Origin of the sequence: Paenibacillus sp. Soil522 (assembly GCF_001428245.1) — a bacterium.
Classification (GTDB): domain Bacteria; phylum Bacillota; class Bacilli; order Paenibacillales; family Paenibacillaceae; genus Pristimantibacillus.
Genome location: NZ_LMRV01000033.1, coordinates 57672 through 288357, shown reverse-complemented (window position 1 = coordinate 288357; position 230686 = coordinate 57672). Strand labels below are relative to the sequence as shown.

Here is a 230686-nt window from a genome sequence, read left to right as displayed (position 1 = left end):
CTTAAGCTTGATCTTGACCCTGCGCATAACGAAATCGTCTCCATCAAGCTGCTCTCGCTCAGATAATGGCTTTAAAGAAAACAGCAATTGTAATGAGCATGGACATCAATCGGACTCCTGACGATAGCTTTATAGCGTCCTAAAATTTTGAAAAAAGTCATGCCTGTCCCCGTTTGGACATACCTTCTTAATATAGAGGGCCATCGAACGGAGGAAGGTAGACGATGTGGAAACGTTTAGGAAAGATGCTGCAAATCGCTTCGACCTACATGGGGACGGTCGTAGGGGCCGGCTTTGCCACCGGTCAAGAAATATTGCAATTTTTTACCCGCTTCGGTTATTGGGGCACGTTCACGATTGCTCTGTCTACCGTGTTGTTCATCTGGCTGGGCACGAAGATGATGCTCATTGCCAGCGAAATTAGGGCAAAATCCTATGAGGATTTAAATAAGTTCTTATTCGGTGACAAGTACGGGCGTCTCATCAGCCATTTTATGCTTGTCGTGCTTCTAGGCGTAACGGCTGTTATGCTCGCTGGCGCAGGCACTATTTTTTATGAGCATTGGAATATTTCCTATCAATCGGGTCTGCTTATTACGATAGCCGCATGTTACTTTTTGCTGCGCAAAGGGATGAATGCCATTCTGACGGTTAATGCTATCGTCGTCCCGATCATGCTTTTATTCACGGCGCTCATCATGATCGATACGTTCCAAACACCGGGCGCAGATAAGTTCTATAAGCTGTCGAGCGATTATTCCATTTGGGCCGCATGGGCTTCGCCATTTCTGTACACGGCCTTTAATCTCTCGATGTCGCAGGCTGTGCTCGTTCCGCTTGGAGCAGAAATCCGCGACCGCAAGCTGATCATTGCCGGCTCCTGGATCGGCGGCATCGGCATCGGCTTTATGCTGCTTGCCGGACATATCACACTTTCCGTACATATGCCCGGCATTCAGCAGTTTGCCATACCGATGGGCGGCATCGCCAGGCAGCTTGGACCCAGCGTTCAATTTATTTATATTTTTATTATTTTCGCGGAAATCTTCACGACGCTTATCGCTGATATATACGGGCTCACCCTTCAGCTCCATGAGCGGTTGAAATGGGCCCGCAGCCTGATTGTCCTTCTCATCCTCGCTATTTGCTATGTAGCCAGCCAAATCGGGTTTGGCACGCTGCTCTCGACACTTTATCCGTTATTCGGATTGATCAGTTTCGGCTGGCTTATCCTGATTATCCGCAAGCGGGTATCGCTTAACTAGCTGTGCTGGATTTTTTAAAAAAAATCATTAAATTTGAAGGAGCACGGCGTCTTTGCAATGAGCAAGCATAGCGTCCCGGACATGCTCATGACAGGTCATCACAATAATTTGCCTTTCGCCGGATAGCTCCGCCAGCAGCTTCGTAACGGCATGCAGCCGCTTTCGGTCAAAATTGACGAACACATCATCCAGCATAAGCGGCAGTTTGGCCCCGCGCGAGGCTTCTTCCGCCAAAGCGAAGCGCATCGCTAAGTACACCTGCTCTGCCGTCCCCCTGCTTAACATCGCGCTGTCAATGAGACGGCGCTCCGAGGATTCAAGTCTTATCCCGGGCTCTCCCGGCGTCGTCAGCACCCGGATATATTTGCCGTCCGTCAGCTTCGCGATCATCCGAGATGCATTGCGGAGAACGACAGGCTGGCGCTCTTCCTCATAGATCCTTTTCGTTCGGCTTATTAACGCAGCGCTTACCGAAAGGACTGCATAACGCTCCGCATCCGTCTCCAGCTGCGCAACCGTCATTTCTTTCTCGGAAACGAGCCTTTGGTGCTCCTCTTCCTTCAGCAGATGATCGAGAGACTGATGCAATCTTCCCCGCTGCTCAAGCTGCTCCCGCTTCTGCTCCTCCAGCTTATCAAGCTCAGCCTGCGATCGTGCTTGCAGCGCTTGAAGCCGCTCATCATCATATGTCCCATACAGCTCCTCCAGTTCGGCAATCGTTTCCTCCGGCATACCTGCCGTCATCTCCAGCTCAAGCTTAGACAGCTCAAGCTCAAGCTCCTGCAGGGAGCGGCGATGCTCGAGCGCCAGCTCATATTGCGTTTCACTTGAAAGACCTGCCGCATCCATTTGGAGGGCGATTTGCTGCTGCAGCTCTTGCAATCTGAACTCGTCAGCTTGCCTTGCCATGTGCAGCTCCTCACGGCGCGCGATGATGCCGAGCGCCTCCTGCTTTGCTGCGGCGTGCCGGCGCGTCTCGGCATGCAGCAGCCGCAAAGCGAGCACCGGGTCAGCGGGCAGCTGAGCGGCAGCTTCCTCGAGATGCGCGCACAATTCGGCAGCCTGCTTAGCGAAAGCGGCCAGCTGTTTGCCTGCGGCGGCTTGCTTCGCCGCAAGCCGGTCGTATTGCTGCAGCCGCTGCATGGCTTGCTCGGCAAGCTCGAATGCTTCGAGCGCTGCTGCCGCCGACATGCCCGCGGGCAACGAGCGTGCTGCCAGCCAGCCGGCCCATTGCCGGGCGGTGGCTTGCCTTGCTTGCGCAGCGGCGGCGGCGGCCTCGCTGCGTCCTGCAGCGTGCGCGCGCAGCCGCTCCAGGCGGCGGGCGAGCTCGCTGCAGTTGTCGATGAGGCGCTCGCTGTTTTGCAGCGTCTCGAGACGGGCTTCGACTGCGGCGCGCAGCTGTGTGCGCGCCTGTTCGGCTGCGAGCAAGTGCTCAGCCGAGCTGTGATGCTTCGCGGCAAGCAAAGCTGCCGCCGCCTCTTGAGGCTCATACACCATAGCCTCCAGCGCTTGATGCACACGCATCTCCCTTTCGCTTAGCGCTGCATCAGCCGTTCCAATTGCCGTATGTAAGACTCCCCGTCCTCTTCCACGCCCTTGTCCGCGCAGCCGCTCACCATTCGCGTCTGCCGCATGGACTGCGCTGCGGCTCCGCAGCAGCGCAGCGATAATGAACGCCAGCGCTGCTCCCGCCAGCGCCAGCGCAGCAAGGCCCGCTCCGCCGGCAGCGCCGCTGAGCGCGGCAGCCCCCAGCGCGAGCGCGGCTCCGCCAGCGCCTGCCGCCGCAGCCCACAGCAGGCCGGCTCCGCCTCGGCCCGCTGCTGCCGCGCCGCGGCCAGCCGCATCGCTTCCGTTCGCGCCTGCGGCGGCTCCGGCAGAGCGCGCCCGCTCGAGCTCCCACTCGCGGAGCGCGCTATCGAGGGCGTTCCACGCCCCCTTCAGCGCATCCCGCGTGTGCGGAAGCACCTCAAACCCTACGCCGCCAGCCTGCCCTTGCCTGGCCGTATCGCGTTCTACAGCTGATCTTGCTTCCTCCCATGCGCGGCTTGCTTCAAGCTCCTGCTGACCCAGTGTCTCCAGCTCAGCCGCGAACCGTTCCTCCGTCCGCAGCTGCTCGAGCTCCTGCTGCCTTGCGCTCCTTACATAATCGCGGTCGGCGACGGTTACATGGAGCTCCCTTAGCTGCCGCTCCGTCCACTCCGGCGCAATGCTGCATACCAGCCTCGCAATCTTCTCGTCATGCTCCCTCAGCTCCGCATCCAGCTCAGCGCTATCCTGCTTAAGCTTTCGCATGCTATCCGACGTTTGAAGCAATGCCTCCGTTTCATCCCCGATACGGATCAGCCGCTCGTCGCAGCTAACCGCCTCAAGCTGAAGCTCCAGCAGCATGGCTTTCTGCCTATGCTTCTCGATCTCCTCGCGAAGCTCCGCCCGATGTCTGAGCAGCTCCTCCCAGCTTTTCTCCGCATGCAGCGGAAGGCGGGCAGCGTAGGCGATTCTCTCGCGCTCTATCAACAGCTTCTGCTTTCGAATCCAAAGCGGCCTAGCCGAGCATGCCTTGTTCAGCAGCTTCTGACGAGCCTCTCTCGCAGGCAGCTCCTCCGCAAGCCATTGAAGCCATTCATCAAGCTTCGCCGTCTGCTGCGTCAGCTCATTGTACGAGGCGATTGCATCCTCCCGTTTCCGCAGCGAGGTTTCGAGCTGCTCGAACGTTTTCAGCTGCCGGTTAATTTGCTGATTCGTGCCGCGAGGCTTGAATAGAGACTCCATTTCCTGTGCTAACCGCTTCTCTGCTGCCGCAATCGTTTTGCCGCTGTCCCAACCCGCCTGGTACAAATATCGTCCGAGCTCATCACTGGACAACGCGCCCACTTCCTGCAGCTCGGTAAGCGTGATTGCAAACAATTGCCGGTACAGCCTTTCGCTGACGCCTCCAAGAAACTTCCGCTCCCAATCCGCTTGGGTGAGCACTGCGCCTTCCGCAAAAGCGGCTTCAGCAGCATCGAAAGTCGAATCCAAACGATCTTTCAACAGCCCGTTTCCGCTCGGCATATGACCTAATCCGCGCAGTCTAAGCTTGCCTGAGCCATCAGCCGCATAACGCTCAACCACGTACTGCTCATCCGCCGCATCCCGAAAAAACAACCGGCCTCCGTGTTTGCCGCCATTTACAGGCTCCTGCCGCTCATTCGGCTGCCCGCGTTTGGCGAAGCCGAAGAGCATCGATCGGATAAAGCCGAACATCGTGCTTTTGCCCGCTTCATTCGGACCGTACACGATGATCACGGACGCATCGAGCGGAACCTGCTGCCCATACAGCTGTCCGAAACCGTCAATCTCAGCCTTCAAAAGCTTCATGCTTCATCGTCATCTCCTAAAGGTTGTCGTATAAGCCTAGTGCTTAAGGATCATCAGTCCTGATCATTTCCATGGATGGTTCCAAGCGTAAGCTCCCGCGCCAGCACCAGCCAGCGCTCCGGCAGCTCGTCCCATTTGTCCTTCATAAGCCTGCCCAGCTTCGGATGACTAGCAAGCGGGCTCACCGCGTCTCTTGCAAAATCCCGCCACAGCGTCTTATCCCCTGCTAATGCGGCGCTGAAGCGATACATCTCCCCGGCGAAGCTGTCCTCTGCTGCAAGCTCCCGCCAATTGAGCTCAGCTCCTGTATGCGCCTCAAGCCCGTACACAAGTACCCACGGTTCGCCGGACGAATACGGTCTTCCCTCCTGAAGCTGCTCAAGCAGCGTTCGAATGACCGTTGGTTCGGTCAGCCTCTGATGCAGCGGGCCGCGGCCGGTCAAGCAAAGACGAAGCATGACGGAACGGCCTTCAGCCTCGGCCAAAATCCGGTCAATCTCTGCGTCGAGCTGCTGTAAAAGCTCTTGCTCCGAGCTAACCGCAGCTATGGAACAGCTATGCTCGAACCAACGCACCTCATCTAGCGGCAAAAAGGTCAGCAGGGTAGCTCTCGCTGCCGTCACATCTACGATATAGCAGCCCTTCGCTCCCGTTTCGCGAGGATTTCTTCCCTGCGTATTTCCGGAATAAACGACATGCGGATATTCATGCATCACTTTTCGGTGATGGATGTGGCCAAGCGCCCAGTAATCGAAGCCTTTGCCGCCAATTAGCTCGTCCAGCGCGCATGGCGCATATGGGTCATGTGATCCGTCGCCGTCGACGTTGCCGTGCAGCAGCGCGATGTGAAACGGCGCCTCGGGCTGAATAAGGTACCCCGCTGCCACATTTTCCGTCACCACGCGCGTACCGTACGATCTGCCGTAAACAAAAGCAGCCAGCTCACCGCTTTTACGGTAAGCCGGCCGATATTCCATTTGATCCGCTCCAAAAACATAGACGTTCGACGGCAGCTTTAGCGCTGCCCGCGCGCCATTTAGCGGATCATGGTTTCCATGAATGACGTACACGGCAATTCCATGATCTTCCAGCTTCTCCCACTCCCGAACGAGCATGAGCTGGGCCCGCAGCGAGCGATCGGCTTCATCAAACAAATCGCCGGCCAGAACGATAAAATCCACTTGCTCGCGAATAGCGGCTTTCGTTAATTGCCGCAGCGCCGCGAAGGTTGAGTCCGTCAATGCCTCTTTTACGTGGTCAGGCGCCTTTACAAGCCCGCGGAACGGACTATCCAGATGTAAATCTGCTGCATGAATGAATCGAAAGGGTACCGACATTCCAAAACCACCTGTCCGATAGAGTGAGCCGTTATTCCGGCTTCATATGGATGTAAACTTTTTTCAGCTGTGCAATCACGCGTTGCAGCGAGTACACCTTTTTCGCCTTATCCCACCCTGCTCTAGCCAAATTATACCGGTACACCGGATCGGTTACGACCTTCTCGAGCGCGTTGGCCAGCGCTGCCGGATCCTCCGGCGGTACCAGCAAGCCATTGACTCCGTCTTCGATTTGCTCGGCAATGCCCCCTACGTTCGTGCCCACGAGTGCAAGCCAGCACAATGCCGCCTCCGCGAATACGGAACCGAACGCCTCCGCCCGCGACGGCAGTACGAATACGTCAAAAAATGGCATAAATTCCTCAGGATGCAGCATGTAGCCGTAAAAGATGATATCGTCATACAAGTCGAGCTGAACGGCTAATGCCTCAAGCTCCTCTCGAATCGGTCCGTCTCCAATAATATGCAGAACAAACGGATGGCCCTTCTTCTTAAGCTCCGCGCATGCATGCAGCAGCACGTCGAGCCCCTTCGCCGGGACAAGCCTGCATACCGTTATAAGCTGAGTAACCGCATTTTCATGGGCGATCGGCTTAAATCGTTTTTCATCAAAGCCGTTCGGGATCACCTTAATCCGTTCCGGATGCTTGATATAAGGGGCTATGTAGGAACGAAACGACTCGGATACCGTAAGCAAATGATCCGCCTTCGCCTCCAGCTCCCCGTAAATACTCATTAGAAATTGATGCTCCGGACCGCCGTCTTTAATTTTCCCGTTCAAAATAAGCTCGCGCTCATAGCTGGAGTGAATCGTCACCACTAGCGGCGTATCCGGAAAAAGCTGCTTCATGACGAGCGCCGCAATCGGATGATGAGCATGTATAATATCGTACGGCTTGCTGATGCGCATTTTCGTCCACCATACGTAGTCTTTATAGGTTTGTATATATTTATCTACAATCAGGTTTCCGCTGTAGGCCGTATGATCGAATGTCTCGAATACGACCTCCTCTTGTCCTTTGCTTCTTACGCGCTTAGGCAGAGAGAACAATTCCATCTGCCAGCCAAGCTTTATAAATCTATCCTGAATGTACGGGATCATAGAAGAAACTCCGCCCGGCTGCTCCGGTGGAAAAAACAACGCTTGTAAAATATTCATGTGTCCCATCCTTTCAACGTGAACGCATCTTCCAAACTATTCGTTCACCGTAAAACATGATATATTAGAACATATGTTTCTGTAAAGCTATTGAATCCAATCCTGCATAATGGTGGTTATTTCATGTCAATTACACAATGGCTTTCAGGCCCGAACGGTCAGCTGCTCTCCTCGTCGGCCGTCATCGTCATTCTCGTCTTAATGCTCTTTATGTCGGTAAGGCTGTATATCAGCTACCGCAATAAAAGCATTTATCGCTTGCTCATTACGGCTATAACGCTCATTATCGTCAAGCAGTGCCTGCTCGCCGCTCTTGCCTTTCCGGGCTGGTCATTATCCTCGTGGCTTTATTTGGATTTTACCATATTGCAAATCATTTCTTTTATTATTATAAACTTTGTTTTCATGAAATTATATACCGGGCGTTCTGTTCAGCTGAAAGTCATACCCTTTATTATTATGAGTATGATGACATGCGTCATTGCAGGCATACAATTTGCAATTGCGCCCTTAACGATGGAGACGGCAATCCGTTCGCAAAACCTTACGTTTCCCGCACTCGACTTTTATGGCATAATCGTCATTTTCATGATCATGCTTGACACAAGAAGCGCGAATATGAGCTCCAAATATTACGCCAGCCTCATCGTCTTCATCGCAAGCGAGCTTGCAAGGCTCGCTGATGCCTACGTTTTTCACGGCTCGCTTATTTGGGTAATTTCGATGAGCCAGCTGCTGCCGATCGTTTATTACACGCTGTTATTTGTACTGCTCTTTGAATGGGTTATCGAGCGCCTCCTATATTCGTATCAATCCTCTATAATGGATGGCTTGACCGGATTATATAACCGGCGTCATTTTTATTTGAAGGCCGAACAGCTGCTGCAAAGCAGCAAGCCGATTGCGGTTCTTTTTTGCGATATCGATAACTTTAAGAAAGTAAACGATACGCATGGCCATTATAAGGCAGACGGCGTTCTTAAGCAGGTTGCCGAAATCATTAAGGAGGAGTCAAGCGGAATCGGTTCGGCAGGACGTTACGGCGGAGAAGAGCTTCTGAGCTGCATCAGTATCAAACGGGTAAAGCCTGAAATCGTAGCCGAATCCATCCGCCGCAGAATTGAGCAGGAGACGATCGTAACGATAAGCGTAGGCTTCAGCACCTCCAAGGAGAGCGGGGACATTCCAAAAATGATCAAGCAAGCCGATGAAGCCATGTACCATTCGAAGACGACCGGCAAAAACAAAGTAACGCCGTACAAAGCAGCTGCTTCCCGTAGAAAGCCGCTTGCTCAAGGCTAGGCTTGCCCCTGTCCGTCCAGGCTTGCGCTTTCATAATGAGTGCTGTTTCGATTTACCCGATTTAGGAAATTATTCATTAACAGGGATAAGGAAATCAGGATCGGAGGATCGTCCGGGCGGGGAGCATGAAGCATTACCTGCTGATGCGGAACGGAGAAGTAGGGCGTAACGATGATCGGCTCCTTTGACCTTGTGCGCAAGGTTGTATGCGGAAGTAGAAAATCCTTCGCCTGCATCCCCCAAGAGACCGATGTCGCCATCAGGTAATAGGTGCCCGGCTTGACGCCCGTCAAACAAAAATCCCCCAAAGAGGAAAGCAGCGTCCCGTATAATGGCAGTCCTTCCGGAATCGGTTTGGCAAACAAGCTGATCAGAATGACACCTTCAAAAGGAATTTCGGTGTGAATGCTCCCTTCTATTCGATCATGCCGTTTGGAAGGCAGATGCAGCGGACTCCAATGTTTAAGCTGTTGCAATGTGCGTAAGTGATTGTCCGCTTGAAGCGTCGAATTTCGAAATTCAGAGGGCGTTACCCCTACCTTCTCGGTAAAGCGGGAGGTAAAAGTGCCTAGACTCTGTTGTCCGATCTCCAATCCGACATCACGAACGCTCAAATTCGTGTGCAGCAGCAAATCTTTTGCCTTTTGTAATCGAAGAGAGGAAACATAATATAAGGGAGAAAGACCGATTCTCTCTTTAAAAATGCGTGTGAAATGGTATGTACTATAACCTGCAAATCCGGCTAACCGGGAAAGAGGCAGCGGCTCATAAATATGCTGATGAATATATGCAATCAACTCATCTATTTCTGAATACCGGTTCGTCACTATTGCAGCACCATCCTTCCTCTTTTGCAATTCCCACACAATACAGAACTAGTGTTCGTATTTATATTACCATATATTTCATGAATTTGGAATCATCTATTTTTCATTACGAAGGGCTGTATGCGGAATGATTGTTGTTTATTACAACAGCATCTCCACATAAGGAAAATAATAAATATGCAAAAGAGGCAAGGAAGATTTTGTGCAAATGGGATTTCAAAAGGTTGATTTCACCGATTTAGAATATGATAATCCAAAATGCCTTGACAAAATGATGTAATTTACATGAATGGCGGAAACCCGTTCAGCTTGCTTTTGAACGATTTCGTCAGAAACGGTTCGTTAGTGGAACGCCCTGCCTCCCGGCGGCTGACGCGCTATTTCTGACGAAATAGAGCAAAATCTTTTCTTTATTTGCCCCAAACTACCCCAAAAAGCAGCAATAGAGAAGATTTTCTTTCTCTATTCTCCCCAGTCCCCCGCCATCCGGCGGTTGAAGCGCCATTTCTGGCGAAAAAGAGCAAATTATTTCCTCTATTTTCTCCCATCTACCCCAAAAAGCAGCAATAGAGATGATTTCTTTCTCTATTCTCCCCAGTCCCCCGCCATCCGGTGGCTGAAGCGCCATTTCTGACGAAATAGAGCAAACTTTTCTCTCTATTTGTCCCAAACTAACAAGCTTTATCGTCTTGAAATGCGCCAGACCCAATACGGCTTCGCTCCTGACTAAATGAGGGGTACGATCTTTAGCTCGTTCTTTATAACACTGCAAATAAACACCGCTGCAGTGGTTTATCAATCCTGATCAAGCTTGATCCAGCCTGGTCAAACCACTGCAGCGGTGTTTTTTCTTTTGTGCGTATATCCAAAATCCATAATCTAATCATCAATACCCCTTGATACAGCATGACAGTCAGACTCATCTTAATCGCGCAGCCGCTTTGTCAGACTAGACTTCGCCTCCAGGATACAGCGTCGAGCTGTAGAGGCGCTTCGGCTGCGGCAGCTGCTTTCCGCCGGCAGGGATCTCGCTTATATCAACATACCGGCTGGAATAGACCGTGGCGGTAAAATCATTATAAATAACGACCTGCTCCATCCCTCTGCCGAACAAATCCGCATGAACGGCGTAACCGTCCGACGGGAACCTAACGACCTCGTTCATCCACCCGTCATATAAGGCCGGATACACGCCTCCGCCCCGGCGGTAGGCGAGTATGTAATCGGGCGCGCCCGGTTCCCAGTTTCGCAAAGTCTCGATAATCGTCAGCCAGCCGTCCGTCCTGCGGTCTTCCTTCCAAAGCTCCCTTCCTTCCGAATCGAGCAGAAACAAAGCGTCCTTTCCCTTCCGTCCAAAACCGTCATCCTCACGAGCGATACGATCCAGACCCGCGATCTGCATACCGGGCAAGTCGCTCCGAAACCGCCCAAGCGCGATGTGCTGGGATTCGACCGATCCTTCATGCCGCCACAGCTCCCTGCCGTCCCGGTCGTACATGACAGTCACGCTTCCCCCGATGACGAGCTCGGGTACGCCGTCACCATTTACGTCCCCGACCCAAATACAGTCCGCATGATCTTCCAGATCGCTGCAGCTCCAGAGCAGCCTTCCTTGCGGGTCGAGCAGATCATAGCCTGCCATCACCTCGTCCTTGCCGTCTCCGTTCATATCGTAGACCCAAGGAAAATGGCCCGGATTTCCCTCATGCGTCCACAGCAGCTGAAATTGCCGGTTCATCGCCCATATTTTGTGATAGCGGTCCTTCAAAATAATATCGGACGCCCATTCGTTTCCGGACAAATTCGCAATAATGATGCAGTCATGGGCATGCGGATCAGGGAGCGGATACGTTTCCTTCACCTTTCCGCTTGCCCCGTCGATAATATGAAACTGATCGTCTATTACGCATAAAACCTCCAGCCTGCCATCGCCGTCTATATCGTAGATTTGGGCCGGATAGTCAGAGCCTTGGCTGCCTGCCCCCGGATTCGGAGCTCCTCTCTGCCATAGCAATTGACCTTCAAGGTCGAAGGCGGTCATGCATTGTACCTGATGAGGGATATAACGAACATCCTGCCGGTTATCAGGCTGCACGAGCAGCAGCTCCATTCGGCCATCCCCGTTCAAATCACCAAGCAGCAGCTTGCAGCGCGGCCCCGCAGCGCTAATGTCGATTTTCCCCAGTTTTATTGCATCTATTGCCTCTTCCTTCATCGTTGTCCCTCCTAAACTCTAAGGCTGGCTTCCTTATGCGAAACTCACTTGGCGGCCGCCTTTCACTTCGACGATGCCGCCGTCGACGCTAAGCCATACACTAGCTGCCGACGGGTTATATACGAAGCTGAGATCCGCGGAAAACTTCAGCTGACTGTATGCTTTCATGTAATCCACGATCTGCAGATTCGTAGCGTACCATATGTTGTCTTGACCCGAGATCAGCTCGCAAAAACGTTGGATAAGCTCCCAGTTACCGTCATTATCAAACTCATAGCTATGTCCCCATACGTACATCAAATACAAATATTGCGTTTTGTGCAGACCGACGAACGTCTCCGCGCGCTCGAGCAAGCGGTCGTTATGATGGCAGGTCGGCTTCCATTCATGCCAATCATCAGGCATAGAGAAGTCTCCCGTCGTTTGCACGACCCGTGCGTATTCGATTCCCAAAGCGGGAAGCATCCGTTTAATTTCTTCGTTAAATGATCCGTTCGGGTAAGACATCCCGCGTACGGAATAGCCGACAAGATGTTCCAGCCCTTTTCGATCCTCCATCACCTCATGCACGATTTGCTCCTTCGGGCAGCGCGCAATCGTCGGATGGGTAAGCGTATGAGCGGACACCTCATGTCCTTCATACAGAGCTGCCGCTTCCTCTTCCGCCAACCGGTTACCCGTACCGAACATGCCTGCATTCAAATGAAAGGATCCTTTAATGCCATAACGGTTGAAGATGGATACGAGTTTTCTGTCCGCCGTCTTGCCATCGTCATAGCTCATTGTTAACGCCTTATGCTTGCCTTCTGGAAAGCATAGTAATATTTTCGGCATAAGCTTCTTCTCCTTCCTGTACCAGCAGTTAGCAACTATATGCTGCACTCATCCTTATTCCCGCTCCGCGAGTCCATAGACGTTCAAGTTCGTATACTCCGCTATAAATGGCGACATTTGCCGAAACCCGATTTTTCCCGCTCCGAGTATCGGACCAAAGGCAGCCCCGTCATCGACCCAGGACAGCACGGGAAGCCCGTTAATCGAAAAATCTATGTGCGAGTCCCGCTTCTTAAGCAGCATCCGATAGAAGCCTGTACAATCCGCGACCGAAGGCAGCGGGTCTGCACCTTGAGCGGCTAAGTGAAAGCCGTAGCTCTTCCGCAGATTGCAGGTGTGAAAATTCCGCTCATCCGGCCAGCGCCTGCGGTAATACGAGAGATGATAGGCACTCATTTCCCCATGATGATATTGCTCGTACTCGCCTGAGCGCGGCGCAAGCGCCGTATCGAATAAATCAACACCGTTTGCTCCTTCTGCAGCGAAAAATAATATAGCCAAGCCCGGCTCGCGGATCGGCCTAAATTCCCATGCCACAGCTATGTCGGCTGGAAAGCTCTCCGGGCACCACAGCACAAAATTTGCTTGCTTCCCCTCGCCTTGCTCCCGAGCGCTTTCCAGGCGCAGCCGTCCCCCGGGGAATGTCATGACCGCTTCTCCTTCCACCCGAAAATGCTTCAAATCTTCCGGCGACTGCAGCGGATTGCTGTAAAGCAGTCTCCATTCCGGCGATATCATCGCATAGCCTCCGTGATACTTTCAGGCAGCCAATCGGCTATCAGCTCTAAGCTGATGATCGTGTTCAACGACCATTGCGCCGCTTCATTCGTATTCATCCAATCAATTTCCTTCAATTCGCCGACATACGTAACGGTTGCCGCTTCTTCCCGAAGCTCTGTTTGCGCAAACGGGTTTTGCAGCAGCACTCTCCAAGCATGCTTCGCTGTAAAAGCATCCTGTTTAAAGTAGGCGCCGAACGCCGCAATAGCCATGCTAAGCACCGGATGCGCAAAGTTGCTGTCCTTGATCTCTCCGCCTGTAATGAGGTCCTTCTCCTCTTGGGACCGGTTATAAAAAACGCCGAATTCGGCCATCATCGCTTCCCATTCCGGATCCTTAAGCATGGCTGCCAGCTCGAACCATACCTGCGGCGCACCCATGCTTATCGCTAAATGACGTCCCCAATTATCGTCGCCAAGCGGGGCCAGTATTCCAGTCTCGGGATCATAGCCGTAGGTCGGCCCGGAAATAAGCCCGAATTTAGCTTGCTTGACGCAATCGATGCCTACAACAATTTTGTCGCGGTAAGACTGGTCCTCGAAGCGCTCCCATCTGGTCATCCAGTTCGAGCTGAAGGCCGCCCAATCCGGTCCGATCCGGATATGCGTCTTGTGCTCGTCCTTCGGAAAATAAGCGCGCATTGGATCTAGGTTGACGGTCGAGAAATCCGCATCCTTCACCTCATCCATAAGATCGCCAATACGTTCATCAGCAGTCAAATAGTAGTAGTAGCGGTGAAGGCCGGCCATGGCGATCCGCGCCTCCTTGCACCCGCAGCCCCAATGAACGACATTATGCCTGGAACCGAGCCCCGCATATTCGCCAAAATGATAGACATCGACCTCGCTCGTATGCCGCGTCATCGCTTCAGCAAGCCGGAACACATCCTCCCGGCCCGACCGCAGAAACATTACCCACAGCCACATATTCGGAGCAAGCTCTGTATTTTGCCAAGCGCAGCCGCCTAGATCGTAATTCCATACATGTCTGACCGGATCATAGCTGTGCATGAAGTCGCCGTAATCCCAAAAGCCGTACCACCTCCGCTGTTCGACCTCCGACTGGTAGAAGGCCACGATGCCCTCTAGCTTATCCTCCAAATACGACTTCGCCGGCGTGCTGCGATCCGGCAACCCCCACAAGCCGAATGCGCGCGTCTCATGCAGGTAATCAGGCTCGCAAACGAGCATTGGCGGCGATCCGATTTGCTCCCGCATCGCTTGCAGCCGCTGCGGTCCCGGCGTTTCCTGGGTGCACCAAAGCGTCAGCTCGCTCGTATTGGCAATGCCGTACGGGGTTGCCCGCAGCTCCTCCGCTCCTTCATAGGACGATTCCACATGCGTCTTCGTGTCATAGTGCCGAAGATCCATTGCATCGCCGTCCGGCGACCAGAACCAAACGGTAAGCTTCGCCTCCTGCGCAGCTGTTCCGCCAATTTCGAGACTGGAGGGATGCTTCTCCCAAAAGCTCCGCAAGCCTGCTGCCAGGCCTCCGCCTTCGCTGCCGACATACCCAAGGCCGCCTGCTCTTCGTCCTTCGGCCGCCTTGATCCAGCAGCATTCCTCCTTCGTCCGCTTCCATACCCCGTAATGATCGGCTGAGCGCTGCACCAGCTTGAAATCATCCCATACAGCCGAATCATCCAGCAGTCCTAGAAAATAACGGTCTTCCTCAGCGTCAAAAACGACGGAATCCCCCTTAGTTTGCTGCTCGAAGAGCTCCCTGTATTTGCCCTTTGTCCGGCGGGTATGCAGCGTTTTCGGCGATTCGCTAAAAAATCCGCTGTCCCCCGCAAACCGAACATGGCGGTTGTATAACGGTCCTCTCATCGGAACGGTGAAGGTTATGCCCAACGCTTTGATGAAATCCGAATGCGGATTGCCGTCGTAATGGAAGCTGTGTACGATACGTATCGTTTCAAGACCCGCGTACACATATAACCGCAGTGTAATCGGCAGCCATTCCCTCGTTCCGGAATCGGAGCGATGCTTCCCCTCCAGCTTGACGACCGCCCTGACAGGTCCGCTTTGCTCGACCGTCACCTTATGCACACGGCATGCAAAGCTTTCCTCGCGAATGGTCTTAACGCCTGAGACGGAGCTGCGGCCTTCCTTGACTGCTACAAGCTTGCCTCCGCTGCACATCAAGACGCCGTTTCGGAGGATTCGGTCAATGAACTTCTCTCCTTGCTTTCGTACGGCTAACGTTATAACGCCCGTATTCAGCACAATGGATTCATCTGTTTCCTTCACGGTGACCGAATGAGCCGGTTCGGCGCCATTCCCTTTGACAACCTCGTAGCCGTCCGGCGCGGAGGCCTTAGAAACCGCTGCATGCGCGGACCATTTGACGCTGCCGTCGGGCCAATAAGCGGTTGGCCAGCTCTGCATAGCGACTTTCTGTCCGCCGCCTTTTTGTTGAAGTGCAAGTGACTCCTCCCGCCGCAAGTCCCCTTCCTTCCACGGAATGCCGAAAGTTAACCCGGCCGGTTCTTTCCCTGAGTTGTTCAGCCAACGCAGCTTAACGGATTTTGGTGATAACATTGTTAAATAGCCTCCTTTGAAATGCAGGTTTGCCTCACGCATACCTGCATCTTATAGAGGCTGTCACTTGCAGACAATTAGACATTTTTGATTGGGGATTTCGTTAGACTTGCACATTTTTAACGGATTAGCACTTTATTGATAACCGTTAAAGCCGCTTATTCCGCTTGGCTTAGCTCGCGGTACATGCTTGGCGTCATGCCCTCCAACTTTTTGAATATCCGGTTGAAGTAGCTGTGCTGGTAGCCGACCTGCTCGGCGACATCATTAATTTTAAGACCGGATTCCCGAAGCAGCTCCTTCGCCTTATCTATGCGGAGCCCGGTTAAATAATCGATAAAGTTTTTGCCGGTCACCTGCTTGAACGATTTGCTCAAGAAAAACGGATTCGTACCGATATGATCCGCACAATTGTCGAGCGAAATATCCTTCATATAATTTTGCTGCAAATAAATCATCGCCTGCTCGATCAGCTTCTTCACCTGAGAATCGGAACGCCCGCCAAGCTCTTTCAGAAACGGTTCGCAAACGCGGTCTTGAAACCAGCTCAAAATAAGCTGCGGCTCCCGTATTTGTGAAAGCTGTTCATACATATTCACGCATTTGAACAGGCGGGTCGGCTGTATCCCGGAAACCATAATGGCATGCTGAACGCTTCCTAGCAGATGCAGCATCCCCTGCTGTACATCGACCGCCTTTGCCCCTTTGCACGAGAGCGTATCAAGAAAAGCGCGCAACAGCTCGCCGGCATCCGCTGCCTGTCCGGTTCGCAGCGCCTGAATGAATTCCCGCTCCAGCGTAAACGGATATTGCGGCTCCTCGCTGCTGTCTCCGCGGGCATGCAGCTGTCCGATATCGATCAGCTGATTTTCGTTCCCGAAATTCCGCTGGCTTGCCGCATGCTTCGTCTCTTCAAACGATAAAGGGATATTCGAAACCGCATCTGCAGGTTCGCTGATGGCAATCGTAAGGCGCATGTTCAAAATATGATTGACCGCATGCGTCAGCTCTCCGCCAAAGGCATGAAGCTCCGAAGCGTAGTCGCCATCTTTCGGCACGATCAGCAGCAGCCCTGCCGAAAGATCATGGAAATTGATCGTTTTGCTTTGCTCGAAGTGCTGAGCCGCGAACTCCTCGATCATATTGACCGCAGCAAATGTGACAAGCCCTTCGTCCCCGTATTTGAATTTCCCTTCAAGGCTAGTCATTCCTGTCAATTGCATATAAATGACGATAAACCGGTGGTTATCCACCTTCCACTTGTAGCGTTCCATCCGTCCAAGCAAATCCTCTTCCGAATAGGCATACAAGTAACCTTGCAGCAGCTGATGCAGGAAGCTTTCCTTCACGTAAGGGAGCTGCTCCGACAGTTTGGAATGGAGCTCCGTGCTCTCCCTGCTCAAGTTATGCCATTGCCGTTCGATGAGCGAGAACTCGTCCCCGTTTTCCTGAGGCAGCGATTTGCCGGCCATAAGCACAGTCAACAGCCGGTTGACGGGCGAGTAAATCGTACGCGACGCGAACCATGCAAGCAGAGCAGCCAGCAGCAAAGCGCTAAGACTGACCGTAAAAATGATTTTGGATATGAATACGACAGGCGCCGTAATGCTCGTAATCGGAGATGCCGATACATAGGTCCAGCTGTCCGCAATTCTTGAGAATTTGCCGTATGTAACGGTAAAGGTAGATCCGCTCCAATCGAAGAAGAAGGAGCCCTCGTCACGGCCCTTAGCCGCTATTTCTTCTCTTAAAGCAGCAACGAAGGGCGATTCGATACCGTTTCCGCCCGTAGAAGCAAACAGCTTGCCGTTATCCTGCAGAAAAAACGTTTCTCCGCCGTCATAGGGCGTCATCGAGCGCAGCATGTCCCCTACTTTCTCGTTATCCAGACGAATAAGCAGCGCCCCAAACGGCTTTAAGCTCCCTCCGGGTATATGGTGAACCAGTGTCAGCTCCTTCGCCTGAGGACGCTGCGGGTCAAACGCCGCTTCGGTCCAATAAGTTACTTTATCCGACCGCAGCAGTCCCTCATAGAGGTCATGAGCCGGCTTAGCCGTAAGCGGCGCATACTCAGGATCGAACAGGACGGGCTGCCCGTCACCTCCGAGGTAAAGCTCAACCAGCTTGTTAATCGTATTCGAGCCCTGCATAACGAGCAGCGTCTTCGTAATGTCCCGCGCCTTCTCGAAGTCTTGGATAAAGTTGCGGCTTTCGAGACTGTAATCGAATTTGGAATCAAACGCCCAATGGGATAATGTCAGCTCCAAATTCGTTAATTGCATGTCTATGCTCCGTGCCCTCTGCTCAATTTGCTTGTTGTGCAATTGCAGCAGCTCGCTTTCCAGCCGTCCGCCTGCTATCCCGTAAACGAGCGCGCCGGTAATAAGCCCCGGTATGCTGGCTACGATAAGAATCATAATTAAGCTTTTCCGGTAAAAGCGTCCTTTTGCTCCGTTTTTTCCTTTTTTGCTAAGCACGAGCTTCAAGTTCATTTCCTTTAGCATATTCTCACCAACCGAATCAGATATGTATTTTCCAAACCTCAACCGCTAATGTAAACGCATTCAATTCTATCAGTTCTCGCCGAGAGGACTTCAACTTCTGCAAGTGGCGAGGTGAATCGGCGACCTCCTGAACTTACTACAAGAACTTCTTTCCTTCCTCAAGTTTTAGTGATATAGTATAAGAGAACATACGTTCCCGTAAGTGGTCGATAGGGGGTGCATGACAGATTCAATGCCCAAATACAGGACTTATCAAGTGTGGGTCAAACCCGGCCATCGGCTGTTTGCGTATCTGGACCAAGCGTGTCAGAACGCCAAGAACCTGTAAAATATAACCAACTTTTACATCCGACAGGTGTTTACTTCCTTTGGGCAGAAGTCATTGCAGCCGTTGCAACAACAAGTGATGAGTACATTGGAAGCACATATCAATGCGATGAACGAACGGCTGAGCGAGAAGAATCGTTCCCATCTGTTCAAGCTGCCTTCCAAGGAGAAGCCATTTGTTTCTTATAACTTCTTGGATGCATTGTTCAAAGTGATGGATCAGAGCGACTATCGGGCACTCCCCGCGCAAAGCAGTCAAGGCATCATGAAGATTGCATTTCAAAACTGGCTATCTTTCTTCGCCAGTATGAAGGACTACCGAAAGCANTATCGGGCACTCCCCGCGCAAAGCAGTCAAGGCATCATGAAGATTGCATTTCAAAACTGGCTATCTTTCTTCGCCAGTATGAAGGACTACCGAAAGCATCCCGGGAAATACAGCGGAAAGCCTTGTATACCGGGATATGCCCGCAGTAAAGTGAAAGAAGTCGTGTTCTCCAACCAGGATTGCGTGATCAAAGAACAGAAATTTCTTAAACTTCCGAAAACTAAGCTGCAGCTTAACATCGGCAAGCTAGGCTGTACCGGAGGACAACTGAAGCAGGTGCGTGTGGTGCCGAGCCATGGCCAATATGTCGTCGAAATGGTCTTCGTATATCTGTTAGAAAAGAAGGAAGCAGTGAAAAAATACGTACTCGCGATTGATCTTGGCGTTGATAATCTTGCAACCATCGTTACGACTACCGGTTTGAAACCGATGCTCGTGCAGGGCAAGATGGTCAAAGCGATTAATCAATATTACAACAAGATGAAGGCTCATTATATCGGTATTCTTCGTCAGGGCAAGAAACCGTGTGAAGGCGCATATACCTCCAGCCGATTGGAACGCTTGCATCTGAAGCGCCATCGCAGGATCAAAGACTTGTTCCACAAAGTAAGCCGTCGTATCGTTCAATTGGCAGTGGAGCAACAGATTGGCACGATCGTCATTGGGCATAACGATGGATGGAAGCAAGCGTCAGCGATTGGAAGGCGAAACAATCAGTCTTTCTGTCACATCCCGCACCAGATGCTCGTTGAGATGATTCAGTATAAAGCTGCTGAACAGGGAATAGCCGTTACGTTGACCGAAGAAGCGTACACCTCGAAAGCCAGCTTCCTCGATCAAGACCCATTGCCGCGTTATGATGAAGAGGGGGAATGGCTCTTCTCTGGCAAGCGGATTCATCGAGGGCTGTATACGAGCACGAAGGGCCTGATTCATGCCGATGTGAACGGCGCAGCGAACATCATGCGTAAAGTATTCCCAAACGTATCCGCTCAAGGAATGGATGGGATAGAGGGGTTGGATGGTAACCAGACCGTCAACGTGTCAACTCCACTGGTGTTAAGCATCCTGAAGTAAGTAAGGAAGATACATCAGAAACCCCCACTTCAACCGAAGCGACAGTATCGGTAAGTGGTGGGAGTATTCATTGTCCAAGAATATATCGCATCGGTGAAATGAACAAGTCTTTTTTTAGATTACAGTCCTTTACCACTACGGCAATAGACAGAAGACCCGTTTTATCGCAAACGGGCTCTGCCTATTGTATACTGCTGATTTATTTGCCGACTGCGTATAGCTCATTCATTTCTTTGACCAGATCATCGCCGCCGCTCTTCTTCCACAGCTCGAGAGCTGCGGTGAAGCCCGCTTCGTCCAGCTGTCCGACGATAAATTTAATGCGGGCATCATTGAGAATGTTATCCAGCTGCGCGCCTTTCTCCGTGTATACCTTAGATATGAATGGTTCCGCAGGATTTGTAACGATATTCTTCACATTCTCCTTCTGCAGCTCCGTCTGCTTCAGCCTCAGCGGCGTTTGCTTCACTTTTTTGGCGCGGTCCTCAGGAATAAAGGTCAGTATTTGATTGAGACCCTCCACCTCGGATTCCATAAGCACCGTATCCTTGCTGACTACAACCGAATCCTCTTCTATCGTATGATGCTTGCCTTCCAAGCCATAGCCGAGCATTGTCTGCAATTCCGGCGCATTAAGCTGATCGATGAACGTCAAAACGCGCTTCAGCTCCTCCTCCGTCTTTACCGCCGATTTTGGAATGGCCAGCATGCCTGCAAATCCGGAGGTCGGCAGTGTATGAAGCACGCCGGCAGCATCCTTCACGCCGCCGAACACGTCCACGAAATGAACATCCGGCTGATCCTTTCCTGCAGCAGCCAGCGCAGCGTGAATTTTGTCGTCGACGCGGGCCGCGCCGTCCACGACGTCTATAATGACTCCAGCTTGATTGTTCACGAGCGGATCGGTCCATTTCGCGGAATCCATAATGGCGAAATCCTGATTAATGAGCTTCTCGTCATAGAGCTTTTTCATAAATTTTAACGCCTCGAAATATTCCGGCGTCAAGTGGTCCGGCACGAGCTTGCCGTTCACTTCTCCCCATTTATTTGGCGCGCCGAACCAAAGTTTAATATTGTCAAAGCCGCTCGCCCAGCCTCCCGTCCATTTTACAAGCACCAGTCCGTAAGTGTCAGGCTTGCCGTTTTTGTCAGGGTCCTGCTCTTTAAACGCTTTCAGCATGTTGTAAAAGTCATCAATGGTCTCCGGTACGGGCAAGCCTACGTTGTCGAGCCAGTCCTTTCTGTAATAAACGCCGTTTCGCCCGAGGGCGCGGCCGCGATAAATGCCATAGTTTTTGCCTTCTATGGAGGAATTGTTTAAGATGACCGGATTAGCGCCGCTAAGATTCGGATAGTTCTTCAAATAGCTGCCGAGCTCCCAAAATGCGCCTGATTTAGCGGCATTCACGAAGCTGGGCGATTTTACATCGGGTACATACATGATGGCCGGAAGCTTGCCTGACGCAAGTGTAATATTAAATTTATCCACATAGGAAGCGTTCGGCACCCACTCGAAATGAATGTCCGTGTTCGTGCTCTTCTCGAGCTCTGCTGCGACCGGACTATCGTCCTTCGGATAATTCGTTTTGAAAATCGGCAGCATGATGCTGAGTTTCAGCGGCGTTTCCGCTTTATTGCCATTTGCCTGTGCGGCATCAGGCGATGCCGTGTCCGGCGCCCCGTTATTCGCTCCGTTATTTTGCTGTGAGCATCCGATAAGCGTACCCGCGGCAAGCGTGCCGACCAGCAGCAGCGAAGCCCATTTATTCACTTTGTTTCGATTTCCTTTCATTCATGTACCTCCCTCAGATATTTGTATTATATCGTAAAACCGTCTGCCAGCGGTCAAGCCGCTCTCCGGCAGGCGAATATTACCGCGATTAACCCTTGATGGATCCAATCAGCACACCTTTGGCAAAATGCTTCTGGAGAAACGGGTAGACGAGCAAAATCGGAACGGTGCCGACGACGATAACGGCCATTTTGATCGATTGATCCGGCGGCTTGACGAAGTTTGGATCCATCGCATTCAAGTCTCCTGCAGCAGCCTGTGACAGCAGCACGATTTGGCGGAGCAGTACCTGAAGCGGCCACTTTTCCGGGTTATTGATATAGAGCAGCGCGGCAAAGAAATCATTCCAATGCCCTACCGCATAAAACAGCGTAAAGGTTGCAAGCACCGGCTTCGAGAGCGGAAGAACGATTCTCCACAGCAAGCCGATCTCCGTGCAGCCGTCTATTTTTGCCGCCTCCTCTAATCCGGGCGGAAGCTCCTGGAAAAAGTTTTTGACGATAATCAAATTAAATGCGCTAATTGCTCCGGGCATTATAAGCGCCCAGTAGGAATCCAGCAGCGCCAGTTCGCGGATGACGAGATAGGTCGGTATCATCCCGCCCCCGAACAGCATCGAGAAGACGACGAGGTTAAGCACCGTATTGCGGCCCATCAGGCCGCGCCGGGCGAGCGGATACGCCATCGTTACGGTAAAAAACAAATTGACCGCCGTCCCGAGAATAGCGACGTACATCGATACCCCGATGCTTTTCAAAATCGTATCGGTTGAAAATATAAATTTGTACGCTGCCAGGGAAAACGTTTCCGGAATGAAAAACACCGCTCGCTTCGTCAGCTCGGCATCGGTTGCGAACGAGCCCGAAACGACATAAATAAACGGGACAATCGCCGCGATTGCGAATACGCCCAAAAAAATATAGTTGACCACGTCGAATATCGTACCTGGAACCGTTCTGTATGTTTTCGCCACAATGATGCTCCCCTCTCTCGCGTATTCGTTTAATAGAGTCCGGATTGTCCGAATTTTTTCGCTAAGTAGTTGCTTCCCAGCACGAGAATGACGCCGATAATCGCTTTAAATAAACCGACCGCCGTACTGTAGCTGAATGCTCCCTGCGTAATCCCCATCATATAGACGTAAGTATCAAATACCTCGGCTGCCCCGCGGTTGAGCGGGTTAATCATCAGGTAGATTTGCTCAAAGCCGTTCTCAAGCACGTTACCCATACGCAAAATGAGCAAAATAATGATCGTGCTGCTGATCGACGGCAGCGTGATATGCCAGATTTGTTTCCAGCGGTTAGCCCCATCCATAATGGCCGCCTCATACTGCTCCACGTCGACAGCCGCAAGCGCCGCCAGAAAGATGATCGTGCCCCAGCCGCATTCCTTCCAGATGGTTTGAATAATAATGATAGGCCGGAACCAGCCGGGGCTTGCCAGAAACTCTATTTTTTGCCCCGTGTAAGCATAGATCAGTTCATTCACCGGACCGCCAGCCGTAGTCAAAAACACGTACGTCATACTCGCTACGATGACCATCGATATAAAATGCGGCACGTAAATCAACGTCTGAACCGATCGTTTGAAGATCGCGATCCGCACCTCATTCAGCAAAATCGCTAAAATAATGGGCGCGGGAAAGAAAAAAAGCAAATTATAAAAGGATAGGAGGAGCGTATTGCGCAGCAGCATGAAAAACTCGGGATTCGAGAAAAACAATCTGAAATGCTCCACGCCCACCCATTCGCTGTTCCAGAAGCCCGTATAAGGCTGATAGTTTTTGAAGGCTAGCAGAACGCCCCACATCGGAACATATTTGAAAATTAAAAAATACAGCAAGCCTGGCAGCAGCAAAAAATAGAGCCATTTGTCCTTTTGCAGCCTGCGCAGTACGCCCGGCCAGTACATGGGAGATGGCCGTTTGAGGTTTGGAGCTGCAACCTGCTTCATCATTGTTCACCTCCGGGTGTCGTTCATCGCCTCGCCGGCGATGTAACCCCATTATGCGAGCAGCGCAGGATTTCCGGCAATTAGACATTATTGTGCCCGGTACAGCCGGGCTTTTGCGGCGCCGGGCAAGAAAGTGCAAAGCGTGCAAAACTATCGCAAGCGCAAGTAAAGGAGCTCAGCGCCCGCGCTTTCGGCTCGGCATTCATCGTGAATTGTTTTAAGGGAAGAAGCAAATCTGGGGGGTAAGCTGGAGCAAGAAGCAGGTGTATTTACCGTCTACATATAGGCTTTTGAGGATACGGGAAGATTGGCCGTGCATTCGGACTTTCCGAATCGATTGGGATGTGAGCTGCCTTATTCGAGCCGCGCGAGGCGGCTGCAACATCGGTTGGAATGAATTCTTGCGGCATAACGCGGGGCACCCGCGCAGCACCTGGAAGAGGTGAAGACTTTACGGCTCGATCGTCATAATCCGCGTTTCGTTACAACCCGCTTCTCCAGCGCATAAAGCTCATCCTCGAGCGACTGCATCCTCTCTAGTATGGCTTTTCGCGCATCCTGAATGGCGTGATTGTACACATGCGGCCCGATTTCTTTGATCATAAAATCAAGCAGCTGCTCCGCTGCGATCGAACCAATCGCCTCCGAGCGTTCCATCTCAAAATACTGTTGAATACTCGCGGTCAGCTGATCCCTTTGCTCCTTCGGCAGTTTCATTACTAACATGCATTATCCCTCCAATTGTCCCTTAAGAACAGTTACTGCTTGTCCCGACAAATATACCCTCATGCCATCCGGTCTCACCTTCACGATGCCGCCGCGCTCCGATGCCTGATAGCCGATAAGCTCGTCTTTGCGAAGCCGTTTTGCCCAATATGGCGCCAGTGCGCAATGAGCTGAACCTGTAACGGGATCCTCGTCGACGCCCGTACCGGGATAAAAAGCCCGTGACACGAAATCGTAAGGGGAGCCCGACGATCGGCTCGTCACAATAACGCCGCGGGCTTCCAGCCGGGCAAGCAGTCCGAAATCCGGACGCAGCGTGCGAAGCGTCGCCTCGCTGTCCACCTCGACGAAATAATCCATCCGGTTACGGCCGACGAATCTCGGAATGAGCCCCAAGCCTTGCACAAGCTCCTCTGGCGCAACGGCTGCTGCCGGCGGCTCGGCCGGAAAATCCATATCGATCCAATCTCCTTGAAGCGTGGCCGTTAATAATCCGCTTCTTGTCATGAAGCGCGCCGTTTCATGACGCGGCAATCTGCCCGATTCCCATAATACGTGCGCGCTCGCAAGCGTCGCATGTCCGCACAAATCGACCTCAGCCTCCGGAGTAAACCACCGCAAATGATAGCTCTCCGCTCCAGCAACAAGAAATGCCGTTTCCGAAAGATTCATTTCCGCCGCTACCAGCTGCATCCAGCTCTCAGCCTGCGGCTGCTCCAAAAAGCAGACGGCAGCCGGATTGCCTTTGAAGCGTTCATTTGTAAAAGCATCTACGACATACAGTGCATAACTCATCGTTTTATCCATCCTTTCTTCATCCTAAACAAAAAAAGAGCCTGCCTTCGCAAAACGGGATCGAATGTCATCCATTCCATACTCCGTTCGATTGCGCGCAAGCACTTTATATAAGTTATCCTTTGAGCGGAATAAGCAATTCTACCGGCTCTTCCTCCAAATGATGCTCGTCGATATAAAATACTTCTAACGATACGGCATTTTCTTGCTTCTCTAGCCGCATCTCGTTTATCCAAGTATGAAGCTGCTCATACCCTTCGCCGATTCTTTTGTTGGAGCAGGCTACCATCGCGTAACGATGTGCGGGAATCGTGAACTGCACCATTCCGGGAGGCAGCTCCTCTTGATGCAGTACCTCATAGCAAGCCCAATAAGTTGCAAACACTTCATTGCCGAAATAAGGACTGTATAGCACCGTAGATTTGGTAGCGTCATTCAGCTCATGCTTGCGCTTCAAAAACTCGGTTTGCAGCCGAATGGCTTCATCCGGAAAGGACGAATACGGGCCACAATAGCTAATTCCTGCTAAATGGAGCGCAGGCTTTGTTATGATTGAGCAGTTTTCCACGCGGTTTCCTCCTTCGGATCTGTCAGGACTTTTGCGCTAGGATGAGCTTTCTCTGCCCATAGTGTATCATGCTTTACTAGTATATGGATAGTCGTTTCAACTTTAATCCTTCCGGCTGCAATATTTACAACTGCTGCTACGAGCCCGTTGAACGATAATGACGAACCCCGATGCGCCATATGAGGAGACAGGGCAAGATGAAGAGAATTCCCGCTGCGGGCGCCAGCATATACGGCAAATCATTTCCAGACGTTTTATCTAACAGGTAAAGCAATGGCAAGTAGTTGACGCAGCCGAAAGGTATGATGTACGTAAAAAAGCGCGTAACCCATTTCTGGTAAATACCTAGCGGATACTGGGCCATTTCTCTTCCGCCATCCGTAAAAATATTAGCGATCTCCAGCCCTTGAATCGTCCAGAAGCACATCGTTGCGGCCAGCATGAAGATGCCGGTAAAAATAAATACACCGCTCGCAACCATAAAGACGAGGGTAACCGCCTTAAGCAGCGTCCAATCCAAGGAAAGCCGGCTGATCGCCCAGCTCAATACGATGACGCTTTGCAGCAGCCTTCCCACCCGAGTGAATTCGAACTTCGAGCCAAGCACCTGCAGGACCGTGCTGCGCGGACGCACCAGCACACGGTCAAAATCGCCATTACCCACCAAAGCCGAGAACGAATCAAAGCCCCGGGCAAAGCACTCGCTAATGGCAAATGCCATATGGATAATTGAGAAGCAAAGCGCCACCTCATGAAAGGCCCATCCCTTGATTTGACCGAATCGCTCAAACAGGAAATATAAACCGGCAAATATGGAAAACGGTACAAGAAATTGCCCGATGGAAAGCAGCCAAAACGAAGTGCGATACTGCATTTGCGACTTAAACAAAATCAATATATATTTTCCGTACAATCTCATAACCGTTACCCTCCATTTACGACGACTCTGCTTAGTGCCTTGGCCATCGCCAGTCTGCCGAGCCCTACCAATACCAGAAACCAAATGAGCTGAATCGCGATACCTACAAGCGCTTCCTCCTTCGGAATATGTCCGGAATAGACGCGAAACGGAAAATCGGCTGTCCAGCGGAAGGGGAGCACATATACAATGCTCTGCAGCCAGGAGGGCATGAGCGGAACCGGTATGACCATACCTGCCAGAAATTCGCCGATCACGCCAAACATAAGCAGCGAGCCTGCGGGGGACAACGTAACGAAGACGGATATGTACATCAGCATCGAGAGCGAAACGATCATTAGCAGTCCGAGTATAAGCGAAGCGATAAACAATAGAAAGGTAAACGGGTCTGACGGAAGCGGCATGCGATAGGGCTGCGGCAAAATAAAAGCAACGGTTACAATAGGCAAGCTTCGCAAAAGCGCGCTCGCGAGTCGTTGCGCAAGCAGCTTGGCATACCATAAGCCATAGATCCCGCTAGGCCTGCAAAGCTCATAAGCGATATTGCCCGTCGTAATTAGCTGAAACAGCTCATTGTCGCGGAACCACAGCATGACAAAGGCAAGAAAAGCTTGCTGCAGCCACACATAGGTGATGAGCTGGGTTAATGAAATGGGAGGTTGCGCAGTCGCCCCGCTATAAAACGCCTCAAATACCATTATAATGACGAAGCCCCAGAAAAATTGGGTTGCTATTCCCGCAAGCGCAGCGGTGCGGTACTGCAATCCGTTAGAAAGGCGCAGCTTGAAAACCGACATATAGGCCTTCATTATATTTGATGCTCCTTATACAATTGAACGATCATATCCTCGATAGGCAGCGTATCAATTGCCACGTCAAGAAGCTCCACCTGTGCGGATAGACGGATCAGCACCTCTGAAATAACGACCTGCTCTGTATCCACACTAAGTACAGCCCGTTCGGGCGACCATGCTTCCATAACCGTACCGGGCACTTGAAAAGGCTCTGCTTGATGGCTGTATACGGCGGTAATCGTCTTTCGCGTCCCGAACTGATCGCGAATGGCGCTCACACTGCCGTCATAAAGCTTCTTCCCTTTGCCGATCAGAATAATCCGCTTCGCCAGCGCCTCAATGTCATTCATGTCATGAGTCGTCAATATAATCGTGACGCCCTTCTCTTCATTAATGGTGCGTATGAACCTTCGTACCGCTATTTTGGATACGGCATCGAGGCCGATCGTAGGCTCGTCCAGAAACAGCACGCTCGGGCTGTGCAGCAGCGAAGCCGCGATTTCGCAGCGCATCCGCTGCCCTAGACTTAATTGTCTTACCGGCACCTGAATGATGTCCTGCAGCTCGAGTGTTTCCGTCAGCAAAGCCAAGGTGCTTCTGTACTCCTGCTCAGGCACCTTGTAAATATCCCGAAGCAAATCGAAGGAATCGATGACCGGCACATCCCACCACAGCTGGGAACGCTGTCCGAACACCACACCGATATGCTTCACATAATCGACCCGGTCCCTCCAGGGCGTGTACCCCATGATCGTGCAGGAGCCGCTGTCGGGTACGAGTATGCCGCTCATCACTTTGATCGTCGTTGATTTTCCCGCTCCATTAGGCCCGATATAACCGACAATCTCACCCGGCTCAATCGTGAAGGAAATATTGTTAAGCGCTTCCACTACTTTGTATTCCCTTTTAAATAAAGCCTTTACCGCCTGTCTTACGCCAGAAGAACGTTTTGCAACCTGATAAGATTTACTTAAACCATCGATTTTTATCACGCCGGTTACCTCCGTTCAAGATTCAAGAGGGAAATATTAACATCGGAAATAAGGAGTGTCAATCTTTTTTTATCCAATCGATTCATGCTTAAAGAATCAAAAATCGCTCTTTTTCTGCCGGGAAGGCCGAATAAAGAGCGATTTATATGTGGTATGGCGATTAGGTTTTATTAAAAATTGAAGACGAAGTCGTCGTCATTCAGCGGCTCGACGTGAATCGTACGTACGTAGCCGTTACCTTTTTTGGAGAAGAAGTCATGCTGCTTGGTGTGCGTGCTGATACCATTAAACACAATCGGGTTAACCGGCTCCTCAGGGAAGTGCGGCTCCATGCCAAGGTTCATAAGCGCTTTATTCGCATTGTAGCGGACGTAGACATTCACTTCCTCAGCCAGGCCGATAGGCGCATACAAATGCTCGGTGTACACGATCTCGTTCTCGTACAGCTCGTTCAGCAAGGCATACACTTCGATCTGCAGCTGTGCTTGCTCCTCAGGGCTAAACGTCTGGAACAGCTCTTGTGCAAGAACGCCTACATATAAGCCGTGAATGCTCTCGTCACGCAATATCAAATCGATAATCTCACCGCTGCTCGTCATTTTGCCTTGACCAGCCAAGTAGAGCGGGTAGAAGAAACCGCTGTAGAACAGATAGCTTTCCAGGAATACGGAAGCAGCCATTGCTTTATACAGCTCTTTCGGGCCCGTGATGTTCGAATACCAGGAAGAAACCAGTTTCGCTTTCTTCTGCAGCTGTTCGTTTTTCTCTACCCATTGGAAGATTTCGTCGATCTCTTCTCCCGATGCAAGCGTTGTGAAAATGCTGCTGTACGATTTCGCATGGATTTGCTCCATCATCGACATAAACGACAGCACCGCTTTACGCTGTAAGCCGTCCACATGCTCCAAAATTTTCGGCATACCGATACCGCCTTGAATCGTATCGAGCAAAGTCAGGCCGCCGAGCACGTTTTTGTACAGCGTGCGCTCAGCATCCGTCATCTCCATCCAGTCCATTTTATCGTCAGATAACGGAATTTCTTCATCCGTCCAAAATTGCATCACATTTTGCTGCCAGAATGTTAATGTAAAATCGTCATCCGGGCGATTCCAGTTTACAGCTTTCATTTGGTGAGCTCCTTCTTTGCTACGTGAGCGTCTATTAAAATTGAACTTAAACTGCGCAGCTCGTGCATTCCTCAACAGAAAGCCGCTTCGTTCTTGTGTAATAGAGCGATTTAAGCCCTTTTTGCGCGGCATAGACGTAGAAGCGCGCCAGCTCGCGAGTCGTCACATTACTATTAACATGCAGCACGGATGAAATGCCTTGGTCAACGTGCTGTTGAATTTCTGCAATTAGATCAATCAGCTTGAACTGATCGATGTTGTAAGCCGATTTATAGTAGAAGTAATTGTCTTGCGACAAGTACGGCATTGGGTAATACGTTGTCGAGTTCGCATATGTGCGCGTTTCGATATGCTCAACGATCGGCATAACGCTCGAAGTTGCGTTTTGGATGTACGAAATGCTTTGTGTTGGCGCAATCGCCAGACGGTAAGCATGATACAGGCCGTGCTTTTGCACTTTCGCTTTTAAGGCAGCCCAGTCTTCAGGTGACGGAATTTCCATACCCTCAAACAATTCCTTCACTCTATCCGTTTTTGGACGGAAATCGTTCTCTACATAACGATTGAAATAAGTGCCCTTGGCATATTCGGAACGTTCGAAATCTTTGAACGTAATGCCGCGCTCTTTGGCGATCTCCATGCTTTGCTCGATGGAGTAGTAGTTCATCATCATAAAGAATACGCCGGCAAAATCTCTCGCTTCTGCGCTTTCGTAAGCGATTTTGTTTTTAGCAAGGTAACCGTTCAGGTTCATCGCGCCAAGACCGACGGAGTGCAGCTCCTCATTCGCTTTGCGAACGCCCGGAGCATTGTCGATTTTGGACAAATCGCTGACAGTCGTCAAAGCTTCGATGCCGACATGAACCGATTCCTTCACTTTCTTGTGCTCCATCACATTAACGATGTTAAGCGAAGCAAGGTTACAGCTGATATCGCGCCGAATAACATCCTCGTAGCCGTAATCTTTAATTTCGGAAGTCTCCTGCAGCTGGAATATTTCCGTGCACAGGTTGGACATTTTAATGGAGCCGATATCCTTCAAAGCATGAATGCTGTTGGCATTCGATTTGTTCATGATGTATGGGTAGCCGGATTCTAGCTGAATCGAGGCGATTTTTGTCAGCATGTCGCGTGCGTTCATAACTTTCTTCTTCGTTACAAGCTCGTTAGCGAGCAGCTCTTCGTACATCTCATCCATGTCCATATCATCGAGATGCTTGCCGTATGCCTTCTGAACGGAATGTGGTCCGAACACGAAGAGAGGCTTGTTTTGCGCAGCTAGCTCATAAAATTTATTCGGGATAATAAGGCCGATCGACAACGTTTTAATACGTGCCTTCTCGTCGGCGTTAATTTTTTTGCAATCCAGGAACTCGATAATGTCCCAGCCGAAAATATTGTAGTAACCGGCTCCGGAGCCTTTGCGTTGTCCCATTTGGTCTGCATAGGAGAATGCGTCCTCCATCAGCTTCAGCACAGGCATAATGCCTTTCGCTGCACCTTCTACGCCTTTGATCGGCTCCCCGCGTCCGCGAAGCTTCGACAGGTTGACGGCTACGCCGCCGCCGATTTTGGAGAGCTGCATGCATGTGCCCAGTACGTAGTTAATGGAATTAAGAGAGTCGTCCATTTCGAGCAGGAAGCAGGAAACCATTTCGCCGCGGCGGCTCTTGCCCGCGTTCAGAAAAGTAGGGGTGGCTGGCTGCAAGCGTTGGTCGATCATCGCATCGGCTATGCGGAGCGCTCTTGCTGCATCGCCTTCACCAAGATGCAGGGCAACAATCGCTACGCGATCGGAATATTGCTCTAAGTATTGAGATTTGTTGTTGGTCTTCATCGCATAGTCCTTGTAGAACTTCGATGCTGCCATGTAGGATTGGAATTCGAAGCCGCTGTTCGAGGTTAAAGTGAATACAGCCTCAACCTGTTCGTACGTATACTTCTCGAATACATTATCGTAATAATCGTTCTCGATCAAATAATCCAGCTTGTGGCGAAGGGAGTCGAACTTCACGCTCTTCTCGGCTACTTCCTCCATAAATGCGACAACAGCCTCTTTATCTTTATCCAGCTGGTAAAATCCATCTGCACCGCGCTGCATCAATTCATTATTAAGCTCAATATGTTTCAATGGTTCGCACCCTTTCGACAAAATGTTGCGTATCTTGACTCGTGCCAGACAATTCAAACTTCAGAATCACGGGTACATCATACAATTGCGAGATCGTGTCCGCGCTTTTGGCGAACCCGGTTCCCCAGTTACGGTTACCGCTGGCGGAAACGCCGCGGAGCATCCCGGAGTTGCTTTCCAGAAATGAAGTCACCTTCTCCGGCACCTGACCGAATCCTGTCGTATACGTGACCAGCACGAACGGCTCGTCCACTGCGTCCTGCTCATCGATAGGTACCGCACGCATATTCAATTTTTTGATGAAACGCTTGACGTTACCTGTTTTGGAATCATAGACGACTAGCATTGCACGTTCGCTCCTTTTCTGAATTCAAGCAATTAAAAAGCGCTTCTGACTAGCATTTCCGTCAGTAGCGCTTGTTCATGATTTACCGATGGCAAATCACTGAAGGCACCTATCCACATCAATATGTAGTTTGTGTTTTTGATTCTACATCAATATATAGGAGTAGTCAATGAAAATTATGGAGAAAATATTAATCTGTTTTTTTGACGCACTCGACTATTCTAACAGATGCGGGTATGATGGGATAGTGACATTTTATTGCTATTTTGGAGGCCCTGATGGACGCGAAAACACCCGCAAAACAAATACGAGAAACGGTAGAGAAACTGTTCAAGGATGCCGGATATACGGTGCCTGAACTGCTTGCCTATATCGAAAAACTAGAAATAGACCATGAGCAAATGAACCAATTGATCAAAAAAATGAAGCTCGATTCGGTGCGGAAAGCGTCTGCTGCGGCAGGCATGAACAGCCGATTAAAGGATGCGCTCCGGGAATAACTATCGTTCCGGAACACTACATCTAGATACAGGAAACTAGCTGCAACCAATAAATCCGGTAGACTTACTGCACTCGTTCACCGAGCAGGCGGGTGTCGATAAAATATTACAAACAACCGTAAAATACGACAATTTTCGGTTTTTTACACATTATGCAGCAGCCGGTGAATATGTTTCTCCTACGGGACAAACATCCATCCCTACTCTTAAAAAGCTGCAATCTCAAAAACAGATTAGCTCGCAAGAGATATATTTGACTTATCTAACTTGTAAATAAACAAGCACAAAAATGGTTGAGCATCATAGTAGACCTGCTCAACCATTTTTCTTTTTTGGTTATCTAAATAAAGAGAGGTGTTCCATATAGTCTGGTTCGACCATAGGAACACCTCTTAGCGCATTACTATTTGACAGCCGCGAAAAACAGACGCTCCGACTCGCTGTCCGCCGGCCGCAGCTCGAAATCAGCATAACGGTCGACAGTGTGGAAGCCCGCGCGCCGCAAGGCGGCCTCAATCCAGTCTGGATCGTAAGCGCGCTGCACATGCGATTCCTCGAAACGGTGAAACTTCGAATCGCTGCCGCGTGAGAAAATAGTTAAATGATGCTCAATCTCGCAGCGCTGATCTTCGAAATCGCATGTCCATATATAGGCCACATCCCGCTCATCGAGCACAAACGGCTGCTCCTCCGCATAACGGATAAGCTGTTTAGGGGGATGCATGTCGAACAGGAAAGTCCCTCCGCTGCGTAAGCCTGCATAAGTAGAACGGAAAGCAGCCTCGATATCGGCCTCCTCCGTCAAATAGTTCAAACAATCGCAAAACGAAATGACCGCATCAACAGGCTCCTGAAGCTCCCACTCACGCATATCCTGCTGCAGCCACCGGATGGAGCCTGGACGTGGTCTTGTAACCAGCTGAGGCGTCTCATCCCACTTGCTGCGGGCAACGGTGAGCATGTCCGAGGACAGGTCAATGCCGTACACCTCAAAGCCAGAGCGGGCAAGCGGAATGGATATGCTTCCGGTACCGCAGCCAAGATCAACGACAGTCGAAGGCATCCCGTAGCGCGACCAGCCGGCTCTTGCGAAACCTAGCCAATCCGCGTAAGGCATGTCCTCCATAAGCTGATCGTAGACCGTCGCGAATTGTCCGTAAGAACTCGTCATTGCCCATCAGCTCCTTCAGCTTCGGAGCCTGAAGTTTCTGCTTGTTCCCCCGTTTCCCCTGAAGGCTCAACAGCCAAATACGTCCAGCTGCCCTTCTGGGTGACCAGCCTTTCCCGCATCAGCTTTCCTATAGCGCGTTTGAAAGCACCCTTGCTGATTCCGAATTTTTGTTTAATAATGTCGGCATCTGTCTGATCGGAATACGGCATTCCGCCGCCTGGTCTTTCTTTAATAAAAGCAAGTATGCGGTCAGCATCCTCTACCCGTCCGATTTCCTTGCGCTGCGCCATCGAGAGATTGGCTCTTCCGTCTTCGCGGATAAAGGTTACGCGCGCTTTCACACGCTCGCCAAGCCGAAGCGGTCTGATGCGCTCGTCGCTTGGAATAAGCCCGTAGACGCCAAACCCTACGACGCCGCCATCGATAATAACAAACGAGCCGAGCTGCAGCGTCTTCGTTACCCAGCCCTCAACCCATTGGTTGTTCCAGCTCTGCGGCGCGGGGAATACGAGCTCAGAAAGCTCTTCCTCAAATGCGATCTTCGCGACTAGTCTTCCGATTTTATCATGCTTCATTACGACAAATACTTCATCGCCGGGAAGAGGCCTGTACTCAATGCTCTCCGGCAGCTCCGAAAGCGGCAGCAGCAGCTGTCTGCCTAAGCCCATCTCCAGAAAGCAGCCAAGCCTTGGGTGGACGTCCGCAACCTTCAGCCGGGCCAGCTCGTCGAGCTGAAGAAGAGGCTTCTTCATCGTTGCCGCCAAACGGTCCTCCGAGTCATAGAACAGAAAAGCTTCCACGTCGTCGCCGATTTTCGGCTTAGATCCAACGAGCTCGGTATAATGCATAAGCACATCGGATTCTCCGTCACTCAAGAAATAACCGTAGGGCGACACTTCGCGTGCCACCCTTAACGTTAGCGTCGTTCCGGCTACAAAGCTCATGCGAACTCCACAACCTTCGCATCGGACCAGAGGCGCTCTATGTTATAATATTCACGCTCATCGCGATGGAATACGTGAACGATTACATCGCCGAGATCGATCAGCACCCATCTGGCCGAATCCATGCCCTCAATGCCGCGTACGCGATTTCCGTTTATCTCCGCCTGCTTGCGGATTTCGGTCGCGATCGCCTGTACCTGCGTATCCGAGTTACCGCTGCAAATGACGAAATAATCCGCCACCAAGGAAATTTCTTTTAAATTTAACGCAACGACCCGACCCGCTTTTTTGTCTTCCGCTGCTGTAACCGTGATTTGAAGCAATTCATCCGAATGTAACGCCATAGCTCAACCTCCTGTTTAATATTATTCTAATAAATCATTCCGCGCTTCTATCGTTAGCGGATATATGCGTTTCCCCTTTTCCAATAAGAAAGAAATCGTAGAGTTAAAGCCTGCGAGCAGAGCTTGGTCCAAAAATCGCTCGCTTAGCTCACGAATATTCGACACGCCCGGAAAATCCCGCCCAGGCTCCATATAGTCTGCCAGACATACGATTTTCTCAAGCTTTGTCATTCCTCTTCGCCCCGAAGTATGGTACCGGATCGCATCCAGCACTCCGGCATCCGATATGCCATATTCATGCTCTGCCACCCAAGCCCCGACTGGAGCATGCCATAGCTCCTTATCATAGTCCAGCAGCTCGGACGGCAATGCTTGATCACGTATGACCTTCTCCATCCGCTCTACCTTCCAATATTTAGCTACGTCATGTAAAATCGCTGCAAGCTCAGCGCGAACGGGATCCTCGCCGAATCTCTCAGCCAGAATGACCGCAGTTTCCATTACTCCCTGCGTATGTAGCCATCTTCGCTCAGGCATCTCCGCCTTCACCTTGTCGATCATTTGCTCACGATTCATACAACTTGTACCTCCTCATGAAGCTATTCACGGAATCCGGCACTAAATATTGAACGGAAAGTCCCGCACTCGCTCTGCTTCTAATCGCAGTTGACGAAATGTCGATTGCGGGCATATGAATCAGCTTTATCCGCTTCTGCAAAAAAACCGGCAGCTCAGCGATGTTGACGGGATCGGAAGGACGCTCTAATCCGATAAATGTAATTCGAGCCGCAAGCTCCTCAATTTGATACCATTGCGGCAGATCGTTTATCCGGTCTGAACCAATAATGTAGGAAAATGAATCATCCGGATAACGTCTCTGCAGCTCTCTGATCGTATCAAAGGAGTAGCTTACTCCACCGCGCTGCAATTCAATGTCCAGTGCGCGAAAGGCCGGATTGCTTTCAATTGCCCCGCACACCATCTCGTAGCGCGTCTGTCCGCTAACGCCTGGTTCACTCGTTTTGAGCGGAGGACCGTATGACGGTATGAACCATACCTCATGCAAATCACATTGCTCGCGCGCCGTTTCCGCGGCGATCAAATGACCGATATGGATGGGATCAAAGGTTCCGCCCATAATACCAATCTTACTCACTTGCCTTAGCTCCTCCCTACATAGAGCAAAAATGGGCTAACTTAGCCGATTCGCTATTTAGTATGCCCTTTATCGCAAGATGTCGAATCCTGTTAAAGCTCCAAGCCTTTATTTTTATTTCCGGGCAGGACTTGGAAGCTCGATTTGTTTATTGTCCTTGGATTCCTTGTAGAGGACGATCGTTTTGCCGATGACTTGTACGAGCTCGGCACCGGCTGCTGCTGCCACCTCTGCTCCGATTTCTCTCGGATCGTCAAGACAGTTGTTGAGAACTGATACTTTAATAAGCTCGCGCGATTCGATAGCTTCTTCGATGTGACGGACGAGGTGATCGTTCGTCCCACCTTTGCCGACCTGAAAAATAGGCGTCAAATGGTGGGCGAGTGATCTTAAATAACGTTTTTGTTTACCTGTAAGCATGTATGTGTTCCTTCTTTCATCTCGATGTTTCGTCTGTTTAATTACATTTATAAGATAGACGGGTTAGCTTAGCAGTGCCGCCAGCACGGTCTCCCGCATAGCTGCGGCCGGTGCGGGCTGGCCCGTCCAATATTCGAAGGCGTAAGCGCCCTGATAGATGAACATGCCGAGGCCGCCGTGGATACGGCAGCCGCGCTGCTCGGCCTGCTGCAAAAATTTTGTTTTTAACGGATTGTATATTAAATCGCTTGCGACCGCGCCCGGCTTCAGCCAGTCCGCATCAACCGGCGTCTCGTCAGTATTCGGAAACATGCCTACGGAAGTCGTGTTAATAACGATATCCGCTTTCCGGCAAGCCACTTGCAGCTCATCGTTCGAGATCGCTTCTATTTCCGCAAGGTCTTGAAATGATGCCGCTAGCTCCTTGGCACGATCTACTGAACGGTTAGCTATCGTGATGCGGGCAGGCTTCTCATTCGCCAGGGCATATACGATTCCGCGAGCCGCACCGCCTGCGCCGATCACGACGATTTGTTTGCCCGCAAGCTCGTGCTCCGCTTCTTCCTTCAGAGAACGTACATAGCCGATACCGTCTGTATTATAACCAATGAGCCGTCCTGCATCGTTTACGATCGTATTAACCGCACCGATCGCTCGCGCACCGGGGTCGATCTCATCCAATACGGACATAATGTCCAGCTTATGGGGTATGGTGACATTGACGCCTTGAATGCCCATTGCGCGTACCCCTGCCGCGAAATCTGCTATGCGGTCGCCCGTTACGTGAAAAGCGGCATAAACGCCGTTAATTCCCGTTTCCCGAAAGGCACGGTTCATCATGACTGGTGATTTTGAATGACGAATCGGATTGCCGATTACGCCGAACAAAAGGGTATTGCTGTCGATCCGGTTTCCTGCGCCCACATTCGTCACAGTGAATTCCCCTTCCAAAGCCATGAGTTTAAATCATCGAGTCTCGAAGCATGACCTTAACGCCTTTCGGCGCATAAATATCAATGAGAGCTCCTCCGGTGCCGTTTACTTGAATCCAGCCGAGACCGGAGATGAACACATCCTTATTCACTCCGCGCTTCACCCGGAGCGAATGTCTGGTCCACGCCGGGATCTCCTCCAGCTCCTCAACCGTAGGTCCGCCAAGCAATTGTCCGCGGTGATCGGCATAAAGCTCATCTGCGCGTTCGAGCTTTGTCCGGTGCATATTAAGCGCATTGGATACGTAAAACGTAAAGGATTGGCGGTCGCCCTCGACAAAATCAAATCTTACGAGGCTGCCGATAAACAGCGTCTGTCCAGCATTCAATTGATAGACAAGCGGTTTAATTGGCTTGTCCGGCAATAGGGAGCCGAGAAAGCTGCGCGGCACGACTTCTGTCATCCGCGTCGAATATACGATACCTGGCGTATCGATAATCGTTTTTCCGTCCTCAAGCGGAATATGAACCGCATCAAGCGTCGTTCCCGGATAACGGGAGGTCGTAAGCTCGCGCTCCATGTCGCTGTAATCGCGAATAAGTCGATTGATTAAAGTGGACTTGCCGACATTCGTTGCGCCGACCACGTAAACGTCGCGGCCGTTCCGGTAATGCTCAAGCGCTTCTATGACCCGCTCGAAGCCCATATTCCGCTTCGCGCTGCACAATACGACATCTACCGTACGCAGTCCCTCTTCCTTTGCTTGCTTCTGAACCCAGTTCCGAAGCCGGTTGACGTTCATCGCTTTCGGCAGCAGATCGATCTTGTTAACGACGAGCAGCACCGGATTATTGCCGACGAAGCGCTGCAGGCCGGAGATTAAGCTTCCTTCAAAATCGTACAAATCGACAATGTGCACGACGAGGCTATCCGTGCTTCCAATGCTGCCGAGCAATTTTAAGAAATCATCCTGGTCAACCGCTACGGATGAAGCTTCATTATAATTGCGAATGCGGAAGCATCGCTGGCAAATCACCTCATCGCGCTCGTTAGCCGCTTTCGGCAAAAAACCAGGCAATTCAGAACTTTGTGTCTGCAGCGTCACGCCGCAGCCCGCACATGAACCGGATGCCTGACTAGGCTGTTGTTCCTTCACTTTGTTTCCCCCTCATACCATAACCCTTTTTTTCTTAAACGCGTTAATGCAAACCGTTCGATCCGGCGATTCACTTGCGTCATAATCCCTTCATCAGCAGGTGCGATCGGCGTAACTAGAATGGTGTACAGCCCCATTCGATTGCCGCCAAGCACATCCGTCAGCATTTGATCGCCGATAACGACCGTATGCTCCGCAGCCAGCCTCAGCACGCTAAGCGCCTTCCGGAACGATTTGCCTGCCGGCTTGCGGGCGGCATGAATATATGGAATATTCAGCGGCGCAGCGAATTTTCCTACACGCGTTGCATTATTATTAGAAACGATAACAACCTGAAAGCCCCGTGAGCGCACGTAATCAAGCCACTGCACAAGTTTAGGCGTTGCTAACGCCTCCTTCGCACCGACGAGCGTATTATCCAGATCCGTAATGATGCCGCGAACACCTCTTGCATGCAGCTCATCTAAGTTAATTTCATAAACTGTATTGACGCGCATATGCGGCAACAGCCGTTCAAACATAATCGATATCCCTCTGCTTTCTGCCTGCTATCTTACGAAACTATACCATACAAACCAAATTCGTTGCAAAAAAATACCGCTGCCGTTTTCACAGGCCCGCGGTATTTGATCGAATATAAGCGTGTTGACTCATCTTAACTGATCGATTAATGCTTTTACCTTCGTAACAAACCGATCCGCTTCCTCGGATGTGGCCATAACCGGACTATACTTCGCTTGCTCGAACCCGTCAAGCACCGACTTGAAATCATCGCGCAAACGCTTCGAGCGCTGCGACCATCGCAGCACGGCCTCCCGAAGCGTCTCATGCTCCTCACGCTCCATGCCGCGCTTCTTGCAAATACGAAGCAGCTTCTGCGTCTCGAGAACGATCCGGTCATTGGAGGTGTAGGAACCGTGGCGCAGCTTGCGCCATGATGCGATAAGCTTGTCGCGACGTACGAAAATCCATGCCGCAGCGGATAAAATAAGCAGTGTCATGGAGCCCCAAGTCCAAAGTTTCGCATTCGAATAGCTCTCTGCCTGCCCCGGCTCTGCTGCTTCCTGGGCATTCGTATCAAGATCAGGCAATGCCGTCTCTTCTTCCTCCGCGACAGAGTATGGGAACGAGAAGCCTGCCGTAGCTTCGAAAGGAATCCAGCCGAATCCTTCGAAGTAAATTTCCACCCAAGAGTGGGCATCGGAATTCCGGACCGTGTAGGTGCCGGCTCCGGTTGGATTCAGCTCCTCCATAAATTCGCCTGGAGGCCCATAATCACTAGCCGGAAGCACGCCTGGAGTGAAGCCCTTCACCCATCTGGCAGGCAGCCCAAGACTTCGCGCCATTACCGCCATCGAGGTGGAGAAATAGTCACAATAGCCTTCCTCCAGCTCAAATAAAAACTGATCAACAAAATCGGCAGACGATCCCGTAAGCTTTGATTCGTCAGGCATGTTATTGTAATTAAAATTCAGTCTAAGGTACGATTCCAGCAGCTTCGCCCTGTCATAGTCATTTGTTGCTTCAGCTGTTACTTTTTCCGCCAATTCCCTAACCCGCGCCGGCAATGTATCCGGTAATTGCAAGTAGTGAGCGTTGCGGGAAGCCTCATCTTCATCCGGCCATCCGGCTTTGGCCTTTCTTAGAAGCTCCTCATCCAGAACAGGAACTGAAGAGGTAACCGAATAGGTTTGCGGATATTTGCGGTTTTTCATCGACCAGTTAAGCAGCCTTAGCTCACCCGATCCCGGTTCCCATACTAGGCCTGAGGGTAATGCAGCCTGATCATTGTCGATCCAATTCAACTTCGTTATAGGTGCGGCTGCGAACAAAACCGGATATACTTCCTTGCGGATCATCGTCACGATTTGATTCACCTGAATCGTACCTGCTATCGGCGGCTCGTCTTCTGCGGGAAAGATTTGTCCCTTCTGAATACGGATATTCGCATCTCGGTCTTCTTCGGCATCGACATCCATCCAGCCTTCTCCCGTGTATAATGCTTTCGACTCCCCGCGCCAATAGCTGCGCTGCGACGTCGAAACCGTCATCATCGGCGAATAGTCATACTCAAATCCGCCTCCGAGCTGTTTATCGCTTCTACTATAGCCTGAGCTCGCATTGCCGGTGCTGCTCTGCGATAAGGGATCGGATCCCTTGTCGCCAAGAAATACCTGGACCTTCTCTCCCTTTGCTTCCTTCCAGATCGTATATGGATCCTGCAGTAGCGGAGCTAACGACGGCATGTTTAGCCCAACGGTCATTAGCACGGCGAGTACGAGGGCAATCGGCAGTATTAATTGAAGCGGATATTCGATGAGTTCCTTCCAGCTGTGCGGATGATTGCGCTGCAGCTGCGACAAGTGGAGGATGACTAGCCATAGCAGTCCTATAAATACGACCATGCCTACTTCATCCCAAAGCCAGATCGGCGTAAAGGAATCCGCTATCGTCAGAAGCAGAATGCTTGTGCCAACGAACCCGAACATGCGAATCCGCGTAGTCGTCCATATACCGAACAATACATGCAGCAGAAGCAGCGCCCCGCTGATCCAAATAAACGGGTGGAGCTGTACGGCATGCGCTTGCAGCCACCAAATCCATTCCTGCCAGCGCTGCGGTCTCGCCACGACCCAATCCATTCTGACTAACTGGGTTGTAATAAAAATAGCGGCAGATATTTGAAGCAAAAGCTTAACAAACAGACTTCGGAGAGGCAGCAAAACGTCGATTGCCGCAGCTGCAATTAATGTGTAATAGGCGATGGTGTATGTTTCATCCCACCAGAAGCCTTCAAAGATGGAAACAGCATTCGAAAGAATAATGGCTATAAAAATAAATCTCAGCTTCTCATACCAGTCAGCTATCAAATATAGGCCAATCGATTTCAATACCCGTTTCATGCAATCCCGCTCCCTTCCAGTACGGCAGGGAGCTCTTGCAGCTGACGAATTTCGAATACCGGCCAGCCGCGTTCACGCATCACATGCTTCCATGATGTTTGATGGCTTAATGCATCAGCCGAGGACGAAATATGCAGCATGCAGGGCGTAATCCCTTTTCGAGACAGCCACTCCATGCTCCGGATCACATCAGCGCCGGTTTCAGGCGTAATAATGACGGCGAAGCTCCCATGCTCCATCATAGAATCGGCTCGCTTCAGCGATGAATAAAGCGGCCGCGCTGCATCAGCGTCAACAAAGGTTAAATGCTTCATCAGCAAATTGCGCTGCTCTATGCCTGATTTAGGCGAAATCATGGTCATCGTCTCGCCAATGGACAGTAAGCCCATCGCCGTATCGTCCTTCAATCCGTTTTCGAGCAGCGAAGCGGCGGCAGATACCGCTAATTCAAAGCGCGTCGCCAATTCGCCGCTATAGCTGCCCGGATGACGATCGAGGATGATAACCGTACGCGGAAGCGATTCGCGCTCGAAGGCTTTTGATTTCCACTCGCCGGTCTTCGCAGTCGCATTCCAATGCACGCGCGACAAGCGATCGCCGTACAAATATTCGCGAACGCCGTTAATTTGCGTTGTTTCCTTCGCCGAGCGGGAAGCGATCGCATGGGAATAAGGTCCGCGAATACCGCGCTGGACGCCATTCCATTGCCTTAGCGGTACCGTCTGAGGCAGCACGCTAAATACGGTCTCGCTGCCGAACTCACCCGAATGCTCGAACAAGCCGAATACATCGTACGATAAGCATTGTGTATTCGTAAACCGGTATTCCCCGCGCTGCAATGGAGGCGTTTGATAGGTTACATGGCCGCTGCGTTTCCAATTGGGCACGAAGGAGCTCTCGAAGGCGACCTTTTGCCCATTATGACGCTGCAGCTGATCTCTAACAATGACATAAGGAAGAGGATAATAGCCTGGAATTTTGACATGAAGGCTAACATCCAGCGAGCTGCCCGCCGATAAGCTCTGATTGAGCGCGGTTGCTCCAAGCGCCGTATAGCTTCTGCTGCCTGATACTTTATTGATGCCGCTCCACCGTCCCAGCACCAAATAAAATAGCAATAAATTTAATATCATAAAAAGCATCATTGCGGTTTTTCCGCCTTGAAATAATAAATAAAAAAGACTGGTCAAATAAATAATTGCGACAAGCTGCCAACGAAGCTTCGTAGATTTGGTAGCTGTCATCTGACTAACGCTCCAGCCGGACCGGCACTTTCGTGGACTGGACCACCTGCGAGATGATATCCTCCGCTTTGAGGCCGTTCATTCTTGCTTCTGTCCGGAGAAGAAGTCTGTGCGAGAGAACGTATGGAGCAAGCGCCTTCACATCGTCCGGCGTAACGAACTGGCGCTGCTGCATATAAGCGCTCGCCTTCGCAGCCCTCGCAAGCGCAAGCGCCGCACGCGGACTTGCTCCGAGCATGACATTTGTATGTTCTCTGGTGCCCCTAATCAAGCTTACCAAATATTTGCCTACAGCTTCATCGATGTGAACCTGCAGCACTTGATCCTGAATTCGGATCATGTCGGTTATGTTAATCATAGGCTCAATTCGATCGGACGGATGTATTCCTTCATTAGATAACACCATCCGCTGCTCATCGGATTCATTAGGATAGCCGAGCGACAGCTTCATCATAAATCGGTCAAGCTGCGCCTCCGGCAGCGTGTAAGTCCCTTCAAACTCAATCGGATTTTGTGTAGCAAGCAATACGAACGGACGGGGAAGCTCGTATGTGTCGCCATCTACCGTCACATGCCCTTCCTCCATCGCTTCCAGCAAAGCGGATTGCGTCTTCGTTGTTGCGCGGTTAATTTCATCAGCTAACAATATATTAGCCATTACCGGGCCTGGGCGAAATAAAAAAGCTTCCTGCTTGGGATGATAAATGGAAACACCCGTTATATCGGTAGGAAGCAAATCCGGATTACATTGAATGCGGCGAAATTGGCCGCCTATTGATTTTGCCAGCGCTTTCACTAATTGCGTCTTGCCGGTGCCCGGCACATCTTCCAGAAGTACATGGCCGCCTGCAATAACAGCTATGAGCAGTCTCTGGATTTCTTCCTGTTTGCCAAGGATACAAGTTTCTAAGTTTCGTAGAATCGTAGCGCATAATTGCATGTCTGCAGGACGAATATCCATTTCATTCCCTCCCGAAATAACGCCAAAGTTCAAGTTCAATAGTACTATTTTACAGTACTTCCTTTACGGTGCACAAATTTTTTGGCTACAAAAAAAATTGGAAGATCCCACAGGATCCTCCAGCTTGTCCATCCTAAACGTTATCCTTTTGGCCTGACGACGAGCGCTGCCAGGAAGGAGAAAATAATGGCCGCCGATATGCCGGCGCTTGTAACTTTGAAGATGCCGGAAATAACGCCGATCCAGCCTCGATCATGCAGCTCGGTCAATGCCCCGTGCACGAGCGCATTGCCAAAGCTTGTTATTGGAACGGTAGCTCCCGCTCCGGCGAATTTGATCAAAGGCTCGTATAAATCGAAGCCGTCAACAATTGCCCCAATAACGACTAGTGTAGCCATCGTATGCGCCGGCGTCAGCTTGAACACATCGAACATGAGCTGACCGAGCACGCATATCGCTCCGCCGACTAGAAAAGCCCATAAAAAAATCATACCGTTACCCTCCTTTTGCGCTAATTGCCACCGCATGCGCTATGCATGGAATACTCTCGCCTTGCTGGAACGATAGCGGAGACAACAATGCGCCTGTTGCAACAACTAAAATGCGTTTCAATTCACCTTTTTTGATGCGTTTAAGCAGATGCCCATAGGTCACGACGGCTGAACAGCCGCAACCGCTGCCGCCAGCCTGTACCTTCTGCTTCTGTACGTCGTATACCATAAGGCCGCAATCGCCAAACACCGTATCGTTCATCGGTACGCCGTTTTTCAGCAGCAGCTCCTTCGCAATGGGATGCCCTACGCCGGCTAAATCGCCCGTTACGATCAGATCATAATCACCCGGCGAGCGGCCAGTATCGTTAAAATGGGCTTGGATCGTATCAACCGCTGCCGGCGCCATAGCCGCCCCCATATTAAAGGGGTCCGTAATTCCCAAATCGATGACCTTGCCAATGGTCGCACATTCTACTACCGGACCTTCGCCTTTATTGGCAACGACGGCAGCTCCCGCGCCGGTGACAGTATATTGTGCGGTCGGCGGCTTCTGGGAGCCGTATTCTGTCGGGTAGCGGAACTGCTTCTCCGCCGTACAGTTATGGCTGCACGTTCCGGCAAGCACCTGTTCTGCCGCACCGGAGTTAACAAGCATCGAGGCGAGCGCTAACGACTCCATCGAGGTCGAGCATGCGCCGAACACGCCGATATATGGGACACCGAGCGAGCGCGCCGCAAAGCTGTTGCTTATGATCTGGTTCATTAAATCTCCACCGATAAAAAACTGCAGCTGATCGCGCTCGATGCCGGCGTTCTGAATGGCAAATTCCGAGGCCTGCTCAATGAGAAGTCTTTCCGCCTTCTCCCAGCTTTTCTGCTGCATATCGAGCTCAGGGTGGACAAGATCAAAGTCGGCTGCGAGAGGTCCATCCCCCTCATCAGGTCCGACCACTGTTGCTTCTCCGATAATAACCGGGCGGTTCTCAAACCACCATGTCTGTTTCCCGCGCAGCATATTACTGACCCCCAGTGCCAAGAATAAGATGGGCTATTCCAACGAAGAAAGCGGCGACCGTTCCGAATACGATAACCGAGCCTGCCAGCTTAAACATGTTGCCGCCAACGCCAAGCACGAGACCTTCGCTCCGGTGCTCCAATGCAGCTGAACACATGGAGTTCGCAAACCCTGTCACGGGGACGGCAGAGCCGGCTCCAGCCCACTGCGCGATTTTGTCGTAAACGCCAAGGCACGTTAAAATAACCGATATTAGTATAAGTGTGGCAACTGTCGGGTTGCTTGCCGCTTCCTCGCTCATTCCCATCAAATGCACATACATCTCCTGAATGACTTGTCCAAGCACGCAGACCGCTCCGCCGAAAACGAATGCCTTCAAGCAATTCCCGAGAATCGATCGCGGCGGCTCCATCGTTTTAGCGAAAAACTGATATTCCTTCGGCGACATCGACATTTTTTTGTAGTTATGCTTGCTCTTGTTCTTTGTAGCCATTGCTGCAACCTCCTTTTCCGCTACGGCTTCTCCATATGTCCGAACACGAAGCTCCGTAACCGTTTTGCTTTCTTCTCATTCATTATTTGTAATAGCAGGAAGCAATATTCCAACAAAAAAAAGGCTTGCCTCTGACTAAGCAGCTAGTCAAGGACAATCCTTTACTCAAAAAAATATCGCTAACAATAAAATGACAAGCAGTACATACAATACGAGCACGAGTATGCTCAATAAATGGCGTTGCTGCTTCTTCGACACAAGCGCTGCTCCCCTCATACCGGGCATTTATCTACAGCATATGCCAAACACCCAGCTTGGGAGCTTATCCGGTGAGATTTCATTAGGCAAATGTTACTGCTCAATTATCATGACGTCTTTGGCTGCTAAGCTGTAAGCGCCGCTAACTGTTTCACCGGAGAGCAGCTCGGTTCGCGGCTGAGCTCCAAGCTGCAGCTCGGCTGCTTCCGTATTATGGTTCAAAATGAACGTAAATGATTTGCCGGCTTTGTTCCTGCGCGTAACCTCTACGCCCGAAGGAGCTGCAAGCAACGGCTCAATCCCTTTGTCCTTGCACAAATTTATCAGAAGCGACTGGAGAAACGGCCGGTCAGGGCTTGTGGCCAAATACCAGGCTTCCCCTTTGCCAAATTTATTAACGGTGACAGCCGGCATCCCCTTGTAGAAATCAGAGCCGTACTCCGCGACTACCTCAGCGCCTTCAGAATGGATCAGGTCGCACAGCAGACTGCATGTGTAGGTTCCGCTGAGCGCTCCGGCTGCCTTTCTCATAACCATTTGGTTTTGCTGGCCTGGCAGCAGCGCATCGATTTCTTCAGCCCAAATACCGAGTACCTTGCGCAGCTTGCCCGGATAACCTCCGGTGGTGACAAGATCATTTTCATTTACGATGCCGCTGAAGAACGTCGTAATGAACGTGCCTCCGCGCTCTACGAACGCTTCAACCTTCTCCGCAAAGCCCGGCTTAATCATATACATAACCGGTGCGATAACAAGCTCATATTGGTCCAGGTTCTCTTCCACGCTAATCATATCGGTTTGAACATTCAGCTCAAACAGCGCGTCATAATATTTATGAACCTCGTCCACATATTTGAGCGCGATGCTTGGTCCGCTCGACAATTCGACTGCCCACCTGTTTTCCCAGTCAAATACGATGGCTGCTTTCGCGTCAATGCGCGAATCGAGCAGCTTATCCGAAAGACGGGTAAGCTCATGTCCCAGCTCCGCGCATTCGCGGAATACGCGGGTATGCTCATGGGAAGCATGCTCAATGACGGCTCCGTGATATTTCTCGCATGCGCCGATCGAGCGGCGAAGCTGGAAGAACATAACCGTATCCGCGCCATGTGCTACCGCCTGGTAGCTCCACAGCCGCATGACGCCCGGACGCTTCAATGCATTGTAAGCCTGCCAGTTTTGCTGGCTTGGCGTTTGCTCCATGAGCATGAAAGGCTGACCGCTCTTCAAGCCGCGCATTAATGCGTGGGTCATCGCTGTAAAGCTTACGGGAGTGTCGATGGATGGATAATTATCCCAGGAAACGACATCGAGATGCTTCGCCCACTTAAAATAATCGAGCTCCGGATATGTGCCCATCAGGTTAGTCGTTATTTGGATGTTAGGGGAAAACTTCCGAATTTCGTCATATTCTATTAAGTAACAATCCAGCAGCGCATCCGATTGGAATCTGCGGTAGTCAAGCGAGATGCTTTGGAAGTTGGTTCTGTTGCCGCCCCACTCTTCGCTCAGCGCGTTCGGCGGAACGATTTCATCCCATTCATAGAAAGTATGCCCCCAAAAGCTCGTATACCAGGCTTTATTCAATTGCTCAATCGTGCCGTAGTGTTTTTCCAGCCATACCCGGAAAGCGTCGGCACAGTTATCACAATAACAATATCCGCCGTATTCGTTGGAAATATGCCAAGCGACAAGCCCAGGGTGATCCTTGTACCGCTCGGCTAATTTACCTGCGATCAATTTCGCGTATTTGCGGTATGTCGGGCTGCTGGGGCAGGAATTATGGCGTCCGCCAAATTTCCGCTTGCGGCCGTCGTAATCGACACGCGTGACATCCGGGTACCGTGTAGCCATCCATGCTGGATGCGCGCCCGTGCTTGTCGCCAAGCAGACTGATATCTGATCGCGAAACAATCTGTCTATTATTTTGTCCAGCTCATCAAAATCATACGTATCTTCGTTTGGCTGTATGCGGGCCCACGAGAACACATTGACCGTAGCGACGTCAATCTCCGCAAGCTTGAACATGCGAAGATCCTCTTCCATGGTCTCGTCGTTCCACTGCTCGGGGTTGTAATCTCCTCCGTACCAAATTTTTGGAAGTTTATTATGTATCATAATTCTGTTCTCCCTTCAATGATTGCATATTTACAACGAGGGAAGAGAGCTCATGAAATGAGCTCTCTACTTCCTTGCTTTTTCTTGTCTTATTTCGACCAAAGCGCTACGCGGTCCTGTACCATTTTTGTAAACTCAGCATTCAATTTCGCTACGCCTGCATCTTCAAGATCCTTCAAGAATGCATCGTAAACTTTATCGAAATCAGCCGGTTTAGCAAGAATCGCTTCCGGAATACGTTTCTTCATAATATCTTGCGTTTTTTGGAAAATAACGTTTGCTTGGGAGCCCGTTTCAAAAGGAAGCGTCCAAGCTGCTCCGTATTTACGCTCCGGAAATGCATCGTCTGCAGGCCACAGGTCTCTGTACGTTGTTGCGCCGTAAGCAGCAAGCGTTTTCTTGTCTTCTGCAGAGTAAGCCGTTTGAATTTGCTCAGGGAACGTCGTCGTATAATAGTTTCCGGATGGATCCTTCACGCCGTCGCCGTAACGGGCGGACAGCAAGTAGTTGCCGATACCCGTTGTTTTCTTGAATTTGTTGTTATCGTTTGATTTTTGTTCTTGAACGTCAGCAGGAATGACGCGCTTGCCGTCTACTACATTGTAGTGCTTGCCTTCGATACCCCAGTTGACAAGTACTTGGCCTTCATCGGAGGCTAGGTAATCAAGGAATTTAATTAAACGAACAGGGTCTTTAGCATCCTTCGTGATACCAATTCCGAAGCCCCCAATGTAACCCGTTCCTTGGAAGGAGTGATCTTGGTACGTATCGTTCAATGTTACAGGGAAACGAGCGTATGTCGAGCTAAACTTTCCTTCAGCTTTCAACGCGTTCTCCGCATCGCCGTAATCCCAGTTTTGGTCAATTAGACCAAGAACGCGGCCGGATGCGATTTTCGCTTTGTATTGATCGTATTTTTGTACGAAGCTTTCTTTGTCAAGCAAGCCGATATCGTTCATATGGTTCAGCCATCGGAAGTATTCTCTTTCTTCAGGCCGCTGGTAGTGCAAGATCGATTCATGCGTATCTTGGTTGATGAAAAATTCACCATCATCCGGAGCGCCGGTTGTAATGGTCGCAGGATTCGTTACGGAAATCAGAATTTGCCACTCGCCGCCGTTAAGCGACATCCCGATCGTCGGTTGGCCGTCTGCCGTTTTAGGATTTTTCTCGATGTAAGCTTTGATCGCTGCTTCATAGTCTTGAACCGTTTTGATTTCCGGGTAGCCGGCTGCTTCAAGCACTTGGTGCTGCAATTGGAAGCCGCCGCCTGCTTCAAAGTAGGTTTGGCCTACGCCAGCTTGTGGAAGTGTGTAGATCGCATCGTCATCCTCGCTCCAGCGGAGACGGTTGAAGTATTCGCCATAAACCTTTTTAAGGTTAGGACCATGCTCTTCGATCAATGGACGAAGGTCGATCAATGCGCCGGCATCAACCAATTTGCCTGCATTGCCTTTCGGCATAACAATATCCGGATACTCATCGCTCGCTACCATAAGCGCGAACATATCGGAATCTGTACCGCCGACAGGGAATTCTTGTTTGATTGTAATTCCTGTTTTTTCAAGAATCAATTTACCTACATCGGACTGCATATCGTCCCAGTTCGGATTGTTATCGCCAGATGCCATACGGATCGTAATTGGCTCAGCCGCTACCGGCTCATTCGTTGCATTATCTGCACTATCGGGCGCTGCATTGTTCTTGCCGCCTTCATTATTCGAATTGCCGCATGCTGTGACGAATAAGAATACAAGTGCTAACATTAAGCTAAGAGTCATCTGCATCTTTCTTTTCATTTCGTTAAAGCCTCCCTTTTTTCTTGTGCGTGATTTACATGTATATAACAGGAAACCTGCTATTACCAAAATTAGCTTTTTACTGCGCCAAGCGTCATACCTTTGACGAAGTACTTTTGCAGAAACGGATATACCATAAGAATCGGCACCGTTACGACGATCGTAATCGCCATTTTAATAGACTCGGGCGAAACCGCTGCAATCGATTGCTGTGCGTTAGGATCCCGATAATTGCTGCCCGTCTGCGTTGATAGAAGCACCTTCATCAGCTCGTACTGGAGCGTCGTATTCTCAGCGCTTCTGTTATTAAACAAGTAGGTGTCAAACCAGGAATTCCAGTGGCCGACCGCGATAAACAAGGCGATTGTCGCGAGTACAGGCTGGCAGAGCGGAAGTATGATTTTCCAAAATATAGTCCAATCATTCGCGCCGTCGATTTTGGCCGATTCTTGAAGCGCGTACGGAAGCCCGTCAATGTATGAGCGGACGACGAACACGTTCCAAACGCTCAAAATAGCTGGAATGATATAAACCGCAAAAGTACCGATCAAGCCCAGGCTTTTCATGAGCAGGAAGCCGGGAATAAGGCCGCCTGAGAAGTACATCGTAAGAGCGAATACGACCGACATCCATCTTCTCGCCTGGAAATCGGGACGGCTTAACGTGTAAGCCATCATGGATGCCGACAAAACGCCGATCAGAGTACCGAGCACCGTACGAATAACGGAGTTTTTAAAGCCTACTAGCAGTCCCTCGAAACCGAAAATCGTCTCATAGTTTTTCAATGTAAATTCACGAGGGTATATGGTTAAACCGCCTCTTACCGTATCCACTGAATCGTTGAATGATATCGCCAGTACATTTAAGAACGGATATAACGTTACGATAGCTACGATCGCCATAAATATAAAGATGAAGGTATCAAATACTTTATCGCCTGTACTTCGTCTAATCGTTCCTTGCATATGCCGTACCTCCTATATGATTGATTCTTTAGTGACCCGTTTGTATATTCCGTTCGCGATAAACACTAATAGGATGCTGACTACGGAATTAAATATACCGATTGCCGTACCATAGGAATATCGGCTCATTTGAATACCGTACTTCAGCGCATACAGATCGAGCACCTCTGAAAAATCGGATACGAGAGGATTGCCTAGCAAAAACTGTTTTTCAAAGCCAATGCTTACGAGATGACCGATCGATAAGATGAAAAGCACCATAAAGGTTGTCCGAATTCCCGGCAGCGTGATATGCCACATTTTACGGAATCGGCCTGCTCCATCCACGGTCGACGCCTCGTAAAGCTCAGGATCGATACCAGCCATTGCAGCTAAAAATATAATGGAGTTCCAACCCATTTCCTTCCATAAATCCGATGCCGTTACAATACCCCAGAACCAACTGCCTTTGGCCATAAACTGAACCGGTGCGTCGATGATGTTAAGCCACATAAGCAATTGGTTAACGGCCCCGCCGTCTGTCGAAAGCATCTTCGATACGAGTCCGGCGACGACTACCCATGATACGAAGTGCGGCAAATACGAAATCGTTTGAACCGAACGCTTGAAAAATTGTCCTCTCATCTCATTTAGCAATAGCGCGAAGATGACCGGAACCGTAAAGCCGACGACCAGTCCCATCGTGCTCATGGCAAGCGTGTTTCGCAATACGATATAAAATCTTTCGTCTTGGAATAATTCAATGAAATTATCGAGTCCGACCCATTTCTGATCCAATATAGCGTTTTTCGGTTTGTAATTTTGAAAAGCGGTTAACCAGCCCCATACCGGTACATAGCTGAATAGGAATATCCAGATGACGAATGGAAGTGACATCATGTACAAGTAACGCTGCTGGAATGCTTTAAACCAAAATCGGTTCCTTTTGTTTGTCGCCCCTGCTCCCAGGGTAACTTCTGTTAGCGGTTTCATCCCTGCTCCTCCTAAAGTTTTTGCACCCGGCAAAAACGGCTTCGTAAGCTTCCTTTTCGTAGGTGTAGCTTACCCTCTCTTCTATGTACTTATCATAAACGATAGAGCCCTCCCCCTTGCACCCGATAAATTAGACCTAAAATCATATCAAAATACGCACTTTCAAGCGCTTTCATAACCATTGGTTATGAACTGAGCACAACAAAAAATGACGTTATATCACATGCGGCTCTATTAGCCCGGCGATATAACGTCACTTTTCTTACTCTGAGGACGGTTTCCCAGAAACACTCTTGAAGGAAGAGGGCGAAACACCCTTATACTTTTTGAATTTGCTGTGGAAGTAATCGACGTTCGCATAGCCAACCCGCTCTGACACCTGATGAACCTTAAGTCCCTCCTTTAGCAGCTCGATGGCATGCTGAATGCGGACTTGATCCAAATAGGTGTTGAAAGGCTCCCCCGTAAAATTTTTGAACATTTTGCCCAGGTACCCGCTGTTATAATTGAAGAGATCCGCCAGCGTCTCCAGCTTAATGTTCTCGCTGTAGTGTCGCTCTATGAAATCAGTCATCTGCTTCATGACGGACATGCTGTCGGATTTGCCAATCCTTGCTGCCAAATCCGTTAACCGCATCTGCAGCTGATCGATCATCTCATTATAATGATGCGCAAGATAAAGAGCCGTTATCATCGATAAATCCTCTTGTACGGAAACCTGCGAATTTGAAATTGCCGCTTTGTTCAGCACGATCGTAACCAGCTGCGCCCAGCCCGATTTAACGGCTTGCTCCGATGAGTCATGCGCACAAATTTGTACAGAAGCCTCGTCCAGCGCCTTTATTACGCCTTCTCTGCTTCCGATATCAAGCATGTAATAAAGCTTCTGAGCAAGGCTATCGATGGATAGCTCTTCGCCCTGCCCCGTTCCCGATTGCTTAGCGTCTCCTTCTAAAGATGCCGAATGAATATGCTGCCCTTGCAGCATGAAGCGCTGTTTTAACAAGCTGCGAACGGCAGGCGACCATTTTTGCAGCTCCAAGGGATCGCGAACCGGCTCGCTTGCTGCAGCTGCGAATCTCACTCTCATGCCGCAGCATTCTTCGATCCACAGCTTCATCTGCTCGCGCGAGCCGTTTTGCAGTAAATAATCTTTTAGCAATACCCCTATATAAGGCTCGGCAGTAAAGACCCAGCCAAGCTGTTTCTTCTCGATAATTTCCGCCAGCTTCTTCTTAAGGGTAGCATTCATCGTAAGGGAATGCTCCCTGCTGTAAAGCTCGATTAGTAGCAGCTGATAATATTTCGCCGGCGCGCCAAGCAGCGTATGCAGCTCCTGACTGCCTGCCAGGTTCGGATCAACCTTTCCGGAGGCTAGCTGCTGAAGCATCTCCTCGCGCAAGAGCACCGTCGTTTGCTCCGTATTCAGCTGCTGCTCGGTTTGTTTTTTGAGCTGCGTGCCAATTCGTTCGACATTGCTCTCCAGTTCATCCTCATCAATCGGCTTCAATATATAACCATCCACATTATGCGCGATCGCTTGCTTTGCATAATTGAATTCGGCATATCCGCTCAAAATTAAGAAATGGCAGACCGTATCCGTCTTTCTTATCTCCTCTATCGCTTGAAGCCCGTCCATCCCAGGCATACGAATATCTATTAAAATCAAATCAGGAACGAGCGCCGCATGCTTCTCCACCGCCTCCCGGCCGTTCGATGCAATTCCCGCGACGCTAAAGCCGTATTTGTTCCAATCGACTAATGTTTGCAGCCCTTCTCGAATCATCGGTTCATCGTCGACAATCAGCACTTTATGCAAATGGATGACCCCCTAACGGAATTTCAAAAGCAATTCTTGTACCCAACCCCAGCTCGCTCTTAATCGTCAAGCCGTAACCGTCCCCATAGATCATGACTAGCCTTTGATGAACATTACGCAGTCCGATCCGGTACTCTTCCTCTTCTTCCATATCGTTAAGCGCTTCATGGATTTGATTGATTTTGTCTTCGCTAATCCCTACACCATTATCGGCAACCTCTACGCGGAGCATACGATCGCTCATCTGCGTCGTTAACGAAACGAAGCCGCCCTCTGCTATATTTTCCAGCCCATGCACGACCGCATTCTCAATGAGCGGCTGAATAATAAGCGGCGGGATTTCAATATCCTGTCCGGATTCATCGATATCCAGGCCGAAGGTCAAGCGATCGTTCCCGTATCTGAATGTTTGAATTTCCAAATAGCAGCGCACGATTTCGAGCTCGTCCTTGAGGGCGATTTTCCGCGTGCCTACCTCTAAATTTCGACGGATCATTTTGCCTAGCATCCTTACGATCGAGGATATCTCGGTCTCGCCCTTGATATGGGCCTTCATGCGGATCGATTCGAGCGCATTGAACAGAAAATGCGGATTGATTTGGCTTGCCATCATCTTCAGCTTTATTTCTTTTTGCCTGAGCTCCAGCCGGGCTTGCTGCTTGTGCGATTCCGCAACCTCGTCCATCAAGCCGCGAATGCTGACGACCATGTTGTTAAATTGCTTGGACAGAATGCCGATCTCGTCATTGCCTGTCACATGGGAAATAACGTTCAAATCGCCCATCGCAACCTTATTCAAATCCTTGTTCAGTACGAGCATCCGCTTCGCTAAAATCGCGGAGAAAATATAAATCAATACGAACGCGATAACAAGGCTTAGCATAATGATGCTGAAACCGAGCAAGCTTATACGATTGGCTCCGCTCACGATGCTGTCGATCGTAAATACCGAAACGATCTTGAGACCGTTGCGGCTTGATTCGGGAAGAAGGTCCTCTACGACGATTTTGGAAGGCTTGCCATCGAATTTAAACTCGTAAGTACCTTCCGCTTTATTCGTCAATTGACTGGCAAAGTCCAATTCAGATATGTTCTTGCCTACCCATTTAGGATTTTTTGACGCAATGATATAGCCGCTTTCATCGATAATCATCGTGTCGAACGGCTCCTGGCTAATCATCGCATTCAGCTCTTTTTGGTTAACGCTTATGACCAGCACGCCGCTTGTCTGATAGGTAGGAAACGTAATTTTACGAATGAGGCTCAAATCATTCCGGTTGTTCTTCGTTTCATCGGGTATATACGCCCAGTGTATGCCGTCCTGTTCCGTCGCTGACTTATACCAGGATGTTTCCTCTATTGAATCGGTGACTTTTAGAAATTCCCAATTGTCCAGTATCGTCATGTTTGTCGTGTAGAAGCGAATGTTGAATACTTCGCTGTACAGCTGAATGTAATTCCGAAAATCGCGATAATCCCAAAACGCCTTTACCACCTCGAAGGTGGAATTATATTGCGTATTGACGACATTCGTTAATCGGTTGTCGACGAGCAGCTTGTCCGAAATCTCGATTGGCATTCGTATAATGTCCAAGGTCTGCTTCTTGATTCGTTCCACGTTATTCGTAATTTGCTGGGTCGCTTGGTCGAGGACATTTTGACGGAAAGCGACTGTCAGAAATATGCCTACAATAAGCACCGGCACGAATACGACGAGGATAAATGAATAAATAAGCTTGTTCCTTATTCTAATATTGTTCATTTTGTGTGCAAGCGCTCTGATGCTCACCAGCATATAGGCTGCCCCTCCTTCATCAAGGAAAGCGTTTACTTTTTTACGTATATTTTTGAAGCATCCTATATTATAAAACGGGTATGAGATCATTCATACATGATCTATTCATTTTATTATCATATAGAAATTAGACATAACCATCCGATGCTTATTTTCTTGCAAAGAAATACCGCTCCAATTAGAGCGGTATGCGGTACGATGAATGCTGTTCAATGACATGCTCACCTTTGTTGTACAGCCATTTGAAGACAAAGCGGCTGCCTGAATAACCCGTCCTGCTGCGAATATCCGGAAGAATAACGTCCTCAAAATGATCCAAAATAATTTGCTGCGCCTGGGAAAGGCGTTCTTCATTAGCCTCAAGCTTTTGCTCTGCCTCTTCATCGGTTAGCGCTGTCTGCGAAAAGTAAGCAAAGGCTGCGTCCCAGTCGCTGACCGTATCCGGCAGCGGATGTCCGGAGCCTCGAAAAACTTCCTTCACCGTATCAATCCAATCCTTGTACAGGTCAATCTCAATTTCGTTCTCCAATATGACTAGCACCTCTCCTGAAGATCATTGGTAATCTTCAGAATAATGCCCTATTCGTTAAAAAGCAACCGCAGCCGTACAAAAAAACGGAGCTGCTCAAGGCTGAATTGACAGCCTTGAAGACAGCTCCGCATGAAACTTCCGGATCTATTGTGATTAATGAATGCGGAACCAGCTCAGCTTTACGCTTCCCGTTAAGCCGATAACCAAATCGCCATCCGGCTTGATAGGAGGGAGCTCTATACGTACGGTTTCCCATTGCTGCTCACCGCTCGCGGCAACCGAGCAAGAGCCGATAACCGTTCCCGCGGGGCTGCCGATCAGGAGCGATAGCTCGCCGCCCTGCCCGCTGCCGCTAACGCGCGCTTCGAATACGCCGTAGCCGTTCGACCAATCGATGTCCGTGAATTTTATCCAGCCTTCGGATTGCGCCAGCCGCACCGCCGTACCGCCTTCCTTGCTCTCATCCAAATAGACACCGGCATAATCATCGTAGTTCTCCGCGCGCGTTTGCAGCGACAGGTTGCGGGGAGGTATGGTCTCGCCATCTATTGTGATCGTAGCAGACACCTTTGCATCGACAGATGAACCGCCTGCAACAAACGTATATTCGGCAGCTTCAAGGCAGAACCGGTCACGCGTCACATCCCAAACAGCAAGCTCTTCGGCAGGCACGATAAGTTGTACGTACTTTGTCTCTCCCGGCTGCAGGGCAATCCGCGTAAAGCCGGCCAGCTTCTTGAGCGGACGCTGGACGCGGGAGCATTCCGTGCTCACATACAATTGTACGACCTCATCTGCGGCAACGGCAGATTCGTTCGTGACTTGAAGCTGTACGGTTACACTGCCTTCCATGCTGGCCCAGTTATTTGTTACCTCAAGCGGACTATAGCGGAACGAACCGTAGCTAAGACCGTAACCGAACGGATACAACGGCTCTCCGTCAAAGTACAGATACGTTCTTTTGCCCTTCATAATGTCATAGTCCATCAGATCCGTCAGCTGCTCCTCCGATTTGTACCATGTCATATTCAGGCGTCCCGCCGGCGAGTAATCGCCGAATAGTACGTCGGCGATGGCGTTGCCAATCTCTTGTCCCGCATGCGACAAGTAAACGATCGCCGGAATTTGCTCGTTAACTGCATTTAGCGTGAACGGATAGCTGCCGATTACGACGACGACCGTGTTCGGGTTAGCCGCGAATACGGCGCTAATCAATTTATTTTGCGATGCCGCAAGATCAAGGCTTGGTCGATCGATTTCTTCCTTGCCGTTAATAAGCGGATTATTGCCGACGAAGACGATTGCGGTTTCGGCTGCCTTCGCTGCCGCTGCCGCTTCCGCGATGCCGTCAATGATGACATCCTTCGTAAACAGCTCGTTCGCCCCGATCGTGTCCGCTTCTGCAACCTGAAGCGAATCGGCTCCGCCGTTCGGAGCTGTTACCAGCTTGCCGTTCCACGTCCGTATCAGCAATTGATGATTCGATTGCTCGTCAAGCTTAAACACTTCCTTCACAAACCAGCCGAACGCTTCGCTCGCAGCCACGGCAATATTTTCGTCATCCGCGCTCGTAAGCAGCTTCCCGGAAGCTTTGCTCTCCAGCGTATAGCTGCCCCAGCCCCAATCGGTTACTTCAAATGTTTCGCCTGCCGCATCCGATCCGCCGGCTCGCAGACGTCCTTCATTGTCCTCAGATGCCAGCAGCGCCTCTCCATTCGCGGCCGATTTCAACACGACGCGGTCATTACCGCTGCTGTACGAAACGGATCTGCCGGCCAGCTTGCTCTTAATGCCTTCGAGCGGCGTAACTTTATAAGGAAGCGAGCCGGAATACCAGTCGCGGTAAACGACATCCGCTAACGGCCCGATTACGGCAACGCTGTTTAGTTTCTCCTTGTTTAAAGGCAGAGCGTTGTTTTTATTTTTTAATAAGACAATGGATTCCCTTGCCGCTTGCAGCGACAGCTGACCGTGCTCCGGCGCGCAAAGCTTCGATTCCGGCAATTTTGCGTAAGGATTTTGATCCGCCGGATCGAATTCGCCCAAACGGAAACGTACGCGGAACGTGTTAATGAGCGCTTTGTCCAAATCCCGCTCCGACAGCAGTCCCTCGTCCAAAGCTTCGCGAATAGCGGCGCAGGATTTCTCTTTATCGTCGGTAATGCTGTCGATACCTGCTTTAATGGCATGCGCAACCGCATCCTTATAAGAATTATAATAGTTATGATCGTTGACGATACCGAGCAAATCGCCCGCATCGCTAACGATGAAGCCGTTCATGCCCCACTCTTCTTTCACCACTTTGTTTACATCCCCATGCAAAATGGTCGGCGTACCGTTAACGGAGTTATACGAGGTCATCATCGAATGCGCGCCGCCCTTAACGAAGGCCGGCTTAAACGCCGCTTGATAATATTCCTTCATGTTACGCGGATCGATGCTCGCAGAGCAGCTGCCGCGGTTAATTTCATTGTTATTGCCGATAAAATGCTTCAAGGTCGCTACCGCTTTAAAGTAAAGCGGGTGATCGCCTTGAATGCCCTGCACGAGCGAGGCTGTCAGCTCGCCCGTCAGCTTAGGATCTTCGCCGTAAGCCTCCTCTGTCCGGCCCCAACGCGGATCACGCTCCATATCAACGGTCGGCGCCCATAGCGTCAAGCCGTTAATGGCGGGGTTGCGCTGAAAATAGACGCGCGCCTCGTCGCCGATAACAGAGCCTACTTCCTTCAGCAGTATGGGGTTCCACGTACAACCAAGACCGATCGGCTGCGGGAACGTTGTTGCTTCCCCCAGCCATGCCATCCCGTGCGCCGCTTCCGTTCCATGCTTATACGGCTTGACGCCTAATCGCTCGATTGCAGGCTGATATTGGACCATGGAGTCAATTTTCTCATCGAGCGTAAATCGCGAGACGAGATCGGTTACTCGTTCTTCAAGCGGAAGCTCGGTATTGTTAAACGGAAAAATGATGTCGGTCGTCATTATGGTTTCTCCCCTTCTTTGGTTGACGGTAAAATGTTGTACCAGCCGTTCTTGCTCGTTGCAAATGGCCCCGATGCATCAATCGTTGTGCCGTCCGAAGCATGGACCGTGATCGCGCTCTTGGAACGCAGTCTGCAATCCCTTCCATGCGTAGAATGAATGCGTCCCGAAGTCAGCTTGCCGTCTGCCCACTCGATATCGACAACGAAGCCGCCTCTTGCCTTCAGGCCCTTCACGTAGCCGCTCGGCCAAGCGGCCGGCAGCGCCGGCAGAAGCTCAATGCCGTTCAAATGACTTTGCAGCAGCATCTCGCCTATGCCCGCCGTTCCTCCAAAGTTTCCGTCGATTTGAAACGGCGGATGATCATCGAACAAATTCGGATGCGTCGAGCGTGCGAGCAGCGTATGAATAAAACGATAAGAGGACTCTGAATCCCGCAGCCGCGCGTAAAGGTTTATTAGCCACGCGCAGCTCCAGCCCGTATGGCCGCCGCCGTTTTTTATGCGGCTTTCAAGCGACAGCCGTCCCGCTTCAACCAGCTCAGGCGTTGCTTCCTGATTAATAGTCGTGCCCGGATATAAGCCGTATAAATGCGATACATGGCGATGGCCTGGCTCATGCTCCGCAAAATGCTCATGCCATTCCTGCAGTAAACCGTTTGGCGCGATTTGCAGCGGCGGAAGCTTGCGCTTCGCCGCTTCTAACCGTTCGATAAATGGCTCATCGAGCTTCAGCAAGCTCGCCGCGGTCAAACAATGCTCAAACAGCTCGCCGATTAACGTGATGTCCATGGCAGACGATTCTGCCACGCTGCTCGTTTCTCCGTGAGCGGTCAGAAACTTATTTTCCGGCGAGGTAGAAGGCGACGTCATGAGCAGCCCATTCCCGTTTTCCTGCAGAAAGTCCAAGCAAAATAATGCAGCGCCCTTCATCAGGGGATAAGCTTTCTCCCGCAAAAAGGCTTCGTTCGGATGATATAAATAATGCTCCCACAAATGCTGCGTCAGCCATACGCCGCCAAGCGGCCAGAATGCCCAGCTTGGATGACCGGCAGTTGGAGTTGACGTCCGCCATAAGTCGACGTTGTGATGCGCTACCCACCCTGCGCTGTTGTAATGAATAGCAGCCGTACGCGCGCCTGACTCGCTAAGCTCCTCAATCAGCCGGAGAAGCGGCTCGTGGCATTCGCTCAAATTGGCAAGCTCTGCCGGCCAATAGTTCATTTGCGTATTGATATTCGTCGTATAATCGCTGTTCCAAGGCGGCTGCACCCGGTCATTCCATATCCCCTGCAGGTTAGCCGGCTGGGTTCCGGGACGCGAGCTTGCCATAAGCAGATACCGGCCATACTGGAAATACAAGGCTTCCAGCTGCGGGTCCTGCTCGCCTCTCTTATATGCTTCGAGCCGCTCGTCCGTCGGCAATAGGGCATTAGGCGTCTGACCCAATTCAATCTGCACACGCCGAAATAGTTGTCGGTGATCCTGAATGTGGCGCTCACGGAGCTGTTCATAACTATGCGATAGAGCGCCTTCCAGCACACGATTGTTCTGCTTGCGAAGCTCGTCACCGCTCTTCGCCGGCTGGCGGTTAAATCTCTCGAAGCTTGCCGCCGCGCTTAACAGGAAAGTTGCCGAGCGAGCGCCGCGAATCGTTAATTGCTGATCGCCGCTTACTGAAACTTCTCCTCCCTCTGCGATTACCTGCAGCTTTATCTGAAACGTAATGCCGCGGTTGTCCTCGTACTGCACGGCTTTCGGATGATCGCCCATATAATTGTCCGCGACATGGCTCGGACAGCGTCCGTGCAGCACGATTGCCGCGCTTCCGTCATGCGCAATCCCATACTGCAACGACGCTTGCAGCGAAGCCGTAAGCTCCAGCAGTCCGTCTCCATCCGCTGCATATCTCGTGCAAAGCACTTGATCGACTGCGCTTACAAATGTCTCGCGGTAATAGCTCGTTTCGCCGGATTGAAAGCGGGTAGCGGCAATGCCCGCATCGATATCAAGCTTGCGGATATAGTGTTTCGGGCGGCTTTTGTTCTGCTCAAAATGCTGCTCAATATACAAATCGCCCATCGGCTGATACGATTCCGTATTTGTTCCCAGCATTTTCGCCTCGACCAGCTTTTCCGCCTCTACGAAGCGCTTCTGCGCGATCAATTCCTGAGCCTGCTTTAAATAGCGTAAAGCCTCGTAATTGTTCGTATCGCGCGGAAAGCCTGACCACAGCGTATCTTCATTTAATTGAAAACGTTCTTTATCAACGCCGCCGAATACCATGCCGCCCAATCGGCCATTGCCAAGCGGCAGCGCTTCTTCCCATCTTGAAGCCGGCTGCTTATACCAAAGGTTCAACGGATGTATCTGCTCTTCCCTGTTTGCCATATTGTCGGTCTCCTGTTATCGCTCTCGTCATATCATCGATAAAACATTTATTATCCATCATAACGGAATAGTCTTCTAGAACAGTACCCATCAGATTTCATGTAAATTCATATGAAAATTAGCGCTTGCTCGTCGTAATCGTTGTTTTTTATATTTTTAAAGAGGCTTATCATCAGCTGTGTCGGAGGTGTGAGGAAAATAGAGAAAATAAACTTTCTGTGCAAGGAAACGAAGGAAAGCAGCTAAGGAGTAAATAAAAAAATGGTTGAGTAGGCTCTTACGGCACTCAACCATTTTCGTATTTCTGTCCTTGCCTCGTAAAAATGAGACTACTATTTAAAGTCCTGCTTCACCAAACACTTTGTCAAAGCCAGCCTTGGAACGCAGAACAAGCTCTTCCGGCGATTGCAATGGAGCCTCTGCCGTTAAAATTTCCTGAGATACAGCTCCCTTGTAACCGATTCTATCGAGCGCCTTAAGGAAGCCCACCAAATCAATCACGCCTTCGCCCGGATAAATGCGGCCGTTATCAAGCGCTTCCTCCACAGGTACGTCAGGCGCGTCATTAATATGCACATGCACGATCTGATCAGCGCGAAGCGCTTCTATATCGGCAATAGTCAAACCGTTCGTGTACCAATGATACGAATCGAACAACAGCCCTACGTTACTCTCGCCGATCGCATCGAACCATTCCAGCGTCTCTTCGAGCGTCCAAATAAACGGATTCGCCCAGCGCGTGCGCAAATGGTGGGGACCAACGAATTCGAGTCCGAGACGAATGCCGTAAGCGCCAAGAATTTGCGCGCAGGTACGTAATCTGCGCGTTGCCAGTGCCATAAAGCGGGCTGCCTTCAAATCCGTGGAAGGCAAAATATACGTGCAGCAGCTCATACAGCCAAGCTCCGCTGCAGCTGCAGCGGCTCCCGCTAATTTCTCCAGTCCTTCAAGAAACGCCTCTTCCGTCGTTCTCCATTCTACCGGAAGACCGATCGAGCCGATCACCACGCCGTTCTTTGCAAGCAGCTCACGTGCTTTTTGGACGCCATGACGGTTAATCAGCGAACCGGCATCCAAATCTACAGCTTGAAAACCATATTCGCCAGCGAGCTCGATGAAACGCTCATCGCTTTCAATGCGGCCAAGCCCTGCGCCGGTTAATCCTCTCAGCATGCTGTTGCCTCCTTCTTCGTCACCACGTTAGTTTAAATTCCAATCCAGCTTCACTTCACTGCCCGTACGGGATGATTCATAAATAGCATCCAAAACAAGATTGTTGGTCAAGCCGGTAAGCGCAGAAGTAATCGGCTGCTTGCCTTCGCGGATACATTCCAGGAAGTGACGGCTCAGTCGGGCGCGTTCACCCTCATCGTTATCGGCTTTGCGCAGAACCGTTTCAATCGGACGATCGAATTTCTCCGTAAGCAGCTTTCCCTCAGCACCACGGTAGCTTGCGCCGCCTTCCGAACCCATCAAATGAATGAACGGCGTATTGTCCGTATCCATGTGCACAGCCCAGCTTACTTCAAGCGAAAGCGTGCTTCCGTCTTCCATTTTGATCAAGGCGGTTGCCAAATCCTCTACATCGTAAGTGCCGTTCCAATTCGGCTTGCCCCAAGTTCCGATCCCTTTACGGCTTGGACCAAACTCCGCATAGGTTGCGCCATATACGGATACCGGCTTCGGATTGCCCATCAAGTACAGCGCAAGGTCAAGCATATGAACGCCGATATCGATAAGCGGGCCGCCGCCCGACTGATCCATTTGAGTAAACCAAGTGCCCCAGCCTGGGATGCCTTTGCGGCGGAACCAGCCGGTTTTTGCCGTATATATTTTGCCAAGCTCCCCGCGATCGATTTGCTCTTTAATTTGCATCGGCACCGATTCCCAGCGCATCTGATGACCAACCATCACTATGCGGTCGGAAGCCTGGCTCGCCTTCATAATTTGACGAGCCGCTTCGCCGTTAATGCCCATCGGCTTCTCGAGCAGCACATGCTTGCCGGCAGCTAAAGCCTGTACCGCAAGCGGTGCATGGAATTGGTTAGGAACCCCTATAATAACGGCGTCCACGTCTGAGCGCTGAATCAGCTCTTCCGGCGAATTTGCAACGCTTGCGATCCCGTATTGCTTCGCTCTCTCTACGGCAAGCGGCAAATACGCATCGGTAATAGCCGTAATGACGCACTCGTCGCCTAGCTTGGAAAACTCGCCAGCATGAACTTTTCCGATATTGCCCGCACCGATAATGCCTATTCTAATTTTATTTTCAATGGACATTGGAAAACCTCCCGATAAGTTTGGTGAAGCAAAATTGCTTTGCAAGCATCCGCGTTAGCTAACGCTTGCTTCCGTTATTTATGTTAAAATAAACGGGATGAGAAATCGTGCTTGTTTTTCGATAAAAGTCTCAGTTTTTCGGAGGAATCCATTATTTCATGACTTATATACCCGACTACTTGAAAACGTATCCAAATATGAACACATCCTCTCCCCTCCATATTAGCCTGAACCGTCTTTACCAAGGCTTCCGTCCGCATCGTCACGACTTTTTGGAGTTTTCATATGTGGTAGATGGAAGAGGCTCCGAATCGATCAATGATGCCAAGCATCAAATGCTGCCAGGCACGTTTACGTTCGTGCTGCCCTATCAGGTCCATGAGCTTTTTACGGAACCGGGCAGTACCCTAGTTCTATATAATTGCATGTTCAGCATGGATTTGTTGATGGAGCCGGGTCAAGAGGGCGGCTTAATGGACTTAATCGCTCAGAACGCGATGCCGTCCTTCGTTCAGCTGAGCGACACGGACAACGTACGCATGAAGCATTTAATAGAAGATATGTATAACGAGTATAAGGGGCAGGAGCTGTGGCGCCGCACAATGCTCCAGGTTAGATTGAAGGAAATATTAGCCTGCTTCGACCGGTACCGCCGGAAGGCCGCGCCTTCCGCTGTCGTATCGACGCTCGGATCCAAGTCGAATGCCTCCGTATGGCCGATCATCCATTATATTCATCGCCATTATCAGGATGAGCTTGCGCTTTCCGACCTTGCAAGCCGCTTTACGATGAGCGTATCGCGAATAAGCGAGGTCATTAAGCAGACGACCGGACAGACCTTCGTTCATTTCCTGCATGATTTGCGCTTGCGGCACGCCTGCAGCCTGCTCGTCTCAACGGAAATGAGTGTCGCCGAAATTGCGCTTGAGGTCGGATATGGCTCCTACAAAACGTTTTCCCGTATTTTCCGTGAGACGAAGGGCGTCGTGCCGAAGGATTACCGAAAAATAAAGAGCCAGGAGAAGCTCAGCCAATAGCCGATAAACAATAACAATGCCCCAATCGAATCCAACTAACAAGGGCTGCCCCCCGGTAGATGATTCTACTCAAGAGGCAGCCCCTGCTCTGTTATGTGTTTAGTGGAAAATGGACAAAATCACAAATAAAATGGCTAGCAAAGCGTAAATAACAAGCGAAATAATCATTAAAGTCCGCTTACTCACAGCGCTACTCCCCTTCCAGCACCGATTAGGCTATACACCATTATTGTATGTGTATGGGGACAACGCGGAAATTGTCCAAGTAAGAAAAATCGTCCTCCGAACGCATCGGATAAAAAGCAGCATCGCTCTTCATTAATATCAATATGCTTCCAGCCTGCAACGAATGCCATATAAGGCTTACCCCTCTTGGCTTAATTGCTTGTTTTACCCTCCCGATCGAAGGCAGCACAGAACGAGGGCGACAACAAAAAAAGTGATTAAGCAGCTTCTTATGCCGCTTAATCACTTTTTTCGTCCATTCTTCTGCCAATCTATATACCTTCGCCTTGCAAATAAAGCCCATTGGCCTATATTTCATTACCTTCGACACTCTCGTAATAACGCGAGATCTCAATGATCAAAGCACCCATTCTCTCTATCTCCGGAACAATGATCCGCTTCACTCTGTATTCCTTCAAAGCTTCGGCCGTTACTTTACCGACCGCGGCAGCAACAACATGCTGCTCGAAAGCATTCAGGAGCTGCTCTTTACGCCCCGACCCGATCGCATACTTGAACAAATAATGCACCTGCACCGCAGTCGTGAAGCAAACCGTGTCCACCGAGCCTTCAACAAGTTCAGTCATCAGCAGATCAAGCGTAGCTTCTGCCGGCGGAACATGTCTGTAAGGCAGCACCGATTCTACGTGTACCGCACCTTTATTTTCAAGAAAGCGCGTCAGCTCAGGTGCCGGCTCCCCGTGCAGCTGTATCCATACCCGCTGCCCTTCAAAATTATAGGCAGAAAGGTTGTCCATCAGTCCCTGCATCGTTCCATCATCGTCGCTGACAACCGCCTGAAGACCCGTCCGTTTGAGGAAAGCAGAGGTTTTGTAGCCTCTTGACGCAATTTTCGCTTGGGACATGCGCTCCAGCACAGCTTGCCCAATTCCGAGCTTGTCGGCCGCGCCAACTACGCTTTCAGATCCAAGCCCCGTCGTCAAAATGATCCAGTCCGCGCCCTGCTCTGCGAATCTCCGCAGCGGCTCTTCCAGCAAATCCTCTTCAAACATCGTCAAACCCTGAAGCGAGCGGATAAATGGAATTCCGCCCCTTTTTTCTATGATCAAGCTCATCTCATCCGTTTTCCGAGATCCGGCAATAACGATTCGTTTATCCTTCATAGCGTTTGTACTCATAGTTTTCCAGCCACCGTACTTTCGGTAAATTTGCCTTAGTCGACGTCATTATAACAGAAGGAGCACGAATGCGCATCTCAAATGTTATATGCATGTTAGATATTTTCCCGTGACTGCTTAAAAAACAGCTCGACACTCTGCAATAAATGATTTTAAAGATATACGTACAATTGTGCTTCCGGCGTTCCATCGTGTAAATGAGCGGACGCAGCAAGTAGTAGAAGAAGCCTGAAAGCATTAATGGAACGATAATCATGCTGAAAAACGAAAGCACGGGCTTGAATATAAATCGGCAAAAAAGACCGCAGCAGGGGAGTCCCCCTGAAACGATCTTCCGTTGCAGTCTTATCGTTTGCAATGTTCACGCGATCTCAGCTGTTACTTCGAAAACAGTTTTTCGGCATCATCAAGCGCCATACTGTGTCCGACTGATGAATAATCCAGCCATTTTTGACCGTCTAACACGTACACATGCTTATTTTTGACTGCCTTCAAATTTTGCCAAACCACGTTTTTTTCAAGCTCTTCGAAGTTGGATTTCGCTTCGTTGCCTTTGCTAATAATTACGAAGATCGCATCCGCATCGAAGTCCGGCAGTACCTCTTGCGAAATAACCGCATACGGCTCATCCACGATTTTTTCTACGCCTGTGGCTGGATTTAAACCAAGATCCTCGAACATAATGGGGCCCACGGGACGCTTCATACCCATGACGCGAAGCTCCTTCGCCGTCATGCGGATGGCCATCACCTTCGCCTCTTCTCCTAGATCATCGTTTATAAGCGATTTCACGCGCTCTGCTTTCGCATCATAATCGTTGATAAAAGCTTCCGCTTCCTTCTCCTTGCCGACATGCTGTGCAATTTGGTTCAAATGGTCGCGCCATGTTCCATTATCCATATCAATACTGATCGTCGGCGCGATCTTCTCGAACTTGGCCAGATCATCGCCCGAATTGGCCACATCAATATAGATGACTTCCGGCTTTAACGCGAGTACAGATTCCATGTCGGGATCGGTTACGACGCCCAGCTTCGTGACTCCTTGCAGCCGGTCAGCCACATGCGGCAGAAAATCCTTCACGTCACCGCCAACAACCGAGCCGGCAGGCGTAATGCCCAGCGCAAGCAAGTTATTCGTAATATGGATCGACATTGAAGCGATTTTGGCATTAGCGTCATGCGTTAGATCATCGGTCGAGGGCGCTGGCTCTTCGGACGCGGCATTCGTTTGCGAGCCGTTGCCGGAAGCGGCATTATTCGATGAGGATGATTGTCCGCAAGCGGATAGTACCCCCATGAGCAATAGAAAGGCTAGTGCGGTGATCATTCTTTTCATCATGTTAATAATTCCTCCGTGAGTTAGGTTTTGAGCTTAATAGCAAATAGAGAAAATACGGCCCTCCGATCGCAGCAACGATAACACCTGCAGGAACGGCATTCGGCTGGAAAATGGATCGGCCTATCGTGTCTGCCGAAACCATTATAACTAGACCGACGAGTGCGGCTATCGGCAAAAAATGGCGGTGCTGCGGTCCGGCAAGCCGCCTTGCAATATGCGGTGCAACGAGTCCGATAAAGCCGATGCCTCCGGCCATGGACACACTCGCGCAGGAAAGAGCCACTGCCAGTCCAAGCATGAGCATGCGGTTTCGCGTTACATGACTGCCTACGCCGGATGCTGTCTCGTCGCCCAAAGCAAATAAATCGAGCGTGCGGGAGCGGGAATAAATAATCGGAACAAGCAAAGCAACCCAAGGAAACAGCGCCCATACATTAACCCAATCCCTGCCCCATACACTTCCCGCAAGCCAACGGGCAGCGAAGGTATAGGTATCCTCGTCAAGCTTTAAGGACAGGAAAAGTGTGACGGCGCTAACGCCTGCTTCAATCGCGATGCCGACCAAAATTAATCTAACCGGAATCATCCCTTTATAACGATCGAAAGCAAGCAGAAAAATAATGATCGAAATGACAATGCCCCCGGCGAAGGTGAACATCGGGATAAGCAGCGCAGCAGGCCCTTCCATCGTCCGAAAGAAGGACACGAACACGATTAATCCGAAGGCGGCACCGGAATGAATGCCGAGAATGCCAGGGTCAGCAAGTGAATTGCGGGATACGCCTTGCAGCACAGCCCCTGAAATGCCGAGCCCAATGCCTGCCAAAATCGTAATGACAATGCGAGGCAGCCGATAATCGAATAAAATAAGCGACTCGTCCCGCGTTCCGGAACCAAGCAGCGTCCGCCAGATCGAGGCGGGAGACAATCGAATCGTCCCCGTGTTTAAGCTGACAATGACAACAATGACCGCGACCGCCAGCAACAAAATACCGGCAACGACCGCTCTGGCTGTTCTTTGCTGCTCCAAGCTCATCATCTTACAGCTCCCTCCTCTCTTTACGCGCTAAATAAAGAAAGAAAGGCACGCCGACCATTGCAACCATTGCGCCTATAGCAAATTCTCGCGGCGGATTGACCATTCGCGATGCAAAATCCGCCCATACGAGCAAAATGGCTCCGAGCAAAGCCGAGAATGGAATGGCCTTGCGATAGTCCACACCCAATAACCGCCTGGCAATATGCGGCACGACAAGACCGACAAACCCGATCGAGCCGGCTACGGATACAGAAGCGCCCGCGAGTATAACAGCTGCAGCCATGCCAAGCAATCTGATTCGTCCCGTATGTACGCCGAGACTGGCTGCTGTCTCGTCTCCAAGCGACAAAAAACTGATGGAGCGTCCCATCGCCGCCGCCCATACAATAACGATGAGCACGATCGGCGCGAGCACTTTCAGTTGTTCCAACTTCACGCCCGCGACGCCACCGGCGTACCAGAATGCAAGATCCTGACTTAAGTCAAAGTAGATCGCGATTCCGCTGCTGAAGGAATGAAGGATCGCCGCGACAACAGCGCCGGCAATTGTCAATCTTAACGAATGAAGCCCTCCCTGGGTCGCCGTTCCCAGCAGTACGATGAACAACGTGCTGAGCGCCGCACCCGCGAAGGACATCAGAATAAGCTGGGTATAAGACAAGCCCGGCAGAAAAGCAAAGCAAAGCGCGACGACGAAGGCCGCTCCCGCATTGACTCCGAGAATGCCGGCATCCGCCATCGGGTTGCGCGTCACGCCCTGCATGACCGCTCCGGCGACAGCGAAAGCCATTCCGGTAACTACCGCACCAAGAACGCGCGGAAGTCTGTATTCATGCACGATTTGATGGGCGGTTATATCCGGATCGTAAGAAAAGACGGCTGCCCACACCGCCTCAAGCGTCAATTGCTTCGCACCATACGATATAGCCAAAAAAATAGACATCAACAGCGCTGCGAAAGCGGCTGCGAACCATAGGCCTGTCATCCATGTTTTATTCCATTTCATAGCCTTCTAATTAAAGAGTCCTCCCTTGAATAATAATATTGATAATCATTATCATCAATTCATTATAGCTCACCCTCTTTTTTCGTACATGACATAATTCAAGATTCGTCCATGGATAAATCTTAGATCGAAGACCGGAGCGGCTGCTACTTGCACAGCAGCCGCTCTATCTCTTCTAATTGTTGGTTAATAACATAAGGGGCATACACGATCCACTTGTCCCAATCCAAAAAATAAAGCCTGTTGCTTTTAACGGCAGGATGCTCCTTCCAGCTGGCATTCGAACGAATAAGCTCCATCCCCCGCCGCCGGTCAAGCTCCGTCTCAAAAGCCATAAACAAATAATCCGATTCATAATGTTTAATCTCGTCAGGCGCAATCGATAACCAATTGAAGCCTGTGCCGATCGGATGGGGCTCTTGCGCTTTTCTTATTCGATCAGGACATGCTAATTGTAACGATCTATAAAATACATGCCCGATGTTCCGGGCGCCATACATTCTGAGATCATTTTTTCGGACCACGCATATCGCTATCGTTGCGCTGCCTATAGACGCATGAACCTTCTTCCGAACGCGTTCCGCCTTGCGTTCGTAGCTTTCCATCCAATTATGCGCCGCCTGCTTCCTGCCGACCAGCTCAGCAATATCCAGCAGATGCGTAAATATATCCTTGCTAGCCCAAGGGAATGGAACGATCGGAGCGATATCATTAATATGCGCCTTCGCTTTAGGCAAAACATTGTCCTTGCATATAATTAAGTCAGGCTTCATATCGCTGAACGCCTGACGGCTAATATTCCAGGTATCCGTTGCATGCTTAGGCAGAACTAACTCTCTCGTGACGAGAGGCATAAAACGATGCATCTGCGCTGCACAAGGCCGAAGGCCGAGCGTAAATAAATGATCCGTGTAAGGAGAGGAAAGAGAAATAATGTTTAAATCAATTTTTTTCGTATAAATCGTGGGCGAATAACCGCTCGTCTCCTTAAAACGGCGGCTGAAATAAAACTCATCCCCATAACCTACGTCTGCTGCAATATCGTTCACAGGCTTATCGGTCATAAGCAGCATTTCTTTCGCTTTGTTTATTCGCAAATGAGTTAAATAGGATACGGGAGTTTTATTCATGGATTGTTTAAATACTTGGGAATAATAGGAAGGATGCAGCTGTGCAAGTTCAGCCAGCTTGTTCACCCTAATCTCTTCCCGGTAATGGTTATTCATATAATCGATCGTCATTCTTAGACGGTCTTTCATTTCGTTAGGTAAAGATAGCTCGGCATGGCGAAGCAGGCCGTCAATCAAATCGTATAAATACTGCTGACGGAGGAGCCCCTTCTTCTTTGTAAACCGCTCGCCGTCCGCTTCCGACGCAAGCAAATAAAAGGAGCGCTTAAACTGGCTTCCACCTACCCGAAGCTTACCTTGCAGCGGAAAAGATATCTCGCGTTTATAGGCTCTCCCTGCATCCGATTTCTCGGTCAATCGGAACCAATCAAATGCAACCCAATAAAGCTCGGCATGAGCGCCTGACAAAAGCCGAAACTGTACGGTCGTGCCGAGTGCTAGGACATGCAGCGAATCACGCTCCATTTTGCTTACATGACCGTTGATGATAAGATCGCCATCGCCCTTTGCGATGTAAAGCAGCGTATGATGGGCTAACGGAATTGCTCCATCTGCCCAGATCGGCGCCTCCATGCTTTTGCCTGCTTGCTCTATTTCAAAAATGACGTCGTTTAACCATTTATTATGCTCAAGCGTGCTCATTCCAGCCCCGCCCCTTCCAGCTGCTTCATCATTGCTGCACGTTCCAGCAACTAGTGAAAATCATTATCAATTTTAATGGACATACGATATTATTTCAATGATTTTCGGTTAGTTGTCCAGCTTGACAAGAGGCCTTTATTATATTCCTTTAACGCCGGCTTCATATTTTTTTAAAATAATTACCGCATTATGACCGCCAAAGCCAAAGGAATTGGACATTCCGATTTCAATATCCGCCTCACGCGCTTTGTTCGGCACATAATCAAGATCGCAAACCGGATCGGGCTCCTCTTGGTTTATCGTCGGTGGAATAATCCCCTCCTGAATGGTTTTCACTAAGGCGATCGCCTCCGCTCCGCCCGCTGCGCCGAGCATATGTCCCGTCATCGATTTGTTTGCCGTCACCGAAATCCGGTACGCCTGCTCGCCGAACAGTTTTTTGATCGCCGCCGTCTCTGACCGGTCGCCGATTTCGGTGCTGGTGGCATGAGCGCTGATCAGATCAACCTGGCTTTGATGCAGGCCGGCTTCGCGCAGAGCATGCTTCATCGCTTGATAAGCGCCAATACCATCCGGATGAGTGGCGACCATGTGATAGGCATCGGAGCTTGCTCCATAGCCGATCACCTCCGCATGAATGCGGGCGCCTCTGCGTAAAGCATGGGACAGTGATTCCATTACGAGGATGCCTGCTCCTTCGGCCATGACGAATCCGTCACGCCCCGCATCAAACGGCCGGCTTGCAAGCGCAGGCGCGTCGTTCCGCGTCGATATTGAGGTAGCATTTCCGAAGCTGGCGAGCGATATATCCGTAATGGCTGCCTCCGCACCTCCTGCGATAACGACATCCGCGCCGCCGGAGCGAATGAGCCTCCACGCTTCCCCAATCGCCGTATTTCCTATCGAGCATGCCGTAACCGGCGACATCGACGGCCCCTGTATGCCGAACCGGATGCTGATCATCGCCGCAGCCATGTTCGCGATCATCATGGGAACGAGCGTCGGGCTAACCCGCTCAGGACCGCGTTCGCGCAAAACTTCGGCTTGGTCAAGCAGAGTTTGTATGCCGCCGATGCCGGAGCCAACATAAACGCCAACGCGCTCCCGATCGGTCTGCTCAAGCGAAAGCGCCGCATCCTCCAGAGCTTGCTCGGCTGCCGCTATAGCAAATTGGCTGAATCGATCTATACGGCGAGCCTCCTTACGTCCAAAGCGCGCATCCGCGTCAAAATCTGTAACAATGCCTGCTATTTTTGCTTTATGCCTAGACGTATCGAATGTATCAATCACTGAAATGCCCGACTCGCCCTTAACCATCCGATTCCAAAATTGCCCCACCTCGTTTCCAAGCGGCGAAATGACGCCCATCCCTGTAATAACGACTCGTTCCATCGTTAATCCCCCTTCACGATTACCTTGATGAAGAGAGTTTGTCATAGTTATTATCCTATTACAAGTTGTTGTTTATTATAGTATAATGGGTACCACTATAATGATCGTCCGAGGATGGATTTTATGATAAACCGGGAAACGAGATTACAAGCACTATCAACCTTCTTAAAATCGAAGCGGGCCAAAATCATGCCAGGGGACGCCGGCTTTCCTTCCGGCACACGTCGAAGAACGCCGGGCCTCAGGCGAGAGGAGGTCGCTCAGCTCGCCGGCGTCAGTCCCACCTGGTATACCTGGCTCGAGCAGGGCAGGGACATTAAAGTGTCGGCCTCCGTCCTCGATTGCGTAGCGGCAGCGCTGCAAATGAATGACGACGAACGGAAATATTTATACGCTCTCGCATTTGAGTCCGGTCACGGCGCCGTTCAAATTAACGAAGAGTACTTTGAGATTACGCCATCCTTACAGCGGATTTTGCAGGAGCTTCGCTTTTGCCCGACTATCATATCCGACCGGCGCTGCCAAATTGTCGGCTGGAACCAAGCGGCCTCGCATGTGTTTATGGATTTCGAGCAAATTCCGGCCGAGCAGCGGAATATGATTCAGCTGTTGTTCTCGCGGAAGGAATTCCGGCGGCTTGCAGGCAATTGGGACCATTTTGTAGGCGGATTTCTTGCTATCTTTCGAGCTTATTACGGTCAATATGTACAGGATGAATGGTATGAGCGGTTTATTGAGGAAATGAAGGAGGGCCATCCGGAGTTTCAATACCTTTGGGAGCAAAGCCAGGTTAGCTCGGCTCCCGATGTTTTGCTTGAATTTCGCCATGCAAAGGTAGGGAAGATGTTGTTCCACCTTACTTCCTTACAGGTGCAGGGCAGCACCGACCTGCGATGCAGCGTATATACGCCGGCGCCTGAGACCTCTACAGAAACCAAGCTCCGGCGTTTAATGGAAAGGCAAGAATAAGTGCTTATGACCCGCCTCTCTTGCATACTATTCGTTTAATTGAAGCGTCCGATTGCAAATTTTGTTAATGAGAGCATGGTCATGACTAATTACCCGTTCGTCCGTCCGTCCGTCATACCCTGCCATGGCTGGCTACCGCTTATTCAGAATAGGATAATCGATGACGATCACGTTATCGATGAGCCCGTCCAGCATGCTCACGAAGCTTTGATGGGCAGGATGCGGACCATATCCGAGCAAGGACTGCCGATCGGCGAATGTCACCCGGAGTCCAAGCGTGTAGCCTTGAATATTGCCTGTTTCCGTTGTTTCATTGCAGCCGGCCGTTAAATCCACAATACCCGCAATTTCTGCTGGCAGCGCATATAAAACTTCCAGCAGTTCTTTTTCTTTGATAGCGGATAGCTTCTCTTTAAATCTAAAGGATACAAGATGCTCGTACATGTTATTTCATTCTCCTTCTGGCTGCCTAAGCGTTATTTCTCCTCATCATATCATGGACTTCCGCCATCATGTTATACGAATCTGATCTTGACGAGGCGGAGCTCATCGTGGATAAAATACTGAGAATAGACGATGAAAAATACGACTAGCTTACATCCGCCTCTCCCTCTTATTTGTCAGCTTTCAATCGTTCGTAATATTTCGAAATCGCGATGATCATCGCGCCCATTCGTTCCGTTTCGGGAACGATCATCCGCTCTACGCCATACTTCTTCAAAGCCTGTGCCGTCACTTTGCCGACAGCGGCCGCTAACGTTGAACCGTTGAACACTTGTAACAATGCTTGTATACGGCCTTGTTCCAACGCATAACGAAATAAATACTTCACCTGTTCCCCCGTCGTGAAGCACACCGCATCGACTGCGCCGGCTTCCAGCTCGGTGAGCAGCTGCTCTAACGTACGGATATCAGGAGGCGTATGCCTGTATGGCAGCACCGTGTGCACAAGCGAAGCCCCCTTCTGCCGCAAAAATTGCTCCAGCTCAGGCGCAGGCTCGCCATGAAGCTGAATCCATACCCGCGCGCCTTCAAAATTTCTCGTTTCCAGATTTTTCATAAGACTTACGATCGTTCCATCTTCATCGTTTACAACCGCTTGAAGTCCGTTTCTCTTTAGAAAAGCCGTCGTTTTATAGCCTCTGCTCGCTATTTTCGACTGTGAGAATACAGCAAGCAGCGATCCGCGAATGTCTAATTTTTCGGATGCTTTAACCAAGCTCTCCGCGCCGATTCCCGTAGTCAAAATAATCCAATCCGTCCCCTCGCTTGCGAGCTGCTGCAGAGGCTCAGCGAGCAAGCTCTCATCAAAAACCGTTAATCCTTGAAGAGAACGTACAAGCGGCATACCGCCCTGTTTAGCTATAATGACGCTCATTTCATTCGTTTTCTGAGAACCGGCGATAACAATTCGTTTTCCGATCAAAGCTGCTGTTCCCATAAAGGCTAAACCACCAATCCTCTCTTTATATGAGACTATCATAGATGCCCTGCGCAGCCGCGGAACCGACCAATCCGGGAACAATTGAACCCTCCAATATGATTGCCGCCCTTTTCCTGCGCATTCATATAAATTGGAGGGTCTATCATACTTCCAATTGGATCTGTACATATTAAACCTAATCCGGTACGGTTAACGTATGATCATACACACTCGGAACTATTCGCAAAAAGGTGTTGATAGACAATGTGGAAACCCGACCGTTCAGCTCAAACACCCTTATATCAGCAAATTGTCGAGCATATCGAGCGAGAAATCTCTTATGCGGTGCTACCGCCCGGCAGCATCCTTCCATCTGAACGCAAATTGGCGGAGCAGCTTGGCGTAAACCGAAGCACCGTCATCCAAGCTTATGAAGAATTGCGCGCCTCCGGATTAGTCGAGAGCACCGTTGGCAGCGGGACCCGCGTCAGTCTGACCAAATGGGGGATTTCGCCTACGAATACGCCGAATTGGCGGCAATATACGGAGGGCGGCACTTTTCTGCCCAATCTTCCGCTTATGAGACGCATTCGGGAGGTTACGCTAAACGACGCTTCGATCATTAATATGGCGAGCGGCGAGCTGTCATCCGATTTATTTCCGAACGATATAGTCAACCGAATTTTACGTGAAGAGCCGTTTCATGAGCATCTGGGCTATGATGATCCGCAGGGCTATTCTCCTTTAAGAAAATCGCTTGTGGAATCTCTCAAGCAATATAACGGCATTCAGACGACGGAGTCATCGGTGCTCATCACATCCGGCTCGCAGCAGTCCTTATATTTAATTACGCAATGCCTCTTATCGCCAGGCGATGCTGTTGCGATTGAAGATCCCTCTTACAGCTATTCCTTGCCGATGTTCCAGTCGGCTGGCTTGCGGATTTTTCGGCTGCCTGTTCATGAAGACGGCATCGAGCCGGACGATATAACGAACCTCTATCGGCAGCATCGCATTCGTATGGTCTTTTTGAATCCAAATTATCAAAATCCAACCGGCACCACGCTCAGCAATTCAAAAAGAATGCGGCTATTGAAGATTGCTGCAGATTTGCGTATTCCGGTCGTGGAGGATGATCCGTTCAGCTTAACGGCCTTTGACGATAGCGTACCCGCTCCTCTCAAATCGATGGATACGGACGGCAGTGTGCTCTATATAGGCTCCTTGTCAAAAATAGCCGCATCCGGGCTAAGAATCGGTTGGATGGTCGCCCCCAAATCGGTCATTGACCGGCTAACCGACGCAAGGCAGCAGATGGACTTTGGCCTCAGCATCCTATCGCAATGGGTCGCAGAACGGCTCATTACTTCCGGGTATTTTGATCGGCATCTGCTGCAATTGCGCCAAGCTTTATTTCAGAAGCAGCAAATCATGGTACAAACCTTATGGGATACGCTGCAGGAAAGAGTAAGCTTTGTCCTGCCGCAGGGCGGACTGAATTTGTGGTGCAAAATCAATCAAAGCATTGACGATGCGAAATTGCTGGAGGAATCGATAAAAAGAGGCGTAGTATTCGTACCAGGAAGCGTATACGGCTCGGAGCAAGGTTTTATACGGTTTAGCTATGCAAAACCTAAGCATGAAGAAATCCAAGCTGGAATAACGGCATTCTCGCAAGCTTTGAAACGATTTTGACGGATAAAAGAGGAGAGTGAAGCTGTGGCTTATATTATTATTTTAAGCATTGATTGTTTCTTTAAAATAAAAACAAAAAAGCGGGGCAACAGCCCTGCTTTTTTGTTTTATGGAAGTCATTTCAGTCATTCTGCTTCATTATAAGCGATGAATGATAAATTCAAATGACAGCTCTTGACCGGCTTGGATCAGATACTCATCATGCACTGGCGCTCCCCAGCTGTCGTCACCGCCAACGCCCATTTGCCTGCCCGCTACCGTCACAACGGTATAGTGCACGCTTGGCAGCTCATAATGATGGTAAGCACTTTCCAGCTCGAATGCCGTGTATGGTGAAATGTTGCATTCTACCGGCTGCGCCGCAGGTGCTGTTATACGTATCCCGCGGTCATGGTCATCGGTAATGCTCACGCGGCGGACGCCCGTACGGTTACCCGATTCCTGAGGCACGACATACGCTGATACATTGTCCGCGGCGTTATTTTTGAACACGCCCAGCCTTGCTCCGAACGCACGGTCGATATAGTTTTCCTCCGGTCCCATCGCATACCAATCCAAATGGCAGTAATCGGCCGGCACCTTGAACGATAGGGCAAAAATCGGCAGCTTCGGCAGCCCTTCCGCACCCCCGTAACGCGATTTTACATTCAAGCTGCCGTCTGCAAGAACTGTGTACGCAACGGTCACAAGCAAATCCGGGCTGATGCTGAGCTTGTAACGGAACGTAACTGTGGCACTACCTGCCTGCTCCTCCAATTCAACGCCAACGCATTTGCGCGTTAGGCTGGCTGCGAACCAAGCGCCGGAATCAAAGCCGAGCGAGAAGCCCTTATCGTTATCCGTTGTCGCACGCCAAAATAACGGAGCCGGCGGTATGGCGATCATCTCTCTGCCCGCATAGTTCAACGAAATCAAAGTTCCCGCCTGCTTCGAGAACATGACGCTGAAGTCTCGGCCATGAACACCTATGTTGACATCGCCCTCCACAACACGAAGCGTTCCATCCGGCTTCGCGGACGCAGCACGTCCTTCAATTTGATACACATATTGTCCGAACGAAATTTCATATCCGGATGCCGCCCATAAATTGCCTTCTTTCAAATGGAGCGATACATGCAGGGCATATTCGCCGGGCTCATCGGCAGCAGGAAGCGCTAAAGGCATGTATGCCTCGCTTTGCGCAGCTACGTCAATGTCCGTGCTGCTCCGAAAAATCTCTTTGCCCTCATAATGAAGCACAATCACCAGATCATAGACATCCGTACCTTCGAACAGGTTTTCATTTATGACCTTCAAGCCTTGGCGGTCGGGAATAAGCTTAATGTTCTGGTAGAGGAACTTAACCTCCTGCATCTTCGGCGATTCCTTGCGGTCCGCATAAACAATTCCGTTCGTACAGAAATTGTAATCGGTCGCGCGATCGCCGAAATCGCCGCCGTAGGCGAGAAACTCTTTGCCGTAACGGTCCTTCTTCACAATGACCTGATCGATATAATCCCAGATAAAGCCACCCTGATACATCGCGTATTTCTGCTCCAGCTCCGTATACTTGTGCATGCCCCCTACCGAATTGCCCATAGCGTGCATATATTCGCAGCTAATGTAAGGCTTCTGCGGGTTATCGTTCAAATATTCCTCAATATCGGCAGGCTTAGCATACATGCGGCTTTCCATATCGCTTGTGTCGTTATACTTGCGGTTATGGAATACGCCTTCGTAATGAACAAGCCGGCTGGGATCCGTCTCGCGGAAATAGTTCGATACGTTTAGCAGCACTTCACCAGCATACGCTTCGTTACCGACTGACCAAATGAGAATCGACGGGTGGTTCTTATCGCGCTCAACCATCGAAATCGCCCGATCCATCACGATAGGCTGCCATTCCGGCTTATTTGCCGGGATGTTCCACGACGGCTCGACCGCCCCCATCTTCTGCCAAGAGCCGTGCGTTTCCAGGTTCATCTCATCAATAACGTATATGCCGTAAATATCGCACAGCTCATACCAGTACGACTGGTTCGGATAATGAGACGTTCGGACAGCGTTCAAATTGTTGCGCTTAAGCGTGGAAATATCCCACAGCATATCTTCCTTCGTAATCGCCCGTCCTCTGCGGCTGTTGAATTCATGACGGTTTACGCCCTTGAATACGATGCGCTTGCCGTTGAGATGCATGATTTTGTTGATCATTTCAAACTTGCGGAAACCGACCATCTGCGGAACCGCTTCGACTAGCTTGCCTGCTTGATCATAGACCGTAATATACAGTGTATACAAATAAGGCTTCTCAGCGCTCCATGGCTTCACTTTGCCCGCATCAACGGACAATGACAATGTATCGCTCCCTGACGGTTCCGATGCAGCAGCCGCAATGGTTTGCCCTTCGGCATCCTTCAATTCGAGCTTAACGCTTGACGGCAGCTGTCCCGCCAGCTTCAGATCCGCGCGCAGGCTGCCGTTCGAATAAGCTTTATCCAGTTCGGCATGCACAAATAGGTCGCGAACGTGAACGCTCGGGACGGTATACAAATAAACGTCGCGGAAAATGCCTGAGAAACGCCAGAAATCCTGATCCTCCAGCCAGCTGCCCGTGCTCCTTTGGTATACCTCTACAGCAAGCTTATTCTCGCCTTCACGCAGATACGGAGTAAGGTCAAATTCCGCCGGCGTAAAACTGTCCTCACTATAGCCGACGAATTCGCCGTTCAGCCACAAAAAAAAGGCCGATTCCACGCCTTGAAACGATACATAAACGGGCTTGCCCTGCATATTGTCCGGCACCTTAAAGTATTTCACATAGCTGCCGACCGGATTATGGTCCTCTGGAATGGCAGGCGGACGAATGTCGTTATGCCCGTCCCACGGATACATCGTATTCACATACTGAGGCTTGCCATAGCCCTGAAGCTGTATATGTCCGGGAACTTCGATATCTCTCCAACTATCGCAATCGTAATCCGCCTGGTGAAATCGCTCGGGACGATCAGCAGGCTTCACGGAATAGCTGAATTTCCAGCTTCCGTTCAGGTCATGGCGCAGCGCCATGGGTGCAGACGCTTCTGCTTCCTCTAATGACTCGTAATAGCGGTGATCGGAGTGCGCAGGCAACCGGTTCACTGCAAATATGCTCACATCGGCGAGCCAGCTTATATTCGGCTTTATCCTATTCATTACATGTTCCCCTTAAAATTATTTAAAAGTCAGGTGGCTGCACCCGAAGCGCAGCCACCTGACTTTTCATTTGATTATTTCACCGAGCCTGTCATACCTGCCACAAAATGCTTCTGCATAAGGAAAAACACAAGCGCAGTCGGAAGAGTCGAAATAACGATTGCCGTCATAATAATTCCGTAGTCTGGCGAATAGCTGGAGCCTAAATTGGAAATCAGCATCGGAATCGTACTTTTCTCCGGCGATTGCAGTACGATGAGCGGCCATAAATAGTTGTTCCAGCTCGACATGAACGTAATAATGCCGGCTGCGGCGTAAGTCGTCTTCATCGTAGGCATGAATATGCGGAAGAAAAGGCTTATTTCGTTCAAACCGTCAATGCGGCCTGCCTCAAGCAGCTCCCGCGGAAACATTTTCGTATTTTGGCGGAAGAAGAAGATGAGAAACGCCGTCGTGAAAGTCGGCAGTACGACACCGGACAGCGTGTCGAGGCCGATAAACGGGATCACTTGCGACAGACTTCCGAACATTTGAAAGAGCGGTACCATGATCGCCGCGAAAGGGATCATCATCGAGAGCAGCAAAATGGTAAACACGACATCCTTCGCCTTGCTCCTGTATATTTCAAAGCCGTAGCCGGCTAAGGAGGCAATGACCATGGCCAGAACAGTCGTTGTAATCGAAATTTTTGCCGAGTTCATCAGAGCCGGCACAATATCTACCGTGCTGAACAAGTTATTTATATTTTCGATAAGCTGGCTGCCTGGAAGCAATCTGCCTTTGGTAACGTCAGCCGACTTATTCGTAGAGCTGACAATCATCCATAGAAAAGGAAAGATGGAAACGAACGCAGCGACGCTAAGAAAAATATAAACAAAGACCCGTTTTAATTTATCCATTTTTTTCACCTGCCGCTTTAAACTGTACGAACGCCAATATGATGATCATGACCACGATCGAATACGACACCGTTGCCGCATAGCCGAAATCGGCCGAATATTTGAAGGACAGATTGTAAATATATTGAGAAATGGACATCGACGCATTTCCCGGTCCGCCCTTCGTAATGTTAACGACTTCATCAAACAGCTGCAGCGTACCAATGGTTGATGTAATCGACGTAAACAAAATAATTGGCTTAAGCAGCGGCACCGTAATGCCGAAAAATTGTCTTGTAGACGAGGCGCCGTCGATTTTCGCGGCCTCGTAAATCGAGTGATCGATATTTTGAAGCGCGGACAAATAGAAAATCATGTTATAGCCCGTCCAGCGCCATGTGATTGCAATAATAACCGTCACTTTCGCCCAGAACGGATCGGTGATCCACGCAATCGGACTTGATAACAGATGAAGATTGATCAACAGTTTATTCACAAGACCTTCTGTAGCAAACAAATATTTGAAAATAACGGAATAAGCGACCAGCGAGGTAACGGCCGGCAAGAAAATCGCAGTACGGAAAAATCCTTTAAATTTCAAATTGCTGTCGTTTAATAATACGGATATAAACATAGCCAAAACAATCATGATAGGCACTTGAATAATTAAGTAAACGAATGTGTTTTTAACCGCGGTCAGAAACGTTTTATCGCTGAACAGCCGAACGTAGTTATCGAAGCCGGTAAACTTCAAATTCATTCCCTTACCGGATTTAAACGATAATAGGAGCGCTTGAATCATCGGATAGAAATAGAACGCCGCAATCATGACAACCGCCAGAATGACGAACATCCAGCCGGTCAAGTTAGCTCTCGTGCGAATATTTACGCCAGGCCTCGCTGCTTTCACGGTAGCCCAACCCCTTTCTTTACGGAAATAAAACCTTGGAGACTCCTCCAGCTCCTGCAGTTGGATATAACTTACCATTCAGGAGAAGGAAAAGCCTCAGGTTTTATTTAGTTGCCGTATAATCTGATTTATTTAACTTGTGTTTCAGCTTGCGCTTGAGCGTCGCTTAACACCGCATCAATTTCTTTGCCGCCTAAATAGTTCTGCATCTCAACAACGAGAATATCTTCAACCGCGTACGTATGCATGCCGTAGTTTACTTTCGGGATTTGCTCCGTCCATTTGGCGAAATCTTCAATCACCTTTTGTCCGCCGAAAAATTCGTCAGCTTTCTTATAAGCGTCTCCTGCAGCAGCTGCTTTTAACGTACCGATCGCGCCGATTTCCGTCACAAGCTTCTGATAAAGCTCAACGTCTGAACCGAAGGTTTGCTTGAGGAAATCTGCCGCTGCTTCTTTGCCGTCAACGTTCATAACATACCACGAGCTGCCGCCAAGGTTAGATGCATGCACCGAGTTCGGGTTGTTCGCCAGCTTAGGGAAAGGTACGACAGCCCATTTGCCGGACTGCGACGCTTCCGCTTTAACGGAAGCCGTGATCCAGTTGCCGGTAGGAATTGTTGCGACTTCTCCGCTATTGAATGCGGCCACGAATTGGCTCCAATCCGATGTTACCTTTACAATATCGGCGCCCATAAGCTCTTTATAAGTTTCGAACGCTTCCTTAAGCGCTTCGTTACCCGTAAGGTTAGGCGTTGTGCCGTCATCTTTCAAGTACCAAGAGCCAGCCGATTGGATCATCATCCGAACCAGGCCAAGATCGTTCGGATCCTGCGTAAGCAGCGCTTTGCCAGTTTTAGCTTTCACAGCTTTGCCGATTTCGATAAACTTCTTCCAGTCGATGTCCTGCAGATCGTCAACCTTATAGCCTGCATCTTCCAGGTAATCTTTTCTTACGTACAAACCGGCAACGCCGGAATCGAATGGTACGCCGTACTGCTTGCCGTCCAAGCTTGTCGGCCCGATTTTGTAATCAGCGAAATCAGCCGGATTAATGAAATCCGTTAATTCGAAGAAAGCATCCGGGTAAGCCTGCAAGAAGCTTTGAGCGCGGTAATCTTCGATCAAGACGATTGTCGGCAAGCTTTTTGTCGTGCCTGCGTTCAAGCCTGCGTTCAATTTTTGAATAATATCAGCCTGCGCATTTTCCACAATGTTGACCTTTAATTCGGAATCCGGATTTTTGGCCTTGTAGGCCTCGCTCGCACGTTCCATGGCACCGATATTAAATACCTTGTCCCATGCCCATACGGTAATTTCCTTTGTTCCTTCAGCGGCCGCGCCGCCTTCATTCGGTACATTGTTTTCTTTGCTGGCGCAAGCAGTAAGAAGCACGAAGCTTGCCAACACAATAGCGAGTAATTTTTTCACAACATTCAACCCCTTTAAGTAACTGTTAACTCTTTGGTGAAAGCGATTGCCGTCTTACGAGATTCATTATAACAATCCGTTAAAACGACTCGTTAGCAATATATTTGTGTTGATTTGTCATTCTATTGTTACCTTCCCCATTGCTATTATGTAATTAGAAATTAATTTGTTTATTGGTACTTTTTTTAGGTCCGAAGCAGCGGAAGCCTAATTTTCACTCTCGTTCCCTCGCCAATATCGCTTACAATCGTAACACCGAACTCCTCCCCATAGAGCAGCGCTATACGGTCATGTACGTTACGAATGCCGATCCCGGAGAAGAAGTGGCTTGCACCGATTGGGCTATGGGCATTATTTTCAAGACCGTAGCCCTCCATTCCGACGCCGTTGTCGACTACCTCGCATACCAGCGCATTTTCCTCACGTGAAATGAGTACATAAATATGGCCTTCATTGCGTTCCTGGAAAGCATGGAAGAAGGCATTTTCAATAAAAGGCTGAATGATCAGCTTAGGAATGTGATAACCGTAACAGTCGCCGGAAATGAAATAGTTAACCGTAATCTGCTCTCCGTACCGGACATGATTAATAAAGACGTAGTTTTTCAAATTAACGAGCTCCTGCGCCACGCTGATGGTCTCGCTAATGTTGCTTACCGTATTTTGCAGAAGCGAGATAAGAGCATTAATGGTAGCCCCTGCCTTCTCCTTATTGCCCTGCTGCACCAATATTTTGACGGAGGCAAGCGTGTTATACAAAAAATGCGGATTGATCTGCATTTGCAAAGCCGACAGCTCTGCGTTGCGCTGGTCCTTCTGCGTCTGAATCAGCTTCTTCACATATTCGTTCAGTTCATCAAGCATATAGTTATATGCCTTTCCAAGCTCCTTGATCTCATAGCTGCCCGAAACGGTTGTATAGTTATGGAAATTGTTTTTCGTAACGCGGGACATTTGTCTCGCTAATAAGGTCAATGATTTCGTCAAACGTCTGGAGATGAGAAAAACGATGATAAGTGCGGCAACAACGATTGCCATGCAAATAAGCGCAACGGTTCTGAAATCGACCATCTCGCTCAGCACTTCCTGTTTATCAATGAGATTGACGAGGTAAAAGTCATAAACAGGCAGGTATTCAGAGAGCACCAGGCTGCTTTTCCCCATCACGCTTACCTCTTTGAAACTTAATTTTTGCTGTTCGATTTCTTTGGCGTAGCCGAGCAGGTCATGCTCTGCTTTGCCGATTAGCTCATGACGGTTGCTTGATACAACAACTCCCGACCGATCCAATATGACGACGTCGTTGCCGCTGCTCGTGAAGCTTGCATAAAACCGCTTAAAGTCGCTTTCTCTTATCGCAAAATAAAGAACGCCATACCGATTTCCGCTCGTTCGCTCCATCAGCGCTCTGGAAGCAACAATAACCGGATCCTCATTAGGAGAACCGGTTATATTTTCTTTATCCAGTTGATAGATTAGCCGTTTTGGCTCGACAAGCGTATTGGCGGTCAATTTACTGTTTCTAAGCTTCTCCAATGAATTCGGCCAGTAAAAGCTGTCGGTAGAATGGCTTTTCTTGTTGATGCCCATTATGGTTATCGTGACCGGATAGGCAGCTACATTGGACTGAATCCGCTTCATCTGCTGGCTGGCCTTGTAGTAGCTTTGTACCGAGGAGAGCGAGTCAATATCCGGTTTCGTCAGAAAGCCTTTTATCGCGCCGTTCTGCAGCACATTATTCGAAGCCGTAACGATGGAATAGTTGAACGACTCGAAATTCGCTTGAATTTGGCTGATGATCTTGGAGTTCGTAATGCTGAACGTATTCATAAACAACCGCTCCGACATTCGAATCGTGACAAACGAGGTGAGCAGCGATACTGAAATAATGCTTACCAGCGTGACAATAAACATTTTGATAAAAAGGCCGTGATATTTAAATTTGTCCAATAAGCCTCTCATAACCTAATCCCTCTTCATGCCCATGTATTGTTTTCGGTAATGGCTCGGCGACAAGCCGGTTAATTTCTTGAATACCTTCGTAAAATAACTGTGATCCGAATAGCCGACCATTCCGCTAATTTCGGAGATGGACGCCGTCTCTTGCTGCAGTAGCTCCGCTGCCTTCTCCACCCTGATCTTGTTCAAATATTCACTAAACCCCTCCGTATTATGCGAGGTGAAATAGCTCGATAAATACGACGGATTAAAGTGAAAATGCTTCGCTATTTCCGTCAGGCTGAGCGGCTCGGCATAATGCTGGCGAATATAATCAAGCAGCAGCGCCATATTCGGATTGCTGCCAGCTGTCCTTTTCGACTCGATCACAGCATTTGCTTCACTTATAAACGTCTCGAGAAGCGACATGGCCCCGCTGACATGCTTGGATTCGCTAATGGATTTGAAGTAAGCATATTTAGCTTCCTCCAGCTTCCTCATTTCCATGTCATGACGGGCTAACATAATCGTAATATTAAAAACAATGTTTCCCAAAAAAGACTTAAACGCGTATACATCGGTTTTATACTGGCTGGAGGAGCGATGTACATATTGCCGAAGCTCGTTAAACGCTTCTTCGAACTGCCGCCTGTTCATTAGCTCTGTAAACAGATTCATATTAAATTTCAATTCCTCATCCGAGACTGCAGGCAGCTCGCCATGAACAATTAATGGAGTGGATGCAGGCAGAAAGTAGCGGTATGCGTTTATTTTGAGGAAGCTATCCTTGTAATTCGTTCCCAATTGCCTCAAATCGGTAAATGCCTCGCCGATCGTCCAGCCGATCTCAGGCAGCTGCTCCCTCGAACTTGCAGCAAGCTTCCGGGCAATTCCGGTCAAACGATCCATTTCACTTTTATCCAGATTAATAAGCACGGCAGCCAAGCCAGGTTCAGCCGGAACAGGAAAATATACCGCTTGCTCCAATCCGGCATCGAGCGCTGCAGTTATATTATCGAGCCATTGCGATGATGTATGGTGATCCTTGCTTTTTCCCGGCAGCTGCTTCAAATCGGCTCCAAGCAGGCAGAAGCTGCTATGGGGAAAAGCTTCTGCGATTACTGAGCTTTCAGCATCGACCTCATAGCCGGATATCAGCTTATCGATGACAAGCTTAATGGAGATGCTGCCATCGTCGTTTGATTCGACAAGCTTCAAGGATGGAATTTTCCGGGCGGTTCGCTTCAAAATTTCGAGCAGCTGCACAGCTTCAAGCTTAGGCTTTAATATATAATCCACTACTCCGCTTTGGAAGGTTGACCTCACGTAATCAAATTCCCCGAAGCTGCTTAAAATGATCACTTCGATCTCCGGGAAGCGCGCCTTAACTGTACGGGTCAGCTCCTCTCCGCCCATCACGGGCATCACGATATCGGTAATCACAATATGCGGCTCCATACGCTCGATCTGCTCCAGCGCCTCTTTGCCGTTTGAAGCCTCTCCCACGATCTGAAATCCCTCATGCTCCCAGTTCAGCAAATGCTTAATACCCTGTCTGACTAATAATTCGTCATCTACAATAAGAACGCGACAAGAAATGGCCATTCCCTAACCTCCGCTATATAAATCTCTTTTCTTGTTCCTGACAGGAACCACTTACTCATAATAGCTGCGAATTACGATGTCTTGATCATAATTGCCAAAACCTTTTCCGTACAGGGTAAGCCCTCCCCGGCCGCGTGCGATGTCCTCCGCGCTGATACGAAACGTCCACTGCGTGTTGTCCCAGGACACATCCTTTATCGTGATCCCGGAAATTTGCTGGCCATCAATGAAGGTCCCATTTTCATTTATTCGCAGCACCTTCATCAAGCCGTATTGATTGACGTCACTATGCCACCAGTCCGGCGACAAACGGCCTCTCATCCGGCCGAAATCGCCGGGGCTTGTCCATACGCCAAGCAGCTGGTCATTGATCGTAAACTGAATATCCGAAGGCCAATTTTCTTCGATATGCGGAGCTTCGGAACCGATCTCCAAGGATATTTCAATTTCCTGCACCTTTTGGTCCTTAAATAAATAGTTCGGTATTTTGTATTCCACAAACCCTTTAGCAAACCACAAAATGCCTGCATGAACACGTTCGGGATCCAAAAAATAAGTCGGATTGTCATAATGGCCGATCATCTTCTCTGTTGTTGCTATTCCGCAAGTTGGAGCTGCTTCGAAATCGGTATAGTGCCCGACAGGCACAGAAACCTCGACGAACTTTCTTGCGGCAGCTGCCGTACGGGATAATTTGATTTGGAGAAACTCTGTAGACATCGAACAATATTTATAGGTTCCGCCGTTGATTCTTTTCATTTTATAGCTGACGAGCCCTGCTTTTTGCAGCTTGTTCACATGCTTACTGACAATGGCGCTGCTTAAATATAGTGTAGATGCCAGCTCTTTAATATGCATCTCCTTTGTATATAATAAATCAATAATTTGCAAGCGCACCTCACTCGCCAGCGCCTCATATACCCGCAGCGATTCCGCATCGGTCGATAAATACATTTTGCACACCCGCTTCTACAATTAGTAATTTAGTTAATTCTGTGATTTTCGTTTCTATTGTATTGCATGTATTTTTCTATTATGATAAATATGATATAGGATTTCAACAATTATGAATTAATTTTTTAATTAATTCAATTAGGAGGGTTTTATTCTGTGTCTATGAAATCAACGATGCTTATCGATAAAAATTTTACCGTCTCGGCGGTAGATCCTAGACTCTACGGCTCCTTTATCGAGCACTTGGGCCGCGCTGTATACGGGGGCATTTACGAGCCGGGTCATCCCACGGCAGATGAGAACGGCTTCCGCCGCGATGCGCTGGAGGCAATCCGTTCCTTGAACGTTCCGATCATTCGTTATCCGGGCGGAAATTTTGTATCCGGCTATAATTGGGAGGATGGCGTTGGTCCCAAAGCGCAGCGGAGACGTCTGCTCGATCTCGCATGGTGGACCACGGAAACGAATGAGGTAGGGACAAATGAATTCGCGGATTGGGCGAAGCTAGCCGGCTCGGAGGTCATGATGGCCGTCAATCTGGGTACGCGCGGCGTTGATGCGGCTAGAAATCTCGTTGAATATTGCAACCATCCGTCCGGTTCTTACTATAGCGATCTGCGTATTTCTCATGGCTACAAGGATCCGCATAAATTCAAAACATGGTGCCTTGGAAATGAAATGGACGGGCCTTGGCAAATCGGGGCAAAAACGGCTGTGGAATACGGCAGGCTCGCGAACGAAACCGCCAAAGTAATGCGCTGGGTAGATCCTTCCATTGAGCTTGTGGCATGCGGAAGCTCAACGAGCGGCATGGATACCTTTGCGGACTGGGAGGCTACTGTGCTTGATCTTACCTACGAGCAAGTGGACTTTTTGTCGCTGCACTCTTATTACAACAATAATGCAAATGATTCCGCGAATTTCTTGGCGAAGTCGCTCGATATGGATCAATTCATCTACAGCGTAACCGCTATTTGCGACTACGTGAAGGCGAAGAAACGGAGCAAGAAGAAGCTCATGCTCTCTTTGGATGAGTGGAATGTTTGGAATTCAATCGGATCAAGCCGTGCCGATGAACGCTGGCAGGTGGCTCCACCGGAATTCGAGGACGTATATACGCTGGAGGATGCTCTTGCGGTTGGCTGTTTCTTAATAACGCTTCTGAAGCATGCGGACCGTGTAAAAATGGCATGCATCGCACAATTGATCAATGTCATAGCGCCGATTATGACAGAAAACGGCGGACCGCTGTGGCTGCAAACGACGTATTACCCCTATATGCATGCGTCTCTCTTCGGCAGAGGCACGGTACTTCATCCGATAACGACATCGCCTAAATACGACTCGAAGGATTTCACTGATGTTCCATACTTGGAGGCAATCAGCGTATACAATGAGGAGCAGGGCGAGGTGACTATCTTCGCAGTTAACCGGCATTTATCGGAAGGGCTCGAGCTTGACGTCGACGTTCGCAGCTTCGGAGAAGTGAGCATTATAGAGCATATCGTCCTGGAAAATGAGGATGTGAAAGCATGCAATACCAAAACGAATCCAAGCAACGTCGTTCCACGAAACAACGGAAGCGCTAAAGCCGATAACGGATCTGTGAAAGCGATGCTCGGCAAAGCTTCATGGAATGTGATCCGTCTGCAAACCAAAAAAGGATAGTAAGCATCAATGATAAGAGTTTAAAACCACTTGATTTCAAGGCAAAAACCGCCGAAGCAATTGCTCCGGCGGTTTTTGCCTCAGGCGGTTCAACATATGCGCTTGGCATGGCTAATAGATACGCACATAAACAAAAAAAAGACCACTCTAAGTCTTTTCTTTGAAATTGCATATGAAAATGAAAATTATTTAATAGAAAAACTCCGTGCGCTTTTCCGTAAAATAAAATAATCCTGATCGGTGATGCGAATCTCTAACCTTCTCAATAATCTCGCTTAAGTTGACCATCGAGTCTGCATCTTTCAACGACGAGGCGATCTGATAAAGAGTGTTAAAGCTTCCTAAGGCATGCTCTTTGTTTACTGCCCCATTTTTTAGATTCATTAGTACGCGTTCGATTTCGCTGTTAATGAACCAAATGACTCTTTTTCTAAGATTTGAATTATTCATGAGCACCCTCCGCTGTCTATGTAATGTACCTGTTAAGTATAGCTCCAACAAAAATAAAACTCTGTCGAAGTGCGAAGTCGAAAAAAATTTTTTTTACGTAACAAAAACCCTGCTCCTTTACTTGCATGCGAGAGAATAGGATTTTTGAATATCCGTGTATTCATGCAGGATTTAAACGGATTTCTTGTTAGCTAAGGCTGCATTGACGTTTGCGTTTTGTCGAATAAATATGCAGAATAGCGCTAACGAAAAACGACAACTTTCGAGTTTTTTACTCTAGCTGCTATCATCTGATTGCATTTTCTCCAATTAATGGGTTGTTTTTTTGCATAGGTTCACTCTTGTAATCGATTCCATTCAACTAATAGAGCCACACTCTGGATGTCTGACATGACGTCCAAAGTGTGGCTTTCATAGAGCTATTCGGTTTTATTCGTATACAATAAACTCCGCGATCGTCTGGCGGTGGTGCCTTCGGATACAACGATTTGGATAAGCTAGACTGGAGCAATGCGCAGCCACTGGATCGCTGCAGGAAAACCAGCAGCCGTCAGCACCAATCGGTGAGAGCCTTCTTTGACTTGAAATTTCCGGGGCAACCGAAAGGTTTGCCAGCCGTTTCCCTCCGTTTCAGACGTCCCAAGCAAGGCGCCGTTCAAATAAATATGAAGGCTGCCATAGTCCTCAGCTCGAAGATGGATATCCAACGTAAAATCAAATAAAGATTGGAAGGAGGATACCGTAAATTCATAAGCAGCCCAGTCATTTGAGGCTAATTGAACATACATCAGCTCATCCGGCTCCCATTCCTCTCCCTTCATATGTTGAAAATTCGGCTTCTCCCTTTCACTCTCCACAAAACGGATATCCGTACCGTCATTTACCCGAAAACCGATGTTTTTTACGGATTTCTCGCCTATGCTGAAGCTGGTGCCTGCCCCCTTATAGCCATAAAAAATGGCCGGAATTCGGACGGGAGGCCTGCGGAATAGAGCGTTGACGACCTCAGGCCGGTACAAGCAGCGTTCAATCAACAGATTATCTAAATATTCCCGCAAAATACGTTCAGCCGAATTCGCATCCGGCTTAGCTCCGCCCTCTAAATAGTCAATAAGCAGCTGCCAGCCCTCAGGCATGATGACAGAACATGGAGAGTTGGTGCAACCCATCTTCTTCCATGTCCAAAAGTTCCAGGAAATATCATGGTCTTCGTACAGCCTGAATACTCCCGCAAACCAATCGCAGTTGTTCTCCCCTCCCTCGCCCATAAAGATCGGAACATTCCACTCCTCCCTTTTGTCCAAAAATAACTGAATGCTCTCGGTATCGGGATTGTTCCAGTATTTATGAAATTGAAGCATGAGATTGTCGTCGATCTTCTCATCGAAGATCGACCAGTCGGTTGCCCAGTGCGCGCCTTCCAAAATGATCATATGATGGTCATCCACTTCACGGATCGCGTCCACGATTTCTTTATAAAGCGGCATGACCTCGCCGTTATACGCCGAGAACCATTCAGGAAGCGGCTCGTTTAGCAAATCATACCCAGCCACGATCCACTCGTCCTTATAGCGATCGGCAAGCAGCCTCCATAACGAAACCGTCAACCGTTTATTGCGCTCATCCATGAACAGTTCCGGCTTGTCGTTTTCCGAATCGTCAATATTGGTGCCGGTCTGCCCGCCGGGAGCGCCATGCAAATCCAGAATGACATAAAGCGAATATTTCCGGCACCACTCGATTACCCGGTCTATGAGCTGCATACGCCCTTCTTTAACCTGCAAGGGTTCTCCCTCTTCTATTAGAAATCTCGCATTAATAGGAACGCGTACGGAATTGAAGCCCTCCAATGCTATTTTTTGAATATCCGCTTCTGCCGTATGCCGGTCATAATAAAGCTCCCAGAAATCAGCCGCCTTTGCCTCCCCGATCAAATCAACAATCAATCGTTCGATCCTTCTAGGACGGTCGCCTTGATCGGGAAACCGCCACATATAGCCTTCAGGCAGCAGCCAGCTCCCGAAACCGACGCCGCGAAGCAGTATTTCTTTACCCTCGCCGTTTATCACTTTCTTCCCGGAAGCTTTTAGAAACCCCCGCACTTCACGATTATGCTCCATCTCCAACTCCTCGTCCCTTCTAGGGTCAACCTTTAATCGCGCCTTCCGCTATACCGCTCAAAATATATTTTTGCAGGAGCAAATAAACGACCATAATCGGAAGCATCGTCAGCACCAAAGAAGCCAGAATCGCCGACCAGTCGTTGTTATACTCACCGAAAAGCATATTTGTAGAAATGAGCAGCGTGTAATAATCCGAATCCGTAAGCATAAGCAGCGGAAGCAGAAAATCGTTCCACATCCACAAAGCATTCAATATAGCGACCGTTGCCGTAATGGGCAGAAGCAGCGGAAAGATGATGACAAAAAACAACCGGAAATCACCGCATCCGTCCATAAGCGCCGCTTCATCCAAATCTCTTGGAATCGACTTAACGAAACCGTGGTATAGAAAGATGGCCAGCGCGACTCCAAGCCCGATATAGATCAGCCCGAGACCAAGTGTAGTCCCTTGAACCTGAAGCTCCTTCGAGATTTTGACAAGCGTAATTAGGATCGAATGAAACGGGATCAAGGATGACAAAACGAATAATGCGAACAAGAAATGGCTTAGCTTTCCCGGTGTTCGCGACATTTTGTACCCGGCCATTGATGCGAATAAAATGATTCCCGCAACACCCGTGATCGTCACAACGATCGTGTTCCGGAAGCTTCTTAAAAAATCGATCTTCCGGTAGGCGTCGGCATAATTGCTGAACGCTGGACGGGCAGGAAGCGACAAAACCCGATTCAGCATTTCCCCGTCCGACTTCAAGGAATTCAGCACTGCCATATAAATAGGAAATAGCGTGATGATCGCGGCGATTATTAAAAAGAGAACAATAAAAGCGTTACCGGCGCCGCGACTAACCGATGAAAGTTCCGTTTGCCGCTTCGCCATTAAGCCTCCACCTCTCTTCTTTTCATGATCCATAATTGGATCATCGTTATGAGCAGGACAATAACGAACAGGATGATGGCTTTGGCGCTGGCATATCCAAAACGCTGATTGAAGCGGAACGCTTCCTCCACAATATTGAGCGCAATCACCTGCGTGGATCTGCCCGGTCCGCCGCCGGTTAACGCATATACGGCGTCAAACACTTTAAACGAAGAGCTTAGCGTTAAGAAAATACCGATCGTAACCGCAGGATAGATCATCGGAAGCGTTACATGCCGGAAGGTCTGCACGCTGCTTGCGCCGTCAATGGCGGCCGCTTCTCTTAATTGCTCCGGCACTCCTTGCAGTGCCGCTATATAAATAACCATTTGATACCCAACGCCGCCCCACAACGAGAGAATAATGATGGAGTAGAACGACCAGGATGGATCGCCAATCCAGGATTGGTCCAAGAAGAGAAAACCTGATTTTTCCGCGATAGCAGGCAGCACTTTTGTGAATATGAATACCCACATGAACCCGCCGATAATCAAGCTGAGCATATTGGGCGTAAAAAATACGGTGCGGAACAGCACCTTGCTCTTCCGTCTCGACTCCACAAATACAGCCAAAAGCAGTGCGATAGCATTTTGCAAAACGACCATATAGATTACATATTGCAGCGTGAACCCTATCGATTTGATGAAATAAGGATCATTCCCAAGCGCTTCGGTATAATTGGAGAATCCCACCATTTGATAGGTGGGATTCAGGCCATTCCAATTCGTTAAGCTGTACCACACGCCCCCGAATGTAGGGGCGATGGTAAATACAGCGTAAAACAATAAGGCCGGAAGCACGAAGGCAAGAAGAATGACTGTTTGCTTGTTTTTCCGCGTTATGTTCATATTCGTCTCTCCTAGTTAGCCTTTTGCCTTCCTTATTGCGCTGTTTTGATCGCAGTCGCCCAAGCCTTATCCATACTCGCGATAAACTGTTCCTTTGTAACCTCTTTGGCGTAGTAGCTTTGCAGCAATTTTGACTGTTCGTCCGTTACCCCGTTCGGGAGCTTCAAATCTTGGTAGGCTTTGCCTTTCGCAACGTATTCCGATGCTTCATTCACCCATGGGAACACCTCGTACTTATGAACAGTAGATACCGGATTAAATTTCAGCTCCTGAAACAATGCTGATGAATCCTTGGCATCATAGAAATAGTTCAGAAGATCAAGCGCCACTTCTTTATTTTTGCTGGTATTCGATAAAGCAAGAGTCGTCGAAGTCGACAGGTTGATCATTGTTCCGGCCGCATTGTTGCTGACCGGAAGCGGAGCTACGCCGAATTCCATTTCAGGGTTAACTTTTAAAATGGTTTCGGCATTCCACGGTCCTTGAACCCACATAGCCGCTTTTCCGTTAGCAAAATCAGTAGAGCCCGCTTCGTTTCCAACTTCAAAAGGTTTATCTGTACCGTTCGCCATAATAAGATCGATAATGTTAAAAATATCTTGTACATCCGCGTACGAGGCTTCGCCTTTATTCATTTTCTCGATCCAGTCCGTATGCTCCGAGGAAATGATCCCGCCAAGGGATAGGGCTGTCATCAGCTGCGGCACCCATGATTCTTGGAAAGCAAGCAGGAACGGCTTGGTGTTATTCGCGTTCAGCTTTTCTACAACCGCTTTCATTTCATCCAGCGTTTGCGGAGGCGTGATACCTAAATCGCTGAATATTTTTTTGTTGTACAAATATCCCCATGACAAGCTCTCAAGCGGAAGCGCAACGACTTGACCGTCAAGCGTCACCGTGCTCTTCACACTGTCATATAAAGTGGCGATCGCCGGCTCCGCCGTAAGATCCTCTAAATAACCTGCTTTATAGTAAGTAGGCAGATCGTTGGCATGAACATCGAAGATGTCCGGCGCATCGTCCGATGCGAGTCTGGCCTGCAGCACTTGCTTTGCTTGATCCGGATTCGGCATCTCAAGGTCAATCGTAACCTCGATATTTTTCTCCGCGAGCTCCTTCGCTTTGAACTGCTCAAAATATTTTTCAAATTGATCCTTAAACCTCGGTGAGCCAATCTGAATTTTCAATTCGACTTTTTTGGCTTCCGCAGCGGGCTCCTCCGTTTTTTCTGCGGTTCCCGCAGCATTGGTCGCTGCCGCCTGCTCCCCGTTACCTGTGGAATTAGAGCTGCAAGCAGCAAGCGGCAACATCAACAATAAACCTATAAGACCTAGATAAAGCGCTTTCTTCATCGTGTACGTCCCCCTTTTTGATTTGGTGCTTCTTCAGTATAGATGAGGTAACAGGAGGAAGCATTAGCGCCGATTAGCAGCTTTTATTGCACAATATTGATACGGCATTACTTTACTTTTCCGCTGCGGATATCGCCTGGCGTTATGCCGAAATGTTTCTTGAATACACGGTGGAAATATGCCTGCTCCGGGTATCCGACCATGAGCGCCGCCTGCTTTATCGAAATATGCGGCTGCAGCAGAAGCTCTCTCGCCTTTTCCATGCGCTTGCGGATAATATATTCGGTAAGATTCTCGCGAGTGGTCGTTTTGAATACGCGGCTTAAATGTTCCTTGCTCACAAAAAACTGATGGGCGACCGTTTCGAGCGTTATCGGATCAATGTAATGCTGATCGATATAGCTCTGCACCTCAGCGATGACCAGACGGGTTTTTGATTTTCGAATGGCTTCGATTTTATCGATCGCTTCCCCGTACTTACGCCGGATCGTTTCAAGCGTATCGGGCACTTTGGTCCTTTGCGCAGCAGCCTCCGTCTCCCGGGCCTGCGACGCGAATCCAACCTCATTTTCAGACATGAATTGTTCGAGAATTTGCACAAAATCGTCGCCCATTTTTGCAAGAAGCGCCTGTTCCATTCCTTCCGGGAAGGAGCTTCCCAAAAACTCCTCCAGTTTGTTCATCGTCTGTAAGACGGCCGGCTTGCTTAGTTCAAATAGTGAGGCGAATACGCACTGCCGCAGCACCAAATAACGATCCATTAGAGCCGTGCTCGGGAATACAAGTGGCGATTTCCAAGATGTGTTTACCGTTTGTTTTTGAACCTCCAGTTCATGGATACATTTCTTAAGCGCAGCATTCAGCTCGGCCGGATCAACAGGCTTCAGCAAATAATCCACTGCCCGTGAATGGATGGCTTGCTTTAAATAATTAAAATCGTCATATCCGCTCATGACCACAACTTTCAGTGACGGAAACTGACTGTTTAATTGCTGCAGCAGCTCCACCCCGTCGACGCCGGGCATTCTCATGTCCGTCATGACGATTTGCGGTTCAAGCTCCTGAATTAATCGCAGCCCTTCCTTGCCGTCCTCCGCCTCCCCGACTATTGTCAGCCGCAGTAAGTCCCATTCTCCTAGCGCCTTTATCACCTCTCTAGCCCACGGTTCGTCATCAATAATCAGTACTTTATTCATGGCTGTCCTCCTTGTTATGCAAAGGCAATTTAAGTACGATCAAGGTTCCTGCTTCAGGTTTACTGAATAACCGCAGGGATGCTTTCCCGCCAAAATGCAGCTTTAATCTCGAATCGACATTTTGCAGACCAATTCCCTTCCGAATTCTCGGCTGCTCCTTGACTTTATCCTGGCGATCACGCTTAAGCGCTATCCCTTCCTTCAGCTCAGCTCTAAGCATGCAAAGGCGTTTACGATCAACCCCTATCCCATTGTCTTTGATCAAAATAATGATATGGGCCTGGACCGTCTTCACTCGTATCTCAACCTGCCAGTCCCCTTCTTTCGGCTGCAGGCCATGCTCGAAAGCGTTCTCCACAAGCGGCTGCAGTGTGAACCTTGGAAGGCTAAGCACCTCCCCGGAACCGTCGCTTTCGACGATAACGGTGCACCGCCCCATGAAACGCTGTTCCTGAATAAACAGGTAGTTGCGGATATGCTTCAGCTCATCCGCAAGCGTCGCCGAATCGTGGCCGGAGCTTATCGAATATCGGAGCAAATCTCCTATTCCTTTCGTAATTTTATAGATTTCGGGAGCTCCTTTGACAAGGGCCATTCCTCCGATCAAGTTAAGCGTATTGTTTAAAAAATGAGGATTAATTTGCGCCTGCAATGCCATTAGCTGCGCATTTTTCACTTCGATTTCTTTCTGGTATTCGTTTTCTATCAATTCCTTCATTCGCTTCATCATGGAATTGTAACCGCGCTCCAGCAGCCCGATTTCATCTTTGCTTTGCACAGATGTCAGCTCAAATTGATGAACCTTGGTCATCCTCATCGTTCTGGCAAGGCTGACGATCGGTCTGGTTATACGAAGCGACACTGTAATAGACAGCAGGATAGAGGCGGCTGCAAACAATAATCCGGTTACAATTCCCGCCCTGACCGTATTGTTAGCGCTTTCGGTTATGGTAGTGATGGGCAGAGCTTTGATTAAGGTGAGCTCGCCGTCGTCCACACGTTTCATAAAGAGAAAATAGTTATCCGTTTTCTGAATGTCCAGATCGGCGTGCACGGGTTGATCCTTACTCATTTGATCGATGACTTCATCGAAGCTTTGTTCCGGCGTTGAACCCGTTAACCGTTCCCCTTCATCGTTGACTAAGAACACCGAGCTCTCGTCCTCCGATTTTAAAATATCGCTTACTTCCCTCCAAACATCCTTATTAATACGGACAGACAATCCGCCTAGCAGACGGCGATCCGCGAAGCGGTTAACGCTGTGAAACGCGAAAATACCGCTGCCGGACTCTTTGAAATACATGTTAATGGGCTTTTGCAGCAAACGGGTCCAGTTGCCTTTTTGAATATCAAGAGAATAGATGAGGCCGCTGTTTGCATAGTTGACCGAATAAACCTTTTGGTTTTGATGGGTGTACAGCGCAAGCTCGTCTATTTTTTTGGAATTGGCATAAAAGGCTGTGGTCAATGTCTCCTGAATATACCGTTGTGTCCGAAATTGTCCGCCCAGATCCTGACTGTCTCTCGTGCTAAGACCGTCTATCAATTGCTGATTGACTTGCAAGGAATAGAAGAGAACGTCGATTTGCCTAATTAATTCATCCAAATACTGATCCGCCCAAAGCATACGGGAACGGTTAGCTTCAATTATTTCTTTCTCTACCGAATTTCGTGTATTGTTTGTCGCAATCCAGGTGACCGTCAAAACAGGCAGCGTGGTCAGACAAATCATCAGAATCATCAGCCTATAGCGAATACTCGTACGTTTCATGCGCTTGCCCTTCTTTCTCGCGATAATCAAACTCGTCGACAATAGTTGTCGAATGCTATTCGTTAGGATAAGGCCTTTTTCCTGCTCAGCGTAAATTCTTTTTTATGATGCTCTGTACATAGAAGAAAAGCTGCCTCGTAATAAACGTAGGCAGCCTGCTGTGTTATTTCGATTTGTTACTAAAGCTGCTCCAAAATAGTGAGGACTATAAATCCGTAGACAACAATTTCTGCTCTACTCCCCGAACAATGCTTTCCAATAAATCGTATGATCCGTTTTTAGGAATGTAGAGATAAGTGATCCATTTATCATCGGACATCTTCTTTAAATAAACAATTCCGCTTGTATTTACATTAATATCTCGCTCTCGCGCCTTCATATAAACCTCGCCACCTATATGTACGTTGTAATTATCATTTATCTCCACGGCAAAAAAACGGTCCGAGCGGCTAATGATTTTCATTGGTGATGATGTAGCAGGTTGAATTGCAAGGGCAATGGGATACTTTTTATAAAGATTTTTATACTCATTTAATTGATGAAGCACTTGTTTTTGATACCACTCAGAATAATGGTCTTCCATATGCTGAGTCAACATCGTGTAATCGCGATTATTTAAATAAAATAGAACATCTGCTGCATCTTGACCGACATGATGAATTATTTTTTCTCCATAAACTAAATGAGATTGCTCTTTTTGCACGGCACGGTAAATCATTGTAACCGCTTCTGCTCTAGTTATATTATTGTAGGGCTTGAAAACACCGTCAGGAAAACCTCCAATAATACCTGCACTGCTCACTTTATAAATTGATGATTTCCCCCAATAATGAGTTATATCTGGAAAATATTTAGCCGTGCCAGAAAAGTTGACAGTTGTTTTAAAAGCCCGTTCGATCATAACTGCTGCTTCGCCTCTCGTGATATACGCGTTCGGAGCAAACTTATTGTCCTTTAATCCAGAAATAATCCCACTATTCTTAGCCGCCGACACAGATGAGTAAAACCAATCTTTAGGTTTTACATCACTAAATGCGACGGGGGATACATTGTTATTTTCCAGTGACAATGCACGAACTAACACGGATATGAACTCTGCTCTAGTCATTGGCTTGTTAGGCTTTACGGATATCTGCCCATTCGTTAAAACGACCCCTTTGATAATATCCGCACTCATAAACAATGTTAATTCCATCTTTGCCCAATGGTTTTGCACGTCTGCTAAAAGCGCATCCGGAATGTTTTCTGCGCTCTGATTTTTTATGTTTAATGAAGTGATGTTTTTTTCTTTTACAGGCATGGAATCATTCGCAGCTTCACAACCAAACAAAAACATAATTAACCCAATTAATAAGATGCAAGTCAGTCTGCTAGATTTCATAAAGACCTCCACTTTCTTGTCCATGCATTCCCTAAGGTTACCAATGCATTCTTTGACGTATTATTTCGCAAGAGTCGAAAAAAAATTCATACGTTAACTTAATGAATACACTTTGTTAGATGGTCTATTAATCGTTAACCCAATATCAACGATTAACTAGATTGATAGGCAAATGCAGTGACAAGCTTCTAATAGAATACATATGCTGAGGAAAAAAGAGGTGTTGGTATTTGTGATGAAATACAAGAGCAGCACAATAAGCAGTAAGTGGATTAAAACGAGCTGGCTACTAAAGCAACCTCATTTACGCAAACATATCCCCCGGACTATGCTTTTTAATAAAAAGAATTTGATCTCGATGCTCACCGCTTATTCTACTATTTATTTTAAGCCTACGGACGGTACGGGCGGGGCTAACATTATCCGTATCAATAAAGAGAAAGCAGGTTACCAAACCCAATACAACACCGCTAAATCCTCTTTCCCAACCATTGATAGTTTATACAATAAGCTAACTCGTTTTTCTAATAAACGATCTTTTTTGCTGCAGGAGGGTATCCATTTGGCCAGAACGAACGGAAACCCTTTCGATATTCGTGTCATGATCCAGAAGTCGAACCAAGGAACATGGGTATGCACGGCTATTTTCACAAAAATAGGAAAGCCGGGAAAGGTTGCAACAAATTATCATCAAGGTGGGAAACTCGGCTATTTTCATCAAACAATGACGGGAGCAGGTTACAATGATCCGTTAATTAAACGGATGGAGGTAAAATTGAAGCAGCTCGGTGTCTCTGTCGGGAATAATTTCGATCATAATAGGAAAGGGTTCAGAGAGCTAGGTTTGGACGTAGCTCTGGATCCGAAGGGTAAACCGTGGATTTTGGAGGTAAATACGAGACCCCAATTTTATCCGTTAAAAAATATGAAGGATAAAAGATTATATCAACGCATCGTTTACTATGCCCGGCAATATGGAAGAACGAAATAAGCTGTCCGTGAAATGCTTTTTTAAGTGATTACCGTATATATTTAAGCTAAGGCAAGCAAAGAGCCCCATTGCCTGCAAAGAATAATCGGAGATTATTCGATGCAGGCAATGGGGCTCTTTAGGATTCTTATGTATGTTTTAAGGCGGATGGCTGCCTTTATACAGACATTTTATCGCCTGGTTTTAATACGAAGCCGTCAATCCCTTTATGATGCAGCTCCTGTACAAACCTTTCCGCTTCCTGCCGGATAAAGGGGAAAGTATTATAATGAATAGGCACAACCCGCTTCGCATTGTACCATTCCGCCGCTTGCAGCGCATCCTCCATCCCCATCGTATAGCGGTCTCCGATTGGAAGAAACGCAATGTCAATGGCATGACGCTCACCGATCATTTTCATATCGCTGAACAAGGCCGTGTCTCCCGCATGAAGGATATTCATGCCTTCCATGTTAATGATGAACCCGGCCGGCATGCCCGCGTATACAATTCGTTGTTCCTCTTCCAGAACGATTCCGGAAGAATGGAACGCCTGCACCATTTTCGCCTTCGCAAATCCCAGATCTACCGTTCCGCCGATATTCATATCGATCGTTTTAACGCCCTTCCAAGACATATAGGCGGCAAGCTCGGCAATAGCTACGACTGGCGCATCATTGTTTTTGGCTATCAGATCGGCGTCTAAAATATGATCGGTGTGTGCGTGCGTCAAGAGAACGGCGTCCGTTCTAATGTCCTCCGCCTTTGTTACAGCTAATTCATTACCTCTGAGAAAGGGATCAATAATAAGCGATTTATTCCCTGTTGTCATTTGAATGCAAGAGTGGCCGTGATAAATAATCTCCATAACTTTATAAGTCCTTCCGCTATAATTTTTTATACGTCGCCTCATCATCGCCCAATTCCGTCTACACTATAACTTTACCCGCGCGATCACGCGAGCAACAGAGGAATCCGACCTAATATGAAGCGGCAGCGCTATAATTTCAAACGCGTCGATGTCCAGCAGCCGTTTAACGTTCTTTAAGTTCTCTATTATGAAAATTTGGTTGACGAACAAGCGTTTATGGATGTCAAAAGGATCTTTATCCGGTGACGGAGTATCGAGGCCTATCATTTTCACCCTTTTTCTGATGAGCAGATCAACAAATTCCGCAGTCAAAACCGGATAATCTGTAAAATACGCTGGCTGACCATACAGCTCGGCATGGCCAGTATACAAAATGACGATTTGCTCCGCTTTAATTAACTGCTCGTATTCTTCCTTATAATCAATCACGCTTATTCCATATACGTCAAGCAAAACGCCGTCTCCGACAAATTTCTCCACGGAAAATTCACTTATATATTGCTGAATATCCAATAAATGCATGGGTCCATCTATATGTGTGCCCGCATGCATATTAATGGACAGCTGATGATTGTTGTAGCCATCTTGGCTCATCTGCTTGGATTGTTCCAATACGGTCCCCGCATCTCCCGGATATACCGGCATTCCACTATGAATGAGATGTGTAAGATCAATGATCATGCTGCATGATCTCCCTCCAAAGTTACATATTTAAGAAAATAACTTATATCAACGAATATGTATAGTCAAATTTATTATGGGTTCGATTATTGAAGAGGTTTCTGAGGAGTTTGGAATGCGGAGCATTCGGATTAAATCGTAGGTCGTAAGGCGGCAGCCTTGGTCAAGAGCGCTTGCTTCATCACCGTATGCTTTATCTTTTCTTGCTGAAGCGGCTTTGGCTGGAGAAAAAATGGTTCGTCTTGAATTAATGCCATCAGTGCTTGCGTTACCGCTTTGGCAGCTAAAGCTTCGTTTTCAAGCAAGTAATAAGCAGCTTGATAAGCATAAACTTCGTGCTGCTTTAGAATGGATGCTTTCCGTTGCAGCTCTCGTTTCATGGTCATTGTCTTCATCACTTTACTAATTCACCCTCCTGCCATCCCCTATCCGACTGCAATCCATAACCTTCAAGCTGCCGTCGGAAACATGATCTATTGTTGATTGCGGATAATGTAAATATACAGGAATCCATTTCGTCCACCTAGTACCATGTTTCCATAGTACTTGACAGCTTCCATCCGATGACAACGTATCGCTCTGAAGTTTCCATTATATCTCCTTTGTAACAGGAGATCTCCCTATAATTAGTTAGGGCATACCCCAACAATTGTTAAGGAGATCAAATGAGATCAACACTTTTGAATGACATGAACCTGCGAAATCATGCTGCATCTGCTGACGACAAAATAATTTGAAAATTCATTCATTTCGCATGTATACATTTACAAATCGCACCACATAATAACCTTACATCCAACGAAGGAGTGAACTTACATGAGCAGAAGAAATTCAAACACGCTAGTAGTACCTCAAGCAAAAGCAGCAATTGCGCAATTGAAAACGGAAGCAGCACAGCAGCTGGGTGTTGCGTTTTCACAAGATGGATACAATGGTAATTTATCGACGCGTGATGCAGGTTCTATTGGGGGATATATCACAAAGAAGCTGGTTCAAATCGCAGAACAACAATTAGGTCAACGTAATTTCTAAAAAGAACGGAGAACCCCTCCACTATCTTAAGGGTCATGGAGGGTTTTTTCATGCGTCTTTCCACTCATTTCTCCATCAAGCAGTAACGGATCTTGAGATTATATCTCAAGATCCGTTACTGCACCTTTTGATGCCGAGGATACGAGCTTTGCATACTTGGCAAGCACTCCCGATTTATATTTAAGCGGAGGCTTGATCCAATGGTTTGCTCTTGCTTCCAGCTCCTCTGGCGTGACATTAAATTGTATTTCCTGAGCCTCGCTGTCAATGGTTATGAGATCCCCCTCCTGCAAAAATGCAATGGGCCCGCCTACCTGAGCTTCCGGCGATACATGCCCTACAACAAAGCCATGCGAGCCGCCCGAGAAACGTCCGTCAGTTAGCAGAGCAACCTCGCCGCCTAAGCCTTTTCCTATAATTAATGCGGTTACCGAAAGCATTTCCGGCATACCGGGCCCGCCTTTTGGTCCCGCGTACCTGATGACCAGCACATCCCCTTTGACGATTTCGTCATTCGTAATGGCTATTGTCGCTTCTTCCTCGCTATTATAGACGCGTGCGGGACCCGTGAATTTCAGATTTTTTAATCCTGACATTTTTGCCACTGCGCCCTCAGGAGCAAGATTTCCTCTCAGCACAACTAGGGGGCCCGTTGGTTTCAACGGACTCTCGAACGGACGTATGACCTGTTGGTTTTCTTTCAGAGGCTGTGCTTCAGCCAAGTTTTCAGCTATTGTTTTTCCTGTAATCGTAAGACAATCGCCATGGAGCAGCCCTTTTTCAAGCAGCAATTTCATAACGCCCGGTACGCCGCCATTATCATTCAGATCCTGCATAACATATTTGCCGCTTGGCTTTAAATCAGCAAGATGAGGTACTTGTTTACGAATCCGTTCAAAATCTTCTAATGTTAAATCAACCTCAACCGAGTGCGCCATTGCCATGAGATGAAGCAGAGCATTCGTTGATCCCCCAAGAGCCATTACGAGCGTGATTGCATTTTCGAACGCTTTTTTTGTCATTATGTCGCGCGGCCGTATATCTTTCTCAAGAAGCTCGATAACGGTTCTTCCCGCCTCTGCGCATTCAACTGCTTTATAGGAAGAAATGGCAGGCGTGGATGAAGATCCGGGTAAGCTCATTCCTAAAGCTTCGACCGCTGACGCCATAGTATTCGCTGTATACATCCCGCCGCATGCGCCCGCACCCGGACATACCTGGCATTCCACTTCATGAAGCTCTTCATCCGTTAATTTTCCTTCCTGATATTGTCCTACCGCCTCGAATGCCGTAACGATATCCACATTTTTACCGTTTAGCTTTCCTGGTTGGATCGTTCCGCCGTAGACGTAAACAGCAGGTAAATTCATTCTGCCGATCGCCATTATACAAGCTGGTGTATTTTTGTCACAGCCGCCAATTGCAACCAAGCCATCGAAGCGCTCGGCGTTCACAACAATCTCAATCGAATCAGCAATAACCTCCCTGCTCGGCAATGAGAACAGCATCCCTTCATGTCCCATCGAAATGCCGTCAGACACTGTAATCGTGTTGAAAATCAATGGAGCGCCGCCATGAGTGCGTACTCCTTCTTTTGCTTGCAGAGCCAATTTATCGATATGAACGTTACAAGGCGTTACCTCGCTCCATGTGCTTGCCACTCCGATCATAGGCTTTTTGAAATCTTCATCCTGGAATCCGACCGCTCTTAGCATGGCACGGTTCGGAACACGGTTTACACCTTCACTAATAACTTTGCTGCGAATACGTAAATCCTTTTCGTTTGACATGGTGTCACTCCCTTTTTAGTTATATTCATGTGTGCAGTTCACGCACCGGCCGCAATAAATTGTAGGATACATTTTCAAACTGCCGGTTTTTTCCAAACTCTTTACCTTTATATAATTCCCAGGATGCACCTCGACTAATCCCTTACCTCAAGTAACTGCAGCGCCTATGGTAGTATGGACGGTTGTGATCCTAGCGAAAAAAAAGACAAACTTCCGGGAGAGAAGTTTGTCCGAACCTAACATATTGACATACATTTTTTAAACGACCCGGCTTAAAAAATGCTTTAAAAACCGGTCTGCATCCACTTCGATGCAGACATCCATATTCGGCCCCGAACCGGGAATGCTTCTAAGATCGCCAACTGTTCTGCCGAGCGAATGCACTCCTTCTACATCAACCTGCACATGCATCGGAACGGTCTTCACAAAATCCGGGTTGATGGCTACGCCTACCGCCAAAGGATCGTGCAGCGCGCACCCGCCTATTCCGGGATAGAAATCTTCGTAGGCGCCAATGTAAAATTCCGTCATGTCGGCCAGCAAATGACCGATCCGGGTATTTTTATCCCGCCAGCTTTGCAGCTCCTCAAGCGGAAGCAGCGTCTTCATTGTCACGTCGAGACCGACAAGCGTAATCGAAATGCCGGAGCGGAACACGTACTCGGCCGCTTCCGGGTCGGCATAGATGTTAGCTTCGGCTGAAGGGGTAATATTCCCATGTACCGTTACGGCTCCACCCATGATGACGACCTTATCGACAAGACCGACAATCTCCGGCGCCTTCATAATGGCAAGAGCCAGATTCGTTAGCGTTCCAACCGTAATAATAGTAACTTGCTTAGGATGTCTTCTCACTTGTTCAACGATAAAGTTAGCGGCATGCTCAGTTAAAGCCTGACGCTGCGGTTCTGCGGCAAGCGTATTCCCGATTCCGTCATCGCCATGAATATACGTCGTATTTCCTTTCGTCGGATCCCGAAACAGCGGCTTAGCCGCACCCGGAATAACCGGCACTTTGCTGTCTAAGTGCTCCAGCACGACTAGCGTATTGCGGGTCGCTTCCTCTACCGTAACGTTCCCGAAGCAGGTGGTCACACCAAGTACCTCAAGCTCGGGAGAATGAACCGCGTAGGCAATCGCCAGCGAATCGTCAATTCCCGTATCGACATCCAGAACAATCTTCTTCAATTCGTTTCCTCCTCTGATTACGTCAATCTTACAATGAAAAGCGCCGGCCTTTAGCAGGTCCTCCGGCAAGCGGAAGATTTCGTGCACGCTTTTGCCGAATGAGCAGTTCCGGCAGCGCTACACCAATTAAAATGACAACAACACCTATCCATTGGAGCAAAGTTACGCGCTCATGCAGAACGATACCCGACATGATCACCGCTACCGGCAGCTCCGCCGCACTTAGGATGGAGGCAAGACCTCCCCCTGATTTAGGCACTCCTATCGCAAAACAAATCGGAGGGATGACGGCTCCGAACAAAGCAAGCAGAAATCCCCATAAAAGCAACCCTTCGCCCAAAGCACCGTTATAGAAAAATTCCGGAGGATATACGAACATGATCATGACGGCTGAAATAAAAACAATGATCGTGCTTCTTGTAAGAGGAGCTACTTGAAGAGCGGCTTTTCCGCTTAACGTAATAAATAACGCATAAGAAAACGCGGATAACAGCCCAAGTATGACACCTAACAGCGTAAATTGCTTCCAGCCCCCGTCAACCAGCCCGCCTGCCATGACCGTTCCGGCCAGCACCAGCACCAAGGCGGCCATCTTTTCCTTCCCCGGGCGTTTACGCTCTACGACGGCTTCGATCAGTACCCCCATCCAAGTGAATTGAAATAACAAGACGATAGCGATGGATGCGGGAATGTATTGCAAGGCGCTGTAATATAAAATGCTTGTCGCTCCCACCGTAATACCGGTAGGAAGCAGCGCAATCAACGACTTGACCGAAACACCCTTCATCACCGGAACATTTTTTATCCGGCCGACAACCACCAGCAGCAGCGACATCATGGCGATCCCGAATATCATCTGGCTGCCTACTACATCATTCGTCGAAAATCCCGAACGATAAGCTAATTTCACAAAAGTTGACAGAAGCCCATAACTGAGTGCTCCGAGCAATATTATAACAATCGAACGCATCTTTATCTCCTAACTGCATATCTGCGATTGCAAAGAAGGGCTCCCTGCAAGGACATCAATGAAATGATTGATAAAGCGTTCCGAATCGACACGCACGCATACGGAAGCATTGGTTACTGCCTGCTCTCTTCTCAAATCGCCTAACGTCGCTCCCGCGCTTAATTTCCCTTTGGTTTCGATCTTAATCAAATGATCTTCCGTATCTACAAGCGTCGGATCGACTGCAACCGCAACGGCCATCGGGTCGTGAAGCGGAGAGCCGTAAAACCCGTTATGCTCCTCATACGCCTTAAAATAATATTCCAGTATCTGTTCCACAAATGAGACCATTGGTTCATCGTCAGCCGATGCCTGCCGCTTCAATTGCTCCACATGCTCTTCCTGCAAAATCGTTTTCATCGTTACGTCGAGTCCGACCATCGTAATCGGCATGCCCGACTCAAACACACGATGGGCTGCTTCAGGGTCTCCCCATATATTCGCTTCCGAAACCGGGGTTACATTCCCAGGCACCCGCAGCGCGCCGCCCATCAGCACGAGACGTTTTACTTTTTGGGCGATGGACGGATCTTTCGCAAGAGCAATCGCCAAATTGGTCAATCTTCCAACGAACACAAGCGTTAATTCCTGTTTATGCTGATTCACTTTACGTACGATAAAATCGGCAGCGTGCTCTTCGATCGGCTTACGTTTTGGCGCTGGCAGCTTATAGCCGCCGATTCCATTGTCGCCGTGAATGTGTTCAACCGGGCCGAGCCATTCGCGAAAAAGCGGACGTCCCGCGCCCATGGCGACCGGAATATCGGCAGGCGCTCCCGCAAGCTCAAGAACCTGCAGCGTGTTCTGAGTCGCTTGCTCCACACTTACATTTCCGAAGACAGTGGTGATTCCTTCAAGCTGAATATCGCCCGATTTTAGAGCAAACAGTAAAGCTAATGCATCGTCGATACCTGTATCAACGTCAATAATCATTCGGGATTTGGTCATAGCTTTCACCTTCTATGCGTAAATTTTTTTAACGTATTTATGAGCCTGTACGAATGATTAACCTTGAGCCAGCGCCATCCGCCTTCTTTTTTTGCGAACGGCGAAGAAAACTAACGCAATAATCGTAACGACATACGGAATCATTTGAATGAACTGGCTCGGAATCGGACTTCCCGGCGTTGTCTGCACAAGAGTCGTTACAGCGCTGGCCAATCCGAAAAGGACAGATCCGAACAAGATGCCTACCGGGTTTCGATTACCGAGCAGCACGACGGCGAGTGCAAGAAAACCTGTGCCGGCTGTCATATCTTTGACAAACATGCTCGTCATGCCCATCGATAAATAAGCCCCGGCCAGCCCGGCAAATACTCCGCTCCAAGCGAGCGCAGAATACTGTATACGGTTTACCGGAATGCCTAACGACTTAGCCGCTTCAGGCGCTTCGCCTACCGAACGTAAATGCACACCGTAAGGTGTCCGGTATATCATCAGCATACAAAAAATAACAGCAATCAAGGCTAACCATACCATCAAGCTATGTCCGCTTAGCAGCTTGCCGAGAACCGGTATTTGCTGAATAAAAGGAATGTTGACGGCAGGAATGTTTTTCAGACCGCTCGGAGAATAGTTGCCTGCAGCTCCGTAAATTCTGCTCATCATAAAGATCGTAAAACCTGATCCGAAAATATTTACAGCAAAACCCGCTATGATAATATCTACTTTCAGCTTTATCGAGAAAAAGCCCATTCCGTAACAAATAATGACGGAGGCTGCCACACCGGCAAGCGTTCCAAGAACCCAGCTTCCCGTTGCGGATCCGACTGCGATGGAGGCAAAGGCCGAAATGAGCATTAATCCTTCTAAACCGATATTGATGACACCAGCGATTTCGGAAATAAGCCCTCCTAAAGCGGATAATAAAATCGGCGTCATAAAACGCAGCAGCACAACGACAAGGGTTAAATCCATGATCTGTGACCAAAGCGCTTGCCACATTTTAATTCACCGCCTTTTGTCCGTATTTTTGCTTCAGATAGACGAATATCGCCTGAGAAGAAACGAGCAGCACCAGCATAACTTGAATGATAACCGCCACCTCGCGCGGCATGTCACTGCCGACCTGCATCGTTTGCGCCCCGACCTGAATATAAGCGTATAACAAGGAAGCGATCAGAACACCGATAGGATGGTTTCGCGCTAGCAGCGCGATAATGATGCCGTCAAAGCCAAGTCCGGCCGAAAAATTATCTTTATACGTACCATGAACACCTAATATTTCTACAATGCCGGCAAGCCCCGCAAGGGCGCCGCTGATCATAATGCTGGTTAAAACAACTCTATTTGTGGCGATTCCGCCGTATTTGGCAAAATGGCCGCTTTTTCCGACAATACGGAGCTCATAACCGACTTTCGTTTTATACAGCATGAGATAAACAACCACAACCGTAAGCAAGGCGATCACGATTCCAGCATGCGCCGGAAATCCGGGAAACAGCTTTCCAAGCAGGATGCCTGAGTTTATATACGGCATACGCGCAAAGCCGCCACTGCTCGGATCCTTGAATACATTATTGATAAAATAGGAGGTCGCCAAGATCGCTACGAAGTTCAGCATTAGCGTCGTTACAATTTCATTGGCATTCGCGTACGTTTTCAATAAACCGGCAATAGCTGCGAATAAAGCACCGCCGGCCATCGCACAAATCAGAACTAGCGGAAGATGCAGCCATGGCGTAAGACCGTGAATATAGACACCGGCAAGCGCGCCCAAAAATCCGCCGGCGTATAGCTGTCCTTCCGCGCCCATGCTGAATACGCCTGATTGAAATACGACGGCAAGCGCCAAACCTGTAAATATGAGCGGAACCGCTTTATTAAGCACCGTCCCGATATTGAATAGATTGGAAACGGGGCCTAGCAGCAATGACGACAGTGCACTTAGCGGTTCATCGCTTGTAACCAAAATGACCGCAAAACCGCAAAGGAGCGCAAGGATGACAGCTACAGCAATGCCGGCAAACTCCAAAATCGTTGCGTTTCCCTTTTTCATTGAGCCGCCACCTCCTCTTTTTGTTTCTTGATGCCCAGTCCCAGCATGTAATAACCGATTTCTTCCTCTGTCAGCTCGCTCGAATTTTCCAGTACAGCAACGATTTCGCCTTCATATATAACGGCAATTCGGTCGCTTAAGGCCATAACTTCCGATAATTCGGCTGAAACGAGCAGCACTGCCGCTCCACCATCCCGTTTTTTGATAATCTCGCGATGGATAAATTCGATGGCTCCGATATCTACGCCCCGCGTTGGCTGCGAAGCGATAAGCAGCTTCGGATTTTTCGAAAGCTCGCGGGCGATTATTACTTTTTGCAAGTTGCCCCCGGATAACGATCCGGCCATCACATCTTCGTTTTGAGCACGCACATCGTAAACATCCATCATAATTTTCGTAAACTGCTTGATTTTCTTTTTGTTAAGGAAAGGTCCCCATTTAAATTCCGGATTCCGGTAATGGTCAAGAATTAAGTTTTCAGCAATGGTAGACGTTAAGCTGGCCCCTGTCGTTTGCCGGTCTTCCGGAACATGTCCAATTTTCATGGCGCGGATTTGGGCAATGCTTTTTCCAATCAAATCCTCGTTGAAATAGCGTATTTTACCGGATGTTGCTTTTCGGAGGCCAGTAATCGTTTCGACCAGCTCCGTTTGTCCGTTTCCTTCTACGCCGGCAATTCCCACAACCTCGCCAGCCCGAATGTCGAGCGTAATGCCGCATAGCGCCGGTGCGCCTTTATCGTCGGAAGCGCAAAGCTCCTTTACGGACAATACGATATCTTTGGGTACGGATGGCTGCTTGTCGACGCGAAATAATATTTCTCTGCCCACCATAAGTCTGGATATTTCTTCCGGATTCGTATCCTTGGTCAACAAAGTGGCGATCGTTTTCCCTGCCTTAAGCACAGTGACCCGGTTTGATATTTCCATCACTTCACGTAATTTATGGGTGATGAAAATAATCGTATAGCCTTGCTTGATTAACGCCTTGATCGAGTCAAACAGCTCGTCCGTTTCCTGCGGTGTTAATACGGCTGTCGGCTCGTCCAAAATAAGGAGCCGGGCACCCTTATAGAGTACCTTCAATATTTCAACACGCTGCTTCTGGCCGACCGGGATGGTTTCCACTTTCGCATGCGGATCGACCTTAAGTCCATAAGTCTGAATCAGTTTTTCAATTTCCTCCCTTTCCTTCATACGGTCTCTGAACAATGAAAACGGCCCTTTTCTCGGCTCCTCGCCAAGAACGATATTTTCCGATACCGTAAGCGACGGAGCTAGCATAAAGTGCTGATGAACCATGCCCATCCCGTGCTTGATCGCATCCTTTGGCCCGTGAAAAGTAACCGGAGCGCCCTTATATTCGATCGTTCCGCTTGTAGGCGCTTCCAATCCGAACATGATTTTCATGAGCGTCGATTTGCCCGCCCCATTTTCACCGACCAATGCATGTATTTCGCCTTCGTGTATCGTGAGGTCAACGCCGCGATTGGCTGCAGTTCCATTCGGATAAACTTTATGAATATCTTTCATCTGAAGTAAGATTGACATGATGACCTCCATTATTTCAAGATCGATTTTACCTGAATCTCTCCGCTCTGCATTTTCTTCTCGATATCGATCATTTGGTCCTGAATCGCTTTAGGAACGTTGCTGTTGTAAAGCTCGTCCTTGGCAAGACCAACTCCGCCTTCTTTAATGCCGAGTACCTCATTTGTGCCAAAAGGCAATTTGCCTTGTTTATATAAATCTAGCGCACGGAAAACGGAAGCATCGATATTTTTCAACATCGAAGTCAGAACGCTTCCAGGATAAAGCGGGTTTTGGTTGCCGTCGACGCCAATCGTGTATTTCCCTGCAGCTTTACCCGCTTCAAGCACGCCAAGTCCGCCGCCGCCGGCAACCTGATAAACAACGTCGACTTTTTGCGCATTAAATTGCGAAAGCGCAAGCTCCTTGCCTTTAGGCGCGTTGGCAAAATCTCCGATGTAAGAAGCGACGATTTTCACGGCCGGATCGACGTACTGCGCGCCTTGCTCGTAGCCCGCTTTAAAGTCATTAATAATGGGAACGTCCATACCGCCTACAAATCCAATCACTTTATCAGAGTTTGACGCTTTCAGCTCCATGTTTGTCGTTACTAGCGATGCAAATGCGCCCGCCAAAAAGGAGCCTTCGCTTTGGGAGTAAAGCATCGAGTAAATATTCGGAACATCTTTAACGACCTCATCGAAGAAAATGAACTTTTCATCCGGGTACCTGCCCGCAATATCTTTGACGATATCGATCATTTGACTCGTACCGGCAACGACTACATCATATTTTTTGCTGGATACGAGCGATTCCAAACCTGCTGCCCAGTCGGCCTGGTTGGATCCTCCTTCTACTGTCTTCACCTCGATGCCGAGTTCTTTTCCCGCTTTTTGCATGCCTCTTTCCGTGGAATCGAAGAAACCTTTGTCTCCTAATGTACCGTTAACGTAAAAGACAGCTTTGATTTTTTCTGGATCATTACCCGCACTTGTCGGGGTATCCGACTCCTTTCCGCAGGCTGCCAATACGAGCAGCAAAGTGAGCAGTAATACGCAAATCGACCAAATTTTATTGTTCTTCATTCAAAATTCCCCCTTTAAATAGTTGCAAAGCTCTACCGCGTTTCCATAACCCATTCAACTTCCAGCAGCTCATGCTTGTGCTCCAAATGATGGTTTGCCTTCCTCACCCCTTTCAATCCTGAGCAATGCCATTCAGGGTGGACTTTACTACGATTTCCCCGCTGGCGATCTTGCTTTCAATATCTTTCATCTTTTCCTTAATTTCATTTGGGACGTACTTCTCATACAGCTCGTCCCGGGCAATCCCGATCCCGATCTCCTTCACGCCCAGCACCTCCGTCGTACCGAAGGGCAGCGAACCACCGCGGATTTTGCTTAAAGCGCGGAATACGGACTCATCCATATTTTTGAGCATGGAGGTGAGCACACTGCCCGGATACAGCGGATTTTGGTTGCTGTCGACCCCGATCGTGTATTTACCGGCTTCATTCCCCGCTTTCAGCAGCCCAAATCCCGCGTAGCCGGCTACGTTGTAAATGATATCGACCTGCGACAAGTACTGCTTCTCCGCTAATTCCTCCGCCTTGCCTTGGTTAACAAAATCGCCGACGTAAGATGCAACCATTTGTACCTCCGGATCGATATACAAAGCGCCCTGCTCGTAACCGGACTTGAAATCGTTAACGATATCGTCGTTCTCGCCACCGATGAAGCCGATTTTTTTATCGGAATTTGCCCCGCTCAGCTCCGGACTTGTAGTAACCATCGCCGCGAATGCGCCAGCGAGGAACGAGCCCTCGCTCTGCGAGCAGATCATCGCGTACACATTCGGTATGCCTTGAATCGTATCGTCATAGAACATAAACTGCTGCTCGGGATAACGAACTGCCAGCTCCTTAACCACTTCCCTTGTTTTCGAAGTGCCGGCTATGATAACGTCATATAGTCCTGAGGCAGCCAGCTTCTCGAGACCCGGCTCCCAAGCAGCGGAATCCTCGCCTCCTTCGACGCTGGACGTTTCGAAGCCGAATACGTACTCGGCTTTTTTAAGTCCCCGGTCGGCTGAATCGAAAAATCCATTGTCTCCCAGATTGCCGCTGACATAATGCACGACCTTGAGGTATTCATTAGGAGCGGGCGTCTTGTATGGCTTCTCCGCATTTGCCGGCTCCTGCCGCTCGGGCGAATCGGCGCCGCTGCAGCCGGCTAGTAGAGATAAGAAGATGGCAGCCATCATGACCCATATTCCTTTTTTCCGTCTCATTACCGCTCCCCCCTAAACTGTTGTATGCCATTGTTTCGTTTATCAGTTTGTACTATGCAAGCGATTACAATACAAATTTAGCATGCAACTCCTGCCGAAAAAACAGACAGACCGTCGAATTAAGGTGTAAAAATCATGCACGTTTTTTCGGGTTGCCTGCATTGAGCATGTTTTGCTAAGGTATACTTACATTACTAGATAAGCCTTGTGGCAGGCAGGAGGTATCGCACCTGATGTTCAGGAACTCGATTTTCGCTAAGCTGCTTTTATCGTTCCTGCTGCTTTCTACCATACCGCTTATGCTGTCGGGCTTATTTACGCTATCAGGCTCCGAACGCACGCTGAATGAGAAGCTCCAAAGGGAAACGATCAATATACTTGATCAAAAGCTGAAAACGTTATCTTTTTACATTGCGGATATGCGGCGCATGGGAGATGCGATCGCCCTGGATCCAAACGTTTCGGCTTTCTTAATCTCGCCGGACGCCGCAGCCGGACAAGCATTTGTCCCCGATTTGGACCGGTTGTTGTCTGCTACACATGCGATTCGCCCGGAAAATATCGGGATGACACTGATTAACGACCGCGGCCTCATCCATGCTTATGGCTATGAATTACGTCGCGGTGCCGCCCGGCAAAGCGACTTTCATTGGCTTCCTGCAAGCGAGGACAAGACGAGCTTGTATTCGATTTCCCAGATGCACGACCGGTCCTATAGCGCTCGCGGGCCGGCTCAACCCGTCTTTTCATTCATCCGCAGCATCGGTAACCCGGGGTCCGAAGCTCAGGGCGTTTTGATCATCGATTTTAAAATCGAAGTGCTGCGGGATTTGTTGAAAAACATTTTCCTGATGGGCGACATTTACAACGATTACGCTTCCGGTGTTATTATTACCGACCGGGTTGGAGAAATCCTATACCCGTATCCCGCCGGTCTCTTTGTAGAGGAAGATTACAAACGTCTGGAGCAAAATTACTTTCTCATCCAGCGCTACGACAAAACGACGGATTGGAATTTTACAGCCTATTTTTTAAAAAGCGAGCTCTACAAGCCGATTTACGGCCTCCGTCAGGTTGCGTACTCGATTACGATCGGCAGCATTGTCGTATGCGTGATCGTTTCGCTCATTTTATCGGACAGAATTTCCAAGCCTATTTTGCAGCTCCGCAATCTGATGAGAAAGGTTGGCCGGGGCGACTTCGACGTCCATTATCAAGGCAGGTCCCGGGATGAGATCGGCGCGCTAGGCCACGGCTTCAATACGATGGTGAGCCGTATTCAAGATTTGGTTGGACAGGTGTACGAGGAGCAGGATCAGAAGCGCCGCGCCGAGGTAACCGCGATGCAGTCACAGATCAATCCGCATTTTCTGTATAACACGCTGGAATCGATTAATTCGCTGGCCCGCAAAACTAAGCAGCAGGAAATCAGCAGGATGATTGTTCTGCTCGGCAAGTTGCTGCGGATGAGCATCAGCACCTTCGATGATATGATTCCGATCGAGAAAGAGGCCGCTTACGCGCGCCAATATCTCGAAATACACAAGCTGCGGATGAAGGAAGGCTTTGAATACGACATTCAGCTCGATCCGCAGCTGCTTGACCTGTATACGATCAAATGGATTTTGCAGCCCGTCATTGAGAACGCCGTCATTCATGGACTCGATCCGAAGCAGCATGCCGGTAAAATCGAGGTGAAGGGCTGGCTAGATGGCGATGACGTCTACATCAGCGTCAGCGACCAAGGCGTCGGTATGCATGCGGAGGCGATTCAGCAGCTGAATGACGATCTGGAGCACCGGGCGGTCGAGCTGGCCAAGCATCATGGAAAAGTAGGTTTATTTAATGTACAATCGCGCATTAAGCTGTATTTTGGACCGAATTACGGCATACACGCGGAAAGCGAACGAGGGCAAGGCATGACCGTAACGTTCAAGCTGCCGAGGAAGGAGCCGACATGAAAAAAATAAAACTATTGATCGTCGACGATGAATGGATCATTGCGGACAGTTTAAGCACGATGGAGGAATGGGACGAGAGGCACATCGAGGTCGTCGGCATCGCCCACAACGGATACGACGCCATTCGCTATTTGGAGGCGGAGCCGATCCATCTCGTCATATCCGATATCCGCATGCCGGATATGGACGGACTGCAGCTGCTGCAATACATTTACGAAGAAATGCCAAATACGGAGGTCATCCTGATCAGCGGGTATGAAGATTTCACCTATGTAAGAACAGCGCTCAGATACGGGGCCAAAGGGTACATTTTGAAGCCAATCGATACAGATGAGCTTCTCGAGAACGTAGATCGTCTTTTAGCACCAAGCCATCCAAAAAACGAAGCCGACAACGATGCGATTGAGCCCGAGCTCCCGCTGACGTATCACAAGGAAATCGTACGCAAAGCGAAACATTTTATCCAAGACAACCTGCATAATCCGCTCTCGCTCTCCGATGTGGCAGCGACCGTCCATTTGACGGCACACTACTTCGGACAAATTTTCAAAAGTGAGAGCGGTCTGCTCTTCAACTCGTATTTGACTCAGGTTAGGATGGAGAAAGCGTGTGAGCTTCTAAAGCATTCGGGTCTGAAAATATACGAAATATGCGAACAGGTCGGCTATGTCGATCCGAAGTATTTTGCCAAAGTTTTTCAGAAGCAATTCGGCATGACCCCTAACGAATTCCGGTTGAAGAAGTGACGGCGCATGCGTTCGCGGTAATCACTTTTGGCTAAGAGGCTATCACGCAAGGTCTATGACCTGTGATAGCCTCTTTTTTGGATTAAAAAAAGGCTTCTGTAACTCTACGAAGAGCCAATACCTATGAAACCGTCCGATCATAGAATAGAGAATAAGCAGCAAACATAGGTTCTTGCCGCCTCAAATCGTAACGAAAGAAAGGAATGCTAAGCTTATATGGGATGCCATATTGGACGGGTCATCATCGAAAACAACGCAGGCACGATTATTTTCGGGAATGTCGCAACCTTAAATATCAAAATAACCTCGACTTCGACCAACGGAACCAGCAGCTCTTCTAGCGACACACGAACTTCTTCCGAAAACGCCGAAACAGCGCAGGATGCAAATAAAGCTTCGGATCCCGGTACTGTATCGGCCAAAAACGCCAAAAAATACCAACGCAAGAAGAAGTAGCTTCATCATCCTTGCAGCCAAATTTTGGTCTACCTATAGCTCGAAAAGGCGTCGAATCGATCTCGACGCCTTTTTCGAATTTTTTCGTTCTATCCGAGAGCGCTCATAGCCAGTACAAGAGCGCCGGAGAGTCCCGACTTATCTTCTAACCATTCTTTACGCCATCGCAACCGAATAGATAGATTTCAGGACATGCAGAGAAAGAGAGATTACTTTCGCGCTGCCGCCGTGAACATAAAGCTCCAAACCAGTGCTCTGTGAATCTGGAAATATTTGATCGGTAATCGCTATTTCACCATCATTTGCAAACACTTCGACGGACGACTGATCGACAAACAAATGCAGCTTTAATCTTCCATTCTCCGTCTGGAGCGCCACGTCATGCCTGCAGCCGAAAGCTTCATGAAATGCTTTCTCGCCAGAAACGCTGCGGTCGATAAACAATGATTGAGTGATAGCGTTGTAAGCTACAACGGTCTCCTCATGCTCGGATCTACGAAGCTTAAATCCGATCTCCGAGGCATTGCCGATTACCAGTTCGCACTCTATTTCATAGGTATCACCATGAATGTCCGAGAGGAGGTTTTGGCCTGGGCTTACAGAAGCTTCTTCCCAAAGCTGTGTCTGCTGACGCAGCTTCTGAACATCAGTTACCGGCTTTTGAACCAATCTAATACCGTCCCGCACGGAACGCAAAGCGAGCAATCTCGGCAAAGTCATCGCGCTTCTCCAACTATCTGTGGGCGTCAAGTTCGCATATTTCCAATTGCTCATCCATCCGATAAACAGCTTCCCGTTATCCGTCCGATTTGCATCCGACCAGGTAACGCCGGCATAGTTGTCTCTGCCATGATCGAGCCATAATACCGTCTCAGGCGAATCATCATTCGTAAAAGCTTGGCCGTCAAAATGACCGACAAAATATTGCGTTCTTGACCCTTCCTGAAATTCAGGATTATCTCCAATGCTAACGATCATTACCCATTTACTAGCATTTTCTTGACCTTCTACCGGCAGCTCTATTAAATCCGGACATTCCCATACGCCGTCATGCGAGCCTTCATTAGCTCCAAACTCACTTGCAAATTTCCACTCCTTCAAATTAGGAGACGTATAAATGTGAACGCGATCTCCAGCTGCGAGCACCAAGATCCAGCGCTGTGAATCAGCATGCCAAAATACCTTCGGATCACGGAAATCTAGGATTTGTTCATCGCAAAGTACAGGATTGCCTTCATAGAGCAACCAGGTTCTTCCCTTGTCCGTGCTATAGGCAAGACTTTGCCGTTGTCTTGGCCGATTAGAATCCGGATATTGATCGGCATGCGTAAATATCGCAACCAGACCCGGTTTGCCGGAGAAAAAGCCGCTTGTATCCTCCCAGTCTACTACTGCGCTTCCGGAGAAAATAGCGCCATTCTCATCCGGTTTTAGCGCAATTGGACGATGCTCCCAATGAATCAAATCCGTACTGATCGCGTGTCCCCAATGCATAGGGCCCCATGTTGTTCCATCCGGATGATGCTGATAAAACAAATGGTATTCTCCTTCAAAATACACCATACCGTTCGGATCATTCATCCACTTCGCAGGCGGCGTAAAATGAAACTGCGGTCGATATTTTTCTCTATAATTAATCGTTGACATGTACTCCACTCCCTTAATCCCATAAAGATGAAGTATACTCTAGAGGCTAGAGCATACTTTTATCCAATTAAATAACTAATTATTTACCTGCATTTCGGTCATAGCCTGATTGTTTGATAGTTAGATATTCCTGCAAGCCTAGACGATCCAATTCCTTCAAATACTCATCCCATTCTTGGTCTACTTTCCCGTTCTCCGTCCACTCCGTACGTTTTCTCAGCACATAGGGGAATAGATCTGCTTCAATGGCAGACAGTCTTTCTGCATCTTCCAAGGAGAAGAATACTCTTGGATAAATATTTTCTGCTTTTACGTCAGGAACGTACACTTTTTTCAGGACGTCCAGTCTCCAAGCCGCATCATCCGGTTTTGTCGTCACGCTGCCGTAATAAGAATCTAAAATAGCTAGTGGACCGCCGACGCTCGTTTTACCTCTCAATTCACCTGGAGCCGTACCTTCCAAAGGCAAATGCTTCAGCATTTGTGCGCTTTCATCGAATTCAAAAATATTTTGCTGCGTATCATCTCCGTAAGTGCCCCAGTTGTTCTGCACCGATTGAAGCGGATCGTATAATTGATCCATCCATTTGGCAGTGGCTTCAAGATCCTTGTTTGCATTTGTTACGATCATTCTGCCCCGGTCAAAGCCCATTCCGTTCGTTCTTGCTACGTTTTTTAAGCCAGTCGGCCCAACAAGCGCAGGCATTGGCTCATATTTATCGTTCATGCCGGTAACGTTCGCTTTATCCCAAGTGAAATATAGCCCAAAGAGATTTTCTTTACCTTTAGCGATATAAGTATTCCAGTCTTGCGTCATATACTCGACATCAATTAAACCTTCCTTGTACAGCTCATTAAAATATTTGACTCCTTCTTTAAAGCCATTATTATTTGCAGCAAAATTAACTTTGCCGTCGTCGCTTACAAGCGTCATATCCCAGTTCAGTCCCGGACCAAACGACCCGAATAAAAATCCGATATCTTCGCCGCCGCCATTCGTGTTGATAAAGGACACTGGAATTTCGTCGGCTTTTCCGTTGCCGTTCGGATCTTTTGTTTTAAAGGCAATCAGCACTTGCTTCAGCTCTTCAGTAGTCGTTGGCATTTTCAGACCAAGTTTCTTAAGCCATTCCACATTAATCCAAGGAATATTGTTAACGGTATGAATGCTTTCCTTGCCAGCACCTAGCTCTTCGATCCATGGCAGCGAATAAATGTGACCATCAGGCGCTGTAATCATTGCTTTATATTGCGGCGCTTGCTCCAGCACCTTTTTAAAATTAGGCATTTGATTTTCAATAATAACGTCAAGCGGAATGATTGTCCCGTCCTTAGCCAGCTTCAATATGTCAAAATCGGCTAGTCCCGCATCAAAAATAGCATCTGGAAGCTCACCTGTAGCAAGCGCCAAATTTCTCTTTTCTGCAAACACATCGTTTGTATAGTTTTTCCAATTGATATGAATACCCGTCTTCTCTTCCATACGTTTAAAGATAAGCTTTTCGTTAGGATCTGCCGGTGCCAATACAGCGCTTTGCGTCATGAAATTGAGTGTAGGCTTTGAACCGCTGTTGCCCGATGCAGAATCGGCATTTTTGGAATTCGAATTGCCGCTGCACCCTGTTACTGCCATAATTGTCGCTAGAGAAATGACTGCTGCTGTTTTCTTTAAATTTTTCAAACTAAACCCTCCTCATTTTTAGCTCTATATATGTCAATCGATTCATTACTTTAATGAACCGACCATGACACCCTTCTCAAAATACTTTTGGAAAAATGGATACATAACGATCAACGGCAGACTTGAAATAACGATGGATGCATATTTAATGATCTCAGACAACCTTTTCATTTCAGCCATGGCCAAACGATCGGTTATCATCCCCGGATCCACTTGATTCTGAATGAGGATAGATCTTAGTACGAGCTGCAACGGATATAATTTTTGGTCTTCCAGATAGATCATGGCGTCGAAATAGGAATTCCATTGACCTACGAAAGCATAGAGCGCCAGCACGAAAACAATTGGCTTAGAAAGCGGCATTACGATTCTTAAAAAAATGAGCAACTCGGACGCGCCATCAACTTTAGCAGCCTCTTTCAGCTCTTTTGGTATTCCTTTGAAAAAGGTTCTTGCCAAAATAATGTTCCAAACATTGATAGCCGTTGGAAGAATGATCGCCCAAACCGTATTCAGCATTCCCAATTGCTTGACCACGAGGAATGTAGGAATCAGTCCCCCGCCAAAAAACATGGTGACAATAAACAAGGACATAAACCATTTTTTTCCGACAAAATCATCAATCGATAACGGGTATCCTGCAAATACTGATATAAGCACGGTAACAATCGTAAAAGCAGCCGAATAATAAATAGCGTTTATAAAACCGCGCAGCATGGCCTCATTACCCAAGATGAGCTTATAGCCTTCGACGCTGTAATCAGCGAGATTAAAAGAAATTCCTTTATTCAGCAATGCCGTCGGTTCCATGAAAGACGCCATGGCTACGTACAACAAAGGACCTAACACCAGCAATACAGCAAGTGTTAACAAGATATAGGTGATCGTCAGAACAACGCGGTCCAATCGCGTAGGCTTAATAGTCATAAAGCGACTCCTTTCTTTAATAGAGCCCGTCGCCTTCGTTTAATTTCTTTACGACGAAGTTGACTAGGACAAGCAAAATAATATTAATTACGGAATTAAACAAACCGATGGCTGCTGAGTAAGAGTAGTCGCCTGCTTTTAAGCCCACTTTATACACATAGGTTGCTATGATTTCAGATGTCGGCAAATTCAATGCGGTTTGCATTAGAAATGCTTTCTCAAATCCAATTGCCATAATTCCGCCTGCAGACAAAATAAACAATATAGCCATAACCGGTTTTAATGTAGGCAAATCAATATGCCATATCCGTTGCAGCAGATTTGCCCCGTCAATGTTCGCAGCGTTGTGGAGCTCTGGATCAACCCCTGCTAACGCCGCTACAAAGATAATCGAGGACCAGCCTGCCGCTTGCCAGATTCCCGACAAAATATAAATGCTGCGGAAATACTCTGGATCTGACATAAACGTAATTGGATGACCGGTTGTTAAGGCAATGATTTTATTAACCGGCCCGGTTGGAGACAAAAAGACAAACAGCATACCTACAATAACGACTACGGAAATAAAATTCGGAGCGTATAAGATTAACTGAATATTTTTCTTAATGCCCACTTTTCGCAATTGATTTAACATAAGCGCCAATATGATCGGAATAGGAAACGATAGGATAAGTCCATAGGCACTTAATTTAAGCGTGTTCCAGAAAATAGGTTCAAAATTGGGAGCATTTAAAAATTTCATAAAATATTCGAACCCTACCCATTCACTGCCTAAAATTCCTTTGCTGTAGCTGTAATCTTTAAATGCGATGACTACGCCGTACATCGGTACGTATTTAAAGATAAGTGTAAGAATAACAGCCGGCGCCATCAGCAAATAAAGAAAATAGTTATTCTTTATGAACTGTGCTTTACTTTTAATGCCGTATTGACTCCTTATTCCGTTTTTTTTACCACTCAGGTTTGACAATACCTTTTGCACTCCTTTATCCCCCATTCTAAATATTTAAAGAAACGATAAGTAAACATTCGCACCTTTAGAAAGGGCTTACATTCGCATCTGCAAATACAATTTAACAAATAAAAGCTTCATACGTCAATACATTTAACAAAATAATTTTTGTCATTTGTAAAAAATATTTTGTCAATAAATAATAATTTTAGTAGTTTTCCCTCGAATATGTACACTAAATCAGCTATTTTCTATTGCCCCCCCTTTTTTCAGTCTTCAAGACTCTATTCTTTCATAGAGATTATATTCAAATGCACACTTGATATTTTTACATTTGTAAACTTACTCTTCAGGAGCAAATGCATTATTCCAATTATTCATTTGTAAAATTAAATTGATATTTCAGTCAAACTATAATACATTTAGATTACAAATCTGCAATTACCGTTATCTATCTATAAAGGTGGAACTGTTGAAATGGCCAAAGAAAAAATTACCATACAAGACATTGCCGATTCATTAGGAATATCAAGAAACACCGCCTCCAAAGCCTTAAATGGAGTCGAAGGCATACCGGATGAAACACGAAATAAAGTAATCAAAAAAGCGATTGAATTAAAGTACAAACAGTTTGCTTTTGTAGACTCAGAAAGTATTATGCCAAAAAATCCAGGAAATATTACTCTATTAACATGCAATTTGCCCATGAGCACACACTTTGGATACACGCTGTTAAACGGTCTAGAAATTAAGATCAGCTCCGAAGGCTATAACTTGTCCATTCATATTGTCCGCGAAGCGGACATTAACACCTTAAGCCTTCCGAACAACTTTGAGCTGTCCAAGGTGGATGGAATTATATGCATTGAGATGTTTGACAAGAAATACAGTGAGATGATCTGCAATTTAGGAATCCCTACCATTTTTATAGATGCTGCTGCTGACGTTTTTTACAGCGACCTGAAAGCAGATCTCCTTCTTATGGAAAATGAATACGGGACATATTCGGTAACAAAAAAGCTCATAGAAGATGGCCATACTAAATTAGGCTTCATCGGTGATTACAACCACTGTAAGAGCTTTAATGAAAGATGGGTAGGATTCAATAGGGCATTGACGATGTCAAAGCTTGAGACAAATATGTCTTTTTGTGTAATCGAGGAAGATCGCTATTTTTCAGAACCTAACTGGATAGATAGACAGCTTAACAAGATGAAGGAACTGCCTACAGCTTTTGTTTGTGCAAATGATTTTATCGCGGTAAGCGTAATGAAAGCTCTAAGAAATAAAAACATACAAATCCCGAATGATATTGCTGTCTGTGGTTTCGATGATGCTCCTGAATCAAGGATCGTAGAGCCTCACTTGACGACAGTCCATATATTCAACAGCGAAATGGGGAATATTGCCGCAGACATGCTGCTTTCCCGAATAAAAAATCCAACAAAGCCTTATCAAATTACGCATGTCAAAACAGAGCTTGTTTTTAGAGAATCGACAGGCAAATTTTTATCAAAAGAATAATCCATACTCCGGTTAATCACTGCTGAACACTTCTTGATACTAGTAGTCTGTTCTGACGATAAAAAACGCAAAAGAGCCTGCTGTTGGCAGGCTCCTCCGATATATTATTCGAACCTTATATTGTATCCATTTAAAACAACACTATGAACAGATATTATTACTGTAGCATAGCTTATCTGCTGCAATAATCATAAACATTGGTCTTCGAATTTCATCTTTCATCACTGAATCATTTTTCAACATTTCATCGGAGGGCATTGGTTCCTTAATGGCTTTTAATGCAAATCCGGCCCCAATTAAGTCATTGATATATGTTGAGATTGTACGGTGATATTTAATTACATTTTCCGTTAAAAATGTTGTATCCCGTACTCCCTCTGACTGATAATGATCTACTGGCCAATGCAGGTGGTTTCCCTGATCATCGAGATACCAATCTTGTTCATTTCGAGAAGTAAATATGGGATGTTCAACTGAAAAAATGAAAGTTCCTCCTGGCTTTAAACAATGATGTACCTTATTGCAGATGACTTGAAATGATTCGATATAGTGAAAAGCTAATGAACTGATAACTGTATCAAATTGTGAATCTGAGAAAACGATGTCTTCAATCGGCATTTGTATATATGAAATTGCAGGATCATCTGTTAGTTCACGAGCCTTTTGAAGCATTTTTTCAGAAAGATCAACACCTACCACTGAACTTGCTTGTTGCTCACGGGCAAATCGACAATACCAACCGAAACCGCACCCTAAATCAAGCACACTTTTATTTCGCAACTCTGGCAATAATGATTTGAACACATGCCACTCTCCTGCACCTTCAAGCCCATTGATTGAACGTGGCATTTTCTTATAGGCAGAAAAGAAATTTAAATCATCATATTTGTTTTGTTTCATCAGATACACATCTCCTATTCTCTAAACTATGTCGATCACATTCGCGAATGCAAGATCAGATTGTTTACCCGAAAATGAGTGCCTTCTATTATTCGGCTGCCTTCAATTGCATCAACAGACGTTTGGGCGCAGCACGCATATAAGCTTCTTTAAGGAGGAGGCTCATCTCTTCCCAGTCCTTAGGATCGCTAATAGACACCCAGCCGCGATGACCGATGTAGGCCGGCTTGAAGAATCGATCCTGCTGCAATAAAATCTCATGGTTCTCTAGATCCGACTTGAAAGTGATTCCGTGGTCGCTCATGATAATAAACGACTTATCTTTTACTTTAACCGTCGTATGCCCATGCCCGTAAATATCATCCCATATTTCCATGCTGCTTTTCAAATCTAAGGCTTTCTAGTAAAGTGAATAAAAAAAACATGGAAATAGGTGAATGATTATAAAAACATACCTTATCTTCGACTTTGACGGGACGATAGTACAATCAAAAATATTAGCTATCCAACTTTTTAATGAGCTTTCTGAAAAGTATGGCGGTCGAAAGATAGACATAGAAGAAATTGCTTATCTATCGGACTTATCGATTCCTGATCGTTTACGAGCTTTAAATGTCCCTCTACATAAGCTTCCGGCTTTGATTATCGAAGGAAAACGCGAATATAAAACAGCAGCTGTTGACCTTCAACCGGTGGAGGGAGTACGGGATCTTCTTTTTGAACTTAAAGACAATGGTTACCCGTTAGGGATTCTTTCATCTAATACAACAGAAAATATTCAGCGGTTTCTTGATTTTTACGACTTAACCGTCTTTGATTTCATCTATTCAGCCACAAATCTTTTCGGAAAACATAAAGCAATTACAAGCATGGCTCGAAAGTTTCAGATTGATTGCAACCAAATGCTTTACGTTGGCGATGAGCTGCGAGATGTTCAAGCTTGCAAAAAAATTGGCGTGAAGATAGTTGCAGTGACGTGGGGGTTTGATTCCGCTCCTTTACTTGCTGCTGCTAAACCAGACTTCTTATGTCATTCTCCTCAATCATTCACTGATCTTCTTCGCGAAGGAGGATCATGATATGTAATGAAAAAACCTCCCCGCAGTAAAATTTCTTTACTGTAGAGAGGTTTTAACCTAATAAAAAATCTTCTCATCGCGTTTTTCCTTAAGTATCTCCACCGCTTCCCGAAACCGCAGCGAATGGACAATCTCCCGCTCACGCAAAAACTTCAGGCTGTCCTGCAGATCAACATCATCCGTCAGATCGATCAGCCATTGATAAGTCGCCCTAGCTTTCTCCTCAGCGGCAATATCCTCGTAAAGGTCGGCAATTGGATCGCCTTTGGCTTGAATGTAGGAAGCCGTCCACGGGATGCCCGATGCATTCTGATAAAACAATGCATTGTCATGAGCAGCGTAATGATCGCCTAAACCTGCTGCCCGCATCTGCTCAGGCGTCGCATCCTTCGTCAGCTTGTAGATCATCGTTGCAATCATTTCTAAATGGGCAAATTCTTCTGTTCCTATATCCGTTAGTAAACCGATTACTTTGTCCGGTATCGCGTAGCGCTGGTTCAAATAACGCAGCGCCGCCGCAAGCTCCCCGTCGGCACCGCCATACTGCTCCATTAGGAACTTGGCCATTAAAGGATCGCATTTGCTGACGCGAACTGGATATTGCAATTTTTTCTCATATACCCACATGCACGGTCCTCCTCTACATTACGTGGCAGCCAGCTCCGTTATTCAAACCTGCCATGGCCATGGTGCATCATTCCATGACCAAGGCGTAGTGGAATAGCTTTGTCCGAAATTTTTCAAGGGACCGTATTGCGACTCGTAGCGATGTGCAATTTGCTGCCTTAATTGGGCGCATTGATTGTATTGTTGAATCGCATTCGTATCCATCGGATGGGTATCCAAATATAAATTCAACTCCACTAGAACGAAATCGACTGCCTGCAATTCATGCAGCAGCTTGTAATATTCCTCGTTCAGCACGATGGCCACCATTAATCACCTTCTTCCTGCCTGACATTTTTCGAGTCGTAAGGACTATACAGCATAGGCCAAAGGGTTCCATATTTGAGTGCCTCGAAAGGTGTAAACTGCGGTAAATTAGGAGGTTGAAAGGGGATAAACAATTGCGGCGGCGTACTGTAGCTTTTCACTCGTATTGGCGGACAAGGATCTAACGGACTGACGAAAGTTTTATAATATCGCACCTGATCATTCACGATGATGTCTCCTTTCGCGATGTTCTTCAAGTCAGTATATGTATAGGTACTTGACCACTATAACCACTAAACGAGTCAATTAGACCTGCCAGATAAACGCAAAAGACCGGTCAGACGGACACTTTATTCAAGTGTATATCTGGCCGGTCCGCCGTTCAAATAAGTGGGCTAAACACGATAGAAATAATACCGATAGAAAATCCAAGATAGGGTACAACTATAGCGAGAATACCAAAACTATTTTTCTAAATTCAGCTGGCGTTTATTTTGCATGACGGACCTGCCTGATGTCTCCGACGCCTTCGGCTTTCGGCGCCCCGTTGGACCGACCAGCCATCGCCCGAACGGCAGTTTTTCCAGCAAACTGGCTAATCCGATCGCGCCTGCCGCAACCAAAATAAACGTAATCAACGCCGCCGGCAGATGATACCCGGCGAGTTGCATTGGCCGCGTTACCCCACTCGCCAGCATGAGCACAAATGCATGGGCCAGAAAACCGCCGAACGAATGCCGTCCGATAAACCGCAAAATGCGGTAAAGCGCGCCTTTCCGTCTTTGCAGCAGAAGCGCGAACCCGTACAGCAGAAGCAGCTGGGAGACGATGATCGCGAAGGTGGAAGGCTTCAAATAGGTGGAAAGATTCAAATTGATCCGCTCAGACGAGAAGCGCAAAACATCGTAACCGAGCCAAATGTATGCCCCGATGAACGCAATCATCGTCCAGCCCATAGCATCTCCCACGAACTTCCGAAACCGGTTCAAGCCGAAGGCGCATACGCTCCCCATCAGGAAATAAAAAACGTACATGACAAAATAATAAGAACGGTTCGCGATCAACTCCGCCCAAAAACCGCCTGCGGAAGCGGCCCAGCCCGGCATTTTGTAATAGGACAGCCACATCAGCGCTCCATGCAGCAGACCAAGCGCCAGGGATATCCCCGCAGCCCTGTGGAATAAATCCCCTTCCGAATTGGGCTGCAGCCGCGACCGGAACGATCCGACCATCCGGGAAAACAACGGGAATAACAGGTAAAACTGAAAAATCATAAGGATAAACCACAAATGGTAGCCGTATGTCGGCTTGATCAGCTGCAGAAAGATACTCGTCCAAGCCGATGGCTGCATCAGTTTTCCGCCGAATACCCCCTCCACCGCTATCCAGTAAATGATCGTCCAGCTTAGAAAAGGAATAAAGATATCGCCGGACCTTTTTCGGATAAACGAACGGTAATGCAGCTTCCCGCTGTAATTGTAAAACAGTATTAGACCGGACAGGAACACGAACGTCGGCGTGCCGAACCGGGTGAAATGAAACAGCATCGCCAGCATGATCGAGTCAGCCGGCAGGATATCCGGCCGATAAATAAACTCCGCTATGCAGTGCTGAAGCGCCACCGCCAAAAAGGCAAACGCGCGCAGCAGCGTCACTTCTTCGATCCGCTCTTTTTTGTGGCGAACCTCCGGCTCACGCACTTTTCGTACCATTTCCGCTTGCATAATACTCATGTTAACACCTCTATTCTCAGTGCGGCAAAAGATACTCTGATTATAGAGGACAAATATTAGAGGAACATTAATTGGAACAAATTAACGCCATCTGATTCACTTTATCCTTTCACCGATCCAGCCAATCCGGAAAAACTTGCTCATATTACGTTACACCTAAAACAATATTTTGCCCTTATACCCCCACACGGGGATTTCGGTCAAAGCGGAATTTCATCTACCCCTTTAAAATGGGGAGGATTCCCATCCGCTCATCCTAAAACGGATGCTACAGCTTGTTTCCATCCCGTGCAATAACGCTCGACCTCATCCGGTTCCATTTGTGGTTCATAGCTGAGAGGCGTCGTTTGCTGCTTGACAATTTCCTCAAGCGACGACCAATAGCCGACCGAAAGGCCGCCCATATACACGGACCCCATAGCCGAAAGTTCCGCAACGCCCGACCTTATAACCTTTTTGCTGAGCATGTCGGATTGGAACTGCATCAGGAAGCTATTATCCGCCGCGCCTCCGTCCGCGCGCAGTTCACGCAGCGTAATGCCAGATGCGGCTTGAAGAACCTCAACCGCATCCCTTACTTGGTAAGCTATGCTTTCCAGAGCCGCCCGAATAATATGCGCCTTGCCGGTTCCCCGGTTCATTCCTGTAATAGCAGCTCTGGCGTTCGGCTGCCAATATGGCACTCCAAGGCCGACGAATGCCGGAATGAGATAAACGCCTTCGTTGCCCCGGACACTCTCCAGCAAACGCTCCATTTCGTCAAAGGTATCAAATAGGCCCAAATTATCCCGAATCCATTTTATACTATCGCCGGAAATTCGAATGACAGCCTCGAGCGCATAAGTGACTTCTCCGCCTCTTCCCCATGCAATCGCTTGAACCAGCCCATTACCGGAAAAAGCCGGCTTACTGCCTACGTTCATTAGCACCGATGTTCCCGTTCCATATGTCGCTTTGGCCGACCCTTCTTCCAAGCACAGGTTGCCAAACAACGCCGCTTGAGAATCGCCAATAATACCTGATACCGGAACGCGGGCTCCCAGCCAGCCGGACTCTTCCGTGTAACCAAACAAGTCATCGGAGGACTTTACTTCCGGAAGCAGGATCGAAGGCACCCCGAATAAGGAACACATCTCTTCATCCCATTCCAGCGAATGGATATTAAACAGCGACGTTCGGCTCGCATTCGTGTAATCGGTAGCATGAACCTGTCCCCCAGTAAGCTTCCAAATGAGCCAACTGTCGATTGTTCCGGCTAGCAGCTTCCCTTCATCCAGCTTTTTGGCTGTGCCATCCGCATGCTCCAGCATCCATCTCCACTTGGCCGCCGAGAAATAGGGGTCAAGCATTAACCCCGTTTTCTCCCTTACAATCTCCTCATGTCCAGCCGCTTTCAAGCTGGCGCACTGTTCAGCCGTTCGTTGGCACTGCCACACAATCGCATTGTACACGGGAATACCGGTTTCCCTATCCCACATGACAGCCGTTTCACGCTGGTTCGTAACTGTTAAAGCGGCAAGGCTGCCGGGAGAGATGCCTGTTTTTTCGAGCACATCAAGAGCAACCTTCATTACGTTATTATAAATTTCAAGCGGATCATGCTCCACCCAGCCGGGTGCCGGATACGATTGCTTATGCTCCGCCGAGCTCCTTGCGATCACGCTGCCGTCCCGGTTGACAATAAGCGCTTTCGTTCCCGATGTGCTTTGATCGACCGCCAAAATATATTTTTCCATCGTTTGCCGTCCTTATCCGCCCAGCAACTCCAAGGCAATCTTCTTGATGTTGTCTGCGCTGATTCCGTAATGGTCAAACACTTCCGACGTCTTGCCGGCAATTGCCGGTTCATCGGGAATGCCGACTATTTTTACGGGTACCGGATGCTCCTGAACGACCACTTCTGCAACGGCGGCGCCAAGCCCGCCGTGAATGCTGTGCTCTTCGATTGTAATGATCCGTCCGGTTTCGCGCGCAGCTTGGATGATCACTGCTTCGTCCAGCGGCTTGATCGTATGCATGTTGATTACTCTGCAGGACACGCCAGCCTCTTTGAGTGCAGCTTCCGCGTCAAGCGCAACCCGCACCGTTTCCCCTGCCGCGATGATCGTAATATCCGATCCTTCGCGCATCGTGACCGCTTTGCCGATAACGAATTCGTAGTCATCGGAGTCATATACATCCTCCACGGGATTTCTTCCGATTCGAACATAGGCGCCTCCCTCATGCTTCACAAGCGCTTCGGTCATTTTTTTCGTTTCATGCCGGTCGGCAGGCAGGACGACCGCAAGTCCGGGGATAGCCCGCATGACCGCCAAATCCTGGACGGAGTGATGCGACATACCGAGTGCTCCATAGCTTACGCCGCCGCTGATTCCGACCAATTTAACATTCGTTGCGGAATAGGCAACATCTACCTTGATCTGCTCGATGCTGCGCATGCTCAAGAAGCAAGCAGGCGAAGTGACGAAAGGCTTCTTGCCGCTGTGCGCCAGACCGGCAGAAATGCCGACAATATTTTGCTCGGCAATGCCCACCTCTACGAATTGATCAGGATACGTACTCGCGAATGGAGCCATAGCAGCCGAGCCGCGCGAATCGCTGGCCAGCACCATGATATTGCTGTCGTCTTTTGCCAGTTCCAGAAGCGTGTCGCAAATCACTTGCCGGTTTGGAATTTTGTTAGCCATAAATTATCGCACCTGCCCTTCCTGTTTATAGCTTTCTATCAATGCTGTAAGCTCGTTTAAAGCCATCTCCAGCTGCTCGTCATTCGGTACATGATGATGCCAGTGCGGTACGTTTTCCGCAAAAGAAACGCCTTTGCCTTTGATGGTATTCGCCATAATGAGAGTCGGTTTATTCTTCACTGACGCTACTGCTTCCAGTGCTTCTACGAGCGAATCCATATCGTTCCCGTCAATCGATACAACGTTCCAGCCGAACGATGCCCACTTATCCTCCAGCGGATCAAGACCCATTACTTCTTCGGTCGAACCGCTTATTTGCAGACGGTTACGATCGATAATCCCGACCAAATTGTCCAGCTTATAGTGCGCGCCCGCCATTGCCGCTTCCCATACCGACCCTTCTGCTTGTTCGCCATCCCCCATCAAGCAAAAAACCCGGTAGCTATTTGAATCCCGCTTGGACGCCAAAGCCATGCCGACCGATATCGCCAGCCCGTGTCCGAGTGCCCCCGTATTCATCTCAATGCCTGCTACTTTGTTGTTGGGGTGACCGATTAGTCTTGTTCCAAATTGGCTGAACGACTCCAGCTCCTCTTTCGGGAAAAATCCGAGATCGGCGAGTATACACCATAACGATTCGACAGAATGTCCTTTGCTGGCAATAAACCGGTCGCGTTTTTCCCATTTCGGGTTTTGCGGATCGATGTTTATCACCCGGTAATACAATGCCGTCAAAATGTCCGTGTTGCTTAGCGAGCCGCCGGTATGACCTGTCTTTGCGCCGTGAATCATGCGAAGCAGATCCATTCGGATTTGCGCCGCTTTCGCTTTCAATGCTACCGTTTCCATTTCTAAACTCCTCCTTGTTTAAAGGCCTGCGCCGCGCAGCCAAGCCTGAATTTCACGTTCAGTCGGATCAACAGCATCCGTTGTAAGACCCGGAATATAATGGCATGCTTCGTACAAAGCAGGTATTGCATTGGCATGGATGCCTACGGAGTGATGCACGTAAGGTCCCTTAACTAATTTTTCTTCCCACAATGGCCAATCGTTCACCTCAACCCACACGTAAGAACCGCGAGTATAAGGCCCTTCAATGCCGCGGGCTTTGCCGAGGAAAAGCTGATATTCGCCGTGGTCGCCGTCAAAACGTGCAAGCGTCATATTGCCGCCTTTGATTTCGCCTTCGTGCGTGCCCGGAGCGTGATCGTCAAAGAGAAAGTGCTTACGCAGCTTTGGCTTGTTTTCCACCGATAGCGATACAGGGAAGTTACCGCAGTGGAACAGCAGCTCGCCGTTCGGATTTTCCGGATGCCGGACCGTGAGATCGGCAAAAAAGGTAGGATGCTGATTCATCGTCGCCGCCTGCACCATGACAGAGGTGATCGCCCCATGAATATCCGTTTCACAAGTAACCGGAATTTGTTCATCGGTTAAGATCGCATTTGCGAGGCATGGCATAATGCCCATCGCATCCTGCAGGGATGACCAGCATTGAATCGCGATTGCGGAGCTGCCTGTCTGAACGGCATACTGCTTCATCGCGACTTTCAAAGCGGCGATGCGCTTCACATCAGCCTCCGTTACTTCCGACCAGTCCAGCTTTGCTTTAATAAAATCGATTGCCTCCGCCAGCTCGGAGCTGTTTCCATTCTCGATGCGTTTCGACGCTCTCTGGATGTCGACTAGCGTAATCGGATGAATTTCGATACCGAATCTTTCCAGCAGCTCCCCTTCGTTGCACATCATGGTCCAAAAGGATGAAGGACGCGGCCCGATCTGCAAAATTCGCAGGCTGCGGAACTGTTTTACTACATTCGATGCCGCAATAAAGTTCGTGAATCCCCGCTCGAATACAGGATCGTCCACCCGGCTGTTCGTTACATAGGTGAAAGGTACGTTAAATCGGCGAAGCACTTTACCTGTCGCGAATAATCCGCATTGGGTATCACGCAGCCGCATACCGTCTTCGAGCGGCGATTCATCACGCGGGCCCCATAGAAGCACCGGCTTACCAAGCGCCTTGCCTACACGGGCGACGGTATCCTCCGTCCCGAAGTTACAATGCGGGAAAAACACGGCATCCACATTTTCCTTCCTGAAACGATCCGCAATAAGATCCGCATTAATATTGTCGTCGTAAAGCAGTCCTTCATTGTTAATGCCTTCAAGGTCAACGATGTCGATATCCATACCGAAGCTTTCAATTTTCTCTTTAATCAATACCTTGTACTTAAAGGCATCCTCAGCGCTAAATACGAAACGGCGTGTTGGCGCATATCCTAATTTAATTTTTTTCATCTGAACTTCTCCTCCAGCTACACTTATGAAACTAAACTAAAAAAATTGTAATTAAACTAAACTAACTTAACAATTTATTTTCGAATAAGTGCTTACGAACATAAATTTAACACCATAAAGCGGTTTGGTCAATCAGTTTATATATTTTTATCTTTAAATTTAGTTAAACAAACTAAATATTTAGCAATAACGCCATTCGCGCTTGCTTCTATTCTCCGCTCAGTGTAAACTAAACTTACTAAACTGATCTTAAACGGGAAGAGGGATTCTTAATCGTGAAAATGGAGGATATCGCTAGAATTGCGGGAGTTTCAAAATCTGCTGTTTCGTTTGCTTTCAGCGGGAAGCAAGGCATCAGTTCCGAAACTCGCGATCGAATATTGCAGATTGCAAAAGAAAACGGCTACATGCCGAAGTCCAGAGCAGCGGTTACGGAGACGGCGACGAAATCTCTTACCTTTCTTGCATTCGCCAACTCTGGAATCGTACTGGAACAATATTATCAACAGCCATTTTTTCGAGAGCTGATTCATTACATCGAGGAAAGATGCCGGACGAATGGTTTCTCGCTCATTTTCACTTCGGTCGATATGGACCATTTTCATGAGAATATTAAAGCCTTGGCGGAGGAAAAGCGCAGTGACGGCGTCATTCTGCTCGGAACCAATCTGAATCATTCACAAATCGCAGCTGTAGCAGAGCAGCTTACAACACCGCTTGTCGTACTCGACAATTGTTTTGAAACACTTCCGGTCCATTTTGTTGAAATCAATAATGTGATGGGGGCTTACCAGGCGGGTTCTCACTTATGTGCGCTTGGACACCAAAATATCGGATACATAGCCTCAAAAGTAAGAATTCACAATTTTGATGAAAGAAAACGCGGATTTACGACAGCATTGCACGAAAGAGACATAGAAGTTAACGACCAATGTGTATTCTCGGTAGCGCCTACCATTCTTTCTTCGCAGGAAGCGCTAAAAAGTCAGCTGGACGCCTATTTGGATGCGGGAAATGCCTTGCCTACGGCTTTGTTCTGCGAGTGTGACTATATCGCCATCAGCGCCATTAAAACATTGAGCGAGCTTGGTTACCGCGTTCCGGAAGACGTATCCGTGGTCGGGTTTGACAACATATCCGAGGCCGTTATCGTTTCTCCCGAACTGACGACCGTTCATGTCGAGAAAGAGCGTATGGCTCACTTAGCCGTAGATTTAATCATGCAATCCATCGAGACAGACGATCTTGTAAAAACGAAGATTACTGTTGATACGCAGTTTATCGAGCGGCTATCATCGCGCGCTCCCGTTAAGGAATCAGTCCATCACATTTAAATAAAAACACGGCAGCGGCGGTCGGCAGTCTCCAATCTGAGTAAAAAGAAAAGGATTGATGAGAGCATCCATCAATCCTTTTTGCTTATTTCGCTGCCGCCTACCGAGATGAATAGTTAAACCAGCGGACCTGCTTCTGCAATCTGCTTGCTTACATTCTTAAATTTACTGAAATTCCGCTTAAACTGATTTGCCAAATCCTCCGCTTTTGCTTCATATGCTCCCTTGTTCTGCCATGCGTTCCGCGGAAACAGCAATTCGCTTGGAACTCCCTCTACTGTTTGCGGGCAATGCAAGCCGAAGATAGGATCGACCGTAAACCCCGAGTCCTCGATTGTTCCGTTAATAGCAGCCGTTACCATTGCTCTCGTATGGGTTAAATTCATGCGTTGTCCCACTCCGTATGGGCCCCCGAACCAGCCCGTGTTAACCAAGTATACTTTAGCCTGGAACTGCTCGATTTTGTTGCCCAGCATTTCAGCATATACGGAAGGCGGGAGCGGCAGAAACGGAGCGCCGAAGCAGGCGGAGAATGTTGACTCCGGTTCTATGACCCCTCTCTCCGTACCGGCCAGCTTTGATGTATACCCGGACAAGAAGTGATACATCGCTTGCTCCTTAGTAAGCCTCGAGATTGGGGGAAGAACGCCGCAAGCGTCTGCTGTCAGAAAAAGGATCACATTCGGATGGCCTGCCATAGAAGGTTGGACAGCTCCCGGAATGTTCTCAATCGGATAAGCAGCCCGCGTGTTTTCGGTAATCCGATTATCGTTATAATCGGGAACTCCTGTCGCCGCATCCAGCACGACATTTTCCAATAAGGTTCCGTACCGTATTGCCTGCCATATTTGCGGTTCTTTCTTCTCACTCAGACCGATACATTTGGCATAGCAGCCGCCCTCAAAGTTGAAAATGCCCTGCTCTGACCAGCCGTGCTCGTCGTCCCCAATTAAGCTGCGGTCAGGATCGGCGGAAAGCGTTGTTTTGCCCGTGCCCGATAATCCGAAGAAGAGTGACGTATCGCCGCCCTCGCCGACATTAGCGGAGCAATGCATAGGGAGAACGCCTTTGAACGGCAGTATATAATTCAATACACTGAAGATTGATTTTTTCATTTCGCCAGCATATTCTGTACCGCCGATAAGGACAACCTTCTCTTCAAACGAGATGCAGATGAACGTTTCCGAATGCGTTCCGTCTATTTCCGGATCAGCCTTTAATCCAGGAAGGGCGATTACGTTAAATTCAGGTACATGAGCCGCCAATTCGTCCTGTGTAGGACGGATAAACAGCTGACGGGCAAACAGGTTATGCCATGCATACTCGTTCACGACTCGAATCGGCAAGCGGTACTGCGGATCAGCTCCTGCAAACCCATCGAATACGAACAGCTCGCGTTCCTCCATATACCTTTTTGCCTTTTGATACAACTGGTGAAAATGTTCTTGGGATAGTGGCTGATTAACGTTTCCCCACGCTATGTGTTCTGAGACAGAAGGTTCGTTTACGACATATTTATCTTTAGGAGAGCGTCCGGTAAAATTTCCCGTAAAAACCTGCAGAGCTCCCGTTGCCGTTTGAACCGCTTCATTGCGCAGCAGCGATTTCTCAATTAAAGCGGATACCGGCAAATTATAGTGTATGTTCGAAGCCAGCTGTACCATTGTCTCCATACTATTCATTCCTTCCCGCCCGTTGCAGGCATCAAATTGATAACGCTTCCAAACTTCGAATCATTTGTCCCTCTCGTTATTAAACAATCTTGTTCTTGGCAATCCGAGTAATAGGTCGTTACTCTCTCTGTTGGAAGAGTATCGATGACCGACATACAATGCTTACAAATAATAACCCCTAAATCTATACCGTTATTTCCCATGTGCGATTCACCCTTTCTTTTACCATATATGCAATGTCCAATACGCGGCTGGCATATGCCCACTCGTTGTCATACCATGCAAGCACCTTAATTTCATCGTTCATAACCATTGTCGAAAGTCCATCCACAACAGCCGATTTGGTGCAGCCGATATAGTCGGCGGACACGAGCGGCTCAGACGAGAATCCAATATATGGGGAGCTGCTTCCTTCGGCTGCGGCTTGAATGACGGCATTTACTTCCTTCACGCTTGTATTTCTGGACACTTTGATATTCAAATCTAGTAGAGAGACATCCTGTGTCGGAACCCTCAAGGACAGTCCCTGAATGCGGGATGCCAAGTGCGGCAGCACATCTGCAAGCGCCTTCCCGACTCCTGTCGTCGTAGGGACAATCGATTCCGTGCACGCTCTTGCTCTTCGTAAATCTTTATGCGGATTATCCAGATGATTTTGGTCTGAAGTATACGAATGTACTGTGGTTAGCCAGCCTGACTGTACGCCAAGCGTCTTGTCCAATATTTGAAGAACGGGAGAAAGGCAATTCGTGGTGCACGATGCCGCCGACAGCAGTTTATGTTTTTTCGGGTCGTATAGATGATCATTTACGCCCATGACGACGGTCAAATCCATATGCTCCCCAGGCGCCGTAATCAATACGTTAGATGCGCCAGAAACGACATGCTTGAGCGATCCCTCCCTGTTGTTGAATTTCCCCGTTGCATCGATGGCAAGATCGACACCGTATCGGCTCCACAAAATGTTTTCCGGCTCTCTTTCAAATACAACAGAGATCCTATGTCCGTTAATCACAAGATCGTTATCGCGAATACCAATATCCGCATCCCATCTTCCGTGCACAGAGTCATATTTCAAGAGATGAGCAATGGTTTCAATCGGATACGTGCTGTTAATGGCTTTCAGTGAAATGGATGGTGTCGGATTCGAGAAAATTTTTCTTACCAACAGCCGTCCGATTCTTCCCATCCCGCTAATGCCTACGCCACGAAACATATTAGCATTCCTCCTTTGATCTATTTGTTAACAGCGTACACCATTTTTCTTTTAATGCATAATACTTATTTTTTATTGCACAATATATAAAATTTTATCACGCCTAATGCAGGATATAATACATCATAAATAATATATAGTACACACTATAAATGAAGACGAAAAAAAGACACATGCCCTAAAGGCCGTGTCTTCCATAAAATTGTAAAAATTAAACCCATCTTGGCAATCAAGATGGGTTTTATCAACTGATTCAACTATCTCGCATTAGGAAATATTCGCTCGACCATTTCATTAAACTGTTCGACAAAACCTGCAACCGGTCTTCCTTGCCCAACATCATTGACATATCCGTTAATCCGGTCAATAAATTCCGGATTGGTCGATACATATACATTTTGGATATCAGGATCTACTGCTCTTACTTGCTGCGCAATCTGATCCTCAATCTGTTTGGTCAGCTGATTTTGATTGCTATCAAGCGCGGCAGCAACATAAGCGTTTCGACGGGTGATGAGCACATTGGCTTGATCGACGCCCTTCACGTTCGTGATTTTTTCGGCAGCCTTGTCGGCAACCTCGATTCGATTATCAACATTGTTCTCATCGCGAAGAGCTCTCGGTCCGCGATTATCAACATTGTTCTCATCGCGAAGAGCTCTCGGTCCGCGATTATCAAGGTTACGATCAACCAACGCCTGAGGTTCGCGATTATTGTCTCTAACGGTTTGTTGTCGTACCTCTCTATTCGGAATGTTTGTACAGCCAGTTATCACTAAAAATAAGCTTGTGGTGACAACCGTCACTATTTTTACAGCCATTTTGTTTTTTGACATCATATTGTCCCCTTTCTTTTTGTTTATTTTGCCTTTGGATTCTTTTTCTATGCATCATAAATTACCCAGAAAATAATGGCAGTCGGGAACTTGAAAATAAAATGCTAAACCGGCATCATTAATACCAAGCATGTTAAGCCTTCTTCAGCGTAACAGCCATATAGGAACGACCAGGCAGCTCAACGCGGAATGCGCCTTCGAAGATACCTTCCCGCTCCTCAATGGTCATATTCCACGTATCGATCACTTCAACCTTATAGCGAATTCCCGGCTTCATATTGAAATGTCTGTAGCGCGGCTGGTTGAAGCCGTAATAGAACAAATAATATTCATCTTGAATTCCTGCCGACGGCACATCCCATTCCGATTTCAGCGGATTCAGCCCGCCTGCGGGACCCGCTTCCAATATTTTGCGAAGGAAAGCGATACGATCCGGGCTGCTTCCGTACAGCTTCCCCCCCTTGGACCACCATAAAATATCCCCGGGATGCACATAGGTTTCGCCGTGTCCAACATAACCGCCGCGAATGGCCCCTTCCCAAAACCTGCGCACCATCTCCTGACCGGTAATGTTTCCCCATCCCATGTCAATGTCACCCTCGTAGGCGCATTCATCAATGACGATAGGCTTGTTCCACTCGTTCCGCCAGTCATTCGTATTCTCCGCAGTCCTGTACACATCGATTCTCTGCACGCTGCAGTGCGTCACCCACGGACGGCTGTAATCGTAAAAGGCAAAGCAGTTATGAATCGAGATCAAGTGCCGGGCCGGATCGTTCTCCGTGACAATCTGCGCAAACCGCTCCCAGTCCTCCTGCTCCTTCGACCACATTAAGTCATACTCGTTGGCCAGCGACCACCAGACGTTGCGGTAAGCAGACAGCCGGGCGGCAAGGTATCGCAAGTAGCGGTCGTCGACTGATTGGTTCATCTCTGAAAATCCCCAGTGGTCGTAGGCATGGAACAAAATAAGATCCGCTTCAATGCCCAGCCTTCCGAGATCCGAGATCCGGTTCTCTAAATGCCGGAAAAAGACCGGATTGAACCGGGTGTAATCCCAGCCCTTTTCCAAAGAACCTTCAAACGGATAATGAATCGGTTCATTCGTATTGAATTGGTATGATTTCGGAAAAACACACATGCGAAGCTTGTTAAAAGGCGATGCTTCCAACGTCTCAAGCGTCTGCTCCTGCAATTCCGTCTCTTGATGGGACCATACGTAGCAGGTTGTTCCGACCGGATAGTAAGGCGTGCCGTCCTCGTAAGCAAAATGAAACGTATTTTTCACCCGAACAGGACCATGATTGCCTGAAGAAGGCGCTGTACAGATTAACGTTCCCTTAATGCTATCGAGCGAACGCGCCGTGCTCTTCGTGCAAAATGTCCATGTTCCCTCGGCGTCCGGCATAAACCTAATACGGTAAATACCATTCCCGTCATAGAAGCCAAGCACTTGCCGCCCTTGTCCTTCATGTGTAAATATGGCGCTTAGCGATACGTCAATAAACGGGTTGCCATGTGCCGGTCCGTACAGGACCAGCTCATAAATGCCCCATTTTTCAGCGTGCTCAGGCGCTTCAGCTGCAGCCGAGCCAACTGCCACAGCCTCGCTTTCGTAATCAGTAGAAGGCTTCGCATCAATCTCTGCAGTCTTGTCATCCGGTATTTGTGCAAGCTCGCTAAGCGCAGCCTTCAGCATCTCCGGCGTCCAAGACCATGTCTGATTCACGGCGGCCAGCTGTGGCAGCGTATACATTTTCATAAACGACAGATAAGGGGACTCTGCAAGATGCGGAACATAAGCAAGCAGAACGGCCCGGGCCTTCTCATTCGCCCAAATCTCGCCGACTTTGGTATTCTCGGTAAATGCCACTATGATAGCCTCCTTAGTGTTTTGCGGCTGTCACTCTAACTTCATATTCATCGGCTTATTTTCCACCAACTGAATTATTCCGAAAACAACTAAACTGTTTATCTACACAAATCATAGTAGCATCTGATAATCATAATAGTCAATGTTTTTTAAGGTTTTTTATATAAAATAAACTAAACTTAATTATAAATAACTAAAAATTTAGGTTAACGGCGCCATCTTTTTCGGTATTGATGAGGTGTAATGCCCATTTGAGCTTTGAAGAACGAGCAAAAATAAGAGCTGTTCGTAATGCCGATTTCTTCCGCAATCAGGGAGACCGGTTTACTGGTCGCGGTCAACAGCATGACGGCTTGATGTACTCTTCGCGCCGCTATATATTCGGTAATACTGATACCGATAGCCTCCTTAAATAAATGGGATAGATGATAAGGCGACAAGTGAAGGTCCTTAGACATCATTTCTAACCGGAATGGTTCTGCATAATGCAATTCAATCCATTTTAAGATCCGTTCCGCTTGATGGGTTTTCCGTGTATCGGACGGAACAGCCTGCCCTTCACGCTTCTGCCAGACCGGTTTGAGAGCACGAAACAGAGCCACGAGAAACAATGAAATTTCCTCGACCTGATCCTTCTTAGACAAAAATCCGATCCGCTCTTCCATGCTATGAAATACGTTAGATAATTCTATGGCATCTCCGAGCCCATAGAGGCATGGGAATGCCAGCCTGCTTAAGTAGATATGTTTGTAGAAAGCATGCAAGCCCTGCCATTGTTCAAAATACGCTTCAAACATCGTCGGTTCAAATATCGCAATGGAACGCTCAAAGGGCTCGTTATCCGAGTAATTGAGCTGAAGATGATGAAGCTGATACGGTTGAAACACGCAGAGCATGCCGGGCGTAATCTCGTATCTTTTATGATTGACAACCATTGTTCCGCTTCCCCGGTGGATAAGCAATATTTCAATTCCTTGGTGAGAGTGAAAGGTTTCCATGTAACCATCATGCTCGCTGGTTCTCTTGTATGCAAAATATAGGGGAACATCACTGCTGTCCGTTTGATTCAGGCTGGCCATTCGAACCACGATTCCACTCCGTTCATCACGCTGCCATTACCGCAAAGCAGCGTTATTTTTCCCACAATAGAAAACGACATTTCCACTCCAATTATAGTTATAGTAAGAGCAACAATGCAATGGAATGGCCGCCTCTACGGCTGATTACAAAAACTCGGTATCGGAGGATTTAATGCATGTTAAAAGTTGCTATTATTGGCGCGGGCGCCATTTCGGGCGCACATATTGAAGCTTATTTAAAATTCGGGGACCGCTGTGAAATCGTTGCGGTTTCGGACATTTACCAAGAGAAAGCACAGCAGCTTATCGAGCGCTTCAATCTGAGCGCGAAAGCGGTAAAGGAATATAAAGAGCTGCTTCATGAGGATATCGATCTGGTATCGGTCTGCACGCCGCCTTACACTCACGCTCCAATTGCCGTTGATTTCCTTGACGCCGGCAAGCATGTCATCGTCGAGAAGCCGATGGCCTCTTCGCTTGAAGAATGCGATCAAATGAATGAAGCGGCAAAGCGCAGCGGCAGCATCCTATCCGTTGTCGCTCAAAACCGGTTTAAACCGCCAATGATGAAGCTTAAATCAGTGCTTGACCGTGATCTAATCGGCAAAATCGTTCATGCGCAGGTGGACTCCTTCTGGTGGCGCGGTCACTGCTATTATGATTTGTGGTGGCGGGGCACGTGGGAGAAGGAAGGCGGAGGCTGTACGTTGAACCATGCGGTTCATCATATCGATGCGCTGCTGTGGATGATGGGCAAGCCGAAGGAATTGCAGTCTTTTATGACCAATGTGTCGCATGATAATGCTGAAGTAGAGGATCTATCCATTGCTATGCTGCGATATTCCGATGGCGCGCTGGCACAAATCACAAGCTCCGTTGTTCATCATGGCCAGGAGCAGCAGCTCATCTTCCAAGGCTCTAAAGCGAGAATTTCTGCGCCTTGGCGCGTAACGGCATCTCATTCTACGGCAAACGGCTTCCCTGAGCCGAACGAATCGCTTGAAGAAGAAATTCAAAGTATCTATGATCGTTTGCCAGCGGTCAAGCATGAAGGGCATGCCGGCCAAATCGATAATGTGCTGACCGCGATTGAAACCGGTTCGCCTGTACTTATCGACGGGGTTAGCGGACGCGATACGCTGGAGCTGATCGTTGGCATTTATAAGTCCGCCAGTCTCGGAGAGAAGGTACAATTTCCGATTAGCCCGAAGGATCCATTTTATACGAGGGCAGGCATTCAAGCGCAGGCTGTTCATTTCTTCGAGAAGAAAAATACGGTTGAGAACTTTCCGGTTAGTAAAATTACGACCGGAAGTGATTACAAAGCTTAGTTCAGATCTACCTGCTAAGCGACGTTCAACTAAAAAAAGGAAGCGGCGTGAACAACCGCTTCCCTTCTCTGAAAATCAATTTACTCCCTAACCCAGCCGTCCTCTATTTCCAGCTCGCGGATGATCTTTGCGGGGCTGCCGCCGACCAACACATTGTTTGGCACATTTTTATTAACGGTGCTTTTAGCCGCAATAACGGAGTTATCTCCTATGGAGACGCCGGGAAGAATGGTGCAGTCCGCACCGATCCAAACATTATTGCCGATCGTTATCGGTTTGCTGAGCTCGCTTTTATCGGCAGAGTCCACACGGTGGTAATTGCTGTCAAAAATACTCGTTCTTGGACCGATTTTGACGTTATCTCCGATGACGATTTTTGTATTGGCCGCAATTCCTACGCCGGCATTAACGTACACATTATCCCCGAAGGTCAGGTTGGCGCCTTTGGTGCTCGTAATTTGAACGGCCCAAGGATGCCCGACGATGGAAAGATTTTTTCCGACCCGGATTTCCCCAAATTTGTTGACGAACACTTTTCCCCGCAGCCTTGCTACTTTCCCGAATTTGTACATCCCTTTAAGCTTATAAAGTACGCTGATCAACTGCATATGACAACCCCCTATTCCCTATAGTACGCTTATCGCATATTATATCAGAAATTTATGAGATTATTGAACAAATATTATTCAAAATGAATAATTCTTTAGAAAGCCGGTTTCATTGCCCATACTTCCATCGATTTGACCGTCACGCTGACATCACCCAAAATTTGCAGCCCGAGAGCATCCGGGCGGCTCGGGTAAACCCGGGTCGTCAGGCTTTTCAACTCGTTGGCGTATACCTCTACCATCGAACGGTCCAAATACATATGAAGCTTCAAATTTTCGCCGTTCAAATCCAACCGTCCACCTTGAATCCCCCGGTCCCAATCCGCCAAATCGTCCAGGGAAGACTTGTTGCGGTTTACCTTCAATGCCGATTCCATCATGTTGTAATATATTAGGGTTTCCTCTTCGCCTCCCGGCGAACGGCGAAATTTGATTCCCCAACAATCGGATGTGCCGCTCTCCAGCTCCAGACGGATTTCCAGCATATCGCCTTTTACATTTATCAATAAATCGTTGGCCTGATCAATCGCTTTATTCTGAATCGAGATCATCTTTTCTCCCCGCAATTGTTCCAGCTCTTCAATCGGCCTCACTCCGAGACGGCCGTCTTCACGAAGAAAGATACTGACGGGTATCCCCGCGTTGTGGGCATAACCCGCATCATAATTGATCTGGGCCGTCCGGACTCCTTGAGATATGGTAAAGATAAGCTTCCGTCCCGTTTTCGGATCGACCATCCCGCTGGGGCCCGTAAAATGGAAGTCGCCGACATCGATCAACTGAGGCTCGTTAACATCCGGGATAAACCGCATCGCCTCTCTGTCAAAGGTGCCGATCCAGTAGAATACTTCTACGTCGGCCTCCGGACCGAGAGGACTGATCAGCAAAATATGCTTTTCCTTTCCGCTGTTGTCCTTGCCTAGTGGAAGAAAAACAGGAAGCTCCCACATGTTACCGAGGTAAGGATATTTCTCCGGATCACTTATATAGAAAGGTCCTTTGTAATCCCAGTCGATCATGTTCCCGGACGTATAAGCGAGAGCGGTTCCTCCTTGTCCGTCGGTGCCCGAACCGATCAGCAGATACCAGATATTACCCTCCTTCCATACGAAAGGATCGCGGAAATCGCCGAACATTCCTTGCCCTTTCTCCTGGACGATGACGGGAACAGGATGTTTTTCCCAATGGACCAGATCGTTGTCCCCGTCTTTCGGAAATGTGCTTCTCGCAAGCCCAACCCGTTGGTTCGGTACCTCACTGTCGTTACCTGCGGTAAAGAACAGGGCCGGAATGCCATTCTCGTCGTAAACGGCGCTTCCCGACCAATCTCCGTCTGGATCAAGGCCGTTGTCCTCCGGAGCAAGAGCAAAGGGCAGGTCTCGCCAGTGTGCCAAATCATCACTGACCCAATGGCCCCAGTGAATGGTATGCATATATGGCCCATGCGGATCGTGCTGGTAGAACAAGTGGTATTGGCCGTTAAAATAAATCGGGGCGTGCGGCTCGTTCATCCAATGCTGCGGCGGACTAAGGTGATACTGTGGGTGGTGCCTGTCGTTTTTCAGCACACCGCGGTCAAGCTTGATGTCGTCGTATGGTAAAGCCGGGATCGTACCTCCGTGAGGAGCAACGTAATCCAGGAAAGCCTGTCCCACTTCCTCCGGGGATAGTGCTCTGCCGAAAATTTTCAGTTCGTCGATCAAACCACTGTACATGTTCAAGGTATACGGAGTGTCACCCAGCACAACCCCCTGGTTGTTTTTTCCGATAAGAAAATCCGCTCCGCTTGGCGTTATCGGGGCATCGCTGGCTATGTACTTCGCGGTAACCTCCTGGCCGTTGAGGTAAAGTTTGATTACGCAATCCCTGCGGTCATAAGTTGCCACCAGATAAGACCACTGGTTCAGCGGAATCGGATGGCCCTCCGCCCAAACTTCGACCCATTCACCGTTCAGCCCGAGCTGCAGCGACCAGGTTCCGTGACGGAAGATGCCAAAAATATAACCTTCCTTCATTTCCCGGTTATGCTGATTGACAATGGGAGAAAGCCTGGAATCTATTCCTTTCTCAAAAGAACGTGGTGCCACCCAAGCCTCGATCGTAAGCGCATCCAGAGAACGGGTTAATTTCTCCACCGGTCTAGAGATCCATGTGGAATAACCATCAAAAAGCAGAGCATTGCCGCTGACCCCTTTTTTCCTCAACGGATCCTGCGAATCCATATACCGCACTTCGTTAAACACATATTCGATCTTATCCTCAATACCGGTTGCAGCATCCGTCGCATACTTTCCTTCTTCCTCATCAAAAGACCAATGTGCGAGTAATCCCCGATTATCTTCCATACCCTCTTCTTCCTTTCGAAACTTGAATTTTTTATCTTTACGGATTGAAGTCATCTAAATAGTAATGGCAAAATTTATTCTCAACAATACCAGTATTCTTCTATATGCAACAAATAAAATTTCATTGGGATAGCCCCATATCCTCACCTCGTCATGCATGGTAGAATTTATGTCAGAGCCGACGATCGTAAATCGGAACAAAACAAGGGTAAGGAAGGTCTGCACGATGCCGGACAAATCCAAAAAAAATTATATGTTGTCTTCCGTTAAAAATGCGCTTCGCATCCTGAACAGCTTCTCGATAGAGACTCCAGAGAAACGGGTCAGCGACTTGGCTTTCGAGCTCGGCATAGGCAAAAGCACCGTGAGCCGCTTATTAAGCACATTGGCCAGCGAAGGTTATGTCATGAAGGAAGGAGATAACCAGAAATATCGGTTGGGGCTCCAGATATTAGCGTTAAATAGCATTGTCACTTCCCAATTGGAGATTAACCATGCGGCACTTCCTGTATTGAAAGAATTGGTCCGGGATACAGGGGAGGCTGCTCTCATTTCCATATTGGAGGATGAGGTCGTTTATATAGAGCAAATGGAGGGCTCTCATCCGGATCCCGTTTTGACATACGTTGGCGGCCGAAACCCGGTCCATTGTACTAGCGAAGGAAAACTGTTATTGGCCTTTCACGAAGCGGCAAATATCAAACGGATTTTGGCGAACGGTTTGACGGCCTACACTCCAAAAACCGTCACCGATCCGCGCATTTTACGAAAGCAGCTAGCCGACATCCGCGAAACCGGCTTTTGCTATTGTGAATCCGAGTACATGGAGGACATTGTTTCCTACGCAGCCCCCATCAAGGATTACTCGAAAGGCGTGGTCGCGGCGTTAACGTTGGTAGTTCCAGTTCAACGCCTGCAGCATCAACCACTAATAAACGTACAGAAAAAAATCATGAAGGCGGCAAATGAGATCTCCAAAAACCTCGGCTATTTTGGCCCATAAAATTGTGCAGAAAAAAAGCAGTCCATCCTCAACCGAGGGCGGGCTGCTTTTGCTCTATTATCTTCATCAGCCTTTGACAGAGCCGATCATAACCCCTTTTTCAAAATATTTTTGCAAGAAAGGATAAAGAACTAAAATCGGCAGAGTAGATACGATAATAACGCCGTATTTGATTTGATCCGCATATTTTTGCGCATAACCTCCAGCATCTCCGCCAGTGCCCGCCCCATTTTGAAATACCTGATTTGACAATAAAATATCTCTTAGGACGATCTGCAGCGGCTGTAATTGATTATCGCGTATATAAATCAATCCCGTAAAGAAATCATTCCAATGACCGACCAAGTAATAAAGTCCGACAACTGAGATCAACGCTTTTGACAAGGGCAGCGCAACTTTAATAAAAAAACCGAAATGAGAGCAGCCGTCGATTGCGGCCGCTTCATACAATTCAGACGGCAAAGACGATTCAAAAAACGTTCGTGCGATAATCAGATAAAACACATTCACGCAAAACGGCAGGATAAACATCCACATCGTATTTGTAAAGTGCAGATCCTTCATCAGCAAATAAGTCGGAATCAAGCCGCCGTTAAAGAACATGGTGATGACAAAGGCAAGCATGATGAAGCGTCTTGCCCGAAATTCCCGTCTGGAAAGCACATAGGCTGCCGGCAATGTGATTAATAAATTGACTAGCGTTCCGGCAAACGTATAAAAAACAGTATTGCGGTATCCGGTCCAAATCCGGTCATCCTGAAAAATTTGATTGTATCCGAACATGCTAATATTTTTCGGCATAAAAAGCACTTTTCCGGTCGATACAAGCGTAGAGTCACTAATAGAGGCAATGACAATAAAATACAGCGGATATACAATCGACAAAAAGATCAGTACGCACATGACAAATAAAAGGAGCTTAAATAATATTTCACTAACGTTTAAACGGGTACCGCCCATAACCAATCCTCCTTCGGCAGCTAACTAGAATAAGCTCGTATTGGAAGCTTTCTTTGAAATCGCATTCATGGCAAACAAGAAGATAAAATTTATGACCGTATTGAACAAGCCAATGGCCGAAGCATAACTGAACTGATTGGATACAATACCGATCTTGTAAACATAAGTGGCGATAACCTCTGAAACAGGCAGGTTTAAAGAATTTTGCATCAAGAAGATTTTTTCAAAGCCCGTGCTGAGTATATTCCCCATACTAAGTATAAACAGGATCACGATCGTCGGGACAAGAGCTGGGAAGTCGATATAGCGTATCGTCTGCCATCTGCTCGCTCCGTCTATTTTTGCCGAATCATAAAGCTGAGGATCGACAGTCGAAAGTGCAGCCAGATAGATAATGCTGTTCCAGCCGCAATGCTGCCAAATGTCGGATACGATATTGACCGGTATAAAGGTAGAGGTAGAAGCGAGTAAGTTGATATCCCCAAAACCGATGGATTTCATAAAATATCCGACAATGCCTGTTTCCGGCGATAACAGGACATTCATCATACCCACCAGTACAATAATCGATATAAAGTGAGGCAAATAAACCGTCGTTTGCATCAGCTGCTTCATTTTTTTTCTTTGAATTTGATTGAGGACGAGTGCCAATATGATCGGTGCTGGAAATCCGACAATAATGGTTGTGAAACTAATTAAAAACGTATTTGTCAATAAATCAGTAAACAAAAAGCTCTCGATAAATTGTTTAAAATAAAATAAGCCTCTCCATTCCCCTCCAGTAAGCCCCTTGCTGAAATCGAAATCTCTGAAAGCTAATTGAATGCCGTACATCGGAATGTAGTTAAACACGAAGATTGCGGCAATTGCCGGAAATATCATGATCCATAATTGAATATCCCGTTTGAAGGTGCCGAGTATCGTCCGAGAGCCCATAAGAAATTCTCCCTTTTTTTTGAGAAAGAAGCTATACCCTGCCTAAGAGCGGCATAGCTCCTTCCATCAAGTGATTTGTTTTACTTCTTGCTCATGTACTCATCATAGTATTTTTGCATGATCTCAATATTTTGGTCCAAGCCTGCTTTTTTGCTTTGTTTTACGTATTCGTCCCACTGCGCTTCCACTCCGCCTTTGGTCACCCATTTGGCAAAATTGGTATTGGCTAAATTCATCACGTTTGTGTTGCTGAGGCTCATCGCGTTATTATCTGCCGTCGTATACTTGATAAACATGCCCGGGAACACATCTTTTTCTGTATCGACACTTAAAGCATCTTTTAACGGCTCCGACTGCACGAGAACCTCTTGCATATCTTTACCTAGCGTCAAATTTAACGAATCGGCAATATACATCGGTCCGCTATCTGCCCAGGTGGAGGTCCATTTCCATGTACCCGGATCCATTTTTGAATCGGCCGGCGGCAGCACGCTGTATGAACCGTCGCCATTGTCCTTGATATTCGTGCCTAGCGAGCCGAATAATACCTGCATACTGACTTCTTGCTTATACAATTCATTGATGAATCTCATCGCTGCTTCTTTATTTTTCGTTTTCGCCGACATTACAATATGATTCACGCCATAGTTCAAAGTAGAGAAATCATAGCTCCACGATAATTTCCCTGAAAAACCGGCAGACTCTTTGAGCGGAGACATCGAAGTATACTGCGGCGCGAGCTGCTCGCCAAATCTGTCCGAAGCGACCCAGCCCCAAGTAAAGCCGACCTTCGCTTTATCACCTTCACCGCGGGCAACAGACTGAAATTTCGAATAATCATGGGTAAAGACCTCCGGATTAATCAAACCGGCTTTATAAAGCTTGTTGAGAAAAACGACCATTTTTTCATAACGTTCATCGGTTAAGAAGTTTTTCACTTTGCCGTCTTCCACAAAATAACCTTGACCGCTTCCGTCTGACAGCGTAATGCCCAATCCGCCTAGAAGGACAGCAGGGTTGAAAAATCCGCCAATACCGCCCGGCCAGTCCATCGGGATTTCATCATTCGGATCACCGTTTCCGTTCGCATCCTTCTCTTTGAATGCGACTAACACGTTATATAATTCATCCCAGTTCGTCGGCATTGCGAGTCCCAGGTTGTCCAGCCATGTTTGATTGATATATTGTCTCGTTGCGGACGCCGGCCAAAATCTTTGATATTTAGGCAAGCCGTAGATTTTGCCATCGGGCTGGGTCGCAATTATTTTCGTTTCCGGTTTGGAGGTGAACATCTCTTGCACATTTGGCGCTTGATCGAGCAGCCCGGTCAAATCCTGGAATAGACCTTGGAATTGCGCAAAATCAGCGTCCGTAATGACATTGGCTCCGACAAATAAATCCGGCGTATCACCGCTGGCCAGCATTGTCCCTTTCTTCTGGCCCCAATCCGCTGTGATCTCTTGCCACTCGATATCCACCCCAGCGGCATCCTCCGCCTTTTGCAGCCATTCCATTTCAGCCAGCGGCTTCGTCAATGGATGTTTCGCTATGATAGCCGTTAATTTAACCTTCGCACCGCCAGTATTGCCGCCAGCGTTTCCTGCTTCAGGGGATTGCTGATTGCCTCCGTTATTACTGCACCCCGCAATTAATGCAGTGCATAAACATGCTGTAAGAACAAGCTTCAACGCTTTTTTCATATTACATTCGCCTCCCTTTTCTATTTTGATATCGCTTTCATTCCAATGAATAGGACCCTCATTTTTAGCCCCCAAAATGGTTGTGGCTCGGTTGTCTCGGCTGCAGCGCTTGACTGGATCTATCTTAGCAAGCGGTTACATAAGGAACAATACGGAAAATCATTGGATTCCGGTGATTTTCATTAGATACTAGGGAAAACGATTAACCCCCTTTAATGGGCGCACGCAAAAAGAAGAAGCCCCGGCTATGCCGCGGGCCCCTTCAGCTCGTTACGGATACGTTCCTCTAAAAGCAGCATCGATCTTCGTTGAAACGCTTTGAAATGCTTCTTTGACGTTTTTCTTGCCCAGCCATATTTGATCGAGTGCCGGCTGTAAAATCGCCCTTATGTTTGCATTGTCTTTGATATAGTAATCGTACGAATTAACCCCATTCTCGATCGTCTGACGCATTACTGCATCCTGGTAGCCGTCCGGATGCCCCGGCTTCACATCCGCCCAACGTGCGATCAGCTCAGGTTTTGTGTAATAGTCCTTAAGCAGAGGCATCCACAAGCCGCTGGCGTGCAAATCGATTGCATTCTCTGAATCGAGCTGCCACTTGTAAAACAGCCATGCTTCGTTCGGATGTTTGGTTGCCTTGGACATGACCAAAGGTTCTCCGAACTGGATTGTCCTGCTTGTCTTCAACTTCGGCAGTATGCCGACGCCGTAGTTTACGCCCGCCGCGCCAAGATCAAGCTGAACCCATTGCCCATCGAGATCCATGGCGACTTTTCTGCTTTGCAGGGCGAGCGCAGGCTGCGGCAGGTTCTTCTCTTGAATCGGGGATGGCGCAACATGATGAACGTAAATCAGGTCCGCCAGCTTTTGGACGGCATCGATTACGGCAGGATCATCCAGATTCATCCTGCTGCCGTCAGGCGCGATGACGCTAGTATCGTTGGAAGGCACCATTAAGTGCCACATCCACGTATTGAAGCGTACACCGAATTGCGTAATATGATGGGGATCAAAATCCCGGCTTAAAGCATTATGACCGTTACGGTCGATCGTCAGCTTCTTCGCTGCCAGCAGGAATTGGTCCCATGACCAGGCATCTTCGGCTTTTACCGGCGGCAGCTCGATTCCGGCTTCATGAAGCATATCGGCATTATAGTAGAGAGCAAACGATTCTTCGGCTACCTTGACCCCGGCTACTTTCCCCTGCTCCCAATACATCACCGCGTTAGGGATCAGAGAATCCTCATTAATTTCCGTATCGGCGGCCAAAAAATGTTTTAGATTATAAAGCTTACCCTGTTCCGCCCATTGAAGAGCGGTATGCTTGTGCAGCATAAATACATCAGGCGCTTTGTTGCTTGCGTACATCGTCGTAAGCTTCGCTATATAGTCGCCGGGCTCATACACATACTTGACGGTAATCCATGGATACTTCTCCATGAATTTTTCAATCATACGTTCCTTGGCCTCCTTCTCGTTTGGAGAACCCCAGGAAGCGTAGGTCAAGACAACTTTATCCCTATTCCCATCAGCCGGTTCATGTTCTGTCGCATCATTAGATGGTGTGCTGCCTGCTTCCCGGCATCCGGCCAGCAGCAGCAACGCGCAAATGATCAGCATCACCGCCATACCGCGCCTGTCTCTCTTCACCCGCAGTCTGCCTCCTCTCATCGATCATTCGATTTCAGTTTTGTCCTGATGGCCGGGGCGCATGCCCATGCGAATCTGAATCGTCGTGCCGCTGCCTTCGGAAGAATAAATATCAAATCCATATTGGGGGCCATAAAGCAGCTTGATCCTTTTCTCCACGTTGGGCATACCTGTTGAGTGAACCTTGCCTGTCTTCATATTATCGATCTGGTCTTTGCCGATACCGATGCCGTTATCCGCGACGGAGAACAATACCATGCCGCCATCCTTCCACCCTTTGATCTTGATTGTCCCGCCATGCTCCTTCTCGACAAGCCCGTGAATGATCGCATTTTCAACAAACGGCTGCAAGAAAAGCTTAGGCACTTCCATATCCTGAAGCCCTTCTTCCACATCGATCTGGACATGGAACAGGTTCTCAAACCGGCTCGACATAATATAAATATACTTGTTCAGCCAATCCAAATCGGTTCGGAGCGGCCATGTTTCTTTCTTGTTTCTCGTCGACGTCTGCAGCATATCCGCCAGATTATGGATAATCAGGCTCATTTCCCGCTGGTTATTCTCAAGGGCAATCCAGTACAGCGTCGTTAGCGTATTGTAGAGGAAATGGGGATTGAGCTGAAGATTCAGCGCCATCAGTTCCGCTTCCTTTTCTCTTAGGCGCGAAGCGTAATTTTCTTCAATCAGCGTCTGAATACGACCGTTCATATGATTGAACATGTGGATTAAGTGGCCGAACTCGTCACGGCCATGCTCTGGAATATGAATGTGAAAATTGCCCCGCTCCATCAGCTTCATAGCCTTCTTAATCCGGCTGATCGGCTTCGTAATAAATACCGACATGACATATGCGAGGAGGATAGATACCATCAGCATGACAACCAGAAAAAGATTAGAATATAAACGCAGCGCATTCAGATCCTGCAAGGCGTCTTCCACCGGGATTTCAATATAGGACATCCAGCCGGTGCTTTGCATGCGGTGAAAGCTGATCAGCATGCTGCGTCCGTCTATCACTTTCTGGATGCTGCCATACTTCATCTTTATCGCTTCGTCAAGCCACGGAGGCGGTTCACGCCTAGCGACCCGGTTCGAATCGGAATCAATGACGACTGTCCCGTCCTCGTCAACAATCCCGTATGACAAATGATGAAACTCGCTTTTCCGCGCATAATCGGCGAACAGTCTTCCCACATAATCGGTAGTCAAATTGACCATCAATATCGGCTTCGTCATCGTCTGTGGAAGCGTATGGAAAATGCCCTTCTCGTCGATATAAGTCAGATTCAGCAGCTTTACAGCCGACACCAGCTTGCTGAACTCAAAGCTCAGGTTGGACATATCTTTCTCGCCCAAGGTTTCGGCATACCGGTACGTCGGAATCCACACCAGATCCCCTTGGCCTGAGAGCGACTTGTTATACAAGGAGGATTTAAAAAAACCTTCAGGCATAACGAACATTCTCGCCGTGTTCCCAAAGTTGTATTCGGGCGTCAGGATAAATGAAGCATAAATGTCTGTATCGCCGCCAAAATATTGGAACAAAATCTGCGTAATGCGCCGGTCTGCTTTCAACAGGGATTCATTATCGGACGGATCCACTTCGGTGATCATCTGGTACAATTCATTGTCGATTGGGAGCATTTCGCTTTTATCGCGGATCGCCTGAAGCTTTTCATCCAAGAGCTGGTTGTTGTTAATGAGCACATTCCCCAGGCTTTCCCTGACATTTGACAGCATATTTCGTGCACTGATCTGGTAGTAAGCAAAACCAAGAATTAATATGATAAAGCTTACCAACAAAAAATAGGTTGCAAGCAATTTGATCCGGAATTTTGCATTGGCGGCCATATCAGCCATTTTTCTCAGGATGCGCATCGGTTTGGCCTCGTTTAATCAGGATGAGAACATTCTACGAAATTCTTCAGGTGAGTATAAAAACATTTTTTTGAAAACCTTGTTGAAATACTTGATGTCCTTATAGCCGACTTGCCTTGCGATATCTACAACTTTTAGATCCGATTGCAGCAATAGGCTGCGGGCCTTCTGCATTCGCGTTTTCACAAGAAAATCGGTAAATGAAATGCCAAAATTATTTTTGAACAAAATACTAAAGTAAGACGGATTGTAGAAAAATCGCTGCGCAATCATTTCCAGCCCCAAATCCTCGTGCAAATTATCCTCGACAAACTCCCGGCATTTCTGCATAATCATCTCACTGCGTGAAGATTTATCTTTCTTCATCTGCTTTACTATGTCAGTAAGCAGCAGCGCCGCAGTGTCTTGGGTATCCCGAAAAGATTTGGACGCGAACAGCTCCTGTTCGATCCGGTTAGCGAGAACGCGGTATACGCCATCGTCAATGACTAGTTCGACGCGCTTCAAGCATGTTAATAGCAGCTGAATTGCACTGCACTTCAACCGAAAAGGCGCCCGATAGGCTGCCGCCATTTTATCCAATATGGAAGCAAGCATCGGTACAGCCATCTCTAGCTGGTTCTCTGTAACCGCCTTTTCCAAAGCATCGGTATCTTTGGTTGTGACAGGAGCGTTCGCGTCGTTCTTCAGCAGATTTTGCAGCTCAATTGCGGACAGCCATTTGCCCTCGGGAAAATAGTACAGGTACTGCAGCGCATGCTTTGCGCTTTCGCAGCACTCGCGGAGATCGGTTTCAATGTTGACGGATTCCTTCCCTATCACTGCACTAATGGAACGGCTGTATACGTTCTCCAACTGGAGCAGCGTCTTCCGAAGATTGTCCACAAATTCCGAACAAGGCACATCATGCCTCCATACCGTAATGACATAAAGCCGGTCTTTCTCATGCTCAGGAGCCATGACCACTGCCTCTGCGCCATTCGAATACGTTTGCAAAATAGCCCGCTTCAAGATGCTCTTCCACTCGAGCTCATGTTCCATCTGGTCACAGGACTTCGTTTCGAGAATCAGTACCGTTCCGTGTCCATTGAATGTAAAGTGGCGCTTCACTTCACTCCTTTCACCCGGCTGCAGCTCTTCCGTCATCCACTTGTACAACAGATGCTCCATATAAACGGGTTTCGTATGTGCCAGCTGATCGTTCAGGCTCTTCGTTTCCAATTGAAGGCTGCTCTCCCGCTTAAGCTGCATCTCCAAATCGGAAATAATCGGTTCAAGCTGCTCGGTTATGACCGGCTTAACCAGATAATCCTTCGCTCCGAGCCGAAGTGCCTGCTGTGCATAATCAAATTCATGGAATACGCTTACAAAAACAACCTTCGGAATCCTTGGACCGGCATTGTTCAGTGCTTTCAGGAAATCTATACCGTTAACGATTGGCATCTGGATATCCGTAAAAACAATATCCAGCTCACGGTTCTGCGCAACCTCAAGCGCTTCCTTCCCATTCTTCGCCTCGTGAACCTTATATTCCGGCCGCAGCGAGCGAACCATTGCGGCCAAGCCGCGCCGCTGCTTGGGCTCATCGTCGACCACCAAGATCTCCATTTTATTTGAAATCATAGCAGCATCCCCTTAGATGTAATACGAAACAATCATCTCTTCTTATTGTAGCGTTTACCTATTCTATTGGGAATGAAAGCGCAGGAGAAAATAGTTGGAAAAAGAGGAATCCCATTGGATTGTGTCTAAGAAAGCAGTAATCGATCGAAATCAAGAAATGGCGGTACAGGACTAACCCCTGCACCGCCATTTTCTCATCTTTTCGCGTCATTGTTGATCAAAGCGAGCTGACTATTTCCGCCTTTTATGTTAAACGCGTGTAATTTGTTTGGTTTCCTTCGACTTCAGCGCTGCCAAAATAACCGCCAATGATTTCATGCCTTCCTCACCGGAAACCGGCGGTTCTGTATCCAGAACGATGGAGTCGACAAATTTTTCAACGATATGCGTGTTATTTTGCCCGCCGTCTTTATTCGACTGAATTTTGCCAAGCTCATAATTTATAACTTCTCCGGTTGCATACTGCACCACTAAGGAATACGCTGGGTTGTCCTCTAAACGAATAATCCCTTTGCTGCCGTAAATGATCGTTGAATTATCTTCCTTGGCCACATATGCCCAGCTCGCGGCAAGCGTACCGATAATGCCGCTTTCTGTTTTCAAAACACAAACCGCGTTATCGTCCACATCGGCAAAATCTTTGGCGCTTGTTTCAACAAAAGCTCCAACTTCAGCAATTTCTTCCCCAAGCAGATAACGGAGCAGGTCTGTTTTATGAACACCTAAATCGCCCATCGCACCAACGAACGCTTTTTCTTTTTGGAAAAACCAGCCTTCCTTCCCTTCCACGCTCCATCCTTCCGGACCGCCGTGTCCGAATGCTGTACGGAAGCTGTAGATCTTTCCGATTTCTCCGCTTTCAATAAGCTGGCGCGCTTTCTGGTGAGACGGAACAAAGCGTTGGTTGTGGGCAATCATTAATTTTTTGCCGCTTAGAGCCGCCGCTGCAATCATGGCCTTTGCTTCATCCTCTGAAGTCGCCATCGGCTTTTCACACAAAACGTGTATGCCCGCATTTAAAGCAGCAATCGAGATAGGGGCATGCAGGTAGTTTGGCGTACAAACGCTTACCGCATCCACTCCACCGCTTTGTAATAGCTCTTCATAGCTTGTATACGCCTTAACACCATACTTTTCAGCTACTTCTTCTGCGCGTTCCTTATTAATGTCGCATACGGCAACAAGCTCCACATTTGGATTTAATGCATATTCCAGTAAATGACGGTGCTGTGCTATGCTGCCGCAGCCGATTACGCCAACTTTTAAAGTGCCCATCGTTTCTTCCCCTTTGAGTTGTATTTTCGTATATTAGTTTACTTTTACCGCGATTTTTTCCAGCGGCTGCGCATTTCCGTAAACCGGACGATTGCGGTCCACCGGCTGCGCCCATTTCACGGCATTCACAATGACGCGTTGAATGCTCTTGTTATAATATGTCGGATAAGTTTCATGCCCCGGTCTGAAATAAAACACTTTGCCGTTTCCGCGCGTAAAGGTGCATCCGCTGCGGAACACTTCTCCGCCTTCGAACCAGCTTGTAAAAATAAGCTCGTCCGGTGCCGGGATATCAAAATGCTCGCCGTACATCTCTTCTTTTTCCAGCTCGATATATTCCCCAATACCTTCCACGATCGGATGGCTTGGCGCTACAACCCAAAGACGCTCTTTTTCATCTGCTTCGCGCCATTTCAAATCGCAGCTTGTGCCCATTAATGTTTTAAAGATTTTTGAGAAATGACCGGAGTGTAGGACAATCAGACCCATTCCATCAAGCACGCGCTGCTGTACTTTTTGGACAACTTCATCCGTTACTTCTCCATGCGCAAGATGTCCCCACCAAATCAATACATCCGTATTGTTTAATACTTCATCAGTCAAACCGTGTTCTGGCTCATCCAAAGTAGCCGTACCCGCTTCAAATCCTGCTTCCGTCAAAAATGCTGCAATCGCACCGTGAATGCCTTTTGGATATATTTCACTTACAAGCGGATTTTTTTTCTCATGACGATTTTCGTTCCATACCGTTACTTTAGCCATTATTATGAACACTCCTTCGTGATTTGAACTATTCTCAGTATAAGAAAGCGGTGCCATTAAGGGAATGCTAAATCATGCCCCTTTTGTATTCAAAAGTGTCCTCCTTTTCCGGACTACTTGAAAAGACACAGCGTATCGATAAGTTTATTGATCCTGTATTTCCAAAAGTGGTATACTCCCAAAAGGAGATGATGCTCATGCCCGTAAAAGAAACCGCTATTGATACGCATTCCGACGCGATCAACGAAAAAGTCATCTATCAGAATCCGCTGCTGTTTCTAAAAATATGGGAAATCGCAGATCAACAAACGAGCATATTGGAGAAACACCCTTGGCATTATCATAAAGAAGTAGAATTTCTTGCCGTCATGGAAGGCCACTTAGGCATACAAAGCAAACGCGATTACGTTGTGCTCGGTCCGGGCGACGTGATGGTTCTGGGAGCTTCCCAGCCGCACCGTTCCCATAAGCCGCTTACGGAGGCACTGCACTACGTGGTGTTTCAGATCGATCTGGTCAAGCATTTTGACCAAAGCACCATGCCGTATTTGTACTGCTTCTCGGAACTGACTCTGCCGCTGGATGAACTAAACTATATTTTTGAAGTCAACGAGCCGGCAAAACGGGAAGCATATGCTTTCATCATGGAAATTTTCAAAGAATCCCAAACGCGGTCGAGAGGCTACGAAATTGCTATCAGCTCAACTATCAAAAGACTGCTGCTGCTTCTGCTGAGAAGCGACAGCCGCAACGTGCTGAACTATACGGAGGAAACCGAATTAAATCGGTTAAGACCGGTTCTTGATTATATAAACTCTCATTTGAATGATAAACTATGCGTAGAGGATGCTTGTCATTTGCTTAATTTGAGCTACCACTACTTTATAAAATATTTCAAGAAAACGATGGGCGTCTCGTTCGTAGACTACGTCAACTACAAACGGATCAAGCGGTCCGAGCTTTTATTGCTGACGACTGAGCTTAGCATTATGGACGTGAGCTTCGAGGTCGGCATCTCTAACATGGCCCAGTTCTATAAGCTTTTCAAGCGACATAACCAGTGCTCGCCCAGAGAATTCAAACAGCGCATGCGAAGCGAGTCCAAAGTTACGATGGAAGCGATGCAGCCCATCACGGATTCCCCGACCTAGCAATCCATGATGGCAGGAGTAAGCTTTTCCAAAAAAATGAACCCTGGAAAAATCCAGGGTTCATTCTCATTTATCTATTTAATCTATAACCGTAAACTCGCCTGGTACTTCATCCTGACTCACATAATCTACAGAAATCCATGCGTAATTAACCAGACCAATATTTTCAGCGAATTGATAAGCTGGAGGATTTTCGAGATCAAACCATTCCTCTTCGCTATCAATCTCAAAGCATTTTTCAAACTCTTCTATATTTATACTTTGATTTTTAAATAACTCTTTTATGATCTCCATGTTGAATATATTTTTCTGTACAAGGAAATCCTCATCCCATTCGCAACTATAATCAAATACTAATTCATTTCCTTTGAATATCTTAGCAGCCCACCCATGATCTTCTGCATACACATAGTGTAGTAGTATACCCATGTTATTTTCAACAATTGCAGGATCTGAATTGAATTCACTGCCTTTTATTACAAACGTCACCCAACCATTGCTTTCTTTAAATACGTACCCCTTTTTTCCAGACTCGTTAATCAGCGAAATAGCCTCTTTGGGGTTGTTTGTATAAAGATGATAGCTTTCACTAAACTCACTCATTGCAATTATGGCCTCCTAAATCATTAAAATATTTAACTGAAACTCGGCAAGGCATTTTGATAGAGTGGATTTAAGTTATAACAGAACCAAATTATACCATGAGTTTAACGGTAAATAAAATCAATTTCATGAATATAAGTTCCTACTTAGATACTGTTCTCATTGCTGTTACCCTTAACCATACCGTTGTGGTTACCGTTATTTTGGGAAGGAATAGTTACAGCAATAGATACAGCGGATGTTGTTCCATCCAACAAACGGGTAACCTCTAAAACGAAATGAACAACGGTATCCAACTTAGGAGGATCGATCACCCCATCAGTGGTAACAACTGCGCTGTCGGAGCTTTTGATCACAATTGCGAAGCCTTCAGGAACAGCAGGTAAAGCCAACTGCGCAGCTTTTCTCTCAGGTTCTGCAATGCTTGTGATCGTCTCAGCTACATCTGCTGCTGTTACCGTTCTTGCAGGCACAACCACTTGAATCTCGCGAGTATCCGCCACTGAACCATCAGAGGCTCTCGTTACAGTAAATACCAATGTTACAGTAGTATCGGCTTTAGGCGGAGCAATTGTTCCATCAGCAGTGATAATCTCGCTATCAGAGCTCTTTATGGCGATTTCAAAACCCTCTTCAACAGCCGGCAAAATCAAAGCCGTTGCATCTTGAGCAGGAGCGTCAACATTCGTTACGGTATTTGCTGCCTGTCCCGCCGTTTTCTCTGCATTGGAAACCATAATCCAGCTGATTTGCGGTTCTGGCGCTCCTGCTACACGATGCACAGTAACCGTCAATTTACCGTCTGTAACTTTAACGTTCATATAACCAAGCGTGTCTTTCGCTGAAGTAAATACATAATTGCTGGTTTTCGTTTCACCGTTGATCACGATATTCGCTTTACGGCTGCCATTCGTATACTGGTACCAAGGATCATAAAGTCCGGTATAAACATGATAAACACCATTCTCCAGATCGAACTGGTAAGTTAAATCATCGCCGCTGTTGCTTTTCAGATAACGAAGCGCAGAATACAAATCATCGCCTGCCGAGCCGGAAGAATTCGTCCCCGTACCAACGTACCCCCATGTTTGTCCCTTTGCCGGATCGTATGCTTGATCGATAGTACCCGGATTCAACAGCACATCCTGCATGTAGGAAGTCATAGTCAGATAATCACTTGTTGCTGCTCCGCCGGCATGTACAAAGTAAGAGTAGGTATCCGGCACAATGTAGACCGTCGTGTTGATGACTTTATCCGCCAGGTTAGAAAGTGTACCTGTTACATTCACTACTCCCGGTTTAGCAAAAGTAGAAGCTGTTATATTCCAGACTACCGGTGAATTAATGACCTCACCATTAGACTTTGTAACATTAACAGTGGAAGGGAATTGAGGTTGTTCACCCAAAATAGTCTGACTAGGCAATTCTGTGTTTACTGTAATTTTACCCATGCGGTCTAATTCGGATAATTCCCACTCATCGTACCAGTTCAGTACAATTTCATCGTCGTTTCCAAATTCAATCGGCAGCCAAATGTAGCGCGAATCCGCCAAGTCAGATGACTTCCATCTGTCACCCATGTAGATGAATTTTCCTTCCTCTGCATCGACAGGGATGATCGCTGTTCCTTGGGAACCGAATGTCGTCGAACTGCTAGGCGCAAAGTAACGCAATGCTTTCCATTCTCCGAAAATATCGTCAGCTACCGTATACTTCGCAGCATTCGGGTCCCAGCCTGTTGCTCCCGATGATACCATGTAGTACTTGCCTTCGTACTTAAATACTTGAGGCGCTTCACGTTGCGCACCCGGGAAAACGCGAACGTAATCCTCTCCGTACACGGCTTTATACTCCGTGTCGCGCTCAAGATTACCATCTTTATGCCAGCCGACAACGTCAGTGTACGTGTCGTTTAATTTGGAAATATACATCGTCAGGTTTTCTTCGCTTGAATAAATGAGGTAGGCTGTGCCGTCATCATCCTTGAATAACGTCATGTCACGTGCCATCCCCGGCTGATTCGGCTGCCCGTTATAGGTTGCGTCCTTAGGAGCCCGGTCCATACGGAAGCTCTCTCCATAAACAAACGGTCCCGTCGGAGAGTCGCTGAGCGCATAACCAGCCTCTGCTTTTGCGTAATTAGCCGTCGATGTTGCAGTAGGCCCGTCTGTATGCATCCACATCACGTACTTGCCGGTTGTTTCGTTGTAGATTACTTTCGGACGCTCAATAATACGATTCGTACCGATATCATTCAAAATCTCTGCCTTGTCATCTCGGCCAGCATAAAGCTGAGAGAATTGCGGGTCTGTCTCGAACGCCTCCATTGAAGCGATTGCCCTAAGAGCTAAACCCTCATCCGTCCAGTTATAAAGATCTGTAGAAGAATAGACATGCACCCCGCGGGCAGGAAGGTATCCGTCTGTTTTATCCTCTCCGTACCAGTAGTACTTCGAAGTTTTTTCGTCGTAAATGATACCCCCGCCATGTGCTTGGATAGGCGCACCATTCGTATCCGTCCATACATCTCCTGGGCTAAAGGAAGTATTTACTTTGAACACTACAAGAGACGCTATTGCCTCATTTAAACTCGCAATACTGCTGCGAATTTGCTTTTGATTACTTTCGGAGGAAATGTCTGTTCCGCTTGCAGAAAGCGTTCGTGCGACATATTGCGCAGCATCAATAACCGTGTTTAAAAAATTAACGCTGTACTTCGTGTAGGTTGCATCTGCCGAATAAACAAGCGCCTCTGCGAGCTTGTCTTCCAGGTCGGACAAAGGAATCGTGACATTCTGGCGAATAATCAAGTAGTTGATCAATGGATCATTGTGATTGGTCAAGGCCGCAGTTGCCGGTCCTTGAATGGCCACGTTTAACTGTCCATCGGAGACATGGATTTTATTGTAAGTAACTTCAGTCTCTGCACTGTACGATCCGATCGCATAATCGCCGGAGAGATTAGTACCTTCAGCAAACATGTTTACGCTTCTGCCGCTCCAAGGATTCTTGTAACCGAAAGTTACATCATAATCGCCTTCAGGGAGCTCGAAGCTGTACTTTAAAGCTTTATCTCTTACTTGAGTACCGCTGTAATACCGTAGTGAACCAGACTTACTACTCGAATCGCTTACAGAAGTCTTGCTTGCAGCCGGATTATTTAAGCCCCAATACTTGCCTGACACTGGATCAATACCGTACACCTGCTCTGTTACAGACGACAGCAGACCAAACTTATCCGTGCCTTCTACCGTTGCTGGCGTCGAGTCGCCGGCATTCACGAAGTACAGAATATAGTCATTATTTTTGAGCTCTTCATTCGTGAAAGGCAGATTTGGGTTAATGGCATTCACCTCTGCATCTGAAGCATGGGCTAAAGGGATCGATAAAGGTGCTGACAATGCCAGCATACAACCAAGTGCTGCAGATACCCATTTCTTCGAAAGTGGAAATAACAATAGTACTCCTCCTCAAAAAAGTTTTTTGACCGCCCCGAATGTATGCGTTTCCATTCTTGCTGACTCGAACGTCACTCCGAATGATAACGGAGTTCCAAAGCATCTTCAACTGAACAATGTGGAGGGGAATGAACTGCCGTCTTTCCGCAGTATAACGGCTGATTTAGAGTTGAAATGTGCATATAAGTTCGATTTGTTCACTCAACAATTTGTACGACTGAGTCATTCAATAGCTTCAAACAAACATAATCAGCTCGTGCCGTCCTAGGCGGCTAAGGCTCGCTATAGCGGTGAGTGAATCATATAAGTTTCAAATTTATACGTTCATATAATTTAAAAGGAAAATGACAATCGAAATAACATAAACATCGATAGGAGCCCAATCCTTAAAAAATCTCGCGTAATCATAAGGCGTTTTTGGTCTTCCCACATATCGTAAGCTTCTGAGACAACAAGCATGCCCATCTCGTCCGCCAATTCCATAAGTTCCTTTGCCGGCATATTGTGCGCCGTACGAATCGCGTTAACGCCCATTTCTTTCAAGATCAGAAACCTTCTTCTCAGCGCCTCTTTGTGAAAGGCTGATCCGAGGGCTCCCAAATCATGATGCTCACAAACCCCGTTTAATTTCATTTTTTTTCCGTTTAACAGAAACCCTTGATCAGGACGAAGCACGATTTCACCGAACCCGATCCTTTTCGTTACGGTTTCAATGACTTCCCTATTCGAATTTGCGTCCCCATCCGCTGCATCCATCTACAATTCCGTTACAAGCTGATACAACTCCGGATCATCCGTATTCCATAATAAGGGATTTTCCACAGATAGACTTAGCCGATGCCGTGAAATCGAATCCCTTTCCGCGGCGACCCTTTCGGAAGCGGCAACGATAACTAGATCCTTGTACAAAATCGAATGCGCAATATGAGCATCCTGATCAAGGATCATTTCCGTCTCGATTTCAACCTCCCAGCCGACAATTTCGAAACCATTCAATCTACAATTCGAAACTGATCGCCATTATTTAAGAATGACGAAATGAGAAAAAGGAGTATGTCTCCATGCAGCGAAGTGTAAGGAGACGAATCCACTCATGTAGAAAGGAATTGGATCAATGACGGTAACTATTCAAAATGTAATCGATCTGCTGCGCTCGACCGTCCAACCGATTGAGAATACGGTCGACGATTTGGATCCAGGCAGCCCGGATACCGAAGTGCGTGGAATCGCGACGACGTTTATGGCAACACAGCAGGTCATCGAGCAGGCTATGTCCTTGGGTGTGAATTTGCTTATTTCCCATGAGGCCGCCTACTACAGCCACCGGATGACGAACGGGCTTCTAACCGGCGATCCGGTCTATCGAAACAAGCAAAGTCTTCTTCAGCAATCCGGCCTCGCCATCTACCGGCATCATGATTATTGCCATAGGATGGAGCCCGATCCTATCATGACCGGTTTGCTTCAAAGTCTGAAGTGGGAAGCTTGCGTAGAGGAAATGCTTCCTGCGGCGGCAGTGCTTCGTTTACCTGAAAAACGTGCGACGGAAATCGCGGAATACATCAAAACACAGCTATCCATCCCCTATGTACGGATCGCTGGTGATCCGTACATGACTTGCAGCCGCATTGGAATTCTTGTGGGCTACAGAGGCGGAGGCGCTAACGCCATTCCTCTCTACCGCGAGAAGAGGCTCGACCTGATTATTGCCGGCGAGGGACCTGAGTGGGAAACACCCGAATACGCAAGGGACTCTGCCTATCAGGGTGTTCCGAAATCGCTGCTTGTCATGGGACATGCAGAGAGCGAAGAGCCCGGCATGCGTTATTTGGCAGAACAACTGCAGGAATCGTATCCTGATCTGCCTGTTCACTTTATACCGGTTAATCCGGTATTTCAGGTGGTTTGAGCCGGTATCCGGACTTGGTGTTCCGGTATGCAAACACCTATCCTGCAGTTATCCAGGCCTTGCAGCACTCTTACGCAGACATCGAGTCCATCATAACGCACCGTTACGGACTGGCGGATATCAAAGAAGCGGTGGAGACGGCGTACACACGGGAGGGTACTAGCATTAAAGTCATGATCTAACCGAATAGTTCGATCAGCCCGAAATGAAGGTTGACCAAATAAAACGAATAGCCCCGGAATCCAACTGGATCCCAGGGCTATTTCCCCGTTTGCGTTCCTATTTCAATGACACGCAATCAAGCATATCGGCCAAATAACTCGATTTCCAGCGTCTCATTTTCCAGGGAAAGGATTGCCGTACGCTTATCTTTCATCGTAACCTGAAGCCGGCGGTCGGATGGCCGTTTCGGATAGAGCAGCACGGTAAATCCGTCCTTTGCATCCGCCGTGGCCCTAATATAGTCCATCATGCTTACCTGCTTATGCCCGCTCTCGAAAAATGGCGTCGAGCGGCCTTTTTCCAGCCGGATCCCGTTTATTGGACTAATAAACACCGTTTCCAAATCCACGTTATATACCCCTTTCGAGTATACCCGGCTGCCGTGAACAACGTCGGATTGTTTAGCCGCGACTGGCAAGTTGAACAACACCTCGCCGTCAAAATCGTCCACGGTGTCGCGAATGAGATACAAATCCACTCCTTTAAAATACCGCACATGACGGATATGTCTGCCGCTTCCTTCCGGGTTCAGGATCTCGATCGTAATCGTCTCCACGTCGCCGCCAATACTGCATTCGATAACCTTGCTGGTACGAGGGACGTCGACCCAGCCTCGATTCAGGCTGTATGTGCCCGCAGATAAATTAATCTCTCCGAGCCCGCTCTTCCCGATATGCGTCCGCTTCGTCGAAAACTGCATGCACGCATGTGAATATGAACTGATATGCCAGCTTGTGCTGCTGTCGAAATAGCCCTCGATTCCGGAATCCATAACGATCGGAATGGAGTCCTTGTAGATGATAAACGAGCCTTGGTCGAGATGGCCGTGGCCGATCGGTTCAGGGCTGGACATTATAGCGAAATAGCTCTGCTCCGCGCTGCCGAAGTTATTGCGGAATATATAAATGCCAGCATGGGTCAAATCATTCGTTGAGCCCATAACAAGCGGGCTCTCCGATACATACGAATCGCCTTTGCCTAGAATATTTTCCAGGACGATTCCTTCGCCCCAAAGATGCTTGAACGGCTTGCCTGCGAAACGCCAAGTATGGTACATCCGGTCCGCGAGCGGCTTGTCGATTCGTTCGATATCGCCCAAATACGTGCCAAAACTGCCGAATTCCGAGCCTCCGCTTAATGCGTGATCGCCGAACGGCGGCGTTGCGATGCGCCCGCCGAAATAACGGTATGACGGCGTTTGCGTCCGCAAGCTGAATCCGAACATGCCGGCCAGCGGCGTAGTTTCGAACCAGTTTTCTCCCATGACATGCGCAACCACTTTGGCGTAACCGGCAAACCTCTCCAGTGCCGCATGGTGGTAGCGGATAGATTCCGGCCAGGAATAATCGAGATTGACGGTCAGAATCAATTGGGAATGCAGGACCATATGCGCGTTGTACAGCCATGCTTTCCGATTCGGAAAATCGTCGAGTACAAGCATCATATAAGCCGTCCCTGCGCACATATCGGTCTGCCAGTTGCCGCTTCCATACTGGGCCTCTTGCGGTGAAAGTTCCGTCCGGTCTCTAAGATCAAGCATGTAGCGCAGCAAATATTCGACCATGGCGTACAAGCGATGCTTCTCCTCTATAGTGAACAGGCCCGCTTCCTTGATCAAGGAATACGTTACGGCTACGCTGCATAGCAAGCGTCCGCCCTGTACGGCTCCGTAAGAGTCGCTGCCCTGGGGCCGCGAATTTGTCACGAGCCAATGCTCGGCACCCTGGCAAAAGTCGTTCATCGTAAATAATATTTCATGTTTTGCTTTTAAGGCATAGGTTCGGTCTTCCGTAAAGGCATATTGGATCGCATCGCACTGCATCGTCAATAGAAAACATGAGTTGGCGAGCGACGATTTCCGGTTGAACAGGTACTCGAACTGACCGACGACATGACCATCCTCATCCTTGAAGACGATGACAGTCTTTAAGCCCTTCTTCAGCTTGCCGTCTATTTTAGCGGCAAACGTGAGCGTATATCCGGTTCCACCATCAACGGCAAACTCTCCGTCATACGTCCAGGCACCTTCATCCTCATGCGTCGGATTGCATAAATAAATCGACCGATTCAGCACCCCCTCCTTGCAGGAAAAAGACACCTGCGAGGAGGGATTCGCCGTATTCGAGCCAGACCTGTCGCCGCCTCCGCTGAAGGGATAGGCATCCTCCCATTTCACTACCGGACTGCCCTTGCGCGATTCCGGTTTCCAATGAAACGGCATGCCCTCTCCTTCTTCAAAGCCGCCGTTGCGAATGTCCAGACTGCTCCCACTTTCGGATAGAATGTCCAAATTGTCAATCCACACATGGCCGAGACCGTCCCGTTCGTTCTCTTCCGAGGGAAGAATAAACGAAAGCTCCGCCTTAACCGCTTTCTCCGGGGCGGCGAAGTTGACGATTTTATCCGTCGAGCTCCAGACGTAGAATTGCTTGTTGATTTCGCCGTAATCCGTCTCTTCGTTCATGATCAAAGCCGCAGCCCGCTCAATATAAGCCAAATCGTTGCTGTTCGCGATCCGCTTAATTTGTTCCCGCTGCTCCCGGATCAATTCGTCCTTTTCCGCGTTTTCCTTCACTTTTTGCAGCTCGTTTTTCGTCAAATAGAGCGTTGATGAGAAATCGGTATCCGTCCGCAGCACTTTGGAATAGCGGAAGTCTCTAATCCGGTTAAAGCACTGTACGATCGCACGGGCCAACAAGTCACTGCGATCCTCCCCTGCAGCAGCAGCCCTAGCCGCCTTCACGCGTTCGACGGACCGGACGAGCTTGTCTCGAGCATCGGCATCATAGCTTCCGATCTCACGTCCTATTTCAGCTTCGGCAAGCAGAGCTTCGGCTTTGGCGATGACGAAATCGGCTTTGGCGGGAAGCTCCCTTTCGCCTATATAGCGTATGTCCTGCTGCTCGAACCACGACAGCGCCGGCTCCAAGCCGTATTCATGGTACACACGCCCTTCCCCGTTATAGGACGGGGCCATCGTGAAGCGCCGCGTTGCAAATCGGATCGCTCCATCCGCTTCCGGCTCTATAAATTTGCGGTTTCTGATGAAAGGAATCTGCTCGTTGCCTTCCAATGCCGTTTCGGCAGCCTCAACCATATCGGTCAGAGCCAGCTTTGCCCCGTCCGTGTAATAATCGCTCTGGGCTGATAGCAGAAACTTTGCCCTATTTACCAGCTCTCTTAAATGTTCGCTTGGTTTTATTTGTGTCATCGTTGTACCTCCTTAGGCGGATTTATTAGCTCCGAGGCCAGAAAACGCTGATATGTAACGCAGTTACTACCCGGAAGCCGATTCCTTACGGATCATTTGATCGCCCATATATGCTGTCAGTTCCACGGTTACGTCGACTTGATCGATATTGACCACTATTCCCCTATCATCCCCCGGAACGTTGTCTCCAAATAGGTTAGCATGCGGCTGCAAGCAGAGATATGTACTTATTTCAGCATTATGTGCGGTTTTTTAAGCATATAGGCAAAAAAAGCCTCCCTAAGATCTGATGTGCACCCCTTAGAATAGACATTGGAAAAAAACATGGTTATTCTGATGAAATGCTGCACCTCAAAGACCTTAAATGCAACTATTCGATTAAATCCTGCCTGAGCGGAGTGAAAGTGTCCAGCAGTATGCTCTTCTGAAGGGCGCGGCATCCATGCTCGGCAAGACTCGGAATGTAGATCGTCTCTCCCGCCGAAACGACGACTTTCTCTCCGTTGACTGAAAACTCCAGCTGCCCTTCCATACAGTAAGAAAGCTGCTCATGCACATGACTGTGCAAATAACCTTCAGCTCCCTCCTCAAAATGAACCTCAATCATCATGATCGTCTGGCCTGGAGTAAATATTTTCCGTCTCACGCCCGGCTCGGCGTTTTCCCATACGTTCAATCTGCTCATTGCAGCGTCCTCCTTTTTATTCCATACTTCGTTCATTTCGTTGTCAATCCCGTTAAACCTAAACGTACTGAGCTGGATGCTTGCTGAGCAGCTGTATGAGAATTACCTCTCAATAGGTTTTCACTTTTGGTGATGAGGCAGCAGCAAAGAAAATTGTCTGGCAAGAAATAGCGGTGTATAAGGCATGTCGTTTCGAAGCCAGGAAATGATCGTGCCGATCAAGGCTGAAGAACAGTACCAAATGGCAATGTCCTTTTGAATACCTGCGGTTGAGATGAAGGAATCGACCCCCATTCTCTCCAGCCTTGTGATCATAATTCCCGTCAACAGCTTTAATAGACGTTCCGTAAAGATTGGGGTTCGTTTCGTCGCGAGAATGACTTTATAAAATTTTACGTGTTCGGCAATGTGCTCTAGCAAGCTCACCATCATTTTCCAGTCCGCTTCTTCTGCGGAATTCGGATTCGCTGGCGTATCGTTTAGAATCCGCTCTATGTCCCTGGCCATGTCTTCCGCCATCTTTTCAAGCATATCCGGTATATCCCGATAATGCAGATAAAAGGTAACGCGATTGATGGTAGCGCGCTCTGCGATGCGATTTACCGATAATTTCTCGATATCCATTTCTTGAAGCAATTCAACAAAGGCATCTCTAATCAATTGGCGCGTTCGGAGTATGCGGGGATCTGTATGAGGCTTTTTATTATCCATCATAATCCTTTCCTCTCTTTATAATAAGCTACAATTTCCAAGCTTACGTGGTATATCTTCAAGTTAGGCGACAAAAAAGGTTTTAATGTAAACTAATATACACTTTCTCCATAACCGTCGCTTGTAAACCGAAGGGTTCTGTATATAATCTAATTTATACAATGTCAACTATACAACACGTTGTAAATTTAGTCCATGGTTGAATCGAAAGGATGGAGTAGAGTGAGTAGTAGTAGGGAAACAAACAGCAGTTCCATCAACAAAGGACCGATCTTGTTCATCATGATCTTGGGTGCCTTTCTTGCGACGCTGAATCAAACGATCATGAGCGTTGCCGTCCCGGAATTAATGATTGATTTCAATATTTCGGCTGCAACGGCCCAGTGGCTGACAACAGGCTACATGTTGGTAAACGGGGTTCTGATTCCGATCACGGCCTATTTGATGCAGCGGTTTACTACGCGTGAGCTTTTTCAAGCTTCGATGTTTATTTTTCTTGCCGGAACGATCGTATCGGCCATCGCATCCACCTTCCCTGTTCTGCTGACGGGGCGTATGATTCAGGCAGCCGGCGCCGGCATTATTATGCCGCTGCTCATGAATGTCATTTTAACGCTCTTCCCTCCCGAGAAAAGAGGAGCTGCCATGGGTATGGTCGGGTTCGCCGTTATTTTCGCCCCTGCGATTGGACCTACTCTTGCCGGCTATACTCTGGAAAATTATGCTTGGGAAACGATGTTTTACGTCATGATTCCGCTTGCTGTCCTTGTTATCATCTGCGGCTTTATTTATTTGAAGAATGTATCGGAACGGGGCTGTACCAAAATCGACGTTATCAGTGTCGTCCTTTCCACGGTCGGATTCGGTACTCTGCTTTACGGCTTCAGCCGGGCCGGCAGCGAAGGGTGGTCGAGCGCAGAGGTACTCGTGTCTATTCTTACGGGCATCCTTGCCCTCGCTCTGTTTACTTGGCGGCAGCTGGTTTCCCAGAATCCGCTGCTGGATCTCCGGGCCTTCAAATACAACATGTTCTCCTTAACTACCATCATAAATATCGCGGTTACCATGGTTATGTATGCGGATATGATGCTGCTTCCTCTGTACCTTCAGAGTGCCCGCGGCTATACCGCGCTGGAATCAGGTTTGCTGCTGCTCCCCGGTGCGCTTCTGATGGGCTTCCTGATGCCAGTCGCCGGAAAGCTGTTCGATCAGTTTGGGGCGAAATGGCTTTCCATCATCGGAATGGTCATTACGATCGTCACCACCATCGGCTTTATTAACTTGACGGACTCAACCAGCTATACCTATCTGGTTCTCATGTCTACGGGTCGCCGTATCGGGATGGCTTTGCTTCTTATGCCCGTACAAACTGCAGGTTTAAATCAATTACCGGCCAGGCTCAATGCGCATGGTACGGCTATTTCCAATACCATTAGACAAGTGGCTGGCGCCGTAGGCACTTCTCTGCTCGTGACCGTGATGACGAACCGTACCCAAACTCATTTTCAGGATATGATGGCGGCAGGCGGAGCAACGGGCGCAACGCAGGAGCATATGATTATGGAAGCTTCCATCCAGGGGATAAATGACGCATATCTCGTTATTGTTGGAATCGGCATAATCGGTTTACTGCTTTCCTTCTTCATCAAACGTGTTGCACAAGCCCCAGAGGAAAAGTCCAAAGTAGCGTTGAAAAAGGCAATACTCAAAGAAGCCTGAGGATTGATAGTAAGAGCATATGACTTATTAACTAAGTAAAAAGACGCTAGTCATAAACTGACTAGCGTCTTGTTACATTAATAGGCCGTCCAGCCGGCATCTGCCGTAATCGTGGTACCGTTGACGAAGCTTGCTTCATCAGAGGCCAGGAACAAAGCAACCCGTGTGAGATCTCAAGCACTTTCGCAATCTCCCGCTGCGTCCGCTCATCGCCGCCGTGCTTTGACCCTTCACTCGGGTTTGTCAAAAATGGGCAACCCCTCCGCATTCCAATTCAATACTTTAGCACGTGTATGACGATTGGGTTCGTAAAGCGGATCTCCGACGATTTTTTTATAATCCCTTGAATGATAGATCAGAATATCGGCTGCACCGTCTTCCGATACGGTGAAACAGTTATGGCCAGGGCCGTATTGTCCGGTTTCTTCGCTCGTTTGGAAAACAGGCTCCGGGGATTTCGTCCATGAATTCGGGTCTAACAAATCGCTGGTGTCCAGAGTTGTAAGCAGCCCCATGCAATAATTGCTATCCGTGGCGCTTGCCGAGAAGCTGATAAATATTTTGCCGTTCTTCTTGAGTACCGCAGGCCCTTCATTCACATGGAAGCCTACGATTTCCCACGCATATTCCGGTTTCGAAAGCAGGACCTGCTTGCCTCGAATCGTCCATGGATCGGACATTTCGGCGATATACAGATTGGAGTTCCCTTGATTGTCGGGACCCTGCTGAGCCCAAACTAAATACCTTACGCCTCCATGCTCGAAGGTTGTGGCATCCAAAGAGAAGGAATCCCAATTTGTCCGGGTCTGACCTTTTTCCACCCATGTCGGCTCCAGCGGATTGGCCGCATCATTTTCAAGGACGTACATGCGGTGCTGCCATACTTCCTTCTCGTCCTCATCCGAGCCTCCGGCGGCGAAATAGATGTACCATTTGCCGTCGATATAATGGATTTCAGGCGCCCAAATATGTGCGCTCATTCTGCCCTTCGCGTGTTTTCGCCAAATGACGGCCGGTTCGGCAGCCTCGAGCTCCTGGATCGTTCTTGCCCTTCTGAGCTCGATGCAGTCGAACGCGGGAACCGAAGCGGTAAAATAATAGTAGCCGTCCGTATGCTTGTAAATCTAAGGGTCCGCGCGCTGCAGGACAATCGGATTGCGGAATTGCCGCTTAATGCTTAGCCTGCCATTCTTCTCGGCAAGCGGCAAAAATAGCGGCCTTTCATTCGGAGTCTTATTGGGCCTGTGAATAGCCAGCATCAATTCCCCTTCGAACGTGGTGAACAGCATGCCGTGACCGCCGTCTTGTCCGAATAGCGGCTCGCGGTCCTGCACCCAAGGCCCGCTGATATCGCCTGTCTCGGAACGGGCGATACCGATCGCATAACCGTTCACTCCGTGACTTGACCATAGCATCAGGAGATCCCCGTTTGCCGCGCGGTGCAAGAAAGGTCCGTCCGTTACGAAGTTCTTTTTCCCGCTAGAAGCAGCACCGCTTTGGACTGCCCACGGCGCATCGGAGGCATGAAATAACAGCACTGGTTCTCCGGCAGCCGATTTCAAGTCCTTGGTGAGGGGGATGGCGCATATTTCGCCATCCTGCACCTGCAGCCATTCATGGCAAAATATCATCCAAGGATGGCCAGCCCCGTCGACGTACAGCGTGCCGTCCAAGCATTCCCAATCCCCGGGTGTAACAGATCCGGCCGAATGAGGCCGGAAGGGGCCGACCGGATCGTCGGATACGAGAATTTGCGTGCCCCTGAATTTGCGGTCCGCCTTAAAGCTGGCGAACATATAATACTTGCCGTCATAAAGGTACACTTCCGGTGCCCAGTAATGCCTGTCCGCCCAGAAGTCCTCTTCCGGCCGAAAAGCGGGGAATGGCCCTTCCCAGCGATCAAGGTCGTTGCTCACATACACATCAAAGCCGGTCGCTTTTCCTTCCCATACATTTTTATCCGTTGTCCCGTAGAGGTAATATTTCTTTTCAACTTTGACAGCCAGTACGAACGGATCGCGGATTTGAATTTGTTCTTTGGTCAGCATGGCACACTCCTTATCTTTAAGAAACAGTATAATGGTTTATAATGATTACAACAGAGGCTTTAAGGAATGCTTAATCTGCAGAAAAAAAAGCTAGCCCGTCGGTCATGAAACCGGGGCTAGCCACCTGACCTCTTGCTCGCTGCTTATTGTTCGGTTACCGTAACATATTCATTGTATCGAGATAATACTATCGCAGGTATAGGGTGAAGTTACGATTTAATCGGGCAATATTACGCTTTATTCTGCTACTGCCGAAGGGGCAAACAAAGCCGGACCGTTGTGCCACCCATCAGTTCGCTTTCGATCCGGAACCCTGGATTATCCGGAAAATGAAGCTTCAGCCGCGCGTACACATTTTTCAGCCCGATGCCGCCCGACCCTTCCTGCGGACCCAATCCGTCATCCGTTCCGTTCAGAACGGCTTCGACCTCCGCTAATCGTTCCTCGTCCATTCCGATACCGTTATCGCGAATTTCGAGATACAAAAATTGCTCGTCGCGTCTAGCGCGAATGAGAATGCTGGCCCCTTCTTTATATCCGACAAAAGCGTGCTTCATGCTGTTCTCTACGATTGGTTGAAGGGAGAATCTCAGGACGGACGCGTTCATTAAAGGCTCCGGAACTTCAATCATTAAATCGACGATATGGCCGAGCCGCATATTGTGGATGGCGATAAAGTTCTTTACGTGATCGATTTCTTTCTGCAGCGGAACCATAACGGAACCTTTGCCCACACTGTAGCGAAACATATCCGATAAATTACGGATCATGATGCTGACGTCGTGCATGCCGTAGCGGATGCTTTTCATGTTGATAGACTCCAAGGTATTGTAAAGAAAATGCGGATTAATTTGCGACTGCAGCATGTCCAGCTCGGCCTTCACTTTAAGTGTGTTCATCTCTTTTTCCTTCAGCTTCGATTGAGCGTTTTCTTCGAGAATCCGTATGTTTTCATGAATAAGATGATTCATTTTTTGAACCATCTCATTGTAATTTTCAATCAGCTGTCCGACTTCGCTCTTCGAGCCCCCTTGGACCAGATGGTCGAAATGAACCTCTGAAATATGGTTAATCGAGCCCATCAGCCGTTCGATCGGTTTCGACAGCAGATTGCTCAGCAAGCTCGCGAGCAGGAAGGAAAACAAGGATACACCTAACAGTACAAATAAAAAACGATAAAAGTATTCCCGGTACTGGGCCTCGAACTCCTCTTTCGGATACTGAAAGGTTGCGATCATTCCTGTATTGGCTATCGGATAAGAATAGGAGAACAGCTTCGATTTGTAATTGCTCGAGTAACGGTGAATATGAAACAGTTCTTTGTTCTGGCCATTTGTCACAAAAAATCCGGAGGATCCGAAATCCATATTTTTGAACAGGTCGTCTTTAGGAACGGCCAGCAAGTAATAGGACTGCCCTGTGTCGAGATCTTTGTTCAAAAGCGGAATCCTCTTCACGATCGCAGTATTATTATGGTTTGTGATGTCCACATAATCCGACACCCAGTAGGATGAATCGGTATCCTTGAAGAGCGATTTATTGACCGTAAACAAATTGAGATTGTTTGAAAATATAGAAGAATAAATCGCCGATCCTTTATTGTCATACAGAACAATATAAGAAAAATTATTGACTCCAGGAAAAGCGGCTATAGAGGCATAATTGACCTCCCTTTCTTTATAGTAAGGGATATTAAGCAGGTTGTTCTGCTTCGTCAGAAACTCCTTCAGCTCCTGGCTGATCGTCAGCCGGTTGATCGTATTTTCCAGCCGCTGGACATTGATGTGGGCGGACGTTTTCGTCAGCTCGCCGATACGGCTCAGAAACTGGTCGGCGGTGTTATTGATGCTTTGCGTCAGCATGAAGGAATACAGCAGTCCGCCCGCAAGCGTCGGAACAAGGACGGATATGATAAAGGTGATCAGGATTTTATTCTTTAACGACATTTCCCCGGCACCGCTTTTGGACAAATCGGCCGTGACGGAATTCAGGTTCAGGTCATCCGACAAGGACTGTCTGCGTACCGCCATGGAAAACTTGCGGAAGGGAAGAAACATTTTCTTGGAGCGCACGAAACTGAATCCGAAGGTGAGCAGAAGGGCGGTTGCCGCAATCGCTATAAAGGTGACCGCTACTCTGAGTACAGGGGGATTGAGGTCATTTGCAGCATAAAGATAAGTGACCTGATAAGGAAACAGGTCCAGCTTGTTTCTTACTGCAACGTAGGTTTCGTTTCCCTTCGAGAGCCTGCCGCTGCCGACTGCCGTGGCGTGAGACACCAGGTCTGGATCGGCTATGCTGCTCCATATCGGCTGGCCGTTATCATCGCTCACCACAACGGGTGTGTGAGCGTCTCCGTGGGCTTCTTCTGCGGCATTAAACAAGCCATCCTGCAATACAAAGATGACAAAGATCCCTATATTTCCGTTATTGATCACCAGGTTGCCGGAGGTTTGGGATATAAAGTCTTTCATATCATCGTTCATCAGCGCTTGATTATTCGCCTGAAGCTCATCCTGATCGAATCTTACAATTTTACGCATGTTTTCGATCAGAGCATTTGTCCAGCCCTGCGAATCGAAGGCGTCCTTATTCAAACCCGGCAGCACATGAAGATCCGGCTCGCCAATCTCCTTCATGAAGGAATACTGGTTTCGGTCGGAGCCGATCAAATAAACGGTTTTATAAAAGGAAGGCGACAGGTTCAGCGCGTTTAATTTCTCGTTAAGCTCCTCCGTCGCCTGATGAATCGTATCCTTATCCCTTAACGGCAGGAAACTGGTCGAGTATTTGCGCAGGTCGTTTTTCTCAAACAGGTCCATCGTGTTGTTGATTTCGGAAATAATCGTTGTCAGGTTTTGTTGATAAAACGTCTGAAAACCTTGTTTTTCATTCGCTTGAATGACTTGGCTGTTTTTATTCAAATAGAAAAATCCGGTCCATACCAGAATCAGCTGCGCGATCAGGCTTAACAGCAGCGCGAGCACGGTGATGCGTTTAACCGTAGGTTCAAACATATTAGGTCTCAGCAGTTCTCTCATGGATGCTCGTCTCCGTTTGATGTCTTTTATGAATCCTCTCCGAATTATTGTTCCATTGACAACCTGTATTCCAGTGGCGTTTTTCCGACATATTTCTTGAATGTCGCCGAGAAATAGGCCGGGTCCGAGTAGCCGACCATCTCTACGATTTCATAAATCTTGTTCCTGGGGTCTTTAAGCAGCGTCTTCGACTGCTCAATTCGCAGGACAGTCAGATACTGAATGTAATTTTCGCCTGTTTCTTTGAATAAGGCGCTTAAATAATTCGGCGTCACATGGACATGCTCAGCCACTTTCTTCAAAGTGACGTTCTTTGAATAGTTTTGGCGGAGATAATTTTTAGCTTCCTCGATGATGTAATGCGTACCTTTGGGTACCGGCGGATCCTGCTCCACCGGCTCCTGCGTATCGCTACGGCTGTCAACCTCTACATATGTGCCCAGACAAAGCCGATTTCCTTCATCGGAGGAAACCAGGGCGAGCTCGGCAGAGCGGCATGAACCGTGCAACTGCTTTATACTCGTAACGGTAACTCCAATACTGATCGTGAATGTCGATTGCCACAGCCCCATGCATGAGCCGAGCTGCTTCTTCACCTGGAGCATTTCGTCCTGCGAGTCGATATCCCGTCCGATGAAGTAGCATCGGGCGGTTTCTGGATCAACATAATGATAACCGAGATCTCTGGCTTCCCACAGCTCCGACAGCATGTTGTCTAGAGAGAAAGTAATCAACCGCAGCTCTTTCTTGCTGATGCCGGAAACTCCCTTTTGCATGCGGTCCAGAGACAAGATGGATACTTGATAGTCGGATTCCTGCGAGAAGATGAATTCGGCTTCTGCAGCCGATTGTTCGATGTCCTCCGGGCTAACCATCCCGGCTAACAGTTCTTTCAAAAAATTCACCCGGAGCATCCGGGAAAGAAGTCTTTCTTTGCGTTCAAGGGTCGCCTGCCGATATTCGATTTGCTTCTCATTAACCATTGTCCGGTGAAGCGTGTTAAATATGGCGAAAAGATCCTCGATAATCGTCGGCTTTAACAAATAATCCGCCGCCCCTAACTTTAGCGCTTGCTTGGCATATTCAAAGTCATCATACCCGGAGAGTATGATGACTTTGACAAAGGGATACTTTTCTTTTACGGCCCCAAGGAGTTGTAGGCCGTCCATAAACGGCATACGGATATCGGTGAGAATGACATCGACGGGCCTTTCCTCCATGAAAGCCAGAGCTTCCAAACCATGCGCGGCGACTCCGGCAACTTCATAGCCGATCGTCTGCCAATTCAGCGATGCAAGACCATCGCGTATTCCCGCTTCATCATCCACGATTAAAATGGTAAACATAGCTGCACCTGCTTCTTGTTGAAAATTAAACAGACATTAATCGACAATAATCGACATTCAGTTCCAGTTTAACCTTTAACAGCTCCCGCGGCAATACCATCCACCAAATACCTCTGCCCGAAGAAGAAGGCGGCAATCGTTGGAAGCATGAACAGAATCGCCGCAGCCGAGCTCGGCTGCTGCAGCACGACGTTCGGGTTGTCAGGCAGGTGATAGCCAATCGTAGCCAGGGCTGTGGCAAGCGGATAATTCTCGTCCTTCAAAAACATGAAAGGCGTAATGAAGTCGCCCCAGGTCCACTGGAAACACATAATCGCCGCCGTCCAGGTTGCCGGCGTTGCCAAAGGCAGAAAAATAGTCCAGTAAATTCTGAGCGTGGAGCAGCCGTCGATCCGCGCAGCTTCTTCCAGCTCCCTCGGGATCGAGGAAAAGAACTGCCGGTAAAGAAAAATAAAGAACGGCGCCCCGCCAATGCCCCATAGGAGCCATGGATAAAACGTATTATTAAAATCCAGCTTATTGAAGAGAATATAAGTCGGGATTTGGGTCACGATCTGGGGAAGCATCATGGTGGAAGTAATCACCAGAAAGAACAGTTTCTTCCCCGGCGCGTGAAGTCTCGCGAACGCAAACCCGGCCAACGCGCTGGACATTGTCGTCAAAGGCACATAGATGGCGCAAATGATGAACGAGTTTTTCAGAAAGGCAGGAAACTCGATCATGGTCACGGCCAATACGTAGTTATTCCAATCGAAACCAGTCGGCAGTAGGGTCGGCAGGGAACCCAGCGGATTGAGAGAATTGACGACCGTCAGAACGAAAGGATAAGCGAAAATGACCGTAAATAAAGCGATTAGGCCGTACACTGCAATTCGAAGCGGCAGCTTGTTGATTCCAGAGTTAACCATCCCTACACCTCCTGCTCGGTCTCATAATAGACCCAGTAACGGCTTGAATAAAAGACTAATACGGTCAGCAGCAGGATCGCGATAAACAAGACCCACATGAGCGCCAAGCCGTAACCGAACCGTTGAAACGCAAAGATTTGCTGAAAAGCGTGTACCAAATATAAATAATTGGGCTTAATCGGCGCATCCAGAAGCGTTTTGCCTGTCAACAGGATTGGTTGGATATACATTTGAAGCGACGCTATGATGCCCATAATTAAATTTAAGAACAGGATATGGGTCATTAGCGGCAAAGTGACCGCAAAAAATTTGCGGATCGGACTTGCTCCGTCAATCTCGGCCGCCTCATACAAATCGGCGGGAATACCCTTCAAGCCTGCGAGATTGATGAGCAGACTGCTGCCCGCTCCCCATAACAGCATCACGATCAGCGCGGTTGTCGCATAATCGTAGCCGAGCCAGCTGACCTGCGGAAGATGAAGACGGGTGAAAAAAGTATTAAGCAGCCCTTCGCCGGAAAAAATAAATTTCCACATCAATACGGTGGAAACGACCGGCACAACGGAAGGCATATAGAAAGCGGTTCTGTACCAGGAAAGCCCTTTGATCTTCAGGTTTAACAGGATTGCCAGAAGCAGGCCGATGGCGAGACTGAGCGGGACGTTAATCGCCGTAACCAGCAGCGTGCGTCCGAGCGCATACATCGATTCGGAATCCTCAAACACCGTTTTGTAATTGTTCAACCCGACAAATTTCAATTTGTCCATGTTAAAGCCCGTGTAATTCGTAAAACTCAGATATAGGCCGTACAGCAGCGGGAATACCCCAAGGGTGATAAAGATAATAAGCCAGGGCGAAACGAAGGCGTAAAAAGTCCCGTATTGTTTCCATTTTTTTGTTTGCAGCATGATTCGTCACTCCCATAAACGGAAAGGGAGAATGCCTTCTCCCTTTCCCTTCTTTAACTAACAGCTTTTACTGCGTGGCATTCATATTCTCTTGAATAATCAGGTTCATGTTTTTCGTCAGCTCATTCAAGGCGTCATCCAGATCCGCTTTGCCGAAATAAACCGGCGTCACGTATTTGTCCAGAAGGGTTTGGCCGTTAAGCAAGAACGGATTGCTTTCCAAAGGAACGTTCGAGTACTTCAATTCTTCCTGAAGCTGGTTGTACACCCTTTTGTCGAAATCGGTTACCTGCGGCATTAGAGGAATCAGCGATTTAAGCGCCGGTACTCCCCAGCCGCCGGATGCGCGGTTTTTCGCCGGAGTGCCCGCCATAATATATTCGAACACGTTCCAGGCCTGATCCGGATTCTTTGTATTCTTGCTAATGATAAATCCGGTAGCTGCGCCCGTCGGCGACACTCGATCACCATTCTCGGCAATAGGCGCCGCAAGCATGCCGAAATCGTCGAGGTGCGTCTTCATCTTCTCGTCGCCGCGAATCATGCCGGAGAACCAGTAGCCTGCCATGATCATGGCGGCTTTATTGTTCATAAACAAATCTCCGCCCCATGTAGCGGGATCCTGGTTCACGTCGTTTTTACCCAGATTATTCTTGACGGCATCCACCCACATGGAAACAGCTTCCTTCACTTCCGGTTTTGTAAAATCGACTGTTTTCATATCTTCGGAGAAAACCTTGACGCCTTTACTTGCCAGATCGAGCATGATGGACGGAAGGTCCGCTTGCGTTTTCGAACCCAACGCGAGGCCGTATTGCTTCACCTTGCCGTCTTCCGTTAGGGTCAATTTTTTGCCCAGTTCCATCAATTCGTTCCACGTGAGCGGCGTTTTCGAATCCGGAACTTTCACGCCAGCAGCGTCAAACAAGGTTTTGTTGTAGAAGATTGTAAAATCCGGCGACCAATCTTTCGGCATGCCGTATAGAGGTCCTTGTCCTTGAACCTTCCCGTCGAAGCGGAACAGATTCACCGGAGGAAGGAAATCGTCTTCTTTAAGTACTTGGCTCTTCTGCAGATACGGAGTAAGGTCCAAAGCCAGACCCTTGACGACATAAGAGGTCAGGTCGACTGCACCCTGCGCCCGAATCAGGTCCGGCGCATCGTTCGTGGCGATTTGGGCAGCCAGCTTCTGCGGATTGAGCTCTTCAAGTTTAATTTTAATGCCGGGATTATTCGTCTCAAATTCTTTCACTTCGTCATCCGAAACCTCGCCCTTATTCAGCGCGACCCGAATCGTAACCGGCTCATTGGTTTTAGGGGCCGTTGTCGGCTCTTCCGCGGTCTTGCCGCCCTGATTTTCATTGCCATTGCCGGTAGACGCTCCGCATCCGGTTATGAGCACGCATGTTGCAATGATTGCTGCGAGCGATGTCAAAATTCTCTTTTTCATGTTAACCCTCCTGTGTTTGTTTTCTACTTAATCATAACTTGTCCGCGCTGAAACAAGTATTCGACAAAACTACAATAACTATGGCTAGATTACAAACTTACTTGGCCTGCGTACGATCCGCGCCCCGCTGCTTATAATGGGCAATCTTGTGATGGCAATCATGATTAGATTCATACTTAGCCTCATACTTACGCTTATCCTGGCCTTCGCTGTCCCTATCCTATTCATCGTTTTGTATATGAAAAAGCCACAATCGTCCGATCGACTGTGGCTTTAACATTACTTCGTAACATTCATGAACTGCAATTAAGTTATGATAAATCAACGACAACCTTGATAGCCTCTTTGGCTTCGATTGCTGCGTTGAACGCTTCTTGGATATCATCCAGTTTATAGACCTGTGTGACGATATTTGCAATATTAGTTTTTTTATTAGTCAGGTGATCGACTACCTTTGTAATATCTTCATGCGTATAACCGCTTGCACCTTGAATTTGCAGTTCTTTTGACATGATTTGGGATAAACTGACGGGTACTTCATTTTTATAAACCGCAATAATCGAAATTTTCGCTTGAGATTTAACAATTTTCATTACATTTTCGAATAGAACGGGTGCACCGGCCGCATCGATAAAAACATCAACATCCGGGACGGTTTGACCATAAACGTTTACTGCGCCGAAATGCTTTGTTAAACCTTCTGCTAAATCCTCTTTCTTGGTGTTCACTGTAACGGCGCCTAGTTCTGTCGCTTTTTGTAAACGCCAATCTTCAATGTCGACGACACAAACATTCGTAATGCCTTCTGCAATCAAGCTTGCCGTAGCTGAAAGGCCAATCGGACCAGCGCCTAAAACAACGACTTTATCTGCCCGCTGAGGGTTTACACGGAAAGCACCGTGTCGCCCGACACTTAAAGGCTCCATTAAAACAGCTGCTTCTAATGGAATATTTTGATCCATTTCGTATAAGTTATAATTCAATGCCGCATCCTCTATCAGGACATATTGAGAAAAACCTGAGCATTCCAGTGATTTGCGACGCCCTACTCGTTTCGCCGTAATTGGGTTAATGCCAACACGCATTCCGACTTTAATATCAGCAGATATGTCTGCTCCTACCTGGACGACTTCCCCCGACCATTTCATGTCCAAACTCTGCACCCAAACTAATACCCATATTGCCTGCGCCAACTTTCACGATATTAATATCCGTGCCACAAATTCCGCCTCGCAAGTTACGAACTAACACATCTTTACTGCCCACCGCAGGAATTGGTCTTTCTTCTACACGAATTTCATTTTTTCCATAATAAATTGCTGCTTTCATCATATCGGTTCGCTCCTTAGACTAAAGTTTTAAAGCTTTAATTAATAATTGATTCATGTCATCAATTGTTTCTTGAAAATTATGGTAATACCATTCCATGATTACACCTAGAATTGCATTCGCTTGATAAGATATTTCAAAATCGCTTACCTGTCTAATCGTCGCCATAGAATCCAATGACCGTTTCACAAGTTTTTTCATTTGCAAAAAAAACATCTCATAATAAGCAAAATTTGAACCTGTACGGAACATGAAACGATAAAAATCTTGATTATCGTATACATGTTGGAATAGATGAATCATTTGGGGTTCTAAACGATAACGGTCTGTCTTTTGACGATATCTGGAAGTTGCTAATAATGATGACTCTAAATCAACCAATAATTGCTCAACTTTTTCTTCAAACAATTTTGAAATACTTTCATAATGTAAATAAAAGGTTTTTCTCGTAATGCCAGACGCGTTACACAATTCCGTAACCGTAATTTTTTCTAACGGCTTTTCCTTTAATAAAATAATCAATGCATTTTTTAAATTGTTTTTTGTTTTGATTACCCGTAAATCTTGCTCATTCATCACTCGCCCTCCAAAAACAGTTATTCTTATTACACAAGTGTATAATAACTATATTCTATATTTTCTGCAACGTCAATTTTCTCCCACTAGAGGCAGACCAAGCCTAATTCTAAAATTCTGCTCGTCCTTGGTGCTGCTGGCTGCGCTTGATTTCGTACTGCTTCTTCTGCTTCTTCTGCTAACCGGAAAGCTGCAAAAAGGCCAACCAGATTATAATTCCGGCTGACCTTAATGGCATCAATTATGCTTGGGGCGCGATAAACTTACATGTTTTACGGAGTGTCTGAATTATGGATCAAAAAAGACGACGCTCATCCCGTTATTTGGGATGAGAAGTCGTCTTTTTTCGCATATAACAGGCCTGCATGCAGGCCAATCTTGCCATCATCTTCCCTGGTTCCCGACTAATCGAGAATGAGCCCGTACCATTCCCAGTTGATCAAATCATCGGAACGGTAAACTTCCTGCCCTCTCCACTCGTCCACGATTAACCAATTGAAATCCTGCAACTATTCTTTTATAGAACCGAGCAGCACGCCTTTTATAAAAAACTTCTGCGCAAACGGGTACATAATTACCATCGGAATCGACGAGATAACCATCGCCGCCANATTCTTTTATAGAACCGAGCAGCACGCCTTTTATAAAAAACTTCTGCGCAAACGGGTACATAATTACCATCGGAATCGACGAGATAACCATCGCCGCCAACTGAAGGGTTCGGGCTGTAACGGTTCCCGCACCTTGAGCTTTGGAGTAGAGTTCTGCGACTGCGGGATTGTTGGCGTTCACGGTGTTAGCCATCTGCTCAATCGCATCCGTAGACTGAATGAGCTTTAAGATCAAATATTGCAGCGTCTGCAAATCAGCGGATTGGGTGAAATACAGCGTCGCTCCGTAATCGTTCCATACGCTGACTGCCGTAAACACCGAAAGAGCAGCCAAAACCGGCCTCGATAACGGGATAACAATACGGAAGAATATCGTATACTCATTCGCTCCATCAATTTTGGCCGATTCGAACAGAGCTTCGGGAATCGCCTTGAAATTCGCATTGAAAATAATGACGTTCCAAAATCCGCCAAAAAGGGCAGGGATGATGTAAACCCAGTAAGTATCATACAAACCGAGCCAATTCAACAGCATAAACGAAGGAATCAGACCGCCGCTAAAGTACATGCTCGTAAAGCCTATTACCACATACCATTTTTTCCCTTTTAAATAAGAACGGGAAAAGGCGTAAGTAAACATCGCCGTATACAGAATAGAGATAACCGTTACAATCACCGTCCGCGAACCGCTAATCCATGCAGCCTTAAGCATCCCCGGGTCCGACATAACCGTCGCCCAGCTCGCCCATGTAAATTCCCTTGGCCATGCAAATATGGGTCCGCGCACAAGATTGTCGCCTGTATTCAAAGAATTGACGACAGAAAACCAAAACGGATATATCGTCACGATCATAATCATAATCATGATGACGACATTCGTCACATTAAAAACACGTTCTCTCCAGCTCCTGCCTCCGACCATTCCGGACGCCTCCTAAAAGTTATTCTCGCTGCTTCCATAAATCATCTTCTCTGCAAGCGAAAAACTCGCTTCGGAAGCATACGCTCAAGCGTAAACGGCTGTCGCCGTCCTTGGCGGCTAAGCTAACGTTTCGCGTTGAAATATAAGCACAGTATAAAGTGAAACATATACTTTCTTATATTTTAAAACAAACCAGATTTTGTAAGCTTCTTGGATAGATAGTTGGCTCCAAGCAGCAGCGCAAGCGCAAACACCGATTTCATTAACCCGATCGCCGTAGCCGAAGCRAACTGGAACTGCCCAAGACCCGTTCGATACACGTAAGTGTCAATAACTTGACTGGTCGGCAAGTTCAAAGAGTTTTGCAGGACGTAAATCTGCGTAAAGTTATTGTTCAGCATGCCGCTTATTSCGAATATGACCAGAATCATAAMCGTAGGCAAAATGCCGGGCAGCGTGATGTGCAGCATTCGTTTCAAACGGCTCGCACCGTCGATAGCSGCAGCCTCATATAAAGACTGGTCGATGCCTGCCATGGCAGCCAAATACAAGATGGCGCCCCAGCCTATTTCTTTCAACAAATTTGTTCCGATGGCGATGCCCCAGAAATATTTTGGCTCGCCCAAAAACAGAATAGGAAAGCGGCAATTTCAAATTNGCAGCCTCATATAAAGACTGGTCGATGCCTGCCATGGCAGCCAAATACAAGATGGCGCCCCAGCCTATTTCTTTCAACAAATTTGTTCCGATGGCGATGCCCCAGAAATATTTTGGCTCGCCCAAAAACAGAATAGCCTCATCGATCAGGCCCAGTTTCAGGAGTAAAAAATTTACGATGCCGCCATCCGGATTGAGCAGCGTGATGAACAACCCGCCAAAGATAACCCATGAAAGAAAATGCGGCAGGTACGTGACGGTCTGTACAAACGATTTAAACTTGGCATTCTGGATCTCGTTTAACAATAGCGCGAAGATCAGGGTTACCGGGATCCCGACCAGCGACCCAARGAGATTAATGCCTAGCGTATTTCTCACCATGGGCCAAAACTCAAARTGCCGGAAAATCRTCATAAAGTTCTCGAAATTGTTCCATTSACTCGTAAAAATCCCTTTAAAACCAGTGATGGGATCGTAGGCCTTGAATGCCATCAACAGCCCGGACATCGGGATAAAGTCGAATATGACAATCATAATAATTGCTGGCCAAAGCATCGTCATGAGCTCCAACTGGGTTCGAAGATCGTGCCCGAGCCTGAACGNCATCGGGATAAAGTCGAATATGACAATCATAATAATTGCTGGCCAAAGCATCGTCATGAGCTCCAACTGGGTTCGAAGATCGTGCCCGAGCCTGAACGWTTTTTTTCTTTTGATATTTGCTGTCGGGATGCCTCCCTCAATGGCGCTTTTTGCCATCATTCGTCCCTCCCTTGAAAAACAATGAYAATGCCAAAGTGCAGCATGGAATGCACATGCACTTTGGCACTATTCATCACTCAAATCATACKATTAAGAATTAATGCCTTTAACCGTTACGCCCATTTCCTGAGACTTCTTCTGGAGCTCCTCATTCAGCGCCGCATCCAGCTCGTCGACCTTCAATTGTTTCATCTTAGCGACAAACTCGTCATAGAGTTTGTTGAACGCTGCCTCATCCTTCGCCAACACCATCTTGGCAACCTGAGCTTCATAAAATTGCTGGATTTGATCTCTTGCGATTGCATTTTTGCTTCCCGGTGCATAGAAATCGCCAGGCAATTTCAGTACGGAAGCATCATATCGAACGACTTCCGGCGATCTCGCGTAAGCGGTCTTCGCCTCCATTTCAATCAAACCGCCGGCGCCTTCCCTCTTTGTCGGAGCAGGCTGCACGTTTTCAAGGAATGCCATATTGGCGAATTGCCAGAAGATATCCACTGCCGTTTTGCTGCTGTCCTTCTGAGCTTGAATTCCTTCATCCGTTCTTGTAATGAGACCTTTGTCGTCTTTCGTGTAATGAACGCCTTCGATACCAAAGTTACTGAGCGTCATCCCCTCGGCACTGGTCACATAACTAAGCCATTTCGCCAATTTTTCCGGTTCCTTCGTCGATTTGGAAATGTGCGTTTGCATCCAGCCACGATCTGGTTCAGAATAGAACGGGAACACCGGCTTTGTGCCTTCACTCGACAAGATCGCGCCGGGCGAAACCCAGAAATCAACCGTATCAAATTTGCCTTTGGGCGTCCCTCCGATTAACATGAACACACGTTTGGACAAGACGTTCGCTTCGATCGCCGCATCATCCGTTGTCATCTGGCCGGGATCGAAGTACCCGCCTTGGGCCGCCTTAAACAGGAATTGAATGGCATGCTTGTTTTCCGGAGACATGTAGATATGTCTAAATTTACCGTCCTTGTCAATCGGCATCGCTCCAAAAGATCTGTGCAGGAATTGGAGCGTTTCGCCATGGTAGTTTTTGCCGTGAATCTGAAGCGGAATGACAGGCTGGCCGTCAACCGTCAGTTTCATGTCCTTTACCTTCTTAAGAGCCGCGAGCACGCCATCCTCGGTTTTCAGATCGGAAAGGGCAATGCCGGCCTCTTTCAAAATATTCGCGTTGACTATAACACCTTTATTTTCAGCATACTTCGCCACATCCGCAAAATAATCGCTTGACGGCGGATATACCTCTCTCGCATCACCGCTGGTCATGTGGCTTCCGATCGCGTACCAGCCGCCATAATGTTTGATCATTTGCTGCTTTACATCTTCAGGATAATCTTTGAGCAAATGGGATTCCGGATCGTATTTCGTAAGGAATTCTTCCAATTCCCAAACCTTGCCGGCTTCAACCAGCTTCTTTCCCATATCCGGGCCTACCGTAGTAATGACATCCGGGAATGAGTCCGACGATGAAACCGTCATCAGATTCAATTTCGTATCGCCGTCCTGTGCCGGAATGTTGTAAGTAAAGGTGAGCCCCGTCTTTTTCGTCTGTTCCCCCATTACGGTGCCAGGCTCCGTGGTCCATTGCGGCGGGTTCCAGCCTCCAACTGTAGAGAACCAAGTAAGATCCACCGGCGCCGCAGTCGTCTCGGTTTTCGCCGGCTCTGCCGGTTCGGTAGCGTTTCCGCTTCCCGATTTGTTGGCGCTGCAGCCTGACAACGCAATCGTTGCGGCCAACGCCAGAATTGTAAACCCTTTCATTTTCATATTAATCATCCCCCTGCATATATTGTTTACTGCTTCTTTAGCATAACTGCATACGTACAGACAGCCTATGTTTCCATTTTAATCTTTTTGTGCTTTTCGATAATTTTGGACAAGGCTACAATTTACGAAATTTACCCGGTGTTATTCCGAAATACTTTTTGAAAATTTTGTTGAAATGAAAATAATCCCGGTACCCTACCCGCTCCACGATCTCTTGAATGGATAACGAAGTATCCTGCAGCAATTCTTTAGCCAGATTCAACCTTTTGTTCATCACATACTCCATATACGTTTTTCCCGTTTCCTTCTTCATAAGAGCGCTCACATATCCGACGGTGATATGGAACTTCTTTGACAAATCAACGAGCATAATATCCTCCGTAAAGTTGGCATCGATATATTCGATGATTTTCTTTACCATCTCATTGGAAATGTGCAGCTCTTCGCCGGTTTGCTGCCGGAAAATGGCCTTCAGCTTTCCGAACAACTCCTCGACCAAGCGGTACTGGCGAAACAATTGATCGTAGTTCATATATTCGATTTCATAATCTGCGTCGGTACTGCTGTAATATTTGTATGAGAGCAAAACGATTTGATTGTACAGCGCGCATAATTGGTCGATCTGCATGGACCGCTCTTTGCATTCGGTGCATAGCTCATCCAGCAATCTGTTCACTTGCTCCGGCTTTTGCTCCTTTACGGCCACTTCGATTTGCAGAATCGTTCCCATCCATGCCAAGGGATGATCGGCTGCCTGTTTATATTCGATGATCCGGCTTTCGAGCCGGGTGAAGAAGCTGCAAAGGGCAATATCCGATTCCTGATAGAGCTTGGCGACAGGCGTAGAATAGACACCGATTCCGCTGATCCCGATACACCGGGCGTCGGACAAATGATCTGAAATAAAATCAAGTAAACCGGTCGGATACTTCAATTCGTCATAATTGATCAGGAAGGAGACTTTATTCTGTCCCGTACGAAACCGCAAATAACGGATCCCGGAGAACGCCGGCTGCGTCTCGCCCGCATCGGGAAACGATGAATCCTGGTACAGACAGCTTATGAACCGGAAGTGGGGATAATCGCAATCAATTCCCCGGCTGGACAAGAAGTTCTGCAGCTTCATATTCTCATCGTACTCGAATATTTCGAAAAGATCGTCCAGCAGCAGTTCCAGTCCTTTTTGCACCTTCTGCTTCTCCTCAAGCGTCGCTTTCAACCGTTCCAACGCATCGGTCAGCTTGTCCTTATCGACCTGCTTGAGCAAGTAATCGAAGGCACCGAACCGCAGCGCTTTCTGGGCATATTCAAACTCCGAATATCCACTGATCATAATCACGTTGCTCCTCAACTCGTGGAAACGGATTTGCTCCAGAAGCTCAATCCCGTTCAAACCGGGCATGCGGATATCCGAAATGACGACATCCGGCTTCTTCTCCAGAATGATCTCCAGAGCCGACAGTCCGTTGTGCGCCTCTCCGATAACGGTAAAGCCGAGCCTTTCCCATTCGATCATTTCTCTAATCCTGTACACAACCCATGGCTCATCGTCTGCGATCAATACCGTAAACATGTTATTCAACCTCCAATGGTTCCGCATGGTCTTGTAAGGGGAAAGTGATTATAACGGTAGTTCCGGTACCGCGTTTGCTATAGATGGACATGTCGGCCTTGTCTCCGTATAAAAGCTTGATTCTCCGGTTAATATTGGGTAAACCGATTCCTTTCGTTGCTTCCCTCGCCATCCAGCCTTGGCTTTCAAACTGCCTAAGCCGGGCGACCAACTCTTTCAATTGGGTTTCTTCCATCCCGTATCCGTTATCCTGTACGATGTATTGAACCTGGTTCTGCTCCGTCATCTTCACTTCCACTCGAACGACGCCGCTGTCGATCTTCATCTCCAATCCGTGAAACACGGCATTTTCCACCATCGGCTGAAGAAGCATTTTAATTGTTTTCTGCTTCAACAAACGTTCATCCGCATCGACGACGACCCGGATTTTCCCCATGAAGCGGTATTCGATGATTTTCGCGTATTCCTTAATATGTGATATTTCATCCTGAATCGTGCTGAAATCGCCTCCTTTGACCGAATACCTGAACATATTGGATAAGGAGGCGGAGATATTGCCTATATCCTGTGCCTTATAAAAGATCGCCATGGCGCTAATGCATTCGAGCGTATTGTAAAGAAAGTGGGGGTTAATCTGATTGCGGAACGCCGAAATTTCCATCTGATTTTTCATAATTTCGATTTCGTACTTTTGCTTGATTAAGCTGTCGATCTCGTCCAGCATTTTATTCAGGTTGGCAGCGAGTACGCCAATTTCGTTATGATAGACCACTGGAAAGCGGCTTTCTCCCCCCGTCTTCGGATAGGACTTCATAAAATCCATCAGCGCTTTAATCGGTCGTAAGATACGGGTGAAAAAAATGATCAGGAAGAGACCGAGCAAACAAAACATGACCGCATATGTCGTTATGTTCAGCCTTTGTACGATATTCAATTCCTGCAGCAGCTCGTTCTTCGGTATGACGCTGATCAGCTCCCACCCGGTCCGGGACAGCGTACTCGTCTGCATGATATATCGATTGTCGTTCTTCAACTCCTCAAATTGAAACGTATCGATGCTGGGCGTATTTCCTTCGCTGGCCATAATCTCTTTGTTTTGATCAAGGAGGAATAGCCGGGAATTGGGTGTCATTTTTGCGCTCTTCAATATATTGCGGAAATTGCGGACATCCATTAAAAACACGCTATATCCCATGTATTCTTTGACCGGTGTGCTTTCCAAATTATAAATCGGAACGGAGATGGAATAGTTTGGCATGATTCCATCCGTATTCGGATTCGTCAATAAACCGGAATATTCGATCCTTGGAGGCGGCAGTCGGACGGTTTCGCCGATCCCGATACCCGAATCGGCGATCATCTTTCCTTCCGGGTTGTAAAGCTGGATGCCCCGGATATTCGCTTTCAATGCGGTGGTATTGGAGAAAACCGATTCGATCTCGTTGTACATGAGAATTCTGGACAAAAAGTCCTCCAAGTCCAAGTAGGTTTGCACCGTCGGACTATACAGCATTGAACCCGAGATTCTCTCCATGTCCGCATAAAAGCTTTCCATATTTTCTTCAACCTGATTCAATAATTTTGCGGCAGAGTCCGTTACCTTGCTCTCGACAATACGTTTGGCAACCATGTTCGAGATGACAAATGAGATCAGGAGGATAATCAACATCATCAAAATCAAATAAAGGATTTGCCTGGTAAGGCTGAGGTTACGAAAGTGTCCCATCATGCTTATCAATTCCTCTTAACCTGATCTTGCACGTAGCCATCGATCAGAGCCTGCTTCTCCGCATCCGTCAGATCCGGCGCCAACATATTATCCGGATTCTGATCGGGCTTGAATTTAAAGCCCTGCTTTTCCCCATCAGCTACGCGAAGATTCGACACCCGGGCTGTTTCGCCCATGAAACCGGTGATCACGCTCGTAAAGGCGCCCTTTAAATTGTGAGCGCTTTCAGAATCGGCATTGCCGAAATCAAGTTTGTCCAAATAACCGTTAGCAGGTTCAGGTTGCGTACCTTCATTAGCCGCGAATACACGATCGTTCGCCGCGGGGACGAACAATTGCAACAGCATTACTGCTGACAGACAGACGGCCAGGGCGCCCACCATCCAGGTTGTTTTCTTTATAAATAAATACATAATGACGATCCTCCTTAATTATTAAGCTGCTCATTCATGATTTTTCTCTTCCATACTTCATAAGATCCCTAGTTACATGCCGGGTTCCTGTGCAAGGAACCCGGCTACTATAACTTGGCGGCAGTTCTTACTTGCTATTGTCAATCGCCTTTTGAATATTCTCCAAATACAGGTCGAGCTTCAGACTGTTAAGTCCCGAGACATACGCATCCCAATCTGAGGATAGCTTTTTATTGCCCATAATGAACTTTATTGCATTATCATCGATATATTTCTTGATATTCGGTGACTGAAACTCACTTTTTCGATAACTCTGATACGCTACGACATCCCAGCTTTACATGAAACATAAGGAGATTATATTGATGTAACGAAGCTAATTGATATAATGCATCACGCAATTTTTCAATATCATTCTTACCCAGTTCCCCTCCCCCTTTCCGACCGACCGGAGATAGAATATTATATTTTTCCGATAAGATACGCTTGTTTTCCGTCCCGTAGAAATACCGGCATCGTGCTTAGAGGAGCTTCAACAAGAATAGCTTGTCCGCCTTCAAAGACACTTCCCGTACGCGCATCCGTCCATGTTGAACCTCCAGGCAAATATACCTCTCTTGATACGGCGCCTTCATAAAGAATAGGAGCCACCAACAGATCTGGACCATACAGGTATTCGTCCTTGATATCCCAGACCTTATCGTCATTCTGGAATTCATAGAAGAGCGGCCTCATCACCGGCGCGCCTTTCTCATGGGCTTCTTTCATCAGCTCACGGGTATAGTCTCTTAAAGCTTCCCGCAATTCCATATATTTAACCAATATCTCGTAAGCCTCGTCCCCAAAGCTCCATACCTCGTTGTTTCCGCCGGTACTTAATGCTTTGCTGCCGTCTTTTCTGAATACTTCCTTGCCTCCCCTGCGATCGCCGTGCAATCTCATAACAGGGCAGAAAGCCCCCCATTGGAACCATCTGATTAATAATTCACGGAATTTGGGATCGTCCGGGTTACCTCCTGCAAAGCCTCCGATATCCGTCGTCCACCAAGGGATCCCCGCCATTCCCATATGAAGGCCTGCAACGATTTGTTTTCTGAAATCTTCAAATGAAGAATGAATATCTCCCGACCACACTAATGCGCCATATCGTTGGCTGCCTGCCCAAGCGCAGCGAACCGTGTTTACGATTTTGTCCTGTCCTTCCGCCTGCATTCCGTCATAAAAGGTTTTGGAATAGCGCTGCGGATATATATTTCCGATTTGAACATTAGGTCCCATAGCGTAGCGATAATTATCGAAGTCATATACATCGTATTCAGGTTCTGCTTCATCCAGCCAGAAGATGTTGATTCCATAATCATAATAATTCTTCTTGCATTTTGACCATACATACTCCCTGGCTTTAGGGTTTGTAGCATCAAAATAAATACTGGAAGGGAACCAATCCATCATGGCAACTTGGACTCCCCTTTCAGCTTTAATCAAATAACCCTTTTGGCGCATTTCTTCAAAATTTTCGCTATAGCGGTCAACCTGCGGCCAAACCGAAACCATCAATTCGATTCCCATGGATTTCAGCTCATCCACCATTGCCTTCGGGTCAGGGAAAAATTCTTCCTCAAATCTAAAGTCCCCCTGTTTGGGCCAGTGGAAAAAGTCAACTACGATTACATCGATCGGCAGCTTTCTTCGCTTATATTCCCTTGCAACCTCGAGCAGCTGTTCCTGATTATAATATCTTAATTTGCACTGCCAGAAGCCAAGTCCATATTCAGGCATCATGGGAACGGTACCAACCGCTTTTCCGTACGCGGCTTCTATTTCTGCCGGTGAATCGCCTGCTGTTATCCAATAATCCAGCTGTTTTGTGCTTTCTGCAACCCATTCCGTTCTATTATTCGCGAAGTTAACTTTTCCGATCGCCGGATTATGCCATAAGAAGCCATACCCTTTGCTGGAATACAAAAACGGGACGCTGGCTTGGGAATTGCGATGAGCCAATTCAAGCGTGGAGCCTTTCAAATCAAAGGTTTCTTGCTGGTATTGACCCATTCCGTAGATTCGTTCACCATCATTTCCGGCAAAAGAAACCGTTAATTGATGATCCCCTCCGATAATTGGCTTGAATGCTCTTGACCGAAGCTTCAAAGCTCCGCCGCTGCCTATTTCTTGAAGCAATAATTCTCCTTTATCATTGTAAAAGGAAATTCGTCCCGGAGTATCCCACCACGAATGTCTGACCACCGCCTTTATCTTACCGTTTTGAATGGTAGCGGTTTGAGCTTCATGATCGATCTCTATCGCAGCTTCCGCATCGCCATTAACAGGCAGTAAGGCATAGTCCGTATCCAGTATTTCACCCATCATTCGGGAGCGGATACGTAAACTATTTTCACCCCATCCTTCAATTTGCAAGCTTTCTCCGTTATTCTCAAAGATCAGCTTCCCATGTTCGACAGTAAAAAAATTCATGAATATCCCCTTCCGCAAAAGCGTTAAAGTCCAATTGTATTGCTTATTAAATTCCGCGCTTCATTCTCGAAGCAAGAGGAACTTGTCCATTGGGGAGACAGGAATGATGAACGGATTTCCCTCAAACGGTCAATAAGACGTAACGCTTTCCGCTTTCTACATGGAACCCGATCCATCCATTCGCATCTTGAACATATTGAACCTCTTTGCCATCCTGGGTAATCCTGACCTTCCGCTTGGCAAGAACTTGGCAAGACTGCGTTATGGAAACTTCGATTTCCGCCTTTGACAACGCGCCGTTGTTCCATTCCAAATCGACTTCATAGCCCCCTCGGCCCCGCAATCCTTTGACAAACCCGTCTCTCCAGGAATCAGGCAACGCCGGCAGGAGTTCCAAATATCCTTGATGCGATTGCAGCAGCATCTCCGCAATTCCCGCTGTAGCTGCGAAGTTGCCGTCGATCTGGAATGGAGGATGCGCACCGAACAGATTGGCATATACGCCGCCTCTGTGAGCATTCATCGGTTCGTCACCCTTAACGAGTGTCAACATATTCGAGACTAAACGCTCTGCACGGTTGCCGTCTTTGAATCTTGCCCATAAGCCGACTTTCCAGCCAAGGCTCCATCCTGTACCCTCGTCTCCTCTAATTTCAAGCGATTTTTTCGCCGCTTGGAACAGATCGGGAGCAGACCGCTCAGTAATGAGCCGTCCCGGATAAACCCCGACAAGATGAGAGACGTGACGATGCTGAACATCCTCATCTTCGAAATCCTCGAACCATTCTTGCAACTGACCGTACTTGCCGATTTGGAGAGGCAACAGCCTTTGCTTCCTCTCTGCCAGCGTCATAGCAAAATCTTCATCGACCTTCAGCCATTCCGCCGCTTTGATGCAGTTGTCGAATAATTCGCCGATCAGTGAGAGGTCCATGGTCGTCGCCGCGCTTACGGCTCGATGCTTATCGCCAACCCGGAATTTATGCTCGGGAGAGGTTGAAGGCGAAGTAATAAAATAACCATCTTGATCTTCAATGAGCCAGTCCAAGCAGAATAACGCCGCTTCCTTCATGATCGGGTAAGCTGTATGCCGCAAATAAGCTTCGTCCCCGCTGAACGCGTAATGCTCCCACAGATGCTGAGTCAACCATACGCCGCCCATCGGCCAGAACGCCCAAACAGGGTCTCCATCCCCGAAATCGCCTACTGGCGCCGTTTGTCCCCACAAATCCGAATTATGGTGCGCAACCCATCCCCGTGCGCCATAGTTCGTTTCCGCCGTCTTCTTGCCGTTAACGGCCAGTCTGCCGATGAAATCGATCAGCGGCTCGTGCAGCTCCGCCATATTGCACGTTTCCGCAGGCCAATAATTCATTTCCGCGTTAATATTTAGCGTGTAGTTACTGCTCCATGGCGCCCTCGTCTCTTCATTCCATATGCCTTGAAGATTGGCCGGATTTGTTCCCGGGCGCGAACTGGCCATCAACAAGTAACGTCCATAATGGAACAATAGCTCAACCAGGCCTGGATCGCTGCTGCCGTATTCGGCAATGCGCCGATCCGTAGGCATATCTGCGGGAGCCTTGCTTTCGCCCAGATGCAGGGCAACCCTTCCGAACAACTTGCCATGATCGTCCACATGACGGTTTCGAATATCCGTATATTCCTTCTCGCATATAGTCTGGATCGCTACTGCGGTTAATTGTCCCGGATCGCGTTCTAAGTTGCTCGCGCCGAGCCCCATGTCAAAGCTGGTAGCCGCGCTGAAGTACAAGGTTGCGACAGTAGCCCCGATGACATGCAAGCCATCCGCATCGACTCTCATCGTTCCGTCTTCATGCGCGACAGCCAAGCGTCCATGGAATTTCATGCCATTAGACGTATTGGAATCGCCGTAACGCACGGGATCTTCCGCATCGCGGTAATTGGGCTCGACGTGCTCCGGAGCTGCGCCGGAAATCGTAAAGTGACCGCCATCCGCTTTCGATGTATATCGGAGCGGACTGTCCAGCTTGGCCCGAAAGCTTAGGAAACCCTCCTTGCCCGCCGTTAATCGCACGACAATCGCCTGATCGGGATGCGTGGCGAATATTTCACGGGAAAATTGAACACCGCCGACGTTATAGGCTACCGTCGCAATGCCGGTAGAGAGATCAAGCTTTCGGCTATACCCCCGGCGGCTTAGCTGACCGTGATCCATCACAATATTCAAATCGCCGAAAGGCAAATAGGATTGCGTATAAGGTCCCATCATTTCCTTGCAGAGCCGATCCGCTTCCTCGTATTTCTCTTGCGCGATAAGCTCCCGCACATTCGGCAGCGCCGCTTTCGCCCCCGGATTATTCCAATCCCGGGGGTAACCTGACCATAGCGTATCTTCATTTAAAGCGATCCGTTCTTTCTCAATACCCCCGAAGACCATCGCGCCAAGCCTGCCGTTGCCGACGGGAAGCGCTTCTACCCAATAGACGGCTGGGGAATGAAACTGAATATGCATATGGATTTCATGTCCTCCCTTTTAATATGAATGCATTTCTATCAATCTTCCGCTCTAAGATTCAACTCAAACTCCTTGTCGCGGTCACAGCACAGAACACCATCCACAACTTCCAGCTTGGCCACCTGAATGGACGAACGGCGCATTTCATAGCCCGAATCTTCGTTATGCCCAATAACACGGCTAGGATGAGTGAAATAAAAGATATATCCCTCTTCCCCTTGTACGACCACATCTGCGTGCAGGCCGATCGTCCCGTCATCCTCACGTTTGCCAGGTTGGTCGAGAATGAGGCCGTTTCGTTCCCAGGTCTTAAGATCATCGGAGCGGTACACGCCCTGCCCGCGCCACTCGTCTGCGATCATCCAGTAATAGCCGCCCAGGCGGAACACGTTCGGTCCTTCGTGGCCTCTTTCGGTTATCACCGGACCAATCGGCTGCCAATCATACAGATCCTTGCTCTCGGCAGCGTAGGTATGATTCCGCTGCTTAAACCACATTCGAAACATGCCGTTTGGCAGTTGGTAAACACAGGCATCAATCACGTTCTCCTCACTAATTCCAAGCGTGGACTGGAACTCCCAACGAATAAGGTCGGGGCTTGTATAATGCCTGATACGAGCCTTGCCCGTCCAATCTTCCGGTACGCCGTGGACGTAAGTGACATACATATGGTACAGCCCATCATGCCAAATGATTTCTGGCGCCCAGAACGTATTTCTGCCCCATTCTGTTTCGAGACCTTCCAGGGTTCCCCGGTATAACCAGGTTGATCCGCCATCCGATGAAGAAGCAACACCGAGATCGGTGCCATGCACCCATCCGAATTTCGGACCCTCCTGCGTTGCGCGGCGGTTCGTATAAATCATCCACCATTCCTTGACCTGCCGATTCCAAATAACTACAGGATCTGCCGCACCGTCATAGATGGGATCCCTAAACAATGGCGATTTCATTCATTCTCCACTCCTCGCGACCTCATAACAAAATTGGTCTATATCGACATAACCCTGTTCACGCTCGCAGTTATAGCTATATAACCCGATCCGATCGCCCCTGTAATTCCCCCATCCCAGCTGATAGGCGTCTCCAAAGCCCGTAAAATGTACCCCATCGACGCTATATTCGAAACGGTTGATCCCGTCTATGTTCCACACAGACCTTAACCAAAGGGTGGAACCCGTTAATTCCGGACCCCATTCTACGGTACCCGAATTGTTAAACTTCAGAACCTTTGTCCCATTCTGTTGTTGAACGCCAATCGTGCAATAGGTTTGCGCAAAATGGCAAAGCCCCGCTTCTTGCCCGTCCGCCATGCCGTTGATTTCTATTGTTACGGTTGCCGCGTTGTGAACGGTTCTAAACGCTCTTTGTGTAATGATGTTGCATACGGTGAAAAAGTTGTCCTTGTCAATGGGTTGGCATGCGTGCAGACGCAAATAGCCGGGCCGGGCCGATAACGACCATTTGTCGGCTCTTGGCTGATGGTTCCATTCCCAATGCGGCTCAAGCACCGCTCGGTCAAAATCGTCATTCGTTGCAAGAACCGTCGCGGGATGTCCGTTGATGGGCTTCCTGCCTCCCCATACCATCTCCCCGATTCCGTCGCCGTCCGTATCGTTGCCGATGATCGGCCATCCGTCAACCCATGTTACGGGCAGCAAATGAAGCGTTCTCCCTTCGTAATACCCGCCCGTTCCTTGATGACTAATGAAATACCAATCCCCGGAAACGGTCTGGACAAGTCCGCCTTGATTCGGCTCCCGGTCTACATCCATGCCGTGCGTATGGATAATTTCCTTTTCCTCATAGGGCCCATAAATATGTTCGGACCTTAACATCATGACGACTCTGACTTCAACGCCTTCCTTACAGCGAACCTCGCTGTGGAAAAAATAGTAGGTTCCATTTATTTTGTAGAGCTTATTGGCTTCTCTCCCTTTGTATTGATGGATAATCGTATCGCTGTCATGCAACAGCTCTTTGCCGTCTTCACTAAGTTTAATTAAATGGATATTATAGTTATCGGCAAAATTAGTGGCAACTAGGTAGCCTTGTCCGTCATCATCCCAGAATGGACAGCAATCGTCCCAGCCGGTGACCTCCCAAACCCGATGAAGCGGCTCCCAAGGTCCAGCCGGATCGGAAGCCGTGCTCATAAACAATCCTTCATCGGGCGTGAAAAAGTACACCCAATATTTATCATTGTGGAATCGGATCGCGCCCGCCCAGACACCTCTGCCATAACGGTTCATTCGATTGTAATTGTATTCCGGGCCGATGCTTGTCAAATCATTCACAACATGCCCGATCATGCTCCAATTCACAAGATCCTTGGAATGCAGCACCGCCATCCCCGGAGAGCAATGCAAAGTAGAGGAGATACCGTAATAATCATCCCCGACTCGAATGACATCCGGATCGCTATAATCTCCGGGCAAGACAGGATTGACATAGGTGCCGTCCCCCTGATCTCCCCAGGATCCCTTCTGTGATAATAGATAGGAATTATCCTCCATAACACCGTAATCCTTTCCATTCTAAATTTGGCTTTTTTAACAAGCACGATGCTCCAGCGCCGAACGAATGACGGAAAGTCCGGAACACGCCATGCATGTTCCGGACTTCCGCTGATTCATTCAATGACTCAGCAATCTACTCGTTCATTACAGCCGCTACTTCCTGAGCGGTTAAAGCGGTCTTGCCCATGGCCAGATTCCATTGTTCTCCCAGTACCTTGAAATCGTAGAAGCTGCCGGGCTCTGTGCAAGGAGCCCGGCAGCTATAACTTGGCGGCAATTCTTACTTGCTATTGTCAATCGCCTTCTGAATATTACTTAATGCCTTTCTTGGCTGCCTCTTCGTTAACTTCTTTGATCGCCTCCGGAACGCCTTTGGCGTCGTATCCCTTAACGATTTCTTTCCACTGGGCGATCGGATCTCCTTTGCCCAAAACGACTTTAACGATGTCATCCATAATATTTGAGTCCACAGTCAATAACTTATTTTTCGCTGGAGTCGAAATCGCATCGAATTCAAAGTTGACAGGCATCGGCGTATCTTCTTGTTTGAATCGATTGAAGGTATCAATCTGCAGCTTCATTAGTGCGGCAGTTTCAGGGTCGGAGCTCACCACTTTTTTGCCCTTATACAGGAGGGGATCCCATGCGGCAAGCCAAACCAGTTTGAACGTGATCGGATATTTGTCGGCAAGCGTTTCATCTTGTTTAAGCAGGGAAACATATTGTCCATTTTCCACTTTGTAATCGACATTCTCGATTCCATTAATGCCCAGGACTCTGTATTCATCAGACAGCATGTAATCCATCACTTGTAGCGCCCGTTTGAATTTTTCATCGCTGAGCGTACCTGGGAAAAACGTATTGGACCAGAAAGGAGCGCCAGCCATCGTATAGCGTTTGCCGTCAGCTGCAGGCCAAATATTCAGATATCCGATTGCTTTGGAAGCGCTGACGCCTGGATTCGCTTTTTTGAATGTGGCTACTTGATCGTCAGTCACGCCTTCCATGCCGTAAAGCGCAAAGCTTTGTCCGGACAAAAACTTGTTCGTGCCGTCGGCATCTTTCTGAATCGCAAAGTCCTTGTCAAGAACACCATCCGTATACAGCGTACGAAGCTGCTGGATTCCGGTATAGGCTCTCTCCGACGTAAAGGCCGGAATCCACTTGCCGTTCTCTTGAGTCCAGTTACGGGTGGCCACCATTTCAGGGAAGCTTCCCAGGAATTGCGTTAACAGGTAACCTTTGTTGTTAACCGTCAAGCCGGCGATTCCAGGATGCTGCTTCATGACGGCTTTGGTCATGGCCAGGAATTCCTCAAAGCTTTGCGGCTCCTTTGTAAATCCGGCTTGCTCCGCCCAATCCATCCGATAACGGATTGGTCTGCCCAACCTGGCGTCGCCGATATCCTCGCTACCAAAACGCGGAATCGAATAAAATTTCCCATCCACCTTGAGCGGCTTCACAGACTCATCGGACATAAATTTTTGCAAATTCGGATATGGGCTCAAATCGTCAGGGAGCGGCTTGAGAACGCCTTGCTTGGCCCAGGTTTGGTACACCCCCATATCAATCTCGTTGGCGAACATATCGGGAAGCTGCTTGGACGCTGCCCATACTTTTGCTTTCTCCTGCCAGTCGTTCCATGTAATCTGAACCGGTTTGATCGTGATGTTGAACTTCTCGGCCAAGTCGTTGTAAACCGTATCATTCTTTGCATTCGGAGCGTCAAATCCCGCCTGGATGTCCCATACGGCAACGCTCAGCTCTATTGGCTTGCTCAAATCGTCCGCGCTTTGTGTCGTGTTAGCCGCTTGGCCCGGGGATGTATTTGGAGACTGTTCCTCCCCTTTTCCACAGCCAGTTAACACTGTCATTACGGCAAGAAGCAGCGCCACCCCAACCTTTACTCTTTGTTTCAACTTCATCTGAAAACCCTCCTTTATGTTTTTAAAACCTGAATATCTATAACAACGGCCGAAGCCATTATTATCATTCCTTTACGGAACCGATCATGATTCCCGCATTAAAATATTTCTGCAAGAAGGGATAAATCATCAGGATCGGAACGGCGGAGACGATGATCATCGCCGACTTTACCGATTCAGAATACACGTTTCGAGTTTGTGCGGCATACTGTGCGCCCATCGAATTATTCATTACCTGACTCAGATTAGTGATAGCATCTCTTAGCACAAGCTGCATCGGGTGCAGGTTGATATCGTTAATAAACAGCATCGGCAGAAACCATTCATTCCATCGGTCAACCGCATAAAACAATGACATGGTCGCCATAATAGGCAGAGAAACAGGTACAATAATACGAATGAGTATAATCAAATCATTAGCCCCGTCGATTTTTGCCGATTCCTCAAGAGAAGGATTGACGGACCCGAAGAAGTTTCTCATCAGGATCAAGTTAAATGCGTTTACAGCCACAGGCAAAATCATGACAAGTAAACTATTCTGCAGGTGAAGTCCCTGAATCGTCAAATAAAAGGGAATAAGGCCGCCTGAAAAAAACATCGTCAAGATGATGCCAAGAAAGATGATATTGCGCCCGGGCATCGAGCTCTTGGATAACGCATAAGCTCCTGCCGTCGTGACCGCCAGACTGACCAATGTGCCCGATACGGTCACGATAACCGATATCAACAAGCCATTGACGACCCGCCCTTGATGAAAGATATACTGATACGAAGAAAAATCAATCGATCGGGGCCAAATCATAACTCCCCCCGCCCTCATGTCCGATATGGTGGACAAGGATTGAACAAGCGTTTGATAAAACGGGAATGCAGTCGCAATCGCGCCGAGCCCCAAGATGAGGGTGATAAGTGCATTAGATACCGAAAACCGCTTCAATAGAGGCCCTCCTCCTTAAAAACACGTTTCACAACAAAGTTTGCCCCGAACAAGAGCAAGCAACCGATGACCGATTTCAGCAAACCGACCGTTGTTGAGTAGCCAAACCCCGTAGCATCCACAAATGCGCTGCGGTACACGAACGTATCGAGGATATCGGCACGTTCATAAACGGCAGGGTTATACAAATTGAAGATTTGGTCGAATCCGCCGTTCAATATGCCGCCGACTGCCAATATAAGCATAATCGCGGCCGTATTGCGAAGTACCGGCCATGTAATGGCTTTCAATTGCTGGTAACGGTTAGCGCCGTCAATGTCCGCCGCCTCGTAAAGCTCGGGGTTGATGCCCGCGATGGCCGCCAGATAAATAATGGATGACCAGCCTGCTTCTTTCCAAATATTCGACGTGAAAAGCAAGCCCAGAAAACTCCCGTTGTGTAACAGTATCGAATTTTTCTCGAATCCGAATAGCGCCAGAATTTGATTGAGCACACCTTGATCGTTCAGAATATTCGTGATGATTCCGCTTAACACGACCCAGCTGATGAAATGCGGAAACGTAAATACGGTTTGAAAGATCCGCTTTAGTCTTCCGAATCTCATTTCATTCAATAGGATCGCCAGCAGAATCGGAATCGGGAATTCGATAATCAAACGCCCGAAGCTGATGAGCAAGGTGTTATTAAACGCATGCTTAAAGTTCGGATCGCTCAGCACATCACGAAAGTTTTGAAAGTTGTTCCAGGGACTATCCATAATCCCCAGCATGTAATTGAAATCCTTAAAAGCAAGGACCACGCCGTACATAGGCACGTATGCGAAGATCAGAAAAAACAACACGACTGGCAATATCATCAAATAGAAGTACTTATGCTTGACTACTTCCCGCCACTTGCGACGGTTGGCTTCTAATCCCGACTGCCTCCTGTACTTGATATGACTTACTGAATTTTGCATTATCCCTCTCGCCTCCAATTCTTCTCTATGAGGAAAATTATAAAGCAAGCGCTTTCTTAAAGGTATGTCGCTGGATTAGAGCTTTATTTTGTATTCTAAAATAATTCCATGTCGAATATGGTATGAAATTGTCGAGAAAACTAACTAAAGGACAAGTTTTCGATAAGGAGTACAAAAAACGGGCCCCTTTTCAAAAAGGAGCCGGATTGGAGTTATTCTGATTTTGATCGTAGCGATACCCTCGTGGCGGAACGCCCATTATTTTTTTGAACATTTTACTGAAATAAAAATAATCCTTATACCCTACATGATCCGCGATCTCATTGATCGGGATGGAGGTCGTCCGGAGCAGCTCCGAAGCTCGGTTTATTCTAAGACCGGTTAAGTATTCGGTAAAGGTTTTGTCCAGTTCTTTACGGAACAATTGCGAGATGTAATTCGGATTTAAGTTAAATTGTTTGCTTAAGCCCAGTATTGTAATGTCCTCGCCGAAGTGCTCGTTGATGTATTCCAGCATGACAGAGAATGTACTGCTGCGTCCAGGTTGTACGGAAACCTGCTGATGATCGATCTGGCCCTTCTCTTCCTGGAACAATCGCTTTAAATCATCGATCATATCCTGAACATCTTCAAACTGCTCTGCCAATTGTTCAAAAGAATAAAGATATAACTCGTCCGATTCCCTGCCCTTTCGGCTTAACTGCGAAATGCAATCGTTATACAACAACAGGGCATGCCGGATATTCAGATGGCCGCTCCGAAACATGGCCTGCAAGGAATCAAGCTGCGCAATAAACGCCTGGTCATCTCCTTCTGCCAGCATGGCAAATGCCGATTTCATGTCATTCGTTTGCCATGACTCTTCCCAGGTGAAAATTTCGGCTAGAGTGAAATATTGATAAGCCTGTAGTTCTGCATTCTGGATGGCCTGCGCAAATCCCGCCGGATCGATACCCCGTTTGCTGAAACCGATTCCTTTCAAGAATTGACGGTCTTCAGAATCAAAGCTGGCCATTAACTCATCCGCATCTCTGTCAGCCATCACGTATATAAACTTGCGATAACCGATGCGTACCGTAAGGCATGGTATTTTCTCATGGATCGGCAGCCTGTCCCTTCTTACGGAAAGCATGATCCGCAAGCCGTCTTTTTCGGAGCCGGCAATGCCGGCCAAAGCCAACTCATCCCGTAATCTGCTGTGTGCTTCCGGCGTACCGGCCTCGATCAAATCAAGTATTTCCCCCTCAGGCAGCAGACGATAGGCGTCCAATTCCCGCTTGAACTTCCTGAGATACCCCGTGATTTCCATTTCGTCGAAAGGCTTGAGGCAATACCCGGAGATACCGTTCTGGATCGCCTTTTGCGCGAGAGCGAATTCCGCCAGTCCGCTGACGATAAGAAATTTGGCGGATACGCCGGCATCGTCCAATCGTTTCTTCAGCTCCAGCCCGTTCATGCCGGGCATCCGGATATCGGAAAAAATGACGTCCGGACGTATTCGTTTGACCGCTTCCACAGCTTCTTCACCGCTTAATGCATAGCCCGCAACTTCATAGCCGCTGCCCTTCCAGTCCACCGTCGCTTTAAGGCTTTTGATAACCAGCTCTTCGTCGTCCACAAGAAAGACCTTATACATTACCCTTCCCTCCTGACCGGAATTGTAATCGAGACCGTCGTTCCGCCTTCGAGCTCGCTCGTTATCCCGATTCCGTACGCTTCTCCAAAACTGATGCGAATGCGGTCATGCACATTTGCAAGTCCAATGCCGTATTCGGAATAAGCGTCAAGGATATCGGCTGCCGATTGGCGGCGTTCAATCGAAGCGTTAATCTCTGCTAACTTGACCGGACTTATTCCCGCACCGTTATCTTCGATGAATAGTAGCAGGTTCTCCCCGTCCCTATAACCTTTGATCCTGAGCACACCGGTTCGCTCAAGCGGCTCGATGCCATGCTTGATGGCATTCTCCACGATGGGCTGCAGAATCATCTTAGGGACTAGACAGGCGAGGCAATCCGAGCGTATGTCGTATTCCACTTGCAGCCGTTTGCCGAATCGGATTTGATGAATGAAGATATAGTTTTTTACAATAATCAATTCCTTATCCAAGGAAACCATATCGGGTCCCTTGATACTGTAACGGAAAAACAATGAAAGCGCTGTTGTCAGTTTGAATATTTGCGAAGAACCCTCATCCGCGGCAAGCCCTTTGATCGATTCAAGCGTATTGTACAAGAAATGCGGATTGATTTGGCTTTGTAGAAAGCTGAGCTCCGCTCTCCGTTTAATCAATTCCGTCTCATAGAGGACACGCTTGCTTTCCAGCAAACGATCCGTCAAATCCTCAATTTCCATGAGCATTTCATTAAATCGCGATGCCATTATAATCATTTCCGCATAACCATCCACTTCGACTCTTTTGCTGAGATTTTTTTTCTCCCCGAGCGTTATTTCCCCCATCAGTCTCATTAGCTTCTTCAAAGGCTGCAGAATATTGTTGCTCACAAACAGAAGAGGCATGATCATCAAAACGAGTGCGATTGCAACCATGATAAGCTGCTGTAGACGGATCTTGTTAAGACCTTGAAGAAGCACGCTGTTCGGCATTTTTATGATAATTCCGCCATGCAAATCCGGAATGGCTTCCCTCTGAATCAAATATTTATGTTTTTCGTCCAACAATGTAGCTTCAGGAATAGGCTCCCCCAGCTTGATTGAATCATCATTCGTAAAAAAGAGCCTTCCGTTTCGATCCGTCATGTACACTAAAGCTCCCTCGGGTAAATGGACAGGGTTGCCGTCGCCGAAAAGCAATCGATTATTGATGATCAGCAGTAAAGTGCCAAGTTCATTTTTTTTCGTTTCAAAATCAGTTGTAGAGTAGATACGAGCTCCTGCCACCAATACCGGCGTTGGATTATAAGGCAAATCGATCATTTTAAATCCCAAAAAATAATACAAGTTATCTCGCGGAATCTCCCTGGAAATAACCGTTAGTTGATTCGCATTGGCCAGGAGATTGTAGACGGCGCCGTCTTTGTCGACCAATGCGATATCCAGAATTCCCTCTTTCATCCCCGCCATATCCGACAAATAAGCTTGCAACTGGGTAAACAATTCAAACTTTTGGGTTGGATCTGCAGCACTTAAAAATTTTTGTACGGTTTTGTTGTAGGCAACCGTTTCAATACTTCTTTTGTAATCATTACTACTCGAAGAAATGGACTGATTCAGCTGCGAAATAATTCCTTTTACATATTCTGTGTTATTCCTCTTTACAACATTGATGGCACTCATATAATTTGCCGCCATGATCAAAAGCATAACCGAAACAATTAATAAACCTAATAAAGATAACTGAACCATAATGGGAAGTTTCTTAAAATAAGACAGTTTCATTTGAGTTTTCCTTCTTCGATAGTTATTTTCGTATGATTTATTCTCTCAAATTCATTGGTTATTTGAAAGAGGCAAATAGTTGCCGCATTCCTAGCCGCCTAAACCAATCTATGTTCGAAAATGAGAAAAACCGCCACTGTAAAAGGGCGGTCGATTTAAAGATAACCGTAGAGACCTCTTAACTTTTCTAGCCTAACAGATGAGGAAGGCGCCAAAGCCTTCCTCCCGCTCGGTTGCGGTCTTAACCGTTTTATTATCTGCATTATCGGTCGCCGTATACGTGATCGTGTAGATACGGTCTTTTTCTGCACGCAAACTGATAGACGTATCCCCAGTACCGATATCGGCCTCAATGTCGCCGAGCCCAGTATCCGGTTGATTGCAGGTGACGGAGGTCTGATCAGATCTCCATGAAGAACCGCTTGTTTGATATAGTCGGCCTGCCAATAGGCCAGCGCCCCGATTGTCTCCGTCGGATTGAAGGCGGACATCGTCGGAAATAACGAATTGCCGGCTACGAATAAATTGCGGGTTCCGTGAACCTTGCCGTACCGATCGGTGACCGATTCCAGCGGATTCTCTCCCATTCTCGTTCCGCCGCTGGGGTGCCGCAACTGCCATGGCTGTTGAACATCGGTTCCTCCCCAAATATTCAAAGCTTTGGCTGCCTGCAAAATTTCGACTGCTTTCGAATAATAGTATCGGTGCTTCTCCGCCACCTGCGGGCCCCAACTGAACGTAAGTCTCGGCAGCGGAAAACCTAATCCGTTCTTGGCATGGGGATCGAGATCGATAAAGTTCGTTTGAAGCGGAGGATCTGTCAGATAACCATGACATGTAATAACGGCTGAAGGTTCGCGCGACGAACGCTTTGAGTTGTGGCCCCCAAGAGGGTATGCCTTCCGGCAACGGAATCGATTTCATAAACTCGATCGGCTGTCCCGCCGCTCCAGCGGGGTGAGCTCCAAAGAGATAACCGCTCGTGATGAAGCCCGGATCAGGACGATCAGATCGGTTTTCCATAAAATCCGTAATAGCCATTACCGTATGAGTAGGTCCGATATGGACATTCATTCGCACATCGAAAAATCCGAATACTCCGAAGTACGGATGGTCGCGGAAATATTTTCCAAACTGCCCGTTTTGATTACCGATCCCGCCCGGAGCATACGGATTGCACAGAGAAGCAGGAGCCACACGTTATACAGCATATTGGCGGCGACAATGACGATACTGGCGGTGAGTTCGTAGATTGTTCCGCTTGAATCCATGCACACAACCCCATCCGCCTGCTGCGGAGAACTCATTAAAATTTTGAACACGTGCCCATTCAAAGAAGGATGCTACAAAGAAGGAGCGAAGAGCAAAACATACTCTGTAAGGATTACTTCCGCTGAACACACAGAGCAAAAAATGTTCCAAAAAAGTGAGTACTTCAAAACGAAGGCGAAGGAACGCTACAAAATTGAGGCGAAGAATAGTGAACTGAAACACCGACACGGGTATGATGTAGCGACATCCTCGGGTCTAAATGGCATGCAGTTACAAGGTACTATGGCGATCTTCGCTGTGAATTTAAAACGAATATTGAAGTTACAGAACTAGAGAACGCTGCTTCAAGAACGGAGTTAAATAGCAAAAGACGACCTTCGCTCCACGAGATGTGAGAGAAGGTCGTCTTTTTTTTGTACAGATACTATTACTCAGGAAACAACCTAGGTTCTTCAGTGGCCTCGGCTGCTTATATATATCCGCCCGTTCCTTGATGGCTTATGAAGTACCAATCCCCTGAAACCGTCTGGACAAGTCCGCCCTGATTCGGCTCCCTGTCTACATCCATGCCGTGAGAATGGTTAAGCTCCTTTTCCTCATAGGGCCCATAAATATGTTCTGCCCTTAACATCATGACGACTCTGACTTCAACGCCTTCCTCACGGCGAACCTCGCTGTGGAAAAAATAGTAGGTTCCGTTTATTTTGTAGAGCTTATTGGCTTCGCTCCCTTTGTATTGATGGATAATTGTATCGCTGTCATGCAACAGTTCTTTGCCGTCTTCACTTAGTTTAAATAAATGGATATTATAGTTATCGGCAAAATTAGTGGCAACCAAGTAGCCTTGTCCGTCATCGTCCCAAAACGGACTCAGGCTCTTTGTCGTATATAAAGATGACAACAATTTTGTCGGAATCCATATCGGTCATCCAGATGCCGCTGTCGAGCCCAAGCAACGTCTGTTTGACAATCATTCGGGCTGCATGGAGCTCATTCAACACATCTTTACTATCCATGCCGCTATATCCGTTAATTTGGACAATCCCTGCATAACCGAATTCGCCTTTTCGTCGCCGCAGCTGTTTTAATTGAATTCCCATATCACATCATGATAACCACCTCCCTGCATTAATCCTAAAGCTTAATGAAAAAGAGGCCCCTAACCTCAGAGTTGAGATTGGGGGCCTCTCGTCTTGTTTTTCCAGATGACGCCCGCGAAAATCCGTTTAAGCTAGATCACGATTCTAGCCCACCGGTTCAGAATGTCCACTTGTGCTTGGGCGAACGATTTGCCGGTTTGATCCGTTACTTGGCCAATATAGTCGGCCATGATATCCTTTGCCGAAGCGGTCTGGCCGACAGCAGCCTTCGCTTTCGCCTGATCCAGCAGTTTATTCAAGGAATCTGCGACCTTATCCCATCCTTTGGCATTCGTTGCCTTCAGGAATGCCGTAGTTACTGCCTTCAAGCTGTCAAACGTCACGGTTACCGTAAACGTATGCGTAACCGCCGTTTGATGGCCCGCCATATCCTCCGCTGTGACCGTCACATTATGCCGACCGGACTCCAGGCTGTACGCCTTCGCCTGAAGCAGCGGTTTATCGCACGGCGAACCGTAAACGCCCGAAATAACATCGGTCACGCTGCACGTAATGAGGATATCCTGATCGATCGTGTACGATGCCGCCCCTATTATTTGCGCCACCGGCGCCGTAAGATCGATCTTGATCTCCAGCGATTTCACTTCACCCGAATCGACGGAACGGCGGTATTGAATCTGATGCGTTCCCTCTTGGTCCAGGGTGACAGGCGCGCTGTAGACTGACCAGGTGACCCCGCCGTCCAGACTGTATTCGGCGATTTTCGCAGGGGACAATGTAACGGTTACCGGCGATGTATACCAACCGTTCTTGCCGCTTGATGCTGCAGGATCTACAGACGTAGTGATATCCTTCCACTGCAGGCCTTTGAGTGCCGCAAGCAGTTCATCGGATGCCGCATCGATCTCAGCCTGTGTTGCAGCTGCTTTGCCGTATACCGCTTGCGCATTGGTTACTTCCGCCTGAAGAGCTTGTACGCTCTCCTCTGTGTAAAGCTCGGTATCGATTCCCCCGGCTTGTTCCAGTAATACCGGAAGCAACGTCTTGTCGATCCACTCCGCCGTATTATTGTAGACAGCTTTAATCTCGTCATCGGTTAAGGAGTGATCATAGATGCGGAATTCGTCAATCATTCCGTTAAACAGCGGATCAGGCCATTGGCTCTTGCCGATGTAATTTTTGCTTGGTTTAAAATCGCTTGGCTTGATCGTAATGCCGGTTTTGGTCGCCTTCAGTTCACCGTTGACATACAGCTTCGCCGTACCGCCACCGAGCGTCACCGCTACATGCGCCCATTGATTCGCGGCAAGCTGCGACGTTTCCACGATTTGTTCGCCGCCGCCGTTCTTGATCGCGAACCGCAGCGTATTGCTGCCCGATCTCGGCGTAAGGAACAGATATTGGCTTGTGTTGTTGCCGAAGTCGAAGATTCGCTGCCACTGGCTGCTTCCCTTCCAGTACACCCAGGTTGCCAGGGTAATCTCGTTGTAAGTGAACAAAGGATGTGCCGTCGGCAGCGTCACGTAGCTGTCCGTACCGTTCAGGCTGATCGCTTGCCCGATTTTCCCTGTCATGTAAGATGCGGTTCCCGAGACAGTACCGCTTGTCGTCCCGAAGGAATTGTTTGCATTGCCTTCAAACGAATAAACCGACAGCGGGACGCGAACAAGCAAGCCTTCGGCTTTAGCCAGATCAGCGGCAAGCGCCGTTTTATCGGCATCCGGCAAAGCGATCGCCGCCAGAAACCGCTCCACTTCCTGCTGATACAAGTAGTAGCTGCCCTTGGTATAGTTATTAGGCGGCAGGATATTGAGGTTAACTTTAAAATCGACCGTTTGACTGACCTCATACAATCCGTTGCTTACTGTAAAGGTGACATAATTGTCTCCGTAATTCGTTGGAGTCGGAGTCCAAGTGAAGATGCCCGCTGCCGTATCGAACGACGCGCCCGAAGGAAGCTTGGCAGCGCTGTATATCAACGTCGCCCCCGTCGGATTCGTTGCTTTTACCTGATACGTAATCGCTTGTGTTGCTGTAAGCTCCACCGTTTCATTGGGGGCGATGATGATTTCTGCAGCCGGCAACGCCGTATTATAGATGCGGAAGTCGTCCACCAGTCCGTCGAGATATGGATCGCTGGAATTTTGCGAGCGTCCGATCCAATTCTGTGTCGTGACGCCAAGGTCGGATGGTTTAATAGTCATACCGGTATTGCTGCCTACCTGCTGGCCATCGACATAGAGCGTTCCCGTTGATCCGTTCAGGGTTACAGCACATGATGCCATACGCCCGTTGTCAGCGGCGCCGTCCCGTCGATGTCTTGCTCGTGGGTATTGCCGCTGGTTGTAATTCCAAAACGGATTTTGCTGTTATCCGCGTTCTTTGGCGTCAGGTACATGTAGGTGTTCGTACCGGAACCGAAGTTGAAGATCTGAGTCCCGTTGCTCGCCGAATTCAGATATACCAAAGCCGTTACGGTAATGGCGGAATCGCCGGAAACGACGCCGGATGGAAGCGCGACGTATTGGTTCGTTCCATTCAAACTCACGGCGTTGCCGTATTTGCCGGCCACCCGACTCGCGCCGCCAACCAATGTGCCGTGCCAGCCGTTGCCGGTCGAATCGATAGCCGTCGTTCCATTTGTCTCGTCAAACGGCAGGTGCGCTACGGTCATGGTATCGCCAGTCTCTCCGAATACCTTGAAATCGTAGAAGCTGGCTTTTGCCCCGCTTGGCAGGCCGGACACGGTAATCCTGACATACCGGGCGGTTGCAACAAAGCGATCGCTTTGGACTTGGACATTATTACCATTGCCGCCCTTATCAACTCTCACGGTCCAGTTGACATTATCATTCGATGTTTCGATCTTATAGGAATAATAGGCGTTAGGCTGCTCCCACATCACTTGGGTACCGCCTGTAATATACTTGCTTGAGCCAAGGTCTACCGTCCACCAGTGACCGGTGAGTCCATCATTGGCACTCCAGCGTGTCGAAGTGCTGATGTCGTTCCCACTGTCAGCAGGGTTGGCCGGCTCAGAACTATCCGTACTTGCGGGCTTGCCAAGTGCCAGATTGACAGGGTCTCCAAATACTTTGAAATCGTAGAAGCTGGCACTGATTCCGCTTGGAACTCCGGTGACGGTTAGTCTGACATACCGGGCAGAATCCGTAAAGTAGTCGGTTTGAACCTGTTCCGTACTGGCATTATTGGTCTTGTCAACCTTCAAGGTCCAATTGGTATTGTCCTTTGATGTTTCGATCTTATACTGGTATGCGACACCGCTCTTTTCAAAGCTTACCTGGGTTCCATATGTAATATTCTTGATTTTGCCAAGGTCGACTTTCACCCAATGACCAGCAGCTCCATCAGCAGCAATCCAACGAGTTATAGAGTTACCGTCGACTGCTCTAGAAACTGGAATTCCTGTAAGTGTGCTATCCGAACTAGCGGCCTTGTTCTCAGCCAGATTCGCTGTTTCTCCAAGCACCTTAAAATCGAAGAAGCTGGCCCAAGCACCAGTTGGAAGTCCGGTCACGGTAATTCTGACATACCGGCCAGTACCCTTAAAGATATCGTTCTGGATTTGGTCCGTGCTGGTATTATTGGTCTTGTCAACCTTTAAGGTCCAATTGACATTGTCATTGGATGTTTCAATCTTGTATTGATAGGCTTTGCCGATCTGTTCCCACATCACCTGGGTTCCCAGGGTAATATCCTTGCTTGCGCCCAGGTCCACCGTCCACCAATGACCAGTATTTCCATCATTCGCACTCCAACGGGTCGAGGTACTGCCGTCGTTTCCTCTCGAAACCGGATCAGCTCCTTGCGAACTAGATGCACTGGCGGGCCTGTTCAACGCCAGATTGATTGGAGCCGGCGATGGAAATTGCGGCATTGCTTCGGGTACAGGATCTCCGGAAGCAATAAAGTTAATGTTGCTGGTATAGCCGTTCGTAGTAAAATTCCCTTGAGCGGCATTCGTAATGACCGTTCCGTTCATTTTTAAATTTTCAAATGTTATATTTTGAATCATACGGGTGGAATCGTAGCCTTCAATCGGATTGGTGCCTAAACCACTGCCGGTATAGGAGACATTCTTGAAATTCTTGAAATGAACATTGTTAATTCCACGACCATGGCCATAATCCCATTTCTTGACACTCATAACTAAAAATCGGCCTTCTCTGGTATCATCGATCCGAATGTCATTGAAGTTAACATTCTGGATCAGATTGCCATCAGCGGAAATGAACTGTATCCGCTGTCCACCATTGTATATCCAGAGGTCCAGATTGGAGAAAGTAACATTTTCTATTGTTTGCCCGCCGCCAGGCGCCCATGTAAAACCATGAGTACCCATATTGATTGGACGAGCAAGATCGGGCATCAGAATAGAGTTCGTTAACGTAATATTTTTGGTATCGCCATACCAGACATTTCCGCCATTAGCGCGCGCATTATAGATCGCGACCGAATCATCATGACTGCGTATAAATGAATCATTGATGGTAATATTGGTAGCGGCAAATGTATCTATCCCATCCCCCCATTTATTAGCGCCAAAGGCTTTAAAGTTATTGATTAGAACATTGGATGTATTTCCGAGATTTATAGCGCAACCACCTCCATCCGCACTACCGTAATTACTAACGATGATCCCATCAATCGTGATTTGGTTCGAATTGTCAACGGATATGGCTCTTCCCGCAGGACGATCAAGTACACCACGGCCTATAACTTTGGCATTGGTGGCACTATTCAAATTAATGGAGCCTTGGATGACCGCTCCACCGGCGACATAAAGCGTCTTGCCACTAGGCACGGTATAGTCCTGTTGATAAAGACCGGGACCAAGATAAATGACATTCGGGTCACTAGGGCTTGGAGGATTGACTTCCAATGGATTTGCAAAGATCATTAGATGCTTATTTACATTCCCGTTCACTTCTACAGAGAGCTTCATTGGACCAGATATGGAAAATGTCATCGTATTGCCGTTAATGTTAGGGGTGATCGTCGTGTTCAAACCACGAATTCGAGACGATGTAATCGTTCCGATGTTATAGGTCACTGACATCTCGACCTGACCGTCCGTATCGAAATAAACAAAGGAAGCATTTGTTTTCGTAGGATACCCGACAGTGTTTCTATACTCATCCAGATCCTGCCAGACTCCGCCCGTTTCCCGTACTTTCACCGTATAATCGGTGTTAAGGGGGACACCCGCTGGTGCAGGATATACCGTTAATGTCGTAGCTGCCTCAACTTTTGACGGAAAGTTTACCGCCATTGGGATGAAAGCGATTGCAAATGCAAGCAGAAAAGCAAACAGCCTGGATCTTATTTTACTTCCGTTAACAAATAGATTTCTCAATTTACTTTCAACTCCTTCAATTAATATTAATGCTTTAATGATTCAAATCAAAAGCAACTTTTTGGGATAGCATGCCATGCATCATAAGTAACGCCCTTTGCCAATTCCAATGAAAACGCTTCCATTTTTCTGTTAATGATGGGATGTAACATCCCGGGCGAGAAATGTTACATCCCATGCTGTGCTGTTTTGTTCTATTTAATACCCATTTCTTGCGCTTTAGCGTTTACTTCGGTAATGGCTGTCTGCAGCCCTTTGGCGTCGTAGGATTTGACTACGGCCTTCCACGATTCGACTGGATCTTTTTTATTCAAAATTACATTGAAGAATTCAACTACAATCCCGCCGTTGGAATATTAGCAGGCTGTATTTCGCAAAGAGATTCAATGTCATTTCATAGATCGGGAATCTGGATGAATCATCCTTATGTTGTCTGTAAAGTAAATTCGACTGTAACGTCTGTACCGGAATTCAGCATTAAGTGAATATAGTTGCCAAATCCATCCTCTAGCACCGTTGCTTCTTTTCCGTTGACCATTGCTTTTGTCCAAGGAATACCTGATCTTAATTTGATTCCATTTTGATCGGCAACCGTTTTTAATGTAACACTTACTATGTTGGATGCCAGGTTCCAGGATAACTCTCTGACCTCCGCCCGGCTTCTTGACATTAGCCCGTGAATAGATCCCGCTTTCCATTCGGCGGGCAGCGCCGGAAGAACCTCGATTTCCCCGGTATTCGAGAAAAGCAGCGCTTCATTTACAGCTCCCACCGTGCCGAATAAGGTATCCGTGCAATAGGTGTCGTTTCTTCTGTTTGTGTCATGATCGGTCATCAAGGAAGTGTAGTAACCGGCATCCGTCATCATCGGCAGTAGGGAATTGACGACCTCTTCGCCGTTTTTTAATCTGGCGGAAACGAGCGCCTTGTGCATCCAGCCGTGCCCCGCCGTCGCGTCCAATGTATTGTATTTATTTCTGTTCTGGGCCGCGATAATCGAAGCTTTCGTCAACCCCAGATTGCTCTGCGTTTCATACGCGGGCCATGCCGGGTAGAGATGGCTCAAATGGCGGTGGTTGTTGTTTTCCTTATATTCATGCATCGCCCATTCGCGCAAGGCGCCGTCCTTGTCAACCTTGTAATCCGGCAGCAGGGTAAGCAATGCCTCCCATTTGGCTACTGCGGCTTCATATCCATCGCGTTTTACCGTTTTTTCCATGGCGATGACCATATGCAGCCCATCCCGCGCCGCCGCAATATCCATCGTGGCATTGGCCGTAATCGTGCTGTTGTAACCGATCGGGTTATTCTCCGGCGAATAGGTGGGGATGAACAGATATTTCTCGCCCGGATTCAGCGTAGTCTTGCCTTTCTCATAGCGCGCATTGCCGTTTAGATCCGTATAGTACTCCGGCGTACATAGCTGCTCCCAGAAATTAGCCTGCTTGGTCAGCAGCGGAAGCAAAATATCCTTCTCCAAATCCAAATGGCCCTTTTCGATCAACCGATCGAATTGTTCATCCGTCAGCCCCCCGTCTTTTACGCTGAGAATGGACTTCAGTGCATGGATTCTCATGTAATCGTTGATCGGAATCTGCCGATTGCCGTAACACTGCCAATATTCGAAGATGGGAAGCAGACACCAGCTGGCCCCAGCATTCCAGTATTGAAACGGATAGTCGTTGTCGTATTCCACATGCATTGCGCGGTCGATGTCCGAGTTGACCGACACCTGCAGCGCATCATGCATCCCGTAGGCTATTCGCGCATTGTATTCGAAGTCAGGCGTATTCCTCAAGAAGAAAGTGATATATCCGAGCTGAGCCTGTGAGAGATGACCTGTATTCATGGGAGAAACCTGCAAATTCACGTTGGCGTCGAGGGTATAGATCCCGCGCCAGCCGGGATTCCACTCCCCGGTCCACATGCCATACAACCGCGGCGCGCTTGAACCGCTGCAGCAAATCAAGGCATATCGTCCTTGGTTATACACCTGCTCCATAAAAGCATGATGGATTTTGGATTTTGATTCCTGTTGCGCGTTGATTAGCGTTTCATTGTCTGCGCTCTTGAAATCCTCGTCGCCTTTCAGTGTAAAACGTACGGCGTTAAATTCTGCGGCATGCTTGAGTGCGTGAGGCGCGAGTGCAGCGTTGTAATCGAATAGACCGGCGGCGTCTTTATATTTTTCTGCAACTGCATTCGAACTCTGAAACAGACTGTCAACGATAGCGTATCGCGTCATGCCGGCGAAATCGTCGATTTTGCCCATATCGAATGTTCGATTCGATTGCGTGATGAAATAGACCGCGTCAGCGTCGATCACTTGAATCCCAGGATTCTGCTCCGTTCCGACATTCATCGGTTCATTCGTATCTGCGAGCAGCACTCTCTTCTTGGTTCCGTTAACAGCAATGACCTGCGTCAGACCGGCGTATCCGCCATCAATCAGTTCACTGCCCAGATAAGACGGGTAATGCGCAACCTGTGCAATATAGTCCGCATTCGGATCCACCAGCTTTTTGTATTGGAGCGCCGATAGCTCGGACAAGTACATGCCATCCCGCGCTTTGTACATGCCTGAAATGTCGTCGATGGAGATGATCATGTTGATCTTTGCCCCCGCAGAGGATTGTTCGATCTTCGTAATCGACACATTGTCTTCTCGGGATGTAAACGAGGTTCGGCTCCACTCGCCCCATTCATCGGTATAACGCACACCGGTTTCCGCCGTCTCATAATTCGTCCATCTTGTATAATCGGACACGGTTCCCTTATCGGTTACGCTTAATCTGAGCTGATGTCCCGGGTGGTAGCTATAAAAAAAGGTTCTCATCCTCGTTGAGCCATCCGGAAACGTAATCTTCCATTGATCATTCAGATGAAAAACATTCCGTCTGGCATCCTCAAGCTGCCCCGTTAATTCCTCCGGAATGACTCTCGGATCTCGTGACGGATAGTTGAACCACATATTTTGAAAAATAAAGGTGTCCGAATACGGCGATCCCGACGCGACATACCCGTTCTCGCCGTTTCCGCTAACCATGCCGTCACGCCACGCGCGTCCGGGATTTGAGGCTGGCACCTCTGAATAGGTATTGGCGTAATTTCCTAACCTATATATGCGATTGCATTCCGACACTTTTGTCATTCGGCTATTCTCCATTTCTAATCGTAATTCCGGTCACTATGGCATTAATCATCTCTGCCATATTCAGAAAGCAACCTTTGGTATTCGGAGCGTGTAACCGGCAATACAGACCCATGACGCGGCTTGACCGGCAACGAAAATTCCGCAGGTTTCGTCCATACGCCCGAATCCAGATCCGTCGTTACCAACGGAATATAGCCTCTTAAACCATACTCATCGACAAATAGATACCATTTGTCTTCCTCATTGGATTTAAACACGATCGGACCTTCGCCGCGTTTCATCCATTCCTGCCCGATATTTTCACGGATCGGGGTAAAGCTCGGAGCAAGGAACGAATTCCCCGACTCCTGGAACACAGTGGAGAGATCTTCTTTCTTGGAGAAGCGATATATCTTTCTACCTTCTTGAATCATCGTCGTATCAATAACGGAAATCCCGTAGTCGATAAAGACCTCTGGCTCCGAAAAATTCACAAAATCGTTAGTTCTGGCCACCATCATACGATGATAACGCTCTTTGCCGCCTTCCGCTTCCTTATCTCCAAGCATGGAGGCCCAATAAACGAAATATTGCTCCGAATCGGCATCGTAGATCGCTTCTGGGGCCCAGGCGCAGCCCGCATCCGGAGGCGCGATTTCAACCATCCTCTGCTCGGACCAGTGTATCAGATCCTGCGATTCCCATATCAGGATGGATCGGCTGCCTTCGTTTACGGCGCGAGACCAATCCCCTCCTCCTCCGTGCGCCTTGAGATCCGTTCCCAGCAAGAAGAACTTGTCTCCATGAGGCGACCTGATGATGAACGGATCGCGCACGCCCTTTTCTCCCAGTTGTGAGAGAAGAACAGGCTTACCGCCATTCAGTTCCTGCCAATGCAGCGGATCGTTCCCCTTGCTTAAAGCGAAATAGATTTCCTCGCCGCCTTGGCCCTCATCGTCGGTAAAATAGACGAACAGATAGCCGGTATATCTTTCCCTAAGGGTCATATTATCCCTCAATCCAGTCTAATGTAGTTTTTGCTGCCAGGTTTCCAGGCGCAGCTTGATCCGGTTCGACCTTGATTGCAGCTGACATGCCATATTATCCTTTCACCGACCCGAGCAGAACGCCTTTGGTGAAAAACCGTTGCGCGAAGGGGTACAAGATAAGCATAGGAATCGATGCAATAACCATTGCAGCCAGTTCAATCGTCTTCGCAGTCACCAATCCTGAACCTTTAGCGGCGTTCAGCAAATCGGCCACTGCCGGATTCGTGAGCACGGCTGAAGAAGACATCTTTTCCGCCGCGCTACTCGTCTGCAGCAATTTCAAAATCAAATACTGCACCGTTTGCAAATCACTGGATTGCGTGAAGTACAATGTTGTTCCATAGTCATTCCATACGCCTACTGCTGTGAAAACGGATAATGCGGCTAAAACCGGCTTCGACAGGGGCAAGACGATTTGGAAAAAGATCCTGAATTCACTGGACCCGTCCATTTTGGCCGATTCGAACAGTGAGTCGGGTATCGCCTTGTAATTTGCGTTAAGAATGATTACATTCCAGAAACCGCCAAACAGCGAAGGGATAATATAGACCCAATAGTTATCGTACAGCCCCAACCAATTGATCAGCAAAAAGGAAGGAATTAATCCGCCGCTAAAATACATGCTGGTAAATCCGATAATCGCATACCATTTCTTTCCCTTTAAATAAGGCCGGGAAAAAGCATAGGCGAACATAGCCGTGTACAGGATTGACACCACAGTAACGATGATGGTCCGCGAGGCGGTAACCCATGCTGCCTTCATCAGTCCGTCATCCGCCATAACGGTCTGCCAGCTTGCCCATGTAAACTGCCGGGGCCAAAGAAATATAGAACCCCGCATCAGATCCGCCCCCCCATTCAAGGAACTGATCACCGCATACCAAAACGGATAGATGGTTACAAACATCAGGATGATCATAAACACGATATTCGATATATTGAACGCGCGTTCCCCTAGAGACTTGCCTCGAATCATTATGCTCGCCTCCTTAGAATAAGCCCGATTTTGTCAATTTTTTAGATGCATAGTTGGCTCCGACCAACAACGCCAGCGCAAGCACCGACTTGAGCAAGCCAATTGCCGTCGCCCTCGCAAATTGGAAATCCAGAAGCCCCGTTTGATACAAATACGTATCAATGACCTGGCTTGCCTCCAAGTTGAGCGTATTTTGAAAAACGAAGATTTGGGTAAAGTTGTTGTTCAGCATGCCGCTTACGGAGAAAATAATCAAGATCATAACCGTCGGCGTAATACTTGGGATCGTGATGTGCCACATTCTCTTGAACCGCCCCGCTCCGTCAATAGCGGCAGCCTCGTATAAGGATTGATCGACGCCGGCGATTGCAGCCAAATACAATATCGCTCCCCAGCCTAATTCTTTCAGGAGACCTGTCCCGATCGCAATCCCCCAGAAGTAACTCGGATCGCCAAGAAATTGAATCGGCTTCTCTACGAGATGGAGCTCCGTCAGCAAATAATTGACAATGCCGCCTTGGGGATTCAGCAAGGTAATAAACAACCCGCCGTAGATAACCCATGATAGAAAATGAGGCAGATAAGTGATCGTTTGAATGAACGACTTGAACTTTTGGCTCGTAATCTCACTCAGCAGTAAAGCGAAGAAAAGGGTTGCCGGCAATCCCACTAATGAGCCGATCAGGTTGATTCCGATCGTATTCTTCACCATGGGCCAAAATTGAAAACTTTCAAAAACAATCGTGAAATTCTCGAAATTATTCCATTGACTAGTAAATATACCTTTAATGCCGCTAAATGGATCGTATTGCTTAAATGCCATAATCAGACCGAATAATGGAAAAAAATTAAATATAAAAATTAAGAGAATTGCCGGCCAAAGCATAACCTTCAATTCCAGCTGAGTTCGCAGATCGTGCCCCAGAACATGAGCTTTTCTTTTTTTAACTCTATCCAATCCGGCGCTCACAGTAACCGTTTTCATCTGTATGTCTCTCCCTCCAGCCCATTAAATGGGATAGTGCCAAAGCTTTTGCCACTTTGGCACTATCTATTGATTCATTGATTACGAATTGATTCCTACAACCGTTACACCATACTCTTTTTGCTGTTTATGGAATTGCTCGTTCATTTTGGCATCAATTTCAGTCTGACCGAGATCCTTGATCTTGCTGATCATCTCGTCGTACAATTTGTTAGATGCGGCCTCATCCTTTGCCAATATAATCTTGGAAATTTGGGCCTCCTTATACGTCTTGATTTGCGCCTGATTGCTCGCCATTTTACTATCGGCCGGAATGAAATCGGGTGGCATGCTTAACGGCGCAGTATCAAATATAACCGATTTTTTCCCAGCTGCCGTCTGCAACTGCATGGCCATCAGACCGTCTACGCCGTTCAAAGTTGTAGGAGGAGCTGTCGCATGGTCATGCCAAGCAATATTATGGAAAGGCCAGAAAGCAAATACTCCCGTTTGCGCGTAATCCTTAGATTCTTGCTGTCCTAGCTCGGTTTGGACAGCGACACCGTCCTCGATGTTGTATCCCTTGCCTTCGAACCCGTAATAGTGGAGCAGCAATCCTTCATGGCTGGTCATAAAATCAAGCCACTTCGCAATGCGCTCCGGATGTGAAGCCGATTTGGAAATTAAAGTCTGCATCCAGCCAGTCCCAGCCTTTAAATACCGTCCTGTAACGGGCTTCGTGTTCTGGTTAGACAGGATCGGACCAGGCGACACCCAAGTCAAACCATTATTAGCATCGGCAACAGAGGTAGACGGCGTACTCCCGATAAAGCATAATACTCGACCAGATAAAGCAGCCGCCTTTATACCCCCATCATCCAAGGTCATTTGACCCGCATCAAAGTAGCCTTCTTGAGCCGCCTTGAACATGAAATCCAGCGCATGTTTCGTTTCCGGAGCAAAAATGATATCACGGTAATTGCCAGCCTTGTCCACCGGCATAGCGCCAAAATGATCCTGAAGCGTAGCGAGTGTAGCACCTTGGTAACCTTTACCACTGACTAGCAGTGGAATGACATCCGCTCCCTCAACCTTCATACCCTTAACTTTTTCGAAAGCCGCAAGTAAATCGTCCTCCGTCTTGATATCCTCAACGGATATGCCAGCCTGTTCCATGAGTTGTTCATTTAAAATTACCGCATTGTTATTGCGGAATTTGGCTCCGTCGGAATAAAATCCGCCTGAGGGAGGGTACATTTCTCTTGCGTCAGCCGAGTCTAGATGGCTCGGAAACGCATACCAACCGCCGTCACGTGTGATCATCGCCTGTTTCATGTCTTGCGGAATACTCTTTAGCAACGTCGAAGAAGGATTGTACTTCTTCAGAAACTCATCCAAATCCCAGACTTTATCCGCATCAATCAACTTCTTGACCAAAGCAGTGTCCGTGACCGTCATGACATCCGGAAGATCACCCGAAGTCGCCAGCATCAAGCTGAGCTTCGTGCCTCCTTCTTGCGCCGGAATGTTAAAGTCAAACGTAAGTCCGGTCTTCTGTGTAATAACTCCTTGTACGGTGTTTGGATCGGTGTTCCATGGCGATGGCGGATTCCAGTAGCCTGCATCCGAAAACCAGGTAACCTTCTCCGGTTTTACCGGCTCTGTCGAATTCGTTGCGGTTGCTGATTCCTGTGGTGTGTTTTCGACCTTATTACCGGAACTGCAGCCCGATAGAGCTATGACGCCCGCCAAGGCCAATACTGTAAGCATTTTCAACTTCTTCATACTTGCTGTTCACCCCTGTAATGTATGTTGGTTGAGACACCCTCATCTTACCCCGTACACCTGGACATCCATATGCTTAAGTTTTTTTTTAGTTTGGTGTAGATTTTTGTCGCATTATATTTTCCGGTGTTTACTCGGGAAGAATATTAAAATAAATATTAGAATAATCGCTGGCCAAATCATGGTTTGCAATTCCACTTGAGTTCGTAAATCACACCCCAGATAATGGTTATTTCTCTTTTTGACAACAGGAGTTCTTGTACTCGCCGTTATCGTCTTCATCTGTATGTTTCCTCCTATCCGGTCAATGATAAATAATGCCAAAGTGCAAGCACTTTGGCATTATCCGCCTTCGATAGAGCAATTACGAATTGATTCCTTTAAGCGTTGTGCCATATTCTTGTTGCTGCTCATGGAACTTTTCATTCTTCTTCGCATCGATCTCACTCTGACCGAGATTCTTAAGTTTGCTGATCAACTCATCGTAATTTTTATTAAATTCAGCCTCATCCTTGGACAATACAATTTTGGAAATCTGGGCTTCCCGATAAAGCTTGATTTCAGCCTCAGCATTCGCCTCTTTGCTGCCGGCCGGGAAGAGACCTTCTGGCATAGCTAGCGCCGAACCATCATACATGATGGATGCTTTTGCAGCCGCCGTCATCACCTGTATGCCCATAATATCGATTGGGTCAGAAGGAGCAGGTGTCACATGGTCCCACCAAGCCCTATTGTCGAATTGCCAGAACATATCTATCCCTGTTTTCGTTTGATCGGTTCGACCTTTTATTCCTTGCTCGGTTCTGATGAAGAGACCATCCTTCACCGTGTAATGCGTGCCTTCAAAACCATAGAAGAGAAGTGCTTTTCCGTCATCGCTGGTCATAAAATCAAGCCATTTGGCAATTCGTTCCGGATGCTTGGCTGTCTTGGCAACGTAGGTTTGCATCCAGCCTGTCCCCGTCTGCAAATTACGGCCAAATACCGGTTTTGTATTCTGATTCGACTGGATCGGTCCCGGACTGACCCAGGACATATTGAGATCTTTATTAGTATAATTTGTGATCGCCACATTTCCGATAAAGCAGAAGACGCGTCCGGTCGCTATAGCCGCAGCAATACCCGCATGATCTAAGATCATTTGACCTGGATCTAAATATCCGTTACGGTATGTCTTGTTTAAGAATTCCATCACATGCTTCATCTCTGAAGAAAAAATCACATCCCGGTAATTGCCATCCTTGTCCACGTTCATTGCGCCAAATTGTTCCTGAAGCGTGTAAAACGTATCACCCTGATAAAATTTGCCGCCGATATGCAACGGGATGACAGGCGCGCCGTCGACCTTCAAGCTCTTGACTTTTTCGAAAGCAGCCAGTACACCGTCCTCGGTTTTGAGATCATCAACGGATATGCCGGCCTCTTTCATAATCTTCTCGTTGAACATGGCATTATGATTGTGGGCATAGTTGCCTGCGTCGGCCACTAATTCGCTTGCGGGAGGATACATTTTTTTTAAATCCTCAGAATTTATATGGCTTGGAATGGCGTACCAAGCGCCGTCCTTTCTGATCATCGCTTTCCTTACGTCTTCCGGAAATGTCTTAATCAATGTCGATTCGGGATTGTACTTCTGCATAAACTCTTCCAAATTCCAAACTTTGCCGGAATCAACCAGCTTCTTTTGCATTTTGCCATCCGTAAGCGTAATGATGTCCGGAAGATCTTCTAAAGTCGTAAGCATCAAGCTGAGCTTCATGACGCCATCCTGCGCCGGAACGTTAAAATCAAACGTAAGTCCGGTCTTCTGTGTAATGGCTCCTTCTACCGTATTCGGATCGGTGCTCCATGGCGAAGGCGGATTCCAGTAGCTTCCGTCCGCAAACCACGTAAGCTTTTCCGGTGTTACCGGCTCTTCCGAATTCGTAGCTGTTGCCGATTCCTTTGGCGTTGCGCTGTTGCTGTTTTCGACCTTACTACCGGAACTGCAGCCCGACAGAGCTATGACGCCCGCCAGGGCCAATACTGTAAGCACTTTCAACTTCTTCATAATTGCTGATCACCCCTGTAATGTGTGTTGGTTGGTACGTCTCTATCTTAGCTTGAATCCCTGACCTGCCATATTCTTATCTTTTTTTTATTTTGGTGCAGATTTTTGTTGCGCTATATTTTTCGGTGTTTGCTCGGTGTGATGCCGAAGTGCTTTTTGAACAGCTTGTTGAAATGAAAATAATCTTTATACCCTACCCGCTCTACGATTTCCTGTATCGATAGCGAAATGTTGCTCAGCAATTCCTTGGCCAAATTCAATCTCTTGGCGACCACGTAATCCGTATAGGTAGTTCCCGTCTCCTTCTTGATTAAGGCGCTTAAGTAACCGAGACTGACATTGAATTGTCTGGATAACATGCTGAGCGAAATATCTTCTGTATAGCTGGAATCGATGTAATCGATGATTTTCTTCACCGTCTCTTTGGAAAGGAGCATCTCTTCGCCCGGCTGCCGTTCGAAGATGACTCCGATCCTTTCAAAGAGCTGCTGAACCGACTCGCAGGATCGGACGATTTGGGAATATGTCAAGTACTCAAGGCCTTGAACAAGATCGCTGTTACCGTAATATTTGTATACGAACAAGACGATCTGGTTATAGACCGTAGAGATTTGGTCGATCAGCATGCTCCGCGTTTCGCATTCCTCGCATAGCTCGTCCAGCCCTTGCCGAATAATGTCCCGTTTATATCCTTTAATTGCCAGCTCAATTTTAAGGACCAGCTTGGTCAGCGCTGCTACGTGGTCTGCCGATTTGTATTCGATTATTCTCTGCTCCTGTAGAAAGGAGGAGCTGGACAGGGCGATATCCGATTCCTGATACAGTCTGCCGATTGGCGTCGAGTAAAGCCCGATGCCGCTGATTCCCATGTACTGAGCGCCGGCAAGGCTAACTGAGATGAAATCAAGCAAGCCGACCGGATTTTTTTGTTCGTCATAATTGACCAGAAACGACATTTTATTTTGCCCCGTGCGAAAACGTATCCATTGGATACCGTCCTGCGCCGCTTGTTCGTTGACGGTATCCCAAGCAGCCGAATGCGAATATAAACAGCTGATGAATCGGTAGTGGGGAAACTCGAATTCCATTCCTTTATTGATCATGAAATTGCTGATTTTGATGTTGTTGTCGGGCTCGAGCAATTCGAACAGATCCTCCAGGTGCAAATCCGGCTTACGTTCCCCCTTATGCATGTCCTCCAGCTCGATCTTTAGCCGCAGCAAGGTCTCAGTCAGCGTGTTTCTGTCGACCTGCTTGAGCAAATAATCGAAGGCGCCTAGCTGAAGCGCTTTTTGCGCATATTCGAACTCCGCATAGCCGCTGATCAGGATTACTTTCGTTTCCAGCCCATGAAGGCGAATGCTTTCGATCAGCTCAATCCCGTTTAATCCGGGCATACGGATATCCGAGATAACGACCTCGGGATTCATTTCCCGAATCGCTTCCATAGCGTCAATTCCGTCGTGGACATCTCCAATAACGGTGTAGCCTAGACTCTCCCAGTCGATCAATACTTTCAAACCTTTTGCAACCCAAGGCTCATCGTCAACAATCAATACCCTGTACACGAATCGTTCCCTCCTCTTGTTCCGCATTATTATGCAACGGAATGGAAATGCTGATCATCGTTCCAATATTTAATTGGCTTTGAATGTCCATCTCCGCCACATCGCCGTAAAACAGCTTGATTCTTCGATAAATATTGGCGAGTCCGATTCCTTGCTTGTCATCCGTCACCGCAGGCACGAGCGCATCAGATTTTTTCAAGCGTTGAATCAGCTCCTGCAACTGTCTCTCATCCATGCCGCAACCGTTATCCTGTACGATATATCGTACCCGGTTTTCTGCCAACAATTGTATCGTTATCTGAACGATGCCGTTGCCTCTTTTTTTCTCCAAACCGTGAAAGACGGCATTCTCGACAATCGGCTGGAGCAGCATTTTCAGCGTCTTCATGCCGAGCAGGCGGTCGTCGGCTTCGATTTCCACCCGGATCCTCCCCATAAAGCGGAATTCGATGATTTTGGCATACTCCCGGACATGCGAGAGTTCTTCCAGAATCGTCACAAAATCGTTTCCTTTCACCGAATATCGGAACAAATTGGATAATGAAACTGTTATTTCGGCAATCTCCGCACCTTTGTTGTATAATGCCATGGCACGGATACAGTCCAGCGTATTGTACAAAAAGTGCGGGTTGATCTGATTGCGGTAAGCCGATATTTCCATCTGATTTTTCGCAATTTCAATTTCATACATCCGTATTTGCGTAAGCCGAATCTCTTTGCCAAGGGAAGCGATTTCGTCCAGCATTTTATTCAAATGGGCGGCGAGCACGCCGATTTCATTGTGGTACACGATGTTGAAGCGCGTTTCACCACCCTTTTTCGAATACGACTTCATAAAATCCATCAGAGCTTTAATCGGCCTCATGATTCGGGTGAAAAAGAGCAGCAGGAATAAACCGAGCATGACGATCATGACCAGGTATGTCGCGATATTCAGCCTCTGCACCGTATTCAAATCCTGCAGCAGCTCGTCCTTCGGGATGGCGCTGATCAGCTTCCAGCCGGTGCGGGAAAGCGTCACCGTTTGCACAATATACCGTTCATCGTTCTTCCATTCGGCCAAGTCGTTCGTATCGATGTTGGACGCCTCTCCTTCGCTCGCCAGGATTTTATTGTTTTGATCAAGGAGCAGTAAGTGGGAATTGGGGGTGATTTTCGCATTTTGCAATATGCTGTTGAAATTGCTGATATCCATGATAAATATGCAAGCTCCCCGATAATCCCGAATCTGGACGCTCTTCAGGTTATAAATCGGAACAGCGATGGTGTAATAGGGATCGTTAGTCGACAATAAGCCGGAATACTCGGTCGTTTGCAACGGATGCTGAACGGAATCACCAAATCCCGCCCCGGAATTGGCCACCACCGTCCCTTTGTTGTTATAAAGCCGGATGCCGCTAATACTTTCTTTCAGCGACATCGTGTTGGCGAACATCGATGTAACTTCTTCATTCATTTGAATTACCGTCAGTATATCTTCTGATTTCAACAAGGTTTGAATCGTCGGACTGTACAGCAGCGATATCGAGATTCCTCCCATGTCCGCATAAAAGCTGGTCATCTTTTCTTCAACCTGAAGCAAAATTTTGCCGACGGTGTCCGTAACCTTTCTTTCGACTATCCGCTCCGCGATTTTATTCGAGATGATGAATGAAATTAGCAGAATGACCAGCATCATCAATACCAAAAACAGGATTTGCCTGGTTAGGCTCAGCTTGCGAAACAGGCCCATATTGTCATTCCCCGCTTTCTTTTCGTTTGTTTCATCTTGTCTGAACGGGATTAAGAGACTGTCCATTCCGAGGTCCTTTAACCTATTTTTCAGTAGGCGATTACATTTTATGAAATAAAGTTCAGTTCTACGTATTATGTGAATACTCCTCGTAAGCTATAACCTCTCGACATTTGCCGAGGGCCCTTTTGTGCGAGTTACTAAAAGAGCCGGCGTCAACCAAACGAATTTGGCCGCCGGCTGTACTGCTAAAACTTCAAAATTATGCCGCCGTTATCGAGGTACGTTCGAATTTGCTTCAGCAATTCTGCCCTGATTTTGTCCCAATGAGTTTTCACCGGCATTTAGCAAAGATGCTGGGCAGGTCCTGCGAGATCGCATTCTTCTTTATCATGTATTTAGTCAAACAGACAATGCCCAACTAAAATATGCTTACGAAACCGATAACAGCATAAAATTACTTAGTAAAGGAATCTTGGATCGCTCCAAGGTTCCTTTGCCAGAATCCGTATCAAAAATCGCTGATAAACCTTAGACAGTTTTGCTTTCAAAAAGAAGGCCTTTCCCTTCTATGGTGTGAAACAAAACGAAGTTAACTAAAAAATGGAGAAAAGCAAAGACTAGCCGTTTAGTATAAACCGGCAGTCTCTGCTTTACTCGTCATTATAGCTTCAGCAATATATATATCGTCAATTAAATAGCTTTTATGAGATAGGTTTGCCTTGCTGCCGCAGGGAAACGGTACAGACCATCTCCGTTATGATGGAGCGGAACTACAGCGCCGCTCACAGCGTAAACGGCAATCGCTTTATCCGAATACAACACGCATTCTTCATTGCCGCCCGATTTGATTTCCGCCTCTTCCCATTGACCATCCTTCCAACGGATATCGACCTGGAAGCCGCCTCTTGCTCTGAGGCCCTTCACATATCCCTCCGCCCAAGTATCGGGCAACGCGGGCAGCAGCTCGATGTACCCTTGGTGTGACTGCACGAGCATTTCCGCTATGCCTGCCGTAACGGCGAAATTGCCGTCAATTTGGAACGGCGGGTGCGCGTCGAACAGGTTGCCGTACACACCGCCTTTCGTAAAGCTGATCGGATCATCGCTTTTAACTAATGACAAAAGGTTTGAAATTAAAGCCTTGGCTCTGTTCCCGTCTTTAAATCTTGCCCACGTGTTTACCTTCCAGCCTAGGCTCCAGCCCGTTCCGCCGTCTCCGCGGAGCTCCATCGACCGTTTTGCGGCTTGGAATAGCTCAGGTGTCCCCTTCTCCGTGAGCTGTCTTCCAGGATACACGCCTGCTAAGTGTGAAATATGCCTATGATCCAGCGCTTCCCCTTCAAAGTCCTCGTACCACTCTTGAAGCTGCCCTTCGGCTCCAATCTTCATCGGATAAAGCCTTGAACGGGCTGCCTTTAGTTTCTCGCGGAACGAGTCGTCGGCTGTCAACAGCTCCGACGCTTCGATACAGTTCGTAAGAAGCTCCCATATTAATGAGGTATCCATCGTTGCCGATTTACTGACGGCAAATCGCTCGCCGTTAATGACGAATTTTTGTTCGGGCGATGTAGATGGTGAAGTGATCAAATTACCGTCGTTATCCTCATGCAGCCAATCAAGACAGAATATAGCCGCTTCCTTCATGATGGGATAGGCATAGGTGCGCAAGTATTCTAAATCTCGCCCGAAAGCAAAGTGTTCCCACAAATGCTGGGTCAACCATACGCCGCCCATCGGCCAAAGCGCCCATACAGGATCGCCGTCTCCGAAGCCGCCTACAGGTGCGGATTGCGCCCAAATGTCGGAATTATGATGCGCGACCCAGCCTCCTGAACCATAGTTGATCTCAGCCGTCTTTTTGCCGTTCTTCGCCACGTTTCCAATAAAATCAAGAAATGGAGTGTGCATTTCGCTCAGGTTACAGTTTTCAACCGGCCAATAATTCATTTCCGCATTGATGTTAAGCGTATAATTGCTGCTCCAAGGCGCACGCAGCTCTTCATTCCATATACCCTGCAGATTGGCTGGGTGCGTCCCGGGACGGGAGCTGGAAATCATCAGGTAGCGCCCGTATTGGAACAACAGCTCAACCAATTCTGGATCGTTAGCGCCGAACTCCGAAATTCTCAGATCTGTTGACATGGCGGGCGGCGATACCCGATCACCCAGCTTTAGCGATACGCGTTCAAAAAGCGGCTTGTAATCCTCGGCATGGGCAGCGCGTATGAGGTCATAGCCTTTGACTACGGCTTGCGAAAGAGCCTGCATGGCAATAACTGCTTCATCTCTCCCGCTTTGGTTCGGCAATTGGTCGAAGCCGTTGAAGCTCGTTGCCGCGCTAAGATATAGCATGACCGTTGTTGCCCCGGTAATTTGAATGCCGCTATGCGTCGTTTTCATCGATCCGCCATCATGCGAAGCGGTTACCCGAGCGTCGAAACGCATCGCTCTCGTTAGCTCGCCGTCACCATATTGCACCGGATTACTCGTATTGCAGTAGCTTGGCGATACATGCTCGGGCGCAAATCCTTTTATAATAAAGACATCTTGCTCGTATGCCGTATCATAGCGCAGAGGGCTAATAAGCCCTACATGCATACTCAATGCTCCGGGCTCGCTTGCGGTTATGCGAACGGCCATAATTTGATCTGGAAATGAGGTTAAATATTCGCGGGTATACTGTATACTGCCCACGTTGTACCGCACCGCTGCTATCCCTTCTTCAAGATTCAGCTCGCGGCTGTAAGAGTGAAAGATGTTTCCATGCTCCATCGTCAGATGAAGCTCGCCGAAAGGAAGGTAGGATTGCGTGTAGGGCCCCATCATTTGTTTCGATAGCTTATCGGCCTCTTTATAGTTTTTGTCGTTGATAAGCTCACGGATTTGAGGCAAAACCTCTTTCGCATTCGGATTATCGCCATCCACCGGGGGACCGGACCATAACGTATCTTCATTAAACTGAATTCGTTCTTGATGAACACTGCCGAAGATCATGCCGCCTAGTCTGCCGTTCCCTATTGGAAGTGCTTCCGTCCATACGTTTGCCGGCACTGTATATTGTAGTTTCATATTCTGCCCTGCTTTCCAAGTATAGTTGAGAAAATGCTGCAGTCTTCCATTTTAGAGGGTTAGGTAAATATTTCGATTTGTTTAACCACAGCAGATGCTGCCTTGAATACCACCTTCAAGAAACGCAGGCCTTCGCTCGGCAGCTTATCGATAGTGATTTTGTTTGTTTCCTCATACTTGCTGGCTTCCAGCGGGAAGAAAGTCTTACCATCCAACGAGTAAAATAGTTCTTGAAGTGAAAGAGCAATAGTTCCTGCAAAAGTAATTACAGCATGTTCAGCCTTCTTGCGTCCTTCTAGATCGACCATAATCCACTGCCCTTCCGCTTCATTGGAGGGCTTCCAATACGTATCCGCCAGGTCGTCGGTTACGTTCATTGCAGGATGCCCCGCTTCGTAGCTGCTGCAAAATACGGGTCTGCTTCTTGCAATATTGTAGCTGGATCCGTGTGCCGGCGCCTTCATCACTGAAGGCGGAGGCGGCTGAAGGCGAAGGGACTGACCGCTCCATAATGTTCCGCCAACGGCCTCGAAGCTGATTTCCGCAGACCGCACCCCTTCTGCCCTTGCCTCAACCTTGATCGTCCCCGCGTAATAGGACCTCATTTCAATGGCTCCCATACCGTCGAGGAAGCTATTGTTTTCCGGTGAAAACCGTATCGACTTCCCTGTAGGGAAAAACCCGCCCCCGTGGATAATCTCAAGCTCGACCTGCAGCGGATTGCTGATTCGCTTGCCATCTCGGTCAATGACTTCAACGATAATATGCGTATCGTCTGTACCGTCGGTGGCAATCACATGCTTATCAGCCGTCAGCCTAAGCGCGTAAGCCATCCCTTCAGAGGCAGGCTGCGGCGGCGCAATGCCAAGCAGCTCGTTGCGATACCAATACCAAGCATTTAATGGCAAACGATAATAATCGATCATCCCCATAT

Annotated in this window: 181 protein-coding genes and 5 pseudogenes (2 of these 186 only partly in view); 25 read left to right on the top strand and 161 right to left on the bottom strand. The window is 48.1% G+C overall.

All coding sequences use genetic code 11. From position 1 onward, the window contains the following. Together ASG81_RS10025 and ASG81_RS10020 are read left to right on the top strand one after the other, a co-directional pair. Positions 1 to 66 carry the final stretch of a hypothetical protein gene (locus tag ASG81_RS10025; protein ID WP_056632748.1) on the top strand. The gene continues 648 nt to the left of window position 1, outside the view, so 66 of the gene's 714 nt are visible here — the last part of the coding sequence; its start codon lies beyond the left edge, outside the window; its stop codon occupies positions 64 to 66. 158 nt (positions 67 to 224) lie between these two features. Next, on the top strand, positions 225 to 1265 hold the full coding sequence (locus ASG81_RS10020) for a YkvI family membrane protein (RefSeq protein WP_056632746.1): 1041 nt from the start codon (positions 225 to 227) through the stop codon (positions 1263 to 1265). 27 nt (positions 1266 to 1292) lie between these two features. Here the strand turns inward: ASG81_RS10020 and ASG81_RS10015 are convergent, their stop codons facing one another. From ASG81_RS10015 to ASG81_RS10005, 3 genes are read right to left on the bottom strand one after another with little or no spacing between them, the layout of a single operon-like run. Beyond that, the gene (locus ASG81_RS10015; protein ID WP_056632743.1) at positions 1293 to 4622 is read right to left on the bottom strand and encodes an AAA family ATPase; all 3330 of its coding nucleotides are present in this window, start codon (positions 4620 to 4622) and stop codon (positions 1293 to 1295) included. Between the two features lie 53 nt (positions 4623 to 4675). Next, positions 4676 to 5959, bottom strand: a complete 1284-nt coding sequence (locus tag ASG81_RS10010; protein WP_056632739.1) for a metallophosphoesterase family protein — start codon at positions 5957 to 5959, stop codon at positions 4676 to 4678. A gap of 31 nt (positions 5960 to 5990) precedes the next feature. Beyond that, positions 5991 to 7118: a glycosyltransferase family 4 protein gene (locus tag ASG81_RS10005; RefSeq protein ID WP_056632736.1), complete on the bottom strand. Its 1128-nt coding sequence runs from the start codon at positions 7116 to 7118 to the stop codon at positions 5991 to 5993. A 123-nt stretch (positions 7119 to 7241) separates the two neighbouring features. On the opposite strand from ASG81_RS10005, the gene ASG81_RS10000 reads away from it, so the two are divergent. Continuing rightward, positions 7242 to 8420: a GGDEF domain-containing protein gene (locus tag ASG81_RS10000; RefSeq protein ID WP_056632734.1), complete on the top strand. Its 1179-nt coding sequence runs from the start codon at positions 7242 to 7244 to the stop codon at positions 8418 to 8420. On the opposite strand, the gene ASG81_RS09995 is transcribed toward ASG81_RS10000, so the two are convergent. The 7 genes from ASG81_RS09995 to ASG81_RS09965 form a co-directional block, all read right to left on the bottom strand. Next, positions 8417 to 9247, bottom strand: coding sequence for a helix-turn-helix domain-containing protein (locus ASG81_RS09995; RefSeq protein WP_056632732.1), 831 nt, complete (start codon positions 9245 to 9247; stop codon positions 8417 to 8419). The genes ASG81_RS10000 and ASG81_RS09995 overlap by 4 nt on opposite strands. A 424-nt stretch (positions 9248 to 9671) precedes the next feature. Further along, positions 9672 to 9956 (bottom strand): hypothetical protein, encoded by a 285-nt coding sequence (locus ASG81_RS09990; RefSeq protein WP_056632729.1) that lies wholly within the window; start codon positions 9954 to 9956, stop codon positions 9672 to 9674. A 240-nt stretch (positions 9957 to 10196) separates the two neighbouring features. After that, the gene (locus ASG81_RS09985) at positions 10197 to 11462 is read right to left on the bottom strand and encodes a hypothetical protein (RefSeq protein ID WP_056632726.1); all 1266 of its coding nucleotides are present in this window, start codon (positions 11460 to 11462) and stop codon (positions 10197 to 10199) included. 33 nt (positions 11463 to 11495) lie between these two features. After that, positions 11496 to 12296: a polysaccharide deacetylase family protein gene (locus tag ASG81_RS09980; RefSeq protein ID WP_056632723.1), complete on the bottom strand. Its 801-nt coding sequence runs from the start codon at positions 12294 to 12296 to the stop codon at positions 11496 to 11498. Positions 12297 to 12350: 54 nt separating this feature from the next. Then, positions 12351 to 13034: a DUF1961 family protein gene (locus ASG81_RS09975; RefSeq protein ID WP_056632720.1), complete on the bottom strand. Its 684-nt coding sequence runs from the start codon at positions 13032 to 13034 to the stop codon at positions 12351 to 12353. Further along, positions 13031 to 15619: an exo-rhamnogalacturonan lyase family protein gene (locus ASG81_RS09970; RefSeq protein WP_056632717.1), complete on the bottom strand. Its 2589-nt coding sequence runs from the start codon at positions 15617 to 15619 to the stop codon at positions 13031 to 13033. The genes ASG81_RS09975 and ASG81_RS09970 overlap by 4 nt, the downstream gene beginning before the upstream one ends. Before the next feature lie 158 nt (positions 15620 to 15777). After that, positions 15778 to 18123 carry a helix-turn-helix domain-containing protein gene (locus ASG81_RS09965; protein WP_235548800.1) on the bottom strand — a complete coding sequence of 782 codons (2346 nt, stop codon included), beginning with the start codon at positions 18121 to 18123 and terminating at the stop codon, positions 15778 to 15780. A 220-nt stretch (positions 18124 to 18343) separates the two neighbouring features. On the opposite strand from ASG81_RS09965, the pseudogene ASG81_RS32640 reads away from it, so the two are divergent. Together ASG81_RS32640 and ASG81_RS09960 are read left to right on the top strand one after the other, a co-directional pair. Further along, positions 18344 to 18777, top strand: a pseudogene (locus ASG81_RS32640) (RNA-guided endonuclease InsQ/TnpB family protein); the annotation flags it as partial. A 1-nt stretch (position 18778) separates the two neighbouring features. Beyond that, positions 18779 to 19855: RNA-guided endonuclease InsQ/TnpB family protein (locus tag ASG81_RS09960; RefSeq protein ID WP_235548799.1), on the top strand; the 1077-nt coding region annotated here is incomplete at its 5' end. Positions 19856 to 20054: 199 nt separating this feature from the next. Here ASG81_RS09960 and ASG81_RS09955 read toward each other — a convergent pair. The 12 genes from ASG81_RS09955 to nrdI all read right to left on the bottom strand — a co-directional run bounded on the left by ASG81_RS09955 (position 20055) and on the right by nrdI (position 32001). Further along, a complete protein-coding gene (locus ASG81_RS09955) occupies positions 20055 to 21647 on the bottom strand; it encodes an extracellular solute-binding protein (protein WP_056632710.1) in 1593 nt (530 codons plus the stop codon). An 88-nt stretch (positions 21648 to 21735) separates the two neighbouring features. Continuing rightward, entirely contained in the window at positions 21736 to 22620 is an 885-nt protein-coding gene (locus tag ASG81_RS09950) for a carbohydrate ABC transporter permease (protein ID WP_056632708.1), read from the bottom strand. Positions 22621 to 22649: 29 nt separating this feature from the next. Then, positions 22650 to 23606, bottom strand: coding sequence for an ABC transporter permease (locus ASG81_RS09945; RefSeq protein ID WP_442952843.1), 957 nt, complete (start codon positions 23604 to 23606; stop codon positions 22650 to 22652). 462 nt (positions 23607 to 24068) lie between these two features. Then, the gene (locus ASG81_RS09940) at positions 24069 to 24329 is read right to left on the bottom strand and encodes a DUF2164 domain-containing protein (protein WP_056632705.1); all 261 of its coding nucleotides are present in this window, start codon (positions 24327 to 24329) and stop codon (positions 24069 to 24071) included. Between the two features lie 3 nt (positions 24330 to 24332). Then, a complete protein-coding gene (locus ASG81_RS09935; protein ID WP_056632901.1) occupies positions 24333 to 25124 on the bottom strand; it encodes a PhzF family phenazine biosynthesis protein in 792 nt (263 codons plus the stop codon). 115 nt (positions 25125 to 25239) lie between these two features. Then, entirely contained in the window at positions 25240 to 25692 is a 453-nt protein-coding gene (locus ASG81_RS09930) for a GyrI-like domain-containing protein (protein ID WP_056632702.1), read from the bottom strand. 136 nt (positions 25693 to 25828) lie between these two features. Next, positions 25829 to 26611: an ABC transporter permease gene (locus ASG81_RS09925; RefSeq protein ID WP_056632698.1), complete on the bottom strand. Its 783-nt coding sequence runs from the start codon at positions 26609 to 26611 to the stop codon at positions 25829 to 25831. 5 nt (positions 26612 to 26616) lie between these two features. Next, on the bottom strand, positions 26617 to 27420 hold the full coding sequence (locus tag ASG81_RS09920) for an ABC transporter permease (RefSeq protein ID WP_056632695.1): 804 nt from the start codon (positions 27418 to 27420) through the stop codon (positions 26617 to 26619). Then, entirely contained in the window at positions 27420 to 28397 is a 978-nt protein-coding gene (locus ASG81_RS09915) for an ABC transporter ATP-binding protein (protein WP_056632692.1), read from the bottom strand. The genes ASG81_RS09920 and ASG81_RS09915 overlap by 1 nt, the downstream gene beginning before the upstream one ends. A 170-nt stretch (positions 28398 to 28567) precedes the next feature. Beyond that, positions 28568 to 29524 (bottom strand): class 1b ribonucleoside-diphosphate reductase subunit beta, encoded by a 957-nt coding sequence (gene nrdF, locus ASG81_RS09910; protein ID WP_056632689.1) that lies wholly within the window; start codon positions 29522 to 29524, stop codon positions 28568 to 28570. Positions 29525 to 29570: 46 nt separating this feature from the next. Beyond that, positions 29571 to 31655, bottom strand: coding sequence for a class 1b ribonucleoside-diphosphate reductase subunit alpha (gene nrdE / locus ASG81_RS09905; protein ID WP_056632685.1), 2085 nt, complete (start codon positions 31653 to 31655; stop codon positions 29571 to 29573). Next, a complete protein-coding gene (nrdI, locus tag ASG81_RS09900; protein ID WP_056632682.1) occupies positions 31642 to 32001 on the bottom strand; it encodes a class Ib ribonucleoside-diphosphate reductase assembly flavoprotein NrdI in 360 nt (119 codons plus the stop codon). The genes nrdE and nrdI overlap by 14 nt, the downstream gene beginning before the upstream one ends. Before the next feature lie 278 nt (positions 32002 to 32279). Between nrdI and ASG81_RS09895 the strand changes: the two genes are divergently transcribed. Further along, on the top strand, positions 32280 to 32501 hold the full coding sequence (locus ASG81_RS09895; RefSeq protein WP_056632679.1) for a hypothetical protein: 222 nt from the start codon (positions 32280 to 32282) through the stop codon (positions 32499 to 32501). Between the two features lie 403 nt (positions 32502 to 32904). Here the strand turns inward: ASG81_RS09895 and ASG81_RS09890 are convergent, their stop codons facing one another. The 26 genes from ASG81_RS09890 to ASG81_RS09765 all read right to left on the bottom strand — a co-directional run bounded on the left by ASG81_RS09890 (position 32905) and on the right by ASG81_RS09765 (position 63645). Further along, positions 32905 to 33672, bottom strand: coding sequence for a class I SAM-dependent DNA methyltransferase (locus ASG81_RS09890; RefSeq protein ID WP_056632676.1), 768 nt, complete (start codon positions 33670 to 33672; stop codon positions 32905 to 32907). Continuing rightward, entirely contained in the window at positions 33669 to 34616 is a 948-nt protein-coding gene (locus ASG81_RS09885; protein WP_056632672.1) for a CvfB family protein, read from the bottom strand. The genes ASG81_RS09890 and ASG81_RS09885 overlap by 4 nt, the downstream gene beginning before the upstream one ends. Continuing rightward, positions 34613 to 34960: a ribosome silencing factor gene (gene rsfS / locus ASG81_RS09880; protein ID WP_056632669.1), complete on the bottom strand. Its 348-nt coding sequence runs from the start codon at positions 34958 to 34960 to the stop codon at positions 34613 to 34615. The genes ASG81_RS09885 and rsfS overlap by 4 nt, the downstream gene beginning before the upstream one ends. Before the next feature lie 21 nt (positions 34961 to 34981). Beyond that, positions 34982 to 35536, bottom strand: a complete 555-nt coding sequence (yqeK, locus tag ASG81_RS09875; RefSeq protein ID WP_056632667.1) for a bis(5'-nucleosyl)-tetraphosphatase (symmetrical) YqeK — start codon at positions 35534 to 35536, stop codon at positions 34982 to 34984. Then, positions 35526 to 36098 (bottom strand): nicotinate-nucleotide adenylyltransferase, encoded by a 573-nt coding sequence (nadD, locus tag ASG81_RS09870; protein WP_056632898.1) that lies wholly within the window; start codon positions 36096 to 36098, stop codon positions 35526 to 35528. The genes yqeK and nadD overlap by 11 nt, the downstream gene beginning before the upstream one ends. A 132-nt stretch (positions 36099 to 36230) precedes the next feature. After that, positions 36231 to 36536 (bottom strand): ribosome assembly RNA-binding protein YhbY, encoded by a 306-nt coding sequence (gene yhbY, locus ASG81_RS09865; protein WP_056632661.1) that lies wholly within the window; start codon positions 36534 to 36536, stop codon positions 36231 to 36233. Positions 36537 to 36599: 63 nt separating this feature from the next. Further along, on the bottom strand, positions 36600 to 37493 hold the full coding sequence (aroE, locus tag ASG81_RS09860) for a shikimate dehydrogenase (protein WP_056632658.1): 894 nt from the start codon (positions 37491 to 37493) through the stop codon (positions 36600 to 36602). Positions 37494 to 37497: 4 nt separating this feature from the next. After that, positions 37498 to 38625 carry a ribosome biogenesis GTPase YqeH gene (gene yqeH / locus ASG81_RS09855; protein ID WP_056632655.1) on the bottom strand — a complete coding sequence of 376 codons (1128 nt, stop codon included), beginning with the start codon at positions 38623 to 38625 and terminating at the stop codon, positions 37498 to 37500. Continuing rightward, positions 38622 to 39146: a YqeG family HAD IIIA-type phosphatase gene (locus ASG81_RS09850; protein ID WP_056632652.1), complete on the bottom strand. Its 525-nt coding sequence runs from the start codon at positions 39144 to 39146 to the stop codon at positions 38622 to 38624. The genes yqeH and ASG81_RS09850 overlap by 4 nt, the downstream gene beginning before the upstream one ends. A gap of 129 nt (positions 39147 to 39275) precedes the next feature. Beyond that, entirely contained in the window at positions 39276 to 41528 is a 2253-nt protein-coding gene (locus ASG81_RS09845; RefSeq protein WP_056632649.1) for a DUF4129 domain-containing transglutaminase family protein, read from the bottom strand. Further along, positions 41525 to 42772, bottom strand: a complete 1248-nt coding sequence (locus tag ASG81_RS09840; RefSeq protein ID WP_056632647.1) for a DUF58 domain-containing protein — start codon at positions 42770 to 42772, stop codon at positions 41525 to 41527. The genes ASG81_RS09845 and ASG81_RS09840 overlap by 4 nt, the downstream gene beginning before the upstream one ends. Positions 42773 to 42776: 4 nt before the next feature. Beyond that, on the bottom strand, positions 42777 to 43733 hold the full coding sequence (locus ASG81_RS09835; RefSeq protein ID WP_056632643.1) for an AAA family ATPase: 957 nt from the start codon (positions 43731 to 43733) through the stop codon (positions 42777 to 42779). A 140-nt stretch (positions 43734 to 43873) separates the two neighbouring features. Continuing rightward, on the bottom strand, positions 43874 to 44224 hold the full coding sequence (gene spoVAE / locus ASG81_RS09830; RefSeq protein ID WP_056632640.1) for a stage V sporulation protein AE: 351 nt from the start codon (positions 44222 to 44224) through the stop codon (positions 43874 to 43876). A 4-nt stretch (positions 44225 to 44228) separates the two neighbouring features. Further along, positions 44229 to 45242, bottom strand: a complete 1014-nt coding sequence (spoVAD, locus tag ASG81_RS09825; RefSeq protein WP_056632638.1) for a stage V sporulation protein AD — start codon at positions 45240 to 45242, stop codon at positions 44229 to 44231. Between the two features lies 1 nt (position 45243). Continuing rightward, complete coding sequence (gene spoVAC / locus ASG81_RS09820) at positions 45244 to 45735, bottom strand: stage V sporulation protein AC (RefSeq protein WP_056632636.1); 492 nt, start codon at positions 45733 to 45735, stop codon at positions 45244 to 45246. Between the two features lie 351 nt (positions 45736 to 46086). Then, a complete protein-coding gene (locus ASG81_RS09815) occupies positions 46087 to 48111 on the bottom strand; it encodes a beta-galactosidase (protein WP_056632633.1) in 2025 nt (674 codons plus the stop codon). A gap of 89 nt (positions 48112 to 48200) precedes the next feature. Further along, on the bottom strand, positions 48201 to 49910 hold the full coding sequence (locus ASG81_RS09810; RefSeq protein WP_056632630.1) for an ABC transporter substrate-binding protein: 1710 nt from the start codon (positions 49908 to 49910) through the stop codon (positions 48201 to 48203). A 71-nt stretch (positions 49911 to 49981) separates the two neighbouring features. After that, positions 49982 to 50875 (bottom strand): carbohydrate ABC transporter permease, encoded by an 894-nt coding sequence (locus tag ASG81_RS09805; RefSeq protein ID WP_056632628.1) that lies wholly within the window; start codon positions 50873 to 50875, stop codon positions 49982 to 49984. A gap of 12 nt (positions 50876 to 50887) precedes the next feature. Beyond that, complete coding sequence (locus tag ASG81_RS09800; RefSeq protein ID WP_056632625.1) at positions 50888 to 51847, bottom strand: ABC transporter permease; 960 nt, start codon at positions 51845 to 51847, stop codon at positions 50888 to 50890. A gap of 262 nt (positions 51848 to 52109) precedes the next feature. Then, complete coding sequence (locus ASG81_RS09795) at positions 52110 to 53657, bottom strand: response regulator transcription factor (RefSeq protein ID WP_235548809.1); 1548 nt, start codon at positions 53655 to 53657, stop codon at positions 52110 to 52112. Position 53658: 1 nt separating this feature from the next. After that, positions 53659 to 55461, bottom strand: a complete 1803-nt coding sequence (locus ASG81_RS09790) for a sensor histidine kinase (RefSeq protein ID WP_056632619.1) — start codon at positions 55459 to 55461, stop codon at positions 53659 to 53661. Between the two features lie 178 nt (positions 55462 to 55639). After that, entirely contained in the window at positions 55640 to 55990 is a 351-nt protein-coding gene (locus ASG81_RS09785; protein WP_056632616.1) for a hypothetical protein, read from the bottom strand. Between the two features lie 156 nt (positions 55991 to 56146). Then, a complete protein-coding gene (locus ASG81_RS09780; RefSeq protein ID WP_056632613.1) occupies positions 56147 to 58975 on the bottom strand; it encodes a glycoside hydrolase family 3 C-terminal domain-containing protein in 2829 nt (942 codons plus the stop codon). Continuing rightward, positions 58975 to 61365, bottom strand: a complete 2391-nt coding sequence (locus ASG81_RS09775; protein WP_056632610.1) for a glycoside hydrolase family 95 protein — start codon at positions 61363 to 61365, stop codon at positions 58975 to 58977. Before ASG81_RS09775 ends, ASG81_RS09780 begins: the two co-directional genes overlap by 1 nt. Before the next feature lie 336 nt (positions 61366 to 61701). Then, complete coding sequence (locus ASG81_RS09770; protein WP_056632607.1) at positions 61702 to 62538, bottom strand: sugar phosphate isomerase/epimerase family protein; 837 nt, start codon at positions 62536 to 62538, stop codon at positions 61702 to 61704. Between the two features lie 27 nt (positions 62539 to 62565). Next, a complete protein-coding gene (locus ASG81_RS09765) occupies positions 62566 to 63645 on the bottom strand; it encodes a Gfo/Idh/MocA family protein (protein WP_056632603.1) in 1080 nt (359 codons plus the stop codon). A gap of 158 nt (positions 63646 to 63803) precedes the next feature. Between ASG81_RS09765 and ASG81_RS09760 the strand changes: the two genes are divergently transcribed. Then, positions 63804 to 64682 (top strand): AraC family transcriptional regulator, encoded by an 879-nt coding sequence (locus ASG81_RS09760; protein WP_081417232.1) that lies wholly within the window; start codon positions 63804 to 63806, stop codon positions 64680 to 64682. Positions 64683 to 65215: 533 nt separating this feature from the next. On the opposite strand, the gene ASG81_RS09750 is transcribed toward ASG81_RS09760, so the two are convergent. The 6 genes from ASG81_RS09750 to fabF all read right to left on the bottom strand — a co-directional run bounded on the left by ASG81_RS09750 (position 65216) and on the right by fabF (position 72596). Further along, positions 65216 to 66046, bottom strand: coding sequence for a uroporphyrinogen-III synthase (locus ASG81_RS09750; protein WP_235548798.1), 831 nt, complete (start codon positions 66044 to 66046; stop codon positions 65216 to 65218). A 378-nt stretch (positions 66047 to 66424) separates the two neighbouring features. Further along, positions 66425 to 67384 carry an ABC transporter substrate-binding protein gene (locus tag ASG81_RS09745; protein ID WP_056632892.1) on the bottom strand — a complete coding sequence of 320 codons (960 nt, stop codon included), beginning with the start codon at positions 67382 to 67384 and terminating at the stop codon, positions 66425 to 66427. A gap of 4 nt (positions 67385 to 67388) precedes the next feature. After that, positions 67389 to 68426 (bottom strand): FecCD family ABC transporter permease, encoded by a 1038-nt coding sequence (locus ASG81_RS09740; protein WP_235548797.1) that lies wholly within the window; start codon positions 68424 to 68426, stop codon positions 67389 to 67391. A 1-nt stretch (position 68427) separates the two neighbouring features. Next, positions 68428 to 69432 (bottom strand): FecCD family ABC transporter permease, encoded by a 1005-nt coding sequence (locus ASG81_RS09735; protein WP_056632594.1) that lies wholly within the window; start codon positions 69430 to 69432, stop codon positions 68428 to 68430. 146 nt (positions 69433 to 69578) lie between these two features. Continuing rightward, entirely contained in the window at positions 69579 to 71204 is a 1626-nt protein-coding gene (locus ASG81_RS09730) for a helix-turn-helix domain-containing protein (protein ID WP_056632592.1), read from the bottom strand. A 138-nt stretch (positions 71205 to 71342) separates the two neighbouring features. Further along, a complete protein-coding gene (fabF, locus tag ASG81_RS09725; RefSeq protein WP_056632589.1) occupies positions 71343 to 72596 on the bottom strand; it encodes a beta-ketoacyl-ACP synthase II in 1254 nt (417 codons plus the stop codon). A 126-nt stretch (positions 72597 to 72722) separates the two neighbouring features. Between fabF and ASG81_RS09720 the strand changes: the two genes are divergently transcribed. After that, positions 72723 to 73565 (top strand): helix-turn-helix transcriptional regulator, encoded by an 843-nt coding sequence (locus tag ASG81_RS09720; protein ID WP_056632881.1) that lies wholly within the window; start codon positions 72723 to 72725, stop codon positions 73563 to 73565. 132 nt (positions 73566 to 73697) lie between these two features. On the opposite strand, the gene ASG81_RS09715 is transcribed toward ASG81_RS09720, so the two are convergent. Beyond that, positions 73698 to 74009: a Dabb family protein gene (locus ASG81_RS09715; RefSeq protein ID WP_056632585.1), complete on the bottom strand. Its 312-nt coding sequence runs from the start codon at positions 74007 to 74009 to the stop codon at positions 73698 to 73700. Positions 74010 to 74178: 169 nt separating this feature from the next. Next, positions 74179 to 75006: a uroporphyrinogen-III synthase gene (locus tag ASG81_RS09710; protein ID WP_056632581.1), complete on the bottom strand. Its 828-nt coding sequence runs from the start codon at positions 75004 to 75006 to the stop codon at positions 74179 to 74181. A gap of 246 nt (positions 75007 to 75252) precedes the next feature. Between ASG81_RS09710 and pdxR the strand changes: the two genes are divergently transcribed. Then, complete coding sequence (pdxR, locus tag ASG81_RS09705; RefSeq protein ID WP_056632578.1) at positions 75253 to 76683, top strand: MocR-like pyridoxine biosynthesis transcription factor PdxR; 1431 nt, start codon at positions 75253 to 75255, stop codon at positions 76681 to 76683. Positions 76684 to 76821: 138 nt separating this feature from the next. Here the strand turns inward: pdxR and ASG81_RS09700 are convergent, their stop codons facing one another. The 7 genes from ASG81_RS09700 to ASG81_RS09670 all read right to left on the bottom strand — a co-directional run bounded on the left by ASG81_RS09700 (position 76822) and on the right by ASG81_RS09670 (position 87568). Beyond that, positions 76822 to 79854, bottom strand: coding sequence for a glycoside hydrolase family 2 TIM barrel-domain containing protein (locus tag ASG81_RS09700; protein WP_056632575.1), 3033 nt, complete (start codon positions 79852 to 79854; stop codon positions 76822 to 76824). Between the two features lie 74 nt (positions 79855 to 79928). Beyond that, on the bottom strand, positions 79929 to 80753 hold the full coding sequence (locus ASG81_RS09695) for a carbohydrate ABC transporter permease (protein WP_056632572.1): 825 nt from the start codon (positions 80751 to 80753) through the stop codon (positions 79929 to 79931). Continuing rightward, entirely contained in the window at positions 80746 to 81585 is an 840-nt protein-coding gene (locus ASG81_RS09690; protein ID WP_235548808.1) for a carbohydrate ABC transporter permease, read from the bottom strand. Before ASG81_RS09690 ends, ASG81_RS09695 begins: the two co-directional genes overlap by 8 nt. A gap of 185 nt (positions 81586 to 81770) precedes the next feature. Continuing rightward, the gene (locus tag ASG81_RS09685; RefSeq protein WP_056632567.1) at positions 81771 to 83072 is read right to left on the bottom strand and encodes an ABC transporter substrate-binding protein; all 1302 of its coding nucleotides are present in this window, start codon (positions 83070 to 83072) and stop codon (positions 81771 to 81773) included. 185 nt (positions 83073 to 83257) lie between these two features. Next, a complete protein-coding gene (locus ASG81_RS09680; RefSeq protein ID WP_056632564.1) occupies positions 83258 to 85033 on the bottom strand; it encodes a sensor histidine kinase in 1776 nt (591 codons plus the stop codon). A gap of 3 nt (positions 85034 to 85036) precedes the next feature. Next, positions 85037 to 86614, bottom strand: a complete 1578-nt coding sequence (locus ASG81_RS09675) for a response regulator transcription factor (RefSeq protein WP_056632561.1) — start codon at positions 86612 to 86614, stop codon at positions 85037 to 85039. Positions 86615 to 86665: 51 nt separating this feature from the next. Beyond that, positions 86666 to 87568, bottom strand: coding sequence for an ArsR/SmtB family transcription factor (locus ASG81_RS09670; protein WP_056632558.1), 903 nt, complete (start codon positions 87566 to 87568; stop codon positions 86666 to 86668). A gap of 162 nt (positions 87569 to 87730) precedes the next feature. On the opposite strand from ASG81_RS09670, the gene arfA reads away from it, so the two are divergent. Beyond that, entirely contained in the window at positions 87731 to 89236 is a 1506-nt protein-coding gene (gene arfA, locus ASG81_RS09665; RefSeq protein WP_056632555.1) for an arabinosylfuranosidase ArfA, read from the top strand. A gap of 189 nt (positions 89237 to 89425) precedes the next feature. Here arfA and ASG81_RS09660 read toward each other — a convergent pair whose 3' ends face one another. The 8 genes from ASG81_RS09660 to ASG81_RS09625 all read right to left on the bottom strand — a co-directional run bounded on the left by ASG81_RS09660 (position 89426) and on the right by ASG81_RS09625 (position 99273). Next, positions 89426 to 89686: a hypothetical protein gene (locus ASG81_RS09660; protein WP_056632552.1), complete on the bottom strand. Its 261-nt coding sequence runs from the start codon at positions 89684 to 89686 to the stop codon at positions 89426 to 89428. Positions 89687 to 90183: 497 nt separating this feature from the next. Then, on the bottom strand, positions 90184 to 91806 hold the full coding sequence (locus ASG81_RS09655; protein ID WP_056632549.1) for a glycoside hydrolase family 5 protein: 1623 nt from the start codon (positions 91804 to 91806) through the stop codon (positions 90184 to 90186). 25 nt (positions 91807 to 91831) lie between these two features. After that, positions 91832 to 92686 (bottom strand): carbohydrate ABC transporter permease, encoded by an 855-nt coding sequence (locus ASG81_RS09650; protein ID WP_056632546.1) that lies wholly within the window; start codon positions 92684 to 92686, stop codon positions 91832 to 91834. Beyond that, the gene (locus ASG81_RS09645) at positions 92686 to 93573 is read right to left on the bottom strand and encodes a carbohydrate ABC transporter permease (RefSeq protein WP_056632543.1); all 888 of its coding nucleotides are present in this window, start codon (positions 93571 to 93573) and stop codon (positions 92686 to 92688) included. Before ASG81_RS09645 ends, ASG81_RS09650 begins: the two co-directional genes overlap by 1 nt. A gap of 32 nt (positions 93574 to 93605) precedes the next feature. After that, positions 93606 to 94925: an ABC transporter substrate-binding protein gene (locus ASG81_RS09640; RefSeq protein WP_056632540.1), complete on the bottom strand. Its 1320-nt coding sequence runs from the start codon at positions 94923 to 94925 to the stop codon at positions 93606 to 93608. 107 nt (positions 94926 to 95032) lie between these two features. Beyond that, positions 95033 to 96121, bottom strand: coding sequence for a response regulator transcription factor (locus ASG81_RS09635; RefSeq protein ID WP_056632537.1), 1089 nt, complete (start codon positions 96119 to 96121; stop codon positions 95033 to 95035). After that, entirely contained in the window at positions 96114 to 97892 is a 1779-nt protein-coding gene (locus ASG81_RS09630) for a sensor histidine kinase (protein WP_056632534.1), read from the bottom strand. The genes ASG81_RS09635 and ASG81_RS09630 overlap by 8 nt, the downstream gene beginning before the upstream one ends. 205 nt (positions 97893 to 98097) lie before the next feature. Beyond that, positions 98098 to 99273: an S-layer homology domain-containing protein gene (locus ASG81_RS09625; protein WP_056632531.1), complete on the bottom strand. Its 1176-nt coding sequence runs from the start codon at positions 99271 to 99273 to the stop codon at positions 98098 to 98100. A gap of 202 nt (positions 99274 to 99475) precedes the next feature. Here ASG81_RS09625 and ASG81_RS09620 point away from each other — a divergent pair, with 202 nt between their 5' ends. Next, positions 99476 to 100264: a YheC/YheD family protein gene (locus tag ASG81_RS09620; protein WP_327205156.1), complete on the top strand. Its 789-nt coding sequence runs from the start codon at positions 99476 to 99478 to the stop codon at positions 100262 to 100264. A gap of 157 nt (positions 100265 to 100421) precedes the next feature. On the opposite strand, the gene ASG81_RS09615 is transcribed toward ASG81_RS09620, so the two are convergent. The 3 genes from ASG81_RS09615 to ASG81_RS09605 form a co-directional block, all read right to left on the bottom strand. Next, positions 100422 to 101111 (bottom strand): metal-dependent hydrolase, encoded by a 690-nt coding sequence (locus ASG81_RS09615; RefSeq protein WP_056632528.1) that lies wholly within the window; start codon positions 101109 to 101111, stop codon positions 100422 to 100424. 66 nt (positions 101112 to 101177) lie between these two features. Continuing rightward, positions 101178 to 101795: a cyclase family protein gene (locus ASG81_RS09610; RefSeq protein WP_056632525.1), complete on the bottom strand. Its 618-nt coding sequence runs from the start codon at positions 101793 to 101795 to the stop codon at positions 101178 to 101180. Between the two features lie 131 nt (positions 101796 to 101926). Continuing rightward, positions 101927 to 102193: a hypothetical protein gene (locus tag ASG81_RS09605; RefSeq protein ID WP_155971379.1), complete on the bottom strand. Its 267-nt coding sequence runs from the start codon at positions 102191 to 102193 to the stop codon at positions 101927 to 101929. Positions 102194 to 102611: 418 nt separating this feature from the next. Between ASG81_RS09605 and ASG81_RS09600 the strand changes: the two genes are divergently transcribed. Beyond that, positions 102612 to 102827, top strand: a complete 216-nt coding sequence (locus ASG81_RS09600) for an alpha/beta-type small acid-soluble spore protein (protein WP_056632519.1) — start codon at positions 102612 to 102614, stop codon at positions 102825 to 102827. A 98-nt stretch (positions 102828 to 102925) separates the two neighbouring features. On the opposite strand, the gene ilvD is transcribed toward ASG81_RS09600, so the two are convergent. The 9 genes from ilvD to ASG81_RS09555 form a co-directional block, all read right to left on the bottom strand. After that, a complete protein-coding gene (gene ilvD / locus ASG81_RS09595) occupies positions 102926 to 104617 on the bottom strand; it encodes a dihydroxy-acid dehydratase (protein WP_056632516.1) in 1692 nt (563 codons plus the stop codon). 258 nt (positions 104618 to 104875) lie between these two features. Next, entirely contained in the window at positions 104876 to 105805 is a 930-nt protein-coding gene (locus tag ASG81_RS09590) for a nucleoside hydrolase (RefSeq protein WP_056632513.1), read from the bottom strand. Positions 105806 to 105833: 28 nt separating this feature from the next. Next, on the bottom strand, positions 105834 to 106775 hold the full coding sequence (locus tag ASG81_RS09585; protein ID WP_056632510.1) for an EamA family transporter: 942 nt from the start codon (positions 106773 to 106775) through the stop codon (positions 105834 to 105836). 9 nt (positions 106776 to 106784) lie between these two features. Further along, positions 106785 to 107762 carry a nucleoside hydrolase gene (locus ASG81_RS09580; RefSeq protein ID WP_056632506.1) on the bottom strand — a complete coding sequence of 326 codons (978 nt, stop codon included), beginning with the start codon at positions 107760 to 107762 and terminating at the stop codon, positions 106785 to 106787. Positions 107763 to 107819: 57 nt separating this feature from the next. Then, positions 107820 to 108758 carry an ABC transporter permease gene (locus ASG81_RS09575; protein WP_056632503.1) on the bottom strand — a complete coding sequence of 313 codons (939 nt, stop codon included), beginning with the start codon at positions 108756 to 108758 and terminating at the stop codon, positions 107820 to 107822. Between the two features lies 1 nt (position 108759). Then, positions 108760 to 109812, bottom strand: coding sequence for an ABC transporter permease (locus tag ASG81_RS09570; protein ID WP_056632501.1), 1053 nt, complete (start codon positions 109810 to 109812; stop codon positions 108760 to 108762). Further along, complete coding sequence (locus ASG81_RS09565; protein WP_056632498.1) at positions 109809 to 111362, bottom strand: ABC transporter ATP-binding protein; 1554 nt, start codon at positions 111360 to 111362, stop codon at positions 109809 to 109811. The genes ASG81_RS09570 and ASG81_RS09565 overlap by 4 nt, the downstream gene beginning before the upstream one ends. A gap of 11 nt (positions 111363 to 111373) precedes the next feature. Further along, on the bottom strand, positions 111374 to 112426 hold the full coding sequence (locus ASG81_RS09560; protein WP_056632495.1) for a BMP family lipoprotein: 1053 nt from the start codon (positions 112424 to 112426) through the stop codon (positions 111374 to 111376). Between the two features lie 112 nt (positions 112427 to 112538). Then, entirely contained in the window at positions 112539 to 113630 is a 1092-nt protein-coding gene (locus ASG81_RS09555; RefSeq protein ID WP_056632491.1) for a BMP family lipoprotein, read from the bottom strand. Between the two features lie 233 nt (positions 113631 to 113863). Here ASG81_RS09555 and ASG81_RS09550 point away from each other — a divergent pair, with 233 nt between their 5' ends. From ASG81_RS09550 to ASG81_RS32635, 3 genes are all read left to right on the top strand, one after another. Beyond that, positions 113864 to 115591 carry a cache domain-containing sensor histidine kinase gene (locus ASG81_RS09550; protein WP_056632489.1) on the top strand — a complete coding sequence of 576 codons (1728 nt, stop codon included), beginning with the start codon at positions 113864 to 113866 and terminating at the stop codon, positions 115589 to 115591. Continuing rightward, positions 115588 to 116337 carry a response regulator transcription factor gene (locus ASG81_RS09545; protein ID WP_056632485.1) on the top strand — a complete coding sequence of 250 codons (750 nt, stop codon included), beginning with the start codon at positions 115588 to 115590 and terminating at the stop codon, positions 116335 to 116337. The genes ASG81_RS09550 and ASG81_RS09545 overlap by 4 nt, the downstream gene beginning before the upstream one ends. 216 nt (positions 116338 to 116553) lie before the next feature. Then, a complete protein-coding gene (locus ASG81_RS32635; RefSeq protein ID WP_056632482.1) occupies positions 116554 to 116793 on the top strand; it encodes a hypothetical protein in 240 nt (79 codons plus the stop codon). A gap of 156 nt (positions 116794 to 116949) precedes the next feature. Here the strand turns inward: ASG81_RS32635 and ASG81_RS09535 are convergent, their stop codons facing one another. The 4 genes from ASG81_RS09535 to ASG81_RS09520 form a co-directional block, all read right to left on the bottom strand. Beyond that, positions 116950 to 118440 carry a glycoside hydrolase family 32 protein gene (locus tag ASG81_RS09535; protein ID WP_056632479.1) on the bottom strand — a complete coding sequence of 497 codons (1491 nt, stop codon included), beginning with the start codon at positions 118438 to 118440 and terminating at the stop codon, positions 116950 to 116952. Positions 118441 to 118519: 79 nt separating this feature from the next. Beyond that, positions 118520 to 120073: an ABC transporter substrate-binding protein gene (locus tag ASG81_RS09530; protein ID WP_442952847.1), complete on the bottom strand. Its 1554-nt coding sequence runs from the start codon at positions 120071 to 120073 to the stop codon at positions 118520 to 118522. A 93-nt stretch (positions 120074 to 120166) separates the two neighbouring features. Next, positions 120167 to 121048: a carbohydrate ABC transporter permease gene (locus ASG81_RS09525; RefSeq protein ID WP_056632471.1), complete on the bottom strand. Its 882-nt coding sequence runs from the start codon at positions 121046 to 121048 to the stop codon at positions 120167 to 120169. A gap of 16 nt (positions 121049 to 121064) precedes the next feature. Next, positions 121065 to 121919: an ABC transporter permease gene (locus ASG81_RS09520; protein ID WP_235548807.1), complete on the bottom strand. Its 855-nt coding sequence runs from the start codon at positions 121917 to 121919 to the stop codon at positions 121065 to 121067. Between the two features lie 558 nt (positions 121920 to 122477). On the opposite strand from ASG81_RS09520, the gene ASG81_RS09515 reads away from it, so the two are divergent. Next, positions 122478 to 123524 carry a LacI family DNA-binding transcriptional regulator gene (locus ASG81_RS09515; RefSeq protein WP_056632467.1) on the top strand — a complete coding sequence of 349 codons (1047 nt, stop codon included), beginning with the start codon at positions 122478 to 122480 and terminating at the stop codon, positions 123522 to 123524. Between the two features lie 141 nt (positions 123525 to 123665). Here the strand turns inward: ASG81_RS09515 and ASG81_RS09510 are convergent, their stop codons facing one another. After that, entirely contained in the window at positions 123666 to 124424 is a 759-nt protein-coding gene (locus tag ASG81_RS09510) for a class I SAM-dependent methyltransferase (protein WP_056632465.1), read from the bottom strand. A gap of 88 nt (positions 124425 to 124512) precedes the next feature. Next, positions 124513 to 124812, bottom strand: a complete 300-nt coding sequence (locus tag ASG81_RS09505; RefSeq protein ID WP_056632462.1) for an MmcQ/YjbR family DNA-binding protein — start codon at positions 124810 to 124812, stop codon at positions 124513 to 124515. 49 nt (positions 124813 to 124861) lie between these two features. On the opposite strand from ASG81_RS09505, the gene ASG81_RS09500 reads away from it, so the two are divergent. Further along, complete coding sequence (locus ASG81_RS09500; protein WP_235548796.1) at positions 124862 to 125503, top strand: HAD-IA family hydrolase; 642 nt, start codon at positions 124862 to 124864, stop codon at positions 125501 to 125503. 57 nt (positions 125504 to 125560) lie between these two features. On the opposite strand, the gene ASG81_RS09495 is transcribed toward ASG81_RS09500, so the two are convergent. From ASG81_RS09495 to ASG81_RS09460, 8 genes are all read right to left on the bottom strand, one after another. Continuing rightward, a complete protein-coding gene (locus ASG81_RS09495; protein ID WP_056632459.1) occupies positions 125561 to 126130 on the bottom strand; it encodes a manganese catalase family protein in 570 nt (189 codons plus the stop codon). Positions 126131 to 126172: 42 nt separating this feature from the next. Continuing rightward, positions 126173 to 126439 carry a spore coat protein CotJB gene (locus ASG81_RS09490; RefSeq protein ID WP_056632457.1) on the bottom strand — a complete coding sequence of 89 codons (267 nt, stop codon included), beginning with the start codon at positions 126437 to 126439 and terminating at the stop codon, positions 126173 to 126175. Further along, complete coding sequence (locus ASG81_RS09485) at positions 126439 to 126663, bottom strand: spore coat associated protein CotJA (protein WP_056632455.1); 225 nt, start codon at positions 126661 to 126663, stop codon at positions 126439 to 126441. The genes ASG81_RS09490 and ASG81_RS09485 overlap by 1 nt, the downstream gene beginning before the upstream one ends. A 237-nt stretch (positions 126664 to 126900) precedes the next feature. Next, positions 126901 to 128169 (bottom strand): acyltransferase, encoded by a 1269-nt coding sequence (locus tag ASG81_RS09480; protein ID WP_056632451.1) that lies wholly within the window; start codon positions 128167 to 128169, stop codon positions 126901 to 126903. Between the two features lie 251 nt (positions 128170 to 128420). Continuing rightward, the gene (gene glpK / locus ASG81_RS09475; protein WP_056632448.1) at positions 128421 to 129905 is read right to left on the bottom strand and encodes a glycerol kinase GlpK; all 1485 of its coding nucleotides are present in this window, start codon (positions 129903 to 129905) and stop codon (positions 128421 to 128423) included. Positions 129906 to 129917: 12 nt separating this feature from the next. Continuing rightward, entirely contained in the window at positions 129918 to 130856 is a 939-nt protein-coding gene (locus ASG81_RS09470; protein WP_056632445.1) for a transketolase family protein, read from the bottom strand. Positions 130857 to 130859: 3 nt separating this feature from the next. After that, positions 130860 to 131705, bottom strand: a complete 846-nt coding sequence (locus ASG81_RS09465; RefSeq protein WP_056632442.1) for a transketolase — start codon at positions 131703 to 131705, stop codon at positions 130860 to 130862. An 18-nt stretch (positions 131706 to 131723) separates the two neighbouring features. After that, the gene (locus ASG81_RS09460; protein ID WP_056632439.1) at positions 131724 to 133157 is read right to left on the bottom strand and encodes an L-fucose/L-arabinose isomerase family protein; all 1434 of its coding nucleotides are present in this window, start codon (positions 133155 to 133157) and stop codon (positions 131724 to 131726) included. Positions 133158 to 133432: 275 nt separating this feature from the next. Between ASG81_RS09460 and ASG81_RS09455 the strand changes: the two genes are divergently transcribed. Further along, on the top strand, positions 133433 to 134491 hold the full coding sequence (locus ASG81_RS09455; RefSeq protein WP_081417228.1) for a LacI family DNA-binding transcriptional regulator: 1059 nt from the start codon (positions 133433 to 133435) through the stop codon (positions 134489 to 134491). 116 nt (positions 134492 to 134607) lie between these two features. Here the strand turns inward: ASG81_RS09455 and pckA are convergent, their stop codons facing one another. The 6 genes from pckA to ASG81_RS09430 all read right to left on the bottom strand — a co-directional run bounded on the left by pckA (position 134608) and on the right by ASG81_RS09430 (position 141168). Further along, complete coding sequence (gene pckA / locus ASG81_RS09450; protein WP_056632434.1) at positions 134608 to 136173, bottom strand: phosphoenolpyruvate carboxykinase (ATP); 1566 nt, start codon at positions 136171 to 136173, stop codon at positions 134608 to 134610. Continuing rightward, positions 136170 to 136367 (bottom strand): GapA-binding peptide SR1P, encoded by a 198-nt coding sequence (locus ASG81_RS29705; protein ID WP_081417227.1) that lies wholly within the window; start codon positions 136365 to 136367, stop codon positions 136170 to 136172. The genes pckA and ASG81_RS29705 overlap by 4 nt, the downstream gene beginning before the upstream one ends. Further along, positions 136349 to 137380 carry a type I glyceraldehyde-3-phosphate dehydrogenase gene (gene gap, locus ASG81_RS09445; protein ID WP_056632431.1) on the bottom strand — a complete coding sequence of 344 codons (1032 nt, stop codon included), beginning with the start codon at positions 137378 to 137380 and terminating at the stop codon, positions 136349 to 136351. The genes ASG81_RS29705 and gap overlap by 19 nt, the downstream gene beginning before the upstream one ends. A 257-nt stretch (positions 137381 to 137637) precedes the next feature. Continuing rightward, a complete protein-coding gene (locus ASG81_RS09440) occupies positions 137638 to 138216 on the bottom strand; it encodes a YhcN/YlaJ family sporulation lipoprotein (RefSeq protein WP_056632428.1) in 579 nt (192 codons plus the stop codon). Between the two features lie 133 nt (positions 138217 to 138349). Then, on the bottom strand, positions 138350 to 140089 hold the full coding sequence (locus ASG81_RS09435) for a DUF5605 domain-containing protein (protein ID WP_056632425.1): 1740 nt from the start codon (positions 140087 to 140089) through the stop codon (positions 138350 to 138352). Positions 140090 to 140295: 206 nt separating this feature from the next. Beyond that, positions 140296 to 141168, bottom strand: a complete 873-nt coding sequence (locus ASG81_RS09430; protein WP_056632422.1) for a helix-turn-helix domain-containing protein — start codon at positions 141166 to 141168, stop codon at positions 140296 to 140298. A 176-nt stretch (positions 141169 to 141344) separates the two neighbouring features. Between ASG81_RS09430 and ASG81_RS09425 the strand changes: the two genes are divergently transcribed. Beyond that, the gene (locus ASG81_RS09425) at positions 141345 to 142499 is read left to right on the top strand and encodes a Gfo/Idh/MocA family protein (RefSeq protein ID WP_056632421.1); all 1155 of its coding nucleotides are present in this window, start codon (positions 141345 to 141347) and stop codon (positions 142497 to 142499) included. An 80-nt stretch (positions 142500 to 142579) separates the two neighbouring features. Here the strand turns inward: ASG81_RS09425 and ASG81_RS33670 are convergent, their stop codons facing one another. Together ASG81_RS33670 and ASG81_RS09415 are read right to left on the bottom strand one after the other, a co-directional pair. After that, on the bottom strand, positions 142580 to 143107 hold the full coding sequence (locus ASG81_RS33670; RefSeq protein WP_155971377.1) for an acyltransferase: 528 nt from the start codon (positions 143105 to 143107) through the stop codon (positions 142580 to 142582). A gap of 95 nt (positions 143108 to 143202) precedes the next feature. Beyond that, the gene (locus ASG81_RS09415; protein WP_056632419.1) at positions 143203 to 145452 is read right to left on the bottom strand and encodes a GH32 C-terminal domain-containing protein; all 2250 of its coding nucleotides are present in this window, start codon (positions 145450 to 145452) and stop codon (positions 143203 to 143205) included. A gap of 226 nt (positions 145453 to 145678) precedes the next feature. Between ASG81_RS09415 and ASG81_RS09410 the strand changes: the two genes are divergently transcribed. Then, positions 145679 to 146455 (top strand): IclR family transcriptional regulator, encoded by a 777-nt coding sequence (locus tag ASG81_RS09410; protein ID WP_056632416.1) that lies wholly within the window; start codon positions 145679 to 145681, stop codon positions 146453 to 146455. A gap of 66 nt (positions 146456 to 146521) precedes the next feature. Here ASG81_RS09410 and ASG81_RS09405 read toward each other — a convergent pair whose 3' ends face one another. From ASG81_RS09405 to ASG81_RS09370, 8 genes are all read right to left on the bottom strand, one after another. After that, positions 146522 to 147415 (bottom strand): carbohydrate ABC transporter permease, encoded by an 894-nt coding sequence (locus ASG81_RS09405; protein ID WP_056632413.1) that lies wholly within the window; start codon positions 147413 to 147415, stop codon positions 146522 to 146524. A 24-nt stretch (positions 147416 to 147439) separates the two neighbouring features. After that, entirely contained in the window at positions 147440 to 148351 is a 912-nt protein-coding gene (locus tag ASG81_RS09400; RefSeq protein WP_056632410.1) for an ABC transporter permease, read from the bottom strand. Positions 148352 to 148431: 80 nt separating this feature from the next. Further along, a complete protein-coding gene (locus ASG81_RS09395; RefSeq protein WP_056632407.1) occupies positions 148432 to 150051 on the bottom strand; it encodes an ABC transporter substrate-binding protein in 1620 nt (539 codons plus the stop codon). Between the two features lie 270 nt (positions 150052 to 150321). After that, a complete protein-coding gene (locus ASG81_RS09390) occupies positions 150322 to 151704 on the bottom strand; it encodes an ABC transporter substrate-binding protein (RefSeq protein ID WP_235548795.1) in 1383 nt (460 codons plus the stop codon). Between the two features lie 24 nt (positions 151705 to 151728). Continuing rightward, positions 151729 to 153585, bottom strand: coding sequence for a sensor histidine kinase (locus ASG81_RS09385; RefSeq protein WP_056632404.1), 1857 nt, complete (start codon positions 153583 to 153585; stop codon positions 151729 to 151731). Between the two features lie 18 nt (positions 153586 to 153603). Continuing rightward, positions 153604 to 155208, bottom strand: a complete 1605-nt coding sequence (locus tag ASG81_RS09380; protein ID WP_056632401.1) for a response regulator transcription factor — start codon at positions 155206 to 155208, stop codon at positions 153604 to 153606. A gap of 249 nt (positions 155209 to 155457) precedes the next feature. Then, positions 155458 to 156483, bottom strand: a complete 1026-nt coding sequence (locus ASG81_RS09375) for a Gfo/Idh/MocA family protein (RefSeq protein ID WP_056632398.1) — start codon at positions 156481 to 156483, stop codon at positions 155458 to 155460. A gap of 33 nt (positions 156484 to 156516) precedes the next feature. Next, on the bottom strand, positions 156517 to 157245 hold the full coding sequence (locus tag ASG81_RS09370; protein WP_056632395.1) for a ThuA domain-containing protein: 729 nt from the start codon (positions 157243 to 157245) through the stop codon (positions 156517 to 156519). Positions 157246 to 157442: 197 nt separating this feature from the next. Between ASG81_RS09370 and ASG81_RS09365 the strand changes: the two genes are divergently transcribed. Further along, positions 157443 to 158396 carry a helix-turn-helix domain-containing protein gene (locus ASG81_RS09365; RefSeq protein WP_056632393.1) on the top strand — a complete coding sequence of 318 codons (954 nt, stop codon included), beginning with the start codon at positions 157443 to 157445 and terminating at the stop codon, positions 158394 to 158396. Between the two features lie 78 nt (positions 158397 to 158474). Here the strand turns inward: ASG81_RS09365 and ASG81_RS09360 are convergent, their stop codons facing one another. From ASG81_RS09360 to ASG81_RS33665, 3 genes and pseudogenes are all read right to left on the bottom strand, one after another. Next, positions 158475 to 158999 (bottom strand): hypothetical protein, encoded by a 525-nt coding sequence (locus ASG81_RS09360; protein ID WP_056632391.1) that lies wholly within the window; start codon positions 158997 to 158999, stop codon positions 158475 to 158477. Positions 159000 to 159145: 146 nt separating this feature from the next. Beyond that, positions 159146 to 162457 carry a family 43 glycosylhydrolase gene (locus ASG81_RS09355; protein WP_056632386.1) on the bottom strand — a complete coding sequence of 1104 codons (3312 nt, stop codon included), beginning with the start codon at positions 162455 to 162457 and terminating at the stop codon, positions 159146 to 159148. Between the two features lie 364 nt (positions 162458 to 162821). Then, positions 162822 to 163369: pseudogene (locus ASG81_RS33665) on the bottom strand (glycoside hydrolase family 2 TIM barrel-domain containing protein); the annotation flags it as partial. 202 nt (positions 163370 to 163571) lie between these two features. On the opposite strand from ASG81_RS33665, the gene ASG81_RS09340 reads away from it, so the two are divergent. Together ASG81_RS09340 and ASG81_RS09335 are read left to right on the top strand one after the other, a co-directional pair. Then, positions 163572 to 164366 carry a Nif3-like dinuclear metal center hexameric protein gene (locus ASG81_RS09340; RefSeq protein WP_056632376.1) on the top strand — a complete coding sequence of 265 codons (795 nt, stop codon included), beginning with the start codon at positions 163572 to 163574 and terminating at the stop codon, positions 164364 to 164366. Next, the gene (locus ASG81_RS09335; protein WP_056632373.1) at positions 164363 to 164548 is read left to right on the top strand and encodes a hypothetical protein; all 186 of its coding nucleotides are present in this window, start codon (positions 164363 to 164365) and stop codon (positions 164546 to 164548) included. The genes ASG81_RS09340 and ASG81_RS09335 overlap by 4 nt, the downstream gene beginning before the upstream one ends. Before the next feature lie 116 nt (positions 164549 to 164664). Here ASG81_RS09335 and ASG81_RS09330 read toward each other — a convergent pair whose 3' ends face one another. The 3 genes from ASG81_RS09330 to ASG81_RS09320 form a co-directional block, all read right to left on the bottom strand. Continuing rightward, a complete protein-coding gene (locus ASG81_RS09330) occupies positions 164665 to 167799 on the bottom strand; it encodes a heparinase II/III domain-containing protein (RefSeq protein WP_056632370.1) in 3135 nt (1044 codons plus the stop codon). 370 nt (positions 167800 to 168169) lie between these two features. Next, positions 168170 to 168484, bottom strand: coding sequence for a cupin domain-containing protein (locus ASG81_RS09325; RefSeq protein ID WP_056632367.1), 315 nt, complete (start codon positions 168482 to 168484; stop codon positions 168170 to 168172). Between the two features lie 120 nt (positions 168485 to 168604). Then, on the bottom strand, positions 168605 to 169198 hold the full coding sequence (locus ASG81_RS09320; protein ID WP_056632364.1) for a TetR/AcrR family transcriptional regulator: 594 nt from the start codon (positions 169196 to 169198) through the stop codon (positions 168605 to 168607). Positions 169199 to 169477: 279 nt separating this feature from the next. Between ASG81_RS09320 and ASG81_RS09315 the strand changes: the two genes are divergently transcribed. After that, positions 169478 to 170914, top strand: coding sequence for a DHA2 family efflux MFS transporter permease subunit (locus ASG81_RS09315; protein ID WP_235548805.1), 1437 nt, complete (start codon positions 169478 to 169480; stop codon positions 170912 to 170914). Positions 170915 to 170991: 77 nt separating this feature from the next. Here the strand turns inward: ASG81_RS09315 and ASG81_RS29700 are convergent. The 27 genes and pseudogenes from ASG81_RS29700 to ASG81_RS33885 form a co-directional block, all read right to left on the bottom strand. Then, positions 170992 to 171087: pseudogene (locus tag ASG81_RS29700) on the bottom strand (SDR family oxidoreductase); the annotation flags it as partial. A gap of 57 nt (positions 171088 to 171144) precedes the next feature. Next, positions 171145 to 172038: a glycoside hydrolase family 43 protein gene (locus ASG81_RS09310; protein WP_081417224.1), complete on the bottom strand. Its 894-nt coding sequence runs from the start codon at positions 172036 to 172038 to the stop codon at positions 171145 to 171147. Next, positions 172039 to 172962, bottom strand: coding sequence for a glycoside hydrolase family 43 protein (locus tag ASG81_RS09305; RefSeq protein ID WP_056632354.1), 924 nt, complete (start codon positions 172960 to 172962; stop codon positions 172039 to 172041). Positions 172963 to 173207: 245 nt separating this feature from the next. Further along, positions 173208 to 176003: a sensor histidine kinase gene (locus ASG81_RS09300; RefSeq protein WP_056632350.1), complete on the bottom strand. Its 2796-nt coding sequence runs from the start codon at positions 176001 to 176003 to the stop codon at positions 173208 to 173210. 44 nt (positions 176004 to 176047) lie between these two features. After that, entirely contained in the window at positions 176048 to 177349 is a 1302-nt protein-coding gene (locus ASG81_RS09295) for a response regulator transcription factor (protein ID WP_056632347.1), read from the bottom strand. Between the two features lie 68 nt (positions 177350 to 177417). Continuing rightward, positions 177418 to 178257, bottom strand: coding sequence for a carbohydrate ABC transporter permease (locus tag ASG81_RS09290; protein WP_056632344.1), 840 nt, complete (start codon positions 178255 to 178257; stop codon positions 177418 to 177420). A 2-nt stretch (positions 178258 to 178259) separates the two neighbouring features. After that, entirely contained in the window at positions 178260 to 179165 is a 906-nt protein-coding gene (locus tag ASG81_RS09285; RefSeq protein ID WP_056632341.1) for a carbohydrate ABC transporter permease, read from the bottom strand. A 67-nt stretch (positions 179166 to 179232) separates the two neighbouring features. Further along, the gene (locus tag ASG81_RS09280; protein ID WP_056632338.1) at positions 179233 to 180615 is read right to left on the bottom strand and encodes an ABC transporter substrate-binding protein; all 1383 of its coding nucleotides are present in this window, start codon (positions 180613 to 180615) and stop codon (positions 179233 to 179235) included. Positions 180616 to 180926: 311 nt separating this feature from the next. Beyond that, a complete protein-coding gene (locus ASG81_RS09275; RefSeq protein WP_235548794.1) occupies positions 180927 to 181763 on the bottom strand; it encodes a zinc-dependent alcohol dehydrogenase in 837 nt (278 codons plus the stop codon). Continuing rightward, on the bottom strand, positions 181714 to 181947 hold the full coding sequence (locus ASG81_RS32625) for an alcohol dehydrogenase catalytic domain-containing protein (protein WP_235548793.1): 234 nt from the start codon (positions 181945 to 181947) through the stop codon (positions 181714 to 181716). Before ASG81_RS32625 ends, ASG81_RS09275 begins: the two co-directional genes overlap by 50 nt. 18 nt (positions 181948 to 181965) lie before the next feature. Continuing rightward, positions 181966 to 182520, bottom strand: coding sequence for a TetR/AcrR family transcriptional regulator (locus ASG81_RS09270; protein ID WP_056632334.1), 555 nt, complete (start codon positions 182518 to 182520; stop codon positions 181966 to 181968). Positions 182521 to 183131: 611 nt separating this feature from the next. After that, positions 183132 to 183771, bottom strand: a 640-nt coding sequence (locus ASG81_RS09265) for a carbohydrate ABC transporter permease (RefSeq protein ID WP_235548804.1), incomplete at its 3' end; no start/stop codon positions are given. 464 nt (positions 183772 to 184235) lie between these two features. After that, a complete protein-coding gene (locus ASG81_RS09260; protein ID WP_268795766.1) occupies positions 184236 to 184679 on the bottom strand; it encodes an ABC transporter permease subunit in 444 nt (147 codons plus the stop codon). An 883-nt stretch (positions 184680 to 185562) separates the two neighbouring features. After that, positions 185563 to 187248, bottom strand: a complete 1686-nt coding sequence (locus tag ASG81_RS09255; protein WP_056632331.1) for a hypothetical protein — start codon at positions 187246 to 187248, stop codon at positions 185563 to 185565. Between the two features lie 115 nt (positions 187249 to 187363). Further along, the gene (locus ASG81_RS09250) at positions 187364 to 188821 is read right to left on the bottom strand and encodes a response regulator (RefSeq protein WP_056632328.1); all 1458 of its coding nucleotides are present in this window, start codon (positions 188819 to 188821) and stop codon (positions 187364 to 187366) included. A gap of 1 nt (position 188822) precedes the next feature. Continuing rightward, a complete protein-coding gene (locus ASG81_RS09245; RefSeq protein WP_056632325.1) occupies positions 188823 to 190550 on the bottom strand; it encodes a cache domain-containing sensor histidine kinase in 1728 nt (575 codons plus the stop codon). A 5-nt stretch (positions 190551 to 190555) separates the two neighbouring features. Further along, positions 190556 to 190963, bottom strand: a complete 408-nt coding sequence (locus tag ASG81_RS09240; RefSeq protein ID WP_056632322.1) for a hypothetical protein — start codon at positions 190961 to 190963, stop codon at positions 190556 to 190558. A 462-nt stretch (positions 190964 to 191425) separates the two neighbouring features. After that, a complete protein-coding gene (locus ASG81_RS09235; protein WP_056632319.1) occupies positions 191426 to 193435 on the bottom strand; it encodes a glycoside hydrolase family 31 protein in 2010 nt (669 codons plus the stop codon). A gap of 121 nt (positions 193436 to 193556) precedes the next feature. Next, entirely contained in the window at positions 193557 to 195932 is a 2376-nt protein-coding gene (locus tag ASG81_RS09230; protein ID WP_056632315.1) for a glycoside hydrolase family 95 protein, read from the bottom strand. A gap of 41 nt (positions 195933 to 195973) precedes the next feature. Next, complete coding sequence (locus tag ASG81_RS09225; RefSeq protein ID WP_056632312.1) at positions 195974 to 196888, bottom strand: family 43 glycosylhydrolase; 915 nt, start codon at positions 196886 to 196888, stop codon at positions 195974 to 195976. Continuing rightward, a complete protein-coding gene (locus ASG81_RS09220) occupies positions 196889 to 198451 on the bottom strand; it encodes a glycoside hydrolase family 43 protein (protein ID WP_081417220.1) in 1563 nt (520 codons plus the stop codon). A gap of 314 nt (positions 198452 to 198765) precedes the next feature. Next, positions 198766 to 200379 carry an extracellular solute-binding protein gene (locus ASG81_RS09215; RefSeq protein WP_056632308.1) on the bottom strand — a complete coding sequence of 538 codons (1614 nt, stop codon included), beginning with the start codon at positions 200377 to 200379 and terminating at the stop codon, positions 198766 to 198768. A 64-nt stretch (positions 200380 to 200443) separates the two neighbouring features. Next, on the bottom strand, positions 200444 to 201316 hold the full coding sequence (locus ASG81_RS09210; protein WP_056632305.1) for a carbohydrate ABC transporter permease: 873 nt from the start codon (positions 201314 to 201316) through the stop codon (positions 200444 to 200446). Continuing rightward, positions 201313 to 202275, bottom strand: coding sequence for an ABC transporter permease (locus tag ASG81_RS09205; protein ID WP_056632302.1), 963 nt, complete (start codon positions 202273 to 202275; stop codon positions 201313 to 201315). Before ASG81_RS09205 ends, ASG81_RS09210 begins: the two co-directional genes overlap by 4 nt. 190 nt (positions 202276 to 202465) lie before the next feature. Further along, positions 202466 to 203911, bottom strand: a complete 1446-nt coding sequence (locus ASG81_RS09200) for a response regulator (RefSeq protein ID WP_056632299.1) — start codon at positions 203909 to 203911, stop codon at positions 202466 to 202468. After that, a complete protein-coding gene (locus ASG81_RS09195) occupies positions 203911 to 205572 on the bottom strand; it encodes a sensor histidine kinase (RefSeq protein ID WP_162255011.1) in 1662 nt (553 codons plus the stop codon). Before ASG81_RS09195 ends, ASG81_RS09200 begins: the two co-directional genes overlap by 1 nt. Positions 205573 to 205829: 257 nt before the next feature. After that, the gene (locus tag ASG81_RS33885; RefSeq protein WP_442952846.1) at positions 205830 to 206426 is read right to left on the bottom strand and encodes a GMC oxidoreductase; all 597 of its coding nucleotides are present in this window, start codon (positions 206424 to 206426) and stop codon (positions 205830 to 205832) included. Between the two features lie 568 nt (positions 206427 to 206994). On the opposite strand from ASG81_RS33885, the pseudogene ASG81_RS09180 reads away from it, so the two are divergent. Continuing rightward, positions 206995 to 207279 (top strand): annotated as a pseudogene (locus ASG81_RS09180) (transposase); the annotation flags it as partial. A 136-nt stretch (positions 207280 to 207415) separates the two neighbouring features. Here the strand turns inward: ASG81_RS09180 and ASG81_RS09175 are convergent. The 15 genes and pseudogenes from ASG81_RS09175 to ASG81_RS09110 form a co-directional block, all read right to left on the bottom strand. Then, positions 207416 to 207850, bottom strand: coding sequence for a family 43 glycosylhydrolase (locus ASG81_RS09175; protein WP_235548790.1), 435 nt, complete (start codon positions 207848 to 207850; stop codon positions 207416 to 207418). Beyond that, positions 207798 to 208046 carry a hypothetical protein gene (locus ASG81_RS09170; protein WP_056632287.1) on the bottom strand — a complete coding sequence of 83 codons (249 nt, stop codon included), beginning with the start codon at positions 208044 to 208046 and terminating at the stop codon, positions 207798 to 207800. The genes ASG81_RS09175 and ASG81_RS09170 overlap by 53 nt, the downstream gene beginning before the upstream one ends. Positions 208047 to 208177: 131 nt before the next feature. Then, complete coding sequence (locus ASG81_RS09165; RefSeq protein ID WP_442952845.1) at positions 208178 to 210160, bottom strand: LamG-like jellyroll fold domain-containing protein; 1983 nt, start codon at positions 210158 to 210160, stop codon at positions 208178 to 208180. Between the two features lie 12 nt (positions 210161 to 210172). Next, positions 210173 to 210340: pseudogene (locus ASG81_RS33880) on the bottom strand (LamG-like jellyroll fold domain-containing protein); the annotation flags it as partial. Continuing rightward, on the bottom strand, positions 210313 to 212967 hold the full coding sequence (locus tag ASG81_RS09160) for a discoidin domain-containing protein (RefSeq protein WP_442952844.1): 2655 nt from the start codon (positions 212965 to 212967) through the stop codon (positions 210313 to 210315). The gene ASG81_RS09160 and the pseudogene ASG81_RS33880, both read right to left, overlap by 28 nt. 880 nt (positions 212968 to 213847) lie before the next feature. Next, positions 213848 to 216574 carry a glycosyl hydrolase family 95 catalytic domain-containing protein gene (locus ASG81_RS09155; protein WP_056632278.1) on the bottom strand — a complete coding sequence of 909 codons (2727 nt, stop codon included), beginning with the start codon at positions 216572 to 216574 and terminating at the stop codon, positions 213848 to 213850. A gap of 44 nt (positions 216575 to 216618) precedes the next feature. Continuing rightward, positions 216619 to 217563 (bottom strand): glycoside hydrolase family 43 protein, encoded by a 945-nt coding sequence (locus tag ASG81_RS09150; protein WP_056632275.1) that lies wholly within the window; start codon positions 217561 to 217563, stop codon positions 216619 to 216621. Between the two features lie 94 nt (positions 217564 to 217657). Beyond that, a complete protein-coding gene (locus tag ASG81_RS09145) occupies positions 217658 to 218581 on the bottom strand; it encodes a carbohydrate ABC transporter permease (RefSeq protein ID WP_056632272.1) in 924 nt (307 codons plus the stop codon). A 13-nt stretch (positions 218582 to 218594) separates the two neighbouring features. Beyond that, positions 218595 to 219566: an ABC transporter permease gene (locus ASG81_RS09140; protein WP_056632270.1), complete on the bottom strand. Its 972-nt coding sequence runs from the start codon at positions 219564 to 219566 to the stop codon at positions 218595 to 218597. A gap of 81 nt (positions 219567 to 219647) precedes the next feature. Further along, on the bottom strand, positions 219648 to 221330 hold the full coding sequence (locus tag ASG81_RS09135; RefSeq protein WP_056632267.1) for an extracellular solute-binding protein: 1683 nt from the start codon (positions 221328 to 221330) through the stop codon (positions 219648 to 219650). A 364-nt stretch (positions 221331 to 221694) separates the two neighbouring features. Continuing rightward, complete coding sequence (locus ASG81_RS09130) at positions 221695 to 223380, bottom strand: hypothetical protein (RefSeq protein ID WP_056632264.1); 1686 nt, start codon at positions 223378 to 223380, stop codon at positions 221695 to 221697. Positions 223381 to 223493: 113 nt separating this feature from the next. Beyond that, positions 223494 to 224948, bottom strand: a complete 1455-nt coding sequence (locus tag ASG81_RS09125) for a response regulator transcription factor (RefSeq protein WP_056632261.1) — start codon at positions 224946 to 224948, stop codon at positions 223494 to 223496. Then, on the bottom strand, positions 224926 to 226746 hold the full coding sequence (locus ASG81_RS09120) for a cache domain-containing sensor histidine kinase (RefSeq protein ID WP_081417216.1): 1821 nt from the start codon (positions 226744 to 226746) through the stop codon (positions 224926 to 224928). The genes ASG81_RS09125 and ASG81_RS09120 overlap by 23 nt, the downstream gene beginning before the upstream one ends. A gap of 627 nt (positions 226747 to 227373) precedes the next feature. Next, positions 227374 to 229752, bottom strand: coding sequence for a glycoside hydrolase family 95 protein (locus ASG81_RS09115; protein WP_056632254.1), 2379 nt, complete (start codon positions 229750 to 229752; stop codon positions 227374 to 227376). Between the two features lie 59 nt (positions 229753 to 229811). Next, positions 229812 to 230686 carry the end of a glycoside hydrolase family 2 protein gene (locus ASG81_RS09110; RefSeq protein ID WP_056632250.1) on the bottom strand. 1576 nt of this gene lie beyond the right edge of the window, so only the last 875 of its 2451 coding nucleotides appear in the window; its start codon lies off the right edge, out of view; it ends in the stop codon at positions 229812 to 229814.

Bases quoted from the DNA above. Each gene is read 5' to 3' on its own strand.
- ASG81_RS10020 (WP_056632746.1), top strand. From the start codon at position 225: ATGTGGAAACGTTTAGGAAAGATGCTGCAAATCGCTTCGACCTACATG.
- ASG81_RS10015 (WP_056632743.1), bottom strand. From the start codon at position 4,622: ATGAAGCTTTTGAAGGCTGAGATTGACGGTTTCGGACAGCTGTATGGG.
- ASG81_RS10010 (WP_056632739.1), bottom strand. From the start codon at position 5,959: ATGTCGGTACCCTTTCGATTCATTCATGCAGCAGATTTACATCTGGAT.
- ASG81_RS10005 (WP_056632736.1), bottom strand. From the start codon at position 7,118: ATGAATATTTTACAAGCGTTGTTTTTTCCACCGGAGCAGCCGGGCGGA.
- ASG81_RS10000 (WP_056632734.1), top strand. From the start codon at position 7,242: ATGTCAATTACACAATGGCTTTCAGGCCCGAACGGTCAGCTGCTCTCC.
- ASG81_RS09985 (WP_056632726.1), bottom strand. From the start codon at position 11,462: ATGAAGGAAGAGGCAATAGATGCAATAAAACTGGGGAAAATCGACATT.
- ASG81_RS09980 (WP_056632723.1), bottom strand. From the start codon at position 12,296: ATGCCGAAAATATTACTATGCTTTCCAGAAGGCAAGCATAAGGCGTTA.
- ASG81_RS09975 (WP_056632720.1), bottom strand. From the start codon at position 13,034: ATGATATCGCCGGAATGGAGACTGCTTTACAGCAATCCGCTGCAGTCG.
- ASG81_RS09970 (WP_056632717.1), bottom strand. From the start codon at position 15,619: ATGTTATCACCAAAATCCGTTAAGCTGCGTTGGCTGAACAACTCAGGG.
- ASG81_RS09965 (WP_235548800.1), bottom strand. From the start codon at position 18,123: ATGCTAAAGGAAATGAACTTGAAGCTCGTGCTTAGCAAAAAAGGAAAA.
- ASG81_RS09955 (WP_056632710.1), bottom strand. From the start codon at position 21,647: ATGAAAGGAAATCGAAACAAAGTGAATAAATGGGCTTCGCTGCTGCTG.
- ASG81_RS09945 (WP_442952843.1), bottom strand. From the start codon at position 23,606: ATGATGAAGCAGGTTGCAGCTCCAAACCTCAAACGGCCATCTCCCATG.
- ASG81_RS09940 (WP_056632705.1), bottom strand. From the start codon at position 24,329: ATGTTAGTAATGAAACTGCCGAAGGAGCAAAGGGATCAGCTGACCGCG.
- ASG81_RS09935 (WP_056632901.1), bottom strand. From the start codon at position 25,124: ATGAGTTATGCACTGTATGTCGTAGATGCTTTTACAAATGAACGCTTC.
- ASG81_RS09925 (WP_056632698.1), bottom strand. From the start codon at position 26,611: ATGAGATTGTACGGAAAATATATATTGATTTTGTTTAAGTCGCAAATG.
- ASG81_RS09920 (WP_056632695.1), bottom strand. From the start codon at position 27,420: ATGAAGGCCTATATGTCGGTTTTCAAGCTGCGCCTTTCTAACGGATTG.
- nrdF (WP_056632689.1), bottom strand. From the start codon at position 29,524: ATGAAAGCTGTAAACTGGAATCGCCCGGATGACGATTTTACATTAACA.
- nrdI (WP_056632682.1), bottom strand. From the start codon at position 32,001: ATGCTAGTCGTCTATGATTCCAAAACAGGTAACGTCAAGCGTTTCATC.
- ASG81_RS09895 (WP_056632679.1), top strand. From the start codon at position 32,280: ATGGACGCGAAAACACCCGCAAAACAAATACGAGAAACGGTAGAGAAA.
- ASG81_RS09890 (WP_056632676.1), bottom strand. From the start codon at position 33,672: ATGACGAGTTCTTACGGACAATTCGCGACGGTCTACGATCAGCTTATG.
- ASG81_RS09885 (WP_056632672.1), bottom strand. From the start codon at position 34,616: ATGAGCTTTGTAGCCGGAACGACGCTAACGTTAAGGGTGGCACGCGAA.
- rsfS (WP_056632669.1), bottom strand. From the start codon at position 34,960: ATGGCGTTACATTCGGATGAATTGCTTCAAATCACGGTTACAGCAGCG.
- yqeK (WP_056632667.1), bottom strand. From the start codon at position 35,536: ATGAATCGTGAGCAAATGATCGACAAGGTGAAGGCGGAGATGCCTGAG.
- nadD (WP_056632898.1), bottom strand. From the start codon at position 36,098: ATGGGCGGAACCTTTGATCCCATCCATATCGGTCATTTGATCGCCGCG.
- yhbY (WP_056632661.1), bottom strand. From the start codon at position 36,536: ATGCTTACAGGTAAACAAAAACGTTATTTAAGATCACTCGCCCACCAT.
- aroE (WP_056632658.1), bottom strand. From the start codon at position 37,493: ATGGCTTTGGAAGGGGAATTCACTGTGACGAATGTGGGCGCAGGAAAC.
- ASG81_RS09850 (WP_056632652.1), bottom strand. From the start codon at position 39,146: ATGTTTGAACGGCTGTTGCCGCATATGCGCGTCAATACAGTTTATGAA.
- ASG81_RS09845 (WP_056632649.1), bottom strand. From the start codon at position 41,528: ATGAAACGGGTATTGAAATCGATTGGCCTATATTTGATAGCTGACTGG.
- ASG81_RS09840 (WP_056632647.1), bottom strand. From the start codon at position 42,772: ATGACAGCTACCAAATCTACGAAGCTTCGTTGGCAGCTTGTCGCAATT.
- ASG81_RS09835 (WP_056632643.1), bottom strand. From the start codon at position 43,733: ATGGATATTCGTCCTGCAGACATGCAATTATGCGCTACGATTCTACGA.
- spoVAE (WP_056632640.1), bottom strand. From the start codon at position 44,224: ATGATTTTTTTATGGGCTTTTCTAGTCGGCGGAGCGATATGCGTGCTC.
- spoVAD (WP_056632638.1), bottom strand. From the start codon at position 45,242: ATGCTGCGCGGGAAACAGACATGGTGGTTTGAGAACCGCCCGGTTATT.
- spoVAC (WP_056632636.1), bottom strand. From the start codon at position 45,735: ATGGCTACAAAGAACAAGAGCAAGCATAACTACAAAAAAATGTCGATG.
- ASG81_RS09815 (WP_056632633.1), bottom strand. From the start codon at position 48,111: ATGATACATAATAAACTTCCAAAAATTTGGTACGGAGGAGATTACAAC.
- ASG81_RS09810 (WP_056632630.1), bottom strand. From the start codon at position 49,910: ATGAAAAGAAAGATGCAGATGACTCTTAGCTTAATGTTAGCACTTGTA.
- ASG81_RS09805 (WP_056632628.1), bottom strand. From the start codon at position 50,875: ATGCAAGGAACGATTAGACGAAGTACAGGCGATAAAGTATTTGATACC.
- ASG81_RS09800 (WP_056632625.1), bottom strand. From the start codon at position 51,847: ATGAAACCGCTAACAGAAGTTACCCTGGGAGCAGGGGCGACAAACAAA.
- ASG81_RS09790 (WP_056632619.1), bottom strand. From the start codon at position 55,461: ATGCTGGTGAGCATCAGAGCGCTTGCACACAAAATGAACAATATTAGA.
- ASG81_RS09780 (WP_056632613.1), bottom strand. From the start codon at position 58,975: ATGACGACCGACATCATTTTTCCGTTTAACAATACCGAGCTTCCGCTT.
- ASG81_RS09775 (WP_056632610.1), bottom strand. From the start codon at position 61,365: ATGGCAAACAGGGAAGAGCAGATACATCCGTTGAACCTTTGGTATAAG.
- ASG81_RS09770 (WP_056632607.1), bottom strand. From the start codon at position 62,538: ATGCTGAGAGGATTAACCGGCGCAGGGCTTGGCCGCATTGAAAGCGAT.
- ASG81_RS09765 (WP_056632603.1), bottom strand. From the start codon at position 63,645: ATGTCCATTGAAAATAAAATTAGAATAGGCATTATCGGTGCGGGCAAT.
- ASG81_RS09760 (WP_081417232.1), top strand. From the start codon at position 63,804: ATGACTTATATACCCGACTACTTGAAAACGTATCCAAATATGAACACA.
- ASG81_RS09750 (WP_235548798.1), bottom strand. From the start codon at position 66,046: ATGAGTACAAACGCTATGAAGGATAAACGAATCGTTATTGCCGGATCT.
- ASG81_RS09745 (WP_056632892.1), bottom strand. From the start codon at position 67,384: ATGAAAAGAATGATCACCGCACTAGCCTTTCTATTGCTCATGGGGGTA.
- ASG81_RS09740 (WP_235548797.1), bottom strand. From the start codon at position 68,426: ATGATGAGCTTGGAGCAGCAAAGAACAGCCAGAGCGGTCGTTGCCGGT.
- ASG81_RS09735 (WP_056632594.1), bottom strand. From the start codon at position 69,432: ATGAAATGGAATAAAACATGGATGACAGGCCTATGGTTCGCAGCCGCT.
- ASG81_RS09730 (WP_056632592.1), bottom strand. From the start codon at position 71,204: ATGAGCACGCTTGAGCATAATAAATGGTTAAACGACGTCATTTTTGAA.
- fabF (WP_056632589.1), bottom strand. From the start codon at position 72,596: ATGGAACGAGTCGTTATTACAGGGATGGGCGTCATTTCGCCGCTTGGA.
- ASG81_RS09715 (WP_056632585.1), bottom strand. From the start codon at position 74,009: ATGTACGAGCATCTTGTATCCTTTAGATTTAAAGAGAAGCTATCCGCT.
- ASG81_RS09710 (WP_056632581.1), bottom strand. From the start codon at position 75,006: ATGGGAACAGCAGCTTTGATCGGAAAACGAATTGTTATCGCCGGTTCT.
- pdxR (WP_056632578.1), top strand. From the start codon at position 75,253: ATGTGGAAACCCGACCGTTCAGCTCAAACACCCTTATATCAGCAAATT.
- ASG81_RS09700 (WP_056632575.1), bottom strand. From the start codon at position 79,854: ATGAATAGGATAAAGCCGAATATAAGCTGGCTCGCCGATGTGAGCATA.
- ASG81_RS09695 (WP_056632572.1), bottom strand. From the start codon at position 80,753: ATGGATAAATTAAAACGGGTCTTTGTTTATATTTTTCTTAGCGTCGCT.
- ASG81_RS09690 (WP_235548808.1), bottom strand. From the start codon at position 81,585: ATGTTCGTCATTCTGGCGGTTGTCATGATTGCGGCGTTCTATTTCTAT.
- ASG81_RS09680 (WP_056632564.1), bottom strand. From the start codon at position 85,033: ATGAGAGGCTTATTGGACAAATTTAAATATCACGGCCTTTTTATCAAA.
- ASG81_RS09675 (WP_056632561.1), bottom strand. From the start codon at position 86,614: ATGGCCATTTCTTGTCGCGTTCTTATTGTAGATGACGAATTATTAGTC.
- ASG81_RS09670 (WP_056632558.1), bottom strand. From the start codon at position 87,568: ATGTATTTATCGACCGATGCGGAATCGCTGCGGGTATATGAGGCGCTG.
- arfA (WP_056632555.1), top strand. From the start codon at position 87,731: ATGAAATCAACGATGCTTATCGATAAAAATTTTACCGTCTCGGCGGTA.
- ASG81_RS09660 (WP_056632552.1), bottom strand. From the start codon at position 89,686: ATGAATAATTCAAATCTTAGAAAAAGAGTCATTTGGTTCATTAACAGC.
- ASG81_RS09655 (WP_056632549.1), bottom strand. From the start codon at position 91,806: ATGGAGCATAATCGTGAAGTGCGGGGGTTTCTAAAAGCTTCCGGGAAG.
- ASG81_RS09650 (WP_056632546.1), bottom strand. From the start codon at position 92,686: ATGGCGAAGCGGCAAACGGAACTTTCATCGGTTAGTCGCGGCGCCGGT.
- ASG81_RS09645 (WP_056632543.1), bottom strand. From the start codon at position 93,573: ATGAACATAACGCGGAAAAACAAGCAAACAGTCATTCTTCTTGCCTTC.
- ASG81_RS09640 (WP_056632540.1), bottom strand. From the start codon at position 94,925: ATGAAGAAAGCGCTTTATCTAGGTCTTATAGGTTTATTGTTGATGTTG.
- ASG81_RS09635 (WP_056632537.1), bottom strand. From the start codon at position 96,121: ATGAATAAAGTACTGATTATTGATGACGAACCGTGGGCTAGAGAGGTG.
- ASG81_RS09630 (WP_056632534.1), bottom strand. From the start codon at position 97,892: ATGAAACGTACGAGTATTCGCTATAGGCTGATGATTCTGATGATTTGT.
- ASG81_RS09625 (WP_056632531.1), bottom strand. From the start codon at position 99,273: ATGAAATCTAGCAGACTGACTTGCATCTTATTAATTGGGTTAATTATG.
- ASG81_RS09620 (WP_327205156.1), top strand. From the start codon at position 99,476: ATGCTGAGGAAAAAAGAGGTGTTGGTATTTGTGATGAAATACAAGAGC.
- ASG81_RS09615 (WP_056632528.1), bottom strand. From the start codon at position 101,111: ATGGAGATTATTTATCACGGCCACTCTTGCATTCAAATGACAACAGGG.
- ASG81_RS09610 (WP_056632525.1), bottom strand. From the start codon at position 101,795: ATGATCATTGATCTTACACATCTCATTCATAGTGGAATGCCGGTATAT.
- ASG81_RS09600 (WP_056632519.1), top strand. From the start codon at position 102,612: ATGAGCAGAAGAAATTCAAACACGCTAGTAGTACCTCAAGCAAAAGCA.
- ilvD (WP_056632516.1), bottom strand. From the start codon at position 104,617: ATGTCAAACGAAAAGGATTTACGTATTCGCAGCAAAGTTATTAGTGAA.
- ASG81_RS09585 (WP_056632510.1), bottom strand. From the start codon at position 106,775: ATGCGTTCGATTGTTATAATATTGCTCGGAGCACTCAGTTATGGGCTT.
- ASG81_RS09580 (WP_056632506.1), bottom strand. From the start codon at position 107,762: ATGACCAAATCCCGAATGATTATTGACGTTGATACAGGTATCGACGAT.
- ASG81_RS09575 (WP_056632503.1), bottom strand. From the start codon at position 108,758: ATGTGGCAAGCGCTTTGGTCACAGATCATGGATTTAACCCTTGTCGTT.
- ASG81_RS09570 (WP_056632501.1), bottom strand. From the start codon at position 109,812: ATGAAAAAGGGAAACGCAACGATTTTGGAGTTTGCCGGCATTGCTGTA.
- ASG81_RS09565 (WP_056632498.1), bottom strand. From the start codon at position 111,362: ATGTCAATCTTACTTCAGATGAAAGATATTCATAAAGTTTATCCGAAT.
- ASG81_RS09560 (WP_056632495.1), bottom strand. From the start codon at position 112,426: ATGAAGAACAATAAAATTTGGTCGATTTGCGTATTACTGCTCACTTTG.
- ASG81_RS09555 (WP_056632491.1), bottom strand. From the start codon at position 113,630: ATGAGACGGAAAAAAGGAATATGGGTCATGATGGCTGCCATCTTCTTA.
- ASG81_RS09550 (WP_056632489.1), top strand. From the start codon at position 113,864: ATGTTCAGGAACTCGATTTTCGCTAAGCTGCTTTTATCGTTCCTGCTG.
- ASG81_RS09545 (WP_056632485.1), top strand. From the start codon at position 115,588: ATGAAAAAAATAAAACTATTGATCGTCGACGATGAATGGATCATTGCG.
- ASG81_RS32635 (WP_056632482.1), top strand. From the start codon at position 116,554: ATGGGATGCCATATTGGACGGGTCATCATCGAAAACAACGCAGGCACG.
- ASG81_RS09535 (WP_056632479.1), bottom strand. From the start codon at position 118,440: ATGTCAACGATTAATTATAGAGAAAAATATCGACCGCAGTTTCATTTT.
- ASG81_RS09530 (WP_442952847.1), bottom strand. From the start codon at position 120,073: ATGGCAGTAACAGGGTGCAGCGGCAATTCGAATTCCAAAAATGCCGAT.
- ASG81_RS09525 (WP_056632471.1), bottom strand. From the start codon at position 121,048: ATGACTATTAAGCCTACGCGATTGGACCGCGTTGTTCTGACGATCACC.
- ASG81_RS09520 (WP_235548807.1), bottom strand. From the start codon at position 121,919: ATGGCGCCGGCTGTTATTCTTACACTTATCTTTAAATACGTACCGATG.
- ASG81_RS09515 (WP_056632467.1), top strand. From the start codon at position 122,478: ATGGCCAAAGAAAAAATTACCATACAAGACATTGCCGATTCATTAGGA.
- ASG81_RS09510 (WP_056632465.1), bottom strand. From the start codon at position 124,424: ATGAAACAAAACAAATATGATGATTTAAATTTCTTTTCTGCCTATAAG.
- ASG81_RS09500 (WP_235548796.1), top strand. From the start codon at position 124,862: ATGATTATAAAAACATACCTTATCTTCGACTTTGACGGGACGATAGTA.
- ASG81_RS09495 (WP_056632459.1), bottom strand. From the start codon at position 126,130: ATGTGGGTATATGAGAAAAAATTGCAATATCCAGTTCGCGTCAGCAAA.
- ASG81_RS09490 (WP_056632457.1), bottom strand. From the start codon at position 126,439: ATGGTGGCCATCGTGCTGAACGAGGAATATTACAAGCTGCTGCATGAA.
- ASG81_RS09480 (WP_056632451.1), bottom strand. From the start codon at position 128,169: ATGAGTATTATGCAAGCGGAAATGGTACGAAAAGTGCGTGAGCCGGAG.
- glpK (WP_056632448.1), bottom strand. From the start codon at position 129,905: ATGGAAAAATATATTTTGGCGGTCGATCAAAGCACATCGGGAACGAAA.
- ASG81_RS09470 (WP_056632445.1), bottom strand. From the start codon at position 130,856: ATGGCTAACAAAATTCCAAACCGGCAAGTGATTTGCGACACGCTTCTG.
- ASG81_RS09465 (WP_056632442.1), bottom strand. From the start codon at position 131,705: ATGGAAACGGTAGCATTGAAAGCGAAAGCGGCGCAAATCCGAATGGAT.
- ASG81_RS09460 (WP_056632439.1), bottom strand. From the start codon at position 133,157: ATGAAAAAAATTAAATTAGGATATGCGCCAACACGCCGTTTCGTATTT.
- pckA (WP_056632434.1), bottom strand. From the start codon at position 136,173: ATGAATAGTATGGAGACAATGGTACAGCTGGCTTCGAACATACACTAT.
- ASG81_RS29705 (WP_081417227.1), bottom strand. From the start codon at position 136,367: ATGGGAAATAACGGTATAGATTTAGGGGTTATTATTTGTAAGCATTGT.
- gap (WP_056632431.1), bottom strand. From the start codon at position 137,380: ATGTTTCGTGGCGTAGGCATTAGCGGGATGGGAAGAATCGGACGGCTG.
- ASG81_RS09440 (WP_056632428.1), bottom strand. From the start codon at position 138,216: ATGTCAAAAAACAAAATGGCTGTAAAAATAGTGACGGTTGTCACCACA.
- ASG81_RS09430 (WP_056632422.1), bottom strand. From the start codon at position 141,168: ATGGCCAGCCTGAATCAAACGGACAGCAGTGATGTTCCCCTATATTTT.
- ASG81_RS09425 (WP_056632421.1), top strand. From the start codon at position 141,345: ATGTTAAAAGTTGCTATTATTGGCGCGGGCGCCATTTCGGGCGCACAT.
- ASG81_RS33670 (WP_155971377.1), bottom strand. From the start codon at position 143,107: ATGCAGTTGATCAGCGTACTTTATAAGCTTAAAGGGATGTACAAATTC.
- ASG81_RS09415 (WP_056632419.1), bottom strand. From the start codon at position 145,452: ATGGAAGATAATCGGGGATTACTCGCACATTGGTCTTTTGATGAGGAA.
- ASG81_RS09410 (WP_056632416.1), top strand. From the start codon at position 145,679: ATGCCGGACAAATCCAAAAAAAATTATATGTTGTCTTCCGTTAAAAAT.
- ASG81_RS09405 (WP_056632413.1), bottom strand. From the start codon at position 147,415: ATGGGCGGTACCCGTTTAAACGTTAGTGAAATATTATTTAAGCTCCTT.
- ASG81_RS09400 (WP_056632410.1), bottom strand. From the start codon at position 148,351: ATGGGCTCTCGGACGATACTCGGCACCTTCAAACGGGATATTCAATTA.
- ASG81_RS09395 (WP_056632407.1), bottom strand. From the start codon at position 150,051: ATGAAAAAAGCGTTGAAGCTTGTTCTTACAGCATGTTTATGCACTGCA.
- ASG81_RS09385 (WP_056632404.1), bottom strand. From the start codon at position 153,585: ATGCGCATCCTGAGAAAAATGGCTGATATGGCCGCCAATGCAAAATTC.
- ASG81_RS09380 (WP_056632401.1), bottom strand. From the start codon at position 155,208: ATGATTTCAAATAAAATGGAGATCTTGGTGGTCGACGATGAGCCCAAG.
- ASG81_RS09375 (WP_056632398.1), bottom strand. From the start codon at position 156,483: ATGGGCACTTTAAAAGTTGGCGTAATCGGCTGCGGCAGCATAGCACAG.
- ASG81_RS09370 (WP_056632395.1), bottom strand. From the start codon at position 157,245: ATGGCTAAAGTAACGGTATGGAACGAAAATCGTCATGAGAAAAAAAAT.
- ASG81_RS09365 (WP_056632393.1), top strand. From the start codon at position 157,443: ATGCCCGTAAAAGAAACCGCTATTGATACGCATTCCGACGCGATCAAC.
- ASG81_RS09360 (WP_056632391.1), bottom strand. From the start codon at position 158,999: ATGAGTGAGTTTAGTGAAAGCTATCATCTTTATACAAACAACCCCAAA.
- ASG81_RS09340 (WP_056632376.1), top strand. From the start codon at position 163,572: ATGACGGTAACTATTCAAAATGTAATCGATCTGCTGCGCTCGACCGTC.
- ASG81_RS09330 (WP_056632370.1), bottom strand. From the start codon at position 167,799: ATGACACAAATAAAACCAAGCGAACATTTAAGAGAGCTGGTAAATAGG.
- ASG81_RS09325 (WP_056632367.1), bottom strand. From the start codon at position 168,484: ATGAGCAGATTGAACGTATGGGAAAACGCCGAGCCGGGCGTGAGACGG.
- ASG81_RS09320 (WP_056632364.1), bottom strand. From the start codon at position 169,198: ATGATGGATAATAAAAAGCCTCATACAGATCCCCGCATACTCCGAACG.
- ASG81_RS09315 (WP_235548805.1), top strand. From the start codon at position 169,478: ATGATCTTGGGTGCCTTTCTTGCGACGCTGAATCAAACGATCATGAGC.
- ASG81_RS09305 (WP_056632354.1), bottom strand. From the start codon at position 172,962: ATGCTGACCAAAGAACAAATTCAAATCCGCGATCCGTTCGTACTGGCT.
- ASG81_RS09300 (WP_056632350.1), bottom strand. From the start codon at position 176,003: ATGAGAGAACTGCTGAGACCTAATATGTTTGAACCTACGGTTAAACGC.
- ASG81_RS09295 (WP_056632347.1), bottom strand. From the start codon at position 177,349: ATGTTTACCATTTTAATCGTGGATGATGAAGCGGGAATACGCGATGGT.
- ASG81_RS09290 (WP_056632344.1), bottom strand. From the start codon at position 178,257: ATGGTTAACTCTGGAATCAACAAGCTGCCGCTTCGAATTGCAGTGTAC.
- ASG81_RS09285 (WP_056632341.1), bottom strand. From the start codon at position 179,165: ATGCTGCAAACAAAAAAATGGAAACAATACGGGACTTTTTACGCCTTC.
- ASG81_RS09280 (WP_056632338.1), bottom strand. From the start codon at position 180,615: ATGAAAAAGAGAATTTTGACATCGCTCGCAGCAATCATTGCAACATGC.
- ASG81_RS09275 (WP_235548794.1), bottom strand. From the start codon at position 181,763: ATGAAATGGTCGGGGGAAGTCGTCCAGGTAGGAGCAGACATATCTGCT.
- ASG81_RS32625 (WP_235548793.1), bottom strand. From the start codon at position 181,947: ATGATGAAAGCAGCAATTTATTATGGAAAAAATGAAATTCGTGTAGAA.
- ASG81_RS09270 (WP_056632334.1), bottom strand. From the start codon at position 182,520: ATGAATGAGCAAGATTTACGGGTAATCAAAACAAAAAACAATTTAAAA.
- ASG81_RS09255 (WP_056632331.1), bottom strand. From the start codon at position 187,248: ATGAAAATGAAAGGGTTTACAATTCTGGCGTTGGCCGCAACGATTGCG.
- ASG81_RS09250 (WP_056632328.1), bottom strand. From the start codon at position 188,821: ATGTTTACGGTATTGATCGCAGACGATGAGCCATGGGTTGTGTACAGG.
- ASG81_RS09245 (WP_056632325.1), bottom strand. From the start codon at position 190,550: ATGATGGGACACTTTCGTAACCTCAGCCTTACCAGGCAAATCCTTTAT.
- ASG81_RS09240 (WP_056632322.1), bottom strand. From the start codon at position 190,963: ATGTATTTATTTATAAAGAAAACAACCTGGATGGTGGGCGCCCTGGCC.
- ASG81_RS09235 (WP_056632319.1), bottom strand. From the start codon at position 193,435: ATGAATTTTTTTACTGTCGAACATGGGAAGCTGATCTTTGAGAATAAC.
- ASG81_RS09230 (WP_056632315.1), bottom strand. From the start codon at position 195,932: ATGCATATTCAGTTTCATTCCCCAGCCGTCTATTGGGTAGAAGCGCTT.
- ASG81_RS09225 (WP_056632312.1), bottom strand. From the start codon at position 196,888: ATGAAATCGCCATTGTTTAGGGATCCCATCTATGACGGTGCGGCAGAT.
- ASG81_RS09220 (WP_081417220.1), bottom strand. From the start codon at position 198,451: ATGGAGGATAATTCCTATCTATTATCACAGAAGGGATCCTGGGGAGAT.
- ASG81_RS09215 (WP_056632308.1), bottom strand. From the start codon at position 200,379: ATGAAGTTGAAACAAAGAGTAAAGGTTGGGGTGGCGCTGCTTCTTGCC.
- ASG81_RS09205 (WP_056632302.1), bottom strand. From the start codon at position 202,275: ATGCAAAATTCAGTAAGTCATATCAAGTACAGGAGGCAGTCGGGATTA.
- ASG81_RS09200 (WP_056632299.1), bottom strand. From the start codon at position 203,911: ATGTATAAGGTCTTTCTTGTGGACGACGAAGAGCTGGTTATCAAAAGC.
- ASG81_RS09195 (WP_162255011.1), bottom strand. From the start codon at position 205,572: ATGAGTGCCATCAATGTTGTAAAGAGGAATAACACAGAATATGTAAAA.
- ASG81_RS09170 (WP_056632287.1), bottom strand. From the start codon at position 208,046: ATGGGAATTCAATTAAAACAGCTGCGGCGACGAAAAGGCGAATTCGGT.
- ASG81_RS09160 (WP_442952844.1), bottom strand. From the start codon at position 212,967: ATGATCTTTGCAAATCCATTGGAAGTCAATCCTCCAAGCCCTAGTGAC.
- ASG81_RS09155 (WP_056632278.1), bottom strand. From the start codon at position 216,574: ATGACAAAAGTGTCGGAATGCAATCGCATATATAGGTTAGGAAATTAC.
- ASG81_RS09150 (WP_056632275.1), bottom strand. From the start codon at position 217,563: ATGACCCTTAGGGAAAGATATACCGGCTATCTGTTCGTCTATTTTACC.
- ASG81_RS09145 (WP_056632272.1), bottom strand. From the start codon at position 218,581: ATGATTCGAGGCAAGTCTCTAGGGGAACGCGCGTTCAATATATCGAAT.
- ASG81_RS09140 (WP_056632270.1), bottom strand. From the start codon at position 219,566: ATGAAAACGGTTACTGTGAGCGCCGGATTGGATAGAGTTAAAAAAAGA.
- ASG81_RS09135 (WP_056632267.1), bottom strand. From the start codon at position 221,330: ATGAAGAAGTTGAAAATGCTTACAGTATTGGCCTTGGCGGGCGTCATA.
- ASG81_RS09130 (WP_056632264.1), bottom strand. From the start codon at position 223,380: ATGAAGAAGTTGAAAGTGCTTACAGTATTGGCCCTGGCGGGCGTCATA.
- ASG81_RS09120 (WP_081417216.1), bottom strand. From the start codon at position 226,746: ATGGACAGTCTCTTAATCCCGTTCAGACAAGATGAAACAAACGAAAAG.
- ASG81_RS09115 (WP_056632254.1), bottom strand. From the start codon at position 229,752: ATGAAACTACAATATACAGTGCCGGCAAACGTATGGACGGAAGCACTT.